This is a genomic window from Solilutibacter tolerans, assembly GCF_900155935.1.
GTDB classification, from domain to species: Bacteria; Pseudomonadota; Gammaproteobacteria; order Xanthomonadales; family Xanthomonadaceae; genus Solilutibacter; species Solilutibacter tolerans.
Genome location: NZ_FTLW01000005.1, coordinates 55,153 through 240,715, shown reverse-complemented (window position 1 = coordinate 240,715; position 185,563 = coordinate 55,153). Strand labels below are relative to the sequence as shown.

Below are 185,563 nucleotides of genomic sequence, written 5' to 3'. Positions count from 1 at the left end.
GATCTTTTGGCCTGCGGCGTGACCGTGCTGGAATATCCGCTGGGCCTCTTGCATACGAAATCCATGGCCGTTGATGGTGAGATCGCATTGGTCGGCTCGGCCAATATGGATCGCCGCAGCCTTGAGCTGAATTATGAAAACAATCTACTCATCACCGATCGCGCCGTCACTCAAACGATCCGCGAGCGCCAACTGGGCTACGCATCAGTATCTCACCCCGTCGATGCACGTGAGGTCCAGGCCTGGCCATATCACCGGCGTCTGCTGCAAAACGCCATCGGCATGATGTCGCCCGTACTCTGATCAACGCTTCTTTCAGCTAGCCACCGGTACCATGCACAGATTATTCAACACGCCCCGCCTGGGGCGTGCGTGTCATCTGGAGCCCCCATGCCGTTGAATTTCCTAACCACCGCCGAAGCCAACTCATCCGAACTAGTGAAAGAGGTCAAAGGCGTCGATTGGCTGCAATTACTGGAAACCTGGGGGCTCAAGCTTTTAGCTGCTGTCATCATCTTTGTCGTGGGCCGCTGGCTGGCCAAGCGCCTTAGCAACGGTCTGGACCGGGTGATGGGCCGCGCAGGCGTGGATGTCACGCTAGGCGGCTTTCTACGCAACATCGCTTATGCAGTGATGCTGGTGCTGGTCATCATGACCGCGCTGAGCGCACTGGGTGTGCCAACGACATCCATGTTCGCGATCCTCGGCGCAGCCGGCCTTGCCGTCGGTTTGGCGCTCAAGGACTCGTTGTCCAACATCGCATCGGGCGTGATGTTGATTGTGCTGCGCCCCTTCCGCACAGGTGACCATGTGATCGCCGCAGGCCAGGAAGGCACGGTACTTGAAGTGCGCGTCTTCCAGACACGCCTGCGTGCGTTCGATCATCGCGTGATCATCCTGCCCAATAGCGAGATCACGACCGCGCCGATCATCAATTTCAGCACCCTGCCACAGCGGCGCATGGATATCACCGTGGGGGTTGGCTATGACGATGATCTGCATCTCGCGCGAAAAGTGCTGATGGAAATCGCCGAAAACGAGCCACTGCTCTCCAAGAACCCCGAGCCCGTGGTGCGCGTGGTGAATCTGGGCGAAAGCAGCGTGGATCTGGTGCTGCAGGCCTTCGCCCGCAACGATGACTACATCGAAGCACGCAGCAAGGTCACCGAGGCCGTGCGCAACCAGCTCATCGAACACGGGCTCAACATCCCCTATCCGCAGCGTGACCTGCACGTCTATCACCGCGACGCCGATGGCCGCCCGATCGCCGACATCTTGCTGCGCGGAGTCGCGGATGATGGGGATGTGGTCAAGCCCACGCCCCAAACCTGAACTACTTACCCCACCGCCAACGCACCGATGTGCTGGCGGTAGTACGCAAGTTCTGCGATGGAATCGCGCACGTCACTCAGTGCCGTGTGCGCACTTTCTTTCTGGAATCCAACCAACAATTGCGGGGCCCAACGTCGGGCCAACTCTTTCAACGTGCTGACATCCAGATTACGGTAGTGAAAGTAACGTTCCAGCATCGGCATTTGGCGGTGCATGAAACGGCGGTCCTGGCAAATGGAGTTGCCACACATCGGCGACGCACGCTCGGGCACCCACTTTCGTAGGAATTCGAGCGTGAGTGCTTCGGCCTCCTGCATCGAGACGCCCTGCTCGATCGATCGCTTCCACAAACCGGACTTGGTGTGTTGATTGCGGTTCCAATCGTCCATCGCCTCCAATGTGGCCAGCGAGTGTGCGATGGCCAACTCAGGCCCTTCGGCGAGAATGGTCAACTCGGCATCCGTCACCACGGTGGCGATTTCGAGGATGGAATCACGCTGTGTATCGAGCCCGGTCATTTCGAGATCGATCCAGATCAGCCGCAAAGAAGAAGCATTGGTTTCGGACATGGTTCGCATGCATGTGGAATCGTTGGCATCATAGCCCGTCACCCAATGGATCCGACCCATGTTCCAGTTCCTGGACACTGCCCATCACGCGATCCTGACCGCGATGCTGGCCCCCGCGTTGCTGATGACCGCCACCGCATCCTTACTGGTGTCTGCCAATACACGATTGGCCCGCGTGGTTGATCGGCTTCGCTCGCTGATTGTTGAGTGGGCGCATGACGCACCTGACCGCGAGCACCGCGACATCCAGATCAATCGCCATCGCCAGCGCGCACAGTGGGTGCTGCGCGCCTGTCAGATGCTCTACCTCGGCATGGGCAGCTTCGTCGGCACCAGTCTCGCCTTGGCGGGTGATGCTTTCCTGGGGTTCAAGTTGGGGATGATCCCCACCGTGCTCGCACTGATAGGTGTGGCCTTCCTGCTCGGCGCATGCTTCGCCATGTGGCGCGAGGTGAGCCTTGCCGTGGGCAGTTTCGACGTGGAACTGGACCAGGAACTGGCCCGCCGGCGCGCCTGATCAGATCGCAGGCTTGCCGCGCTTGGCACGGAAATAATTGGTCAACCGCGTACTGGCTTCTTCGGCCAACACGCCCGCCACTACCTCGACACGATGGTTGTGACGGGGGTCCGCCAACAAATTGAAGACACTGCCTGCGGCACCGGTCTTGGGGTCCGCTGCGCCATAGACGACCCGTGCGACGCGCGCATGCACCATCGCCATCGCGCACATCGCACAGGGCTCCAGGGTCACGTAGAGGGTGCAGCCGACCAAGCGATGATTGCCCAACGCCTGCCCTGCCCTGCGCAACGCCACGATCTCCGCATGCGCGCTGGGATCATGTTCGGCGATGTTGCGGTTCCAGCCTTCTCCGATCAGTTGGCCATCGGCATCCACCACCAATGCGCCAACCGGGATCTCGTCATCCTCTTGCTGTGCGCGCTCAGCCAAGGCCAGTGCTTGGCGCATCCAGTCCTCGTCGGACGGCGGCATCACTCCCATTCAATGGTCGCCGGCGGCTTGCCGCTGATGTCATACACCACGCGCGACACGCCACGCAGTTCGTTGATGATGCGGTTGCTCACCGTACCGAGGAAGTCATACGGCAGGTGCGCCCAATGCGCGGTCATAAAGTCGATGGTCTCGACCGCACGCAGCGCGATCACCCATTCGTAGGCACGCGCATCGCCCACAACGCCCACCGACTTCACCGGCAGGAATACGGCGAACGCCTGTGACGTCTTGTCGTACAGATCTGCCTTGCGCAGTTCCTCGATGTAAATCGCATCAGCCTTGGCCAACAGCTCGGCGTATTCGCGTTTCACTTCGCCCAAGATGCGAACGCCGAGGCCCGGGCCCGGGAACGGATGGCGATAAACCATCTCGCGCGGCAGGCCGAGTTCCACGCCCAGGCGGCGCACTTCATCCTTGAACAATTCGCGCAGCGGCTCGACCAAGCCCAGCTTCATATTTTCGGGCAGGCCGCCGACGTTGTGATGACTCTTGATCACGTGCGCCTTGCCGGTCTTGCTGCCGGCCGATTCGATCACGTCCGGATAAATCGTGCCCTGCGCCAGCCACTTGGCATTCTTCAACTTGTTCGATTCTTCATCGAAGATCTCGATGAAGAGGTTGCCGATGATCTTGCGCTTGGCTTCCGGGTCGCTGACGCCTTCAAGCGCCTTGAAATAGCGATCGGCCGCGTTGACCCGAATCACCTTGACGCCCATGCCGCCCTTGTCGGCTTCGGCAGCGAACATCGCCATGACCTGGTCGCCTTCGTTCCAACGCAAGAGGCCGGTATCGACGAAGACGCAAGTGAGCTGGTCGCCGATGGCCTTGTGCAACAGCGCAGCGACCACTGAAGAATCCACGCCGCCCGACAGGCCCAAAATCACTTCATCGGAACCCACTTGCTCGCGCACGCGCGCGATCTGGTCCTCGATGATGTTGGCCGCCGTCCACAGCGTCTGGCAGCCACAGACATCCACCACGAAACGGCGCAGCAGCTCCTGCCCTTGCTTGGTGTGGGTGACTTCGGGATGGAACTGCACGCCGTACCAGCGCTTGGCCTCACACGACATCGCAGCGACCGGGATGCGATCGGTGGTGGCGGTGATGTTGAATCCCGGCGGCGCCTGGGCGACATGATCGCCGTGGCTCATCCACACATCGATGCGCGGCGCGCCGTCGTGATCGCTCAAGCCCTTGAACAAGGCATCCGGCGTGGTGATTTCGACTTCCGCATGGCCGAACTCGCGTTGATCCGCAGCTTCGGTCGCGCCGCCCAGTTGCGCGGCGAGCGTCTGCATCCCGTAGCAGATACCGAGCAGCGGCAGTCCGCTGTCGAAGACTTGTTGGGGCGCGGCAGGCGCACCCGGCAGCGTGGTCGACTCCGGGCCACCCGAGAGGATGATGCCCTTCGCGCCGAACGCAGCGATTTCAGAAGGATCATGATCCCAGGCCCAGATCTCGCAGTACACGCCGATCTCGCGGATGCGGCGAGCAATCAGCTGCGTGTATTGCGCGCCGAAATCGAGGATCAGGATCTTGTCGCTGTGGATGTCGGTCATTTGGGTGGTGGTGCCGGTTGATAATCAGTAACGCATCTATCGATGGTGTAATCCCACGCACCGCCCCGATCCAGACATTGATCGGTCGGGCCAAGCGTCACAGGAATGAACCACCAACAAACTAGGATTAGAAAAAAAGCAAACGTAAAGAGAAGAAAAATCGTGCGCATCAATTGCGTCACGACCTTCATTCCTCACCCAGCCCGATAATTCGGCGGTTCCTTGGTGATCTGCACGTCGTGGACGTGGCTCTCACGCTGGCCCGCGCCGGTCACCTTGACGAACTGCGGCTTGGCGCGCATCTCTTCGATGCTGGCGCAGCCCACATAGCCCATCGTCGCGCGCAGGCCACCTGCGAGTTGGTGTACCACCGCCGACAGCGGCCCGCGATACGGTACGCGACCTTCGATGCCTTCCGGCACCAACTTGTCGGCGTCGCTGGAATCCTGGAAGTAGCGGTCTTTCGAGCCCTTCTCCATCGCGCCCAGCGACCCCATACCGCGATAGCTCTTGTAGCTGCGGCCCTGGAAGAGTTCGGTTTCGCCCGGCGATTCTTCGGTACCGGCAAACAGGCCACCGATCATGATGGTCGATGCGCCCGCGACCAGTGCCTTGCCGATGTCACCCGAATAGCGAATGCCACCATCGGCGATCAGCGGGATGCGGTCCTGCAGGGCTTCAGCCACCATCGAGATGGCGGTCACCTGCGGTACGCCGACGCCAGCCACGATGCGCGTGGTGCAGATCGAACCCGGACCCACACCGACCTTTACCGCATCCGCGCCCGCATCCATCAACGCCAACGCGGCATCGCCTGTGACGATGTTGCCGCCAATGACTTGCAGCTTCGGATAGTGCTTTTTCGCCCACGCCACGCGCTCGATCACGCCCTGCGAATGACCGTGCGCGGTATCGACGATGATCACGTCGACTTCGGCCTCCACCAAGGCTTCGATGCGCTGCTCGGTATCGCCGCCGACGCCAACCGCCGCACCCACGAGCAGCTGCTCGTCCGGATCGTAGGCCGCGTTCGGGTTGTCGCGCTTCTTCTGGATGTCCTTGACGGTGATCAGGCCACGCAGCGCGAAATCATCGTTGATGACCAGCACTTTTTCGATGCGATTCCGGTGTAGTTTCTCCAGCACTTCATCGTCGCTGGCGCCTTCTTTCACCGTGATCAGCTTTTCCTTGCGGGTCATGATGTTGTAGACCGGATCGTCCAGCTTCTTCTCGAAGCGCATGTCACGACCAGTGACGATGCCAACCAGTTGACCATCCGCATCCACCACCGGCACCCCGCTGATGTTGCGGGCGCGAGTGAGTTTCAGCACTTCGCCAATCGACGTATCCGGCGTGACCGTGAACGGCTCGCGGATGATGCCGGATTCGAAATTCTTGACCTGCTCGACGGCGCGGGCCTGTTCCTGCCAGCTCATGTTCTTGTGCAGGATGCCGATGCCGCCCAGTTGCGCCATCGCGATGGCAAGACGCGCATCGGTGACCGTGTCCATCGCCGCCGAGACGATCGGCAGATTCAGGCGCAGGCTATTGGTCAGTTTCGAGGAGAGCGACACGTCCTTGGGCAGGACGACGGAGTGCGCCGGGACGAGGGAGACATCGTCGTAGGTGAGTGCTTCTGCCAGGATGCGGAGCATACGGGTTCCGGGGGCTGGGAAGCGCGACATTGTACCGCGACAGCAAAGCTCGCGTCAGCTTGCCAGTCAGTCCCCCGCGTCGGCCAGCTCGGCGGCTTCCAAGGTGTTGCGCATCAAGGTGGCGACCGTCATCGGCCCTACCCCGCCCGGGACCGGGGTGATCCAGCCGGCCCGCTCGGCCGCGGCATCGAAGCCGATATCGCCGACCAGGCGGCCATCGTCAGTGCGGTTGATGCCGACATCGATCACCACTGCGCCCGGTTTAACCCATTCACCCGGTATCAAGGCCGGTTTACCCACCGCCACCACCAGGATATCGGCGTTGCGCACCGAGGCTTCCAGCACCTCGGGCGGGGTGAAACGGTGGCAGCAGGTGACCGTGCTGCCCGCGATGAGGAGCTCCATCGCCATTGGCCGGCCAACGTGGTTGGATACACCCACGATCGTGGCATTCGCGCCGCGAATCGGCTCACCGGTCTGGTTGAGGAGATGCATGATGCCGCGCGGAGTGCAGGGGCGCAGGCCGAATTGGCGCAGCGCCAGATGGCCAACATTCATCGGGTGGAAGCCGTCGACATCCTTGTGCGGGTCAATCCGCTCGATCAAGCGGCTGGCATCAGGAATTCCCGGCAGAGGCAGTTGGACCAGAATTCCATGCACGCTCGGATCTGCATTGAGCTGGTCGATGAGGGCCAGCAGCTCCTCTTCGGTCGTTTCGGCAAGGTTATGGTCGAAAGTCTGGATGCCGACGATCTCCGCCGCACGGCGCTTGTTGCGCACGTAGGACTGCGAGGCGGGATCGTTACCCACCAGCACCACCGCCAGGCCGGGGCGACGTTTGCCGGCCGCCAACCGCGCATCGACTTCTGCCTTCATCACGTGCAAAGCGTCATCGGCGATGCGCTTGCCATCCAGGATTCGAGCTTGGGTCATGATTCATGTGGCACCGACGGGGACGCGCCATTATCCCGGTCGATGCGGCCCGCGGCCAGCGGCGATATGCCGCATGCTGTTTTCACCTGCATGGGAGAGTCGATTTGAAGCTGATCTTGGGCCTGGGGGTACTCATCGCACTGATTATCGGCGCGGTGTTGGCCGGTTTCTATTTCGGCCAGCGACGGCTGATCTATTACCCCGACATGACCCGTGGCGATGCCACCATTGCCAGCACATTCGATCTGGTCCGCCCCGATGGCGTGCATTTGCGTGGTTGGGTGGACCGCCCTGGGCAATCGCGCGCCCTGCTCTACTTCGGCGGCAATGCGGAAACTCTGCAACAAGCACGAGCGCTATTGGCCGAGTGCTGCCCCGGTTGGACAGCGTACCTAGTGCCATATCGCGGCTATGGCGGCAGCGATGGCGAGCCATCGCGCGATGCGATCCTGACCGATGCGTTGGCGGTGTATGACGAAGTCGCCCGGCGACATTCCGGCCAACCGGTTGCCCTGGTGGGTCGTAGCTTGGGCAGTGGCGTCGCCAGTTGGGTGGCCAGCCAACGAACGGCCACGAAATTGGTGTTGATCACGCCCTTCGACTCACTTAGCCATGTCGCAAAGTCACATTACCCATGGTTGCCGGTGAACTTGCTGATGCGTGAGCGCTACGACAGCGCGGATTGGCTGTGCGCACGCACGCAACCCACGCTTGTGATCCGCGCGACTGATGACGAGGTGATCCCCTCGAAAAATACCGATGCACTGTTGCTTGCGCTCCCTACGAGCACGCGCGTAGTGACCATCGAAGGTGATCACAACAATCTGTCCGCGAATCCTGCCTACATAGAGGCATTGCGGGCATTTCTGCGTTAGTCGCGCTTGCCGCAGGCCGGGCAATCCGGATCGGCGCGCAATCGGGTTTCACGAAAGCGCATTGCCAATGCATCGAACTGCAGCAATCGACCTATCAAAGGATCGCCGACGTTCAGGATCAACTTGATCACTTCGTTCGCTTGCACCAAACCAATGATGCCGGGCACGACGCCGAGCACCCCGGCTTCTGCGCAATTGGGGGCGTCGTCCGGTGCCTCGGGAAACAGGCAGCGGTAACACGGCGCAACGCCTCGCTGGCGCCCGGCATCGAACACGCTTGCCTGACCATCGAAACGCTGCACGGCGCCATAGACCAAGGGCTTGCCCAACCGTATGCAAGCATCGTTGAGTGCATGACGTGCAGGAAAATTATCCGCGCCATCCATCACCACGTCGGCGTCGCTGACGTAGGCATCGACATTGTCGGCATCGATGCGTACACGCACCGCTTCAACCTCGATCTTAGGGTTCAACGCAAGCAAACGCTCACGTGCGGAATCGACCTTCGCAGCGAAATCCACCCCTGCATCCACATGCAATATCTGCCGCTGCAGGTTGCTGCGCTCGACGATGTCATCATCGACCAGGCGCAAATGCCCGACGCCTGCCGCCGCAAGATAGAACGCAGCCGGTGCGCCCAAACCACCGGCGCCGATAAGGGTGACGCGTGCCTGCTGCAGCTTGCGCTGCCCTACTATGCCGACTTGCGGCAATCGCAGTTGGCGCGAGTAACGCCCAAGGAAGTCCGCATCCAGGCTCGCTGCAGTTGTGGGCAAATCATCGCGTTGCCAGGCTTCGATGCCACCCTCGATGCTTGCGATGTCGACGAAGCCTTGCTTCAGCATAGCCTCGGCAACGCCTAGCGAGCGCATCCCACGCTGACAGATCAACAAGATCTCGGCGTCTGGTGGCAATCGTGATGCAGCATCTTCCAACAATAGATCTTGGGAAATTGCCTCCGCGCCCTCCGCCATGCCGGACGCTTGTTCCGCCTCGCTGCGCACGTCGATCAATCGGGCGCCAGCCTTGTATCGCACCAGCGCCTCAACAGGTGTCAGGCGACGTACGCCAGCCATTTCAACCCTTTCGTTTGACGTGACGAATCAACCGGCGCTTCTTGGCCACTTGGCGATCGGACAGAACGTTCTTCTTGTCCTTGTATGGGTTCTCGCCTTCCTTGAAGACAAAGCGCACGGGCGTGCCGACCAGCTTGAAGCGCTTGCGGAAGAAATTCTCCAGATAGCGCTTGTAGGTATCCGACAGCGTGCGAAGGCGAGTGCCGTGCACGATGAAGGTCGGGGGATTAGTGCCGCCCGGATGGGCGAAGCGCATCTTGGCCACGTGGCCACGTACCACCGGTGGCGGATTGGTTTCGTAGGCAATCTCGACCGCGCGGGTAACTTCGCTGGTGCCGAACTCGCGGGTCGCGGAGGCATGCGCGCGGTGCACTGCACGGAAAAGCTCACGCAGACCGGAGCCATGCAGTGCAGAGATGCGCACGGCCTCGGCCCAATCGACGAAGGCGAGCTTGCGCGGGAGCATGTCCTCGGCCTGCTGACGCTGGTAGTCGCTAAGACCATCCCATTTATTGATAGCGATGACCAGCGCTCGGCCAGCATCCAGGATCGCGCTCAGCACAGTAGCGTCCTGATCCGTCACGCCTTCGGTTGCATCCAACATCAACACGGCGACCTGGCATTCCTCAATCGCCTGCAGGGTCTTGATTGCGGAAAATTTTTCGACCACTTCATCGACGCGCGATTTGCGGCGCAGGCCGGCGGTGTCAATCAATCGATATTTGCGACCATCGCGCTCCAGATCGACGGCGATCGAATCGCGCGTGGTGCCCGGCACGTCAGACGCGATCATTCGCTCCTCGCCTAGGATGCGGTTCACCAAGGTCGATTTGCCGACATTCGGGCGTCCAATGAAAGCGATGCGCACGCGCTCTGGATCCGTATCCAGCGATTCGCCGCGGCCTTCATTCGGCAAGCGCGCATAGACGTCATCGAGCAATTCATCGATACCGGCACGGTGCGAAGCCGCAGTTTGCACCACGTCCTCGAAGCCGTACCGAGCAAATTCGTTTTCGGCCTGGCGTGCGTCGATGCCATCAACTTTGTTGACGACCAAAAGCACGGGACGACCGGATTTGCGCAGCCAGCTCAGGATTTCGTCATCCAGCGCTGACGGCCCTTCCCGGCCATCAACGACGAACAAGACGAGATCGGACTCTTCCGCGGCCGCACGCGCCTGGCGCGCAGTGGCACCAGCCAGACCTTCCTCATCACCCGCGATACCGCCCGTATCGACCAACACAAAGGGCCGGTCTTCCTGTAGGCGACAGACACCGTAATGGCGATCACGGGTCACGCCTGGCTGATCATGGACCAGCGCGTCGCGAGTGCGGGTCAGCGCATTGAAGAGCGTGGACTTGCCGACATTGGGCCGCCCTACCAGCGCAACGGTCGGCAACATGGACTATTGGCCTGCGCGGTAGGCAGTCAGGCCGCCATCGGTGTCCTGAACCAACAGGATGCCGTCAGCCACCACCGGCTGTGCACGCAGTGGCTTACGCGAAGTACGCACGCGAGCACTCATGTGACCATCGTCCAACGAGAACCAATGCAAGTAGCCATCGAAATCACCCACCACCACGTGGTTGCCCACGATAGCCGGCGCAGTGAGTGCACGACGCGGATACGAGGGCTGCTTCCACAGCGCTGCGCCGGTGGTTGCATCCAATGCCCAGACCACATCCTGTGCATCGGTCACGGCCAAACGACCGCTACCTGACGATGCCACGCCACCCACGCCGCCATGATCTTGCGCCACCCAAATCGGTTGGCCGGAGGGAGCGTCGATGGCCATGGTCTGCGGCTTGTAGCTGCTTACATAGAGCGTGGTGCCCTCAAGCAAAGGCGAACCATCGACATCGTTCATTCGATCCAGCTCGCTGCGGCCTTCCGGCTGCGCAATGGTCTGGCCCCACAGTTCGTTGCCATCGGCCGCCGAAAGCGCGACCAAGCGACCATTGTCGGTGCCGACGAATACAAAGCCCGGGCCAAGAGTGAGACCAGCATTGCCACGCACGGTCAGTGCAGGCATGTCCGAACGCCAATCCCAGCGCTTCTCGCCAGTGACGGCATCGAAAGCGGTGACGCGGCCATCATTGGAGCGCACGAACACCATGCCGCCGCCCACAGCCGGGGCCGCGATCACTTCGTTGAGTACCTGGCCTTTCCACTTCTCGGTACCGGTCGCGGCATCAAGCGCAATGACTTCACCATTCAAACCGCCCACGGCGACGATGCCATCGGCCACACCCGGACCACCGGCGAAGCGCGCATCTTTATCCCCCGTCCAAGTCCAGACGGTCTGACCACTTTGCAGGTCCAGCGCACGCACGGTCGAGCCACTACCGGCCGCATAGACTCGTCCATCCACCACCACCGGACGCTGACGCGCGCCAACGCGCACTTCGCTGCCACCCAGTTTGGCGGACCACAGCTGGCTGACCTTGGTGTCGGGAGTGATCTCGACCAGCGCTGCAGGCTTGGCCTCTTTCCCGCTCTTGCCGCCGAACCAGCCCTTGACGGTAGCGCAGCCGCCCAAGGCGACGACGCAGGCAGCGATGCCCAGGATGCGAAGGACGGGACGATTCGAAGACATGCAGTTTTCCTTGTAGGGGGAAGGAAGAAGATTCGGTGCAGGATGCAAATCAGGAGGCGTTGGTACTGCCACCCACATCCGCCAGCTTGAGCTCGACTACTTGACGCTCCGGTGAACCTTCTTCGAGTGTGCGCAAGGCTTGACGATAGGAAGCCTGGGCCTCGGCCGGCTTGCCGAGCTTGGCCTGGGCATCACCCAGCACCTCCAGCGCCGCCGGCGTCGTCGGCTTGCCGAGCAAGCGCACCGCGTCTTCCGCCTTGCCGGCAGAGATCAGGAGCTCGGCGGTGCGCTGGCGAATCACTTCGGCCAGCATCGGGTCGCTGGTCTTGGCTGCCTGCAGGGTGGCGAGGGCAGCCGCTTCCTTGCCTTCGTCCACTTGGGCTTTGGCCAGCTCCAAAGCACCGATGGCGGCATACGAGGTGCCGGCCAGCTTGCCGGTGAGCAGCTTGCCTGCCTGATCAGGATTGGTGGCCAGGGTTTGCGTAAATTGCTCGTACTCAGTGGCAACGGCGTCGCGCTGGTTGACCTGCTGCTGCTTCCACCAGGCCCAGCCCCAAATCAGGCCAAGACCCAAGGCGATGCCGCCAATCAGGCCCAGTGCGTTGCTTTGCAACCACGAACGGACGCGCTCGCCTTGTTCGTGTTCGTTAAGAAGTTCATCCATGGAAACGGCTACCCAGACCGCGCCGGGCGCGGTTTCTCAAATTGGTTCAGGGCGCCACCTACAAGGTGGCGGGACGCTTACTCGGCCGCGGTGACCGGCGAGCCGTCAGAGGATACCGCAAAGCGGGCAACGTTCGACTTGAGCCAGGGTGTCATGTCGACTGGCTGTCCGGCTCGCTCCACCCTGACATCGGAGACATTGCCCACCACGGCGCGACCCAATTGCCCCGCGGCGAATTGACGGCGATCGCCCGGTTTCATCAGGCCTTTCTCAAGCGTGCTGCCATCGGGTGCGTAGAACTGAACCCAACTTTCACCATCGAATTCAAAGCTGAGCGCAGCCGGCGCTGGCTTGGGCAAAGAAGTCATTGAGGCTGCGACGGGCTCGCGCTTCTTCGGCATCAATTCCGTGCCTGGCGCGGGCTTCTGGGAGGCCTGCTGCGATTGCTCCGGCACCGGCGAGCGCGTGGCCACCATGTAAACCGGAATCGCCAAACCGAGCGTCATCACCACATAGACGATCTTGCTGCCCAATTGGCTGAAGAAACGCTCCCAACCCGGCGTGTGCTCTCGGGTGATCAACTCAACCGGACGAACCGGGGCAACATCGGCCTCGGCTAGCAATGCATCGGCATCCACGCCCAACAGCTTGGCGTAACTACGCAGCTGCCCACGCACGAAAACCGGAGCGCCCAACTTCGACCACTCTCCGCTTTCCAGCGCAGAAAGTGCACGAATGGGCATGCGCGATTGGACGCTCGCTTCTTCCAGGCTCCATCCTGCTTGCTCTCGTGCCGCTTGCAGGCGTTGCCCGCAGGCTAAGGTGTTGTCGTTGCTCATGGAAATGGTCATGGCAGTCAGTTCCCGGGAGGCGGGGTGTTGGTGTTAGGAAATTCGGAGCGGAGACGTTGCTGATACATCGCGGCAGCGCGCGTGTCTCCCAAGCGACTTTCGACGTCGGCTGCGGTCGAGAGGGCGGATGCGCTCACCGGCGGCAAATCCAAACGGCGCTCGATATAGGCGCGTGCATCCATCGCCCGGCCTCGCTTGAGCGACAGGTTAGCGAGGGACTCAAGCGCAAGCGCGCTTTGCGGGTCGTACTGGATCGCTTGCTGGAGGTAGGTGTCGGCGCGCTGTTCCATGCCAACGCCCAACGCGCAGGTGCCGGCATTGGCCAAACTAGCGGCACGATCTTCGCCTGCTTGGTTTTGCGCCGCGTAATCGAAATATTGAAGCGAGCCTGCGGCATCGCCATTGGCACACAACCAAGTGCCGTAATTGGATGCTTCGGCCGGACGGCCTTGTGAAAGTTGCGCCGCTTTCTTCAGCCAGTCACCTGATTCGGCCGTGCGTCGGCGCTGCCCGGCGATCACGCCCATCAAGGTGTGCGCATCGATGGATTTCGGGTCCGCCTTCAAGGCGGCACGTGCATTTTTCTCCGCCCCGACGATGTCGCCTTGCTGATAGGCGGTCGATGCCGCCGCGACCAGCTGATAAGCAGATTCCCGCGCCTTGACCGCGGCGTTGTCACGCGCGCGCACCGGTTGGCGCACCTGCTCGACTTCCATCTTGCTCAAATCTGGCTTTACGAAGGTCAGACGGCTGCACCCAGACGCAAACAAAAGTCCGCCCGCGATCGCGACACTCAACAGGAGACGATCAAGCCGCAGCATCGACGCCTCCTTCCTGCGCTTTCAGGCGCTTGGCATGTTCGGCCTGGCGACGGGTGCGATCGAGCACCTGGCCTTTCAGCTGACCGCACGCGGCATCGATATCATCGCCGCGCGTGCGGCGCACCGGCGCAACGAGGCCGGCGTTGTTGAGCACCTTCTGGAACGCACGGATGTCGTCGGATGACGAACGCTCGTAGCGTGTACCCGGGAAGGGATTGAACGGGATCAGGTTGACCTTGGCCGCATCGCTCATTTGCACGCGACGGTCGAAATCGCGCATCAACTTGGAGAGCGCACGCGCATGCTCGGGTTGATCATTGACGCCGCGCATCAGCGTGTATTCAAACGTCACCGATTCGCCTTTCTTGCGCTGCGCGTAACGCACGCAGGCATCCATCAAGGTGGCGATGTCGTATTTCTTGTTGAGCGGGACGAGCTCGTTGCGCAGGTCATCGAATGGCGCATGGAGCGAGACGGCCAGGGACACGTCGCTCTCGTTGGCGAGGCGATCGATCATCGGCACCAGACCCGCGGTCGATAGCGTGACGCGCTTGTTGGCCAGGCCGTAGCCCAGATCGTCGCGCATCACGCTCATCGCGCGCACGACGTTGTCGAAATTCATCAGCGGCTCGCCCATCCCCATCATCACCACATTGGTGAGACGACGTTCGCGATGCGGCACGTTGCCGAGGTGGCGACCCGCCGCCCACACCTGGCCGATGATCTCGGCGGTGGACAGGTTGCGGTTGAAGCCTTGGGTGGCGGTGGAGCAGAACGTGCAGTTGAGCGCGCAGCCCACCTGCGAGGAGACGCATAGCGTGCCGCGGCCCTTGTCGGGGATGTAGACGGTTTCGATGGCGTTGCCGCCATCCATGCCCAGCAGCCATTTATGCGTGCCGTCTTCCGACCCTTTGTCGAACAAGACATTCGGCACGATGATCTCGGCGTGTTGTTCAAGCTTGGCGCGAAGCGCTTTGCCGAGATCGGTCATTTCATCGAACGTGGTGACGTGTCGATGATGGATCCACTTCATCACCTGGTGCGCGCGAAAGCGCTTCTCGTCGAGGGTTTCGACGAAGAAGCGCTCCAGACCATCACGGTCCAGCTCCAGCAAATTCTGCTTGGGCTGCGCGTCGTTCATGGCATTAGCGGGACAAAACGTCCGTGGCCGGGAAGAAGTACGCGATCTCGATCGCAGCGTTCTCCAGCGAGTCCGAACCATGCACGGCATTCGCATCGATGGAGTCCGCGAAGTCTGCACGAATCGTGCCGGCGGCCGCTTCCTTCGGATTGGTCGCGCCCATCAGGTCACGGTTCTTCAGCACCGCGCCCTCGCCTTCCAGCACCTGGATCATCACCGGGCCGGAGATCATGAAGTTCACCAGCGCGCCGAAGAACGGACGCTCACGATGCACGGCATAGAAACCTTCGGCTTCCTGCTTCGACAACTGCTTCATCTTCGAAGCGATGACCTTCAGGCCATTCTTCTCGAAACGCGAATAGATTTCGCCGATCACGTTCTTGGCAACGGCATCGGGTTTGATGATGGAAAGGGTGCGCTCCTGCGCCATGGGGGTCTCCGGCTTCTCTGGGCCACGGGCAAACGCCCGCGGTTCGGGTGGTGGATGCCAAATCTGCGAAAAATCGCGGGCTTAGCGGAATATTCACCAAACAGTCTAACGAATGCTTGACGCTACGTACACATCCTTACTAAACCGGTTCTGCGCGCTCCCGGCCCTTGACGCCGCTCACCGGATGGCGCAAAGTCAATCAACTGTTTGAATCGAGCGTTGCAGGCATGTCCACGACCCAGTTCAGCACCAAGGACCGCATCCTCAATGCCGCCGAGGGGCTGTTCGCCCAGCAAGGCTTCGCCGGCACTTCCCTGCGCGAGGTCACCAGCCGCGCGGATGTGAACATAGCGGCGGTCAATTATCACTTCGGCAGCAAGGAAAACCTCATCAATGAGGTATTCCGGCGGCGTATGGACGAGATGAGTGACGCCCGAATTTCCCTGTTGGAACAAGCGGTTGCAGCCCAACCCGGTGCCATCGAGCCAATCCTGCGTGCCTTCGTGATCCCTGCCCTCGCCGTGTCGCAGGATCGCGGCGGCGGTGTGGCCTTCATCCGCGTCATCGCCCGTGCCTACGCCGAGAAGAACGACGGCCTGCGGGCATTCCTCTCCGCCCGTTATGGCCACGTCCAGCGCGATTTCGCCAAGGCGCTGGCGACCTGCCTGCCCGAACTGAGTAAAGAGCAGCTGTATTGGCGGCTGGACTTCCTGGCCGGCGCCCTGACCTATGCCATGGCGGATTTCGGGGCGATCAAGCGCCCTCATGGCGTATCCGAAGAAACCCATCGGCAGCGCGCGGCGGATGAATTGATCGCCTTTGCCGCCGCCGGCCTCAAGGCCACCCCCTGACCCGTTCCCGTGCTGGGGTGACCCGGCCGGTCCTTTCTCTCCCTGGAGCCTGACATGTCCGAAAAACTCCTGATCCGTCGCGTTGCCGTCCTGGGCGCGGGCGTGATGGGTGCGCAGATTGCTGCGCAACTCGTCAACGCCGGCATCGACACCGTCCTGTTCGACCTGCCTGCCAAAGAAGGCGACAAGAACGGTATCGTGCAAAAGGCCATCGCCAACCTGACCAAGCTCTCGCCGGCACCGCTCGGTGTGAAGTCGCTGGCCGAAGCCATCGTCCCGGCCAACTACGAGACCGACCTGGGCCTCCTCGAAAGCTGTGACCTGGTAATCGAAGCTATCGCCGAGCGCATGGATTGGAAGCAGGATCTGTACAAGAAGATAGCGCCGCACGTCCCCGCACACGCGGTGCTGGCTTCGAACACCTCGGGCCTTGGCATCAACAAGTTGGCCGACGTGCTGCCGGAAGAGTTGCGCTACCGCTTCTGCGGCGTGCACTTCTTCAACCCGCCGCGTTATATGTATCTGGTGGAACTTATCCCAACCAAATACACCGATCAAACGGTGATGGACGGTCTGGAAAGCTTCCTGACTACTTACGTCGGCAAGGGCGTGGTGATCGGCCGCGATACGCCGAACTTCATCGGCAACCGCATCGGCGTGTTCTCTATCCTCGCGACGATGCATCACACCGCGCAGTCGAACCTCGGCTTCGACACCGTCGATGCGCTGACCGGCCCGCTGCTGGGCCGCCCGAAATCCGCGACGTATCGCACCGCCGATGTCGTCGGCCTCGACACCATGGGGCACGTCATCAAGACGATGGCTGACACCCTGCCGGAAGACCCGTGGCACCAATACTTTGCTGCACCGGCGTGGTTGAAGGCGCTGGTCGACAAGGGCGCGTTGGGCCAGAAGACCGGTGCCGGTATCTATCGCAAGGTCGGCAAGGACATCCTGGTGCTGGATGTTGCCAAGCAGGACTACGTTGCCCAGGGCGATGGCGCCGCGCCGGAAGTGGTCGAAATCCTCAAGGAAAAGGACCCGGCGAAGAAGTTCGCCGCGCTGCGTGCTAGCGAGCATCCGCAGGCGAAGTTCCTGTGGGCGATTTTCCGCGACCTGTTCCACTACGCCGCCTACCACCTGGGTGACATCGCCGAGACCGCGCGCGACGTGGACCTCGCCATCCGCTGGGGTTACGGCTGGAAGCTCGGTCCGTTCGAGACCTGGCAGGCCGCCGGCTGGAAGCAGGTCGCCGAATGGATCAACGAAGACATCGCCGCCGGCAAGGCGATGAGCAGTGCGCCGCTGCCTGCTTGGGTGTTGTCGCGCGATGGCGTGTACAGCGCCGAAGGCAGCTATAGCCCGACGCAGGACAAGGTCGTCGCGCGCTCTGCCCTGCCCGTCTACCAGCGCCAGCGTTTCGCTGATCCGGTGCTGGGCGAGAAGCCCGTACAAGGCAAGACCGTGTGGGAAAACGAAGGCGTCCGCCTGTGGGCCGATGACGGCGACGACATCGCCGTGCTCAGCTTCAAAACCAAGCTGCACACCGTCAATGATCACGTCCTCAACGGCGTGCAGGAAGCGATCCGCATCGCCGAGAAGCAATTCAAGGGCATGGTGATCTGGCAGGCCGCCGAGCCGTTCTCGGCCGGCGCCGACCTCGCCGGTGCGCTGGGCCTGGTGAAGGACGGCAAGATCGATCAGTTCGAGGCGATGGTCGCCAACTTCCAGAAGACCAGCCAGGCGATCAAGTACTCGCTGGTGCCGGTCGTCACCGCCGTGCGCGGTTTGGCACTGGGCGGCGGCTGCGAATTCCAGATGCACTCGGCCAAGACCGTCGCGCACCTGGAGAGCTACATCGGCTTGGTTGAAGCCGGCGTTGGCTTGTTGCCGGCCGGTGGTGGATTGAAGGAATTTGCCGTACGCGCGTCACAGGCCGCGGGCCCGAATGGCGATGTCTTCGCCGAACTCAAGAAGGGCTTCGAATGTGCTGCCATGGCCAAGGTTTCTACGTCCGCGTTGGATGCCAAGGAGCTGGGCCTGATGCGTCCGGGCGATCGTGTGGTCATGAACGCCTTCGAGCTGCTCGAGATCGCCAAGGCCGAAGCCCTCGCGATGGCCGAAGCCGGTTATCGCCCGCCGCTGCCGGCGCGCAATATTCGTGTCGCCGGTGACGTCGGCATCGCTACCTTCAAGATGATGCTGGTCAACATGCTGGAAGGTCGCTTCATCAGCGAATACGACTACGAGCTCGCTTCCCGCATCGCCACCGTGATTTGCGGCGGCGAAGTGGACCGCAATTCGACCGTCGACGAGGAATGGTTGATCCGCCTCGAACGCAAGCATTTCGTCGAACTGGCGCAGCAACCCAAGACCCAAGCCCGGATCGAGCACATGCTCAAGACCGGCAAGCCGCTGCGCAACTGACCCGCGACGACGACAAGGACACAAGATCATGAGCAAACAAATCCAAGAGGCCTACATCGTCGCCGCCACCCGCACCCCTGTGGGCAAGGCACCGAAAGGCATGTTCCGCAATACCCGTCCCGATGAACTGCTGGCACACGTGCTGAAGTCGGTCGTCGCCCAGGCACCGGGCATCGACACCTCGCGCATCGACGATGCGATCATCGGCTGCGCGATGCCGGAAGCCGAGCAAGGCATGAACGTCGCGCGCATCGGCGTACTGCTGGCGGGCCTGCCGGATGTCGTCGCCGCACAGACGGTCAACCGTTTCTGTTCGTCGGGCCTGCAGGCGGTCGCGATGGCGGCGGACCAGATTCGCCTCGGCAACGCCGACCTGATGCTGGCCGGCGGTGTTGAGTCGATGTCGATGGTGCCGATGATGGGCAACAAGGTCGCACTGTCACCGCAGGTTTTCGCCAACAGCAACGAGAACGTGGCGATTGCCTACGGCATGGGCATCACCGCGGAAAAAGTCGCGGAAGAATGGAAGGTCAGCCGCGAAGACCAAGACGCCTTCGCCGTCGCATCCAACGACAAGGCGCTTGCTGCGATCGCGCGTGGCGAATTCAAGCAGGAAATCACGCCCTACGACATCGTCAGCCATGTGCCGAATATTTCGGATGATCGCATCCTGACCCGTGATCGCATGGCAGACACAGATGAAGGCCCGCGTCCGGGCACCACGATGGAAGTCCTGGCCAAGCTGAAGCCGGTATTCCGCAACGCGCAGTTCGGCGGCACGGTGACCGCGGGCAACAGCTCGCAGATGAGCGATGGTGCGGCGGCCGTGTTGCTGGCATCCGAGCAAGCGATCAAGGATTACGGCCTCACCCCGCTCGCGCGCTTCGTCAGCTTCTCGGTCGCCGGCGTGCGTCCGGAAGTGATGGGCATTGGTCCGATTGCCGCGATCCCGAAGGCGCTGAAACAAGCGGGCCTTACCAAGGATCAGATCGATTGGATCGAGTTGAACGAAGCCTTCGCTGCACAGGCCTTGGCCGTCATTCGTGATTCGGAGCTCGATCCGTCCAAGGTGAATCCGCTCGGCGGCGCAATCGCACTGGGTCACCCGCTCGGCGCGACCGGTGCAGTGCGTACCGCGACCATCGTGCATGGCTTGCGTCGTCACCAGCAGAAGTACGGCATGGTGACAATGTGCATCGGTACGGGCATGGGCGCAGCGGGAGTTTTCGAGGCGCTGTGATCGCAGAATTTGCGATGATTAAAGGGGCCGGATACTCCGGCCCTCTTCAGTTCCTACCTGGCGCACAAAAAATTATTCGCTCGACGGCGATGCATATCCGCGTGCAGATGTCGCCCTGAAGGCAGGCTTTGCTTCAGGTTTCCACGACGCCTAGTTCGTCCAACGCCGATTGCATCATCTGGCGAGCCGGTTCACTCAACAATTCGTGATCAAGGGCGTAACGTACCGTCGCCTCGATCAAACCAAGATGCGTACCGCAATCGAACCTCGTGCCGTGGAAGCGAAATGCATCCACCTGGCTGTGCGCTAACAGCGTGGCGATGGCATCGGTGAGCTGGATTTCACCGCCGGCACCCCGAGGGGTTTGTTCGAGCAAACCGAAAATCGCTGGCGGCAGGATGTAGCGCCCCACCACTGCAAGATTGCTGGGTGCCTGCTCAGGAGCGGGCTTCTCGACGATGGCATCGATGCGTCCTGCCTGCCCTTCGAAGCCTGGAGCATCCACAATGCCGTAGTTACGGGTTTGCTCACGCGGCACATCCTGCACGGCGATGACACCATGCGCACTGGCTTCAGCATGGTCGGCCATCTGCTTGAGCGCGCCGTCACCGCGGCTCCAGATCAGGTCATCGGGCAACAGTACCGCGAAAGGTTCATCGCCGATCACTTCTTTCGCGCACAGCACAGCGTGGCCCAGTCCAAGAGCTTCGGGCTGGGTGACGAAAATCGCGCGCACGCCCGGCGGCAGTACATTGCGAATCAACTCGAGCTGCTTTTCTTTGCCCGCCTTCTCGAGCTTCTGCTCAAGTTCGTACGCCTTGTCAAAGTAGTCGGCAACTGCATGCTTGTAGCGATTGGTGATGAATACCAAAGTGTCGCATCCCGCCTCAATCGCCTCGTCGACCGCGTACTGGATCAGCGGCTTGTCAACGATGGGCAGCATTTCTTTGGGCACTGTTTTTGTTGCCGGGAGGAAACGCGTGCCTAGCCCTGCGACAGGAAAGACCGCCTTCCGTATGCGCGGGATGTTCATGTCAACTCCTGCGACTGCGGCGACCAGGGAACGGGACGATTATCGTGCCCCCCTGCCTTTCAGTATGTTCTATCGGTGAAAACTCAGGCACCGCGTCATGTAGCAGAGTGGCCAAGGACGCCTCGTCAAATTCCACCACAGCCGTGCGGACATTTTCGATCGCCTGCTCCAGTGCGGTGACATCAATTCCCCGAGTTTCACCTTTGAGGATTTTGGGATGGGTCGTGGGGCGGTAACCTTCATCCGCATGGAACAAGGTTTCATGCAACTTTTCGCCGGGTCTCAGCCCGGTGTAGACGATGGCGATGTCCTTGCCCGGCTGCTTGTCGGCAAGACGGATCATTTGCTCGGCTAGCTTTCGGATGGCAACCGGCTCGCCCATGTCGAGCGTGTAGATCGCATCGTGCGCACCCATCGCGGAGGCTTGTAGGATCAACTGACAGGCCTCGGGGATCGTCATGAAGTAACGCGTGACTTCGGGGTCCGTCACTGTCACAGGCCCGCCCAGACGAATTTGCTCGCGGAACAAGGGAACCACACTCCCCGCGGAATCAAGCACGTTGCCGAATCTAACCGTCACGAAGTGGGTTTGGCTTTGACTGGCATGGACTTGGCAGGCCAATTCGGCCAACCGCTTGCTCGCACCGAGTACATTGACCGGGTCCACGGCCTTGTCGGTGGAAATCAGGACGAAGGTGCCGACATCCGCCTCGACGGCTGCCTTGGCAACAACATGAGTCGCGATGGCATTGTTGCGCAGTGCTTCGCGAAGCTGATCTTCAAGGATGGGAACCTGCTTGTAGGCCGCCGCGTGGAATACTGCCTGAACCTTGTGCTTACGCAAAGCATGTGCAACCACGGCAGAATCACCGCAATCACCCAGGATTGGCATGCAGCTGATCGCAGGAAAATCCCGCGACAACTCTTGCTGCATCCGCATCAAGGAGAGCTCATCTTGTTCAATCAAGGTGAGATGGGCAGCGCCATTGCGAGCGCACTGCCGGCAGAGCTCGGAACCAATCGAGCCACCGGCTCCGGTCACCAGCACGCTTCGCCCACCCAACCAGCCACGAATGGCTTGCCAGTCAGGTGGCACCGGGTCACGCCCAAGCAAGTCCTCGATGGCCACTTCCTTCAACTGACCGGGTAACGAACGGCCCGTCAGCACGTCTTGCAGTCTTGGCACCATGCGGAATGGCAAGCCGGTCGATTCGCAAATGCTGATGACGCGCTGCATTTCGTCAGCGCTGATCGAAGGCATTGCGATGACGATCAACTTCGCCGCGGTCTCGCGGGCGATATCGGCGGCATCCTCGACCTTGCCAAGCACGGGCACGCCATGGACGCGTGTACCACGCAAGCGAGCCGCGTCATCGAGAAGTCCAACCGGTGTATAACTTCCTGAGCGCAGCAAATCACGAATCAGGGTTTCACCTGCCCTACCCGCGCCGAGTATGAGGATGCGTATGGCGGCGTCTTGACGGCGTTCGAATGTGGTGTCCTTCCATGCGCGATACAGCAGCCTCGGAAGCCCCAGCAAGGCAAGCAGCGCCAAGGGGTACAAAACCAGTACCGCGCGCGGCACGCCTTCAAGGCGGTTGTAGAGAAATAGCCCGATGACGATGCACAGCAACCCCAGCATCCCCGATTTCACCAGGTTGGCGAGATCAGGGACGCTGGCGAAACGCCAAAGCCCACGGTACAGGCCAACCCACCAGAAAATAGCGCCTTGCAATACGAGCACGATCACCAGCTGGGCAACTTCAAATGCTGGCATGGCACCATCGGCGACCACACTGTATCTCAGCCAGTGGAGCCCCCCCCAGGCCAAGCCGACCATAATCAAGTCATGCGCAACGACGAGCAGACGTGGCAATGTCGCACTCCAACGCTCTCGCAGATCCAGCTTCATTCCTTGCTCCGATTGGCCGCGTCCATGGCGGGGGTGCGCATCAACCGCCATATGATAACCAAGGCCGTATACCACGCCAAAAGCGCAAGCAGCATGAAGACGGATTTCACATCACGGTCTGCAACTAACCAAGCCACCCCAACGCCGATGATGGCCAGGACGAGATAGCCGACCGTCACCACGTAATGGACACCAAGTCGCCGCGCCATCAATTGGTAACTATGCGATGAGTGCGCCTGCCACCAACGCTCGCCGCGCAGGACACGCATCCCCAGTGTCAGGCCCGCATCCACCAAAAACGGCCCCAAGGGGAACAGCATGCCAAGTCCCAGCTTCCAGTCTTGCGCGGTCAGATCCGCCCAGGCCCACGCCATCGCCACCCCAAGCACACCGCTGCCCACATCGCCCATAAAGATGCGCGCCTTGGGAAAGTTCCAGTAGAGAAACCCGAGCGCAGTGCCTGCCAATGTGAAAGCAAAAGGTGCCCAGGCACCGCTCACGCATGCCGCTATAGCCAAGGCGACAACCACCGCCTGCGACGCGGCGATGCCATCGATGCCATCCATGAAGTTCCAGATATTGATCAGCGCCAGCGCAGCCAACGCGCCTATCACCGATACCCAAAGCGGCCAGCCTTGCAGTAGTCCGGCCAGCAGCAAGCAAAGCGCGGCGAGAGCGTGTGCGCTCAAGCGCAAACGGACCGACAAGGGGCGATGGTCATCCCACCAACCGACACCACCGACCAGAAGGAGGGACAATCCCATCAGACCCAAAGTGGCTGCATCCTGCGGATGCATCAATGCCAATGCTGCGATCGCAACCAACAGCACCAACAACATCGCGATTCCACCGCCGCGCGGTGTCGCTACAGTGTGATTGCGACGCTCACCCGGCTGGTCCAGCAGCTGATTCTGCAATGCATAGCGACGGGCCAAGCCTGTGCCGATCATCGTGGCTAGCATGGCCGCGACGCCCCATGCCCAATCCGGCATGGTCATACCACCGCGTAGTTGAGCAAGGGCTTGACCGTGCCCCAGGATCGACAGCTAGGGCACTGCCAGTGATGTGAGCGTGCGCCGAAACCGCATTGGCTACAACGATAGCTAGGGTTGCGCACCAAAAGCTGATCCGTGATGTGGCCCAGATCTTGCAGCGTAGCCATCGGATCAGTGCCTTCGTTCAAGGTCAGCTCGATCAGCGCCGCCTCGCCACGTACGGAAGGTCGATCCTTGAGCTGCTTGCCCAGGTATTGGCGCGCAGCATGCACGCCCTCCTCTCGTTCGGTCAGGCGCGTCAATGCGAGCACCGGCGCGACGCCGCGATAGTGCTCCGTCATCTCTGTCAGGAAGCGCTTGGCGCCTGCCAGGTCGCCGACTTTTTCGTAACTCTCCAGCAAGACCGGGAGAATTTCGGGCAAGTAATCTGGATCGTGTCGTGCGGCGCGCTCGAAGGCCTTAATCGCCGCTGCATGGTTGCCGGCGACCGCTTCGATGCGACCCTCCAGCATGCCCGGGCGCACCGCGTTTGAATCAGCAGCGTACGCACGGGTGATCGCGGCGCGCGCAGCCTCGATGTCACCCGCGGCGCGATGGCGTTCGGCCAGCTCGCACTCGAACATCGCGATCAGCTCACCCATCGGTGTACCGGTGACCTCTTCGAAGCGCTGCGCGTTGTCGATAGCGCTATTCCAGTCGCGTTCGGACTGGAAGATATCGATGAGGTGACGCAGCGCTTGTGGCGCGCGTTGATCGATCGCGGCCAGTTCGGTGAACACGGTTTCCGCGCGATCCAGCAATCCGGACTTCATATAGTCCTCGCCCAACGCCAGCAAGGCCTGTACGCGCTGCGCATCACTCAGATCCTTGCGCTCAACCAATGCCTGGTGCAGTCGGATGGCGCGATCCACCTCACCTCGCCGACGAAACAGATGGCCAAGCGCCACCTGCGTTTCGAAAGTTTCCTTGTCCAGTTCCGCGATGTGCAGAAACAGCTCGATCGCCTTGTCCGGCTGCTCGTTGAGGAGGTAATTCAGACCACGGAAATACGTGGTGGAGAGCTTGCTGACTTGGCTATCGCTGTGGCGTTCGCCACCGCGGCGGCCGACCACCCATCCCATCACTGCCGCTGCGGGCAGCAACAGGACGAACCAGAACCATTGCTCTACGAATGCCATTCGTCATGTTAACCATTAAGCCAATGCGCGGATACCCGCGACAGGCTTCAGTTTTCTTCGGGAAGCGGCATCACGTCGTTGACGCGTTCACGCAGTTCCTTGCCTGGCTTGAAGTGCGGGACATGCTTGCCGGCCAATGCGACAGCATCACCGGTCTTGGGATTGCGGCCGGTGCGGGGCGGCCGATAATGCAGCGAAAAACTGCCAAAGCCGCGGACCTCTATTCGCCCGCCGCTGGCGAGGCTCGCACTCATCATTTCAAGCAGCGTCTTGACCGCCAAGTCGACGTCTTCCGTCTTCAAGTGGCGTTGGCGCTGGCCGAGGATTTCGATGAGTTCCGACTTGGTCATTCCGTTGGCTCTTGAGTCGCCTGCGCCGACATCGACGCAGGCAGACCGTGACGACGGCTCGTTTGACCGAGCCGCCGTCGGGGCTTGCTAGATGGATTACTCAGACTTGCCGAGCTGCTCGCGCAGCAGCGCACCCAACTGGGTGGTGCCGCTCGAAGCGTCCGTAGTGCTGCGGTTGTACTCGGCCAGGGTCTCGTTCATCTCGTCCTGATCCTTGGCACGGATCGAGAGCTGCATGACACGGCTCTTGCGGTCGGTGCCGATGATCTTGGCTTCGATTTCCTCACCCACCTTCAGCACGTGCGACGCATCTTCGACGCGATCCTGGGCGATGTCGCGGGCGGCCAGATAGCCTTCCACGCCGTCAGCCAGTTCGATCGTGGCGCCCTTCGCGTCCACTTCCTTCACGGTGCCCTTGACGATCGAGCCGCGCGAGTTGGAAGCGACATAGCCGCCCATCGGGTCCTGCTCCAGCTGCTTGACGCCCAGCGAGATGCGCTCACGTTCCGGATCGACCGCCAGCACCACGGCTTCCACCGTGTCGCCCTTCTTGAAGTTGCGGGCCAGGTCTTCGACGTTGCTGTTCCAGCTGAGGTCGGACAGGTGGACCAGGCCATCGATGCCACCATCCAGGCCGATGAAGATGCCGAAGTCGGTGATCGACTTGATCTGACCGGACACCTTGTCGCCCTTCTTGTGGATGACCGCAAAGGTTTCCCACGGGTTGGACGAAACCTGCTTCATGCCCAGCGAGATGCGGCGACGCTCTTCATCCACGTCCAGCACCATCACTTCGACTTCGTCACCGACCTGCACGACCTTGGACGGGTTGACGTTCTTGTTGGTCCAATCCATCTCGGAGACGTGCACCAGGCCTTCGACGCCCGGCTCGATCTCGACGAACGCGCCGTAATCGGTGACGTTCGAGACCTTGCCGAAGGCACGGGTGTTGGCCGGGTAACGACGCGAGATGTTGTCCCACGGATCCTCGCCCATCTGCTTGAGGCCGAGCGACACGCGGTTGCGCTCACGGTCGTACTTGAGCACGCGCACATCGAGTTCCTGGCCGACTTCGACCACTTCGCTCGGGTGACGCACGCGCTTCCAGGCCATGTCGGTGATGTGCAGCAGGCCGTCGATACCACCAAGGTCCACGAACGCGCCGTAATCGGTCAGGTTCTTGACCACGCCCTTCAGCTTGGCGCCTTCGACCAGCTTCTCGAGCAGCTGCTCGCGCTCTTCCGAATGCTCGCTCTCGACCACGGCGCGACGCGACACGACCACGTTGTTGCGCTTGCGATCCAGCTTGATCAGCTTGAACTCGAGTTCCTTGCCCTCGAGGTACACGGGGTCACGGACCGGACGCACGTCCACCAACGAACCCGGCAGGAATGCGCGGACGTCCTTGATGTCGACGGTGAAGCCGCCCTTGACCTTGCCGCTGATGCGACCGGTGATGATGTCGCCCTTCTCGAGCGCCTCTTCTAGCTCGTCCCACACCATGGCGCGCTTGGCTTTCTCGCGCGAGAGGATGGTTTCACCGAAGCCGTTCTCGATGGCGTCCAGCGCCACCTTCACCTGGTCGCCGATGCCGACGTCGATTTCGCCCGCATCGTTCCGGAACTGTTCGATCGGCACGATGCCTTCGGACTTGAGGCCGGCGTTGATCACCACGACATCGTTGCGGACATCCACAACGGTGCCGACGACGATGGCGCCCGGCTTCAGCTTCGCCAGCTGCTGCTGGCTTTGTTCAAACAGTTCGGCAAATGATTCAGTCATTTCTGGTTACTCTGGTTGATATCCGGATGCGCCATGCTGGTGCGATGTCGCATCCACCCGTTGTCGGCGCGGGCGGAATTGCCCATTGGCCGTGAGTGTTGGATGGTGAAATACCGCCGACTCTTGCGAGGTGACGGGGCTGTTCTGCGGGGCTTGAGGACGCGGGTCAGCGCGAGACGGTTAGCCGCCTTCGTGCACGTGGGCCAGCACGCGGGCCACGACCGCTTCAATACCGATTCCGGTGGTGTCGATGATGACGGCCTCCGGCGCGGGCTTGAGCGGCGCGACCGCCCGGTTGGCGTCACGCTCGTCACGGGCGATGATCTCGCCCAGCAGACTATCCAGATTAACCGAAACCCCCTTGTCCATCAACTGCTTATGGCGCCTTTCGGCGCGCTCGGCGGCGCTGGCGGTCAGGAAGACCTTGAAGGCGGCATCGGGGAAGATCACCGTGCCCATGTCGCGGCCATCGGCGACCAGGCCCGGCGGCTGGCGGAAATCGTGCTGCATGTCGACCAAGGCGGCTCGTACGCCCGGCTTGGCGGCGATGCTGGAGGCTGCAGCCCCTGTAGTTTCCAGGCGCAGCTCGTCCGTCGCGTCCTGCCCGTTGACAAAGACCCGGGGCTCGCCCGCCGCATCATCGGCAAAGCGGATACGGGTACGACGGGCGCAGGCCTCGACCGCCTCGTCATCGTCCAGGTCCACCCCCTCCCAGGCGGCGGCCAGGCCCACGGCGCGATAGAGTGCGCCCGAATCGAGGTAATGCCAGCCAAGGGTTTCGGCGACGCGGCGGCTGATGGTGCCTTTGCCGGAGCCGGAGGGACCATCAATGGTGAGAACCGGGGAGCTTGAGGTTGATTGCATGGCCGCCAGTATCGCCGAGCCCGGCCCAGGCGGCCACGGCTTCACCCCGAAATGTCGATGCCGCATCCAACTAGTTGAACATACGGAATTTTTGCCGCTATAATGACGGGCTGAGCGTTATCCATTCCGTTTTATTTGCCGAGGTTCCATCATGAAGGTCCTGTCCTCCCTGAAGTCGGCGAAGGCCCGTCACCGCGACTGCAAGGTCGTTCGCCGCCGTGGCAAGGTCTTCGTGATCTGCAAGTCCAACCCGCGTTTCAAAGCGCGCCAGCGCTGAAACCACAAGCACGCACAAGGCTCGTCAGCGTTAATCGAGCTTCGCATTCACGTGATGAGAAAGCCGCTTCCGGGCGGCTTTTTCGTGTCTGGCGCCCCTGTTTCGGTGTGAGACGGCAACATCACCCCTGCTGAACGGGGAACGCTTAGAATCCTCCTGAATCCACCGCCGGGAGCCGCCATGCGTCGTCCTTTGCTCGCTACCCTCGCCGCTTGCGGCTTGATCTTCGCTGCTACGCCCATCGCCCACGCCGACACCTTGCTGGTCGATCGGGTGAAGCAGGAGGCTGGCATCCCCAAGCCTGCACGTGGCATGAGTATGCAGCAGGTGGAGCGGACCTTTGGGGCACCGCAATCTCGCATGGATCCGCGTGGCGGACAGAAGCGCCAATGGCCGACGATCAATCGCTGGGTGTACCCGGCCTACATCGTGTACTTCGAGCGCAGCAAGGTGATCGATGTGGTGTTGACCCAGGCGACGGCGATGGAAGTCGCACCTGCACCCCCCATTCGCTAACTCCTGAACCCTATTAATCCCTGACGCTGCCCGATGGGCGGTGCACGCACGTATGTTGAACCGATGACCCAGCCTTATCGTTTTCCCGCCGAGTGGGAACCCCAATCGGCCATCCTGATCGCCTGGCCCACTGCAGATACCGACTGGGCGCCCCGTCTGGGCGAAGTCGAAAATGCCTATATCCAGCTCGTTGCTGGCATCACCCGCTTCCAGCCGGCGGTCATTGTGGTGGCTGATGACGATGTAGAGGCCTACGCGCAGGCGCGCCTGCAGAGCAACCGTATCGAGATGGATCGCGTGCGTTTCGTCACTGCACCTTACGACGACACCTGGCTGCGCGATTCGGGACCGATTACGTTGCGTGATGGCGCGATGTTCAATCTGCTCGATTTCCGCTTCACCGGCTGGGGCGGCAAGTACGGCGCGAGCGATGACGACCAGTTGATCCAGCGCTTGCAGGCACAGTCGCTGTTTGGTGATGCCAAGCGCGAGTCCATCGATTTCGCGCTGGAAGGCGGTGCGATCGAAACCGATGGCGCAGGCACCTTGCTGACCACTTGGCAATGCCTGCACGAGCGTCATCCCGATGCCTCGCGCGAAGAACTGACCAGCAAACTATCCGATTGGCTCAAGCAAGACCGGGTGCTGTGGCTGGACCACGGTTATCTGGAGGGCGACGACACCGACGCTCATATCGATACCCTCGCCCGCCTCGCGCCGGATGACGCCATTGTGTTCCAGGCCTGTGATGACGAATCGGACAGCCATTACGCGGAGCTTAAAGCGATGGCAGACGAGATCGCCGCCCTGCGCACGCGCGACGGCCGGCCGTATCGCTTGTTCCCGCTGCCGTGGGCCCAACCCATTCTGGATGGCGAGCGGCGCCTTGCGGCTAGTTATGCCAATTTCCTCATCGTTAACGGTGCGGTGCTGATGCCGTCTTATGGCGATCCGGCCGATGCGAAGGCTGCGGCTGTGTTGGTGGAGGCCTTCCCCGACCGCGAGATCGTGCAGATCGATTGCCGGCCGATCATCTGGCAGAACGGCAGCCTGCATTGCTTGACGATGCAGCTTCCTGCCGGATTGGTCTGAAAAGCACTTAGCGCGGAGTGAGGCAGGCGCTGGTCTGCGCCTTGTCAGCCGCCACGCGTGCCGATTCGTTCTGGCCGGGGCCGGGCGGTAACTTCGCCACCAAGCAACTGTCAGACGCGGCCAACTTCACTACCAACAAGTACGAGGTGGGGCGTTCTGGTTGTTCGGGTTGCTCGAAAGCGTCGTAACGAACAATCAATGCGTTCGGCTGTTTCGCCTCGGCGGGATAGCGCCACTCGACCCGTGGACCCAGATTGCTGAAAGCGCCGCTGGCCACGCTCCAGAATTCGAGTGATTGCGGCTGAGCGCCATCGGCGATGACATCCAATGACATGCGCGCATCCGAATCGTGCATATCCAAAACGTAATTGGCCACGCCCGGACAGCGGTGAGTGGTGTCACCGGTTTCCTCCAGCCGCTCAGTCAGTTTGCAATCCGCCACGGCCAAACTGCTGTATTCGCTCCGAGCAGTGGCCGGCGTGCCGGGCTCGTGCACAGGCGGCGGCGCATCCACGGTTGGCTCGATGTCGACAGAATCAGACGATGAGGCATCGGGCGCATTGGCAGCGGCGACAGGGGTTGGCGCATCGCTGGCGGGACTGCAAGCGCACAACAACACAGCGGCAAGGGACATGCCGATCAATCGCATCGGGCTTTTCCTTGTGTACAGGGCTTATCGCTACCATAGCGTCTCCACGCGAACCGAAGCTGACCATGACCCGCAAGACCCTGCCCGTCGCCCTGATCCAGGAAACCAACCATGGCGATGCCGATGCCAACCTGTCGGTGATCGAAGCCCGCGTCGCGGATGCGGCGAAATCCGGCGCCAAGCTGGTATTGCTGCAGGAGCTGCACAACGGAAAATATTTCTGCCAACACGAGTCAGTCGACGAATTCGACCTGGCCGAGAAGATTCCGGGCCCCTCGACCGAGCGCCTTGGCCAACTGGCCAAGCAGCATGGCGTGGTGCTGGTCAGCTCGCTGTTCGAGAAGCGCGCAACCGGGCTGTATCACAATACTGCGGTGGTCTTTGATGCCGATGGCTCCACCGCGGGCAAGTACCGCAAGATGCACATTCCCGATGATCCGGGCTTTTACGAGAAGTTCTACTTCACGCCGGGTGACCTCGGCTTCACCCCAATCGACACATCCATTGGCCGTCTCGGCGTACTGGTCTGTTGGGACCAGTGGTATCCCGAAGGTGCTCGCCTGATGGCGCTGGCCGGCGCCGAGCTGCTGCTCTACCCCACCGCGATCGGCTGGGACCCTGATGATGCGCATGACGAGAAAAATCGCCAACGTGATGCATGGGTGTTGTCGCATCGCGGCCACGCCGTTGCCAACGGCTTGCCTGTGCTCAGCTGCAATCGCGTCGGCCATGAGCCCTCGCCCATCGGCGCATCCGGCATCGATTTTTGGGGCAACTCGCATGTGCTTGGCCCGCAAGGCGAATTCATCGCCGAAGCAGGCAGTGACCCAACCATTCTTTTAGCCGATGTCGACATGGCGCGTAGCGAACATGTACGCCGGATCTGGCCGTTTCTGCGCGACCGCCGCATCGACGAATACGGCGATCTCACCAAGCGTTATCGGGATTGAATTCAATGAGTGAAACGAACACGCCAGCCTTTGACTGGCGCAGCCAACCGCATGCGGAAATCGAGCGCGATGGGGTGCATTACACGCTGCTCGGCACCGCGCATGTCTCGCAGGCGAGTGTGGATGCGGTCAAGTCGGCGATTGATACCGGCGACTTTGATGCGGTGGCAGTCGAGCTTGATCCGCAGCGCCATGCCGCGATGAATGACCCGGATCAACTGGCGAAGCTCGATCTGGTCAAGGTGATCCGCGAAGGCAAGGTGCCGATGTTCGCCGCCAACCTGGGGCTGGCAGCCTACCAACGCCGCTTGGCCGAACAGCTCGGCATCGAGCCCGGAGCCGAATTGAAAGCCGCCGCAAGCGAGGCGCAGGCTCGCGGGCTGCCGATGCATCTCATCGATCGCGATGTCGGCCTCACCTTCAAGCGCGCCAGCGAGAAGCTGGGCTTCTGGCGCAGAATGATGCTGGGCGGTGGCATCCTTGCTTCGCTGTTCTTCGACGAAAAGGTCGAGGACGATGCGATCGAGAAATTGAAAGAAGGCGACATGCTCGAGGCGAGCTTCAGCGAGTTCGCTGCCGACAATCCTGCCCTGTACGACACGGTGATCGCCGAGCGCGATGCCTATATGGCTGCGAAATTGCGCGACACGGCAGGCGTTTCGAAACGCGTATTGGCCGTGATCGGTGCCGGGCACATGGCCGGCATCGAACGCCACCTACGCGATGACAACGATGCGCTTGCCGAAACGATTGCGCGGCTAGAAACTTTGCAGCCGAAATCCGGCATCCCCTGGTTCACCATCATCTTGGCCACCTTTGTGTTGGGCGGTTTTGCCTACGGTTTCTGGAAGGGCGGACTTGATGTTGGCACCGACCTCATCGTCTACTGGGTGTTGATCACGGGTGGCCTCGGCGCAATTGGATGCGCGATTGCCGGCGGGCATCCGTTGTCCATTCTGGGTGCATTCGTGTCTTCACCGGTCACGCCTCTGCACCCTGCACTGGCCTCAGGCACTGTGAGTGCATTGATCGAAGCTTGGGTGCGTAAACCGACCTATGCGGATTTCATGTCGCTGCGTGATGACGTGCAGAGCGTGCCCGGTTGGTGGCGCAACCGAGTTGCGCGAGTGATGCTCAACTTCTTCCTGACCAGCCTCGGCACCGCCATCGGTGTGTGGCTCGGCGGGGCGCGCATGCTGGGCAAATTGATCGGCTAATCGGCTTGCCCCTCACCTCAATGGGTTGCCGCTTCAGTGCGAAACGGCAACCTTGTCAGTGGTCGATGTCGCCGGGTCCTTGCCTCGCGCAAGACGCCATGTGCGCGCGGTGTTGGCGCTCCAATCGTCGAGGATGGCGTAGATCGTCGGCAGGAACAGCAGGCTGACGATGGTCGAGAACGCCAAACCACCGGCAATCGCCCGGGCCATCGGGTAGTAGGCCGGGCCATCGCCCGCCATCTGCGTGCCGCCCATCGCGATGGGGATCATGGCAAGGATCGCAGTACCCATCGTCATCAGGATCGGGCGCAGTCGTTCGCGGCTGCCTTCCACCAGTGCATCGGTACGGGTCATTCCCGCGCGTCGATGGTTGTTGATGTGCTCCACCATCACGATGCCGTTGTTCACCACCACCCCCATCAGCACCAATATCCCGATGAAAGCCATGATGTTGAATTCGGTACCGGTGATGAAGAACAACCAGTACACGCCGAAGATCGAGAACACCACGCCGCTCAGGATCGCGACGGGGAACAGCATCGACTCGAACACCGCCGCCATCACCACGTAGATCATGACCAGCGCGATGATCAGGTTGAACAGCATCTGTTTCATCGCCTCGCTTTCGTCCATGAAGCTGACGCGATCAAAAGTGTAGCTGTAACCAGCAGGCCAACCCACCTTGGACAAGGTGCCTTCCATCGCCTTTCGCGCATCCGGCATCACGACCTTGGGTGCCAGGTTGGCGGTGATAGTCAGCGTGGTCTGCCGGTTGGTGCGCTGGATGACACTCGCAGCCGCCTGCGGCATGACATCCACCATCGCCATCAACGGCACATCTCGTCCATCACGCGACTTGACCGTGAACGTGGCTAGATCTTCGGTGGAATAGTCTTCGGCACCGGCGAAACGCACGGTCACCGGCACCTCTGTGTCTCCACGGCGGAATTCACGCAGCGGCGAGCCACGCAGCGCCATCGCCACCCAGGTCGACACTTCCTGTGCGCTGAAACCAAAGGATGCCGCGCGCTCACGATCCACCCGCACAACGAGCTCGGTATTGCGGTCTCCGGTGTCGACGCGCACATCGCGCAGCTGCGGCAAGCGCGACAGGATCGGCACCACATCGGCAGCCAAGTCGTTCAAGACTTGCGTGGAGTCGCCAACCAGCCGCACCTCGATCTTGTTGTTCTCCATGCCACCGCCGGGACCACCCTGCTGGCCGATGCCGATCTTGGCGCGGGCCGACTTTGGCATGTCCTTGCGGATGTCTTCGGTGACCTTCTCGACCAGGGCCGCATCTTTCTCGGTCAGCTCAATACTGGTGCCAGCCCAGCCGCCTTCGGAGAAGCGCGATGCCACCTGCTTGATGTGGAAACGCTCGCGATTGGCATCCAGATACTTCTCGACGCGGGCGATTTCGTCCGACATCTGGTCACGCGTGTACGCACCCTGCCACTGATAGAAGATGTCGATCTCGCCCGCATCATCCCCACCGAACATGTTGGACTTGGTCAACATCGCCGGGACAAAGCTGACCGCAATGACCAGCAAGATGCCCATTACCGACTTGGCACGATGCTCCAAGGTCCAGCGCAAGAATTTGGCGTAAAGCTCCTGCAGGCGATGGATGAAGCCAGTGCGATTATGCAAGGCAGGCGGCGTCTTGAGGCGCGCCGACAGCATTGGGATCAGGCTTACTGCCACCAGCCACGACGCGAGCAGCGACACGCTGATGGTGATCGCGATCTGCGACATATAGATGCTGATCATGTTGCGATCGCCAAACAGATTTGGCACGAACACGATGCAGTGACAGAGCGTGCCCGCGGACAAGGCAATCGCCACGTGGCGCGTACCGATAATCGAAGCCAGGCGCGGCTGGTCCGGCATCTTCTCGCGCTCTTGATAGATCGACTCCACCACCACGACGGCGTTATCCACCAACATGCCAATCGCGAGCAAGAGCCCCATCATCGACAATACGTTGAGGGTTACGCCGGCGAAGTACATGAAGCCGAGCGTCATGATGAAACAGATCGGAATGGCCAGCGTCACCATCAAGGTGGCGCGCCAATCTCGAAGGAAGAAATACAGCACGATGACCGACAACACCAAACCAATGAGGCCGGCTTCCGCGAGGCTCAGCAAGGAGCCGATGACTGCCTCGCCCTGATCCTCAGTGACCTGGATATCGATGCCGCGCGCGCCCGGGTCCTGCCTGATGCTTTCCAGCTCAACCTGCACGTCACGCGACATCTGCACCAGATTGGCATCGCGCTCCTTGAAGATGTCGATACCGACGGCGGGGCGGCCATCCAACCGCCTGCCGTAACGCATTTCGACCGGTTTCAATTCGACGTTGGCGACATCCGACAACCGCGTACCGCGCGAATCGAGCACGGTGTCACGCAGCTGATCAAGAGTGACCAATTCGCCTTGTGGCTGCACGCGCAGCTTGCGCAGACCGTCATCGATCTCACCGGCTGACACCGAGAAATTCAGCGTGCGCAGCTTGTTGGCCAAGGCATCCAAGCCGATGCCGCTTGCGCTCAACCGATCCGGCATCACCGCCACTTCGACTTCGTTCTGAGGTGCGCCTTGAATTTCCACCTTCGCCACGCCCGGGATGCGTTCTAGCCTGCGCTTGAAGGTGCGATCCAGACGATCATATTCACGCGTCATGTCCAGCGTCTTGCTGGACAGGCGCAAGCTGACGGCCTCTTCGTCGGAACTCGACCACTTGAACACCATGTAACGTCGCAGGTCATCTGGCAGCTCGCTGCGAATGGCGTCAATGCGCTCGCGGGCATCGGCCGTAGCAATGGCGATGTCGCGGCTCCAATCCGAAAACTGCAGGAATATGCCCGCACTCTCCGACGTGGCATTGCCTTGCATGCTCTTGACGCCGGTCATCGTCGAAAGCGTTTCCTCGACGGGACGCAAGATGCTGCGTTCGGTTTCCTCCGGCGTGGAGCCCGGGTACGGCAGCATCACGTAGATGAAAGGCGCGGAGACATCCGGCATCGCTTCCAGCGGCAAACGCACGGCCGCGATCAACCCCACCACCACCATCGAAATGAACAGCATGATGGTAGTAACCGGGCGCTTGATGCTGAGTTCGGCGACGCTCATGAGTGGGCGATCCCCTGCTCGGCGGCATCGTCGGCCAAGGCCGATTCAAGCGCCGCACGGTCCGCGCGCTCACGACGCCCACGCTCGGTGTAGACCTCATCCGGCTTGCGGTCCAACAAGTCGTACACGACCGGGATGACGATCAAGGTCAGCAAGGTGGACACCAACAAACCGCCGATCACCGTGATCGCCATCGGCGAGCGCACTTCTGCACCCTCACCCACGGCGAGTGCCAGCGGCAGGAAGCCGAACAAGGTACAGGCGGTCGTCATGATGATCGGGCGCAGGCGCGAACGTGCGCCTTCGATCAAAGCCTCGCGCTTGGGCATGCCTTCCAATCGCAGCTGATTGACTTTGTCGATCAGGATGATCGCGTTCTTCACCACCAGGCCCACCAGCAATATCAATCCGATGAACACCACCACCGATACCGGCGAGCGGGTCAGGAACAGCGCGAGCACTGCACCAACCAAAGCAAGCGGAATAGTGAACAGGATGACGAAGGGATGAAGCAGTGATTCAAACTGCGACGCCATCACCAGGTAAACCAGGAACACGGCCAATCCAAACGCGAACAGCAACGAACGCACGGAACTGGCCAGCTCCTCACCTTGGCCACCGATATGCAGGCCGATGTCAGTGCCGAGCGGGCTGTCAGCGACCATCGCTTCCACCTCTTCAACGGCACCACCAAGGTCGATGTCGTTCAAGTTGGATGACACAACGGCCACGCGCGTTTGGTCGGCGCGATGGATTTCGCTCGGGCCAATGCCTGCGACGACATCCGCTACCGCCGACAACCGCACCGGCGAGGACGAGCCCGGATTCACAACGAGGTTACGAATGTCATCGAGCGTGGCGCGCTGGTCGGGTTCGGCGCGCACCAGCACATCGATCTTGCGATCACGGAAGCTGTAACGCGTCGCCACGTTGCCGCGCACCTTGTTCACCACCACATCAGCGATCTGACGCGTGGTGAGACCAATGGCAGCTGCACGCTCCTGGTCAAAGCGGATCTGAATCTCGGGGTAGCCTTGCTCCACGGTTGACTTGACATCGGTGTAATGCGGATTGGCGCGCAACATCGTGGCCAGCTTGCGGCCTGCGGCCTCGACTTGTTCGATGTCGCTACCCGAGACTTCGATTTCCAGCGGCGTGGACAGTGCGAAAAGCTCCGGCCGGCTGAAATCGACCTGCGCATCGCTCTGTCCAGCCATGGATTTACGCAGACCCTCAGTCAAGCGCGCCTCGACTTTGGCGTTACCGCCATTGGTCATCACCACGTCCAGTTTTGCGATGTTCTCGCCGCTTTCAGTAGGGCTGGCGTCAAGACGCGTACCGCTGCCACTGACACCATAGAGCGCCTGCAGACCTTCGTCTTTGTCATGCTGGGCTTGCAGCTTGCGCACCACTGCATCGGTTTCGCGCAAGGGGGTGCCGGGCGGCAACTTGACCGTCATTTCGAAACGATCCTGGGCCAGCTGCGGGATCAAGTCCGCGCCGAGCAGTGGCAGCAGCAACATCGATACGGCAAACGCACCGGATGCCGCAATCAACACGAACGCCGGACGTCCCAATGCCGCAGGCAACAACTTGAGATAGCCGCGCTCAGCCCGGCCATACGGTGCCATCGCGATGTCGCTGGCCTTGCGCATCACAGGGCCGACGACACGATTGAGCCCGCGCCAGATGCGAATCACCACCCAAGCAAAGCCGTAGGCGATGCTCGATACGATCAAGGCGATGATCTGGCCGGCCGCGACGAAGGGCTTCTGCCATCCACGCTTGGCCTGGTATTCGGGACGCGGTGCTTCTTCAGGGAAGGCCAAAGGCGCGCGGCCTTTCAACGATGACAACATCGGAATCAAGGTCAACGAGACGATGAGCGAGACGCCAATCGCGATGGCGACGGTCAAGGCCTGGTCGCGGAACAACTGACCGGCGATGCCCTCGACGAACACCAGCGGGAGGAACACGGCAATCGTGGTGAGTGTGGAAGCAACTACTGCCATACTGACTTCGCGCGTGCCGGTGATCGCGGCATCCAGAATCCCGAGACCGCGCTCACGTGCCTTGGCGATGGATTCGAGCACGACGATCGAATCGTCGACCACCAAGCCTGTGGCAAGCGCCAGGCCACCCAGCGACATCACGTTGAGGCTGAGATCCAGCTGCCCCATGAAGAAGAAGGTGGTGATGATCGATACCGGCAACGACAGCGACACGACGAACGTGCTCCAGCCATCGCGCAGGAACAAGAAAATGACCAGGATCGCCAGCAGGCCGCCGATCACGGCGTCCAGCTTGACGTCGCTGATCGCATGACGGATGAATTGCGATTGATCATCGATCGCGGTCAGGGTGACGTCCGGCGGCATCTGCTTGCGGATCTGCGCGAGCGCTGCCTCGATGTTGTCGGCAGTGGCAACCGTATTCGCATCGCCTTCCTTGTAGAGGGCAAGCTCGACGGCTTCTTTCCCACCCAGACGGATGATTGCTTCGCGCTCCTTGAAACTTTGACGCACGGTGGCGACGTCCTTCAGACGCACGGGCAAACCGCCTGCAGCGCTTGAACCCCCTCCGCCGTTCTGCTGGTTCATAGCTGCTACCAGCGCCGGGTCACCACTGCGCATCACGCCGAACATCAATTGTGCATTGACATCACTGCTCGACCCAGCAGCCCTGGTGGTCAGCAAGAGGTTGCCAATTTCCTCGACGTTTGCGAACTGGTTGACGGTACGGACGAGGTAACGCTGCGTACCTTCTTCCAGGCGCCCGCCCGACATGTTGATGTTTTCCTGCTGCAGGCGGTTGATCACCGTCTCGATCGGCAGGTTGAGCGCAGCGAGCTTTTGCTGGTCGATGTCGACTTGGACTTCGTCTTCCAAACCACCCGCTACCTTGACCGCAGCCACGCCTTCCACGGGCTCAAGCTTGCGCTTGAGGTCATCGTCGGCGTAGCGGCGCAGGCGCGTCAGCGCACCATTGTCACCATCGTTGGCCGTGGTCGCCAAGACCAGACGCATGATGGGCGCGGTGGATGGATTGAAGCGCAACAGGACTGGCGGTTTGACTTCAAGCGGCAGCTGCAAGGCCTCCATCTTGTCGCGGACTTCCAGACCCGCCTTGTCCATGTCGGTGCCCCAGGCGAACTCCAGCACCACATCGCTTTGCCCGGTGCGTGACACCGATTTCAATTTGCGTAAGCCCTTGACCACGCCCACGGCTTCTTCGACCGGCTTGGTCACCAAGGTCTCGATTTCCGCGGGTGCAGCGCCGGTGTACTCGGTACGCACGGTGAGCGTCGGATAGCTGAGGTCTGGCAAGAGATTGACTTTGAGCCCGGACAGCGCGATCAAGCCAAACAGCACCAGCGTCACCATCATCATCAGGACGGTGACCCGGCGACGGGTGGAAAACTCCACCAAGTCGAAGCCGCGTGCAGGTGTCATGTCGTGCTCCGTCAGCGCTTGGCAGGCGCGGCGGCAGCCGTCGCAGGTGTCGCGGCAGGCTTGGCCGGTGCATCAGCGTTGATCACTTGCACCTCGCCGCCTTCGCGCAAGGCCGTCTTGCCCGCGGTCACAACCTGCTCGCCCTTCTTGAGGCCTTCGCGGACCTCGACGAATTCGCCGTCGGCGTAACCCAGCTTTACCGGCACGCGCACGGCCTTGTTGGCGCGCACGACATACACGGCGGGATCACTCGCATCATCGAGCAAGGCCAAGCGCGGGATGCTGGGCACGGCTTGGCGCTGGTCGTAATCGATCGACATGCGACCGAACATGCCCGGCTGCAAGCTGCCTTCGCTGGCGAAGCTACAGATCACACGGAAAGTGCCGCTACCAGCATCCACCACGGGGGCGATGCGATCCACCACACCGGTGAAAGTCCGGCCCGGCAATGCATCCACCTTCAACTGCACCGGCTGACCGACTTTCATCGTCTCGATCTCGCGCTCCGGCACGTTGAGCGTGGCTTCAAGCCGCGCGGTATCGACGATGGTCGCCACATCCTGACCAAACTGGACCAGATTGCCCGGTTTGATCAGTGCCGGGCGGTTGGACACGACACCCGAAATCGGCGCGGTCACCACTGCGTATGACAGCTCAAGCTTTGCCGCTTCGTATTGCGCACGCGCATTGGCTAGGTTGAAACGGATCTCGTCGACATCGTTCGCGCTGACCATCTGGTCCTTGACCAACTGCTGCGCGCGACGGTAATTCGCTTCCAGCTTGTTCATTTGCGCCTGCGTCTGGCTCAGCGTCAGACGCAGGCGCTCGCTATCGAGCTGCGCCAGGGGCTGGCCTGCGCGCACCACGCTGCCGACATCGAAATACACGCGCTTGATGATGCCCGATGCACGCGCCGTCACCGTCGCTTGACTGCGCGCCTCAAGCGACCCGGTGCCGGTGTAGCTGGCGACCATTGTGCGATCCGAGACCCGCGCAACCTCGACCGGCACGGCTTCGGCTTGTTCGGTTTTTTCCTTGCCATCCGCAGACTTGCCGTCGGCGCCGCCGCGCTTGCAGGCGGCGAGACTAGTGGCCAGCGCCAATGCGAGGATGGCAACGGAGGCTGCACGCGCGACGGGGGATTCGATGGAACGGGGCGATGCACGCATCGTCGGGACTCTTGTGGGTAAGGTGTTATAGGCAAGTAAATCACCTCCCCACAAACTTGTGAGGTGCCAGAGGTCATACGGACATTGGCCATGTCAAAACGCGCGTCCCACCTGATCGCGCGCTGCGCGATATACTTCCCGCGCTGCGCCGCCTTGGTGGCGTCCACCCGAACTTCGAGATGAGATTGATGCGACCGACGATGATCGCTGCGTGCTTCGCGCTCGCCCTGCCCTTCGCCGCCACTGCCCAGACCGCCAAGCCGGCCGAAGGCACGTCCAAGGACAAGGGCGCCGAACTCACCTACACCTGCCAGGGTTGCCACGGGCTGACCGGCTATAAGAACGCGTACCCGAACTACCACGTACCCCGCATTGGTGGTCAGTCGCAGCAATACCTGGTCAACGCGCTGACCGAATACAAGAAAGGCAAGCGCAAGCACCCGACCATGCAGGCGCAGGCGATGAGCTTCTCCGATGAAGACATCGCTGCCATCGCTACCTATCTGTCCAGCCTGAAGAACAACAAGAAGTGAGCCCCGCCATGACGTCCCTGCGATTCCCGGCCGTCCTGGCCCTGTCCCTTGCACTGGCTGCCTGCGGCGGTAGCGACACCCCGGCCGAGCACTCTGCACCTGATCGTGCCGACGGTCATACCGAATCCTCTGCCGGCCTGCCGGGTGGTCATATCGAAGCCGGTGCCAAGCAGGCGATGGTCAAGAGCGCGAGCGGCCAGGCCTGCGTCGATTGCCACGGCAAGGACGGCAACACGCCCAATGGCGAGGACCGCCCGAAGATCGGTGGCCAGTACGCCGATTACATCGAGCACTCCCTGCAGGCCTATCGCGACGGCAACCGCGACCATCCCTTGATGACGCCGGAAGCGAAAAACCTCACCGATCAGCAGATTGCCGATCTGGCTGCCTACTTCGCCAGCCAGCCAAACCAGCTGACCGACCTGTCGCACATGTAATCGAAGCGACATCGTCCAATAAACAACAGGCCCGCCAAAGCGGGCCTGTTTCGTTTCCAGCTGCCATGAAAGATCAAGGCGTGGGCTTGTCGCCCGTGGACTCGGTCTGTGCGTTGGGTTTCGGCGTAGTCAGGTCACTTTGATTTTCGAACAGCTCGCGCTTGAACGGCACATTGGGCGCCGGACGCGCGCGTGCTGGCTGGTCATGGACACCGTCCTTACCTGCCACGGGTCCACAACCGCCGCCCGCCTGCAAAATGGAGATCACGCAGCGAATCTTGACCTTGCCGCCAGGCAGAGGGATGTCGAATGATTTGATTCCCTTACGCACCCATTCCTGGAGCAGTGTTTCAGGCGGGCGCCAGATGCCGTCGAAAATAGTGCCTCGATATCCCAGCGAAGGACGCTTCAGCCAACTGCCTTCCTTGTAAGGATCAGGGAAGCGCGGCTTGAAACTGTCATCCGCCAACCGCGGACGGCCTTCCGAGTCGAACAATCCCGACCCGACTGCCCCACTCGGATTGCCACGGTCTCCACCAATCGCGGCGCCTGCACGATTGCGGTCACCCACGCCCCAGTCGTCACCGCGCTTGGGCGAAGACCAGCCGCCATCCGCAGCGCGTGGCGCTTGCCCGATGCCGCTTCCCGCGGCCTGCTGGCCGGGTTTGGAGGACTGACCCGTTGCGCCGGGGAGGCCGGGCTTCGGTGTCGCAGCCGCTCGGCCCGACTCAGCCGTTGCAGTCGACGCCTGCGTACCCATCGCTTGCACAGCCGGTGCGGGCGCCGACGGCAAGGGCCGTGAGGATGTCTCGGCGATACGCACTTGCGCTCCCGGCGGGCGCACGGCGATCTCACGGATCCGCACCTGCGGGGCCGGCTCAGGGGCAGTCGGTAGCTCCCGCGTCGGAACATTCAAGTCAGGGACATGCACGACGTGCGGCCGAGTCGGCAGCTGCACGCTGCGCACTTGCGGAAGCGCTTCGGGGATATCGCTTTCATTCGGGATCGCTCGTGACTGCAAGTCAGGCAGGTTGCGCGCCTCGATGGCGACGTCGCGGGTAGGCGGCAGCTCGAACCCATCCGGCTCGGCGGTGCTTTCGGTGACTTGCAGGGGCTGCTGGGCAGCCACTTCGACCACAGTGGCTTGTTGGACCTCGTCCTGCGCTTGGGTGCTCGCACTGGCCGATGGCGATACAGCCGCAGCTGAAGTCACAGCCCCCTGGGTTGGAGCGGCCTGACCGCTTTCGGGCTGCAAATCGCCCTCGGATGCCGCATCCCCACCTCCGGCTTCGGATGGGGTGCCAAAGCCTGTAATCCGGATGCGCACGGTCTCCTCGGCCGGCGCCTGCACCGCCAGGAAACGCAGGTACATCAACCAAACCAGCATCGCCGCGAAGAAAAAATTGAACAGCACGCTGGCGGCAAAGGCACCGTAGCGCAGCCTGGGGAGTTCCTCGCGCTCCCTGCCCCAACCTTGGCGGAAAAGGCTACGAAAACGCGCCCAACGGCCTTGTGGCACATGCGCGCGGGGAAGCGGTCGCAAAGGCTTGAGGGCCATCGCCGCGATCAGCTCGGTTCGCGTCGGACCGCGCGCAGGACTCAGGCGGGCGTCGTCATCCAGCCATTGGAGCCAAGTTGGCGCGGGGCCAACCGCAATCGGACGGATCGACAGACCACGACGACGCGAGGACAAGAGCGCCAGCAGCTCCTCGCGCGTGGCCATCGTGTCGGAGACTCAGGCCTGACCGCGCGGCGCGTAAGGCGCTTCACCGGTGTCGTGGTCGGTCGCATCGCGCACCGCCACCACACCGGGCACTTTTTCCAGCAAGGTTTTTTCGATGCCCTGTTTGAGCGTGACATCGGCCATTCCGCACCCGTGGCAGCCACCACCAAAACGCAGCACCACAATTCCGTCCGCAGTGACTTCCTCCACTCGGACATTACCGCGATGCATGGCCAGCTGCGGATTGATCTCCTGCTCGACCACCCACATGACGCGCTCGACCAAGGAGGCATCGGTCTCTGGCGCAACGCCCTTGATCCGCGGGGCGCGAATCTGCAGCTGGCCGCCAGTGGCTTTTTGCTCGTAATCGATATGTGCGCCATCGAGCGCAGTCGCGCTGTCCGCGTCCACCCACAAGGTGAAGCCTTCACAGTCCACTGCCCACTCGTTGCCCTTGAGGTCGTCAGGGCCGGCGAACTCCAGGCGAACGTCCGCACGCGGCGTACCGGCGTGAATCGCGGACAGGCGCACACCGATACCGGGCAGCGATTCGCGCTCGATCAATTTGCGGAAGTGGGATTGGGCGGATTCGGTGATGTCGATCATGCGGGTATTCTAAAGGGCCATCCGTGACTGCTGGCCGACGGGCCAGCCAGTTCGACACATTGGAGTCCCCATGAGCGACTTGGTTCCCCTCGCCGACGCCCACTGCAGCCCCAAGCGCGGGCAAGAACACCGTCTGACTGAAGCCAGCTTGCGCGAGCTATTGCCGCAAGTCGCAGGCTGGGAGCTGGTCGAAGACGGCTTGGCCCTGTCCAAGACCTTCCGTTTCAGCGACTACTACCGGACGATGTCCTTCGTGAACGCGCTGGCCCACATGGCCAACGGGGAAGACCACCACCCGGACCTGTCCGTGCATTACGACCGCTGCGTGGTGCGCTGGTCCACGCACGATGTGGGTGGTCTGTCGGAAAACGACTTCATTTGTGCGGCGAAAACGGAGCGACTGGCCGGATAAGGTCGCTCGATGGAACTTCTGCACAGAATTTCTGTCCCTGGTCTAAGAGACATCCGGTGCGAGATGGATGCAGCCATCTTGAGAGTGGGCTCAACAGCCTCATGAATCACAGGGCAGGAACCGACGATGAAGATTGCCTCGAGCGTCATCTGCTTTATAGGGTTGCTTGCCGGTTCTACGGCTTTCATCGTTCCGAACACACAAGCCGCGCCCGAAGATAATGACTCGCAACCCCAAATCGGGCGTGACGCATTGCTTGAAAGTCGCGTAGACACCCTGATCGGAATGCCCTCGTCCGATTCTCCTGCGTACTCCGCTGATGGTTCGGCGCTGTTTTACGTATCAAGTAGAGACGGGCGCTCTCGCCTGTACCGGCACCGGCTGTCAGACGGGACTGAACGCCCCGTATTGTCTTCCTGGCAGCCACCTGCACCAGCTGTCACTGCCAGCCGCAACGGAAACCCTTTGATATTCCTTGCAGATTCGGGGGGCGATGAACTGGCACAGGTCTATACAGCCGACATCAATGGCACCTCCGCCAAGCAGGTGACTAGCACCGCGATCACTCGCGACCCACCCAAGGAGGCTATTGGCCTGCCCGACGCCCTCTTCTAGAGTGCCCGCAAACCGGATGCAGCCCATGCAGTGATCATGCGTTTGTCGCTCGGCGAGACGTCTGAAGAAGCTCGGGTTTACGAAGATTCGGGGCTGGGTTTCCTTGCCGACGTGAGCGCGGACGGGAGCGCGGACGGGAGCCATGCCCTATTCCTACGCTTTCTTTCATATCAAAGCGCACGGCTTGTGCTGGTCGACCTCAAAGATGGCACGGCGCAACTGCGTTATCCGATGCACGGTGAAGCCACCATTCGTGCCGCGGCATTCTCCCGTGAGGGCGACCGCATACTGTTGACCACCGATGGTGGCTCGGAGCAAGCATCGGTCATCGCACTCGATACTGCCAGCGGACAGCCACTAGGGCGTTTCGATGAAACAACCCCACGTACAGCCACCGGGGAACAGCTGGTGGTCTCTCCAGATGGCAAGCAACTCGCGATTGTCTTCAATGCAGGCGATCAGCAATTTATCCGGCTGCTTTATGCCATCAGCCTGAAGCAGGCAGCGGAGGTCGAGCTGCCCTTGGGGGCTGGACGTATCGGCGAGTACTCGCCAGACGGCAAGCAATTGGCAGTGACGTGGCGCACTCCGGCGCATCAATCGTCGGTTTACCTGGTTGATACACGTTCCGGCAGTGCCACTCGCCTCACTTCACCTGAGATCCCTGACGCGCCGGCACCTGCACTACTGACCAGTATCGAGACACTGACCAGCCAGGATGGTTTGCGTTTCCCCGTAATCGTTACCCGCCCAGACACCAACGGACGACATCCGGTCATCGTCGATTTCCATGGCGGGCCTGCCGGCTCGGCCAGCATTGGCTGGTCACTGTCCGCGAGTCTTGCCAATGCGTATGACATTGCCTATGTGCAACCAAACATTCGCGGCTCAGGCGGCTTCGGTCGAGCATTCGAAGCCAGTGATGATGGTGCGCGTCGACGCGATTCGTTCAAGGATATCGATGCATTGGTCGATTGGCTTCGACGCCAACCTTGGGTCGATCCGGATCGACTTATCGTGAAAGGATCGAGCTACGGTGGCTACCTCGTCGTACAACAGCTTGCCGAACATCCGCAGCGCTGGCGTGCCGGCATCGACCAATTCGGGATCGTGGATTTGATCAGCTTCATGGGCACCACGACCGGCCTGGTGCGTAAAAACTACCTGCGCGAGATCGGCGATCCCCAGACTGACCACGCACGTTTGGTCGATCTTTCTCCAATCAACAAGATCGAGGCGATGAGGACGCCTTTATTCATCTATGCCGGTGCCAATGATCCCCGCGTACCACGTGCCCAGTCGGATATGCTCGCATCACACCTTCAGGCCAAAGGCGTACCGGTCGAATACATGCTGGCACCCAATGAGGGGCACGGTGCCGAGCTGCCTTCCACCCAGCGGGAATTAGCGGTCCGCTCAATGCGATTCATTCTTAATGTACTGGACCAACCCTCGCCCGGCCAGCCACTCCCCCAACACTGAAGGCGCTTACCCCAACCGATCCAGCACCTCGCGCAGATCGGCAGGCAAAGGCGCATCCAGTACGTATTCCACGCGGCCTTCATCCAGCGCGAACCGCAGGCTGGCTGCGTGCAGGAACAGACGCTTGAGCCCTGCCTGCTCGCGCAATTTTTTGTTGATCGCGACATCGCCGTATTTGTCGTCACCCGCGACCGGGTGGCCAAAGTGCTTGGCATGTACGCGAATCTGATGCGTGCGCCCGGTCTCGATGCGTACCTCGCAATAACTCATTCCGCCCCGCCGCTCCAGCACGCGGAAATGACTGGTTGACGGCTTGCCCGCCGGGCTCACCGTCACGTGACGCTCGCCGCCCTGCCGCAGACCAACCAATAGCGGCGCATCCACCGCCATCACCCCATCCGGCATGCGGCCGGCAAGCAGGGTCAGGTATTTCTTCTCGATGCCGGCACCGTGGTCCTCGCGCAACAGGGCCTGCAGCTCGCGCAGCGCGGATCGCTTTTTGGCCACGATCAGCAGGCCAGACGTATCGCGGTCGAGGCGATGTACCAGCTCCAACGACTGCCCCGGTCGCAGGGCACGCAGCGATTCGATCGCCCCATGATTGATGCCGCTACCGCCGTGACTGGCGAGCCCGGTTGGCTTGTTAAGTGCCAATAGGCGCGAGTCCTCAAACACGATCGCAGCTTCCAGCGCGGCCAGCAGGCCCTTGGGGGGAGGCGCGCTTTCTCCCGGCTCATTGAGACGGACCGGCGGGATACGCACTTCATCGCCCCCCGCCAGCTTGCGCTCGGGCTTGGCGCGCCCCCCGTTCACCCGAACCTGGCCGCTGCGCACGATCTTGTAGATCAGCGAGCGCGGCGCGCCCTTGAGCTGGCCCAACAGGAAGTTGTCCAGCCGTTGGCCTTCGCGATCATCAGGCACCCGGACGGTGCGAGCGACCGGGCGATCTGGATCGGGTTGGAACGGGAAATCAGGCTCAGACATGAACAAATGAATGATTGAAGCGGCAACGGCCGCCAGCATGACGGCTTTTTGCCCGGGCGTCTGCCCTAGCCGGGAGACGCTGTTTATCTGATACACTCGGCATGCGAAGCAAGCTACTGATTCTTGCAGGATTTTCAGGCCGAAAGCCGGAGTCCGCAGGGTTCAGGCGGAGCGCAGCCACTGCTCTCGGGGCAGCCACGCCAGCGAACGCCCGACGGTAGAACAGATCGCACGTCGTCCCAGGGCGGCGTGAAAGAACGCAGTCCCGCCGCTTGCGATGTATCTGCAGGCGTCGGCCCAAGACAAAGTGCTACCTACAACAAGCGCTCCCGCGGCCCGCCGTGGTGTTGCAGCGCTGGAAAACTTCAGGCGACGGCCAGCGCGATGCGCGGCCAGCGCCCAGCGGTGACCAGAGGCGAAACGCCCGGCGTTCCGCGCGCAGAAGCGCGCAAGGAACGGATAATGAAACGCATGCTAATCAATGCGACGCAAGCGGAAGAACTCCGCGTCGCGATTGTCGATGGCCAGAACCTGTACGACATCGACATCGAGCAACCTGCAAAGGAAAACAAGAAATCCAACATCTACAAGGGCAAGATCACCCGTCTTGAACCCTCGCTTGAAGCCGCCTTCGTCGAATACGGTGCCGAGCGTCACGGCTTCTTGCCGCTGAAGGAAATCTCCCGCGACTACTACCAGGCGGGCGTCGATCACAACAAGGCCAACATCAAGGAACTCCTGCGTGAAGGCCAGGAAGTCGTGGTGCAGGTCGACAAGGAAGAACGCGGCAACAAGGGCGCAGCCCTGACTACGTTCATCTCCCTGGCCGGTCGCTACATGGTGTTGATGCCAAACTCCCCGACCGCCGGTGGCGTCTCGCGTCGCATCGAAGGTGAAGATCGCGCGGAATTGAAGCGCGCGATGGACGCGTTGCAGATCCCCGACGACATGGGCGTGATCATCCGCACTGCCGGCGTCGGTCGTGACGCCGAAGAGCTGCAGTGGGACTTGGACTACCTGTTGTCGGTGTGGAAGGCGATTGCCGAAGCCGCCTTGGCCAAACCCGCCCCGTTCCTGATTTACCAAGAGTCGCGCCTGATCATCCGCGCGCTGCGCGACTACATGCGCGCCGACATCGGCGAGATTCTGGTCGATACCCCGGAGATGTACGAAGAGGCGAAGGAATTCGTCGCCCAGGTGATGCCGCACAACCAGCGCAAGCTCAAGCACTACACCGACGACACCCCGCTGTTCAATCGCTTCCAGATCGAATCGCAGATCGAATCCGCCTACGAGCGCGAGGTGCGCCTGCCCTCCGGCGGAGCGCTGGTCATCGACCAGACCGAGGCCCTGACCGCGATCGATGTCAACTCCGCCCGCGCGACCCGCGGCGGCGACATCGAGGAAACCGCGTTCAACACCAACCTGGAAGCGGCCGATGAAGTAGCCCGCCAGCTGCGCCTGCGCGACCTGGGCGGCCTGGTGGTGATCGATTTCATCGACATGTCCAGCAACAAGCACCAACGCGAAGTCGAAAACCGTCTGCAAAACGCGCTCAAGTACGACCGCGCCCGCGTGCAGATCGGTCGCATCTCACGCTTTGGGTTGATGGAGATGTCGCGTCAGCGCCTGCGTCCGTCACTGGGCGAGAACAGCCAGATCGTCTGCCCGCGCTGCGAAGGCCACGGCCGCATGCGCAGCGTGGAATCGCTCAGCCTGTCAATCATCCGCGTCGCCGAAGAGCACGCGATGAAGGACAACACCGGACAAGTGCTGGTGCAAGCGCCGGTGGAGATAGCCAACTATCTGCTCAACGAGAAGCGCGCCGCACTGGCCGAGATCGAAACGCGTCACGGCGCACCGATCGTGATCGTCGCGGACGAGCAGCTGCATACGCCGCATTACGAAGTCACCCGCATCCGTGAAAACGAGATGGGTGAAGAGACCTCACGCCCCAGCTATCACCGCGGTACGCCGCGCAAGCTGCCGACGCATGCGCTCAACAAGTCGCACCTCAACATCCCCGATGCACCGGCGGTGAAAAATGTGAAGCCCGCGCAACCGGCACCAATCCGTGCCCCGCGCGAAGAAGCTCCTGCCGCGGCTCCCGTGCCGCAAGCCATTCAGGCGCAACAAGTAACTGCGCGGCCCAAGGCCGGCTTCCTGTCCCGTGTGATGCAGTTCTTTGCAGGTGCCCCGGCAGCCGAGCCAACGACCGACCACCGCGACGGCAAGGATGAACGCAAGGGCCAGCGCAACAGCAAACAGGACCGCCGCGGCGGTCAGCGCGATGCGCAGAGTCGCAATACCGGCAATCGCAACGAAGCCCGTGGTGAGCGTGGTGAGCGCGGCGGCAAACAACAGAATCGCCAGCAGAAAGACAGCCAAGGCAACGAGCAAAAGAGTCAAGGCAAGCAGCAACGCCGTGAGCGCCCCGCCCCGCAGGACACGGTCACCGACGCCAGCAAACAAGCACAACTGGCGCAGGCGAATCAAAACGAGACAGCCATCGAAAATGGAGATGGGCAGGAGCAGCAGTCCCGTCGCCGCAGCCGTAACCGCCGTGGCCGCCGCAACGAAAGCGCAGATGCGACCACGGCTGTGACGGCTACAGCGGAAGCCACGCCGGCGACCGAAGCTGCTGATGCCACCCTGCAAGCGGCTGAGACCGCTTCCGATGCACCTGCATCTGTCGATACGACTCAAGCCCAAGCCTCGGGTGAGTCGCTCGACACGTCTGCGACTGAGAATGATGGTGATGCGAACAGCGACGGCAGTCGTCGCCGTCGCGGCCGCCGCGGTGGTCGTCGTCGTCGTCGTGGCGCTGGCGCCGATGTGGCTGCAGAAAGCCAGGCCGAAATCGATGCGCTGGCCGAAGGCGACGACACCATGGCAATGGTCGCGAGTGGCAACCAGCCTGAGTTCGACTTCGCAGAGCCGAATATGTCTGCAGAAGGTAATGCAGCATCTGCAACCGTAGCCACGACCGATGCTACGCCGGCACCTGCACCTGCAAAGGTTGAATCCGCACCTTCGCCAGCCGAAGCTGCAGGGGCTCAGATCGAACGCATCGCCAACGAGGCAAGCAGCGAAGCAGCAGTCGAATCCCAGGCACCGATTTCAACGAGTGTCGGCAACCCATCGGCCGGCTTGACCTCATCCGGCGTGATGGGCGCGCGCCCAGCTGGCCCAGCACAGTCACGTCAGGCACTCCCGTTGTCGGCAGCAATCGCGGTGTCATTGGCGGAAACCACGTTCCGTCCGGTCAGCAAGCCTCAGACCGAGAACAACGAGGCTCCCTCGTCTTCGTCCGTGGTGCCTGCATCGCAAGACACGCCAGTTGTCGTGCAAGCCGCTCCCGCAGTCGCCAGTGCCCAGGATGGCGCGGCACCGAGCATTGTGACCCCAGAAGCCAGCGATGCACCTCCGGGCTTGCAAGCTGCAGCCGTGCAAGGCCCCGACGGGGACATCAAGGCTGACGCCGAACCCCTCGCAGCCGATGCCTTGGCACAAGCCAACCAGGCCGCCATCGTCGCGTCAGTTGAAGGGGCTGAAATCGCCAGTGACGGCGAACCCGAAAGCGAAGACGACGCCCGTAACAAGCAGGCTTGATCAGGAAAACCGCGCAATTCAGACGGATCGCGCGGTATCGGTCAAGCCGTACTGGCCTGCCAGACGCGCCAGCGCGATGTTGTCCTTGATGTCGAGCTTCTCGAACAAGCGTGACTTGTGCGTATTGATCGTCTTGGCGCTGAGACTGAGCCGTTTGGCGATGTCTTCCTGCCGCAGTCCACGCACCAGCAACATCGCCACTTCAAGTTCTCGCGGAGAGAGCTGGTCAAAGGGCGAGCCTTCCCCATCGACCGCAGCCAGCGCCATGTATTGCGCGATATTGGTGCCGAGATAACGTCGCCCACGGGCCACGTCTCGCACTGCACGCACCAGCTCTGCTGCATCGCCGCCCTTGCCCAGATAGCCGCAGGCCCCGGCATCGATCAAGCGTTTCGGCAGCGGCCCGTCCTCAAGGACTGACACCACGACGACCTTGCTGGTTTCAGCGCGACTGATCCGTTCGGTGACTTCCAGCCCGCTAATGCCGGGCAAATGCAAATCGCACAGCACGACATCGGGCTTGAGCCTGCGGATATCCGCCAAGGCATCTTCCCCATTGTCGGCTTCGCCAATGACCTGAATATCTACTTCGTGCTCCAGGATCAACTTCATCCCGGTGCGGACCAGCGCATGATCGTCGACCAGATAAACCCGAATCGTCATCGTCACCCCTCCCTAGGTCTTTGCAGACTAGGCGAGAGGACCTGTGAGGAGCAAGTCAGGCCGCGCCGCATCGCGATGTAGGGGTTTCCCTAGCTATGGACGTGGATGCGATCAGGGAGTTGGCGGAGAGAGTGGGATTCGAACCCACGGAAGGTTTGACCCTTCGCCGGTTTTCAAGACCGGTGCCTTAAACCGCTCGGCCATCTCTCCAGCGGTAGGTGACTATTCTGACACGGCTGGCCGTGCACTCGGAACGATTTGCAGCGAATTCATGGCGGCGGGCACCGTTTCGGCGAGATGGTCGATGAAGACGCGCACGGCAGGCAGCAATCCCCGGCGCGAGGCGAACACGGCATGCACGATGCCCTGTGGCAAATGCCAATCGGGCAGCACGACTTCCAGATCGCCGTCGCGCACGGCATCGGCGCAGACCATTTCCGGCAGCATGGAGATGCCGATGTGGCTCATCGCCAGACGTTTGAGCATCGGGAAATCGAAACCGACCAGGCGCGGCTTGATGTCGACCGTCTCGACGGCATCGTCCGGGCCATGCAACTCCCAACGCTGTTGCGATTCGTCTTCGTTCACCATCAATACCGAATGCCCTTTGAGGTCACTTGGCAGCTTGGGGCGGCCGTGCTTGTCGAGATAAGCCGGACTGGCGAGCAACAACTCGCGTGATTCGCCAAACCCGCGCAACACCAGGCTGCCGTCCTCATCCAGACGCGCACGCACGCGCAATGCGATGTCGAAACCTTCGTTGATCAGGTCGATGCGCCGGTTGCTGACATGCACTTGCACGCGCACATCGGGATAACGCTCCAGGAAACTCGGCAGGACACGCGGCATCACTTCCTGCGCAATCGTTACCGGCACGCTGACGCGAACCAGCCCACGAGGCGCGGACGAAACCCGATCCACAGTGTCGCGCGCGGCCTGGGCGGAAGCGAGCATCGCCTGCGCATGTCTAAACACGCTATGGCCGATGTCGGTGACGGCGAAACTACGTGTCGAGCGTTGCAGCAAGCGAACGCCCAGATCGCTTTCAAGTTGCGCGATACGACGCGACAGGCGCGACTTGGGGATGCCAAGCGCACGCTCGGCTGCCGCATAACCGCCGTGTTCGACCACAGCCGAAAAATAATAAAGATCGTTGAGATCCTGCATCCGCCCTCCCCCGAGGCTTCAGTCGATACGTTCGGCTCCACGCATGTAGGGCCTCAGCACTTCCGGCACGTCAATGCTGCCGTCTGCGTTCTGGCCATTCTCCATCACTGCGATCAGCGCGCGGCCAACCGCCACCCCCGAACCATTCAAAGTATGCGCCAGTTCCGGTTTTCCGGTACTGGGATTGCGCCAGCGCGCCTGCATCCGCCGTGCCTGGAAGTCCCCGCAGTTGGAGCAAGAGGAAATTTCCCGGTAGGTTCCTTGCGAAGGAAGCCAAACTTCAAGGTCATACGTCTTGCGTGCCGAGAAGCCCATGTCGCCGGTGCACAACAGCATTTTGCGATACGGCAGACCCAGTTTTTCCAGCACCACCTCCGCGGAGCGCGTCATTCGTTCGTGCTCGGCATCGGATTCGTCCGGCTTGGCGATGCTGACCAACTCGACCTTCTCGAATTGATGCTGGCGGATCATCCCGCGCGTATCGCGGCCGTGGCTGCCGGCTTCTGCACGGAAGCACATCGAATGCGCGGTCATGCGAAGCGGCAATGCCTCGGCATCAACAATTTCGTCTCGCACGATGTTGGTGAGTGGCACTTCGCTTGTGGGAATCAGATACCGCTTCGAAGCCGCATCCCCCTCATCCACCACGGTCGAGAACAAATCGTCCTCAAACTTAGGCAGCTGGCCGGTGCCACGCATCGAATCAGCATTCACCAACAGCGGAACATTGGTTTCCTGGTAGCCATGTTCTTCGGTATGCAGGTCGAGCATGAATTGCGCCAAGGCGCGATGCAGGCGCGCCAGCTCCCCGCGCAACACGGTAAAGCGAGCGCCGGACAATTTCGCTGCGGTCTCACCGTCCAGCCAGCCCTTGTGTTCGCCCAGTGCAACGTGATCCTTGACCTCGAAATCGAACGTGCGCGGCGTACCCCAGCGCGATACCTCGACGTTATCGGTTTCGTCCTTGCCCGCAGGCACCGAGTCATCTGGAATATTCGGCAAACCGAGCGTAATCGCATCGAGCTCGGCCTTGATCGATTCCAGGCGCGCCTCGCTGGCTTTCAGCTCATCGCCAAAACCCGCTACCTCGGCCAGCAACGGGGCGACATCCTCACCCTTGGCCTTGGCCATGCCGATCGCCTTGCTGCGCGTGTTGCGCAGGTTCTGCAACTCCTGCGTGCGCACCTGCAGTGATTTGCGTTCGGCTTCCAGCTTGCCGAGGGCATCGATATCGAGTGCAAAGCCACGACGCGCCAAACCATCGCGGGCGATTTCAGGGGTATTTCGAAGAAGCTGCGGATCCAGCATGAGGGCATCAAATCACGTAGGCCAGCGCACATTATCGCGCGTTTAGCAGAATGCTCACGGTCCGGATGCCAGAATTCATCTCAACTCCCCCATTCCTGACGCCATGAATAGCACCGTGACGCCGCCTACCGGCCCCGCTCGCCCCCCATTTCCGAAGCGACGGATGATCTGGATCGTCGCCGCCGCGATGGCGCTGGGGCTGCTCATTTTCCTCACTTTTATGATGACCCAGGACGGCCAGAAGCCTTTCTTCAATGCCGGCCCCAACACGGGCCATGTTGATGAGAACGGGCAAGTGCAAGTGTTCGAGCCGCTGCCCGCGCCGCTACCCGCTGGCGAAACGGGCGATGCAAGCCGCCTGCCCGAAATGGCGGATGTCGATTCGGGGCGTGCGTCGCCGCAGATCATCGAGCAACCGCGCCGTGCAACGGCACCTGCTGCGCCGAGCACGACCACGCCCACGCGACCTGCCCCGACAGTTTCCGCACCGACGCGCAGCACCGCCAGCAGCATGCCAGTCCCGACCAGCCAACCCGCTCCGCGCTATCCGCGCAACGCATTGCGTGCCGGCATTGAAGGCACCGTGCAAGTGCAAGTCGATGTCGGCCCTGATGGTGTGCCGACATCGGTCGCGCTCGCCTCCGGCAGTGGCAACCGCGAGCTGGATCGCGCCGCGATAGAAGCCGTGCGTCGTTGGCGCTTCCGCCCCGCGATGGCCAATGGCCAGCCCACGGTCGGCCGCGTCACCGTGCCGATCCAATTTTCGATGCGTGATTGATCATGACGCGCCCGCAGCGCCCTTACGTTGATCCGCCACGCAAGAGTGCCATGCCGGTGGTATGGCTGATGCTGATCATCGTCGTCTTGGCCATCCTGGCTGCGCTATGGAATTTGCTGCAGTAAACGTTCAGTTCGCTGCTTCAAGCCCCAAGCCCAGCCCACGCATCTGCGTATCGAAGCTGGGATAAGACGTGGCCACATTGTCGATGTCGCGGATTTGCACATCACCACCTGCCCGTTGAGCAAGCACGGCAAAGGCCATTGCAATGCGATGATCACCGAGGCTATCCACATCACCCCCACCAGCATTGCCGCCAACGATATCCGCGCCATCGTCGGTCTCGTGCACATCGATGCCGAGCGCACGCAACCCGTTAGCCATCGCGCTGATACGGTCGGACTCCTTCACACGCAGCTCGCTTGCACCACGCACGCGCGTGACGCCATCGGCGCAAGCGGCAGCGGCGAACAGCACGGGGAATTCATCGATCATGTCGGGCACAAGTGTCACCGGCACGTCGATGCCATGCAGCGGCGCATGCTGGATCAAGAGCGTGGCGATCTCACCCGTCGGGCCCGAACGCACGTTGTGGATGTCGATGTGCGCCCCCATCAAACGCAGTGCTTCAAGCAAACCCGTACGCCGCGGATCGATACCCACGTTCTCGATAATCAACTGCGATCCAGGCACTAGGGTCGCTGCGGTGATCGCGAACGCCGCGGAGGAAAAATCTCCAGGCACTTGCACCTCCGTCGCTCGCAGACGCTGTCCTCCCTTCAAACTCGCGAAACCTGGCCGGTAATCGATGTTGATGCCAAATGCGCGCAACATGCGTTCGGTGTAATCACGCGTGGGATGCGGCTCCGTCACCGAAGTCATGCCTTGTGCACGCAAGCCCGCCAACAACACGGCGGATTTGACCTGCGCACTTGCCACCGGACTGTCATAGTCGATACCGACCAAAGCCACTGCCGGGCTGATATGCAGTGGAGGCGTGCCACCTGCTTCGGTATCGATGCGAGCCCCCATCGAACACAGGGGGTCGGTAACCCGACGCATGGGCCTCTTGGACAAGGACTCATCACCCACGAGAGTCGATGCAAATGTTTGCGATGCGAACAAACCGGACAACAATCGCATTGCCGTCCCTGAGTTGCCGCAATCCAATTCGCAGCTGGGGGCAAGCAACCCATCGATACCCACGCCGTGAACGATGCGCACCCCATCCGAAGGCGCTTCGATACGCACACCCAGCTGGCTGAAGATGCGGGCTGTAGCACGCGTATCTTCGCCCTCCAGAAAACCGTCGATGCGAGACGTGCCGTCGGCGATCGAGGCCAGCATGATCGCGCGATGAGATACCGATTTGTCCCCCGGCACCTGAATGCGCCCCTGCACCGAGCCTGACGTGCGTGCGATCCAGTCAGCCATGGGATTTTTCCTTCAACGCATCCAATGCGGCGACAAGGCGCACATTCTCGTCTGCCCTGCCGACCGTGATTCGCAGGCAATGCGGCAAACCATAACCTGCCATCGGACGCAGTACGACGTCATGGGACAAGAGCTGTTGTTCGATGTTGGCCGTCTCTGGTCCGAACTCAACCAACAGGAAATTGGTTTGAGATGGCCAAACTTTCCAGCCTCGCGCGGAGAGCGCCGCACTCAGGACATCACGCTCACGACGCGTGGCATCCACATTGGATTTCAGATGCTTTTCATCCAGCAACGACGCCTCTGCAGCCGCCAATGCGGGGCCATTGACGTTGAAACTCTCGCGCACGCGCTCCATCACGGCCATCGCATTGGCATGCCCGAGTGCATAACCTGCGCGCAAACCCGCCAGTGCATGCGCTTTGCTGAATGTGCGAGTGACGATGAGGTTCGAATGCGTAGGCAACCAATCGATGGCACTTCGCCACTCGGGTGCATCGACATATTCCGCATAGGCCTCATCGACGATGACGATCACGTTCGCCGGTACTCGCTTGATGAATACATCAAAGGCATCAGCATCAAACCATGTGCCCGTCGGGTTGTTGGGGTTGGCGAGGTACACCAACTTGGTGCGGGCCGTGATCGCATTCGCCATCGCGTCGAGGTCGTGCCCTAGCGGCATCGCGGCATCGGGCGGAAGACTCTCGCTCAATACAAGCTTGGCACCCGCTGCCTGCACCGCCAATGCGTATACAGCGAAACCATGGCGAGATACCACGACTTCATCACCAGACCCGGCGAATACTTGCGCGAATTGCATCAACAATTCATGCGACCCATTGCCGAGCAATATTTGCGATGTCGTCACGCCGTGCTTCTTGGCCAACGCACGCTTCAAATCACCACCCAGCGGGTCTGGATAGCGGAACACTTCGTCCAATGCCGAACGAGCAGCTGCTATCGCCTTGGGCGACGGGCCATGGCTGTTTTCGTTCGAGCCAAGCTCGGTAAGCCCATCCACGGCTTCGCGACGCAGGGCAACCAAATCGTGCCCCGGGTCATACGCGCGCAAGCGTTGAATGCCTGATTTCGCCAGCGCATTGAAATCGACGACTTGGCTCACGGAATCGCTACCGGATATGCACCCAACAGACGTACTTTCTGGCCACTCGCCTGCATTTCCGCCAAGGCCGCGGACAGTGGCGCTTCTTCGGCATGTCCTTCGACATCGATGAAGAACGCGTACTCCCACAATCGGCCATGAGCGGGGCGCGACTCAATGCGGTTCATGCTGACGCCGTGACGTGCGAGCGGCTCAAGCACCTTGTAGAGAGCGCCGGGTTGGTCCTGCACGGTCACCAGGAGCGAGGTGCGATCGTGACCAGAGGGCGGGAACAATTCACGGCCAATCACAAGGAATCGCGTGGTGTTGTCGGGACGGTCCTCGATCGGCCCGGCAATCACCTTCAAGCCATATACATGACCGGCGTTCTTGCCGGCGATCGCCGCCGCATCATCGGCATTGCGCGCGCGGCGTGCGGCTTCGGCATTGCTGACCACGGCCTGTTTCTCGGCACCAGCAAGATGCTGACGCAACCAGCTGCGACACTGCGCCAACGACAAGGCATGCGAATACACACGCTCGACGTCTTCGATGTTGCCGGTGCGCGACATCAGGTACTGATGCACGCGCAACTCCACTTCACCGCAGATCATCAGCGGTGACGACAGGAACATGTCCAAGGTGGACTGGATGGTTCCCTGCCCCGAATTTTCCACCGGCACTACGCCAAAATCTGCATGGCCTGCAGCGACTTCATCGAACACTTCCTCGACACTCGCCAACGGCAATGCCTTGGCCGAATGGCCGAAGTGCTTGTACACCGCCTGTTGCGAGAACGTGCCCTCGGGTCCAAGGAAGCCGATACGCAGCGGCTCTTGTTGGGCGAGACAGGCTGACATGATTTCGCGGAACAGGCGTACCAGCACCTCATTGGCCAGCGGTCCATCGTTGCGGTCCACCACCTGGCGCAGTACTTGCGCCTCGCGTTCGGGGCGATAGTAATCGACTGCTGCGGCCAACTTGCCCTTGGCGCGTCCCACTTGCTGCGCCCAACGTGCACGCTCTGAAATCAATGCCTCTATCTGCCGATCGATGCCGTCGATCTCGGTGCGCACGGCGGCAAGATCGACACTCGACTTTGTCTTGGCCGGTGCAGCGGCTTTCTTCGCCGCGCCGTTTGCTGCGCCGGGCTTTTTGACCGCCGCTTTCTTCGCCACTTTGCGGGCGGGTTTCTTCTCAGCCATGACGCTGTGCAAACTCCTGCATGAAATCGATAAGCGCCCTGACCGCTGCATCCGGCAAAGCGTTGTAGAGCGAGGCACGCATGCCGCCGACGACTTTATGCCCTTTCAGGCCCATCAAGCCGCGCTCGCCTGCCTGACGCAGAAACTCGGCATCCAGCGTGGCATCGCGCAGGAAGAACGGCACATTCATTCGGGAGCGAACGGCAGGTGCCACTTCGTTGCGGTAGAAGCCCTCGCTACCGTCGATGGCGGCGTACAAGCGGGCTGCGCGCGAGGCGTTGCGATGACCGAACGCTTCGACACCACCTTCGTCCAACATCCAACGCAGGCACAGACCCAACAGATACCAGTTGAAGGTTGGCGGCGTGTTGAGCATCGAATCCCGCGCCATGTGCGAGGCATAGGTGAGGATGTCGGCGCGCGGCTGGCCTGCACGATTCAATAAATCGCGCCGGACGATCACCACGGTGATACCGGATGGCCCAAGGTTTTTCTGCGCACCCGCGTAAATCAGACCGTAATCACTGACATCGATGGGTTCGGACGCGATGCTAGAACTGAAATCGGCAAATACCGGCACATCCGCTTCGATCCGATCACGCAGCTCGACGCCATGGATGGTTTCGTTGGCCGTGACATGCAGATAAGCCGCATCCCCCGACAAACACCAATCAGCACGCGGTGGCACGCCTCGGTAGCCGTTGGCCTCGCCACTCGCCACGACGCGCGCATCCACGTAAGGGCGTGCCTGCTTGAGCGCGGTTTGACCCCAGTGGCCAGTGATCAGATAGTCCGCGACCTGTCCCGGGGCAGCCAGGTTGAGGGGGATGAGGGCTTGCTGCAACGTCGCCCCGCCCTGCAGGAACAGCACGGCGTAATCGTCAGGCACCGACAACAACCGGCGCAGGTCAGCCTCGGCTTGTGCGGCCATCTCGATAAAGGGTGCGCTGCGATGACTGATTTCCGCGATAGAGGCACCCATGCCCTGCCAATCCATCAGCTCGGCTTGCGCCTGGCGCAGGACAGGTTCCGGCAACGTGGCTGGGCCGGCACTGAAATTGAAGATGCGATGTGACATCGGGGCGATTCGAACAGGGGATGCCGCATCGCAACACAGCCAGCCACGCGAGGCAAGCTTCACCGATTATCTCAACCTGATTCGAGGTTGTTTGAGGTTATTTCACGCCGAACCAAAGCAGCGCGGCGAGGATCAAGGCACTGGCAATCGCAGCGATCAGCAGCCATGGCATACGCAAGCCGCGTCCCTCGCCATTGGTGGGCAGGCCCAAGGCTTCGCCCAGCGGACGCTCAATCGGTGCCTGCACCGGCTCATAGCCCGGGGATTCCACCAGGTATCGGCAGCCCGGTGCCAGCAATAGCTGGTCGCCAGACTCAAGCCAGGTATCGACCGCCGGCCAGCCATTGAGCCGGCAATCTCCGGCGTCCTTGTGCAGGCGCAGGTGCACGGCGTTTTCGCCCATCGGGACCAATTCGCCGATGCTGTGCGTGACGCCTTCGATGCGCAACCCGCCATCGCCGCCCATGCGCAGCGGCTTCTCCAACGCGACCGAGAGGCCGTGCACGCTGCCACCATGCCCGCGTAGCAACAAGCGCGCAGGCCGCGGCTCGCCCTCATTCGCCGGCTGCGCCACGCGTGGCTGCGGGTCGGCCAGCTGCATCTCCACCCCTTCAAAATGGATGGTGTCGCCAACATGCAGATGCGACAGACTTTGCACCGGGCGACCGTTCACGTGGACGCCGCGCACGCCTTCGGCGACATGCAGCCAAAGACCGCGTGCATCGCTGCAGAATTCAATGAGCGAACTGCCGCCACCCGGTGTGAGCATCAGCCCGCGCTCAAGGTCGGGATCGCGACACAGGCCATTCATGCCCGGCTGCAAAGGCAGATCCGGGTGCTCATGCCCTGGAAAACGCAGGATCGGTTGTTGGCTGGGCACGGTATTCACGGATGGCGATTCTTGCACATGCGACGGTGTTCACGGAATCACTGGCACAATCGCGCCTCCCGATTTTCGAATGAACCCCATGTCCGACATTGATATCCGCCATCCCAATCGCCTTGGCTTGCAACAGACCCGCGACGCCGTCGATCAAATCGCGCGCAAGTTGTCGGAGAAATTCGGCGTGGATTACCGGTGGGTGGATGATGCGCTCGATTTCGAACGCAGCGGCGTGCAAGGACGCATCGCACTGGATGACAAGGACGTCCATGTCACCGCCAAGCTCGGGTTCCTGTTGGCGGCGATGAAGGGCCCGATCGAGGCCGAGATCCGCCGCGTCCTGGCCGAAAAGCTGGGGCCCGCCGATTGAATCGGCAGGCTTGGCAAAAACCGGACAGCTGCCTATAATTTGCGCCTCTTCCGGGCGGTTAGCTCAGCGGTAGAGCGCCACCTTCACACGGTGGATGTCGCAGGTTCGATCCCTGCACCGCCCACCAGATTCGCAAAAAGCCGGCCGCGCGCCGGCTTTTTCGTGCGCGACAGATGCCCACCGCCACTCATGCAGGAGAGTCCGATGCGCTACTACCACAACCCCCGATGCTCAAAATCGCGGCAGGCGCTGGAATTGCTGCGCGAACGCGGCCACGCGCCAGAGCTCATCGCCTACATCGATACCCCCCCTGATGCGGCCACCTTGCGCAGATTGATCGACAAGCTGGGACTAGCTCCGCGCGCACTGCTGCGCACCGGCGAGCCCGCTTACGCAGAGCTGGGGCTGGATGATGCTTCACTCAGTGACGATGCACTCATCAACGCGATGGTCACACACCCGATCTTGATCGAGCGTCCCATTTTCGAGCACGGTGACCGTGCGGTAATTGGCCGCCCGCCCGAGCGCGTGCTGGCGCTGCTTTGAGCCAGATCTTTCTGAATTAGTAGGCTTTACTGAGTCGCATGGCCGCCACCATCGGCGGCGGTGCGAAGCTATCACTGCGCGCAGCTGGCCAATATTCGGTGAAGACAGCGTGCGGGTACGGTCCACCCTCCAGCAGTTGGCCCGGGCGTAGTCGCGCAAACAGGGCGTTATACGAGCGAATCTCGGTCGGCGATACCCGTCGAATGATGTGCTCAGGGCCCAGCTCTTGCGGATGCTGAAGCCCTGCCGCACAGAGGAGATCGTGCAGCGCCTTTAGCGTGTTGGCATGGAAGGCCTGCACGCGTCCCGCCTTGTCTTCGATATCCAGCTTGCGCCAACGATCCGGGTTCTGCGTCGCAATGCCGGTCGGGCAATGATCGTTATGACAGCTCTGCGCCTGGATGCAGCCCAGCGAGAACATGAAGCCACGCGCAGCATTGCACCAGTCAGCACCAAGCGCCATGGTTCGGGCGATGTCGAACGCACTGACGATTTTGCCCGCGGCCCCCAAGCGGATTTTTTCGCGCAGACCAAGCCCAACCAAGGTGTTGTGCACCAGCTGCAGACCCTCATGCATCGGCACGCCGACATGATTGATGAACTCCGAAGGCGCCGCACCCGTGCCACCCTCCGCCCCATCAACCACGATGAAATCCGGCAGCAGGCCGGTTTCCTGCATGGCCTTAGCGATACCAAACCACTCCCATGGATGACCGATGGCCAGCTTGAAGCCGGCAGGCTTGCCGCCGGAGAGTTCACGCATTTTCGAGATGAACTGCAAAAGCTCCACCGGCGTGTTAAACACCGAATGGCGTGCCGGAGAAATACAGTCCTGACCCATGGGCACGCCACGCGCTTCACTGATTTCCTGCGTGACCTTGGCTGCAGGCAACATCCCGCCATGGCCGGGCTTGGCACCCTGCGACAACTTCAACTCGACCATCTTCACTTGCGGGTCGGATGCGTTCTGGGCGAAGCGTTCTTCGTTGAAGCTGCCATCGTCATTACGACAGCCGAAGTATCCGGAGCCGATTTCCCACACCAAATCGCCGCCATATTCACGGTGATACTGCGATATCGAACCTTCGCCGGTGTCATGCGAGAAGCCGCCGCGTTTCGCACCCCAATTGAGTGCACGTATCGCGTTCGCCGATAGGGAGCCGAAGCTCATCGCCGAAATGTTAAAGACACTGGCATCAAAAGGCTGCGCACAATCTGGCCCGATGACGATGCGATAGCTTTCGTCGCGATGCGGTGCCGGCGTGATCGAGTGGTTGATCCATTCGTAGCGGTCGCCATAGATATTCAGCTCGCTGCCGAAAGGCACGACGTCACTGACCGATTTCGCACGTTGATAGACCAAGGTGCGTTGCTCGCGCGAATACGGCACTTCCTCGGTGTCGCGCTCGATGAAGTACTGGCGAATCTCCGGCCCCACCGATTCCAGTCCGTAGCGGAAGTGGGCCAGGATGGGGTAATTGCGCCGCAGCGTGGTTTTTTTCTGCAACACGTCCCATGTGCCCAGTGCGGACAGCGCGCCAGCCACGGCCAACAACCACAGCCAATCACGATGGCCAGTGGCCACCATCATCAGGGCAAGGAGGAAGCCTGCAAGGCTGGCGAAATACAGCAGGTATCGCGACATCCGGTTCGATCCACGGCCTTGGGAAATGACGTGCCCGGAGTCGGGATCGAACCGACATATCCTTGCGGATGAGGGATTTTAAGTCCCTTGCGTCTACCAATTTCGCCATCCGGGCATGGCTGGCATCATCGCATGCGAGCGCGTGGGCAGGAAGCGAAGCCTCATGGTGCGCCCACAAAAAACCCCGGAGTTCCCGGGGTTAATTGATCGATGGAGGCCGAAGTCGGAATCGAACCGGCGTACACGGATTTGCAATCCGCTGCATAACCACTCTGCCATCCGGCCATCTAGTACATTGTTCCACAAACCTTGCTGCTCGTAAAACAAAAAACCCCGGAAAACCGGGGTTTTTCAACATTTGGAGCGGGAAAAGGGGCTCGAACCCTCGACCTCAACCTTGGCAAGGTTGCGCTCTACCAACTGAGCTATTCCCGCGTTGAGCCGTGAATTGTACTGGTGGTTTTCAGGCTGTCAACACTCGCCGTCGGTGTCGGTACAGACTTGCCTTCCGCTGCCCGCAAAACCGGCCATGCCGCGCGCAGATATTCGAATCCGGACCACAGGGTCAGAAGGGCTGCAGCGGCCAGCATCCAGTCACCGATGATGAACACCTCGCGGCCCATCCACAGCCAGGGTTCCGGCTCTTTGGATGGCGAATACAGAAGGCAGCCAATCGCCACCATCTGCACGATGGTCTTGATCTTGCCGAGGCTTTGCACCTTGACCTTGGCGCGCTGGCCGAGCTCGGCCATCCACTCTCGCAGCGCCGACACGGCGATCTCGCGGCCGACGATCACACCGGCCCAGCAGGCCATCCACGGGGTGGGATGCGCCTGCACGATCAGGAACAGCGCTGTCGATACCATCAACTTGTCGGCGACCGGGTCCAGGAAGGCGCCGAACGCAGAGTACTGGTGATAACGGCGCGCGATCCAGCCATCCAGCCAGTCGGTGAGCGATGCCAGCGCGAATACCAGCATCGCTGCCACGCTGGTCCATTTCCATGGGAGATAGAAAACCACCAGCAGCACCGGAATCATCAGGATCCGGGCCAAGGTGAGCATGGTGGGGATGGTCAATGTCATTTTCACGATGAGGCATTCTCGCCCAAACCATGCAATGCCGTGTAGATGCGTTCGGCCAATGACTGGTTGATGCCCTCGACACGGGCGATTTCGTCGATGCCTGCCGCCTTCAATCCCGACAAACCGCCGAAATGCTTCAGCAAACTGGCGCGCCTGCGTGGACCGATGCCTGGAATGTCTTCGACGCGGCTGGTACTGCGCGCCTTTTGCCTGCGACCACGATGGCCGGTGATGGCGAACCGATGCGCTTCATCGCGCACTTGCTGGATCAATTGCAGGCCCGGGGATTGCACACCGGGGGTCAACTCACGGCCGTCGGGCATCACCAACGTTTCGTGGCCAGCCTTGCGCTCGACGCCTTTGGCCACGCCCACCAGGCGCACACCATCGATACCCAGATCATCCAGAACTTGCTTTGCACGCCCCAACTGCCCTGCACCGCCATCGATCAACAGCAGGTCAGGCATCACGCCATCCTCTTCCACAGCACGACGGAAGCGACGTTCCAGGGCCTGCTGCATGGCGGCGTAGTCATCCCCCGGCTCGATACCGGCGATGTTGTAACGGCGGTACTGGCTACGCACGGCGCCCTCGCCGTCGAACACCACACAGGAGGCCACGGTCGCCTCGCCCATGGTGTGGCTGATGTCGAAACACTCGATGCGCGCAGGCGGCGCATCCAATTTCAGCATGTTCTGCAGGTCCGCAAGCCGCGCGGCCTGAGCAGCACGACTGGAGAGCTCCGTGGCCAGCGCGATCTCGGCATTGCGCTTGACCAGCTCGACATAGCCCGCTCGCTCGCCGCGCACGTTGTACTTGATTTGCACGCGCCGACCTGCGGACAGAGTGAAGGCTTCTTCCAGCATTTCGATATCGGGGATGACGCGATCCAGCACGATTTCGCGCGGCGCAGGTTGCTCGGCGTAGTATTGCGATACGAACGCACCCAGCACTTCCTCGGCGTTGTCTGCGCCATTCAATTTCGGGAAGTAACTGCGCGTGCCCAGGTTACGGCCATCGCGGAAGGACAGCAGCATCACGCAGGCCCGCCCACCTTCGATGGCACACGCAAGCACATCAAGATCAGCCGCATTGCCATCGACAAACTGGCGTGCTTGCACCGTGCGAATCGATGTCAGCAAGTCGCGAATGCGTGCTGCACGCTCAAAATTCAAGGCATGACTCGCCGCTTCCATGTCGCGTCCCAGCTCGGCGGTGAGTTCTTCGCTGCGGCCTTCCAGGAACATGGTCGCGCGACGCACGGCATCGGTGTATTCGGCTTCCTCCACCAGACCTACGCAGGGCGCACTGCATCGCCCGATCTGGTGCTGCAGGCAAGGCCGCGAACGATTACGAAACACGCTGTCCTCGCAATTGCGCAGCTGGAACAGCTTATGCATCAGGTTGAGCGTTTCGCGCACGGCGCCGACGCTCGGGTATGGTCCGAAATAACGGCCGGGCTGCGAACGAGCGCCGCGCTGGGCAGCGATACGCGGCCACTGCTCTCGCGTGATCAGCACATAGGGGTAACTCTTGTCGTCACGCAGCATCACATTGAAGCGCGGTTTCAGCGTCTTGATCAGCTGGTTTTCCAGCAGCAAGGCTTCGGCTGGCGTGCGTGTGACGGTGATTTCCATGCGCGCGATCTGCGCGACCATGGTGGCGATGCGGTGGCTCAGCGCCTTGCTGAAATAACTGGCGACGCGCTTTTTGAGCGATGCCGCCTTGCCCACATACAGGAGGCTTTCGTCGGCGGCGTACATGCGGTACACACCGGGCGCCGCGGTCAGCGCGCGGGCATAGGCCTTGCCATCGAACTCGGGTTGGTCGGGGGGGGCGGACACTTGGTGATTATGCCGCGCCCTCGCGCAGGAGTCGCTGCAGGATGCGCTCCCCACCCTCGCCTATATCGCGCCATACATCCTCGAAGCCCTGCATATCGCCGTAGTACGGATCAGCGATATCGCCACTGCGCACCGCATCACTATCAAATCCAGCCCAATCCAAGTAACGCGATGCTTCGACATCCACGTGCCAGTGCGCCAAGGCTCGCCCTTCGCGCAAGGTTTCCGCATCGGCAAACAGAATCAGGTCGAACTCATCGAAGTCGGTAGGTCGAAGCTGGCGGGCACGCTGCATCGAGATATCCACTCCATGACGCGCAGCCGTCGCGATGGCGCGTTTGTCCGGTGGCTGGCCTGCGTGCCATGCACCAATGCCCGCAGAGTCGATCTGGATGTGGGCGAGACGCGATTCACGCGCGATGACATCGGCCAGCCAGCCTTCCATCATCGGCGAGCGACAGATGTTGCCCATGCAGACCATCAGGACCTTCATGCCTGCGATTGCAAGTGCGCCTCAGCGCGCACCAGGTCTTCCGGCGTGTCCACACCGGGCGGAAAATCTTGTGGCGTCGTGGCCACCGCGATGCGAAATCCTGCCTCCATCACCCGGAGTTGCTCCAACTTCTCGATTTGTTCCAAATGTCCGGGCGGCAATGCGGCAATCTGGCGAAGGAAACGGACGCGATACGCGTAGATGCCGATGTGCCGCAGCCATGGGCCGGGCGTCAGTGCATCGTCGTCGTCTAATGGTCGATCACGGTCCCACGGAATCGGCGCACGGCTGAAATACAGCGCACGCTCACGCGCATCGGCGACCACCTTCACCGTATTCGGGTCGAACAAAATAGGGCGTTCAAGAATGGGCGCGGCCAGGGTCGCCATCTCGCAATCACTGCGATCCAGCAGTTCGGCGACCGCGCGAATGCCGGCGGGCGGTGCGAAGGGCTCATCGCCCTGCAGGTTCACGACAATCAAATCATCGGGCCAGCCCGCCTTCGCGGCACATTCGGCCAGACGATCCGTACCGGAGGGATGATCAGGCGATGTCAGCACGCCTTGTGCCCCACTGTCGTCAATGACGTCCAAGATGCGTTGATCGTCAGCAGCCACCCAGACTTCACGCGCACCTGCATCCAGTGCCCGCTGTGCGACATGCCAAACCAGCGGTTTGTCGCCAAGCAGCCGCAATGGCTTGCCTGGGAGACGTGTCGCAGCGTAGCGCGCGGGTATGGCAACCACGAAATCAGACATCTGCAGTCCTCCGTAGCGGAGACAGTTTCTCTTCCAGCGCCAGCCAGAATGTTTCTGGCAAGCGCGCCTCGATCGCCACGCACCAGCTGTCGTCCGGCGAGATGCGCGCGCACTTCACCGCGTCTTTTTCGGTCATAAAGACAGGTAGATCGCTGCTGAACTGCAGATCTTCGGCCACGTAATCATGATGATCAGGAAATGGATGTGGAATCACGCCCAGGCCCTGCGCACGCAGCAGATCGAAGAAGCGATCGGGATGCCCGATGCCGGCCACGGCATGCACCCGCCGCCCAGCAAAATCACTGAACGGCCGCGCGCGATGACCATGCAGCGGAAACGGATGCCCGAATACCTGCCGCAGAGGCCATTCACCCAAGGCCGGCTCTGGTGTTTCGGCAACGGTGCCGTGATTCACTATTTTGAAATCAGGTGGCTTTGCCAACACGGGTGATTCGCGAAGGGGGCCTGCGGGCAGCAGTTGGCCATTTCCGTAACGACGCTTCGCATCGATCACTTCGATCGCCACGTCACTGTGCAGTCGCAGATGTTGAAGCCCATCGTCGCAAATGACGATGTCGCATCCCTCCGTGGCCAATGCTTCTGCGGCAGCTACACGGTCGGTATCGACCCGCACCTTGGCGCGCGTACGGCGCGCGATCAACACCGCTTCATCGCCATGATTTCGCGGATCACTCTCCACGTCCACCCAGCGCGGCGTACTTGCATCTTCCCGACCGTAACCACGGCTGGCCACGCCCGGTGTCCAGCCATCGGCGCGCAGGCGGTTGACCAAGGCGATCACTAGCGGTGTCTTGCCGCTGCCGCCCGCGGTGAAGTTGCCCACTACGATGACAGGCACATCTACTTTGCGCGTGCGCAACCAGCCGCGGCGATACAGCGTGCTGCGCCAACGCGTAACCGCCCCGTACAACTTGGACAGCAGCCATGCGTGGACTGGCACAGGCCTGTCGCCATACCACCACGCCGGGGTGGCGCGCTCGGATCCGCTCACGAGGCCTCGCGGAATTGCATGCGGTGAAGGTGGGCGTACAGGCCATCACGTGCAATCAACTCCACGTGCGTGCCCTGCTCCACCAATCGACCTTCATCCAGCACCAGTACCTGATCGGCGTGCTCGATGGTGGACAGTCGATGAGCAATGACCAGCGTGGTGCGGTCCGGCATCAGCTGATCCAGCGCTTCCTGCACCAAACGTTCGGATTCGTTGTCGAGCGCGGCGGTCGCCTCGTCCAGGATCAGGATGGGAGCGTCTTTCAGCATCGCGCGGGCAATGGCGAGGCGCTGGCGCTGGCCACCCGATAATTTGCCGCCGCGCTCACCCACTGCACTATCAACCCCATTCGGCAGGCGTTCGACAAATTCCATTGCGTTGGCGCTACGGATGGCTTTCTCGATATCGCTTGATGATGCTTCCTGCATTTCGCCATAAGCGACGTTGGCAGCGATACTGCCATCGAACAACATCACTTGCTGGCCCACCAACGCGATCTGCCGACGCAAATCGGCCAGCCTGTAATCGTCCAAGGGTTTGCCATCCAACAATATCTCGCCGGACTCGGGCTCGTAGAAACGCGGGATCAACTTGATCAGCGTGGACTTTCCACTACCGGAACGGCCGACAATCGCGGTGACCGTGCCTGGACGTGCGATGAAGCTGAGGTCATGCAGGGCGGGCGCGGCTTGGCCATCGTAGCGTGCAGCTACGTGGCGGAATTCCAGCTCTCCGCGTGCGCGGGTTAGCGGCAAATCGCCGGCATCGGTTTCGTCCGGCCCATCGATGACTGCGAACACGCGATCAGCGGAGTTGATGCCGCGGTTGAGCATGCTTTGGACATTGGTCAATTGGCGCAGCGCCGGCACCAGCGCGACCATCGAAGTGAGCAGCACGGTGAAGTCACCCGCCGAAAGACGGCCCGCAGATGCTTCATAGCCAGACACTACCAACATGCCGGCAAGACCGATCGCACCGAGGGCCTGGACGAACATCGACAACGAACCCCGCGTAACTTCGACCTTCAACGCCAGGCGTACATTGTGGGCGGTTTGCAGCCCATATCGCGCCATCTCGGAAGCCCGTGCGCCATAGGCTTTCACTTCCTGTTGCGCATGCAAGGCCTGGTCGGCGGTTTGCAGCATCTCGGCCGATGACTGCTGAATTTCATGGTTGAGGCGACGATATCGACGCCCTACCTTGCCCATTGTCCAAGCCAGCACGGGCCCGAGCACCAGCAGCACCAGCGAGACCCGCCAGCTTGTCCAGAACATTACTGAAAGCATCGCGACGATTTGCAAGGCATTGCTGATCATGACCTTGAGCGAGTCCACCGATGCTTGCGCCACCTGCTCGGTATCCGCGCCCAATCGCGTCAACATGGAAGGGACGGGTTCGTGATCAAAACGGCTGCCCGGCATCCGCAAATACTTGTCCATCAATTGCAAACGCAGGTCGCGCGCAACATTACGGCCGCTGCGCGCCACCGTGTAATCACCGATCAAACCGAAAACGCCGCGCGCCAGCAGGAATAGCACCATGGCAACCGGCAGCCACCAATTGAATTGCTTGGCGACCAAAAGATCATCGATGATCGGCTGCTGCAGCTTGACGACGGCAGCGCTAACCGCCGCCTCCAAGACCAATGCCAACGCAGCGATGGCAAGCAAACCGCGATACGGCCAGGCATAGCCCTGCAAACGCCGCCACGTGCTGCGAGTCGCTGCACCTTCGCTCATTTCGACCCGACCTTGGCGTTGCGCTGTTCGGGTGCCGTGGCGATCATGATCTGGCGAAAGCCCAACTGACCCAGCGCCTCATAAGCGGTAACTACCGACTGGTGTGGTGTACGCGCATCAGCGCGAAGCAATACAGGCCGGCCTCGTTCATCACCCGCCACCTCGGCGATGCTGCGTTTGAGCGCTTCAACGTCGGTGCGCAACACTTCGCGATCAGCGACGAAGTAGCGGCCATCGGCATTCACCAGCACCGTCAGTGGCTGGGACTGCGTGGGTGCAGGCTCGCCATTGGCGCGCGGCAATTGCAGGCGCAGCACGGCGCGGTTGTCGAAGGTAGTGGTGACGACAAAGAAAATGATCAGGCACAGGATGACGTCGATCATCGGCACCAGATTGATTTCGGGCTCGTCGTCGGCCCGGTGGTCGCGGATGCGCATGTCAGCCGTTCTCGCGTGTTTCCAGCACATCCAGCAACTGCATCGCCTCATGCTCCATGTCGACGATGTAAGTAGCGATGCGACCGCGGAAGTAGCGATGGAACATCAACGCCGGCACGGCAACGATCATGCCGGTCGCGGTGCAGATCAGCGCCTTGCCGATGCCGCCGGCCAACTGATCCACATCACCTATGCCATGGTCGAGGATGCCGAGGAACATCTCGATCATCCCGACCACCGTGCCGAACAAGCCCAACAGTGGGCCTGCTGCGGCGATGGTGCCCAGCGTGTTGAGGTATTTCTCCATCTTGTGGACCAAATGACGTCCGGTGTCTTCGACGCGCTCACGGATGGCTTCGCGACTTTTATGGCGCACGTCGAGTGCGGCGGCCAGCAACGCACCCAGTGGTGATGTCTCACGCAGTGCATCGATGTGCTGTTGCTCCAGATTGCCCCGCCTGGCCCATTGGCGAACTTCTTCGCCCAAGCCTGGCGGCATGATCACGCTGCGCCGCAAACTCCAGAACCGCTCCACGATGATCGCCAGTGCCACGAAAGACATCAGCAACAGCGGAATCATCGGCCAGCCACCGGCCTTCACAAGCTCGATCATCGGGGTCCTTGCACGGATTACGGGATAGTTGGCCGATAGGATAGCCCAGCCTCGCGCGGGTGCCGGGCCACCGCATCCCAAAATCTCGCCGATTCAAGACGTTCGGCCTTCCATTCCACGCCATCCTCACCGATCCGTACCTGGACCGCCCCCAGTTCCGAGCTGATGAGCGGCTTGGCACCTGCCTTCTGCCAGCGCGCGAGGATGTTGTCCCGCGGATGACGAAAACGGTTGGCATAGCCCGACGAGATCAATGCCAGCCTGGCACCGGTCGCTTCGACGAAGGCCTCCGACGAGGATCCGCCACTGCCGTGGTGTGGCACGGTAACGACCTCCGCATGCAGATCCGCTTTGGCCAATTGCAGCAAGCGGCTCTCGATCAAATCGTCGATATCTCCCGTCAGCAACGCCGCGCCGTGCGCAGTCTCGATGCGCAGCACGCAAGACGATTGGTTCTTGAGATAGGGAAAATGGGTGGTGGGATGCAGGAAGCGGAACCGTACGCCATCCCAAGTCCATTCCTGCCCTGCCTCACAGGCCACGACTTCAGGCAGCGGCGCATCGGGAGGTGCCAAGGTGTGCTCGATGGGTATTGCTTGCGCGATCGCATCGCGCCCGCCCGCATGATCGGCATCGGCATGGCTAAGAATCAGCGTATCAAGGCGACCGACGCCATACGCATGCAGCAAAGGCAAGACGGATCGCTCACCGGCATCGAACCCTTGTGGCGTCGCCGGACCCGCGTCGTATAGAAGGCTGTGATGACGCGTGCGCACCAGCATCGCAGTGCCTTGCCCGACATCCATCTGCACGATGTCGATCTCGCCCGTTTCAGGCTGATCGACATTCGGCCATAGCAAGGGCAGTGCGAGCGTGGCGGCCAATGCGCGCCCCGGCATGCCGCGCGGCATGAGCAAGGCAAACATGCCCACTAGCGCCAGGGGCAATGCCCATACCGCAGATTGCGGTATCCAGATCAGCGCGAGCCGGGAACTGGCGAGCCATTCGAATAGCGGCCAACTGATATCAAACGCGATGCCCGCAAGCGTCCATAGAGGCGTGCCCCAGCCAACATGCAGCACCTCCATCGTCGTCCCCAGCAACGCGAGCGGAACGACCACCCCGCTCCACCACGGCACGGCCACCAGATTGGCAAGCGGCCCGACCAATGATGCCTGCGCGAAGAAAATCACGGCCAAGGGCAGCAAGCCCAAGCTCGCGACCGCCTGGGCCGCCAGAAATTGACGTACATGGCCGGCTTGAATCCCTTGCAAGCACCACGCCAGCCAAGCCACCCCGCCGAAGCTGAGCCAGAAGCCCGGGCGCAGCACACAGAGCGGATCCATCATCAAGACCAGTATGAGCGCGACCGCAAGCGATTGAGCGACGCCGGTTTGTCGCCGCAAGATCAATGCGCAGGCTACAAACGCGATCATCAACACCGTGCGCAAGGTCGGCAACGAAGCGCCGGTAGCGAGCAAGTAGACAAAAGCACCCAATGTGGCTGCGCCTGCCATCGTCACGCGTCGCGGGCAGTATCGTCCCAAGGTCGGCCATAGCTGATACAGCCCCCATGCCAAGGCGGCCAATCCGAGCCCGACTAAGCCGACGTGAAAACCGGAAATGGCGATCAGATGGGTAAGCCCGGCTGCGCGTAAGGCTTCCCAGTCCTCAACGGACAAGCCCCGCGTATCACCCAAGGCCAATGCGGCGATGAAGCGCCCTGACTTTGCGCGGGTATCTTCTGCGATGCGGATCGCCATGTATTCACGCCAGGCGACGATGCCGGCGGGTGATCCGATTCTCTGCGCCGATGCCGTGTCGCTGACATGCCCCGCAGCAGCAATGCCATCCAATAGCATTTGCCGCTCACCATCGAAGGCAGCGGGGTTACGCAGCCCCCTTGGCGCTCGTAGCTTGACCCGGAAGCGCCATCGCTCACCCGCCTTGAGCTGCCACCGCGGGCCTTGCCTATCCGGATCGCCACGGCTGCGCCACGCGTCGTACCAGGACAGACGAAGACGATAGCCACGCAGTGCTTCGGGCTGATCATCCGCATCATCAACGATAAGGTCGAAGCGGGTGCGCCGTTTTTCGTGCAAGGGCAATTCGACGATGCGGCCGCTGACTGTTGCTTCGCGCAGCTCCATTTCCGTCGGCAGGACCGAGGCCATGCGCCAAGCGCCCTGCCCCATCAGCAAGCCTAGGCCCAGCAAGAAGACAGCGGCCATCTGCCACCCATGCCGTCCCCGCAACCAACCGACCACACCCAGCAGCAAGACAGTAGCAATCACCCAAACGGGTGGCAGCTGCGACAAGCGCGTAGCGAGCAACATGCCGAGCAGTAGCGCGGCAGCGTTGGCGGGTGAAAACAGCGGCGTCCTTGCCGCATCCGTCATGTCAAACCTCGTTTAGTGGAACTTCCCTGAGTTTTCCTTCGTGCAGCTCCAGCACGCGGTCCAGCTGGCGTGCCAAACGGCGATCATGTGTTACCAACACCAGACTCGTTTTCTGGTCACGATTGAGTTCGAGCATCAACTCGAATACGCCGCCCGCAGTACGATCATCCAGATTGCCGGTCGGCTCGTCGCCCAACACGCAGGCCGGCCGATTGACCAGCGCGCGAGCCACCGCTGCGCGCTGACGTTCTCCGCCGGACAACTCACCGGGCTTGTGACCCAGGCGATGACCGAGGCCAACTTTCTCGAGCAAGGCCGTGCCACGTTGGCTCGCCTCATCGACACTTGCACCGCCGACCAGCACCGGCAACATCACGTTTTCCAGTGCGGTGAATTCCGGCAACAGGTGATGGAATTGATAGACGAAGCCGAGCGCGCGGTTGCGCAGCTGACCACGCGCGGCATCGGATAGATCGCTCATCTTTTGACCAGCGACGTACACCTCGCCAGCGGTTGGTGTATCCAGACCGCCCAAAAGGTGCAGCAATGTGCTCTTACCTGCCCCGGATGCGCCGATGATCGCGACGGTTTCGCCAATGCGAACGCTGAGATCGAGCCCATCGAAGACGGGGGTGCGCAATTTGCCCTCGGCATAGGTCTTGCCGAGTTGCTCCGCGCGAATCGCTTCGCCCTGCAATGCACTCATATCGATGACCTTACTCATAGCGCAAGGCCTCCGCCGGAGGCGTGCGTGAGGCGCGCCAGGCCGGATACAACGTGGCCAGGAAGGCCATCACCAGTGCTACGCAGGCGATGATGATCACGTTGTCTGCGCGCAACTCCGTTGGCAGGCCCGTGATGTAGTACACGTCTTCGGGGAGCAGCTGGACGCCCAGTGCCCACTCGATCTTGCCGAGAATCCACTCCAGATTCAGTGTCAGCAAGATGCCGCCAACCACGCCGGCGACGGTGCCAATCACCCCGATCAAGGTGCCCTGCACCATGAAAGTCTGCATCACCTGCATCGGCGTCACGCCCAACGTACGCTGGATAGCGATATCCGCTTGCTTGTCGGTCACCAGCATGACTTGCGATGACACCAGGTTGAACGCACCCATCGCGATGATCAGCGATAACAAGATACCCATCACCGTCTTTTCCATCTTCAGTGCACGGAACATGTTGGCGTTTTCGTACATCCAGTCGCTGACGCGGTATGGACCTTGCAGCTTGATCGCCAGATCGGTGGCGACTTGCGCTGCCTCGTCCATGTCATGCATCTTCAAGCGAACGCCAGTCACGGCATCGCCCATCCGCAGCACCCGCTGCAGGTCATTGATATTGGCCAGCGCCAAGCCCTTGTCGTATTCGTTATAGCCGGCCTCAAAGATGCCGGACACAGTGAAGCGTTTGGTTTGCGGCACCGCACCTACCGGTGTTGCGCTGATCTTGGATGTCATCACCACCACGCTGTCGCCGATGCCGACATCCAACCATGCTGCCAACTCACGCCCCAAGATGATGTTGAAGCTGCCCTCGGACAGGGAATCCAGCTTGCCCTGGGTCAACTTGTCCGCGATCACCGATACCTTCGCTTCTTGCGCCGGGTCGATACCGCGCACCATGGCAGGTTGCTCGCGTGGGCCCTGCAGCAGACCTTGTGTATCCACGTACGGTGCGGCGCCAGCAACGCGCGGGTCAGCTTTGGCGATCTGCAATGCATCGCGCCAATTCTGCATCGCCGCGCCATCGGCACTTACCGTAGCGTGGGCGACCATTTGCAACATGCGGTCACGGATCTCGCGCTGGAAACCGCCCATCACCGCCAAAGTGGTAATCAGAACGGCTACACCCAAGGCAATGCCGAGGATCGAGGCCATAGAGATGAATGAAATGAATCCGTTTCGGCGTTTTGCGCGCAGATAACGCAGGCCGATGGCGACAGGCAAAGGTTTAAACATGAGGGGCATCGTCGGAGCCAACCCCTATGTTGCCATCACGGCCGTTGGCGAAACACTCACATCACTCGGCGTAGCCAGCCGCAGTTCACGCCGCCCAATACCAGTAAGCGTATCCGGCCAGAAAGACAGGCCATGCCGGCGACCCGCTTCGTCCTCCCAGCTCACGAATGCCAGAGCCCCGCGCCAACGCAGGTCCCAATGCCCGAAAGGCTGCCCATCGATCAGCAGTGGCCCTTCCACAGATATCACCAGCATTCGATGTGGCGTCACGCGATATCGGCGCGCCTGCCGCAAAGCAGACAACATCGCCATGACTGCCATTGGCCAAGCCAGCCAACGCGGCAGCGCCGACGCCAGCAAAGAGATGGGAGACAGGACGGCCAGCAAGACCAGCCACGCGATGATCAGTCGGGACGGACGCCACTCAAGGTGGCAGATCGCGGATGCGCTGGATAAGCGATGCAATATCGACATCGGGGATGGCCTCGTAGCCCATGAACCATCGCCACAGCTTGTCGTCTTCGGTGTCCAGAAGCTGTAGGAAAACTGCCCTGCCCGCTTCGGAATCCGTCACCCATTCACGGTCGAGGTATCGCAACATCAACTGGTCAAGTTCACGCATACCGCGTCGGCAACGCCAACGCAATCGTTTGAATTCCGCGGCCTCGATGTCGTTCAAACCCCGAGCACCTGCCAAGCGAGCATGGCCCACATCGCCCACAAAACCGCTCCGCCCAGGAAGTAAATCTTGAAGCGGTGCATGACCTTGTTGTAGGTGCAGTGGATCCAGCTATGGGCCACGCGTGCAGAGACGAACAGCCACGCCAGGACCAGAAACGCCATCGATTGCACCTGGAGCAATGCGGCCGCCATCAACGCGACGTAGAACAACACCGGCAACTCGAACAGGTTGCGGAAGTTGTCTGCAGCCCGCGTATCGGTGAGCCTGGCTGCCATCTGGGCTGATAAAGCAACGGACTGCGGATGGATACGCTCGCGTTTCATCTCGCCAATCCGCGTCTGGTACAGGCGCAACCAGACCACGAAGGTCAAGAGCGCCATCGCCAAGACTGGCAGGACGAAGACGCGGGCATCCATCACATCGTCCGCGCGAGCATCAGCTGCTTGATCTCGCTGATCGCCTTGGCCGGGTTGAGGCCCTTCGGACAGGTCCGCGTGCAGTTCATGATGGTGTGGCAGCGATACAGCTTGAACGGATCTTCCAGCTCATCCAGACGGCTGCCGCTGTCTTCATCGCGCGAATCGATGATCCAGCGATAGGCCTGCAACAGGATGGCCGGGCCGAGGTAACGATCGCCATTCCACCAATAGCTGGGGCAGCTCGTCGAGCAGCACGCGCACAGGATGCACTCGTACAGGCCGTCCAGCTTCTCGCGGTCTTCTTTCGATTGCAGGCGCTCGCGGCTGGGGGCCGGGCTCTGGGTGCGCATCCACGGGCGGATGCTGGCGTACTGCGCGTAGAAATGGGTCAGGTCCGGGACCAGGTCTTTGACCACCGGCATGTGCGGCAGCGGGTAGATCGGAATCTCGCCCTTGCCGCAGTCCTCGATGGCCTTGGTGCAGGCCAACGTGTTGGTGCCGTCGATGTTCATCGCGCACGAACCGCAGATACCTTCGCGGCACGAGCGGCGCAGGGTCAGGGTCGGATCGACTTCGTTTTTGATCTTAAGCAGCGCGTCGAGCACCATCGGCCCGGTCGCGGCAAGATCAATGTCATAGGTGTCGGTGCGTGGGTTTTGCCCGTCGTCGGGGCTCCAGCGATAGATCTTGAAGGTGCGCACGTTCTTGGCACCTGCGGGTGCCGGGAAGTGCTTGCCCTGCTGGACACGGGAGTTCTTGGGTAAGGTGAATTCGGCCATGTGTGTTCTCCCGGATCAGTAGACGCGCGGCTTCGGCGGCACGACGTCGACATCGTCGGTCAGCGTGTACATATGCACCGGGCGATAGTCGATGTGAGTCTTGCCGGCGTCGTCGATCGAGCAAATGGTGTGCTTCTGCCACACCTCGTCGTTGCGCTCCGGATAGTCTTCGCGGGCGTGCGCGCCGCGCGACTCGGTGCGGTTCTCGGCCGAGGTGATCGTCACCAATGCCTGGCCCAACAGGTTCTGCAATTCCAGCGTCTCGATGAGGTCGGAGTTCCAGATCAACGAACGGTCGGAGACGCCGACATCGTTGAACGATTGATAGATCTCGTTGACCTTCTTGACGCCCGCCGAGAGCGTTTCGCCGGTACGGAACACCGCGGCATCGGCCTGCATGGTGCGCTGCATGTTGTCGCGGATCTTGGCCGTAGCCAGGTCACCCTTGGCATTGCGCAGGCGGTCCAGGTTGGCTACCGACTTGTCCAGCGAATCGCCGCCCAATTTGCCGTGCAGGCTGTTGGGCTTGATGGTTTCGGCGGCGCGATTGGCGACGGCGCGACCAAACACCACCAGATCCAGCAGGGAGTTGGAGCCCAAACGATTCGCGCCATGCACCGACACGCAGGCCGCCTCGCCGATGGCGTACAGGCCCGGCACCACATGGTCAGGATTGCCATCCTTCAACTGCACGACTTCGCCGTGATAGTTGGTGGGGATGCCGCCCATGTTGTAGTGCACGGTCGGGATCACCGGGATCGGCGACTTCTCGACATCGACGCCCGCAAAGATCTTCGCGCTCTCGGCAATGCCGGGCAGCTTGGCGTGGATGTCCTTGGGGTCGAGGTGGGTCAGGTCAAGGAAGATGTGGTCGTGGTGTTCACCCACGCCGCGGCCTTCGCGGATTTCGATGGTCATCGAGCGCGAGACCACGTCGCGCGAGGCCAGATCCTTCGCATTCGGCGCGTAACGCTCCATGAAGCGTTCGCCATTGCGGTTGCGCAGGATGCCGCCTTCGCCGCGGACGCCTTCGGTGATCAGGCAGCCCGCGCCGTAGATACCGGTCGGGTGGAACTGCACGAACTCCATGTCCTGCATCGCGAGGCCCGCACGCAGCGCCATGCCGCCGCCGTCGCCAGTACAGGTGTGGGCCGATGTCGCGGAGAAATAGGCGCGGCCGTAACCACCAGTCGCGAGCACGGTGCCGTGCGCGCGGAACAGGTGCAGCTTGCCTTCGGCCATGTCGAGGGCCAACACGCCGCGGCAGACGCCTTCATCGTCCATCATCAAATCAAGCGCGAAGTACTCGACGAAGAACTCCGCCTCGTGCGCCAGCGACTGCTGGTACAGCGTGTGCAGGATCGCGTGGCCGGTGCGGTCTGCCGCGGCGCAGGTGCGCTGGGCTGCCGGGCCGCGACCGTAATCGGTGGTCATGCCGCCAAACGGACGCTGGTAGATCTTGCCCTCATCGGTGCGCGAGAACGGCACACCCTGATGCTCCAGCTCGATGACCGCCGGGATGGCCTCGCGGCACATGTACTCGATGGCGTCCTGATCGCCCAGCCAGTCACTGCCCTTGATGGTGTCGTAGAAATGCCAGCGCCAATCATCCTCACCCATATTGGCGAGCGCGGCTGAAATGCCGCCCTGCGCCGCCACGGTATGCGAACGGGTCGGGAACACCTTGGTGATGCATGCGGTCTTCAGACCCTTTTGGGCCAGGCCGAAGGTGGCACGCAGGCCCGCGCCGCCGGCACCGACGACGACCATGTCGTACTTGTGCTCGATGATCGGATAGCCGTCGTAATGTTTGATTTCAGTCATGGTGTCTCTCAGGCCGTCATGGCGATGCGGGCGATGGCGTAGATCGCGCTGAGCACGCCCACCAGACTGCCCAGAATGAGAAGGATGCGCAGCGCCAAGTGCAGCGTGCGGTCGTGGATGTAGTCCTCGATCACCACTTGCAGGCCCAATTTCGCGTGCCAGAACAGGGCGATGGCGAACACACTGAAGATGATCGCGTTCCACGGCTGGGCGATGGTCGCGCGCAGGGTGTCAGCATCCGCGGTGCCGATGCTGGCCAGCAAAAAGACGATGTAGGGCACCAACAGGGCCAGAATCACTGCGGTTACGCGCTGCCACCAGAAGTGACCGGTACCCGACTTGGCCGAACCCCAGCCCTTGGCCTGATGCAGGGGCGAGCGGAATTTCGCGCTCATGCGGCACCTCCCGACATCGCCACAAACCAGAGGACCAAGGTCGAGATGACCGTCAGCGCCAGCACCGTGTAACCCGAGGCGTAGACCTGCGGGATCTTGAAGCCGAAGCCGGCATCCCAGGCCAGATGGCGGATGCCGTTGAACAAGTGATACATCAGCGCCAGCGAGATCACGAACAAAGTGATCTTGCCCAGCAACGAGCTAGTCACCGCCGTTGCGCACTCGGCGTAGCTGCCGCCCAGCGCGATCGACATGATCCACCAGGAGAAGCCGAACGCCGCAAAGGCCAGCAGCACGCCGGAGAGTCGGTGCATCAGGGACATCACCGAAGTGATCTGTAATCGATACGTCTGTCCCAGCATGAACGGGGAAATCGGACGTTTATCTTGGCTTGCCATGGGATTGGCAGTCTCCGGGGGCTGGGCGGCGCATGCCGCGTGGCGGGATGGCGCGCTTAGAAATCGATGCAGCGGCCGTTCTTTTCCCAATCGCCGTAGCGCGTGGGCTCCGGACCGTCGCGGCCGCCATGTTCCACCGGCATGGGCGCGGCAGACTGGGCGGGGGGCGTCGGGATACTCGCTTCCTCGTCGGATGCGGGCTCGGGAACGGATTGACCTATCATCGTTTTCTTCACAACCCATTTAGTTTACGGCGCTGCAGCAATGCCCGACAACCCGACTTCCGTCGAAACCTCCCTCCAGCCCCTGCCCGGCCACCGCATCCTGACCCTGACCGGCAAGGACGCCCTCGCCTTCGCGCAGGCGCAATTCATGAATGACGTCACCGCTGTGGCCGATGGCCAATGGCAGTGGAATGGCTGGCTGACCGCGAAAGGCCGCTTGATTGCGTTGTTTGCACTGCTGCGGTTGGACGCTGAGACGCTGTGGCTCGTGCTTCCGGATTACCCGCCCGCTGATCTGGCTGAGGGTCTGAAGAAATATGTGTTCCGCAGCAAGGTACTGCTGACGGCTCGTGACGATTTGCAGGTGTCAGGTCGGTGGGATGCGGCTTCGGTGAACGATTTGCGTGAATTCCAGCGCCATGGCGATGATGAAATTTCACTGTCGTGGCCGGGTGGCCGCCAAATCGACATCGGCCCTACCCCTCCGGCTACCGATGGGCCAGACAATGCCGCCACAATGCGTTGGCGCGAGGCCGATCTGCGCGCAGGCATTCCGCGTCTGGACGCCTCGCAATCCTCGCAGTGGACGCCGCAGCAGCTTTCCTTGGGCCATCTGCAGGCCTACAGCGTCAAGAAAGGCTGCTATCCCGGCCAGGAAATCGTCGCCCGCACGCATTTCTTGGGCCAGGCCAAGCGTGGCTTGGTGCTGTTGGAGGTCGGCGATGACGCGAAGCCAGGCGATGAAGTCACCCGTGATGGCCGGGCAATAGGTCAGGTCATCGCGAGTGCCGGGAATATCGCGCAAGCCGTACTGCCGCTGGAGCCGACTGAGGGCGAACTGATAGTCGGTAGTAGCGTCGCCACGCGCCGCGATTTCGCGCCAAGCTGAGCGGGCGCTTCGGTTTAGTGCAAGGCCGCCGCCGCCGCAACGATGTCCTCATCCTTCGGAATCACCAGAAAAGCCGCGCCCGCGAGCGGCGTGTAGGTATCCGCACCCACCACGCGCTTGAGCGGTTTGCCGCCGAAGCCTGCCTCGGTGATCGCGGTGATCACGCCTTCGCCGATGCCGGCGCTGAAGCGACCTTCGTCCACCACCAGAATGCGTTTGCACTCGCCCGCATGCTTGGCGATGGCGATATGGTTCAGCGGCACCAGCCAGCGCAGATCGACCACGCGCACCTTCCAGCCGTGCTTCTTTTCGATCTCACGCGCCGCGCGCAGACTCATCGGCATCCCATTGCCGTAGCTGAAGATCACGCAATCGGTGGCGTCGGCGTTGTAGGCGCGCTCCTCGCCCAAGACCAAGGCCTGATCCGGCGGCGGGTAATGGGTCAGCCACTGGCCATCGCCGGGTTCGTACAAATCTTTGGTCATGTACAGCGCGATGGGTTCGAGGAACACGGTCACACGGCCATCGACTTTCGCCAATGCAGTGAGCGTGCGCAGCATCATCGCCGCATCATCGCCTCGACTGGGACAACCCACCACGATGCCGGGGATGTCGCGTAATGGCGTGATCGAATTGTCGTTGTGGAAGTGGCCACCGAAGCCGCGCTGATAACCGAGCCCTGCGATGCGCACCACCATCGGATTGCGGAAATGATCGTTGCTGAAAAACTGCAAACTCGCCGCCTCACCGCGGATCTGGTCAATCGCGTTGTGCAGGTAGGCCAGGTATTGGATCTCCGGGATCGGCAACATCCCCATGTTGGCGAAGCCCTGCGCCATGCCGAGGATCATCGTCTCGTCGAGCAAAGTGTTGAACACGCGTCGATTGCCGAAGGCTTTGTGCAGGCCCTTAGTGACCGTGTACACGCCGCCCTTCTGCGCGACGTCCTCGCCAAACAACAAGGTGCTCGGATACTTCGCCATGACATCGTGCAGGGCGTTGTTGATCTGGATCGCCATGTGGCGTGGCGGCAGGGTTTCGGGGAGTTTTTCTTCACCGCCGAAGACTTGCTCGCGCGTCGCGCCGTAATCATTTCGTGTGGCTTCGGCATGCACCTTGTCCGGCGTGTACGGTGCGAGCGGACGCATGACCTCGTCCAAGGTCTCGATGCGCGGACGCTTGTCTGCATCTTCTGCCGCGGCGAAACATTTTTGCCGGGTTTCCTCGTACAGCGCCAGGATCTCCAGCTTGGTCATCAACCCGGATTCGAGCGCGATCGATGCACTGCGCAAGAGTGGATCCGTCGCCTCGACCGCGCACAGCTCTTCAAAGCTGCGCCATTCAATCTCGAAGTCGGTGCCGGCGTGACCCATGATGCGCGTGGTGCGCAGGTGCAAGAAGGTCGGGCGACGGGTGCGACGGCAATGCTCGACCGCGCGCACCACGTCCGCATACCCGTTCGCCAGGTCCAGGCCGTCGGCGTAGAAATAATCCAGGTCGGGGCGGTTGCGGAACGACTCGCCAATCCAGCCGCCCGGCGTCTTCACCGAGATGCCGATGCCGTTGTCTTCGCACACATACAACACGGGCGCCGGCAACTTTTGATACGCCGTCCAACTGGCCGCGTTGAATGCGGTCTGCGCGGTGGCGTGGTTGGCCGACGCATCACCGAACGAACAGATGGCGATGCTGTCATCAGGGATCGGCAGTTGATGGCCGATGCGACGGCCGGCCTCGATCGCGATCGCCGTGCCCAGCGCCTTCGGCAAATGCGAGGCGATGGTGGAGGTCTGCGGCAACACCCACAGCGGCTTGGAGCCCCAGACCTTGTGGCGGCCACCGCTGGCCGGATCTTCCGCGCTGGCCGCGAAGCTCAGCGCCGAATCCATGATCGGATCCATGGCCGGCAACTTGCGGAAACGCTCTGCCATGAAGCCGCCGCTGCGGTAATGCAGGAAGGCGGGATCGGTATGCCGCGTCGCCCGCGCGACCATCGCATTACCTTCGTGGCCGCTGGAGCCAATCGTGTAGAAGACCTTGTTCTGCACCCGCAGCACGCGCGCCATCAGGTCCAGATGGCGGGAGATCAGTTGCGATTCGAACAGTTCACGAAAGCCCTGTGCATCCAGCCCGCTGCCTTCGAGGATGGGCTCGTGCGGGGCAGGACGCATGTCCTTCGGGCCGTCCCATTGCTTCACGAACTCGACGAAATTGACATCGCAGATTTCGGCGCGGTTGACGCCCTTCATGCGGGCGGGGATCGGATTGGGGACAGCAGCGAAAGTCATGATGGAAGAATGATGTCTGTAATGTCAGGAAGATTGGGCGATGAGTGCCGCAGCATGTTCATCGGGTAGCGCCATGGGCACGAAGCCGGGCGTCGCTTCGACGCGCGCGATCCATTCACGTATCGCCGGATAAGCATCCAACGGGATGCCGCCATGCGGCGCGACGTGCGTGTACGCGTAAAGACTGATGTCGGCGATCCCGTACGCGGATCCGCTGAACCACACGTCGGACGCCAGATGCCGCTCCATCACCTTGAGTGCCGCGTGGCCGCGCTGACGCAGCATCGGCAAGTCGGCACGACGCGGCGAATCCATCGGCGTCCAGCCGGCGATGAAGCGCGCCACGGCGATGTACGGCTCATGGCTGTATTGCTCGAAGAACATCCAGGACAGCGCCTGGGATTGCTGCCAAGGGTCCTCGGGCCAACAAGCACTCCCTCGCGCCAGCCAGTAAAGGATCGCGTTGGACTCGACCAGCACGCGGCCATCGCCGGTTTCTAGCATCGGCACCTTGCCGTTCGGATTCTTGGCAAGGTAATCGGATGTGCGCGTCTCGCCGACGGCGCTGTTGATTTCCACCCAGTGGTAGGGCTGCCCGAGTTGTTCGAGCAGCAGCTTCACCTTGTGGCAGTTGCCGGAAGGCGAAAACCCGTAGACGGTATTCATGAGGTTGGATTCCTGCGTGCCATCCATTCCTCACGCGACTGGCCCCAGATATTGATCTTCAAGGTGTCATGCGGCGGCTGGAAGATGCCCAAGCCGCGATTCGTCGCCCCCAGCCGTTCGGCCACTTTTTGCGACGAAATGTTGGCAGCATCAATCGACTGGATCACCTCCTCCCAACCCAGCACGTCGAAGGCGAAGTCAATGGCCGCGGTGCAGGCTTCCACGGTGTAGCCCTTGCCGCGACCTTGCGGATGCAAGGCATAGCCGACTTCGGTGCCGGGCCAGCCATCCGGTTTCCAAGGGCCTGCCTGCCCCACGAACAAACCAGACGATGTCTCGATGATGGAGAACATGCCGAAGCCTTGGGTAAACCACGCGCCCGGCATCTGCAGGAAGCGCCGCCATGCGTCGCCGCGGGTCAGCGGCCCGCCGATGTGATGCGTCGCAGGGTCGGCAAACATCTCGGCAAAACGCTCGAAGTCCTCGATGGCCGGGACACGCAAGGTCAGCCTTGCGGTCTCCAGCACCGGCGCGCCTTCGCGCAACCGGTTGAACCATGCGGCGTGGGCGCTGGCGCAGTCCATCGCCGACGCGATCAGAATGCGTTGATGCCGGTCAGCTCGCGGCCCACGACCAGCTGGTGCACCGTCTCGGTACCCTCGTAGGTGATGACCGATTCCAGATTCAGCGCGTGGCGGATCGGCGAATGCTCGGTGGTGATGCCGGCGCCGCCGAGGAGATCACGCGCTTCGCGGGCGATATCAATCGCCATGCGGCAGTTGTTCCACTTGGCCAAGCTGACCTGCGTGGGCTGCATATTGCCCGCATCCTTCAAGCGCCCCAGCTGCAGCGAGAGCAGCTGCGCCGACGTGATGCGACGCGCCCAATCGGCCATCTTCAACTGCGCGCTCTGCGTCGCCGCCACCGGGCGATCGAACAGGATGCGTTCCTTGCTGTAGCTGAGCGCCTCATCCAGGCAGGCGATGGCCGCGCCAATCGGGCCCCAGGTGATGCCGTAGCGGGCCTGGGTCAGGCAGCCCAGCGGGCCCTTCAGCCCCTTCACGTTCGGCAGGCGGCTGCTGTCGGGCAAGCGTACGTTGTCGAAGAACAGCGCGCTGGTGACCGAGGCGCGCAGGCTCATCTTGTGCTTGATCACCTGGGCGGTGAAGCCCGGCATGTCCTTCTCGACGATGAATCCTTGGATGCCGTCATCGGTCTGTGCCCAGACGATGGCGATGTCCGCCAGGTTGCCGTTGGTGATCCACATCTTGCTGCCGTTGATCACCCAGTCATCGCCATCGCGCTTGGCGTGGGTCTTCATATTGGCCGGGTCGGAGCCACCGTGCGGCTCGGTCAGGCCGAAGCAACCGATCACCTTGCCGGCGGCCATATCGGGCAGCCAGCGCTGGCGCTGTTCTTCGCTGCCGTAGGCGTAGATCGGGTACATGCACAGCGATGACTGCACGCTGGCGAAACTACGGATGCCGCTATCGCCGCGCTCCAGCTCCTGGCAGATCAGGCCATAGCTAACGGCATTGAGGCCGGCACAGCCGTATTCCTCCGGCAAGGTGCTGCCCAAGAGGCCCAGCTCGGCCATCTCGGGGATCAGTTCCTTGGGAAACTCGCCACGGTCGAAACAGCCGCCGATGATCGGCAGCACGCGTTCGTCGGTGAACCGGGCCACGGTGTCCTGGACGGCGCGCTCCTCTTCGCTGAGCAGGGAGCGGACGTCGTACAAATCGTAGGGATGCAGGGCCATGGCGGGGTCGGTTCCAGAGGAATGAAGTCAAACAAGTCCATCATTTTACCCACCCCCCACACGGAAACGGGAGCCATTTCTGGCTCCCGTTCCATTCGCTTACGTGTGTTGGGCCCGATCAACCCTTGGTGATGACCTGGCCATCCACCACGCGGAAGCGGTCCACACTGGGACGCTCATCCATCCGCACCACGCGCTCCTCGCCGTCCAGCTTGTAGGTCACGTCGTAGCCGGTGGTCGTGCTGGCACTGCCCAGACTGATCCGCGAGCCCGGCTTGCTGGACATCCGCTTCATGCCCGTCGTCCCATCCGGATTACGGAAGGTCACGTCATAGCCGATGACCTTGCTGGTGTTGATCGTATCGGTGACCGTATTGCACTGACGCTCGGTGGTCTGCACCACACGACCGCCCACGTGGCGCTGGTCGATGTAGCGGCCGGCGAAGGCACCGCCCACCGCGCCTGCGGCCGTCTCGATCTTGCGACGGTCACTGCTGCGATCCTTGCCCAACTGGTTGCCGATCAGGCCGCCGATCACGGCCCCGGCGACCGTACCGCCCACGTTGCCATCACGCTCCGGCATGCGCTGGGTCACCGGCACATCGCGGCACTCCTGACGCGGCTTTTGCTGCGCCACGCTGCGGCTCACCGGATCCACGTCCAGCACGGTCGCATAACGGGCTTGCTTACTGGTCACGGGTTTGACAGAAACGATCGGCGCAAACGCCACGTCCGAGCCCGCCGTCAGGTTCAGCGGCGCGACTTCAGCATCGCTCTTCGGCATGCCCGGCTGTGCACCAACCATGGTGTTGGCGGATGTCGGCGCAGGGGCGGACTGCAGGCTCTGGTATGCCGCCACGGCGCCGCCACCCACCAGCAACGAACCCAACGCAACAGCGAGAATTTTGTTGTCGATATACATAATCTTGTTCTCCTTCGGCGGATCTCCGCCTGCGTTCGACATAGGCATTCAAGCGCGGTGCGGCTGAACAAAGGCAGGCTGCAGGCCGTTTTAGATGACGCCTGCCTGAACTGGACTTTCGTGAACACGAACTCACCAAAAGTGACGCATGCGAGCACCCGTCTCCCAACGTGCTAGCGTTTCAACACAGGCAGCGAGTCGCTGCCGGGGACATCACGATGAATCGCCTTTTCCTCGCTCCTTTCCTTAACTGGGCCCGCAAGCTCAAGCACCCTACCCTGTTCAAACTGGTGGGTGCGCTGTTCGTGATCAACGTGATTGTTCCGGACGTAATTCCCTTCATCGACGAGATCCTGCTCGGCCTCGGCACGTTGGTATTGGCCAACTGGAAAGATCGCAACAAATCAGTCGTCGATGACGGCAAGTCGCCTATCGATGGCTCCGCCACGCGTCGCTGAGGCTTGCCGATGCGGCTTGTCGATAGCCATAGCCATTTCGATGTCGATGCATTCGATGTAGATCGCATCGAAGCCCTCGCGCGTGCGCGTGATGCAGGCGTGGTCGCCCAGATAGTGCCGGCCATTGATGCCAAAGGCTGGCCACGCTTGCACGAAGTTTGCGCATCCGACCCATGTTTGCATGCCGCCTATGGCCTGCACCCGGTCTACCTGCCTGATCATGAACCCCATCATCTGGTCACGTTGCGCGAAAGACTGACGTCGGGTGATGGCGTGGCCGTGGGCGAGATCGGCCTGGACTATTTCCTTGACCAGCTGAACCGCGATCAGCAGCAACATTATTTCGAAGCGCAACTCGCACTCGCCCGTGAATTTGAGCTGCCGGTGATCGTGCATGCCCGTCGCGCCGTCGATGCCGTGATCGCCACCCTGCGCCGTTTCGCGCCCGTCCGCGGCGTGATCCATAGCTTCGCAGGCAGCCCTGAACAGGCCGAACAGCTCTACAAACTGGGTTACATGCTCGGGATTGGTGGTCCGGTCACCTATGACCGTGCGCAGCGATTAAGGCGATTGGTAGCAACGATGCCGCTCGATTACTTGTTGTTGGAAACCGACTCGCCCGACCAACCGGATGCGGCTTGGCGCGGACAACGCAACGAACCCGCTCGCTTGCCAGTCGTGCTGGATGTAATTGCCGAGCTGCGCTCTGAAAGCCGCGAAGCAATTGCCGCCGCAACGACCGCGAATGCCGAACGAATGTTCGGCATCAATGTCTCCTAGGCAACGAAATCAACTCATGCCTTCTTCGGCTTGAGCAACATCTCCAATGCCTTGCCCACGGCCGCGAATGCAAATGTCCCGGTGATATGTGTGGCCGCACCCAGCCCTGCCCCGCAATCGAGCTTGAGCGCCTCGTCAGGCCCCATCTTCGGGCGAATGCCGCACACGCTGCCATCGGCCTGCGGATAACGCACGTTCTCCAGCGAATATATAGCCGGCACGCCAAAGTAACGGTCATGATTCTTTGGGAAGTTGAACTCGCCACGCAATTTTTTGCGGATCAGTGACAACATCGCGTCATGTTCGGTGCGCGAAAGATCACGCACGCGAACCTGGGTGACATCGGTGCGACCACCGGCTGCGCCCACAGTGATGATCGGCTGCTTGCGGCGACGGCAGTAGGCAATCATTTCCACTTTGGTTCGGAAACTGTCACACGCATCCAGCACCAGATCGAAGCCACCTCCCAATAACGCCTCCATGTTGGAGGGCGTCAGGAATGAGCTAACCGCATCGATGTCGATCTCAGGATTGATCGCGCGGCAACGCTCAGCCATGACATCGACCTTGTTGCGGCCATAAGCGCCATCCAGCGCGGGTAGCTGGCGATTGGTATTGGAGACGCAGATATCGTCGGCATCGATCAGGGTCAGTTTGCCGATACCGCTGCGTGCGAGCGCTTCAACTACCCACGAACCGACCCCTCCGATACCAACCACGCACACGTGCACGGACGCCAGTCGATCCAGCGCACCCTGACCATACAAACGTTCGACGCCGGAAAACCGCGCCTTTGATTCCGTATTCATGAGGTGATTTTAACGGTTTGTGTTGCGTGCTAAGGTGCGGCCATTCCTGTCTAATCAACCGATGAGCGCCGCCATGTCGACTCCGACCGAAGCCACCCCACGCAAACCTTCTGCTGCCGGCCGTTATTTCTTCATGCTGTTGCTTGGCCTGGTGCTGGGTATCGTCGGCACGGTGATGGCGATTCGCAGCTGGCAGGCCAAGCAGGACCATTTTCCGGACAGCGTGATGACCGTGCAGTCCTGGCATATGGGCCAGCTCAAGAAGAACATCGAGCAGAACCGCTGCACGGCCAACGAGACCATTCCGCACTTGCAGACCCTGCGCCGGATGGCCGACGACATCGAGCCGGCCTTTGGTGATGAGGCCAAGGACGAACGCTTCGTGACGCACACCGCCAATTTCCGTGCCGCATTGGACAAGGCGCAGTCCAACCCACCGCTGAGCTGCGAAAGCCTGAAGGCGACCATGGGCGAGGTCGGCGCGCAGTGCAAAGCTTGCCACGAGGATTTCAAGAAGTCCTGATCCAGCACCATGGTTCAAGCACACGACGCCCGGATTCCCCGGGCGTTTTGCGTTTTGGCCTTTCACGCATCGTACGCGGCGATGAACAGGCGCTGACATGTCTTGTCTGAATCTTGCGGGTTCGCGGTTGATTCACCCGCTGGCGCTTAGCGTGATGGCAGCTTCATCCCCCACGCAGGAGACAGGCAATGAATATTCGCACCCTCGCAATGACCACGCTGGCCGCTTCCACCATCGCACTCTCGGGTTGCGCCACGACCTCACCGGGCTACGGCGGTTACGGAAACGCGCCGCCACCGTCCAGCGCGAGTTGTTATGACTGCGGTACCGTGACCCGCATCGAGATGGTCAATGGCAGCAGCACCATGCCACGCGCAACAGGCGCTGTCGTGGGGGCGGTGGTCGGCGCTGTTGCTGCCCGCGAAATCGCCAAGGACCAGACTGATAGCGAAGGCCGTCAAAACAGCGCGACCGTTGCGGGCGCCGCCGCAGGGGCGCTCGCCGGCAACGCCATCCAGAACCGCACCGGCGCAGGTGGCAGCTACAACGTCTATGTGCGCATGCAGGATGGCCGCGAGACCGTGGTGACGCAGAGTGACATCGGCGGCATCCGTCAGGGCTCGCATGTCCGTGTCTACAACGGTCGCGCTTGGGCGCGCTGATACTTGCTTGAAGGCCACGAAAAGACCCGCAGCAATGCGGGTCTTTTTCTTGTAGCAAGAAAAAGCCCCGGCTAGCGGGGCTTCAACTGGATCCAAGTTTGGCTTGATCGATTCAGAGTGGCTCGACGGCATCGGCCTGAAGGCCTTTTTGACCTTCGACGACGACGAAGCTGACCTTTTGATTCTCTTTCAAGGTCTTGAAGCCATCCGTCTGGATTGCACGGAAGTGGACGAAGACGTCCTCGCCGCTTTCACGGCTGATAAAGCCAAATCCCTTGGCATCGTTGAACCACTTCACGGTTCCGGTTTCACGGTTCGACATCGAACTGACTCCTTGGACATTGCAGGACAACCGATCATGCAGCGAGCTGCGACGACGGGCGATGCTGGTCACAAAGGGTATGAATCGCAAAACGACGGTGCAGCATCAAGTGAAGCCACCACGCAGGCCACGGTCCACGGTGACCCTTGGAACTCAGCGGCCTCAACTTATCGCTGCCATTGTGAAATTGCAATCCGCAAACTGGGCGAGAATCACCTTTTGAACAACCGGATGCCTCGATGGAAAACACCACCCTCTTCTACTTGCTGGCTGCCTTGATGGTGGTGGTCGGTGTCATCGGCACGGTGCTGCCCGCACTGCCCGGCGTGCCACTGGTATTCGCCGGCTTGCTGCTGGCGGCATGGGCGGATGGCTTCGACAAGGTCGGTTGGGCACCGCTGGTGATTCTGGGTTTACTCACAGCGTTATCGCTGGTGGTGGATTTTTGGGCCACAGCCAAGGGGGCGAAGCGGGTCGGCGCAAGCCGCATGGCAGTGATTGGATCGGTGCTGGGCATGCTTGGCGGTTTGCTGCTGGGGCCATTCGGCATCTTCATCGGCGCATTCGCTGGCGCGGTGGCGGGCGAGCTGTTGCATCGCCGCAGCATGGGGCAAGCCGACATCAGTGCTGCCGCGAAGATTGGCGTAGGCACTTGGCTCGGCATCGTGCTTGGCATCGCATTGAAATTGGCCGTGGTCTTCACCATGGTCGGCATCTTCGCGCTGGCATGGTTCATCTGAAAACTGTGAAATCACCCGGCTTCGGCGGCTTGTCCTTCACCCTGCACTGGCGACCTGGTGGGCATGATTGTGGGATTGACTAGGACTGAGCCTCATCCCCATGCCCTTCAATTGGAGTCGTCGTCGCATGATCTGGACCATAGGCATCACCGCATTGGTGACTTTGATCGTCATCGTGCTGGCGATGAACTTCGCCACGCCTGAAAAAACGCTCGAACGCAAGATCGAACACCGCTACACCGTTGACGATCCGCAGTTCGAACGCGAGATGGGCGCGATGTTGGGCCCTTCGGTGTTGCAAGGAAATGAAGTCCAAGATCTGGAAAACGGCGTCGAAATCTTTCCAGCAATGCTCGAGGCCATCCAAGGCGCGCAGCGCAACATCAATTTCGAGACATATATCTATTGGTCAGGCACGGTCGGCAAGCAATTCGCCGATGCCTTGGCCGAGCGTGCCCGCGCCGGGGTAACCGTGAACGTGCTGGTCGATTGGGCCGGTGCGATCAAGATGGACGATGCCTTGCTGGATGAGATGGAAAAGGCTGGCGTCAACATCCTTAAATACAGGCCGCTCAAGTGGTACAACCTGGGCCGCCTGAACAACCGCACCCACCGCAAGCTGCTGATCATCGATGGCGAACTCGCCTTTACCGGCGGCGTCGGCATCGCGGATAGCTGGTCCGGCAATGCCCAGGATCCGGATCATTGGCGTGACCTGCATTTCCGTGTGCGTGGCCCCGTGGTCAGCCAGTTCCAGGCCGCGTTCAACGACAATTGGATCAAGACCACCGGCATCGTCCTCAACGGGCCGGAGTATTTCCCGGCGCTGCCGACTGCCGGCGAAATGGATGCGCACATGTTCATCGCTTCACCTGCAGGCGGCAGCGAGTCGATGCACCTCATGTACCTGATGGCGATCGCCGCGGCTGAACACACCATCGATCTCCAGGCCGCGTATTTCGTGCCGGATGACCTCATCATTCAGGCCTTGATCGCAGCGCGTCACCGTGGTGTACGCATTCGTGTGATCGTGCCGGGCAAGCACATCGATTCGACCACGGTGAAACTGGCTTCCAAGGCGCACTGGGGCGAACTGCTCATGGCCGGTGCGGAAGTCTATGAATACCAGCCTACGATGATGCACAACAAGATGTTGATCGTGGACAAGTTGATGGTGAGCGTAGGTTCCACCAACTTCGACGTGCGGAGTTTCCGACTTAACGACGAAGCCAGCCTCAATATCTACAACCGCGACTTCGCCGCCCGTATGACTGAGGTATTCGAGGACGACATCAAGCCGACGGTGCGCTACACCTATCAGATGTGGAAGGAACGCCCGGCCAAGGAAAAGTTTATGGAGAAGTTTGTGCTGCCGTTCAAGTCGCAGCTATAAGCCCACCCGGCCAGTCTTAGCGAGAAACGTATCCCATGAATACTCGCACGCGCTGTCTGCACGTCGTCTTGGCCACGTGGTTGGCGATGGTGACCATGAGCGCCGCAGCCCAAGAGGCGCCTGCGGCGAGCGACACCGCCGCGGTGACGCCGGCGGACCGACAGGCCGAACGCCGCGTCGAGGCCAAACTTGATGCGCGCCCGGCGTTGCAGGAGGTCGAGGCCGACGTCAGCAGCGGTGTCGCCACACTATCGGGTGAAGTGCCGACGCAGCCCGACCGCAAGCAAGCCAGCGATTTGGCCGCCGATACCCCGGGCATCGCAACGGTGCAAAACCGCACCGAGCTGGACCCGGACCTGCGCGTGCGTTTCAAAGCGGCCTTGGACGAAGTGGAAGCGAAGTTGATGCGCTTGGCCGCGCGCATTCCCCTGCTCGTCATGGCCTTGCTCATCGTCTTGCTGTCCGTGTGGCTGGGTGGCGTGCTCAGCCGCAACCTGCGCTTCGTCAAACGGCTGAGCAACCACAACCCCTACATGGATGGGCTGGTACGCAGCGTGGTGCGCGGGCTGGTGGTACTGGGCGGGTCGCTGCTGGCGCTCGACCTTCTCGGCGCCACCTCGCTGGTGGGTGCGGTGCTGGGGTCGGCGGGTGTGGTTGGGCTGGTGTTGGGCTTTGCGTTCAAGGACATCGCCGAAAACTACATCGCCGGCATCCTGTTGTCGCTTCGGCGGCCTTTCAGCCCCGGTGACCTGGTTCGCATCGACCAACACGAAGGGCGCGTGGTGGCACTGACGTCACGGACGACCCAGCTGATGACGGTGGAAGGCAACCACCTCATGCTGCCCAACGGGGTCGTCTTCAAATCGGTGTTACTCAATTACACGCGCAATCCGAAGCGGCGTTTCGATTTCGCCACCAACGTGGCGACGGGACGCTCTTGGCACGCCGCCATGGACGTTGGCATTCGCACGCTACGCGGCATCGACGGTGTCTTGGACGATCCTGCGCCCACGGCCCTGATCCAGGACCTGGCCAACGACGCCGCGACGCTGCGATTCATGGGCTGGATCGACCAGCATCGCAACGACTTGGCGAAAACACGCAGCGAGGCGATGCGACTGGTGCGACGTGCCCTGCGCGAGGAGGGACTGGTGCCACCCGACGGCGTGCAACGCGTGGCCCTTACCCGCGAAACCGGCGACGAGCAACACGCTACCCAGCATCGCGAGAGCGGCGACAACCGTGATACCTCGGTGGACCGCACGCTGGACGATCAGATCGACCATGTGGAGAGCGCCGATGGGAAGGATTTGCTGACGCAAAAGCCAGCAACCACGGTGCCACCGTCTGACACCCGAACAGCGCATGAGGTTTAAGCCTCCACCACCACCGGAATCCCCGCGATCTTCGCCGCCCATTGCTTCGGGCCGGTTTGGTGCACGGACGTACCACGCGAATCGACGGCAACCGTGACCGGCATGTCCTCGACCTCGAATTCGTAGATCGCCTCCATACCCAGGTCTTCGAAGGCCAGCACCTTCGCCGCCTTGATGGCTTTCGACACCAGGTACGCGCTACCACCGACTGCCATCAAATAAGCGGCACCGTTGTCGCGGATGGCTTCGATGGCCGCCGGCCCGCGCTCGGCCTTGCCCACCATGCCGAGCAAGCCAGTTTCTTCCAGCATCTGGCGGGTGAACTTGTCCATGCGCGTGGCCGTGGTCGGGCCTGCGGGGCCGACGACTTCGTCGCGCACCGGGTCGACCGGACCCACGTAATAGATGAAACGACCTTTCAGATCGACCGGCAACGCTTCGCCCTTGTTGAGCATGTCAGTCATGCGCTTGTGCGCGGCATCGCGGCCAGTGAGCAGCTTGCCATTGAGTAGCAGCACGTCGCCCGGCTGCCAGCTGGCGACTTCTTCCTTGGTGACCGCATCCAGATTGACGCGCTTGCCCTTGGACGCGTCGTAGGTAAGCTCCGGCCAATCGGCGAGCGAAGGTGGATCCAGCATCACCGGGCCGCTGCCATCCAACGTGAAGTGCGCGTGGCGCGTGGCGGCGCAGTTGGGGATCATGGCGACCGGCAGGTTGGCGGCGTGGGTCGGCACGTCCTTGACCTTGATGTCGAGCACGGTGGTCAGGCCGCCGAGGCCCTGCGCGCCAATGCCGAGCGCGTTGACCTTGTCATACAACTCGAGGCGCAGCTCTTCGGCGCGGTTCTGCGGGCCGCGCAGTTTCAGGTCGGTGATGTCGATGGGCTCCATCAGCGACTCCTTCGCCAGTAGCATCGCCTTCTCGGCGGTGCCGCCAATGCCGATACCGAGCATGCCCGGCGGGCACCAGCCGGCGCCCATGGTCGGCACGGTCTTGAGCACCCAATCCACGATGGAGTCGGAAGGGTTCAACATCGCGAACTTGCTCTTCGCCTCCGAGCCGCCGCCCTTGGCCGCGACGATCACGTCCACGGTGTTGCCAGGCACCACCTTCATGTTCACCACGGCGGGCGTGTTGTCGCCGGTGTTGCGGCGCTTGCCGGCCGGGTCGGCCAACACCGAGGCGCGCAGCTTGTTGTCCGGGTGGTTGTAGGCGCGGCGCACGCCTTCGTTGACCATGTCCTCGATGCCCATGGTCGCATCGTCCCAGCGCACACCCATGCCGATCTCGAGGAACACCGTGACGATGCCGGTGTCCTGGCAGATCGGGCGATGACCCTCGGCGCACATGCGCGAGTTGATGAGGATTTGCGCCATCGCATCCTTGGCCGCCGGCGATTCCTCGCGCTCATAGGCGGCGGCAAGGTTCTTGATGTAGTCGACCGGGTGGTAGTAGCTGATGTACTGCAGGCCATCGGCGATGGACTGGATGAAGTCTTCTTGCTTGATCGAGGTCACGGCGGGCTCGGGGCTGGCGAAAGACGCATTTTAATCCGCCCGGGCGGGCCAGGCTTGTGGCCACCTGCGCGGCACATCCCAAGCCGCCCTCGTCGGCCTATGATCGGCATTCCTAGGGGGAGAGCGCCATGCTGAAGAAGATCCTGATCGCGCTCATCGTCGCCGTCGCGGGGCTGATGGCCTATGCCGCGACCCGTCCCGATACCTATGAGGTCAGCCGCAGCATCGAGCTGGCGGCCCCGCCCGCGCGTGTGCACGCACTGGTTAATGACTTCCACCATTTCCCGCAGTGGTCCCCCTGGCAAAAGCTCGATCCAGCGATGCAGACCTCTTTCGACGGCCCAGACGCCGGCGTGGGTGCCAAATACGCATGGCAAGGGAACAAGGACGTCGGCAAGGGCAGCATGGCCATCATCGAGTCGATCCCCGGCCGCAAGGTGGGCATGGATCTGGAGTTCATCGAACCCTTCGCCTCCAAGGCGCGTACCGATATCGACATCGAACCCACCGCAAGTGGCTCCAAGGTCACTTGGTCGATGCGTGGCGACAATAATTTCATTTCCAAATTGATGTCGGTATTCGTGTCGATGGATGCCATGATCGGCAAGGACTTCGAAGAAAGTCTGGCCAATTTGAAGCGCATCTCGGAATCTGCAAATTGAGCTTGGGCGATGACATGCCAGGTCAACGAGGAATGCACATACGGCCTGTGTAATCTGGGCTGATGTCGCCAGCCTCAATCAGCACTGCACATTCATCACACAAGCCGACATCGGCGCGATGGGCGGTGGTTGTCCTGTTGCCTGTGACCGCATTTGCACAATCCACGCCCGAGGTGCTCGACCACGTGCAAGTCAGCGGTCATCGCATCCCCCTGAGCCACTTTCCCGGCGCCGTCAGCGTGATCAATGGCGAGGCCTTGCGTGATGGCCAGCGCCAGCTGAGTTTGTCCGAGACCTTGCAGGCTGTCCCCGGCGTGATCGCGATGGAACGCTACAACTATGCGCAGGATGTGCAGCTGCAGAGTCGCGGCTTTGGTGCACGCAGCACTTTTGGCGTGCGCGGCCTAAGCCTGGTGACGGACGGTATTCCCGCCAGTGCACTGGATGGACAAGGCCAGGCATCTGGGTTTGCATTGTCGATGCTGGATCGCATCGAGGTGCTGCGTGGCCCGTTGGCACTGCAATACGGCAATGCCGCGGGCGGCGCGATCATCGGCGAAAGCGTGTTGGGCGATGACAACCAGTTGCGTTCACAAGGCTGGTTTGGCAGCAATGGCAGCCAGCGCTTTTTGTTGCGTGCGGATGGTGCTGCGCGCAACTGGCGCGGGCGCGTCGGCATCAGTTACTTCACCACCGATGGCCATCGTCCCCATAGCGCGGCGCGACGTGATGAGTCACATGCCATCGCCCAGTGGACGCCGAATGCTGACCACAAAATGCAACTGGTGGTCGATGCGCTGAGGCAGCCAGAGACCGATGACCCCTTGGGCCTGACGCCCGCGCAATGGCGGCTGACACCGCAAGGCACGGACCCCGTCGCGCTTGCGTTCAACACGCGCAAAGAGATCGAACAACGACAGGCAGGACTACGCTGGGATTGGCGTTATGCCAATGGACGTGAGCTGAAGTTGGCCCTGTGGCATACCCGCCGCGACATCAACCAATTTCTGGCCATCCCTATCGCCGTGCAGCGCCCGCCTTCGCATGCAGGCGGCGTGATTGACCTTGGGCGACGCAGTAGCGGCTTGTCCTTGTCGCACCGCAGTGGGGGTGAGCACGGCGCGTGGGCAGGCGGTATCGACATCGGCACCCTGGAAGAGGACCGCCGCGGCTTCGAGAATTTCATCGGCACCGAGTTGGGGGTGCGCGGACGCTTGCGCCGTGATGAAAGCAATCGGGTCCGCAGCAGCGAAGCCTGGCTGAGTGGCGAGACTCGTTGGTCTGATGATTGGTCGGGACTGGCTGCGATCCGTTATGGGCGTCTGCGTTTTGAATCGCAGGACCGCTACATAGCAATCGGCAATGGCGATGACAGCGGTCGGCTGGATTACAGCGAGACCGCGATTTCCGCCGGACTGTCTCGTCGCTTTGATGGTGGCGAAGTGTTCGCAAGCCTGGGGCGAGGCTACGAGACCCCAACCATGACCGAACTCGCCTACCGGCCCGATGGCGCAGGTGGCCTCAACATTGCGCTGGGTACTGCGCATTTCAACAGCACAGAGATCGGTGCGCGTTGGCGCGGTCGTGGGTATGAAGCCAGCATCGCGCTATACAGGGTCGATGGGCGCGATGAGATCACCCAAGTGATGTCAAGCGGTGGACGCAGCAGCTTCGCCAATGCAGCACGCACACGACGAAATGGGCTGGAGGCTAGCCTTGCCGGCACTCCGCACACGAACATCAGCTACACCTTCAGCGCCAACCTCATCGATGCATGCTTCAGCCAAGGATGGCAGACGCAGGTCATTCGCAACGGGGTGATCGAAACGCGTGCCATCCCTTCAGGCAATCGCATTCCGGGCATTCCGCGCGTGCAGGGCTTCGCTCGCATCGACCTGCATCGCGACGACCGAACACTAGCACTGGCGCTGGAAACCACCGGCAATGCAGCGATCACCGTTGACGATGCCAATAGTGCCTCCGCGCCCGGCAATGTACGACATGCCGTGGCACTGCGATGGCAACACCCGGATGCAGCGGGCTGGCATGCGTTTGCCCGTATCGACAATCTTCTGGATCGCCGTTATATCGGCTCGGTGATCGTCAACGAGGCAAATGGTCGAAGTTTTGAGCCTGCACCGGGGCGCAGCTTCACCTTGGGGCTTGGTTGGCGCTGGCAGGCTGCTGATTGACTGACCGTATCGACCCTCGTCCGCAATAAAGCAACATCGCACCCACATCACACTCCCACCACTAACCTGCCGCGATGCCGCCCCCCCTGCCCCCACAACAACTCGGTCTCCGCCAACGCTTCTCCGCGATGCGCAACGTTCCGCCGTTCCTGCGCGAGATCTGGAGCACCAGCAAACCGCTGACCATCGCCGCGATCGGCATCCGCCTGATTCGTGCGTTCATGCCGATCATCACGCTCTACATCGGCAAGCTGATCATCGACGAAGCCGTGCGTCTGATTGGCCTGGGCGTGGCTCATGAATTGTCGACGGCGTGGCAATCCGGCGCGCTTGATCACTTGATGATGTTGCTCGGGCTCGAGTTCGGGCTGGCGATCGGCTCGGACCTCTTGGGCCGGTTGGTGAGCTATGTCGATTCGGTCTTGTCCGAAAAATTCACCAACACCACCAGCATCCGCCTGATGGAGCATGCGGCGACGCTCGATCTGGAAGATTTCGAAGACGCCGACCTGCAGGACAAGCTCGACCGCGCGCGTCGCCAGACCATGGGGCGGATGAGCTTGATGGGTCAGCTCTTCGGCCAGGCGCAGGACGTGATCACCGTGATCAGTTTCGCCGCTGGGCTGCTTGCCTATGCACCTTGGTTGATGGTGCTCTTGGCCGTCGCGTTGATCCCGGCCTTCATTGGCGAATCACATTTCAACGCCCTCAACTACTCGCTCAATTTCCAATGGACGCCGGAGCGCCGCCAACTGGAATACATCCGCCAGATGGGCGCGAGCGTGGAGACAGCGAAAGAGGTGAAGATCTTCAACCTCAACCGCTTCTTCATCGAACGCTTTCGCACCCTGTCGCAAAAGTTCTTCGAGGCCAATCGCAAGTTGGCCGGCCGACGCGCGTTTTGGGGCACCTTGCTCGCGGCGTTGGGCACGCTGGGTTACTACGTCGCTTATGCCTACATCGCTTGGCGCACGGTGCGTGGCGATTTCACCATCGGCGACCTGACCTTCCTCGCCGGAAGCTTCCGCCGCCTGCGCCAATTACTGGAAAGTCTGCTGACGGGTTTCTCGCAAGTCGCCAGCCAAGCCTTGTATCTGGACGACCTGTATTCGTTCTTCGAGATCCAACCGGAAATTGTCTCCAAGCCCGACGCCCTGCCCGTCCCGCGCCCGATCCGCAGCGGATTCGTGTTCGAGGATGTCGGTTTCCGCTACGAGGGCGCTGATCGCTGGGCACTGCGTCATCTCTCGTTCGAGTTGCACGCAGGCGAAGTGATTGCGTTGGTCGGCGAAAACGGCGCCGGCAAGACCACTTTGGTGAAATTGCTTGCGCGCTTGTACGACCCAGATGAGGGCCGCATTTTGCTGGATGGCCGCGACCTGCGTGATTACGACATCGACGAGCTGCGCGCCAATATCGGCGTGATCTTCCAGGACTTCGTGCGCTATCACCTGACCGCCGCAGAGAACATCGGCGTCGGCGACATCGACGACATGGACAACATGGCCCGTATCGAAGTTGCTGCCCGCAAAGGCATGGCGGATGAGGTGATCAAAGGCTTGCCCAAGGGTTACGACCAGGTCATCGGCCGTCGCTTCAAGGAAGGTGTGGATCTGTCCGGTGGCCAATGGCAGAAGATCGCGATCGCGCGCGCGTACATGCGCGATGCGCAGGTGATGATCCTGGATGAGCCGACTGCAGCGCTCGATGCACGCGCCGAATACGAGGTGTTCGAGCGCTTCAAGGAATTGTCGGAAGATCGGACCGCCGTGCTCATCTCGCATCGTTTCTCCAGCGTGCGCATGGCAGATCGCATCCTGGTGCTGGCCGATGGCAAGGTGGAGGCCAGCGGCACGCATGTCGAGCTGATGGCGCAAGGCGGCCGTTACGCGGAATTGTTCGAATTGCAGGCGGCGGGTTACCGTTGAGCCATCCACGCACAGGGAAACCGCCATGAGTATGCCCGGCCAAGTTGCCCGTTTTGCCCTGCTGATCGATGCCGACAACGCCCAGTCCGAACGCCTGCCTCAGCTGTTGCAGGAGGTGGCCAAGTCGGGGCAGGCCATTGTTCGTCGCGCGTATGGCAACTGGACATCGCAACACCTGTCCGGCTGGAAGAAAATGCTGCTGGATCACTCCGTGCAACCTATCCAGCAATTCAACTACACCACCGGCAAGAACGCGACAGATAGCGCACTGATCATCGATGCGATGGACCTGCTTTATGCCGGTCATCTAGATGGTTTCTGCATAGTCTCCAGCGATAGCGACTTCACGCGTTTGGCTGCACGCATACGCGAGCAAGGGCTGACCGTGCACGGCTATGGCGAACGCAAGACGCCGCAGGCCTTCGTCGCGGCCTGCGACAAGTTCATCTACATCGAGAATCTGGGCAACGAGCAAGCACCCGACAAGGCGAGCAAGCAGCCCGGCAAACTCAAGGCGGATCGCAAATTGGACGCCTTGCTGCACGAGGCGGTCGATGTTGCATCGGATGACGAAGGCTGGGCATCGCTCAGCGCGGTCGGCAGCAACCTGTCGCGGCTGGCTTCCGACTTCGACACTCGCACCTATGGCTTCGCCAAGTTGAAGGACCTCATCGCCGCACATAGCGGTTATGCGCTGGAGTTGCGCAAAGGCGCCGATGGACGTGCCAATTCGGTATTCGTGCGTAGCCGAGACTGAGCAGCTTCAAAACAAATCGGGTTGAGGCGCGGGATAGCGCAAGACACCGCCCTGCATCAGGGCTTCGACGTTCAGCACGTGCTGTTCGCTGCGGTTAGGCGCCATCAAGTGAATCACCTGCCAGCCCCGTGCGACGAAGTCATCGCAGATCAATCGACGATGGCAGCGCCACCACACCGCCTCTGCGCACATTACGCAGGTACGACGGCGCTCGGCGACCTGCATCAACGCTTCGCGTGCGCCGATGTATTCGCTGCTGGCAAGGTGATCGGCATAGGCGCGAAAGGCCTCGACACGCCACGCGGTATTCGGGGAGTCCGGCAAAGCCTTGCGCCGGCCGCCCATCGCCGGCATCGGCAGGTATTCGATGCCCGCTTCTGCCAGCGCGGCGGGCATGACGTCGCGCGAAAACTGCGGGTTGCGCCGCGACCCAGCAAAACGCCGCACATCGACCAACACTTCGATGCCAGCTGCCTTCAGCATCTCCACGAATTCCTCCCAAGGCCGGGTGGAATGGCCGATTGTCCAGAGCGTATGTGGCGGCTGCATAGGCCGATGATGCATGACTCGCGTTTGTCCCGGATCAAACCTAAAACCCCAAGCCCGGTAAAATGGACGGATTACCCCTATCGACACCCCCATGTCCGAATCGCCGTACTTCACCGAAACCGTGCTCGAGGTCCATCATTGGACCGATGCGTATTTCAGCTTCACCACCACCCGCGATGCGGGGCTGCGCTTCGAGAACGGCCAGTTCGTGATGATTGGCCTGCAAACGGAAACCGCGGATGGCCGCATCAAGCCTTTAGTGCGGGCGTATTCGGTCGCGAGTGCGAATTGGGAAGAAACCCTGCATTTTTTCAGCATCAAGGTACAGGACGGGCCGCTGACTTCACGTTTGCAGCATTTGAAGCCGGGTGATCCGGTGCTGGTCAGCCGCAAGCCCACCGGCACACTATTGATTTCCGACCTGCATCCAGGCCGCAACTTGTATCTCTTGGGCACGGGCACGGGCCTCGCGCCGTGGCTGTCGATCGTGCAGGATCCAGAGACCTACGAGCGCTTCGACAAGGTCATCGTCTGCCATGGTGTGCGCAGCGCGGAGGACTTGGCCTATCGCGAGTTTTTCGAAACCACTCTGCCCGAGCACGAGCTCCTGGGCGATATCGTGCGCGACAAACTGCTCTATTTCCCCGCTGTCTCGCGTGAGGACTTCGAGTATCGCGGGCATGACCATCGTGGACGCATCACCGAGATGCTGGCTGATGGTCGGATGACAGAGTTCCTCGGCATCGAACCCCTCGACGCCGTACATGACCGTGCGATGGTCTGCGGCAGTCCGTCGATGCTGGCGGATTTCCGCGCGCTGCTGGACGGCCGTGGCTTCAACGCGGCGCCGCGCATCGGTACGCCTGGCGAATATGTGTTCGAGCGCGCGTTCGTCGAGAAGTAGGCCCGCATGGGGAGTCGGCCGCACTTGAATCGTGCGGCCACGCCAGATCTTAGGAAATTATTTCGTAACTGAATCGACCGGCTTGACCGGATCGGCGAACGGTTTGATGCCCAATTCGCTATAGACCTCGCTCGGGTAATAGACGATGTCGCCCTTGATCACCGTCGCCACTTTGCGAATGTCCGAGATATCGTGGGCCGGATCGCCATCGATGAGGATCAGGTCGGCACGCTTGCCCACCGCAATGCTGCCTCGATCATCCAACACACGGGCATATTTGGCGGGGTTCCAAGTCGCGGTCTGCAGCGCCTGCGCCGGGGTCATTCCCGCATCCACGTATAGCTGCAATTCACGCTGCAAGGTGAAGCCCGGCAACCCATCGGTGCCCGCGACGATCGGCACGCCCGCACGATGCATGCGGCCGACAAAATCCACCATCTTCAAATACGACTTGTCGTATCGCGCAGCCGTGGCGTCATCGGGGATGTTGAATTCGGCGACCCGCAATCCGCGCTGCACATCAGGTGGCATGTGATCGGCCACAGCAGCGAACGCCTTCGACATCTGTCCTGAGCGTTGACGCAGAAAATCGAACGTGGCCAGGGTCGGATCGATCACCACCTGCTTTTTGGCCAACAAGGCGATGAAGTTCTGCACAGGCTGTGCGTCGAAGTCCATATCCGCCACTTTCTTCGCCGGCAGGTAGAAACGCTCCAGCGTGCGGGTGTCGGTCTTCTCGTCGACCAGGAAATTCAATAGCACCTGGTTGATGTGCTGGATCTCGTCGTAGCCGGCATCCACCGCATCCTGCGCGCGCAGGAATACCGGGATGTGACCACTGACCCGAAGCCCCTTTTCGTGCGCGTAGGCCACGGTATCTTTCAAGATGTCCTTGGGAAATGAGTTGTAGATCTTGATCTGCGGGTAACCGTGCTGGGCGTACCAATCGATGGCCTTCTTGGCGCCATCCAGATCCTTGATGACGAAACCGTTACGCGCCGACATCTTGCTTTCGCCTTCCAGGAAGCCGGCCGGCACCACGCGTGCACCCAGCAGCTTGCCTTCGCGTTCCTCGGCCATGACTTGTTGCAACGTGGCATTGTCGTTGCCCATGTCGCGAATGCTGGTAACGCCAGCTGCAAGATCCAGACCACCATTCCAGCGTGAGGTGTGCGCATGCGCATCGAACAAACCGGGCATCAGCACGCGACCGTCGCCATCCAATGTGCGCGCGATGCTGGCCGTTTCCAGCGCATTGCCGACATGGTCACTCGTCGCCCAATCGCCCTCACCGACCCGCACGATCCGGCCATCGCGGATCAATACGGATGACAGTGGGCTGACGACACCCTTTTCGCTGTCGAACAGACGCACGTTATGGATCAGCGTCACGCCCGGGATGGCATGCGACAGGCGCTTGTTGAGGTCGACTAGCGCCTTGGCTTCGGCGACCTTCTGTCGCTTCTCGAGCTCATCGGCCTGTTTTTCCCAGCCCGCTTCAACCATCTGCATCCAACCCGGCTGGATGGAAGCGAAGACGCGTGGGCTGCCATCGGTTGTCACCCAGACGAAGGTCGGAGTGAAGCCGACACCCGTCATCGCCAGCAAGTTCACCTTGCGCGTCTGTCCATCGCGATTGAGCGTGACCTCGTCGATCACGCGGGCGCGCAATATGCCTGAGGGAATCAGCGGGACACCGGCATCGCCACGCTTGGCGAGCGCCGCCAGCATTGGCGCATACGATTGTGGCGTCCCAGCCAAGGACCAATACAGTGCACCATCGCGCTGCGGCGCTTCCCCCGCGTCCGAGGTGGATTTCCAGCGACCAAGGCCATCTTTGACCTGCCAGGTTTCATGGACCGGCGCCCCGAAGGTGGACGTACCTTTGACCTCGTAGTCGGCGAAGCTGCCATCGGCAGCAAGGCGGTACCGTTCCTTTAGCTCGGGGCCGCGACCGTTGTCCTTGAAGGTGAACTCGGTACGGACGGTGCCGTCATCGGCCATCTCGGTGGTCTGGTGCCCCGCCTGCTTGCCGCCATCGACCAGGATCACGTAACGCAGGGTTTCTGCTGCCTGTAGCGGCATTGCGGCCAGCAGCATCGCGGCCAGTAGAAATATCGATGCGCGTGCTTCGGTGCGTGTCAGGAATTGCCGCATGGCCGTTCTCCCCGAGCCGGCATTCCGGCGGATGCAACCGAATATAGGCCCGCGAGACGGGCCAAACAACACGCACTCTCAAAGCAAAAAGAGCGCCACCAAACAGGTGGCGCTCCGCAGCGAACCGGCTGCGACGGCCTGGAAATCAGGCCTTGCCCGGCTCCGAGACTTCCTTGACCACCTGCGCCGTGGCCTCACTCTTGCCGGCCAGGGCCAAGTCGGCCAGAGCCGCCACGCCCGCCAGTTGACCGTCACCATCCACCACGATCACGCGGCGAATCTTCTCCGCCTCCATCACGCAGGTCGCGTCATACAAGCTCGTCGTCATGGTCACGGTCTTGACTGGCGAGGTCATCGCGTCGCCAGCACTGCTGAGGCCTGCATCGATGCCGGCGGCCACGATACGGGTGGCGATGTCGCGGTCGGTGACCGCGCCAATTGGCTTGTTGGCTTCGTCCACCACGGGGATCATCCCGCAGTCGCTGTCGACCATCATCTGGGCCACATCAGCCAGCGGGGTGTCGATGCGGCAGCTGGACGGGTTGGAGGTCATCACGCTGGTGATGTCTGACATTTGGAGCTCCTGGAGGGAATGAAATCAGGGATGCAGCATCCCCACCACCAGGTCGCTGATGCGTGAACGCCAGCGGCTGGCGTTCAGGTGGCGGGCTGACTGATGGCAGGGGCTTGGTCAGGCCCGATGCGATACCCTGATCGTTTCCGGATCAAGAGGTTGCACGCCCGATGTCCCAACACCGACTGCTTGCCAGCGCATTGACGCTGGCCATCGCCACCGCCCTGTCAGGCTGCGCCACCGCGCCTGTCAGCGAGACCACCGCTGACGCAACGAGTGAATCGATGCCCGAGACCGCTTCCAACCCGCTGTTTGCGCCCAGCCCGCTGCAGTGGCAGTACCCGCAGTTCGACAAGATCAAGATCGAACACTTCGCCCCCGCCTTCGACCGCGGCATGCAGGAAGAGCGCGCCGAATACGATGCCATCGCCAACAACTCCGAGGCACCTACCTTCGAAAACACCATCGTGGCGATGGAGCGTACCGGCCAGACCTTGGGCCGCACCTTGGCCGTGTTCAGCGGCATCAATGCCACCAACACCAATGACGCAATCCAGAAGCTGCAGGCCGACTATGCGCCGAAGTTCTCCGCGCATCGCGATGCCATCGCCCTCAACCCCGCCCTGTTCGCCCGCATCAAGGCGGTGTACGAGCAACGCAATCAGCTAGGCCTTGATGCCGAAAGCTTGCGCCTGGTCAACGAGTACTACGATGACTTCGTCCGCGCCGGCGCCAACCTGACGCCGGAGCAGAAAGAGCGCATCAAGGCCATGAACAGCGAGATGGCCACGCTGTCCACCAAGTTCAGCCAGAACGTACTGGCAGAAGTAAATGACTCGGCCATCGTGGTCGACAACCGCGACGAACTGGCTGGCTTGTCCGACGAGCAGATCCAGGTGCTGGCCGATGCGGCCAAGGCCAAGGGACAGGAAGGCAAGTACCGTATCGCCCTGCTCAACACCACCGGCCAGCCGCTGATGGGCCAGCTGCAGAACCGCGCGCTGCGCGAGCGCATCATGAAGGCTTCGCTGGCTCGCGGTACTCGTGGCAACCAATGGGACAACCGCGAGATCGTCTCGCGCGTGGCCAAGCTGCGTGCCGAGCGCGCCGCGATCATGGGCTACCCCAACTACGCCGCCTTCTCGCTGGAAAACCAGACCGCGAAGACGCCGGAAGCCGTCAACAAGATGTTGTCGCAACTGGCCCCGGCGGCCGTCGCCAACGCGCGCAAGGAAGGTGCCAAATTGCAGGCGATGATTGACCGCGAGCAGAAGGCCAAGGGCCAACCGACCTTCAAGCTGGAATCGTGGGATTGGGACTTCTACACCGAGAAGGTGCGTAAGGCCGAGTACGACTTCGACGAGAACGAGCTCAAGCCCTACCTGGAACTCAACAACGTCATCGAGAAGGGCGTGTTCAAGTTCGTCGGCGATTTCTACGGCGTGACCTTCAAGCCGCGCCCGGACCTGCCGACCTACCATCCGGACGTCAAGACCTACGAGGCCTTCAACGCCGATGGTTCGGAACTCGCGCTGGTGGTGGTGGATCCCTTCGCGCGTCCCTCCAAGCGCGGTGGCGCGTGGATGAGCAGCTATGTGCAGCAGTCGGGCCTGCTTGGCACCAAGCCGGTGGTCGCGTTCCACCTCAACGTCACCAAGCCAAGCGAAGGCAAGCCCGCACTCCTGACCTGGGATGACGTCAACACTACCTTCCACGAATTCGGCCATGTCCTGCATGGCATGTTCTCCGACGTGAAGTACCCGTACTTCAGTGGCACCAGCGTGCCGCGCGACTTCGTCGAGTTCCCCTCGCAGGTGCACGAGATGGGCGCGACGTGGCCATCGGTGCTGTCCAGCTACGCCGTGCATTGGCAGACCGGCGAGCCGATGCCGAAGGCGTTGCTCGACAAGGTGCTGGCCGCCGATCAGTTCAACCAAGGCTTCGCCACCACGGAGTACCTCGGCGCCGCGCTGCTGGACCAGGCCTACCATCAGGTCGGTGCCAACCAGCTACCCGACGCCGCCGGCATCCTCGATTACGAAGCTGCCGCCCTCAAGCGCGTGGGCCTCGATTATGCCGCCGTGCCGCCGCGTTACCGCACCAACTACTTCAGCCACATCATGGGCGGCTACGCGGCCGGCTACTACGCCTACATCTGGTCGGAAGTGCTGGATGCGACCACGGTTGCGTGGATTCAGCAGAACGGCGGCCTGACTCGCGCCAATGGCGACCGCTTCCGCAAGACCCTGCTCTCGCAGGGTGGCAGCAAGGACGCGCTGCAACTGTTCCACGATTTCTCCGGCCAGGAGCCGCAGATTCGCTACCTGCTTGAACGCCGCGGGCTGACCGCGACCCCCACCAAGCGCTAAGCTGACCCACCTGCCCCGCACCCGCGGGGCAGGTTCTTTGCACACACGAGTAATCCCATGTCCGTCCAACCTTCCGTGCTTTCGCTCATCGGCAATACCCCCATCGTCGAGGCGACGCACATCGATACCGGCCCCTGCCGGTTGTTCCTCAAACTGGAAAACCAGAACCCCGGTGGCTCGATCAAGGATCGCATCGGCGTGTCGATGATCGAAGCGGCCGAGAAGCGCGGCGATCTCAAGCCCGGCGCGACCTTGGTCGAAGGCACTGCGGGCAACACCGGCCTCGGCCTTGCACTCGTCGCCCGCCAAAAGGGCTACAAGTTGATCCTGGTCGTGCCGGACAAGATGAGCCGGGAGAAGATCTTCAACCTCAAGGCGATGGGCGCCGAGGTCGTGCTGACGCGCTCGGATGTCGCCAAGGGCCACCCCGAGTATTACCAGGACCTCGCCAAGCGCATTGCCGATGAAACGCCGGGCGCGTTCTTCGTCAACCAGTTCGGCAACCCGGACAACCCGGCCGCGCACGAGTTCGGCACCGGCCCGGAAATCCTGCGCCAGATGGCGGAGGTCGGCGGCCTCGATGCGATGGTATTTGGCTGCGGCAGCTCCGGCACCATGACCGGCCTGTCGCGTTGTTTCGCCAAGGAATCCCCCGATACGGAACTCGTGCTGGCCGATCCGGTCGGCTCGATCCTCGAGGAATACATCAATCGCGGCACGCTGAGCGACAAATCCGCCAGCTGGATGGTCGAAGGCATCGGCGAGGATTTCCTGCCGTCCATCTCCGACTTCACCCGCGTCAAGAAAGCCTATGCCATCAGCGATGCGGAAAGTTTCCACGCCGCGCGCCACTTGCTGGAGGCCGAAGGCATCTTGGGTGGCTCCTCGACCGGCACCCTGCTGGCCGCGGCGCTGAAATATTGCCGCGAGCAGACCACGCCCAAGAACGTGCTGACGCTCGTCTGCGACACCGGCAACAAATATCTGTCGAAGATGTACAACGACGACTGGATGCGCGATAACGGCTTCACCGAGCGCCCGCAACACGGCGACTTGCGCGACCTCATCCTGCGTCCCTATGCCGAGCGCGACACCGTGGTGATCAAGGCCGACGATCTGCTCCTCACCGCCTACCAGCGCATGAAGCTCTACGATATTTCGCAGCTGCCGGTGATGGACGGCGACCGCATCGTCGGCATGGTCGATGAAAGCGACGTGCTGCTGCATGTGTATGGCGATGAATCGCGCTTCCGCGAGCCGGTGTCTTCGGCGATGGTGAAGAAGCTGGACGCGCTCGACGTCAAGGCACCCATCGAAGCCCTGCTGCCGGTGTTCGATCGCGGGCATGTGGCCATCGTCAACGACGGCGACAAGTTCCTCGGCCTCATTACCCGCATCGACCTGCTCAATTACCTGCGCCGCCGCGTCGCCTGATACGCGCCCGCATCGACATCTCAACCATCAAGACCATGACTACTCAAAATCCCGATTGGAAACTCGCGACCCTCGCCATCCACGGTGGGCAGGAAGTCGATCCGTCCACTGGCGCGGTAATGCCGCCGATCTACGCCACCAGCACCTACGCGCAATCCAGCCCCGGCGTGCACCAGGGCTTCGAATACTCGCGCAGCCACAATCCGACGCGTTACGCGTGGGAGCGTGGTGCGGCGTCGATGGAAGGCGGCACGCGCGGCTTCGCGTTTGCTTCGGGCCTGGCGGCGACGTCCTGCGTGCTGGAGTTACTCGATAGCGGCGATCACGTCATCGCCATGGATGATCTCTACGGCGGCAGCTATCGCCTGTTTGAGCGCGTGCGTCGTCGCAGCGCCAATCTCGACTTCAGCTACGTGGACATGACCGATGCCGAGCGCATCCGCGCGGCGATCACGCCCAAGACCCAGATGATCTGGGTCGAGACGCCGACCAACCCGACGCTGAAGATCGTTGATCTCGCCGCCGTTTCCGCCATCGCCAAGGAACACGGCTTGCTGATGGTAGTGGACAACACCTTCGCCTCGCCCATCGTGCAGCGCCCGATCGCACTCGGCGCCGACATCGTCATGCACTCGGCCACCAAATACCTCAACGGCCATTCCGACATGGTCGGCGGCATGTTGGTGGTGGGAGACAACGCGGAGCTGGCCGAACAGCTCGCCTTCCTGCAGAACTCCACCGGCGGCGTGCAAGGGCCGTTCGACAGCTTCCTGGCCCTGCGCGGCCTCAAGACGCTGCACCTGCGCATGCAGGCGCACAACGCGAATGCGCTGGCGCTGGCCGAGTGGCTGGAGAAGCAGCCGGGCGTGTCGCGCGTGTTGTATCCGGGCCTGCCCTCGCATCCGCAACACGATCTTGCCAAGCGTCAGATGGATGGCTTCGGCGGCATCATCTCGATCTATCTCGATGGCGACTTCGACGCCGCCAAGCGTTTCTGCGAGCGCCTTGAAGTCTTCACCCTGGCCGAGTCGCTGGGCGGCGTGGAGAGCCTTGCCAACCACCCAGCAGTGATGACACATGCGAGCGTCCCGGCCGAGCGCCGCGCCGAGATCGGCATCACCGACAACCTGGTGCGGTTGTCGGTGGGTATCGAGGATCTGGAAGACCTGCGCGCGGATCTCGCCCACGCCTTGGCGGGCTGATCGCGCGCGCGATGAAACTACTCAGCCGCCGGTAAAGCGGCTGCGGTAGGCCGGTTCGAGATGCGGCATCAATACCGATGTCGGCACATCGACGGTCTGTGTACCGTCGGAATACGGGCCCACTTGGTACGGCGGGAAGACGAAACGCAGACCGAACCATTTGCCGTCAGCAGAAGGAATCGGCTCGAATTGGGCGAAGTTGGCTGCGTCTGGCGCAGTACCCTCTTCGATCATTCGGGACGCGTTCTTGATCATGGCCACACGATCCGCTTCAGGCACATCGTCTTCGACCAAGCGCTTGCCGACGGCATCGGCCAATTGTTCGCGCACGTAGTCGGATATGGCCTTCCAACCCGCCTCGCTTGGCACCAAGTCAGACGACTGCAACAAGCGCTGTTCGCTGGGCAGATAGGTGAAACGTGCGATGAGCGGAATGCCGTGGGCACCGCCGGTATACAGGCTGCCATCAGCCGCAATCACGATGACATCCTGCCGTGGACTGATGTCGGTGAAATTGAGGCTGAGATCGTAAGGCGTACTGGTTTGACCACTGCCTTCGGCACCTTGCACCGCTTGCGCAAGATCGGCGCGAGCCGCATCGGAATAATCTTCCAATGCCTTGGCCAGGACAGGATGGGCATTCGCCACGGGCGGGAAAGTGATCCCGACCAGGTATTTGGGCGTGCGTTCGATGACATCCTTCAACGCTGTCTTGCCATCAGCCTGGCCAGCTGCAGTCGGCGCTGTCGTCGCAGAGACATCGGCGGAAGGTTGTTGCGCTTCGTTCCGGCAACCGACGATGAGAATGGCCAGGGCGGCTAGGGTCAGGACTCGACGCATGGGGCTAACAAGGTACGACTTGCAGGGGATTGGGGAAGATTAACGAGAGCCGCGTGATGGCTGGGTCAGCAGTAGGCGGCATTCTGGTCGGCATTGCCAAAAAAAGAAGCCCGGCAGAAACCGGGCTTCTCTTGTAGCTAACCGCTGATTAGAGCGGCTGGACTTCGTCAGCCTGCAGGCCCTTCTGGCCCTGCACAACCTTGAACGAAACCTTCTGGCCTTCCTGCAGCGACTTGAAGCCGTTGCCCATGATGGAACGGAAGTGCACGAACAGGTCGGCGCCGCTTTCCGGGGTGATGAAGCCGAAGCCCTTAGCGTCGTTGAACCACTTGACGGTACCGGTTTGACGGTCGGACATGGTGTTACTCCTTGAAACAGTTGATGGATACACGGCCTAGGCCGGACTGTCGAGCAAGAGGTAACACGCAAGCGATGGAGCGATCACACGATCAACCGCATCAGATCACAATGTACCGTGATCCCGCTGAAACAGTGGGCGAACAATACACCATGTAGATTCCAAATGTATGGCTTCGGGCCCGCCCATTCAGGTTAGAAGGTCGGCATAGTCCCGATGCTTGCCCACCCAAGCCTGGGCGTAGGAACACAACGGAGCCACTTTAAGTCCTTCTAGCCGGGCATGATCGAAAGCCGCCTGGACCAAAGCCCCCGCGATCCCCCGACCGCCAATGGCCGCAGGCACGATGGTGTGGGTAATCGCCATCACCCCGCCCTCAAGCTCATATTCCACATAGGCATCCAAGCCATCGACCTCGGTCGTGAAACGGTGGCGGCTGGCGTCGTGTTTGATCTCTAGCGTCATCTTGGGCTCCTATTGGGACCTGCAGGGGCAGGTTTTGACTGGTTGGGCCCGTTATAGCGGCCCGCACATGGGCAAGGCGTGAGCATTGGCACCTGGAAGCTGGATCTGCCGCACAAAAAAGTTGGCACGTTTCCTGCTGATCTACCCATGAGACCACTGCCAACGCCGGAGCCCATCATGGCCAGCAACCAACAGCTCGTCGATCGCTTGTACGACCTCACCACTCGCGGTGAATTCGACAGCGCGGAATTTTCCCACCTTGATGCGCTGGTCTACAGCCGTCTCGAGCAGACCTATGCCGATGACGAAGCTTTCGAGGCCGCCATCCAGTCTGCTGGCTCCGTGGACCTGGCAGCCATCGCGCAGGCCGCCTGATAGGTACAGTTAAAGTCAGACATGGGCGGCTTTCATCCGCCCCCAAGTTGCCTGACGAAATTAGGTAGCACGCCTGGTTGCGTGGCTGCCATGAACAAGACGCCGTACGCGGCACCAAACAGATGTGCGCTGTGGTTGACGTTATCGCCGCCGCGCTTGTCCATCCAGATCGAGTACGCGACGTACAAGACGGCGTAGATGATCGCCGGCACCGGGATCGGAATCGGGAAGATGACCATCTTGGCCCACGGGGCCAGCAGGATGAAGGCAAACATCACCGCCGACACACCGCCGGATGCCCCCAGGCTGCGGTAATGGCTGTCGTTCTTGTGGCGCAGGTACGTCGGCAGTATCGCCATGACGATCGCCGACAGGTAGAAGAACAGGAAGCCGACCATCCCGGCGATCCCGCCACCGAAGACTTGTTCAACATGCCGGCCGAAGAAGAACAGCGTGATCATGTTGAAGATCAGATGCTGCCAATCGGCGTGGATGAAACCATGCGTCAGCAATCGATCGTACTGGCGATGACGGCTCACCGCCGGCGGCCAGAGGATCAAACGATCCTCCAGCCGGCGATTGTTGAACGCCTGCCACGAGACCAACACGGTGATCGCGATGATCGCGATCGTGATCATGCGGCAACGCCTGCCACGCGGTAGTTGTCCTGCATCGGGTATCGCTTGGCATATAGGGCGAAGGCCGCTGCCGCGATGAACGCGAACCCGGCGAAGAAGAACATCAGGAATGCCGGTTCACTTAAACCTGTGCTGGCGATCATTGCCTTGAAGCCGTCGTTCTGCACGCCGGCATTGGTCAGCAACACCCACAAGCTGCCGAAGGTGCTGGTGAGGTACCAGAACGCCATGATCACGCCCTTCATCGCATGCGGCGCCTGGCTATAGGCGAATTCCAGCGCGGTGGCCGAGACCAGCACTTCGCCGAAGGTCAGCAACAGGTATGGCAGGCTCTGCCAAGCGAGCGAGACCTCAGCGCCGCCATCGATCCACAATTGCAAGACGCCGGCCACCACCCAGGACACGCCGGAGATCGCGATGCCCCAGCCCATGCGGCGCAGCGCGGTCACCACGAAGCCCAGCTTGCGCAACAGTGGATACAACACGATGTTGTTGAACGGGATCAGCAGCATCACCAGGAGCGGATTGAGCGCCTGCATCTGTGCCGGCTCCTTGATCAGCCAGCTGGGCCACCACCATTGGTCGTGCGGCACGATCATCGCGTTGCCCTGGATGATCCAGGTCGAGGCTTTCTGGTCGAACAACGACCAAAATGGGGTGACCAGCGCGAACACGATCAGGATACGCAGCACGGCGCGCACGCCGTCCACAGCGGCATCAGGATGCTTGCCACGCGCGCGTTCCAACTGCAGCGATGCGCCCCAGCCACCGAACGCGATCATGATGCCCAGCGCGGAACAGGCCATGATCACGAAGCCGAGTTTCTCAGGCCACCACGCGGGCGCGATGCCGAATAGATCCAGGATGCCGATCACCAAGAACGCAGCGGCCACGAGCATCGCCACGCGCGCCATGTCGGTGCCCACGTTGCTCTGCCCCGCCCGCTTCTCGCGCAACGCCGTCTTGACCACGTTGAGGAAGGAATCCGGATCCGGACCCGAAGGCGGCACGTTGACGTACTGCTTGCGGCCCATCCAGAAGATGATGGTCGCGATCAGCATCAGAATGCCGGGCACGCCGAAGGCGACCGCAGGCCCGTAGTTGCGCAGCAGCAAAGGCGCGAACAACGAGGCGAAGAACGAGCCGAAATTGATGATCCAGTAGAAGGCATCGAAGACGATCTTCGCCAAGTGTTTGTTGGTCTGGTCGAATTGGTCACCACAGAACGACACCACCAAGGGCTTGATGCCGCCTGAGCCCAATGCGATCAGGAACAGGCCGGTGTAGAAGCCGGTGCGATTGCCCTCGAACAAGGCAAGACAGGCATGGCCCGCGCAGTAGATCAGCGAGAACCACAAGACCGTGTTGTATTTGCCGAAGTAGCGATCCGACAACCAGCCACCCAGTAGCGGGAAGAAGTACACGCCGATCACGAAGGTGTGGAAGACCTCCTTCGCCATCGCCTCGCGCTCGGAACCGGCGGGCAGGTATCCCAGCAAGATCGAGCTGATGAGGAACGGCACCAGGATGTTGCGCATCCCGTAGAAACTGAAGCGCTCGCAGGCCTCGTTACCGATGATGAAGGGGATCTGCCTCGGCATGCGTGCATCGGCATGGGGGACTTGCGGGGTCGCGTTCATTCGGCGGCTCCTTGTTTGATGTGTCGATGGATTCTGATGTGGATGATGATCGAAGCGCGGCTCAACGCCACTCTTCCAACCCTTCGCGTGCATACAACTCGGTGAAAGCCGGACGCGCCTTCATCAAGCGGGCCAGTTCACCCAGGTTCGGCCAACGATCACCGGGCTTAGGCATGTTGCGCGACCAACGCAGCAACATCGTCAAATAGATGTCCGCGGCAGACGGCCTATCGCCCAGCAGATACGGTCCTTGCTTGGCCAACTGATCATCCAGTCGCTGCCAAGCGGCTTCGATGCGTGGCTGAGTGTGCGCGAGCACGGCTTCGCGATGCGCCTCACCTGCAGGTTCTTGCGGGTACCACCAGATGCGAAACAAGGGCTGCACCGCATTGGCCAGATGAAACATCCACTGCACGTATTCGGCGCGTTGCCGGCTATCCGGTGCAGGCGCCAGACGATGCTCGGGATCGGCATCCGCCAAGGTCATCAACAAACCTGAGACCTCGAAACGCGGCTCGCCGTCGATCACCAGCGTCGGCACGACGCCATTGGGGTTCAGCGCCAGGTATTCCGGGGATTTCTGCTGGCCAGAATTGGTGTCCACTAGGGCCAACTGGTGCGGTCGGTCGAGTTCGATCAAGAGCCAATGCACGGCCATGCTGGCTGCGCCGGGCGAGTAATAGAGCGTATCCGGGGTCTTCTGCATGGTTCACATGATGGCATGACCGATGGCCCACCACGCCTGCACACCGGCGCGTTTACCATCATCCGTTGTCCTTGCAGGTGCCCGTCATGTCGCGTTTCGCCCGCTCCGCTCCGCTCGCCCTTGCGTTGGGCATCGCCCTCGCCGCTGTTCAGCAAGCTACGGCGGCCTCTCCCACGAAGCCCCCCCTCACCACGCTGGCCGAGCGCAGCGGCTTCCTCAAGACCGGCCGCTTTGATGAAGTGATCGCCTTGTGCGATGCCTTTGCCAAGGCCTATCCGCAGTCCGTGCGTTGCTTCGATTTCGGCAAAACGCCCGAAGGCCGCCCGATGAAGGCGCTGGCCGTCTCGACTGCCGGGGCGCTGACGGCCGAGGCCGCACGCGCGCAGGACCTACCGGTAATGCTGGTGCAAGGCGGCATCCATTCCGGGGAAATCGACGGCAAGGATGCGGTGTTCTGGCTGCTGCGTGAGCTGTTGTCCGGCAAAGTCGCGCCGGGCGTGCTCGACAAACAGGTGATGGTGTTCGTGCCGGTGTTCAACGTGGACGGTCATGAAAACTTCCGCGCCTGGAACCGCCCCAATCAGCGCGGGCCGGAGGAAATGGGTTTTCGCACCACGGCGCAGCGTTACAACCTCAACCGTGATTATCTGAAGGCCGACAGTACGGAAATGCAGGCGATGCTGCGCCTGGTCAACGAATGGGATCCGCTGGTGACGATGGATCTGCACGTCACCGATGGCGCCAAGTTCCAGCACGACATCTCGATCACCGCCGAGCCGGTCAACGCCGGCGATGCCGAACTGCAAAAAATCGGTCGCGCCCTGCGCGACGGCATCATCGACAAATTGGCGACGCAAGGCTCAAAGCCGGTCGCGTTCTACCCCAGCTTCGTCGAAGACGATGATCCGGCCTCCGGTTTCGCCGAGGGCGTCGCGCCGCCGCGCTTCTCGCACGGCTATTTCATGCTGCGCAATCGCATCGGTATTTTGGTCGAGACCCATAGCTGGCGCACGTATCCGGAGCGCGTGCGGGCGACCCGCAACACGGTGCTCGACCTGCTTGAATTAGCCGCAGTCCATGGCCAGCAGTGGCAAGTTGCGGCTGCCCAAGCCGATGCTCGCGCAAGTCAATTGGCCGGGCAATCCGTGCCATTGGCATGGAAGGTGTTGGACGATGCGCGCACCATCGATTTTCAGGGCTATGCCTACACCCGCACGCCCTCCACGATCTCGGGCGCGTTGATGACGCGCTATGACGAAGCCAAACCCGCAGTCTGGAAAGTGCCGCTGCGCGACAAGGTCGAACCTGCGCTGGAAGCGAACGCACCGCGCGCTGGATACCTGGTGCCGGTGGCGTGGGCCCCGTATGTCGAGCCAAAATTGAAGACGCATGGCATCGAATATCGCGTGCTGGGTGATGCGATGAGCCAGCTCGCTGCGAAGAGCTTCCGCGCCACCCAGGCCAAGTTTGCCGGCGGGTCCGTCGAGGGGCACCAACGCGTGACGCTGGAAGGCAGCTGGCAGCCGGAGACGCGGAATCTGCTGGCCGGCGCTTTGTTCGTCCCCATCGCACAACCCAAGGCGCGTGTGGTGATGAACCTGCTGGAGCCGCAAGCCCCGGATGCGATCGCTGCCTGGGGCGACATGAACAATGCCTTCGAGCAGAAGGAATACATGGAGGGCTATGTGGCGGAGGAACAGGCCGAGCAGATGTTGGCCAAGGACCCGGCCCTCAAGGCCGAGTTCGAAAAGCGCCTGCGTGATGATGCGGACTTCGCCAAATCACCAGAAGCACGACTCGACTTCTTCTACCAGCGCCATGCCGCCTACGACCGCGACTACTTGCGGTATCCGGTGTTGCGCGTGGATGCAGCACCCCAATGATCGCGAGCGACTGACGCCCAGCGGCCTCAGCAGTTCTCGTATTTCCAGTTGCGTCTCTTGCCCTCGCCCAACCATTCGACGGCTTGGGCGATGCGGCGCGAGCGGGTGTCTTCGCGCTTGGCCTCGACGATCCAATCGATGTATTCGCGTCGCTGGCCGGGCGGGAACGCATCGAAATGCTTCTGCGCCTTCGGCTTGCGTGCCAGCGCCGCGGCGAAATCGTCGGGCATCTGCAGTGCAGGCTTGGCCTTCTTCGCCACCTTGGGCTTGGGCACTGCGGCACCCGACCGCATCGTCGATCATCGCCATCGTCTTGCGAATATCGGTCTTGAGCGTCGCGGCCTTGGGCATGTCGGCGGGGCCACGCATCTTCCCGTAGCTGCCCATGCCGTCACGCGACGTCTCCGCGCCAATGACCTCGGCGTGCTGCCAATAGCCAAACGACATGTGCTGCTTGAACGCCGCCATCGCGCAGAGGATCTTGCCGCGATGCAGGAAGGTGGGCATACCCCACTTCACCGCTTCCTCCACATCGGGGCAGTGGCGATGCACCGTCTCGCGCAGGCTCGCCATCATGGGCTGGAACACGGGATTGGCCCGTTCGATATAGGCATCGATACGGGCATCGCGCGTGCCCTGCGGTTGCTTCGCCATGCCACCCCCGGTCTCGTGCGGACGATCGGACGATGATGCCCCAGCCGGGCTTCACGATGAAGCGGTGACTGACCTAGACTGGTCGCATGCGCAAGAATCCCTGGCTCATCCTGCTCCTCGCCGCCGGTCTCATCTGGATGTGGTGGTCATCGCGCGAATCGGCCGCGCCGGTCGTCGACGCACCGCCCACGGTGAGCGGGCAACCCGGCACACGGACGCCAGCGCCATCCATCTCCGGTCCGCGCACCAGCATCGATCTGCCTGCGGAAGCACTCGACACCATCGCCCTCATCCAGCGCGGCGGGCCCTATCCGCATCGGCAGGATGATGGCGTGTTCGGCAACCGCGAACGCCGACTGCCGCAAAAGCCGCGCGGCTGGTATCGCGAATACACGGTCGATACGCCGGGCGTGAACCATCGCGGCGCACGCCGCATCGTCACCGGGGGCCGCCCGCCCAGCGAGTGGTACTACACCGATGATCATTACGACAGCTTCCGCCAGTTCGAGGTCAGTCGATGAGCGCCGATTCGCATCCCCTCGACTTGCGTGATGCCAGCCAGGCTGGCGTGTATCGCGTGATGTGCGCCGATGTTGACCCGTTGCTTGTGCTGGCTGCTGATGAAGATGTCACCGTGCACGACATCGACCTGGTCGGCACTGACGACAAGGCCGGATTGATAGAGCGCATCTACAACTCGCTGGCATTCCCAGACGACTGGGGCCGCAACTGGGATGCGCTGGCCGATGGCCTCAATGACTTGTCTTGGTTGGGCGATGCCGCGCCACGTCTTCTCGTCTGGCGCGGCATGGATGACTTGCACGTCGATGCCCCGGAGCTGGAAGAAACGCTGGTCGGTATTCTGGAAGACACCAGTGCCAGCTGGGCCGACGACGACATCGCCGTCTGGTCGCTCATTTGCCTGACGCGCATTCCCGACGAGGAGCTGGACGACGCGACGCGTCACTAGGGCCGATCCCCTACATGACGAAACCGGCGCAAGGCCGGCTTCGCTCATCCCCTCAGCCATTCCTCCGCCTCAGCGATCGCGCACGCTCGTTTCCACGATGACGCGTTGGGCCAGGAAGTCGGTGTTGCTGATCGCGCGGCCTTCGATGCGGATCACGTCACCGCGCTCGAGCTGGTCCACGCGATAACGCTGGCCGCGATATTCCACCGTCGTGTAATCGTCGTAGCGCACGCGCTGGTTGCTGCCGCTGTAACCGCCCTGGGTGTAGTTGATGATGCGATTGCGGGTGTCGATGTACGTCACCGAACCCGCCATCACGTTGCCGTAGGCGGGCGAGCCGCCGTTCCCGCCGCGCACGTCCTGCAGCACTTCGATGCTTTGCGCCCACCAGCGACCGTTGGATTGCGTGGCCTGCACGCGGATCCGGTCTCCGTTTTCCAGACCCGCCGGCGATTGCTGCTGTCCTTGGTAATACAACACCGTGTTGCGGTCGTAGTTGATCTCCACGCGGCTGCCGGCGCTCCCGTAGCCACTGTCCTGACGCAGCATGAAGCGCGCGTTGCCGTGGTCCACGCCGTCGACATTGCCGGTGATGGCCTGACCGTAGCCGCCCTGTGGATAGCCTTGGCCGGATCCCGGATAGGGATACTGCCCGCCGGGATAACCGCTGCCCCCCGGGTAACCGCCCAGACCACCACCGACAGTCATGCAGCCGGACAAGCCCAACGTGGCCGTCAGTGCGACGGCGCCCATCAGTGAACGATGCAAACGAATCATGGCCAGCCCCTTGCGTTGGAATGGGGTCATCAAGCCACGACATTCGTGAACGCCGGGTCAGTTCCTCATGCGGGCTTGATGATCGATGCCGGTCATTCAGCTGGGCGCGTCAGCCGGCCTCGAGTTCTTGCCAACGCTCATAGGCGGCTTCCAGTGCGGCCTGCGCATCGGCCAGCGCCGCGTTGTCGGCCTGCACCTCGGCTGCATCGCGCTGGAAATAGCCGGGGTCATTCATGCGCGCGGTGCGGTCCGCGATCTCGGTTTCCAAGGCGTCGATTCGGCCCGGCAGCGCTTCCAGCTCACGGGTTTCCTTGTAGCCAAGCTTCTTCTTGGCGGGCGTGGCAGGCAATGTGGGCGATGCCACTTCGGGCGCGGGCGAAGGCTTGGCCGGTGTCGCCTCCCGTGCCGGCACCATCGCGGGACGCTGCCGCAACCAATCGGTATAGCCGCCGACGTACTCGCCGATGCGGCCTCCCCCCTCCATCACCACGGTCGAGGTCACCACATTGTCGAGAAAGTCACGATCGTGGCTGACCAGCAGCAAGGTGCCGGGATAGTCAGCCAGCAGTTCCTCCAGCAATTCCAGCGTCTCGACATCCAGGTCGTTGGTGGGTTCGTCCATCACCAACAGGTTGGACGGTTGCGCGAACAACTTGGCCAACAAGAGGCGGTTGCGTTCCCCGCCCGACAAGCGCGTGATCGGCGCGCGGGCGCGCTCGGGCGTGAACAGAAAGTCCTGCAGATAGCCCAGCACATGCTTCTTGCTGCCGCCGACCTCCACCGTGTCACTGCCTTCGGCGACGTTCTCCATCGCATTCCAGTCTTCGCGCAGCGTCGCCCGATACTGGTCGAAGTAAGCCACCTGGAGCTGGGTGCCCTGCTTCACTTCACCGCCATGCGGCTGCAATTCACCCAGCAATAACTTGAGCAAGGTGGTCTTGCCGCTGCCGTTCGGGCCGATCAAGCCGATGCGATCGCCGCGCAGAATAGTGGTGTCGAAGTCGCGCACCAATCGCTTGTCGCCGTGGCTGAAAGACACGCCTTTCGCATCGATGACCTTCTTACCGGACGACTGCCCTTCGGCGATGTCCATGCGCACCTTGCCGACTTGCTCGCGGCGCGCAGCACGTTCATTGCGCATCGCCTTGAGCCGTCGCACGCGGCCTTCATCACGCGTCCGGCGCGCCTTGATGCCTTGGCGGATCCAGACTTCTTCCTGCGCCAGCAATTTGTCGAAACGCGCATTTTCCTGCGCTTCGGCATTCAAGCGTTCTTCCTTGCGTCGCAGGTAGTTGTCCCAGTCACCCGGCCAACTGGTCACCCGGCCACGGTCGATCTCGACGATGCGCGTGGCCAATGCCCGCAAGAAACGACGGTCGTGGGTGATGAACACCAGCGCCCCGCTCCATTGCTTCAAGAACCCTTCGAGCCAATCGATCGCGGCGATGTCGAGATGGTTGGTGGGCTCGTCCAACAACAGCAGGTCGGGCTCGGCCACCAACGCACGTGCCAGCAGCACGCGGCGCTTCATGCCGCCGGATAACCGGGCGAAATCGGCATCACCATCCAACTCCAGGCGCAGCAGGGTATCTTCCACACGTCGGTCCAACGACCAGCCTTGCACGGCTTCGATCTCCGCCTGCACCTTGGCCAGCGCATCAGTGTCGATGTCGGCTTCGTGGATGAGGTGGTGGTAACGCGCCAACAGCGCGCCCGCATCGCCCAAGCCTTCGGCGACTACGTCAAACACGCTGCCCTGCGCCCCTTGCGGCACTTCCTGTTCCAGGCGTGCAATGCGGCGACCGGATTCGACCCGGATGTCGCCGTCATCCGGCTTCAATTCACCGGCCAGCAGCTTGAGCAAGGTGGACTTGCCCGCGCCGTTGCGACCGATCAGTGCGATGCGTTCGCCCGGCTCGATGGCCAGGTCGACTTTGTCCAGCAGGAGCGGGCCGCCGACGCTGAAATCGACCGCGTTGAGAGTGATCAAGGGCATGCGCGCATTCTACTGGCCGCGTCGCATCCCTGCCGCTGGCCAGCAGAAAAGCATCTCCCTGCTAGTGCTTGGTGAACACCATGCCTTCGAATCTGAGCGCCACGACATCACTCCCTTGCACGTCGAATTCAACCACGTTGCCCGAGTTGGGCACGAATTCAACACGTACGCTGTCAGGGCGTTCGTAGGCGGTGGCGACGGATTTCAATGCCCCCCATGTAATGAGGGGGCGGCTATCGTCATCCTTTTGTACGTTCATTTCGCCCAGCAATGGATGCGTGTAGCGCCCCATGTACGTCTGCAGGGGCAAGGAAAGTTGCCAAGCCCGTTCGCTCATGGCTTGGCGGCGAGCGGCGATCTTCGGCGCGAGCGCACGCATCTCGGCCATCAACTGCTCGCCACCCAGGTCCATCCGGGCACCGACCTCGTCTTCACCGAGCAGCGCGCCATACACGTAATCCGCGACCAAGCCGGTCAGCTTTGGTGACATGTACTCCTCGTTGCTGAGCACCACCAGCCCGATGCCCGCGTCCGGCATGAACGACAAGTGGGCATGGAAGCCCGCGAACCCACCGAAGTGATGCAGCATCTGTTGTCCCTTGTAATCGCCCGTGTACCAGCCCCAGGCATAGCCTTGGCGATCAAACTGCTGATACGGCTTGCCGTCGGTTTTGGCGACCGGCACATGCGATTTGCGAATGACACCCGCCGGCACCAGTTGCTGGCCATCGATCCGGCCATCTTCCAATTGCACGATCAGGAACCTGGCCAAATCCGGTGCCGTCGACATCAATCCGCCGGCTGCATGCATGGTCGCGTCCGACTTCTCCAGGTACAGCGGCTGCACCGTTAACTCGCTCAGCACGGAGTATGGGTTGGCTACCAGATGACGCCCGCGCCTGGCATCACTGACACGCGCCGTCGTGTGCCGAAGGCCGACAGGCCGAAGCACCAGCTGCTCCAATTGTCGTTGCCATGTGGATTGGAAGCGCTGCTCCATCCACACGCTGACCAGGTTGTAACCCACATTGCCGTATCGGAAGCCCGTTCTTTCCTGATCTGGCAATGGCTGGGTCATTTGCACCAACTGGTAGCGCGATGCGGCGTCGTGGATGCCGCTGTAGGCAAGCGCCCACACCAGTGGCGTGTTTTCCAGACCGGAGGTATGCGTCAGCAGGTCGCGCATCGTGACCGTAGACGCATCGAACCCGTTGAAATTCAGGTCCGGAAACATCCCGGCCATGCTCATGTCATCTCGCCACTCGCCGCGCTCGGCGCGGATCAATGTCATCAATGCGGTGAAGGGCTTGGTGGCCGACGCGATGTAAAAACGCGTGTCGGCATCGACCTGCTTGCCTTGACTGATGTCGGCGTAACCCAAATAGGCTTGATGGACGATGCGGCCATCCTTGACCACGGCGATCGCTATGCCCGAACGGTCTCCCATCTCGCGCTTGATCTTGCCCACCCAGGCATCCAGCGCTGCCCAAGTGTCCGTGTCCTGCGCATGAAGCCTTGCCGGACAAAGCAGCAACAAAAGCGCCCAAGCCATCGTCGTTGAATATTTCCACATGCCATCGTCCTGCCCAATGTTGGTCGCAGGCTAGCGGGGCTGGCCCAGGGTTTCTTGAACCAATGCAACCTAGGGAGGGGCCATGCGCAGCCAGTTTCGGCATTGCCGTGGGGAGAGGCCGAAATGCCGACGGCAATCGCGACTCATATGGCTCTGGTCGGCATACCCACATGCCATCGCCACTTCAGCCAGTGACTGGCTGGAGGTGGCCATGCGCTGTAGTACTCGCGTCTGTCGCAATGCGTGGACATAATCGCGCACTGAACACCGGTGATGCCGACGAAACGTTCGTGCCAGATACACCGGATGTACCCCCACCTCGCGTGCAAGCAGTGACAGCCGCGCTGCATCGAAAGGCGCATCCTGCAAACGCTCATGGACCCGCCGCAACCAGGCGGGGCGGTGTGTCGGCTCAGGGCCCTGCCCTAGTGCATCCAACTGGGCCACGAACTCGATGCCTGCGTCGGATTCCGCCAGGCACGTCTGCGCATTTGATCGCGAAGCCAGCCAAAGCCTGATCGCCATGGCAGTCAGCGGACCGCCATGGCACCAACGCCAACGCGCCAGGCTGCCGTGCTCACTCAGCGCCAGAAGATCCGGGGGCAGATCGAGGGAAATCATCGTGGCCCCCGCCGGACCAAACTGATTGCGATGCACCACATCCCCGGGTTTGATCGCCACACTACCTTGCGTGGCCGTCTCTTCCTGTCTGCCCACCGCCTCGCGTACATGGCCAGCCAACACCACGCTGATCTTCGAGGCCCCATCGGCATGGTCGCCCATCACCCGCCCCGCTGCGTAATGCGACATCAGGGTGCAGGTGGGCGATCTCAAGGGCTTGGCGAGGCTTGGCATCACGTCACTCAGGGGGCGAGGCTCGAATCCTACGCAGGCCATGCCCATGGTGCATGGCCAATCGGTCATGCCAAGGCGAAGCTCAGGAACTGCAGGACAACATCGAGCAGCCGGCCTTGTTGCGCGCCCAGTCGGGCCGCTTGCCGGCGAAATGCTCACGACCGGGTTGGTGGTCGTAAGGGCGCCGCATCACGTCGAGCAATTCGCTGATCCCACTGGCATCGCCCGCATGCGCGCGGTCGATGACCTCTTGCGTCAGCCAGTTGCGCAGGATGTACTTCGGGTTGGCCAAGCGCATCGTTTCGCGCCGGGTCGCGGCATCCCATGCATCCTTGGCCACATGACCGGCATAACGCGCCAGCCAGGCCACGAGTTCATCGCGATGTGCATCGCGTTTGGCTTCGTCGTAAAAGGCATCGGCAAAGACATCCGGCGTCAACGCCGCCGCGTCGTGATCGCCCAAGGTGCGGAAGAAGATGGTCATGTCCACCTCGGCTCGATGCATCCATGCCTGCAGGTCACGCATCAAGGCCACCGCATCGTCATCGCACTCGGACAGCCCCAATTTTCGGGCGATATTGCATCGGTCCGTGCGTGAGAACGCCTCGGCATAGGCATCCAACCCCGCCTGCAAGGGCGCGATGTCACTGAACAAGGGTGATAGCGCGGCGGCGAGTTGTTGCAGGTTCCAGCCAGCCACCCGCGGCTGCCAGCCGAAGCGATAGCGGCGGCCCTGCGCATCGGTGGTGTTGGGGGTGAAATCGGGATCATAGTTGTCGATCGAGCCATACGGCCCGTAATCGATGGTCAGGCCCAGCGCGCTCATGTTGTCGGTGTTCATCACCCCGTGCACAAAGCCAACGCGCATCCACTCGGCCACCAGGCGCGCGGTGCGCTCGCAAATCTCGCGAAACCAGGCGGCATACAGGGCTTCGCCACTGCCTTCAAGGTGCGGGTAATCACGCCGGATCGCGAAATCGACCAGCGTTCGTAGCAATTCCACATCCCCACGCGAGGCCGGCAACTCGAAGTGCCCGAAGCGCAGGAAGGACGGTGCCACGCGGCATACGATCGCGCCCGGCTCGGCCTCGGGGTGGCCGTCATAAAACATGTCGCGGACCACCCCATCGCCCGTCGCGACCAGCGACAACGCGCGCGTCGTGGGGATGCCGAGGTGATGCATGGCCTCGCTGCACAAGAATTCACGGATCGACGAGCGCAGCACGGCGCGGCCATCGGCACGCCGCGAATACGGGGTCGGGCCGGCGCCTTTCAGCTGCAACTCCCATTGGCGACCATCGGGCGCAACCACCTCGCCCAAGGTGATCGCGCGGCCATCGCCCAGTTGCCCGGCCCAATGGCCGAATTGATGTCCGCCATAATTGCTCGCATGCGGCAGCATCCCCTCCAACAAAGCGTTGCCACCGAATATCTGCGCAAATTCGGACGTGGCCGCATCAGCCTCGCTTAAACCGAGCGTTTGCAGCATCTCGGTGGACACGGCCAGCACACGCGGATCGGCCACGGGTGTCGGCTGAACCGCAGACCAGACGGCCCCCTCCACTAGGCGCAGTTGGTTGGTTTGCTCGGGGTCACCGGGCAAGCCTGCGGGGAAACGGTTATCGAACTGAAGTTTCATCGACATGAAATGCGGCCAAACCGCGCCGAACACAAGCAGAGGCGTAGAATGAGCGACCAAAACGATGCGCCATGCGCAGGAGACCCGCCATGAGCGCCGATACCCCGAACGATACCCCCACGATCACTTTCGCTGACTTGGGCCTGCCCGAGTCGCTGCTGAAAGCCTTGACCGAAGTCGGTTACGAGACGCCCTCGCCCATCCAGGCCGCGACCATCCCGCCGCTGCTGGAAGGCCGTGATGTGCTGGGCCAGGCGCAGACCGGCACCGGTAAGACCGCGGCCTTCGCGCTGCCGATCCTGGCCGACATCGATCCGAAGCTCGCCGCACCGCAGGCCCTCGTGCTGGCACCAACGCGCGAGCTCGCCATCCAGGTGAGCGAAGCCTTCCAGAAATACGCGCACCACATCCCCGGCTTCCACGTGCTGCCGATCTACGGCGGCCAGAGCTACACCCCGCAGCTGCAGGCGCTGCGCCGCGGCGTGCAGGTCGTGGTGGGTACGCCCGGCCGCGTCATCGATCATTTGAATCGTGGCTCGCTGGATCTGTCCAGGCTGAAGACGCTGGTGCTGGACGAGGCCGACGAAATGCTGCGCATGGGGTTTGTCGATGATGTCGAGGCCGTGGTCAAAAAATGTCCGGATGATCGCCGCATCGCCCTGTTCTCAGCCACGATGCCGGCGCCGATCAAACGCATCGCCCAGACCTATCTGCGCAATCCGGTCGAAGTGGCGATCAAATCGACCACGACGACCGGCGACAACATCCGTCAGCGCTTCTGGCTGGTCAGCGGCCTGCACAAGCTGGATGCCATCACCCGCATCCTGGAAGCCGAAACGTATGACGCGATGATCGTGTTCGCGCGTACCAAGCTCGGCACCGAGGAATTGGCTGAAAAACTCGCCGCGCGTGGCATTGCCGCTGCCGCGATCAACGGCGACATGGATCAGAAATCGCGCGAGCGCACCATCCAGCGTCTCAAGGACGGCCAGCTCGACGTACTGGTCGCCACCGATGTCGCTGCACGCGGCCTGGACGTGGAGCGCATCACCCACGTCTTGAATTACGACATCCCCTACGACACCGAAAGCTATGTGCACCGCATCGGCCGCACCGGGCGCGCGGGCCGCAAGGGCGAGGCGATCCTGTTCGTGACGCCGCGCGAGCGCGGCATGCTGCGCGCGATCGAACGCGCCACGCGTCAGCAGATCACGCCCATGCAGCTGCCGTCGGCGCAAGACGTAAATCAGCAACGCGTCAGTCGTTTCCGGGATCGCATCAATTCGGCGCTCAATGGCAGCGATGCGGAACTCTTCCGCGGCCTGCTGGAAGACTTCGAGAACGAGCGCAACGTGCCGATGGTCGAAATCGCGGCGGCGCTGGCGCAGCTGGTGCAAGGCGATACGCCGATGTTCCTGCCCAACGATCCGCCGCCCCCGCCGCCGCGTGAGCGTCATGAAAAACCCGCGCGTAACGATGACTATGCCCCGCGTCCCCGCGATGGCGAGCGCGCGCCCCGCCCGCCGCGGCCCGCGCATGACGGCCCGGATGTCGGCATGCAGACCTATCGCATCGAAGTGGGTCACGAGCATCGCGTGAAGCCTGGCAATATCGTCGGCGCCATCGCCAACGAAGCCGAGCTGGAAGCACGCTACATCGGCCGCGTTGATATTCGTGACGACTACACCTTGGTCGATTTGCCGGAAGGCATGCCGCCGGAGTTGCTGCAATTCCTCGGCAATGTGCGCGTGGCCGGCCGTCCGATCCGCATGAGGTTGGCGACCGACGACGACCTGAACCAGCCCACGCGTCGCCGCGAGTTTGGACACAAGCCGCGTTTCGATGACGATGGAGGCGCGCGCCCACGCAAGCCCGGCGGCTTCAAACCGGGCGGCTTCAACAAGCGTCCGGGTGGTTTCAACAAGAGCGGTCCCAAGAAGCCGCGCGATCCGCGCTAATCGCCCATGTCGCGATTGTTGGTTTTCCAGCATGTCGCTGCCGAGCCCTTGGGCACGCTGGATGCGCTGATTCGCCAGCGTGGCCATCGGATGCGTTTCGTCAATTTCGAACGCGATCCCGATGCACAGCCCAGCACTGATCGTTATCGCGGCTTGATCGTGCTGGGCGGACCGATGAATGTCGAAGACCGCACCCATCGCCAACACCTGTTGACCGAGATGCGCGCGATCGAATCGATGCTGAAAGAAGACAAACCCGTGCTCGGCATTTGCCTGGGGGCGCAATTGCTGGCCCATGTGTTGGGCGCACCCGTGGTGCAGCACGAGACACCGGAGATCGGCTGGCATGCGTTGAAGCTCACCGATGCCGGACGCAACGATCCGGTGATGTCACACCACACCGATGGCGCACCGGTATTTCAGTGGCATCGCTATCGCTTCGACGTGCCCGAAGGCGCCGTGCATCTTGCCGAAACCGCGAGCTGTGGGCCGCAGGCCTTCCGCCATGGCGACAATGCCTACGGCTTCCAGTTCCATATGGAGGTCGATGAACCGCTGATCTCACGCTGGCTGGCCAATCGCGCCTATCTCGATGAACTGGCCGAACATGGCCACCCGGTGGACGCCGCGCAGGTGATGAGCGAAACCGACCGCCACCTGCCACCCATGCGCTCGCAGGCAGAGGCTGTGTTCAATGCCTTTCTTGACCTCGTCGGCATGCCGGAGCGCCGCTACACCCTGCCCTCGCGGGAGTGGGTGTGAGCGATTTCGATGTCCTGATCATAGGCGGTGGCGCGGCGGGTCTCATGTGCGCACTGACCGCAGGGCAGCGCGGCAAGCGCGTCGTCGTCATCGAGCACGCCGATCGCTGCGGCAAGAAGATCCTGATGTCCGGTGGTGGGCGCTGCAACTTCACCAATACCGGCGTCACCCCCGCGCAGTACCTGTCGGCCAACCCGCATTTCTGCAAATCCGCCTTGGCGCGTTACACGCCGAATGATTTCATCGAGATGGTGGAACGCCACGGCATCGCCTATCACGAGAAGGAACTCGGTCAGCTGTTCTGCGACGAATCCTCCAAACAGATCGTTCGGATGCTTTTGGACGAATGCGAATGGGCCGGCGTGCGCATCGAAACCGGCTGCAGCGTGGAATCGGTTGGGCAGGATGATGCCGGCTTCAACGTGCGCACCGCACGCGGCATGCTCAAAGCACCCTCACTGGTCGTCGCCTGCGGCGGCTTGTCGATTCCGCGCATGGGCGCTACCGGCTTCGGTTACCAACTCGCACGTCAATTCGGTCACGACGTATTACCGACGCGCGCGGGTCTAGTGCCGTTGACACTGTCCGGTACGCATCTCGAGCGGCTGGAAGACCTTAGCGGCCTGTCATTGCCTATCGAAGCGCGATGCGGCAAGCAAAGTTTCAGCAATGCGATGTTGATCACCCACCGCGGCCTGAGCGGGCCGGCGATCCTGCAGATCAGCTCGTATTGGCGTGAAGGGGATGCATTGACCATCAACCTGCTGCCGGGAGACGACATCCCCCCATTGCTTTCGCAATGGCAGACGGATCGCCGCGATGCGCAATTACAGACACTGCTGGGCGAAGTACTGCCGAAGCGTTTCGCGCAACGTCTGACTGAGCACTGGCTACCCAATCGCCCGATGCGTCAGTTCAACTCGCCCGAGTTGGACCACATCGCACGCACTTTGGCGGCGTGGCCGATCATCGCCAGCGGCACCGAAGGCTACCGCACCGCGGAAGTCACCTTGGGCGGCGTGGACACCGATGGCCTGTCGTCCAGCACGATGATGTCCAAGCACGTACCCGGCCTGTATTTCATCGGCGAGGTCGTGGATGTCACCGGCTGGCTGGGCGGCTACAACTTCCAGTGGGCATGGGCATCCGGGCGTGCGGCCGGCATGGCGGCCTGATAAAGAGGTTTAGCCGAACGGCCAAGGCCAACCAAAGACTTGCGAGAAAAAGTAGTACGCGACGCCTGCCAGCACGACCCACAGGGTGAGCTTGAACACAAAACCCACCACCTTGATCGCTGCCCAGCCGATCAGGACCATCACGATCAACCACCACCAATCATTCATGCGCGTTCCACTGCCTCGTCACGTAGCGGCTTGAGTGCCGGGTCCAGCGCGATGCGTTCGTCGAAAACGAAGCACGCACCGTCATAACCTTCGCCGCCGACTTCCTCGAAATAGCGCAGAATGCCGCCTTCCAGCTGCAGCACGTTGTCGAGGCCGACATCGCGCATCCACGGCGCTGCTTTCTCGCAGCGAATCCCGCCCGTGCAGAAACTCACCACGGTCGCATCGCGCAATTCATCGCGGATCGCCTCGACCGCTGCAGGTAAATCATTGAAATTATCGATCGGCAATGTACGTGCATCGTGGAAGGTGCCGTAACCGATTTCTTCACGGTTGCGCGTGTCCAGCAGCACCAGCGGTTTGCCGGCATCGTCATGGCCGGCCGCAATCCAGCGACGCAAAGTCGCCGCATCCACACTAGGTGCGCGCGCCTCGCCCAGGCCAGCGGGACGGCCAGCAAACGGCACGATCTCGCGCTTCGCCTTCACCTTCAATTTGGCGAAAGGCACATGCGCACTCCAGCTTTCCTTGGCCTGTATGTCGGCGAAACGTGCATCCACGCGCAACCATTCCAAAAAGCTGCGCACATCGATATCTTCACCCGCCAGGAACAAGTTGATGCCCTCGCTGGCCACCAGCACACTGCCGAGCAAGCCCAGCGCCTCGGCGCGTACACGCACCGCATCGGCCAACACAGTTACGTCAGCGACATCGGCAAAGCAATAGGCGGCGATATTGAGCTTCATTCCGCCATTTTACCTGTCGATCAAGCCTTGCCCCAGAACGCGAACCCGACTGCCCCGACCAGACAGGCATAAGCAGCCACGGTGTTCCATTTGATTTGTTCACCAAACATCAACCAGGCCACCACGGTGAACACCACCAGAGTGATGCACTCCTGCACGATCTTCATCTGGGTCACGCTCATTACGCCGCTGCCGATGCGGTTGGCCGGCACCATAAAGCAATATTCGAGAAAGGCCAGTCCCCAACTGGCGACGATCGCCAGCCACAACGGGCTGCCCTTGAACTTGAGATGCCCGTACCAGGCCAGGTTCATGAAGACATTGGAAATGGTGAGCAGCGCAAGGAACTGCAAGGTCGAGATATTGGGCATGGCGGCAAGCATCTAAGGCGGTGCCGAATGCTAGCGCGCTACCCGGCCCGATGTGCGCCTTGAGATGTCACCCCGACAAGACTCGTCTGACCTGAACTCCCCGCGCTCCAGCGAGTGCGCTCGAGCAGGAGATAAATCAACACCACGAACACCAGCATGCAAATCACAGCGATGGCGCAGTAAATCATCTTCCGTTGCCGTGCTCGACAGCGTAGCTCCGACTCGCTCAGCCAGCTGGATGGACGACGGGGTTTTACCTGCCAATCCGTCGCATTGTGCGGAAGCTGCTCTTTTCGACGCTCGGTTCGATCCTGGGCGTCATTCATGTTCGTGAACAAATTGGGCTGTCATCGGCATATCTCGATGTTGATGCCATTCAAACACTCGCGCAGCGACGGCACGTTGTAAAGTCCTCTTCGGCGACACATCGCCTTCGCGCATCATGAACAGGGGCAAGATGAATCTTTGGCGTTATCAGTGGCTGCTCTATGGCGTAGTGGCCTGCATCGTGATCGTTCCCTACTTCATGTTGGAACGAGTCAACCGGGTAATCCACCAGGCTGACCAAATGGTCGCGCACACGGCGCAAGTCGAGTCGGTTACCAGCAAGCTGCTGTACGAAGTCCGTGATCTGGAGGCCGCCGCCGCCACGATCACCGAAGGCATCGACGTTCCCAACGTGCGTCGTCGTGTTGCTGAAACCTCAGGCGCCATTCCCAAGTTGATGTCGCAGCTGATCGAACTCACCTCCGACAACCCGCAACAACAGGTTCGTGTCGGTGAATTGAAGGCAAAGATCGAGCAACGTCGCAGCTTCAGCCTGCGCATCATTGACGAATCGAATCAGGCAGAACGCAGAAGGCTCTTGGCTTCAGTGGTCAACGACTTTCCCATGCGCGGCGCGGCCAACGACGTATTGAACGAGGAAACACGCTTGTTTGCCGAGCGCAGCGCCGAAGCCGTTCGCCTGCGCAAGCAAGGACACTGGATCAACCTGCTGACTACAACCGCACAGCTAGCACTGTTGTGCCTTTTGCTTTGGACCACCTTGCGCTATCAACGTGAACGGCAAATAGCCGAAGAAACAGCCACCCGCGCCAATGCACGCGCCTTGGCGGTGATGCAATCCATTCGCGAACCCATCGCCCTGCTCGACCGCGACAAGCACGTGGTGATGCACAACGCCGCTTTCGAAGAGCTTTACGGCACAGATGACGACGATATCGATGGCAAACATCTGCGCGAGATTGGTTCGGGCGCATGGACCAATCGAGAAACCCTGCAGCGATTACGCGATGTAGTGAGCCGCGGCCGTGAACTATGGGATTTCGAAATCGAGCAAACGACGGCAGACGGTATCCAGCGCACGATGTTGCTCAATGCGCGCCGGATGAACTTGCCGGACCGCGAAGATGAAGTCGCTCTCGTGATACTTAGCGACATCAGCAACCAGAAGGCATCGGAAGAGGAAATCTCCGAGTTGAATCGACAGCTGGAAGGCAAGATCGAACAGGTCTCCGACGTGAACCGCGAACTGGAGGCCTTCAGCTATTCGGTTTCGCACGACTTGCGTGCCCCGCTTCGCCACATCTCCGGTTTCGCCGAAAAACTCGGGCGTCAACTTGGCGATGACGCCGATGATAAATCGCGCCACTACATCGCCACCATCGACAACTCCGCGCGCCGCATGGCCACGTTGATCGATGATTTGCTGGTCTATTCACGACTAGGCCGCAGTGCATTACGCTTGCAGCCCGTCGACATGCAATCGCTCGTGGCGGAGACACGCGCCTTGCTCGATTCCAACGTATCGATCGATACACCCGATCGCAAGATCGAATGGCATATCGATGTCATGCCGATGGTCGTTGCCGATGAAAACATGATGCGCCAGGTCTGGCTGAACCTGCTCGGCAACGCGGTGAAATACAGCACGCCGCGAGAACGCACGCATATTGATGTCGGTTATCAGCGCCTCGACGATGGACGACACGAATTCACCGTGAAGGACAATGGCGTAGGTTTCGACATGCAATATGCCGGCAAGCTGTTCGGCGTGTTCCAGCGCATGCACAAAGCCAGTGATTTCCCCGGCACCGGCATCGGTCTTGCCAGTGTTCAGCGCGTGCTGACCCGACATGGCGGCATGATCGCTGCTGAATCCGCGGTAGACCAAGGCACCACGTTCCGCTTCACTCTGCCTGCGATGCTGGATAATCCAGTGAAATCGCTTTCTACCGACACCTGACCATTATTCCGAGGCCCTGATGAAGGACATCAAACCGATCCTGCTTGCTGAAGACAGCCTGGCCGATGCCGAAATGGCCATCGATGCGCTGCGCGAAGCCAACCTCGCCAACCCCGTCGTTCATGTGGAAGACGGCGTCGAGGCCATGGAATATTTGCTTCGCGAAGGCAAGTACGCAGACCGTGAAGCCGGTGACCCTTCTGTACTGTTGCTCGACATAAAAATGCCGCGCATGGATGGTTTGGAAGTGCTGCAACGCATCCGCGACAACGATGAACTCAAGCAAATCCCTGTGGTCATCCTTTCTTCGTCACGCGAGGAAAGCGACCTCGCCCATAGCTGGAACCTGGGCGTCAACGCCTATGTTGTAAAGCCTGTCGACATCAACCAGTTCTTTGAAGCCGTGAAAACGCTCGGCCGCTTCTGGGCCGTGTTCAACCAGCGCCCCCAACACGACTAAAGGCTGTTGCATGACCGAGCTGCGTATCCTGCTAATCGAAGACAATGCCGATGACGCGGAGTTGATCGCGCTCGAACTGGAAGATGCTGGGTTCAGCCACCAACTTCATCGCGTGGAGTTGCGCAATGAACTGGATGAGGCGCTTGAACGCGACGATTGGTCGCTGGTGCTCTGTGATTCGCGCCTGCCCGGCTATAGCGGGGCTGAAGCCTTCGCCTGGGTACGCGAGCGGATGCCGTTCGTGCCGTTTCTGTTCTGCACGGGCGGGATGCAGGTCGATGATCCGTTGCTGGCCGATGCCATCGAGCAAGCTCATGGGTGGGTATCGAAGGACCGCCTGACCCAGCTGCCATCTGCCCTCAAGGCGGCGCTGGGAAACAGCACCACTTAAGCGTGAATCACCAGTCGGTTCGGCGCGGCAACAAGCCCCGCAGTTCGGCATCGGTCAGGTTGCGCCACTGGCCAGGCTTGAGATGCCCCAGCTTCACGTTGCCGATACGCACTCGAACAAGCTGTTTGACCCGATAGCCGAAATACGCCGCCATCAAACGAATCTGCCGATTCAGCCCCTGCACCAGCACGATGCGAAACCCATACGGCCCTAGCTTTCCGGTCTTGCAGGGCAGTGTCTTTTGCCCATGCACCGGCACGCCGCGGCTCATCCCACGCAAAAACTCATCGTCGATGCGGTTGTTCACCGCCACCAGGTATTCCTTTTCCAGCTTGTTTTCGGCGCGCAGCACTTCATTGACGATGTCGCCGTTGCTGGTCAGCAGGATCAGACCTTCCGAATCCTTGTCCAGGCGTCCAATGGGGAAGATGCGCTCTTCATGGCCAACAAAGTCGACGATGTTGCCGCGCACCGCACCTTCGGTAGTGCAGGTGACGCCTACCGGTTTGTTGAGCGCGATGTAGACATGGCGGCGTTTGCCAGTCACAGCACTACGCTGCACCAGTTTCTCGCCATCGACCGTCACGGAGTCGCCCTCGGCCAGTTCGGTGCCGATGCGCGCACGTTCGCCATTCACACTGACCTTGCCCGACGCGATCAGACGATCAGCCTCGCGGCGTGAGCAGAACCCACTCTCGGCGATGTATTTGTTAAGGCGCATGGCGAATGACAACAAAAAGGCCGTGCATTGTCCCACGTCCGGCACCTGTCCCGGGCTTGGTTGGCGTTCATGGGCGGGACACACGGCCAATCACCTGTCCCGTTATCCTGCCGCGCATGGCCAGACACATGCCGGCATCCCTTTGAAAAGATCCATTATCTGGCCGCGGCCAGCCCGAACCCTGCTGCTGGTGGGCACCATCGCATTGCTCGCTGCAGCCTGCGGCCCGACCGAGCAGCATCCACGCAAGGCCACGCCCGAGGAAATCCGCGCCCAATTGCGCAGCCTGATGCCGGTGACCTTACAGGATCGGGCCGGTTGGGCCACGGATATACAATCTGTCTTCCAAGCCCTGCAGCTGCCGCCAACGACCGCCAACCTGTGCGCTGCCTTGGCGGTGATCGAGCAGGAATCTGGTTACAAGGCAGACCCACCCGTGCCGGGACTTGGGCGCATCGCTCGTACCGAAATCGAGCGACGGGCCGGCCAGATGGGCGTACCGAAGTTCGCCGTCTCAGGTGCGTTGCTGATCAAGGCCCCCGATGGCGAAAAGTACGGCGACAAACTGGCGCGCGTAAAAACCGAACGCGAGTTGAGCGATCTTTACGAACAAATCATCGCGCGGGTGCCTCGATTGGGACGTGGCCTGCTCGCTCGCGCCAATCCGGTGCGCACCGGCGGTCCGATGCAAGTCAGCATCGACTATGCCGAGCAACAAGTGAGTCAACGCCCCTACCCGTACACGGATGGTGGCTCGATCCGACATGAAGTGTTCACACGGCGGGGAGGCTTGTACTTCGGCATCGCCCACTTGCTCAAATATCCGAATGGCTATCCGCGGCATTTGTATCGGTTCGCTGACTTCAACGCAGGCCACTACGCCAGTCGAAATGCGGCATTTCAATCGGCGGTCAGCCTTGCCACCGGGATCAAGCTGGTTCGTGATGGCGACCTTGTATTACATGGTCGCGATCAAGCTGGAGCGACCGAGCGCGCACTGCAAACGATTGCCGCTGATCTTGGCCTGACACCCGAGCAAATCCGCGCCGATCTGGAACGCAGCACTAGGGATGAGTTTCAGTACAGCCGACTCTACCGCGAACTGTATGCAGTGGCCGAGCGCCGCGCTGGTCGCAACCTGCCACGCGCGGCAATGCCGCAGATCGCGCTGGAAAGCCCCAAGATCACCCGCAAGCTGACGACGGAGTGGTTCGCGACACGGGTGGAAAAACGCTATCGCGCTTGCGAGGTGCGCGCGCGGCGCTGAAACTCTCTGTTATCTGGTGTCTTGCAGGAATGATGCCTTCTGCTGGCAACTTAAGGCCGTATGCCATGATTCATGCTTATCCCTGAATATCTGGACTGTGCATGCGACCTGACCGTCTGGCCTTGGCCACCGCATTGATCTTGACGCCGGTAATGGGCCTCGCCCAAGCACCGATCGTTCCGACCGATACAGTCTCCGCGCGGCTGGACGCCATCGGCCGCGCCCCCTCCGCGCAAAACATCGAAGTCGACATCCGCAAACTGGTGTCGTTCGGCACGCGACACACCTTGTCCGACACCACATCGAATACGCGTGGAATTGGCGCGGCAACGCGCTGGATATTCGATGAGTTCAGCCGCATTTCCAATGCGTGTGGTGGATGTCTCGACGTGCAATACGTTCGCGGCACGATAAAGGCTGGCGAGCCCCGCATTCCACGCGATACCGAAGTCACCAACGTCATCGCCATCCAGCGTGGCACGGTCGACCCGAACCGCTACGTGATCATGAGCGGCGACATCGACTCGCGCGTCACCGACGTCATGGATTCCACCAGCGATTCGCCCGGCGCCAACGACAACGCCAGTGGCGTGGCAGGTGCGCTTGAAGCCGCGCGCGTACTCAGCAAGCAAAAATTTGCGGGTTCCATCGTCTATGCAGCGTTGGCTGGCGAGGAGCAAGGCCTGTATGGCGGACGCATCCTTGCAGAACATGCCAAGGCCAATCAATGGCGAATTGTTGGCGTGCTCAACAACGACATGATCGGCAACAGCACCGGCATCGACGGCATCACCGACAAGCGCACGGCGCGTGTGTTCTCCGAAGGCACGCGTGCCAATGAAACACCCGAAGAGGCCAGACAACGCCGTTTCACCGGCGGCGAAGTCGACTCCGCCAGCCGCAATCTGGCGCGCTACATCAAAAAGCAGGCACGCCATGTTCCTGATCTTGAGGTAATGCTGGTGTATCGCCTGGACCGTTTCGGTCGCGGCGGTCACCACCGGCCCTTCAACGACGCGGGCTACCCCGGCGTGCGCGTGATGGAGGCGCACGAGCACTACGACCGCCAGCATCAGGACCTGCGCACCGAAACGCAAATCGACGGCAGCCGGCGGGTGTATGGCGACACCATCGACGGTGTCGATTTCGCCTACGCCGCCAAACTCACTGCACTCGATGCGGTCTCGATGGCGGCGATCGCAGCTGCGCCGCCCCCGCCTGCTGGCGTGAAGATCGAAGGTGCGGTGAGTGCCGACACCATGCTGACTTGGCAGCGCCCCGCTGGCACGCAGGCCGAAGGCCTTGCGGGTTATCGCATCTACTGGCGCGCCACCGACGAGGCGCAGTGGAGCAACAGCGTATACGTGGGTGATGTCACATCCCATGTACTCAAGAACATGGTGATCGACAACTGGTTCTTCGGTGTCGCGTCAGTGGGCACGGATGGCAGCGAAAGCCCAGTGGTATTCCCGGGCGCTGCGGGCAATTTCGGCGGCTATTGAGCTGCGTGGAAATGGAAACGGGCCGCTATGCGCGGCCCGTTTCCTGACATCAAGCAATATCTATCACCAGATACGGACACGATCTTCCGGTTTGATGTAGAGCTTGTCGCCGGGCTTCACGTCGAATGCGTCATACCACGCATCGATATTGCGTAGCGGCGCGAACGCACGGATCTGACCGGGCGAATGCGGCCCGTTGACCAGCTGCTGGCGCAATGCGTCGTCACGCCACAAGGTGCGCCAGACCTGCGCCCACGCCATGAACAAGCGCTGATCTGCACTAAAACCATCGATCACCGGTGCCGGCTTGCCGTCCAGCGAGCGCCGGTAAGCCTCCAGCGAAATGGTCAGGCCACCCAAGTCGCCGATGTTCTCGCCCATCGCCACGCGGCCATTGATGTGCATGCCCGGCAATTGGGGGAAGACATAGCTTTCGTACTGCGCGCCTAGCTTTGCTGCTTGCACTTCGAACTTGGCAGCATCTTCCTTGGTCCACCAATCACGCAGCATGCCTGCACCATCCGACTTGCGGCCCTGGTCGTCGAAACCATGGATGATTTCGTGGCCGATCACGCCACCGATGGCGCCGTAGTTGACCGCATCATCCGCATTGGGGTCGAAGAACGGCGGCTGCAAGATGGCTGCCGGGAACACGATCTCGTTCTTGACCGAGTTGTAATAGGCGTTGACCGTCTGCGGAGTCATGCCCCACTCCAGCTTGTCTACCTGGCCACCCAAACGTTTGCGTCGGTAGTCCCACTCGAATGCACGCGAACGCAGCGCGTTGCCAACCACGTCGCCATTGCGGATGTCCAGGTCCGAGTAATCGCGCCACTTGTCCGGGTAACCGATTTTCAGTCCGAAGTTCTGCAGCTTGGCGAAGGCTTCACGCTTGGTTTCCGGGCTCATCCAGTCGAGCTTTTCCAGCCGCGCACCCATCGCCGCCTTCACGTTGGCGACCAGCTCGTCCATCTTCACCTTGGCTTCGGCCGGGAAATACAGACCGACGTAATCGCGACCAATCGCTTCGCCCATCGAACCTTCTGCGATGGCGACGCCACGCTTCCAGCGTTCACGCTGCTCGGGCTGGCCGGACATGAACTTGTCGCGGAAATCGAAGCGCGCGTCTACGAATGATTTCGACAACAGCGGCGCTGCCTCATCAACGATCTGGAAAGCCTGCCAAGCCTTCAAGGTGTCGAGCGAGGTGTCATTGAAGATGGCGGCGATCTTGGGCACAGCGGTGTTCTGTCGCATCACCACGCGCGGCGACTGCCCCACGCCGCCGGCATTGAAGTACTCGCTCCAATCGAAACCCGGCGCGAACGCGGCCAACTTCGATATCTCGATCGGGTTGTAGGTCTTGTCGCGGTCACGGCTTTCGGCGCGCGTCCAGTGCGCTTCGGCGATGCGCTTCTCCATCGCCACGATAGCGGCCGCGTGCTCCACCGGCTTGTCCCAGCCAGCCAACTGCAGCATCTGTGCGACGTACTGCTGGTAGCGCTCGCGCTGCGGGGCGAACTTCTCTTCCAGATACATCTGACGATCGCCCAGGCCCAAGCCGGATTGGCCGATGTAGAGCGTGTAACGATCCGGATCGCGCTGGTCATCGCCCACGTTCATGCCAAAGAAACCACCGCCGAAGCGGCCATTCGTGCTGCCCATGAAGGCAGCCATGGCCTGCTTGTCCTTGATGTTGCGGACGGCGTCCAGCTCCGGTTTGATCGGTGTGATGCCCAGTTTCTCGATGGCCGTTTCGTCCATGAAACCGCGGTAGATCGCCGCGATCTTCGCAGCGTCTCCATCGGTGGCGGGATTGCCCGGCGTGTAGGCTTCGACCAATTTCCGCACGCGTGCTTCAGACAAGTCGCGCAGGCCGTTGAACACGCCGTAGCTGGAACGATCCGATGGAATCGGCGTGTTCTTGGCCCAGGTGCCATTGGCGTACTGGAAGAAGTCATCACCCGGCTTGGCGGTGCGATCCATGCCATCGGTGTCCACGCCCCACTTGCCGAAGCGCGGCGCAGGAATGACATCGCCCGTACCGCTGCCTTCTTGCGCATCGGTGATGGCATCAAACAACAAGCGCTGTTGGCAAGCATCGTCCATGCAACGATCATCCGCTTGCGCCGGGGCATGAATGCCTAAAACAAGGAACGCCGCGGTGGCAGTACTGAGCAATGTCTTGTTCAAATCGTTTCTCCGTCTTTCATTGGTTGCATCTGTGAGGGCGGCCGCGCATGGATGGCAACGATCGGTAGCAGGCGCGGATTTTTGACCACTAACCCTTAGACCCTACGCGCTGCGGAGCCCGAGAGCATGGGCCGGAAGGCATAGATACCGTCGCGTATGGATGCCGCATCCAATGATGCCTTCGCATCACTTGAATCCTGACAGCGTAAGCTGCTGACCATCGACAATGGAGAACCCCCATGCGCCGCATCGCACTACTCCCCCTCGGCATCACTTGTTTCGCCCTTGCTGCATGCAATTTCACCGCGCAGGCGCCCGCGAGCACTGCAGCCGAACCGGCATCTGCCACGCCTGCTACGCCCGCTCCGGTGCCTGCCGATGTGACATCTCCCAGCACCGCACTCGCAGTTGGCACCATGGCCCCTGATTTCAACGCCCAGGCGTGGCTGGCCGGCAAGGAGTTCGATTACAAGCTGGCCGATGCGCGCGCCAAGGGGCCGGTGGTGTTGTATTTCTTTCCCGCTGCCTACACGCCCGGCTGCAACATCGAGGCGCACCAGTTTTCGCAAGCCATCGACAAGTTCGCGGCTGCCGGTGCCAGCGTGATCGGCGTGACCGCGGGCAATGCAGACCAGCTTGAGAAATTCTCCGCCGACAACGAAAGCTGCGCCGGCAAGTTCCCGGTGGCGGCAGATCCGGGTGCCAAGATCGCCGCAGAATACGGCGTGGTCCTGGACAAGAAACCCGAATGGTCCAACCGCACGTCATTCGTGATCAACACCGACGGCCGCATCGCCGCCGTGCATTCCGATCTGTCACCGGATGGCCATGTGGATGCGATGTTGGCGGGGTTGAAGGCGCCCTGACGCCCCAAAAATCAAGCCACAGCGCTGCCGACGTTCTACCAGCAGCGCTTCCCCTGGCATGACGCCGGTCAGTGCGCCAACGCGTACTCCAGCCCCGCCCTGACCGCCGCCACTTGTGCATCGTTGCACTGCTGCGGCGTGGCCCGTGGGCTGTCGGGATAGACCTCGGTCGTGGTGACGAAGCGCGCATCGGTTACGCCAGCACACAAACCCAAACCCTTGCAGTCGTATTCAATGACGCCGGGTGCCACGACGGGTGATCCGATGATGGTGCCGTCAGGGTCGGCCGGTGCGATATGGGTGACCTTGGCGACTGCATCGATCATCGCGCGCTGGAAGTCAGGCTGCGGCCTGCCGCTGTCATCGACCAGATAAAAACCATCGGGGATGGTGCCGGGCACGAAAGGCTTGCCATCGCGTGCCGCGAGCGCCGGGCGGAACTCGGTCTCGTCGCTATCCGTGGTTTCGTGCAGGTCGATGTGCATCAACATCTTGTCATTGAGTGGCGCAACCAAAGCCATCAAGGCGGCCGACTCGGGCGCTGGGCTAGCGGGGATGAAGTTTCGATTCGGGTCCAGTGCCAACGCATTCCAGCGCTGGATACGTTCGTAACCCCACGGACTGACGCAGGGCGCGACCAATAGATTGATGCGGCCTTTGTAATCGGCAGCATGCTGGTCTACAAACTGCAAGGCACCCTGCACGCCACTGGTCTCGTAACCGTGCACGCCACCGGTCACCAATGCCGTGGGTAATGCGTCATCCCAATCGCGGGTGCGGATCGCGTACAGCGGAAACCGACCTTCAGGCGGATAGTCCAGCTCCCCATATTGTTCGATGTCGAAACGGTCACGCAGGGCGTCGATCTTGGCGACGACATCGTCGGCATAACTGCGTTGCTGGTGTTGGCGGCTACGCCATTCAGCCTTTTCGGCATCGCCCCATGCTTGGCCAGCTTTACCTATGGATTCAGTGGGTTCGGTCATTTTCAGCTACCTGTCGAGATGCCCGAACTTTATCATCCAGCACAAAACCACTGGGTTCGCTGATGTATTCATCTCGCCTTGTCATGCCATGGCTACGATGGGCTTGCGTGAACCACCCCATGGCCAAAGGATTTGACCGATGACGCTTCCCCCGTTTCGCTCCGCGCTGATTGCAACTGCACTCATCACACTGCCCGCCTCGGTGATGGCCACCGATCCGCTCTATATCGCGCCCAAGCTCGAGGTCGCAAAAGACTCCGGCATCAGCGCCGAGATGTTGGCCGATTGCCCCTTGCAGCAGGATTTCGCCGAAGTCTTGCAGCGTGCGCTGAGCAAACAAGGGGGTACTTTCGCCAATGGCAACGTCCCGACCGCCAAAGGCCGCTCATTGAAAGTTGAGCTGGTGGATTTCGCAATGGACGGCAACGGATTCATCGGCCGTCGGCAGTACTACAAACTGAAAGGCACGCTGTACCAGGATGGCAAGAAGGTCGCGTCGTTCACCGACCGCGCGCAGTTCCAAGGTGGCGGTTTCGCCACGGCCTGCCATGAAGTGCGGATGTCGTTGCGAGCCGAGGCTTATTACATCGGCAAATGGGTCAAGAACCCCGTGGATGGGGAAGAAATCAAGCACTTCGGCGAATAGCGCCCAATGAGGCGGCATTATGAAAAATGCGCGTACTCATCCAGCGTCTTGCGGGTAATGGCAGGCACGCGGCAATCGGCCGCCGGATGGCCTGCCACTAGCAGCAGATAGGGCATCTCGTTGCGTGGGCGGCCCAATATGTCGTTCAAGAACGCCATCGGGCTGGGGGTATGGGTCAGCGTGGACAGACCTGCGCGATGTAATGCAGCAATCAAAAGTCCGCAGGCGATGCCGGTGGACTCATGCGGGTAATAGCGCTTGAGCCGCTCTCCATCGGGACCGAGGCCGGTGCGCTCATAGAACACGGCGATGAGCCACGGGGCGATATCGAGGAAAGGCTTGTCTTCGTCGGTGCCCAGGGGCGCCAAGGCCTGTAACCATTCATCGGGGGCGCGATGTTGGTAGAACTCGCGCTCTTCGGCTTCGGCAGCCTCTCGGATTCTTCGCTTGATCGTCGGGTCTTGCACGGCGACGAAATGCCAGGGCTGCTGGTTCGCACCACTCGGCGCACTTCCGGCCGCACGAATGCACGCCTCGATGACTTCCTTCGGCACCGGCGTGGATGCGAATTCACGCACCGTGCGGCGCTGGTGCATTTCGTCAGCAAAGGCACGGGCACGCTCGATGGGTTCCGCATCATTCAACTCAGTGCGCGCAGGCAGCGGCATCGTGTCATGGGGTTTCATCAGCGCAGCTTACGACACCCTGCTTGCCACAGGCCCTTCCAGCCAAATGGCGATATCTCATCAGCGATTCACGCCCCAAACGCTGGGGCTGCAGCACTGGCCGAACATGATCGAGGGCGCCACCCTGTTGCACTTCATTGGACCAAACCACGCGGTTACGGCCGGCATCCTTGGCCGCGTACAACGCGACATCGGCCGCCTCCATGGCTTGGTCATATGCCAAGCCGCGCGCAAGTACAGCGCCAATACTGACGGTCATGGGAATGAGGCCGTCTTCGCTATCCACGGGCGTCTGCTCGACGATATGCCTCAGCCGCTCCGCCAACACCGTTGCTTGCCCCTTGTCGCAACCCGGAAGCAGGACTGCGAACTCCTCGCCGCCATAACGCGAGAAAAGTGCTGTTCGCGGCAGTCCGGCAACCCGAATGATCCAGGAAAAATGCTTGAGCGCCATATCGCCCGCGCTGTGCCCCCACTGATCATTCACAGCTTTGAAGTTGTCCAGGTCACACAGCATCACCACATAAGGCAAGCCTTCTTCTTCGCACCGTGCGATCGCGCGCTTGGCCAGACGCGTGAACATCGCGCGATTCGGCAAGCCACTTAGCGCATCGTGATCTGCCGCATGACGAAGCTCGCCCATCATTTTCTGGGCTTGCATGGTCATCAAGCCGATCGTCAACAACATCGCCGCCAACGTACCGAACAAATAATTGGTCGACACCAAGGCACTGGCCAGATCAGGCAAGTCGCCCAGCCAGTCGCCCGACAAGGCATACGCGCGTACGGCATAGAACAGCATGTCCGCGACAAATACGCTGGCAGTCAGTGCGGAGGAAGCCCGCAACCCACGCGGCGCTCGCATTGTCAGCACCCAAACGATCCACACATCCCAGGCAATGCTGTGATATGCCAGCAGCACTTCGCGCCCCGCCCATAGTGAAGGCACGCACAGACACGCCACCAGCAGCAGTAAATAGCCGCCCATAAATCCCAAAGGCCATCGCCAGCGCAGCGGATAATCCAAATGCGTGGCGATGCCCATCAGCAACAAGACGTTAGCCAACGATATGAGTCCATTGGCTGGCAAGAACACCCACTCTGCCGCAATGCCAAATCGTTCAGGGTTTTCGATATTGGAACCCAGCGTCACCGCCCAGAAAGCCAATGCCCACAAAACCAAGGTCTTGGGCCGGCGCATCAACAGGCAAAGCAAGGTCAAGTTGAGGGTGAGCACCAAACCGATCGTGTAGGCGACCGTTGCTAGAGTATGGGTGTCCAGGCTCATCAATTCCTTCCCGCTCTACTATTTGGGCCAAGGAAACAACGTACGTGCAATCCGTTAAAAGACGGACATACTTGAGAATATTGTCGATCCAACGAATTGAGCTGACAGAGGTTCAACGCGGCTTGTTTGATGCGGCAGCGGTGCGTATCAAATCCTTGAATGCCGTCGCATCCAATTTTTCATCCTGATAAAGATCGATGGCGCGGCGCGCATTACCTTCCATGCTGGCATTGAACAGCCCCTGCGGATCGGCCAACTGGGCGCCCTTGGGAAATGTCAGCTTGATCTTGTCCTTGTAGGTTTCACCTGTGCAGATGATGCCATCGCGTGCCCAGACAGGGACGCCTGCCGGATTGGACGGCTTTCTCCACTTCACCTCTTCCACGACATCCGGCAATGCCTGCCGGATCAATTCGCGCACACCTGCAAGCATCTCGCCACGCCAGCCGCCGACCTGAGCAATGTGGGCATCAATCAGCGCACTGGCCGTGTCCGCACCCCTTTGCTCTGTTTTGCCATCGATGGATTTTGTCTTCATGGTCAGAAAGGGTACTGCCCCAATGTTAGTTTTGCGTCCGGCTGCTATAGCTTATCGCCCGGAAGACAGCTGGCCTGCCTCACCCAATCACTGAACGCTGCCTCGTCCAACACCTCATTTTCAAAGATGTGGAAATAGCGCACGCCTTTCACCTTCGATGACTCAGGAGGCACCGGGCGCAAATCGGTGCCGCGAAAGAACGTGACCTTGATGTAACGCGTAAAGCAGTGATAGCTAAGGAACCAACCCTCACCTTTAATGCCATAGAACGGCGAGTTCCACTTCACCGCTTTGTGCACTTCTGGCACTGCGCGCTCTATCAACGCATCCAACTCTTTGCCCACCGCATGTTTCCACCCCGGCATCGCGTTGAGATACGCCCGCACCGCCACATCGCCCTCACCTTTCGGGATTTGCGGATTGCCGCCTGAGAGCAACCTCACCGGTTTGTCTTTGCTGCTCATGGTCATGTCTGCAGCAACCGCTTTCGACGCCAGCGCTCGAAGCTGTACAACAACGTACCCAGCACGAGAAATGCGATCGTCAAAACCGCTGATTTCCAGTTGCTTTGCAGCATCAGCCATCCACAGGCCACGATTCCAAGCACGGGTATGGCCGGCCCCAGTGGCAGTACAAACGCATCCGCCGTCGCATGCTGGGGCCTAAGCTTGGGAACCGCTGAACACGTAATGATGTAAAGGAAAAGCCGCGTCATCACGCTCGATGCTGCCAGCCACAAGAACGAACCGAAGACCGCCATCACGAACGACAACAGGCCGTAGAAGATGATGGAGTTCGCTGGTGTCATGTAACGCAAATGCACGCGCCCAAACCACGGTGGCAGGCTGCCATCAAGCGACAACGAATACGACAAGCGTGGCGTAGTGAACGTGGTACTGACCAAATTGCCGCCGACCGAAGCCAAGACACCCAGCATCAGCAATGCCGCGCCAAGTGGCCCCAACAAGGTGGCGGCCACATCCAGCAAAGGCGTGGTCGATGTCGCGATCTCCGGCACAACGGCCATGCTCACCATCTGGATCAGCACGTAGAGCATGACGACACCAGCCAAGCCCAGCAGCAGTCCACGCGGCATGTCACGCGCAGGATTTCGCGCCTCCCCCGCAGGCACCACCGCTTGCTCGAAGCCAACATAGGCGTAAATCAGCAATACGATCACCGCACCGATGTCAGTGCCAGTCGGGGGCTGGATGCTGACCTGCTGGATCACATCGCCACCCGCCAAAGCCAAACCCGCAACCACCAAGCCCAGCAACACTGAAAATTTGAGCACCGTCAATGCCGCCAGCGAGCGCACCGCACGCATCGCGCCAATCACGTTGATCAGCGTCAGCCCGCCACAGATAAGCGCCAGCAATACGATGCGCATACTGCCCTGTGCCGCCACAGGCCAGAAGTAGCCGATGCTATCCACGATCAACACGCTATTGGCAGAAAACGCGATGGCCCGCGCCACGTAGAAGATCCAGCCGGCCTGAAAACCCATGAACGGCCCGAAAGCCTCGGTTGCGTAACGCGCTGGCCCGCCTGTACTACGGAAATAACTGGCCAACTCCGCAAAACACAGCAGCACCGGCAAGATCAGCAACGCGCACAGCACAAACACGATCGGGCTGAAATCACCGGCCAGCTTGGCCGCACCACTTGGCAAACCGAAGATGCCCGCGCCCACCATCCCGTTCACGACCAGCAACCAGATCGCCCATATACCCAGGCTGCGCGGCAGTTTTTCCTGCAGATCGCGTGTGCTCACGGATTCCCCAAAAAGCCGGCATCAATGCACTGGGGATGAAGACTACCTAATCACGTCGCATCGATGTCAGCGCATTCAGCCGCGCCAATTGGCATGCGTGCGCCAGAAGGCAACACTTTGGCGATAGGCGTCTCGGTCGATCGGTACGCCTGAGCCGCCCTCCTCCACACCCAATGCATTGCGCAGCAGCGTGATGGGGGCCATAGGGGTTTCCTTGGGTTCCATCGTGTAGATACAGCCCACCACCCCCCAATCGGCATCGATGGGCGAGCCTTCCTTCGCCAATTGCTCGCGGCTGTACAGGATGGGGATAAGGTAGTTGGCCACCGGCGGTTTCAGGCCTTCGAACCAGCGCACCAGCACCGGCAACTCATTTGTATTGCGTGCCTCGTAATCGCTGCGCAGAAGACGGCGGTTCTGGTCGGTGATCGGTACCGAGAGGCACTTGGTCGATGTCCAGTTGCGGTGCACGTGCAGCTTGCAGAACGGCGCATAGCCATCGAGCACCTTCATCGGCGCATGTTCATTGAGATAGCGCTCGAACTCTGCAGCACTGATGTCCTGGATGGTGTTGCCACGCGGCTCTCGCGGGAACAGACGTGGGCGGGCGAAGTCGGTGAGGAGGATGGATGTCGGCCTTGAGCTCATTTGCATGCCTCTCGGACCATGTCGTCCAGGCCCGAGATGGCGTCGTACGTGATGGACATACCCAAGCGGTCGCGGGTCGCCTCTCGATTAGCCTTGGCCATCTCGCACTGGCTTCTAGCCGCAGGTTGCGGATTGCCGTTTGGTATCACAGCAACCTGCGCTCCATTGTGTATTGCAGCACTTTGAGTTGAAGTTGAAGCTGAGGCTGTGGGCGCGTGCTGCGGTTGGGCGTCAGCCACCAACACAGGGGTCTGCCCGATCAGCTCCTCGTCGCCCGCACAGCCTTCGGATCGGAACATCTTTGCACCGGAGGCGGTTTTGCATTGGTAGATCCAACGCTGATGGGAGGTGTCAGGCGCATTGAACTCATTTTCCACGTAGACCACGGGCGTCTCGTCTTCAACTGGAATCGCGACGGATGCCGGTACCGGCTGAGGTGAAGCGAGATCTGCCATCGCCTCGTCTTGCGTCGTTCTTACCCAGAAAACTACCACCAAGAAAACCGCGACGATCGTGGCGATGACCGCCCATGTCTCCGGCTTGATACCCCCCTCGCCGCGACTCACTCGCGGGCCCCTCCGAAATGACAGTTCATTAGGCTCAATTGGTTTCATCATTGATATCAGCCACGTTGATCTTTCAGGTTTACATCATCCATCGTCAGGCTAGGCAATCTCATCAACCCTGAAACACGCCTTCCAACATCCGGAATGTCCCAGCATCCGCATCCATCTCCACGTCTCCGCCCACGGGCAGGATGAACTGTTCGCGCAAGTGGCCGATCATGGCACCTCGATAGGCGGGGATCTTCAAGGGTTGGATGTAGTCATCGAGAATTTGTTCGATGGTCAGTGAGCCATAACCGCCGCCCGGATCACAATCCGTGCATTCGCCAAAGATGAAACCGCTGATCTTGTCCAACGCACCCATCAATTTCAGCGTGCTCATCATGCGGTCGATGCGATACGGAGCTTCCGAGACATCCTCCAAAAACAAAATTTTTCCGCTGAAATCCGGCAAGTAGCTGGATCCCGCCAAAGCCGCCAGTACCGACAAGTTTCCACCCACCAACTCGCCCCGCGCTTTGCCGCCTGTGATCGTCGCGGTGCGGTTGCGACGGGGCACCAGTTCGTCACCGGCATCTTGCTTGTTCTGGTAGTGCATCAACTCACGGTTGAAGAACACGCGCTCGAACTGATCGACGACAAATTTGTTCCAGCTGCCGGCGCCGATGGGCCCATGAAACGTCACCAGACCCGTCTTCGCCTGGATCGCGCTATGCAGGGCCGTGATGTCGGAATAGCCCATCAGCACCTTGGGGTTGCGGCGTATCAGGTCATAGTCCAACAAGGGCAGCAGGCGCGCCGCGCCCCAACCGCCCCGCACGCAGATCACTGCATTCACCGACTTGTCGGCGAACATGCGATTGATGTCGCTGGCGCGCTCGGCATCCGTGCCCGCCAGATACCCCCGACGGCCGGCGTAATGCGCGCCCGTCTTCACCTTGAACCCCAACGCTTCCATCGCCTCTTGGGTCAGCTGCAGGCCCAGGGAGTCATCGGTCGCTGATGACGGGCTGACCAGCCCCACGGTGTCACCGCGATTAAGCGGCACGGGCAACAGTCGCTTGGCGCGGGGCGCGGCCACGGCGTTGCCCGTGCCAAACAGCGGGATGACGCTGGCAGCCAGCGCAGTGCTTCCAAGGAATTGGCGTCGGTTCATGGCATCGCCTTCTGGGTGGGATGTCGCGAGGGTAGCAACCCGGGCCGGATGGAGCGTGTGCACATCGTCACCACGTAACCGCTTCCACATGAAGCCTTAACACTCGCCCATGTATGCAGAACGATTGATGCCGCTTCGTGAAGCGACATCGCCCAACCCATTTCCCGGGAGAACCCCATGATCGCCAAGAACACGATCTGCCTCTGGTACGACAGCGATGCGCTCGATGCTGCGAACTTCTACGCCGAAACCTTCCCGGACAGTCATGTCGACGGCGTATTCCGTGCGCCCAGCGACTATCCCTCCGGCAAAGCCGGTGACGTACTCACCGTGAACTTCACTGTGCTGGGGATCCCCTGCATCGGCTTGAATGGGGGCCCGGTGTTCAAACAGTCCGAGGCCTTCTCTTTCCAGGTAGCCACGGATGATCAAGCTGAGACCGACCACTACTGGAACGCCATCGTCCGCAATGGCGGTCAGGAAAGCGACTGCGGCTGGTGCAAGGATCGCTGGGGCCTGTCGTGGCAGATCACCCCGCGTGTCTTGTCGGAAGCGATGAAGAATCCGGACACGGAAGTCGCCAGGCGCGCGTTCGAGGCGATGATGACCATGCGCAAGATTGATGTCGCGGCGATCGAAGCCGCCGTACGCGGCTAAGGCCGCGGATTGCCTTCAGCCACGAAGCAACAGCGCCGGCACTGCCATCAAACCGATCAAGAGGACGATGGCGATCACCGTCAGCACGACGCGGACGGGTTCAGCGCGAAATTGCGACTGGAAGGTTTCGGCTGTGCCATTTCGCACTGCAGCCTCACGTTCCAGGCGCGCCCTTGCTTGTCGCTGTGACTGGTACTTCGCCATCAGCCCCTTGGCGCGGTCGAAGGCGGCATCCTCTTTCACGTAAAGGCCGCCCGCAAACAGGCCCATGAACGTGGGCGGCGTTTCGTAATGAGCGATGTGGTATTCGTCCAGCATCGCGCGCACCTCGTCAGCCTCGTCATCGGGCACGTGGCGCAGATTGAGCAGCAGTTTCGACATGCCCATGATGATAGCGTCCGGCTGGTGGACAATGGGCGCGATGACATCTACCGGGACACCGATGCGAACCTTCGTACTTCGAGCGCGCGCCGCGCCCACCGACAGCCAGAAGCTATTGGCCGGCGTCGGCAAAGAAGCCCATACCGAAATCCTGGCTCACACACTGATGAACGCCATTTTCGTGGCGCAGTCGCACCGCGCTGATGTGGTCGTCTATCTGGTGCTGGAAAGCACCCAGGATTTCTCGCGCACCATTCGCTTCGAGCCCAATGCCATGCACGACATCGGTGGTTTCAACGAGGCGGCGCTGCTAGGCAAGATCGCCAATGCACTCGACACTTCCAAGGGCATGGGCAAGGATGCAACACGCCCAGTGGAATCGGGCGTCACGGTGCGCACGGTCAGCTTCGAACGACTGGTCCAGGAGCTGGCCGAAGACCACCAGCTCTTCGTCATGGACCGCAAGGGCACGCCGATTCGAGAGCAGGCATTCGAAGACAATCCCTGCTTCCTTCTGACCGACCACATCCCCATGCCCAAGAAGACCTTCCATAGCCTTGAACGCCTGGGCGCGAAGAAAATCTCGCTCGGCTCGAAAATGCTGTTCGCCTCGCAATGCGTGGTGCTGATCCACCATGAACTGGACCAGCACGGCGGGATCTAGAGCGCGATTCCAGGAAACCGGAGTCTTCATCAACTTGTATGATCATTCCGTCACGGTGGGCAAGGTGCCCGGCCACGCAAATCACGGAGAGAAGTCATGGGTCTTGTTCAAGCAGTAGTGGGATCTGTCAGCGGCACGTTGGCCGACCAGTGGAAAGACTTCTACACCGTGCCGGACGGCCTGCCCGCGACCGCCGCGCTGTTTGCCGCGTTGCCGCGCGGCACCAATGCGGGACGCGGCTCGAACACCCACGGCTCCAGCTACATCATCACCAACGGCTCCAAGATCGTCGTGCCGGAAGGCTATGGCTTGCTCCTGATGCAGGACGGCAAGATCACCGGTTTCGCCGCCGAGCCAGGTGGCTACGAATGGCGATCGGACGATGTCAATTCGCAATCGATCTTCGCCGGTGATGGCATCGTCAGCCCACTGATCAAGCAAAGCTGGGAGCGTTTCAAATTCGGCGGCCAACCCGGCTCGCAACAAGCCGCGTTCTTTGTCTCGCTGAAAGAACTGCCGGACAACCGCTTCGGCACCCAATCGGAAATCTATTGGGATGATGCTTTCCTCAACACCCAAGTCGGTGCGGTGACGCGCGGCTCGTACACGCTCAAGATCATCGACCCGATCCTGTTTGTGAAGAATTTCGTGCCAGCCTCGTACCTGCAACCCGGCGTTGTGTTCGACTTCACCGACATCGACAACGCCGCCGCCGCGCAATTGTTCAACGAGGTCCTCGGATCGCTCGCGCCGGCTTTCAGCCTGTATTCCAACGATCCCGCCAAGGGCAATCGCATCACCAAGCTGCAGCAGGATTCCGTGGGCTTCGCGCAAAGCCTGTCCGCTGCGGTGGAAAACGCGTATCAGTGGAAGTCCGACCGTGGCCTGGCCATCGTCAAGACCGCCATCGTCTCGATCGAATACGACGAAAACACGCGCGAGTTGCTCAAGACCGTGCAGCGCGCCGATGCGCTGGCCGGGGCACGCGGCAATTCCAATCTGCAGGCAAGCGTCGCCCAAGGCATTCAATCGGCCGGTGAAAACGGCGGCGCGGCGGGGCTGGTCGGTGTCGGTATGGCCTCGGGCATGTTGGGCGGCATTGGCAATATCCAGCAGCCCGTTGCACCTGCCGCACCAGCCGCCGATGACCCAGTCGCCAAGCTGAAGAAGGCCAAGGAGATGCTGGATCTCGGCCTGATCACGCAAGCGGATTACGACGCGCTCAAAGCCAAGACCTTGGGACTCTAATCCGCCTATCGCGCTCAGGTCATGTCCAACACAAACACCCCGCCGCCGGTGCCACCTGTCACCGGCCCGGGATCACCACAAGACGTGCCACCCGCACCGGGTGAGCTGGGTGTTGACCCGACCACCCTGCCCCAGCCGATTCGCGATGAATTGCTGGCGCCGGACCCGGTCGCCATCGATACGTCCGCCGAGGAGCTCAAGGACGGCCTCAACCGTTGCCCTAAATGCGGTGCCACCGATATCCGCCAGAAACCCGGCACGGATCTGCTGATTTGTCTCTACTGCCGCAATGAGTGGCACGGGCAACGGGTGGAAGAAGAGTTCGGTTTTGGCGAAGGGCTGGATGAACTCAGCGGCACGGTGATCGCCTCCGGTGCGCGCGATATCGCCGCCGATGCCAAGAGCCTGATGACTTTCAAGTGCACCGGCTGCGGCGCGGAAGTCACCATCAACACCGACAACGCGATGACCGCACGCTGCCATTGGTGCCGTCACGTCTTCGGCATCAACGAGCAAATCGCCAATGGCGCCGTGCCGGATGCCGTGTTGCCCTTCCACATCAAGAAGGCCGATGCCATCGCGCGCATACGCCAGTTTGTGGACAAACGTCGCCTGTTTGCGTTGAAGGCGTTCAAGGAAGAATTTACCCCCGAAAACGTCGTCGGTGTATACCTGCCGTACATGATCGTAGATGGCAAGGCCAGCGTGGATATTGCCGGCAAAGGCGAGATTCAAACCGCCCAGTACACCCGCGGCAACGATAAAAACAAAAGAACCTATTACGATGCCGATGTTTACGCGGTAACGCGCCATCTGGACTTCACCATCGACGATCTGCCACTGGAGTCTTCGCTTACGCGTGGCAACCTGGACACCCGCGTCAACACCAACAACATCATCAACACCATCCTGCCGTTCGACACCAAGAACGCGGTGAAGTGGAACGCGTCGTATTTGTCGGGTTACACCTCCGAAAAGCGCGACCAAGATGTAGCGCAGCTTCATCCACGCCTTGAGGATCAATTGCTCTCGGTCGCCCGCGCACAGATCGAAGCATCGACGCGTCGCTATGACCGCGGCGTGCGCTGGGAAGAGGAGCGCCTCGACATACACGGCTCACGCTGGGTGTCGATGTATCTGCCAGTGTGGCTCTACTCGTACCAGCAGCCGGGCAGCAAAGGCGGCCTGCTGCATTACTTCGCGGTGAACGGTCGCACAGGTGAAACCATGGGCAGCGTGCCGGTCCAGAAGTGGAAACTGCTCACCGCGGCGATCACCGTAGGCACCTTCCTTGAAGGCATTGCCCTCTGGATATTGGCGAATATGTGATGGATAACGACGGCGGACTCCTCTTGCTTTTGCTTGGCCCCACTGGTGCCGCGGGCCTGTATTGGGTGCTGTATCGGCATTACCGCAATACGGATAAATCCCACGCGTTCGAGCATGAAACCGTGGTCGATGCCAAACCGGTGACCGGCTCCGACCAGAAAATCGGCGAAGTGAAAGGCACGCAAGAGTCTCGTATTCGCGGCGACAACCTGAGGCAATACCGACAACGCGTACAGCGGATTCGAGATGATGACCACTGACACGCAAGAGCGGGAACCGCGTGGATTGGGATAACGCCCTACCGACCAGGCGCATGCACGACGGCATGACCGGGGTGCCACATCCACCCGCCAAGCGCATGGGCTTTCTTCTGGACCGTTGGCAATCGTGGGGCGCTGCGCTGCTCAGCGTGGTGCTGCACGTCTTGATCCTTCTACTGGTGCTGCAAGCGGCCAAAATGAAACTGGCCCCACCTGAGGGCGGCGGCATGGGCGGCGCGCGAATCAAAGTGGAATTCATCGGCCAACCCAGCAAGGGAGAAAAGCGCCCAGTCGCGCCCCTAGCTGGCACCCAGGCTGCAGACAAACCGAAACCTCCCCAGCCGCGAAAAAAAATCCCGCCCATCCAAGCTACTCCCGTGACAAAGGCAGCAACCATTCGCCCCGACAAAACCCAACCCAAAGCATCCGAGACGAATGACAGCGCCGGCACGCAACAGCGCGCACAAACGCCCGCAGGCAATCCCGATGCACGCCACACGCCCGCGCCTACCGGGCAAGCCCCCGGTTTAATGACGCGCGAGACCGCGCTCACCAACAACGGGCCTTACCGTGGTCCATCACGAAGCGAAGCCCGTGGGCCCGCCGCACCCGGGCGTGAACCGCGCATGGACGTGGACGGCCACCAGATTTATTACGACGTGCGCAACGAAGAGTGGCTACTCGATTGGCAGGCGCAAGGCATGCAAGAACTCTACTTCCCGTTACCTGGTCGGCGTGACTTGATGGTCTGCCCGCTGGAGATCGTGGTGCGTCGTGGTTCGGGTGGCTGCCGCTTGGTGCAGGCGGATGATCCGGAGCTGCCCAACATCGGCGACGCACGCAAAGTCGTTCATGTGATGCGTGTATATCGTCGTGGCGAATTGATCTGGAAAGGCCCGGGCGTCTATCGCTGACAGCCCCGCTTCGGTCTGATTATGATCAGAAACGAGGTCAGGTTCACTTCTTACGAAGACCCACTCCAAAACCCGACGCCTTCAACGTCATCCGGCGATGCCCGCGGCCATGCCCGCCAGCGACCTTGTACTGATGGCGCGCCTACCCCGACTCGATTTGCCCGGCATACCGCAACACATCGTGCAGCGCGGCAACAACCGCCTGCCCTGTTTCTTGGATGATGCCGACCGCGCCCGCTATCGGCACCTGCTGGGCGAAGCGTTGCTCGCCACCAGCTGCCAACTGCATGCCTATGTACTGATGGACAACCACGTCCACCTGTTGGCCACGCCGCCCGAAAAAGGCGCGATTGGACGGATGATGCAGGTGCTTGGTCGCCAATATGTTGGCCAGTTCAACGCCCGCCACGGTCGAACTGGCACGCTTTGGGAAGGCCGCTACAAGTCCTGTCTGGTGGAAGGTGCCGACTACTTACTGCGCTGCGTGCGCTATATCGATCTCAATCCCGTCCGCGCCCGCATGACCGATGACCCCAGTGCGTTCGCGTGGTCAAGTTGCGCCCACTTGTGCGGCATCCGTGACGATCATTTACTAACCTTGCACCCCACACAACGCGCGCTGGGCACTACCGGCGCGGAACGCAGCCAGGCCTACCGAGGACTTCTTGCAGAAGCTTTAAGCCAACAGGACCTGGCCGCCATCCGCGCCTACCTGCAGCAACAACGCGCCTATGGTCGGGATGATTTCCAAGCCATGGTCCAAGCCAAGACACAGCGATTTGCGGGCGTTCGGCCAGCGCATCGGCCGGCCAAACCCGGCCTCGAGATTGGGAAGTGAACCTGACCCCGTTTTTTGCCGTTTTTTGAACCTGACCCCGTTTTTCGGGCTAATTGAGCATCGCTTCCGCAACGATGTCACTCAACTCGCGATCGTAGTCATCTGATAAAGCCCAACGTTCCAGCGCTGCTTCATCCAACAAAACGAACGTCCTGTCCGTTGCCGCCAACTTTAGGACCTGAGTATGCGCATCACTCGTGAATCCCGATAAAGAGACCACAAATCCAACCTTGCAGGTTCCTCGCTTGACCGAAATGATCGTATACAACTTGCTGACGACTTCTTGACCAGACTTATTTTTTCGATTTTTTGCTTCCACGATGAGAAATGGAGCACCCAAGTGGGACCAGCAACGAGCTGGATCAAGATTGGTGAGCTGAACGACCACATCAAGCTCTTCGCTGGCAGTACGGTAATTGCAAGAACGCACGCGAAAATCTCGAACTTGCGAGAACATGAAGTGAAGAAGCCATTCCAAAGTCTTGCCCTTCAGATCATTCGTCGCAGCAGCTTTACATGCTCTGAGGCCATTACTTATCAGATGCTGCCTAATGCCTGGCTCAACCGCGAATTCTTCAGATCCCAAAAACTTCAAAAGCGCCATCGGCGGAGATAGCGACAAATCCTCGAGCACGAGGGACACCCCAGCGTCGATGTCCGATAAGAAGGCCAAGGTTTTTGGAGAACTGAGCGCGGCGAGATCCACTACGCAGAGCAATTTGATGCCCGCCGCATGCGCCGCCTCAAGCCGCCTCTGCAAAAAGTTGGGTATGTCGGCACCAAGGATCAGCGTCAAAGCACCGCCCTCCCGCACAAACGATGGCGACCATCGAACAGCACCAAGATCTAATGCTGCAGTCGACGCAGCCCATCCCTCCTCTGCGAAAAAGGACGCAGCCTTTACTCTCTCGAGCAAAACATCTCGGTCTATGCCGTTATCGGCCTGATCTAGGCTTTCCATGCCGCCCTCAGAGCAATGCGGTTAGCTTTGCAATAAGACCATTAGCGACACCCTTGATCTGACTGGTGGCATCAACATCAGTCTTTGCCTTGTCCAACAGCCGCACAAATGCGGCTACCAAGTTGTCTGCACGCTGCTCCAGCTTATCGGCCTCGATCGAAACCATAACTGTTTCTTCGTAAGCGTCTTTAACAGAGAGCTCCGGGTCATCAATTAATCGGGAAATAGTGTCGTCGAGCGGCCCGGGCTTTGTATTGTCCGGATCATCTTCCGCTGCCTTTCGAATTATGTATTTCGCATCGCGCACACTGACAACGTCAGAGATCGCACCACTCGAACGCTTATCGAGAAAATTTTTCAGCAATTGATCGCGCCCATACTTCGCGAAAATTGCCGGTCTGTCTGATTCCAACGGCTGAATAAAAGCCTTATAGACCTCGTAGAAGTAGTTGAGCGGCACCTGTCCAGACTCTACCGCAGCCCACACATCCCCACTCAGGCTAAGCGCAAAAAGATAACGATTGACCTGCTGCGTAGAAATACCTGTCATCGCCGACAATTGTGATGGCGACGTGACTTTTGTTTCGTCAATCAGTTTCTTAAGAGCATGAGCAGTAGGAATATCTTGCCACTGCTCGCGCACAAGGTGAATGTTGAACATTTGCTGCAAACGACTCGCCTCATCTGGAGGCGAAACAACCACAGCGGGAATTGTGGGATGTCCCAGAATTTGCGCACATCTCCATCGACGCTCACCATCTAAGAGTCGATAGCCGCCATCCTCCGGATAAACTACAACCGGGACTAGGATTCCGACTTGATCAATTGATTCCGCCAGCCTATCCAACTCTTCCTGCGGAAACCGCTCGCGAGGATTGTTTGGATCAGCGTGTATCTCACTGACGTTTAGCTCAAGCAGGCTTGGCATCTTTCTTCCTCACCTTAAGACGATTTTCATCATTCGTGACAATTACCTCTACCGCTTTACGCCTGTGCTGCGAGAACCCCGCAACATTGCGTTGCGCAAGAGTTCGAAAGCTAAACCAGCCATCACTGAGCACTTTTGTCTCTTTGCTCAACGCATACGACACTACAAAGGTCGCACCTACATCATCGATGTGATCCATTACTGACCTGAGACGACGAAGGTCATCGATACCGAACTCATTAGCCGAATACTGCGTAAACACTCGTCTGTTACTGACTGCGTATGGAGGATCGAGATAAACGAAGTCACCCTCACGCACATTCTCACGAACTACGCTCTCGAAATCGCCGGAGTGAAGCTGCGCGCCCCGAAGAGCCTTCGAGGACTCCCTCCACTGCTCGATACTCGGAAAACCACCGGTCCTACGCCCGAATGGCACGTTAAATGCACCGAGTTTATTAGTTCGATATATGCCGTTGAAGCAGTAGCGATTCAAGTAGAAAAAACGAACAGCGGATTCAAACTTAGTTGATGGCTTGGAAGCCCTAATCTCTCCATAAGTAGCCGCATCCACAGGAATTGAGAGCAGCCGCGCATGAAGCTTTACAGGATTCTTGGCGAGCACCGCGTACGCCGAAATCAAATCGGCGTTTGCGTCGTTTAGAAGTGCCTCTTCTGGGCGAATATTGAAGTAAAGACACGCAGAGCCAGCAAAGGCTTCGATATAGCGGCGATCCGACGATCGCCACATGGACCTAAGAATTGGCAGCAACTTTCGCTTACTCCCCGCCCAGCGAATGGGAGAAGCAAGAGGCGCGTGACTGATTGACTCCCCCATATGCGCTTCCTTGTCGCCCTACATATTCCGCCTGTACTCCCCACCCACGTCATACAACGCGTGCGAGATCTGCCCAAGGCTATGCGTTTTCACCGCCTCTACCAGTGATTCAAACACATTCCGCCGCTCCCGCGCTGTCGCCTGCAGGCTCTTCAACCCATCTGACACAAACCCATTCCGATTTCCTTGATACCCCAGTACGTTATCAATCTGCTGGCCTTTCTCGCCTTCCGTCGAGCGGATCAGTTCGATCTCGGTCGCCACTTCGCCGGCATGCTCCTTGGGCAGGAAGGTATTCACGCCCACCAGCGGCAGCGAGCCATCGTGTTTCTTGTGCTCGTAGTAGAGCGACTCTTCCTGGATCTTGCCGCGCTGGTACATGGTGTCCATCGCGCCCAGCACGCCGCCGCGTTCGCTGATGGCTTCGAATTCCTTGTACACGGCCTCTTCCACCAGATCGGTCAGCTTGTCGACGATGAAGCTGCCCTGCCACGGGTTTTCGCAGAAGTTGAGGCCCAGCTCCTTGTTGATGATCATCTGGATCGCCACCGCGCGGCGCACGGATTCCTCGGTCGGGGTGGTGATCGCCTCGTCATAGGCGTTGGTGTGCAGGCTGTTGCAGTTGTCGAACAAGGCGTAGAGCGCCTGCAGCGTGGTGCGGATGTCGTTGAACTGGATTTCCTGCGCGTGCAGGGAGCGGCCGCTGGTCTGGATGTGGTACTTCATCATCTGGCTGCGGGCGGAGGCGCCGTAGCGCTCGCGCATGGCGCGGGCCCAGATGCGGCGGGCGACGCGGCCGATGACGGTGTATTCCGGGTCCATGCCGTTGCTGAAGAAGAACGACAGGTTGGGCGCGAAGTCGTCGATCTTCATGCCGCGTGCCAGGTAATACTCGACGATGGTGAAGCCGTTGCTGAGCGTGAAGGCCAGCTGCGAGATCGGGTTCGCCCCCGCTTCGGCGATGTGATAGCCGGAGATCGACACCGAATAAAAATTGCGCACGCCGTTTTCGACGAAGTACTGCTGGATGTCGCCCATCATCCGCAGCGCGAATTCGGCACTGAAGATGCAGGTGTTCTGCGCCTGGTCTTCTTTCAGGATGTCGGCCTGCACCGTGCCGCGCACGGTCTTGAGCGTCTCGGCCTTGATGCGCGCGTAGGTTTCGGCATCGACCACCTGATCACCACTGACACCGAGCAGCCCCAGGCCCAGACCGTCATTGCCCTGCGGCAATTCACCGGAATACACGGGGCGCGTGCGGCCTTCGAACAGCTGGTCGATCTTCTGCTGCGCCGCTTGCCAGCGTGCGTCATCGGCCTTCAGGTATTTCTCCACCTGCTGGTCGATGGCGGTGTTCATGAACATCGCCAGGATGATCGGCGCGGGCCCATTGATGGTCATCGAGACAGACGTCGTCGGCGCGCACAGGTCGAAGCCGGAGTACAGCTTCTTCATGTCGTCGAGCGTCGGGATGTTGACGCCGGAGTTGCCGATCTTGCCGTAGATGTCCGGGCGCGGCGCGGGGTCCTCGCCATACAGCGTCACGCTGTCGAACGCGGTGGACAGGCGTGCAGCGGGCTGGCCGACGGAGAGGTAATGGAAGCGGCGATTGGTGCGCTCCGGCGTGCCCTCGCCGGCGAACATGCGGATGGGGTCTTCCCCCGTGCGACGATACGGATACACGCCGCCGGTGTACGGGTAGTAACCCGGCAGGTTTTCCTTCTGCAGGAAAGTGAGCAGCTCGCCCCAGCTCTTGTAGGTGGGCGCAGCGATCTTGGGGATCTTCTGGTGGCTGAGCGATTCGCGGTAGTTCTCGACGCGAATGGTCTTGTCGCGCACTTGGTATTCGTTGACGTCGTCGGTGATCGACTTGAGGCGGGCCGGCCATTCGCGCAGCAGCTTGAGGGCTTCGGAATCGAGCGATTGCACGGCATCGTTGTAGCGCTGGCGCAGCGTCTTCAGGCTGCGGTCGTCGCCTTCCATCAATGCATCATCGGCATACAGCGCGAGTTGCGCCGGCAACTTCGCATCCTCCAATTCGTGCAGGGCCTGCCACAGTGACTGCGCGCGGTCGGCGATCTCGGCTTGTGATTCGATGCGCGAGTTGATGCTGCGGCCCTGCTCGGCGATTTCGGCGAGGTAACGCACGCGCGCGCCGGGGATCAGCACCGTCGCACGCGGCTCTTTGAGCGAGGTGTCGATGCTGGGCGTCCACTTTTCCGCCGGCAGCGAGAGTTTTTCGCGCAAGAGGCGGGTCAGGTTGGCGAACATCCACGACACGCCCGGGTCGTTGAACTGCGAGGCGATGGTCGGATAAACCGGCACATCCTCGTCCGGGGTCTGGAAGGCAACACGGTTGCGCTTCCACTGCTTGCGCACGTCGCGCAGGGCGTCTTCCGCGCCGCGCTTGTCGAACTTGTTGAGGACGACGAGCTCGGCGAAATCGAGCATGTCGATTTTTTCCAGCTGCGAAGCCGCGCCGTAATCGCTGGTCATCACGTACATCGGGAAATCGACAAGGTCGACAATCTCCGAATCGCTCTGGCCGATGCCGGCAGTCTCGACGATGACGAGGTCATAGCCCAGCGACTTCAGGAAACCAATGGAATCCTTCAGCACCACGTTGGTGGCGGCGTGCTGGCGACGCGTGGCCATCGAGCGCATGAAGATGCGGTCGGAACGCAGGGAGTTCATGCGGATGCGGTCGCCCAGCAATGCGCCACCGGTGCGGCGACGGGTCGGGTCGACCGAAATCACCGCGATGTGCATCTCGGGGAAACTGGCGAGGAAGCGGTTGAGCAATTCATCGGTGACCGAGGACTTGCCCGCGCCGCCGGTACCAGTGATGCCGATGACGGGCGTGCTGCCGCCGGCGAGCTGCCATTCCTTGCGCAGGCGCGGGAGCTGGGCGTCATCGACCAGACCATCCTCGATGGCCGAGAGCATGCGGCCGATCTCGATCTCTGAAACGGGGTCAGGTTCACTTATGAACCCAGCCGCATGTTTCCTCCCGAACAACGGAGAAAAGTGAACCTGACCCCCTTTCGCATGCCGGCCCGCTTCGGCGCGCTTGACTACATCTTCGATCATCTCCACCAGGCCCATCTTCATGCCGTCATTGGGGTGGTAGATGCGCTCGACGCCGTAGTCCTGCAGCTCGCGGATTTCTTCCGGGGTGATGGTGCCGCCTCCGCCGCCGAACACGCGGATATGGCTGGCGCCGCGTTCTTTCAGCATGTCGACCATGTACTTGAAGTACTCGACGTGCCCGCCCTGATAGCTGGAGAGCGCGATGCCATCGGCATCTTCCTGCAGGGCTGCGCGCACCACGTCTTCCACCGAGCGGTTGTGGCCGAGGTGGATGACTTCCGCGCCCTGCCCCTGGATCAACCGGCGCATGATGTTGATGGCAGCGTCATGGCCATCGAACAGGCTGGCGGCGGTCACGAAACGCAGCGGGCTGCGCTCGGTGGTGGATTCGGGGAGCTGTGCGGCGGGCGTACTCATGCGCGTCTCTTTAGCTAGTGCGATCAATCCCTGATTGTAACGGGTGCGCCGGTGCACCCGTTCCGTACGGGGCCACGTGGGAAGTGGGGCGAAGCGGCATCCCCATGCCCGCGCGCGCCCATTAAGATTGATGCGATGAACAAGCTCGCCCGCCGCTCGCTGCAAGGCCTGGTCCTGATCGTTGTCTTGGTCGTGCTGGGCTGGATATTCGCCGACCAGCTGATGCCGCGTGCCGTGGGGGCGCCGGGACATGCCCTGCCCGTGGTGCCCGGCCAGACCGCGATCGACCGGGCGGTGGAGCCACAACTGGCCGCGCATCCGGATGAAAGTGGCGCTGTGATGGTCAGCGATGGGCTGGATGCTTTTGCCCTGCGTGCAGCCACCGCCCGGGCCTCGGGCCGCAGTCTGGATGCGATGTACTACATCTGGCATGACGACATCACCGGACGCTTGCTGGGCCGCGAGTTATGGATGGCCGCCGAACGCGGCGTGCGCGTGCGCCTGCTGCTGGACGACATGGACACGGCCGGCAAGGACGCGGCGCTGGTGGCGCTGGACGCGCATCCGCGTATCGAGATCCGCCTGTACAACCCTGCGCGCAACCGCAGCGGGCCCGACCGCGTGCTGGAGATGCTGGTGCGCGGGCTCAACCTCAACCATCGCATGCACAACAAGGCATGGATCGTCGACAACCGGTTGGCGATCGTCGGTGGGCGCAATATCGGCGAGGAGTATTTCGATGCCTCGACCGAGGCGAATTTCCATGACATGGATGTGGCGTTGGCCGGCCCGGTGGTGGACCAGGCCAGTGCGATCTTCGACCGTTTCTGGAATAGCGAAGCGGTGATCCCGGTGGATGCGATGACGAGCGTGTCCAAGAAGGAAATCGATGCGTTTCTTGCGATGATCGAGGCCGAAAGCAATACCGAGGCCGCGCAGAAATATCTGTTGCGCGTCGCCCGTGAGGTGCCCATCGCCGATTATTTCGAAGGCGCGGTGCCGATCCATTGGAGTGCGCGCATGCAAGTGCTCTCCGACCCACCACTGAAGTGGAAGGAAGACAGCCGCCCAGAATGGCTGGTGGAACATCTGGCCAGGCAACTGGGCAGCACACGGCAACAAGCCATGTTGATATCGCCCTACTTCGTGCCCGGCGAGAGTTTCACCGGCAAACTGGTCGCAAGCGTGGCCGCGGGCAAGGAGATTGGCATCATCACCAACTCATTGGCCGCGAATGATGTGCTGGCGGTGCATGGTGGCTATTCGCGCTATCGCAAGGACTTGCTCAAGGGCGGCGTGAAGCTGCACGAATTGCGCGCGCAACCGGGAGAGGTAACCGGGCATTCGCTATTGGGCAGCAGCGGCGCCAGCCTGCACACCAAGGCCTATGTGATTGATGATGAGCAAGGGTTCATCGGCTCGTTCAACCTGGACCCGCGCTCGATGAAGCTCAATACCGAGATGGGCCTGCTGTTTGAGCAACCCGGCTTGGCCAAGGCCTTGGCCGACGAATATCGGTACCTGTCCAGCCCCACGCTGAGCTACCAGGTGACGCTGGACGAGACGGGCCAGCTGGTCTGGCTGGATGCGCGCAGCACCCCGCCTGCCCGCTTGCACAAAGAGCCCGAAAGCAGCACCTGGCAGCGCGCCGTGGCCACGGTGATGCGCTGGTTGCCGATCGAATCGCAGCTGTAAACGCGGGAAAAACATACGACTGCGGATGGAGCTTCCCTGCCCGCCGCGGGCATCCCGGTTGACCGGTCGGCCCGGACAGATGGGCTAGAATGTCGGCTTGTTTTTCCTCGACGCGATGCCCCGGCAACGCCCGGACGCCCCATCGCCAATCAACTACGACGCCCACGCGGGCACGGAGCCACCATGGTGTTTGAAACCCTCGACCACACCGGTCACGAACAGATCGTCTTTTGCCACAACAAGGATGCCGGCCTGAAGGCCATCATCGCCATCCACAGCACCGTGCTGGGGCCGGCGCTGGGCGGCACCCGCATGTGGAATTACGCGACCGAGGAAGAGGCGCTCAACGACGTGCTGCGCCTGTCGCGCGGCATGACCTACAAGAACGCCGTGGCCGGCCTGAACCTGGGCGGCGGCAAGGCCGTGATCATCGGTGATGCCTCGCAGGACAAGTCCGAAGCGCTGTTCCGCGCGTTTGGTCAATTTGTCGAGTCGCTCAACGGCCGTTACATCACCGCAGAAGATGTCGGCATCGACGTCAACGACATGGAATACGTCTACCGCGAGACCGAATACGTCACCGGCGTGCACCAGGTCCACGGTGGCTCGGGCGACCCCTCGCCCTTCACCGCCTACGGCACGCTGCAGGGCCTGATGGCCACGCTCAACAAGAAGCATGGCGATGAAGAAGTGGGCAAGTACTCCTATGCCGTGCAGGGCCTGGGCCACGTGGGCATGGAGTTCGTCAAGCTGCTGAAGGAGCGCGGCGCGAAGATCTTCGTCACCGACATCAACCAGAAGTTGGTCGATCGTGCGGTGAACGAATTCGGCGCCGAGGCCGTGGGTTTGGACGAGATCTACGACGTCCCGGCCGATGTCTATTCGCCCTGTGCGCTGGGCGGCACTGTCAACGAGAACACGCTGGACCGCCTGAAGGCGAAGATCATCTGCGGCGCGGCCAACAATCAGCTGGCCAACAACGCAATCGGCGACGAAGTCACCAAGCGCGGCATCCTGTACGCACCGGATTACGCGGTGAACGCGGGCGGCGTGATGAACGTGGCGCTGGAGCTGGACGGCTACAACCGCGAACGCGCGATGCGCATGATGCGCACGATCTATCACAACCTGGGCCGCATCTACGAGATCGCCGAGCGTGATGGCATCCCGACCTACCAGGCCGCCGACCGCATGGCCGAAGAGCGCATCGAAAAGATCGGCAAGCTCAAGCTGTCGATGGGCCGCGGCACGCCGCGCTTCCAGGGCCGCATTCGCGGCAACTGATTCTGGCCGTGCCAGAATCAATCCCAAAGTTTGTTTCACAAACTTCGGGCCCCTCTGATATCTCCCTATCCCCCGCCGCTGTCGCGGCGCCCCCCTTAACCAAAGGGGGGCTCTGCCACCTCAAACAATACGCAGAGCCAATATCCAATGCACATGCCCAAACTTGGTGAAGAAATCGATGCCCTGCGCGATGCGGTCAGCCGCTTTGCCGATGTCGAAATCGCGCCACGCGCTGGGCAAGTGGATGACGACAACTGGTTCCCGCAAGACCTGTGGCCCAAGCTGGGTGAGATGGGGCTGCTGGGCCTGACCATTCCCGGCGAATACGGCGGCAGTGAGATGGGCTATCTGGCGCATCTGGTGGCGATGGAGGAAATCTCCCGCGCATCTGGCTCGATTGGCTTGTCGTACGGTGCGCATTCCAACCTCTGCGTCAACAACCTGTACGCCAACGGCAACGAGGCGCAGCGGCAGAAGTATTTGCCGAAGCTGTGCAGCGGCGAATGGAAAGGCGCATTGGCGATGAGCGAGCCGGGTGCGGGCTCGGACGTGGTCGGCTCGATGGCCTGCCGCGCGGAATTGAAGGGCGATGTGTGGGTGGCCAACGGCAACAAGATGTGGATCACCAACGGCCCCGAGGCTGACGTACTGGTGGTCTACATGCGCACCGCGCCCAAGAGCGAAGACTCGCGCGCGATGACGGCCTTCATCGTCCAGAAGGGCATGAAGGGCTTTTCCACCGCGCAAAAGCTCGACAAGCTGGGCATGCGCGGTTCCAACACCTGCGAGCTGGTGTTCGAGGATTGCGAAATCCCCGCGGAAAACGTGCTGGGTGAAGTGAACCAGGGCGTGAAAGTGCTGATGGCGGGCCTCAACACCGAGCGTCTGGTGTTGTCGGGTGGCCCGATTGGTTTGATGCAGGCCGCGCTCGATCTCACCCTGCCCTACGTGCGCGAGCGTAAGCAGTTTGATGTCGCCATCGGCACGTTCCAGTTGATGCAGGCGAAGATCGCCGACATGTACACCGCGCTCGCTTCCAGCCGCGCGTTCGCGTATCAAGTCGCCCGCGACTACGACGCCGGCCACAAGAGCCGCGTCGATGCCGCTTCGTGCCTGATGCACGCCAGCGAGGCGTCGGTGAACGTCACCATGGAGGCCATCCAGGCACTCGGCGGCAACGGCTACATCAACGAGTTCCCGGCCGGCCGCCTGATGCGCGACGCCAAGCTTTATGCCATCGGTGCAGGCACCAACGAAATCCGTCGCATGTTGATTGGCCGCGAGTTGTTCAACGGCCACGGTTGATTTGATCTTGGATAGGCGATGTTGCTTCTGATGCGACATCACCCCATAAAAAAACGCGGCCCACGGGCCGCGTTTTTCGTTTCCACCACAACGATCAGAAGCGGTAACGGTAGCTGGCGTTGGCCATGCTGTTGTCACCCAGCTCGCTCTGGCGATGGCTGAGGTCCAGACGCAACAAGCTGCCATTTTTCCAGCTTGCGTTGAAGCCCAGGCCAAACAGATTGCTCTGGCGCGCCATCGACAAACCGCTGACCGGCGACCACTGTTCGATGCCGGTGAAGCTGGCCAGCAGCGGATTGCTATCAGACAAGGTGCGCTGCCATTCGGCGCGCGCATCCCAACCCAATTGCAGGCCATTGCCCACCTGCCAATCGCGATTCAAACGCAGGCCGCCATACGCCTGCCAACGGTCGAAACTCCAACCATCGGCACGCAAGCCGAAACCGGACGCGCCAGCCTCGCTGAAGCCATCGTTGCGGATATGCGCGTACTGACTGCCGGCATACGGCGACAAACCAAGCGCCCCCAGCGAGAAGCGATAACCGGTCTCGATGTTGGCGAAAGCGTAGTCACCACCACTGAGCGAGTTGACGTTCTCATTGCGGAGGCCCAGCTGCACATTGCGCTCCACCTCGCGGTCAAACTGGCCGGCACCGATGCCACCATGCAAGTAGGCCTGCTTGCCCAGCCAACCGACATAGGCCTGAGCCTGCGTTTGACGGTTGCGGGTGCGGTCCCCGAGGTCCGACATCCAGCCACTGCCCTCGGCGTGGCTAGCTGCCAGACCAAACACAGCATTGCGACCGACACGTACATCCTGACCCATCATCCAGCCATCTAGCTGGTAGTCCATGCCGCTGAATCCGGCCTGCGCCAGACCGCCGTTGTCACGCAGGTTCTGGCTCCAGCTGCCGGTGAGCGTCGGACGGTCGACCAAGGTGTCGAAACGGTCGGTCATCGCACGACGACCGGCATCCATCGATTCCAGCGTCAATGCCAGATTGGCCGTATGCATCTGGCCGGCCAGGCTGCGCAGCGAACGCTCGGCGATGGCTGCATTGAGGCTGGTGTTCTGGAAGTCCGCCGCACCACCAACAAAGCTGGCATTTGGCGGGACGATTCCGCCATCAATCGCACCGAAAGCGAGCTCGACACGCTGAGCCGCATCCAGCGAGGCACCGGTGAAGCCGAAGCCCGCTGCCGCTGCATTGATCTGGATGCGGTTGATGTTGAGGAAGACGTTGTTGGCGTCGTAACCCAACGTGGCGTCGAGGAACACATTGGGCGCGGCGCGTACGGCGCTGAATGTGCCGGTCACGCCACCGATGGCGTTAAGCAGCGTCTCGCGTGCACTGGTCGTGTAACCCGTGCGACTGCCAAGAATGCTGACCTGGCCACCCTGCAGCGTGGCCGTGCCACTGACCTGCAAGGGCGTGCCCAACCACACGCCTAGGTTGGCGCTGGATGTATGCAGATAGTTGCCAGTAATGGTCGCACCAGCATCTCGACCACTGAAGAAACGCCCGCTGTTGTCCACACCACGCGCGAAGTTGCCACTGCCATACACAAGACCATTAGCGCCGACGAACAACTTGGAGGCACCCAAGCCGCTCCGTACGTCAAGCGCACCGCCGTCTACACGCGTGTCACCGGTATAACTCTGGCCATTGGTGAGGGTGAGCGTACCCGCACCAGCTTTGGTCAGGCCGCCCGTGCCGGTGATGTTGTTACGCCAGACCGAATTGCTGGTCACGTTGGCGCTGAAATCACCCCAAGCAAAATTGCCCGGTCCTTGCGATGCCTTGGTGACATCCAGCAAACCCCAACCAAACACGTTGTCGACACCGGCGGCGCCGAGATCCTTTGCCGTGCCCAACAGGACCTGGCGGACCTGGTCGTTGGTCATGTAAGGGAATGCCGCCCAGACGACCGCTGCCGCGCCCGACACCAACGGAGCGGCATAGGAGGTGCCACCGCCCTGATAGAAGCGCATGACACCACTGGCGTCCTTGAGCGGGAACACCACATCACCGGGTGCCACCAGGCAATAGTTCATCGCATGGCCGCACTTTTGCGAGTACGAGGTCAGCTGCGTCGGGTTATCCGGATCCAGCGCGCCCACCGTCAACCAGCCTTTCTCCAGCGCGGGATCGCCGTTGTGCATGCTGGGCAGCGCGGCGTTGTCGGAGGGGTTGTTGGCTAGGTCGGGGTTGGTCGAATCACCGCTGTTGCCGTTGGCGAAAACAACCAAGCCGCCACGACCGACGATGAAGTCCTTGTACGCAGTGGCCAACTCGACCGTGAGCGCCGGGTCGTTCCAGTACAGGCCGCCCCATGAATTGTTGATGATGCGCGAGCCGGCATTGGCCAAATCGGCGTTGAGCGCCTTGAAATAGTCGCCATAACCCTGGCCGGCCATGATTTCGTTGCCGCCCTGATTGGTGCCATCGTCGACCGGGCGCTCATCACGGATGAAACGCCAGGACACAATGTTGGCCGACTGTGCCACGCCGCCGGGCCATTGCCCGGTTTGTCCGCCCGAATACTGTCCGCTGACAGCGCCGCCGGCTGCCAACAGCGACACCACGGTGCCATGCCCGACTTTGTCGTCCACCGAACGATCGTAGCCAGTCCAGCTGGCGGGCGGCATGATGTTGCGAATCACCCGCGGCGACAGGCCCGGATGATTGCGGTCCACGCCCGAATCCAGCACGCCAATGGTCACCCCCTGGCCGGTTTGTCCCGCTGCCAGCGCCCCACCTGCATTGATGAGCAATAAATGCTCGGCCAGCTGTTGGCCTGAAAAATCACGCGGCGCAGGCGTGGATGCAGCTGTCGGCGGAGTCAATTGCGTCAACGAAGAATCGTTCGTCACCGTCGGCGTGAACCCTAGGCCACTTCCACCCGGGGTGGTCGGCGGAGGGGGTGATGACTTTGTTCCACCGCCGCCTCCACACGCGGTCAGGCCAACGGACAGCACACCGGCTACAGCCAGCGACAAGACATTACGGTGAGACAGACAGCGCATCTCAAGACTCCATGTAAGTGATACGGGGGACGCGGCCCAAGGCTCCCTCCATGGGCCGGTACCCTGTTGTAGTCGGTCAAACACATGAAAACAATAGACAGCCCCTGTTCATGCCCACACGTAATCACAACCAGACAGTTTTGTTACGAGCGACACACTTTGACCCGGGCGGTATCCGCGCGATAATTGACGTTTCGCGTATCGGAGTCCCCCATGTCTGACGTCGTCATTGTCGGTGCCAAGCGCACTGCCATCGGTTCCATGCTCGGTCAGTTCACCGGCGTGCCCACCCCCACCCTGGGCGCCACGGCCATCACCGCAGCACTGGATCAGGCCGGCTTGGATAAGGCAGTCGTCGACGAAGTCATCATGGGCTGCGTCTTGCCGGCCGGTTTGGGCCAAGCGCCGACGCGCCAAGCTGCACGCGCCGCGGGCGTGCCCGATGCCGCCGGGGCCACCACCATCAACAAGGTCTGCGGATCGGGCATGAAAGCAGTGATGCTGGCCCATGATCTGATCAAGGCAGGCTCTGCCTCCACGGTGATCGCAGGCGGCATGGAATCGATGACCAACGCGCCGCACCTATTGAATGGCTCGCGTACGGGCATCCGCTATGGCAATGCACCCTTCATCGACCATATGGCCTATGACGGTTTGACCAACCCGGATGACGGCCTGGCGATGGGCGTATTCGGTGATCGCACTTGCGCGAAGTACGACTATGACCGCGAAGGTGTGGATGCCTATTCCGCCGAGTCCGTGCGCCGCGCGCAGCAGGCCATCGCCGATGGCGCATTCAAGGCCGAAATCGCCCCGGTCACCGTCAAGGGCCGCAAAGGCGATGTCGTGGTCGACACCGACGAAGAGCCTGGCAAGATCGACACCAGCAAGATCCCGGGCCTGCGTGCCGCGTTCGGCAAGGATGGCGTGCTGACCGCTGCATCTTCTTCCAAGATTTCCGACGGTGCCGCCGCACTGGTGGTGATGTCGGCCGAGGCTGCAGAACGCGCCGGCGCCAAGCCGATCGCCCGCATCGTCGCCCACGCCACCCACTCTCAAGCGCCCGAGTGGTTCACCACCGCCCCGCTCGATGCCGTGCGCAAAGTGCTGGAAAAGGCAGACTGGAAGATTGAGGATGTCGACCTGTTCGAGATCAACGAAGCCTTCGCCTGCGTGGCCATGGCACCGATGACCGATCTGGGCATCCCGCATGACAAGTTGAACGTGAATGGCGGCGCCCTGGCGCTGGGCCACCCGATCGGCTGCTCAGGCGCGCGCCTGCTGGTGACCTTGATCCATGCACTCCAGGCCCGTGGCGGCAAGCGCGGCGTGGCGGCTCTATGCATCGGTGGTGGCGAAGCCACGGCCCTGGCCGTTGAATTGGTGTGAAGGCGGGGCTTAAGTCCGGCTAAACCTGCCTAAACGCAAAAGAAAAAAAAAACGGCCAAACATCTTGACAGCGTTCACCGCTTTGTCATGATGTCGGCAACGCGCGCATCCGTGTGCGTTGAATTCCACTTATTCGAGGACACCATCATGACGATGAACAAGGCACTGCTGGCTCTGGCCATGGGTCTGGCCCTGGCTGCTTGCTCCAACTCGCAGCAGGCTTCTGATTCGGCCGCTGAAGCTGCTGAAGCAGCTGGCGAAGCTCAGGAAGCCGCTAACAACGCCGCCGCCACCGGCGACGCAACCGCTGCCAACGCTGCTCAGGCCGGCGCTGACGCCGCTGCCGCTGCTGCTGACGCTGCTGCTACCCAGGCTGACGCCGCTGCCGCTTCGGGCACCGCTGCTGCTGCTGACGACGCTGCCGACGCTGCTGAGAACGCAGCTGACGCCGCTGAGCAGGCTCAGGACTCGGCCGAGCAGGCTGCTGCCGGCGCTGGCGCCGCGACCAACAACGACGGCAAGTAATCGCCTGCGTTGAGGTTTGCAACACTGGCCGCCGGGGCAACCCGGCGGCCATCCTGCAGAAAGACTTCTGCAAACACGTTTCACCCGGCTGGACCTGAAGGTCCTGCAAGCCGAAGAACATCCGCTCAACCGCTGCATATTGCAGCCACCGAGCTGGAGTGCCGGTCGCAATCCTGCGCCCGGGGCTGCTCAACCCACTGGAGATCACCATGAACATTAAGCTCGCTACCCTGATCGCTGCCAGCGCCCTGGCCCTCGCCGCCTGCAACTCCCCGACCGCTGAGCAGAAGGCTGACGAAGCCGCTGCCGCTGCCGACACCGCCGGTGCCGAAGCCGCCAACGCTGCCAACGCTGCTGGCGACGCTGCTGTTGCCTCGGCTGAAGCCGCTGGCGCCGCCACCGCCGCTGCTGCTGGCGCCACCGCTGCGGCCGTCGACGCTGCTGCCGACCCGGTCCAGGCTGCCTATGAAGAAGGCAAGGCCAACGCTGCATCGGGCATCGCCAACGCTGCTGACGCCGTTTCCGCTGAAATGAAGCAGGAAGCCGGTGAAGCCAAGGCCGAAGCCAGCGCCGAAAAGAAGGACTAATCCTTCCTTCGCTGTAGCTCTGGAAGCCCCGCTTAGGCGGGGCTTCTTTTTTGGGCGCGATGTTGCGGGGCAGCCACCGATGTCTCGCCAACCGAGCGAGAGCTGAGTCCGCAAATCGCGGTAACCGTTATCCTTGTCGCTTCGCCCAACCGTCATCGCCCATGCCCGCGCTCGCCTCGCAGCTAGACCCACGCTCCGCCGATTTCATCGCCAACACCGATTACCACCGCGCCCTGAGGGCCGAATTGCACGCCCGCCTGCGCCGCGCGGCAGAAGGTGGCGGTGAGGCCGCCCGCAGCAAGCACACCGCGCGCGGCAAGTTGCTGGCACGCGATCGCATCGACGCGTTGCTGGACCCGGGTTCGCCCTTCCTCGAATTGAACGCTCTCGCCGCTGAAGGCATGTATGACGATGCTGCCCCGGCGGCTGGCGTCGTCACCGGCATCGGCCGTGTGATGGGACAGGAAGTTGTGATCGTCGCGAACGACGCCACGGTCAAGGGTGGCACCTATTTTCCGATGACGGTGAAGAAGCACCTGCGCGCGCAGGAAGTGGCACGCGAAAACCGCCTGCCCTGCATTTACCTGGTCGATTCCGGCGGCGCCTTTCTGCCGCTGCAGGACGAGGTCTTTCCCGACAAGGAGCACTTCGGTCGCATCTTCTACAACCAGGCGCGGATGTCGGGCGAGAATATTCCGCAGATCGCGGTGGTCATGGGCAGTTGCACCGCCGGTGGTGCGTACGTGCCGGCGATGTGCGACGAGTCGATCATCGTCAAGGAACAAGGCACGATCTTCCTCGGCGGTCCGCCGCTGGTGAAAGCGGCCACCGGCGAAGTGGTCGATGCCGAAGAACTGGGCGGCGCAGACGTGCACACCAGCGTGTCGGGTGTGGCCGATCATTTCGCCGAAGATGACCATCATGCGCTCAGCATCGCGCGTGACATCGTCGGCACCTTGAACCGCAAGCGCGAGGTGCCGGTGGCGCTGAAGGACAGCGCAGAGCCGTTGTACGCTGCCGACGAGCTGTACGGCATCGTGCCGCAGGACACGCGCAAGCCCTTCGACATCCGCGAGGTGATCGCGCGCATCGTTGATGGCAGCGAGTTCCAGGAATTCAAGGCGCGCTACGGCAAGACGCTGGTCTGCGGCTTCGCCCACATCCACGGCATGCCGATCGGCATCGTCGCCAACAACGGCATCCTGTTCTCGGAGTCGGCGCTCAAGGGCGCGCACTTCATCGAGCTGTGCAACCAGCGCGGCATCCCGCTGGTGTTCCTGCAGAACATCACCGGCTTCATGGTCGGCAAGAAGTACGAGAACGCCGGCATCGCCAAAGACGGCGCCAAGATGGTGACGGCGGTCGCGTGTTCCAGCGTTCCCAAGTTCACGGTGGTGATCGGCGGTTCGTTTGGCGCCGGCAATTACGCGATGTGCGGGCGTGCCTATGGCGGTCGTTTCTTGTGGATGTGGCCGAACGCACGCATCAGCGTGATGGGTGGCGAGCAGGCGGCCAGCGTGTTGGCCACGGTGCGCCGCGATGGCATCGAGGCCAAGGGCGGCGAGTGGTCCGAAGCCGACGAAGAAACCTTCAAGGCCCCGATTCGCCAGCAGTACGAAGACCAAGGCAACCCGTATTACGCCACCGCACGGTTGTGGGATGACGGCATCATCGACCCGGCGGATACGCGTCGCGTATTGGGCCTGGCCTTGGCCGCATCGCTGAATGCGCCTATCGATAAAGCTAAATACGGCGTGTTCCGGATGTAACGCACGTCTGCCGCGTGCGGCGTTTCACACATGAACGCCAGCCAACCTGGGACTTACATGCACGCAGTTTTCACGTGCTAAGTTCATGGACCCGCAGCCCCCGCTGCCTGTTCGAGAAGCCCCATGGTGAGTTGGAGAGAATCTGGCAACAACGCCAAGAAGGAAGTCGCAGACTTCCCGAATGAAGCCGTGACCACGCCGCCGGTGCAAGCCAACACGGCTGCCCCCGTGCGCGCACCAGATCCGGTGCCTGCGCCGAAGGCCGTGGCTAAGGAGTCCGTGATCGCCGCCGATCTCAGTATCGAAGGCAAGATCGAAGGCGCCGGCCACGTGCGCATCGCCGGCAAGTTCAAGGGCGACGTCAACGTCAAGGGCGACCTCACGGTCGAACAGGGCGCCAAGCTCACCGGCAGCGTGCGCGCCGAGAAGGTCACGCTCTCAGGCGAACTGGATGGCAATGTCGAAGCGGCCAAGCGCGTCGACTTGCTTGCATCCAGCGCGATGAACGGCGATATCAAGGCCGATGACCTGACCATTGCCTCCGGCGCGCGCCTGCGTGGTCATGTCGAATGCGGTTGGGTGGACGGCAAGAGCACCTCCAAGAGCGACGACAGCGCCGCCGCATGAGCGTGCTCTCCGCACGCGGCAAGACGGACGAGGTGGGCGCAACTCGCACCTGTCCGCATTGCCGGGCAACCATCCTGGCCAGCGCTGCGGTCTGCCCGCAGTGCAAAGGCCATCTTCGCTTCGATGCGACGCCCGACCGCAAGGTATTGTCATCACCGCTCAAGATCGAAGGCACCCTGCCCGGTCCTGCGCCGGGCGAGGCCTGGGAATACTCGGTGGTTGCCGTGGTCAAGAACGAACGTGGCGAGGAAGTCGCGCGGCATGTCGTCGGCGTGGGTGCGATGAACCCCGGCGACATGCGTACTTTCAGTTTGAGCGTGGATCTGGTCGCCAGCACGCGGATGCGCGCGCGCTGAAACTTAGCCGCAACCGCTACATCCGCCACATTCGCCCGATGCCAGTGCTGATGAAGGCGCAATACGGCGACCAAGGCTTTGCATCCATCCAGGACGACCTTCGCGCAACATCGGAATGGCGATAGCAATGCGCGTCGCGCGCCATGAACGCGGGAGCCGCGTCCGCCAGACAAACAACGCCGCCATCAGCACCGCCACTGCAATCACTGCGTATTGCAATAGAAGCGACATCGACATCATCCTGCCCCGAGCGCCACGGCCACCTGGTAGGTGATGAACGATGCGCCGTAGGCCAATGCGAACAAATACACGGTGGCGAACGCAGTTTGTCGCCATGAACCGGTTTCGCGCTTGATGGTCGCAAGCGTCGACAAGCACTGCGGCGCATAGATGAACCACACTAGCAATGACAACGCCGTCGCCACAGACCAATCCTGCTGCACTAACGGCAACAGCGCTTGCGATGCGGCATCGTCATTGGCGGCGGAGAGCGCGTACACCGTGGCGAGCGACGAGACCACGACCTCACGCGCAGCCATCGCGGGAATGAGCGCGATGCAGATCTGCCAGTTGAAGCCGAGCGGCGCGAAGATCGCGGTCATCGCATGGCCGATGCGCCCGGCGAAGCTGTAATCGATGGCCGGCATGGTCGCATCGGCCGGAGCCGCCGGGAACGACAGCAGGAACCACAACAGCACGGTCATCGCAAGGATGATGCCGCCCACGCGCTTCAGGAAGATCATCGCGCGCTCATATAGGCCTATCACCAGATCGCGCCAATGCGGCAAGCGATAGGAGGGCAGCTCCAGCATCAAGGCATGCTCGCCACGATCGCGACGCCAACGCTTCATCACCCAACTCACCAGCAAGGCGCTGCCAATGCCGGCCATGTAGAGCGCGAACAGCACGAGGCCCTGCAACTCCAGCCCGCCCCATACTTTTCGTGAGGGAATGAAAGCGCCGATCAGCAATGCATAGACCGGCAAGCGTGCCGAACAGGTCATTAGTGGCGCGACAAGAATGGTGGCGAGGCGATCACGCGGATCCTGGATGGAGCGCGTCGCCATGATGCCGGGCACGGCGCAGGCGAACGACGAGAGCAGTGGGATGAAGCTGCGTCCTGACAGCCCCGCTGCGGACATGGTGTGGTCAAGCAGGAAGGCCGCGCGCGGCAAATAGCCGGACTCTTCCAGAATCAGAATGAAGATGAACAGGATCAGGATCTGCGGCAGGAACACGACGACACCGCCCAGGCCGGCGATGATGCCGTCGATCAGCAGACTGCGCAGCGGCCCATCGGCCATCGCCCCTTCAACCACGCCACCAAGCCATGCCGTGCCGGCCTCGATTGCGTCCATCAACGGCGTGGCCCAGGCGTACACGGCCTGGAACATCAAGAACATCACCACAGCAAGTGTCAGCAAGCCGAATACCGGGTGCAGCAACCAGCGATCCAATGCATCGTCGACACGCGCCGTGCGTCGCGGCATCGTCACGCTCGCATCAATCACGCGGCGTGCCTCGGTGTGCAGGTCCTGCGGTGCAGGAGAAGCACGGATGTGCTCAAGCTCACCATTGGCGAACAAGGCATCGACTTTCGTGACCAATTCCTTGGCACCATCACCTTGCACCGCGATGGTTTCCACCACAGGCAGACCCAGTTCGCGCGACAACGCGGCGACATCGATTTCAATCCCGCGGCGCGATGCCGCATCCATCTGATTGAGCGCAACCAACATCGGCCGGCCCAGCGATTTGAGCTCAAGCACTAAGCGCAAGTGCAGGCGCAGGTTGGTTGCATCGACCACACAGACCAATAAATCCGGCGCCGCCTCACCTGGATAAAAGCCGCGGCAGACATCGCGCGCGATTGCTTCTTCAAGACTAGCCGGGGTCAGGCTGTACGCACCTGGCAAGTCCAGCACAGCGTAGTTACGGCCCGCTGCACCGTGCATCCGGCCTTCCTTGCGTTCCACAGTCACGCCGGTGTAATTCGCCACTTTCTGGCGACTACCTGTCAACAGATTGAAGAGCGCGGTCTTGCCACTGTTCGGGTTACCGATCAGAGCAATGCGCGGCAGGGTCGCTTCACTCATTCTGGGGCCGCCTCCACCTCGATCATCACTTCCACCCGCGCGGCTTCGCTGCGACGCAAGGCGAAGCGCGTGTAACCGACTTGCACCATCAAAGGCTCACGGCCCAGCGGGCCTGCAGCACGTACTTCCACCGGTTCTCCAGGCACGAAACCAATCTCGCCCAACCGGCGTGCGATGGCATCGGATTCACCGTGGGCATGCACGGCAACCACCAGTGCAGACGCATTCTTCGGCAGGTCAACGAGGCGCACGGCGCACTCCAGATGGGAATAGTTCTCATTTTACACTGAACCAAGCCCGCGGCGCTTTATCATGGTTTCTTTCAAGAGGGCCATTCATGGACGGGAAGCTGCAGCTGCTACGCGAGGGACCGGTCGCACGGCTGCGGATGCAGCGCCCGGAGGTCCACAATGCCTTCGATGCCGAGCTGATCGCCGGGTTGACCCAGGCGCTGACCGAGCTGGCGGATGACACTTCGGTGCGCGTGGTGGTGCTGGAGGGCGATGGCGCTTCGTTCTCCGCCGGCGCCGACCTCAACTGGATGCGGGGCATGGCACAGATGAGCGAGGCCGAGAACCGCGAAGACTCGCTCGCCCTCGCCCGCCTGATGCGTACGCTGGACGAGTTGCCGAAGCCGACGATTGCCCGTGTGCAGGGTGCGGCCTTTGGCGGCGGCGTCGGTCTGGTGGCCTGTTGCGATATCGCCATCGGCGTGCCGGAGGCGAAGTTCGGTCTAACCGAGGCCAAGCTGGGCCTGTTGCCCGCCGTCATCTCTCCTTATGTGATCCGCGCGATCGGCCCGCGCGCGGCGCGGCGCTACTTCGCCACCGCCGAAATTTTCAGCGCCGAAGAAGCCCATCGCATCGGTTTGCTGCACGACGTGGTGAACAGCACCACCCTGGACACCGCAGTGCAGCGGCAGATCGACCTGCTCCTAAAGGCCGGCCCCATCGCCACCGCCAGCGCAAAAACCCTGGTGCGCGATGTCGCGGCACATGGCGACGCCGACCGCCACGATGCCGACAACGCCGCCTTGATCGCGCACCTGCGAGTCTCACCCGAAGGACAGGAAGGCCTGACCGCTTTCCTCGACAAGCGCAAGCCGAGCTGGATCAACGAGTAGTGGCCCCATCACTTTTTCGCAGCGGAATCACTCATTTTCCATGAGCAGAACGATCAATCGTCGTGGTTTCCTGAAAGGCACCCTGGCCAGCGCCGCCTTGCTGGTGGCCGGCGCCAACCTCGCCCGTGCCAACAAGTCGGGGCAGAAAAGGGCCGCCAACAGCGAATGGTTCATGCCCGACGAAGGCGAGCGGCACAGCCGTACGTGGATGGCGTTTGGTGCCAGTGCGCGGATCTGGGGCGATGACTTGCTGCCACTGGTGCAACGTAACTTGGCGACCTTGGCGCGCACCATCGCGCAATACGAGCCGGTGTCGATGCTGGTGCGTCCGCGCGAACGCAGCATCGCAAAAGGCTTGCTGGGCGATGCGCGCAACGTCACGCTGCTCGACTGCCCCATTGACGACTTGTGGATTCGCGACACCGGCCCGACCTTCCTCATCAACGAATTGAATGGCTTGGCCGCCGTCGATTTCAACTTCAACGGCTGGGGTCGCAAGCAGGCGCATGCACAGGATGCGAAGGTTGCCGCCTTCATCGCCCGCCAAGCCAAGGTGGAGCGTCTGCGCGCGAACCTGGTGATGGAAGGCGGCTGCATCGAAGTAGATGGCGAAGGCACCGCGATCATCACCGAGAGCTGCACACTCAACCGCAATCGCAACCCGAGCATGAGCAAGGCCGAGTTCGAGGATGAGTTGATGCCGCTGCTGGGCCTGGACAAAATCATCTGGCTGCCTGGCATCAAGGGCCGCGACATCACCGATGGTCATACCGATTTTTATGCACGCTTTGCGCGCCCTGGCGTGGTGGTGGCCGGATTGGAAATGGATCCCGACATCCATGATTACGATGTCACTCGCAAGCATCTGGAAATCTTGCAGAGTGCAACCGACGCCCAAGGCCGCAAACTGCAAGTATTGACGCTGGAATCACCGGCCAAGGTGCGCCCGCAGTGGGAAGACAACGAAGAGTTCGCTGCCGGTTACATCGGTTACTACGTCTGCAACGACGCGGTGATCATGCAGCAGTTTGGTGACCGTAACGCCGACGAGCAAGCACGCACCACCCTTGCCCGCGCCTTTCCCGATCGCAAAGTCATCCAGTTGGACATGGACGGCATTGCAGCCGGTGGAGGCAGCATCCATTGCGCTACCCAGCAGCAGCCCGCATAAAGAGAGCATCAATGAACGAGCCGCCCCCCCTTCGAAATCAAAGACTATCGCCAGCCGCTGGTGACCTCGCTCGGCGTGATCCTGGGTTTTTTGATCGGCTTCCTGGCCCAATGGGTGGCGGACGAGTCCTTCGCACTGACCAGCGCATCGGACTGGCTGATCTTCGCAGGCTGCATTGCCGGTGCCGCCATCCTGTTGCGGGTGCTCTTCCGAATGCTGATGCCACCCGACGGCAGCGAGCCGGTGGTCTTCTATCGGCAGACCCTGCGCCTGTACGTGATCGGCATCGCCACTGCCTTCCTTAGCCTGATTATTGCCGCCTTCCTGTGAATCATTCCCGCATGTTCGACAAAATCCTGATCGCCAACCGCGGCGAAATCGCTTGCCGCGTCATCCGCACCGCCCGTCGCATGGGTATCCGCACCGTCGCCGTGTACTCGGAGGCCGATGCCGATGCGCAGCATGTGCGATTGGCCGACGAAGCATGGCCGATCGGCGGCTCGCGTCCGCAAGACAGTTATCTGCGCAGTGATGTGATCTTGGATGTTGCTTTGAAGAGTGGCGCGCAGGCGATCCACCCCGGTTACGGTTTTTTGTCCGAGAACGCGGATTTCGCCGACGCGGTGGAAGCTGCGGGCATCACGTTCATCGGCCCGAAAGCGGCCTCGATGCGCAAGATGGGCAGCAAGGCGGGGGCGAAGGAGCTGATGCAGGCAGCCGGCGTACCGGTGGTGCCCGGCTACACCGGCGAAGACCAAACGCTTGCCACCCTGCAACGCGAAGGCGACCGCATCGGCTATCCCTTGATGATCAAAGCTGCACATGGCGGCGGTGGCAAGGGCATGCGCATCGTGCGCTCGTCGGAGGAGTTCGCGCCGAATCTCGAAAGCTGCCAGCGCGAAGCCGCGAATGCCTTCGGTCGTGATCGCGTGCTGCTGGAGCGCTACATCGAAAAGCCCCGCCACATCGAGATCCAGATCTTTGGTGATGCGTTCGGCCACGTCATCCATTTGAACGAGCGCGAATGCTCGGCGCAGCGCCGCTATCAGAAGGTGCTGGAAGAATCGCCCTCGCCCTTCCTCACGCCCGAACTGCGCGCAGCGATGGGCGAAGCTGCCGTCGCTGCGGGCCGCGCCATCGATTACCAGAACGCCGGCACGGTCGAATTCATCGTCGGACAGGACGGCCAGTTCTATTTCATGGAGATCAACACCCGCCTGCAGGTGGAGCACCCAGTGACCGAGCTCGTGACGGGGCTGGACTTGGTCGAATGGCAGCTGCGCGTGGCCGCTGGCGAGCCATTGCCACGCACTCAGGACAGCATTTACAGCAGCGGTCACGCGATTGAAGTGCGCCTCTACGCAGAAGACCCGGATGCCGGTTTCCTGCCGGGCTCGGGTACGTTGACGCGCCTGCGCCTGCCGGAATTCATGCCGGATGTGCGCATCGACTCGGGTGTGGTCGAAGGCGACACGGTGACGATCTTCTACGATCCGATGATCGCGAAGCTCATCGTGTTTGGCGTGGACCGTCCGCGGGCGCTGGCACGACTGCGTGAGGCGTTGGCCGCCTGCGAGATCGAAGGACCGAAGTCCAACATCGCGTTCCTCGAGCGTTTGGCGCGGCATCCGGCGATCGTTGGCGGCAGCATCGACACCGGCTATCTGGATCGCCACCTCGACGAATTCATTGGCGATGCTAAGGACGAAGCGGAATCACACGTGCTGCGAGCACTCGCTGCCGCTGTCTTGCGCATGCGCGAGGCACGTGCGAGCAATGCAACATCGCCATGGGACCTGCGTGATGGCTGGCGTTTGGATGGCGATGGCGACACGCCACTGCGCCTCATGGACGGCGACATCGATACCCATCTATCGATCAACGGGCATGATGGTGATTTCATCGTCCGCGAGGGCGATGCACTGACGTATCTCGAAGGCCTTCGCCTGCAAGGTGATGTACTGAGTGGCCGAATCAATGGCCGCGCGCGTCGTTGGCAAGTACGCAGCGATGGCGATGCCGTCAGCTTGCATGATGGTGAACGCCGGCATCGCTTGCTGCGCACACCGCTGCATCGACTGGATGATGTTGTTGGCGGCGGCAGTGGTGACCGCATCAAGGCCCCGATGCCCGGCCGCGTGGTGTTGGTGAAAACCCAACCTGGCGATGCGGTCAAGGCCGACGATGTGCTGATGGTGATGGAGGCGATGAAGATGGAACTCGCATTGAAGGCACCGCGTGACGGCATCGTCTCCGAAGTGCAGGCAGTCGAAGGCGAGTTTGTCGAAGCCGATGCCACCCTGATCACCCTGGAGCATTGAGATGGCGCTTCCCTCTTCCGTACGCATCGTCGAGGTCAGCCCCCGCGATGGCCTGCAGAACGAAAAGACGATGGTATCGACCGTCGACAAGATCGAGCTGATCAACCGACTGTCCGATTGCGGACTGAAAACCATCGAAGCCACCAGCTTCGTCAGCCCGAAATGGGTGCCGCAGATGGCCGACGCGGCCGAGGTCTATGCCGGCATCGACAAGCGTCCGGGCATCGCCTACCCCGTGTTGGTGCCCAATCTGCAGGGCTATGAACGCGCACGCGCCGTGGGCGTGCAAGAAATAGCTGTGTTCACCGCGGCCTCCGAGGCGTTCAACCAGAAGAACATCAATGCTTCCATCGCCGAATCACTGGAACGCTTCGCGCCGGTGATCACCGCTGCGCAAGACGATGGCGTGAGGGTGCGCGGTTACGTTTCCACCGTGCTGGGCTGCCCCTACCAAGGCGAGGTGCCGCTGTCGGATGTCGTGCGCGTGGCTAAAGACCTGTACGCGATGGGCTGCTATGAGATCTCGTTGGGTGACACCATCGGCGTCGGCACGCCGGCCAAGGCGCGGGCGATGTTGCAGGCGGTGGCCGCCGAAGTGCCGATGGATGCACTGGCGATCCACTTCCACGACACCTACGGGCAGGCATTGGCCAACATCCTGGCCTGCCTGGAGGAAGGCGTGTCGGTGGTCGATGCTGCGGTCGCCGGCACTGGCGGTTGCCCCTACGCCCAAGGCGCCAGCGGCAACGTCGCCAGCGAGGACGTGGCTTACATGCTGCAAGGCATGGGCATAAAAACTGGAATAGACTTCACAAAATTGGTCGGAACCGGCGTATGGTTGGCAGGGCGACTAGGCCGCGAAACAGGTAGCAAAGCAGGACGCGCATACGACCCATGAAGGATCGCCCAGCCCACGCCACAACGCATGTTCCCAACGGGGAACTCCAGAGCGAGCTGGGCAAGTTGGCTGCAGACCCTGATTCCCCCCCCGAAACCCGGCAACTAATTGCCAAGGCTTTGGCCGCCTGGCAAGAAACCGCCGCCGCCTACGATGCCGCCGAGCGTCGCTATCGCGGCCTGTTCGATGCGGTGCCCGACCCTGTCAGCATCATCGACTGGGACGGCACCGTGCTCGACATGAATTCCGCCGGTCTGCGCTTGTTTGGCCGCGACCGCGACATGCTGGTCGGCAAGCCGATCGAGACCATCAATCCAGACCTTCCGCGCGGCCATTTGATCCCGGTGCTGGATGCCCTGGGGCGCGGCGAAAGCTATGTAATTGAAGTCACCAACATGCGCGCCGATGGCACGCGTTTCCCGGTCGAAGTGCATTCGGCTTCGATTGATTATGAGGGCGCGCAACGCATCGTCGCCGTCGCTCGCGATCTGTCCAGCCGCGCCGATGTGGAACGACGTTATGCCGAGCTGATCGAATCGGTCGATAACGGCATCGTTGTGCAGGATGGCGAAGGCCGTGTCGTCCACATCAATAGCGCCGCGATGCGCATCCTTGGGTTGATGCCCGGTGATTCATCAGAAGCCGCGCTGACTTCCGGTCGATGGTTGGTAGTGGATGAACACGGACGACCTTTGTCGCCATCGCAACTCCCCCCCCAGGTCGCACGCAGCACCGGAAAGATGGTGGAAAGCCAGATTTTGGGTGTATTCCGCACCGACACCGACCAGTTCGCCTGGCTGTCAGTCACGGTGATTCCCAAATTCCACCCGCAGTCCGGCAAGCCCGATCAAACGCTCTCGCTGTTTAACGATGTCACCGCGCTCAAGCGCGACAGCGCGATGTTCCAGCGCGTGCAATCCCTTGCCACCATCGGTGCATGGGAATTCAATCAGGGCAATGCGCACGTGTATCTGACCGATGGCGCCCGTGGTGTGCTTGGACGCAGCGGCAATCTGGATTCGCTCGACATGTTCTGCGATTGCTTCGTCGGCACCGATGCGCTGCGTTTGGCCGCCGCCATCGATAAGGCATATGACGATGGCCGCGCGTTTTCGCTCGACCTGCGTACCATCCAATCCGCCGGTGCCGAGTGCTGGGTTCGCGTGCAGGGCGAACTAGATCGAAAAGATCCGTCCGGGCAGTGCTTGACTGGCACCGTTTCCGACATCAGCGAACGCAAGCTTGTCGAGGACACATTGCGCAAGCAGGCACGCACCGATCCGCTGACCGGGCTGCTCAACCGCGACGCCATTCTGGATGAGCTGCAGGCATACCTCGCGGGTGCATCGCCGAAGCTTGCCGTGCTGTACATCGACCTGGATCGCTTCAAAATAATCAACGATGTGTTGGGTCATAACGTCGGTGATCGTCTTCTGTGCGCGGTCGCCGAACGGCTATGGGCGGCGGTCGGCAATCGCGGGCTTTGTGCCCGTCTGGGTGGCGATGAATTCCTGGTCTTGTGCAGACTGACCAAGCCCGACATCCATATCGAAATCGCCGAGGCCATCCTCAGCGAAATTGCGCGGCCTTTCCGCATCGAACAAGAAGAATTTTCGGTCAGCGCCAGCATCGGCATCACTGAGTCGCCGCGCGACGGATGCGACGCGCTCGCCCTGATCCAGAACGCCGACGCGGCGATGTACGACAGCAAGCGACGCGCCTACAACGGCTGGCAAAGCTATACGGATGATCTCGCGCGACGCCAGCGAGATCGCCTACAAGTCGATTTCCAGATGCGCGGCGCACTCGACAACAACGAGCTCAGCCTGCTCTACCAGCCGCAAGTCGATCTGCGCACGGGCCTTGTCGTTGGCGCCGAGGCGCTGATGCGCTGGCACAACTCGCAACTCGGTGTGATGCGGCCCGACATCTTCATCAGTCACGCCGAAAGCACCGGCGAAATCATCCGCTTGGGTGCCTGGGCCCTGCGCGAAGCCTGCATGCAAGTGCGCCGCTGGCGTGACGAAGGCCACAACACGGTGCGCGTCGCGGTGAACGTCTCTTATCGACAATTTTTGGCCGATGATCTTGCCGGCACCGTCGAGGCGGCCTTGTCAGCAGCCGGAATTCCCGGCACCGCACTGGAGCTCGAATTTACCGAGCGCGTGTTGATTGAAGACGAGCCGGACACTTTGCGAATCTTCGCCCAGTTACGTGACTTGGGTGTGATGCTGTCCATCGATGATTTTGGCGAAGGCTATAGCGGCCTTAACTACCTGCGCCGCCTGCCCATCCACGGACTCAAACTTTCGCAACTTTTCCTCCAAGGCGTGCCCACCAACACCTCGGATGTCGCGGTATGCCAAGCGGTATCAGGCATCGCGCGCAGCCTGGGGCTAGGCTTGGTCGCGGAAGGCGTGGAGAACGAGGCACAGCGGCGTTTCCTGGTTGATTTGGGCGTGCCCGTAGGCCAAGGTTATCTTTTCGCTCCGGCGCTAAGCCCGGATGATTTCATCCAGCTCCTCAACACCCCGCCTTATGCCAAGCACGGCACCTGACGCATACCACCTCCGCCCGATTCGCCACGAGGACGATGCCGCGATGGCAGCAATCATCCGCAGTGTCATGCCCGAATTCGGTGCCAGCGGATGTGGCTTTGCCATCAACGACCCGGAAGTGGATTGGATGTCGAAGGCTTATGCCAAACCGCTCCACGCTTACTTCGTGATCGAGCGCGATGGCCAGGTGCTGGGCGGGGGCGGTATCGCGCCACTGGAAGGCGGGGAAGCGAGCGTCTGCGAGCTTCGCAAGATGTATTTCCTGCCGCAGGCTCGTGGCCTGGGTGCTGGCACGGCAATGATGGCGCGATGCCTCGATGCCGCACGTGACGCCGGTTTCCAGCAGTGCTATCTGGAAACACTGACCGGCATGGACGCGGCCATGCGCCTTTATGAGCGAAGCGGGTTCCACCGCATCGACCAGCCCATCGGCGCGACCGGCCATGGCGGCTGCAATACCTTCTACCTTCGCGACCTTTAGCAACTTGGACAGCCAGCGCCCCGCGCTACGCTAAAATCGGCGTTTTCCGCAGCAGGATTTCCCCATGCAGCTTTCCAACGCCCGCGCTATCGTCACCGGCGGCGTCTCCGGTCTCGGCTATGCCGTCGCCCAGCACCTGGTTGCCCACGGCGGCAAGGTTGCCTTGTTCGATGTCAACGAAGAGAAAGGCGCGGCTGCCGTAGCCGAATTGGGCGTAGACAAGGCCATCTTCATCAAGACCGATGTCACCGATGAGGCCGGTGTTGTCACCAATGTGGCGGCGGCGAAAGATTTCCTCGGCGGCCTGAATGCCTGCATCAATTGCGCCGGCATCCTGGGCGCGGGTCGCGTGCTGGGCCGTGAGGGCTCGATGAGGCTCTCGCAATTCCAGACCACGGTGATGGTGAACCTGGTGGGCAGCTTCAACGTGTCGAAAGCCTGCGCCGAACTGATGCAAAACAACGAGGCCGGCGTAGACGGCGAGCGCGGCATCATCATCAACACCGCATCTGTCGCTGCCTATGAAGGCCAGATTGGCCAAGCAGCATATTCGGCGTCCAAGGGCGGCGTGGTCGGAATGACACTGCCGATGGCGCGTGAGCTGGCCCGCTTCGGCATCCGCGTCATGACCATCGCGCCCGGCATCTTCTGGACGCCGATGGTCGATGGCATGCCCGACGACGTGCAGAAGTCGTTGTCGGCTTCCATCCCCTTCCCTTCGCGCCTCGGCAAACCGGAAGAGTTCGCGGATCTTGCCGCTTACATCATCGGCAACACCTACCTCAATGGCGAAACCATCCGTCTGGATGGCGCAACCCGTTTGGCACCCAAATGAACAACACAGGGCCCAATGATCGCGCGCAGCGCTGGGTGCTCGAACGCTGGCCAGCAATCCGGGCACGCGGTTTCGCCCGGTTCCTGTTGATCAAGGGATTGTTGGTCTGGGGCGGCATCATGTTCCTCGTGATGGGCGCCCTGACAACCTATCGTCTCGGCACCGACAACCCGCGCCTGCCGCTGGTGATTGGCTTGGCTGCCCTGCTCTGCGCCATCGGTGGGCTGGTCTGGGCCAGTCTCACCTGGTGGATCAACGAACGCATCTTCCGCTCACTAACCAGCGACCAAACTCCATGAAGGCTTACGACATCAAGAAAGGCAACGTCGTCGAACACAACGGCACCGTCTATCAAATCCGCGACATCGAACGCAGCAGCCCGCAAGGCCGCGGCGGTAACGTCAAATTCCGTTTCACCATGT

178 protein-coding genes, 5 tRNA genes and 2 pseudogenes (1 of these 185 cut by a window edge) are annotated in these 185,563 nt (G+C 61.3%); 79 read left to right on the top strand and 106 right to left on the bottom strand.

Features of this window, described 5'->3' with window-relative positions; all coding sequences use genetic code 11:
* Both BW989_RS11460 and BW989_RS11455 read left to right on the top strand, forming a co-directional pair.
* Positions 1-303: phospholipase D-like domain-containing protein (locus BW989_RS11460; protein ID WP_242651436.1), on the top strand; the 303-nt coding region annotated here is incomplete at its 5' end.
* A gap of 87 nt (positions 304-390) precedes the next feature.
* A complete protein-coding gene (locus BW989_RS11455) occupies positions 391-1,332 on the top strand; it encodes a mechanosensitive ion channel family protein (RefSeq protein ID WP_076588373.1) in 942 nt (313 codons plus the stop codon).
* 5 nt (positions 1,333-1,337) lie between these two features.
* Here BW989_RS11455 and orn read toward each other — a convergent pair whose 3' ends face one another.
* The gene (gene orn / locus BW989_RS11450) at positions 1,338-1,901 is read right to left on the bottom strand and encodes an oligoribonuclease (protein ID WP_076588436.1); all 564 of its coding nucleotides are present in this window, start codon (positions 1,899-1,901) and stop codon (positions 1,338-1,340) included.
* Positions 1,902-1,959: 58 nt separating this feature from the next.
* On the opposite strand from orn, the gene BW989_RS11445 reads away from it, so the two are divergent.
* On the top strand, positions 1,960-2,418 hold the full coding sequence (locus tag BW989_RS11445; protein ID WP_076588371.1) for a DUF2721 domain-containing protein: 459 nt from the start codon (positions 1,960-1,962) through the stop codon (positions 2,416-2,418).
* Here BW989_RS11445 and tadA read toward each other — a convergent pair whose 3' ends face one another.
* The 4 genes from tadA to folD all read right to left on the bottom strand — a co-directional run bounded on the left by tadA (position 2,419) and on the right by folD (position 7,060).
* A complete protein-coding gene (gene tadA / locus BW989_RS11440) occupies positions 2,419-2,892 on the bottom strand; it encodes a tRNA adenosine(34) deaminase TadA (protein WP_425476661.1) in 474 nt (157 codons plus the stop codon).
* On the bottom strand, positions 2,892-4,472 hold the full coding sequence (gene guaA, locus BW989_RS11435; protein WP_076588368.1) for a glutamine-hydrolyzing GMP synthase: 1,581 nt from the start codon (positions 4,470-4,472) through the stop codon (positions 2,892-2,894). Before guaA ends, tadA begins: the two co-directional genes overlap by 1 nt.
* A gap of 194 nt (positions 4,473-4,666) precedes the next feature.
* Entirely contained in the window at positions 4,667-6,127 is a 1,461-nt protein-coding gene (gene guaB / locus BW989_RS11430) for an IMP dehydrogenase (protein ID WP_076588367.1), read from the bottom strand.
* 66 nt (positions 6,128-6,193) lie between these two features.
* Positions 6,194-7,060 carry a bifunctional methylenetetrahydrofolate dehydrogenase/methenyltetrahydrofolate cyclohydrolase FolD gene (gene folD / locus BW989_RS11425; RefSeq protein WP_076588365.1) on the bottom strand — a complete coding sequence of 289 codons (867 nt, stop codon included), beginning with the start codon at positions 7,058-7,060 and terminating at the stop codon, positions 6,194-6,196.
* 104 nt (positions 7,061-7,164) lie between these two features.
* Between folD and BW989_RS11420 the strand changes: the two genes are divergently transcribed.
* Positions 7,165-7,935 (top strand): alpha/beta hydrolase, encoded by a 771-nt coding sequence (locus tag BW989_RS11420; protein ID WP_165688600.1) that lies wholly within the window; start codon positions 7,165-7,167, stop codon positions 7,933-7,935.
* Here the strand turns inward: BW989_RS11420 and moeB are convergent.
* From moeB to ndk, 8 genes are all read right to left on the bottom strand, one after another.
* The gene (gene moeB, locus BW989_RS11415) at positions 7,932-9,011 is read right to left on the bottom strand and encodes a molybdopterin-synthase adenylyltransferase MoeB (RefSeq protein ID WP_076588364.1); all 1,080 of its coding nucleotides are present in this window, start codon (positions 9,009-9,011) and stop codon (positions 7,932-7,934) included. The two genes, BW989_RS11420 and moeB, sit on opposite strands and share 4 nt — an antisense overlap.
* Before the next feature lies 1 nt (position 9,012).
* The gene (der, locus tag BW989_RS11410) at positions 9,013-10,413 is read right to left on the bottom strand and encodes a ribosome biogenesis GTPase Der (RefSeq protein WP_076588362.1); all 1,401 of its coding nucleotides are present in this window, start codon (positions 10,411-10,413) and stop codon (positions 9,013-9,015) included.
* A 3-nt stretch (positions 10,414-10,416) separates the two neighbouring features.
* Positions 10,417-11,607 carry an outer membrane protein assembly factor BamB gene (gene bamB / locus BW989_RS11405; RefSeq protein ID WP_076588360.1) on the bottom strand — a complete coding sequence of 397 codons (1,191 nt, stop codon included), beginning with the start codon at positions 11,605-11,607 and terminating at the stop codon, positions 10,417-10,419.
* Between the two features lie 49 nt (positions 11,608-11,656).
* Complete coding sequence (locus BW989_RS11400; RefSeq protein WP_076588358.1) at positions 11,657-12,271, bottom strand: YfgM family protein; 615 nt, start codon at positions 12,269-12,271, stop codon at positions 11,657-11,659.
* A gap of 77 nt (positions 12,272-12,348) precedes the next feature.
* Positions 12,349-13,110 (bottom strand): helix-turn-helix domain-containing protein, encoded by a 762-nt coding sequence (locus BW989_RS11395; protein WP_076588356.1) that lies wholly within the window; start codon positions 13,108-13,110, stop codon positions 12,349-12,351.
* A 17-nt stretch (positions 13,111-13,127) separates the two neighbouring features.
* Positions 13,128-13,943 carry a tetratricopeptide repeat protein gene (locus BW989_RS11390; protein WP_076588354.1) on the bottom strand — a complete coding sequence of 272 codons (816 nt, stop codon included), beginning with the start codon at positions 13,941-13,943 and terminating at the stop codon, positions 13,128-13,130.
* On the bottom strand, positions 13,930-15,084 hold the full coding sequence (rlmN, locus tag BW989_RS11385) for a dual-specificity RNA methyltransferase RlmN (protein WP_076588352.1): 1,155 nt from the start codon (positions 15,082-15,084) through the stop codon (positions 13,930-13,932). The genes BW989_RS11390 and rlmN overlap by 14 nt, the downstream gene beginning before the upstream one ends.
* A gap of 4 nt (positions 15,085-15,088) precedes the next feature.
* Positions 15,089-15,514, bottom strand: coding sequence for a nucleoside-diphosphate kinase (gene ndk, locus BW989_RS11380; protein ID WP_076588350.1), 426 nt, complete (start codon positions 15,512-15,514; stop codon positions 15,089-15,091).
* Between the two features lie 227 nt (positions 15,515-15,741).
* Here ndk and BW989_RS11375 point away from each other — a divergent pair, with 227 nt between their 5' ends.
* Genes BW989_RS11375 through BW989_RS11365 form a run of 3 tightly spaced genes read left to right on the top strand, consistent with a single transcriptional unit; the run spans position 15,742 to position 20,032 of the window.
* Positions 15,742-16,365, top strand: a complete 624-nt coding sequence (locus BW989_RS11375) for a TetR/AcrR family transcriptional regulator (RefSeq protein WP_076588432.1) — start codon at positions 15,742-15,744, stop codon at positions 16,363-16,365.
* A 54-nt stretch (positions 16,366-16,419) separates the two neighbouring features.
* Positions 16,420-18,792, top strand: a complete 2,373-nt coding sequence (locus BW989_RS11370) for a 3-hydroxyacyl-CoA dehydrogenase/enoyl-CoA hydratase family protein (protein WP_076588348.1) — start codon at positions 16,420-16,422, stop codon at positions 18,790-18,792.
* Positions 18,793-18,820: 28 nt separating this feature from the next.
* Complete coding sequence (locus tag BW989_RS11365) at positions 18,821-20,032, top strand: acetyl-CoA C-acyltransferase (protein WP_076588346.1); 1,212 nt, start codon at positions 18,821-18,823, stop codon at positions 20,030-20,032.
* Positions 20,033-20,165: 133 nt separating this feature from the next.
* Here BW989_RS11365 and galU read toward each other — a convergent pair whose 3' ends face one another.
* The 7 genes from galU to cmk all read right to left on the bottom strand — a co-directional run bounded on the left by galU (position 20,166) and on the right by cmk (position 28,146).
* The gene (gene galU / locus BW989_RS11360; RefSeq protein ID WP_076588344.1) at positions 20,166-21,065 is read right to left on the bottom strand and encodes a UTP--glucose-1-phosphate uridylyltransferase GalU; all 900 of its coding nucleotides are present in this window, start codon (positions 21,063-21,065) and stop codon (positions 20,166-20,168) included.
* A gap of 1 nt (position 21,066) precedes the next feature.
* Positions 21,067-22,977: a polysaccharide biosynthesis protein gene (locus BW989_RS11355; RefSeq protein WP_076588342.1), complete on the bottom strand. Its 1,911-nt coding sequence runs from the start codon at positions 22,975-22,977 to the stop codon at positions 21,067-21,069.
* Complete coding sequence (locus BW989_RS11350; RefSeq protein ID WP_076588430.1) at positions 22,974-23,969, bottom strand: MraY family glycosyltransferase; 996 nt, start codon at positions 23,967-23,969, stop codon at positions 22,974-22,976. The genes BW989_RS11355 and BW989_RS11350 overlap by 4 nt, the downstream gene beginning before the upstream one ends.
* Before the next feature lie 2 nt (positions 23,970-23,971).
* Positions 23,972-25,150: a lipopolysaccharide assembly protein LapB gene (gene lapB / locus BW989_RS11345; protein WP_076588340.1), complete on the bottom strand. Its 1,179-nt coding sequence runs from the start codon at positions 25,148-25,150 to the stop codon at positions 23,972-23,974.
* 47 nt (positions 25,151-25,197) lie between these two features.
* Complete coding sequence (locus tag BW989_RS11340; protein ID WP_076588339.1) at positions 25,198-25,500, bottom strand: integration host factor subunit beta; 303 nt, start codon at positions 25,498-25,500, stop codon at positions 25,198-25,200.
* Between the two features lie 96 nt (positions 25,501-25,596).
* Entirely contained in the window at positions 25,597-27,282 is a 1,686-nt protein-coding gene (gene rpsA, locus BW989_RS11335) for a 30S ribosomal protein S1 (RefSeq protein WP_076588337.1), read from the bottom strand.
* Positions 27,283-27,462: 180 nt separating this feature from the next.
* Entirely contained in the window at positions 27,463-28,146 is a 684-nt protein-coding gene (gene cmk / locus BW989_RS11330; RefSeq protein WP_076588428.1) for a (d)CMP kinase, read from the bottom strand.
* A 151-nt stretch (positions 28,147-28,297) separates the two neighbouring features.
* On the opposite strand from cmk, the gene ykgO reads away from it, so the two are divergent.
* The 3 genes from ykgO (at position 28,298) to BW989_RS11315 (ending at position 30,031) form a co-directional block, all read left to right on the top strand.
* A complete protein-coding gene (gene ykgO, locus BW989_RS11325; RefSeq protein ID WP_010342887.1) occupies positions 28,298-28,423 on the top strand; it encodes a type B 50S ribosomal protein L36 in 126 nt (41 codons plus the stop codon).
* A 180-nt stretch (positions 28,424-28,603) separates the two neighbouring features.
* The gene (locus tag BW989_RS11320) at positions 28,604-28,939 is read left to right on the top strand and encodes a hypothetical protein (protein ID WP_076588335.1); all 336 of its coding nucleotides are present in this window, start codon (positions 28,604-28,606) and stop codon (positions 28,937-28,939) included.
* Positions 28,940-29,002: 63 nt separating this feature from the next.
* Positions 29,003-30,031: an agmatine deiminase family protein gene (locus BW989_RS11315; protein WP_076588426.1), complete on the top strand. Its 1,029-nt coding sequence runs from the start codon at positions 29,003-29,005 to the stop codon at positions 30,029-30,031.
* A gap of 7 nt (positions 30,032-30,038) precedes the next feature.
* On the opposite strand, the gene BW989_RS11310 is transcribed toward BW989_RS11315, so the two are convergent.
* On the bottom strand, positions 30,039-30,665 hold the full coding sequence (locus BW989_RS11310) for a hypothetical protein (protein WP_129582914.1): 627 nt from the start codon (positions 30,663-30,665) through the stop codon (positions 30,039-30,041).
* 80 nt (positions 30,666-30,745) lie between these two features.
* Here BW989_RS11310 and BW989_RS11305 point away from each other — a divergent pair, with 80 nt between their 5' ends.
* A complete protein-coding gene (locus BW989_RS11305) occupies positions 30,746-31,630 on the top strand; it encodes a carbon-nitrogen hydrolase (RefSeq protein ID WP_076588331.1) in 885 nt (294 codons plus the stop codon).
* 5 nt (positions 31,631-31,635) lie between these two features.
* Entirely contained in the window at positions 31,636-32,847 is a 1,212-nt protein-coding gene (locus BW989_RS11300; RefSeq protein ID WP_076588329.1) for a TraB/GumN family protein, read from the top strand.
* Positions 32,848-32,880: 33 nt separating this feature from the next.
* On the opposite strand, the gene BW989_RS11295 is transcribed toward BW989_RS11300, so the two are convergent.
* Genes BW989_RS11295 through BW989_RS11285 form a run of 3 tightly spaced genes read right to left on the bottom strand, consistent with a single transcriptional unit; the run spans position 32,881 to position 40,603 of the window.
* Positions 32,881-35,982, bottom strand: a complete 3,102-nt coding sequence (locus BW989_RS11295) for an efflux RND transporter permease subunit (protein WP_076588327.1) — start codon at positions 35,980-35,982, stop codon at positions 32,881-32,883.
* Positions 35,979-39,434, bottom strand: coding sequence for an efflux RND transporter permease subunit (locus BW989_RS11290; protein ID WP_076588325.1), 3,456 nt, complete (start codon positions 39,432-39,434; stop codon positions 35,979-35,981). Before BW989_RS11290 ends, BW989_RS11295 begins: the two co-directional genes overlap by 4 nt.
* A gap of 11 nt (positions 39,435-39,445) precedes the next feature.
* Positions 39,446-40,603 (bottom strand): efflux RND transporter periplasmic adaptor subunit, encoded by a 1,158-nt coding sequence (locus BW989_RS11285; protein ID WP_083688533.1) that lies wholly within the window; start codon positions 40,601-40,603, stop codon positions 39,446-39,448.
* A gap of 188 nt (positions 40,604-40,791) precedes the next feature.
* On the opposite strand from BW989_RS11285, the gene BW989_RS11280 reads away from it, so the two are divergent.
* On the top strand, positions 40,792-41,136 hold the full coding sequence (locus BW989_RS11280; RefSeq protein ID WP_076588323.1) for a c-type cytochrome: 345 nt from the start codon (positions 40,792-40,794) through the stop codon (positions 41,134-41,136).
* Between the two features lie 8 nt (positions 41,137-41,144).
* Entirely contained in the window at positions 41,145-41,573 is a 429-nt protein-coding gene (locus BW989_RS11275; RefSeq protein WP_076588321.1) for a c-type cytochrome, read from the top strand.
* Positions 41,574-41,646: 73 nt separating this feature from the next.
* Here the strand turns inward: BW989_RS11275 and BW989_RS11270 are convergent, their stop codons facing one another.
* Positions 41,647-43,296: a hypothetical protein gene (locus BW989_RS11270; protein ID WP_076588319.1), complete on the bottom strand. Its 1,650-nt coding sequence runs from the start codon at positions 43,294-43,296 to the stop codon at positions 41,647-41,649.
* 12 nt (positions 43,297-43,308) lie between these two features.
* The gene (locus BW989_RS11265) at positions 43,309-43,902 is read right to left on the bottom strand and encodes an NfuA family Fe-S biogenesis protein (protein WP_076588317.1); all 594 of its coding nucleotides are present in this window, start codon (positions 43,900-43,902) and stop codon (positions 43,309-43,311) included.
* Positions 43,903-43,972: 70 nt separating this feature from the next.
* On the opposite strand from BW989_RS11265, the gene BW989_RS11260 reads away from it, so the two are divergent.
* The 3 genes from BW989_RS11260 to BW989_RS11250 all read left to right on the top strand — a co-directional run bounded on the left by BW989_RS11260 (position 43,973) and on the right by BW989_RS11250 (position 46,411).
* Positions 43,973-44,314 carry a 4a-hydroxytetrahydrobiopterin dehydratase gene (locus BW989_RS11260; protein WP_076588315.1) on the top strand — a complete coding sequence of 114 codons (342 nt, stop codon included), beginning with the start codon at positions 43,973-43,975 and terminating at the stop codon, positions 44,312-44,314.
* A gap of 126 nt (positions 44,315-44,440) precedes the next feature.
* Positions 44,441-44,929: a TolB family protein gene (locus BW989_RS11255; RefSeq protein WP_076588313.1), complete on the top strand. Its 489-nt coding sequence runs from the start codon at positions 44,441-44,443 to the stop codon at positions 44,927-44,929.
* A gap of 36 nt (positions 44,930-44,965) precedes the next feature.
* A complete protein-coding gene (locus tag BW989_RS11250; RefSeq protein WP_076588307.1) occupies positions 44,966-46,411 on the top strand; it encodes an alpha/beta hydrolase family protein in 1,446 nt (481 codons plus the stop codon).
* Between the two features lie 6 nt (positions 46,412-46,417).
* On the opposite strand, the gene BW989_RS11245 is transcribed toward BW989_RS11250, so the two are convergent.
* Positions 46,418-47,395, bottom strand: a complete 978-nt coding sequence (locus tag BW989_RS11245; protein ID WP_076588422.1) for an RluA family pseudouridine synthase — start codon at positions 47,393-47,395, stop codon at positions 46,418-46,420.
* A gap of 471 nt (positions 47,396-47,866) precedes the next feature.
* Between BW989_RS11245 and rne the strand changes: the two are divergent.
* Positions 47,867-50,770: pseudogene (rne, locus tag BW989_RS11240) on the top strand (ribonuclease E); the annotation flags it as partial.
* Positions 50,771-51,025: 255 nt separating this feature from the next.
* Here the strand turns inward: rne and BW989_RS11235 are convergent.
* From BW989_RS11235 to serS, 4 genes are all read right to left on the bottom strand, one after another.
* Complete coding sequence (locus tag BW989_RS11235) at positions 51,026-51,670, bottom strand: response regulator (protein WP_076588303.1); 645 nt, start codon at positions 51,668-51,670, stop codon at positions 51,026-51,028.
* A 120-nt stretch (positions 51,671-51,790) separates the two neighbouring features.
* A tRNA-Ser gene (locus tag BW989_RS11230) sits at positions 51,791-51,880 on the bottom strand.
* A gap of 12 nt (positions 51,881-51,892) precedes the next feature.
* Positions 51,893-52,837 (bottom strand): LysR substrate-binding domain-containing protein, encoded by a 945-nt coding sequence (locus BW989_RS11225; RefSeq protein WP_076588301.1) that lies wholly within the window; start codon positions 52,835-52,837, stop codon positions 51,893-51,895.
* Between the two features lie 18 nt (positions 52,838-52,855).
* Complete coding sequence (gene serS / locus BW989_RS11220; RefSeq protein ID WP_076588299.1) at positions 52,856-54,145, bottom strand: serine--tRNA ligase; 1,290 nt, start codon at positions 54,143-54,145, stop codon at positions 52,856-52,858.
* 163 nt (positions 54,146-54,308) lie between these two features.
* On the opposite strand from serS, the gene BW989_RS11215 reads away from it, so the two are divergent.
* Positions 54,309-54,923 (top strand): energy transducer TonB, encoded by a 615-nt coding sequence (locus tag BW989_RS11215; protein ID WP_076588297.1) that lies wholly within the window; start codon positions 54,309-54,311, stop codon positions 54,921-54,923.
* 2 nt (positions 54,924-54,925) lie between these two features.
* On the top strand, positions 54,926-55,048 hold the full coding sequence (locus BW989_RS12895; protein ID WP_278245873.1) for a hypothetical protein: 123 nt from the start codon (positions 54,926-54,928) through the stop codon (positions 55,046-55,048).
* Positions 55,049-55,052: 4 nt separating this feature from the next.
* Here the strand turns inward: BW989_RS12895 and aroA are convergent, their stop codons facing one another.
* From aroA to BW989_RS11190, 5 genes are all read right to left on the bottom strand, one after another.
* Positions 55,053-56,357, bottom strand: a complete 1,305-nt coding sequence (gene aroA / locus BW989_RS11210; protein WP_076588295.1) for a 3-phosphoshikimate 1-carboxyvinyltransferase — start codon at positions 56,355-56,357, stop codon at positions 55,053-55,055.
* Positions 56,350-57,483, bottom strand: a complete 1,134-nt coding sequence (gene hisC, locus BW989_RS11205; protein ID WP_165688599.1) for a histidinol-phosphate transaminase — start codon at positions 57,481-57,483, stop codon at positions 56,350-56,352. The genes aroA and hisC overlap by 8 nt, the downstream gene beginning before the upstream one ends.
* Positions 57,480-58,667, bottom strand: a complete 1,188-nt coding sequence (gene pheA, locus BW989_RS11200; protein ID WP_076588293.1) for a prephenate dehydratase — start codon at positions 58,665-58,667, stop codon at positions 57,480-57,482. The genes hisC and pheA overlap by 4 nt, the downstream gene beginning before the upstream one ends.
* Positions 58,660-59,745 (bottom strand): 3-phosphoserine/phosphohydroxythreonine transaminase, encoded by a 1,086-nt coding sequence (gene serC, locus BW989_RS11195; RefSeq protein WP_076588291.1) that lies wholly within the window; start codon positions 59,743-59,745, stop codon positions 58,660-58,662. Before serC ends, pheA begins: the two co-directional genes overlap by 8 nt.
* Before the next feature lie 97 nt (positions 59,746-59,842).
* Positions 59,843-60,634, bottom strand: coding sequence for a hypothetical protein (locus tag BW989_RS11190; protein WP_129582913.1), 792 nt, complete (start codon positions 60,632-60,634; stop codon positions 59,843-59,845).
* A gap of 79 nt (positions 60,635-60,713) precedes the next feature.
* On the opposite strand from BW989_RS11190, the gene BW989_RS11185 reads away from it, so the two are divergent.
* The 3 genes from BW989_RS11185 (at position 60,714) to arsC (ending at position 61,544) form a co-directional block, all read left to right on the top strand.
* The gene (locus BW989_RS11185) at positions 60,714-60,998 is read left to right on the top strand and encodes a polyhydroxyalkanoic acid system family protein (RefSeq protein WP_076588418.1); all 285 of its coding nucleotides are present in this window, start codon (positions 60,714-60,716) and stop codon (positions 60,996-60,998) included.
* A gap of 52 nt (positions 60,999-61,050) precedes the next feature.
* Positions 61,051-61,125, top strand: a tRNA-Val gene (locus BW989_RS11180).
* Positions 61,126-61,202: 77 nt separating this feature from the next.
* Positions 61,203-61,544, top strand: a complete 342-nt coding sequence (gene arsC / locus BW989_RS11175) for an arsenate reductase (glutaredoxin) (protein WP_076588287.1) — start codon at positions 61,203-61,205, stop codon at positions 61,542-61,544.
* 16 nt (positions 61,545-61,560) lie between these two features.
* Here the strand turns inward: arsC and BW989_RS11170 are convergent, their stop codons facing one another.
* The 23 genes from BW989_RS11170 to BW989_RS12635 form a co-directional block, all read right to left on the bottom strand.
* Positions 61,561-63,189 carry an FMN-binding glutamate synthase family protein gene (locus tag BW989_RS11170; protein WP_076588285.1) on the bottom strand — a complete coding sequence of 543 codons (1,629 nt, stop codon included), beginning with the start codon at positions 63,187-63,189 and terminating at the stop codon, positions 61,561-61,563.
* 31 nt (positions 63,190-63,220) lie between these two features.
* A tRNA-Leu gene (locus tag BW989_RS11165) sits at positions 63,221-63,304 on the bottom strand.
* A 96-nt stretch (positions 63,305-63,400) separates the two neighbouring features.
* Positions 63,401-63,474, bottom strand: a tRNA-Cys gene (locus tag BW989_RS11160).
* Between the two features lie 74 nt (positions 63,475-63,548).
* A tRNA-Gly gene (locus BW989_RS11155) sits at positions 63,549-63,624 on the bottom strand.
* Positions 63,615-64,274: a CDP-diacylglycerol--glycerol-3-phosphate 3-phosphatidyltransferase gene (gene pgsA / locus BW989_RS11150; protein ID WP_076588283.1), complete on the bottom strand. Its 660-nt coding sequence runs from the start codon at positions 64,272-64,274 to the stop codon at positions 63,615-63,617. The genes BW989_RS11155 and pgsA overlap by 10 nt, the downstream gene beginning before the upstream one ends.
* Before the next feature lie 2 nt (positions 64,275-64,276).
* A complete protein-coding gene (gene uvrC / locus BW989_RS11145) occupies positions 64,277-66,118 on the bottom strand; it encodes an excinuclease ABC subunit UvrC (RefSeq protein ID WP_076588281.1) in 1,842 nt (613 codons plus the stop codon).
* Positions 66,119-66,125: 7 nt separating this feature from the next.
* Positions 66,126-66,611 carry a low molecular weight protein-tyrosine-phosphatase gene (locus BW989_RS11140; protein ID WP_076588279.1) on the bottom strand — a complete coding sequence of 162 codons (486 nt, stop codon included), beginning with the start codon at positions 66,609-66,611 and terminating at the stop codon, positions 66,126-66,128.
* Entirely contained in the window at positions 66,608-67,369 is a 762-nt protein-coding gene (gene kdsB, locus BW989_RS11135) for a 3-deoxy-manno-octulosonate cytidylyltransferase (protein ID WP_076588277.1), read from the bottom strand. Before kdsB ends, BW989_RS11140 begins: the two co-directional genes overlap by 4 nt.
* Entirely contained in the window at positions 67,362-68,381 is a 1,020-nt protein-coding gene (gene lpxK / locus BW989_RS11130; protein WP_076588275.1) for a tetraacyldisaccharide 4'-kinase, read from the bottom strand. Before lpxK ends, kdsB begins: the two co-directional genes overlap by 8 nt.
* Complete coding sequence (msbA, locus tag BW989_RS11125) at positions 68,378-70,120, bottom strand: lipid A export permease/ATP-binding protein MsbA (RefSeq protein ID WP_076588273.1); 1,743 nt, start codon at positions 70,118-70,120, stop codon at positions 68,378-68,380. The genes lpxK and msbA overlap by 4 nt, the downstream gene beginning before the upstream one ends.
* Positions 70,117-70,557, bottom strand: coding sequence for an ExbD/TolR family protein (locus BW989_RS11120; protein WP_076588271.1), 441 nt, complete (start codon positions 70,555-70,557; stop codon positions 70,117-70,119). The genes msbA and BW989_RS11120 overlap by 4 nt, the downstream gene beginning before the upstream one ends.
* A gap of 1 nt (position 70,558) precedes the next feature.
* Positions 70,559-71,170 carry a MotA/TolQ/ExbB proton channel family protein gene (locus tag BW989_RS11115; RefSeq protein ID WP_076588269.1) on the bottom strand — a complete coding sequence of 204 codons (612 nt, stop codon included), beginning with the start codon at positions 71,168-71,170 and terminating at the stop codon, positions 70,559-70,561.
* A gap of 17 nt (positions 71,171-71,187) precedes the next feature.
* Positions 71,188-73,569, bottom strand: a complete 2,382-nt coding sequence (locus BW989_RS11110) for a DNA internalization-related competence protein ComEC/Rec2 (protein ID WP_076588267.1) — start codon at positions 73,567-73,569, stop codon at positions 71,188-71,190.
* Position 73,570: 1 nt separating this feature from the next.
* Complete coding sequence (gene lolD, locus BW989_RS11105) at positions 73,571-74,293, bottom strand: lipoprotein-releasing ABC transporter ATP-binding protein LolD (protein WP_076588265.1); 723 nt, start codon at positions 74,291-74,293, stop codon at positions 73,571-73,573.
* Positions 74,286-75,530, bottom strand: a complete 1,245-nt coding sequence (locus BW989_RS11100) for a lipoprotein-releasing ABC transporter permease subunit (RefSeq protein WP_076588263.1) — start codon at positions 75,528-75,530, stop codon at positions 74,286-74,288. Before BW989_RS11100 ends, lolD begins: the two co-directional genes overlap by 8 nt.
* Before the next feature lie 24 nt (positions 75,531-75,554).
* Positions 75,555-76,004, bottom strand: coding sequence for a hypothetical protein (locus BW989_RS11095; protein ID WP_076588261.1), 450 nt, complete (start codon positions 76,002-76,004; stop codon positions 75,555-75,557).
* Positions 75,955-76,152 carry an FAD assembly factor SdhE gene (locus BW989_RS11090; RefSeq protein WP_242651438.1) on the bottom strand — a complete coding sequence of 66 codons (198 nt, stop codon included), beginning with the start codon at positions 76,150-76,152 and terminating at the stop codon, positions 75,955-75,957. Before BW989_RS11090 ends, BW989_RS11095 begins: the two co-directional genes overlap by 50 nt.
* 53 nt (positions 76,153-76,205) lie before the next feature.
* The gene (locus BW989_RS11085; RefSeq protein ID WP_076588259.1) at positions 76,206-76,628 is read right to left on the bottom strand and encodes an MAPEG family protein; all 423 of its coding nucleotides are present in this window, start codon (positions 76,626-76,628) and stop codon (positions 76,206-76,208) included.
* Complete coding sequence (locus BW989_RS11080; protein ID WP_076588257.1) at positions 76,628-77,410, bottom strand: succinate dehydrogenase iron-sulfur subunit; 783 nt, start codon at positions 77,408-77,410, stop codon at positions 76,628-76,630. The genes BW989_RS11085 and BW989_RS11080 overlap by 1 nt, the downstream gene beginning before the upstream one ends.
* A 15-nt stretch (positions 77,411-77,425) precedes the next feature.
* The gene (gene sdhA / locus BW989_RS11075; RefSeq protein ID WP_076588254.1) at positions 77,426-79,234 is read right to left on the bottom strand and encodes a succinate dehydrogenase flavoprotein subunit; all 1,809 of its coding nucleotides are present in this window, start codon (positions 79,232-79,234) and stop codon (positions 77,426-77,428) included.
* Positions 79,235-79,242: 8 nt separating this feature from the next.
* Positions 79,243-79,629 (bottom strand): succinate dehydrogenase, hydrophobic membrane anchor protein, encoded by a 387-nt coding sequence (gene sdhD / locus BW989_RS11070; RefSeq protein WP_076588252.1) that lies wholly within the window; start codon positions 79,627-79,629, stop codon positions 79,243-79,245.
* Positions 79,626-80,027, bottom strand: coding sequence for a succinate dehydrogenase, cytochrome b556 subunit (gene sdhC / locus BW989_RS11065; protein ID WP_076588250.1), 402 nt, complete (start codon positions 80,025-80,027; stop codon positions 79,626-79,628). Before sdhC ends, sdhD begins: the two co-directional genes overlap by 4 nt.
* Before the next feature lie 56 nt (positions 80,028-80,083).
* Positions 80,084-80,251: a DUF1674 domain-containing protein gene (locus tag BW989_RS12635; protein ID WP_076588414.1), complete on the bottom strand. Its 168-nt coding sequence runs from the start codon at positions 80,249-80,251 to the stop codon at positions 80,084-80,086.
* 40 nt (positions 80,252-80,291) lie between these two features.
* On the opposite strand from BW989_RS12635, the gene ygfZ reads away from it, so the two are divergent.
* The gene (gene ygfZ, locus BW989_RS11055; RefSeq protein WP_076588248.1) at positions 80,292-81,140 is read left to right on the top strand and encodes a CAF17-like 4Fe-4S cluster assembly/insertion protein YgfZ; all 849 of its coding nucleotides are present in this window, start codon (positions 80,292-80,294) and stop codon (positions 81,138-81,140) included.
* 14 nt (positions 81,141-81,154) lie between these two features.
* Here the strand turns inward: ygfZ and BW989_RS11050 are convergent, their stop codons facing one another.
* The 5 genes from BW989_RS11050 to BW989_RS11030 form a co-directional block, all read right to left on the bottom strand.
* Positions 81,155-83,428, bottom strand: coding sequence for a thiamine pyrophosphate-dependent enzyme (locus tag BW989_RS11050; protein WP_076588246.1), 2,274 nt, complete (start codon positions 83,426-83,428; stop codon positions 81,155-81,157).
* A 24-nt stretch (positions 83,429-83,452) separates the two neighbouring features.
* Positions 83,453-84,094 carry a glutathione S-transferase family protein gene (locus BW989_RS11045; RefSeq protein ID WP_076588412.1) on the bottom strand — a complete coding sequence of 214 codons (642 nt, stop codon included), beginning with the start codon at positions 84,092-84,094 and terminating at the stop codon, positions 83,453-83,455.
* Entirely contained in the window at positions 84,091-84,678 is a 588-nt protein-coding gene (locus BW989_RS11040) for a GNAT family N-acetyltransferase (RefSeq protein ID WP_076588244.1), read from the bottom strand. The genes BW989_RS11045 and BW989_RS11040 overlap by 4 nt, the downstream gene beginning before the upstream one ends.
* Before the next feature lie 11 nt (positions 84,679-84,689).
* Complete coding sequence (locus BW989_RS11035) at positions 84,690-85,853, bottom strand: acyl-CoA dehydrogenase family protein (protein WP_076588242.1); 1,164 nt, start codon at positions 85,851-85,853, stop codon at positions 84,690-84,692.
* Between the two features lie 118 nt (positions 85,854-85,971).
* Positions 85,972-86,775 (bottom strand): glycine zipper 2TM domain-containing protein, encoded by an 804-nt coding sequence (locus BW989_RS11030; RefSeq protein WP_083688549.1) that lies wholly within the window; start codon positions 86,773-86,775, stop codon positions 85,972-85,974.
* A gap of 218 nt (positions 86,776-86,993) precedes the next feature.
* Between BW989_RS11030 and BW989_RS11025 the strand changes: the two genes are divergently transcribed.
* Positions 86,994-87,233, top strand: coding sequence for a DUF6116 family protein (locus BW989_RS11025; RefSeq protein WP_076588240.1), 240 nt, complete (start codon positions 86,994-86,996; stop codon positions 87,231-87,233).
* Positions 87,234-87,242: 9 nt separating this feature from the next.
* The gene (locus BW989_RS11020; RefSeq protein WP_076588238.1) at positions 87,243-88,013 is read left to right on the top strand and encodes a TatD family hydrolase; all 771 of its coding nucleotides are present in this window, start codon (positions 87,243-87,245) and stop codon (positions 88,011-88,013) included.
* Between the two features lie 14 nt (positions 88,014-88,027).
* On the opposite strand, the gene BW989_RS11015 is transcribed toward BW989_RS11020, so the two are convergent.
* Positions 88,028-88,822 carry a tRNA threonylcarbamoyladenosine dehydratase gene (locus tag BW989_RS11015; RefSeq protein ID WP_076588236.1) on the bottom strand — a complete coding sequence of 265 codons (795 nt, stop codon included), beginning with the start codon at positions 88,820-88,822 and terminating at the stop codon, positions 88,028-88,030.
* A 73-nt stretch (positions 88,823-88,895) separates the two neighbouring features.
* Here BW989_RS11015 and BW989_RS11010 point away from each other — a divergent pair, with 73 nt between their 5' ends.
* Together BW989_RS11010 and BW989_RS11005 are read left to right on the top strand one after the other, a co-directional pair.
* The gene (locus BW989_RS11010) at positions 88,896-89,345 is read left to right on the top strand and encodes a cytochrome c (RefSeq protein ID WP_076588408.1); all 450 of its coding nucleotides are present in this window, start codon (positions 88,896-88,898) and stop codon (positions 89,343-89,345) included.
* A 194-nt stretch (positions 89,346-89,539) separates the two neighbouring features.
* Positions 89,540-90,007, top strand: coding sequence for a glycine zipper 2TM domain-containing protein (locus BW989_RS11005; RefSeq protein WP_076588406.1), 468 nt, complete (start codon positions 89,540-89,542; stop codon positions 90,005-90,007).
* Positions 90,008-90,119: 112 nt separating this feature from the next.
* Here the strand turns inward: BW989_RS11005 and BW989_RS11000 are convergent, their stop codons facing one another.
* A complete protein-coding gene (locus BW989_RS11000) occupies positions 90,120-90,329 on the bottom strand; it encodes a cold-shock protein (RefSeq protein ID WP_076588404.1) in 210 nt (69 codons plus the stop codon).
* A 239-nt stretch (positions 90,330-90,568) separates the two neighbouring features.
* On the opposite strand from BW989_RS11000, the gene BW989_RS10995 reads away from it, so the two are divergent.
* The 3 genes from BW989_RS10995 to BW989_RS10985 all read left to right on the top strand — a co-directional run bounded on the left by BW989_RS10995 (position 90,569) and on the right by BW989_RS10985 (position 93,838).
* Positions 90,569-91,069 (top strand): DUF456 domain-containing protein, encoded by a 501-nt coding sequence (locus BW989_RS10995; protein WP_076588234.1) that lies wholly within the window; start codon positions 90,569-90,571, stop codon positions 91,067-91,069.
* 127 nt (positions 91,070-91,196) lie between these two features.
* The gene (locus BW989_RS10990) at positions 91,197-92,462 is read left to right on the top strand and encodes a phospholipase D-like domain-containing protein (protein WP_076588403.1); all 1,266 of its coding nucleotides are present in this window, start codon (positions 91,197-91,199) and stop codon (positions 92,460-92,462) included.
* Positions 92,463-92,497: 35 nt separating this feature from the next.
* Positions 92,498-93,838, top strand: a complete 1,341-nt coding sequence (locus BW989_RS10985) for a mechanosensitive ion channel family protein (RefSeq protein ID WP_076588232.1) — start codon at positions 92,498-92,500, stop codon at positions 93,836-93,838.
* On the opposite strand, the gene BW989_RS10980 is transcribed toward BW989_RS10985, so the two are convergent.
* Positions 93,835-95,355 (bottom strand): fumarate hydratase, encoded by a 1,521-nt coding sequence (locus BW989_RS10980; protein ID WP_076588230.1) that lies wholly within the window; start codon positions 95,353-95,355, stop codon positions 93,835-93,837. The two genes, BW989_RS10985 and BW989_RS10980, sit on opposite strands and share 4 nt — an antisense overlap.
* A 128-nt stretch (positions 95,356-95,483) precedes the next feature.
* Between BW989_RS10980 and BW989_RS10975 the strand changes: the two genes are divergently transcribed.
* From BW989_RS10975 to BW989_RS10960, 4 genes are all read left to right on the top strand, one after another.
* Positions 95,484-96,017: an SRPBCC family protein gene (locus BW989_RS10975; protein WP_076588228.1), complete on the top strand. Its 534-nt coding sequence runs from the start codon at positions 95,484-95,486 to the stop codon at positions 96,015-96,017.
* Between the two features lie 62 nt (positions 96,018-96,079).
* Positions 96,080-98,209 carry a TonB-dependent receptor family protein gene (locus BW989_RS10970; protein ID WP_083688519.1) on the top strand — a complete coding sequence of 710 codons (2,130 nt, stop codon included), beginning with the start codon at positions 96,080-96,082 and terminating at the stop codon, positions 98,207-98,209.
* A gap of 74 nt (positions 98,210-98,283) precedes the next feature.
* Positions 98,284-100,137, top strand: a complete 1,854-nt coding sequence (locus BW989_RS10965) for an ABC transporter ATP-binding protein (protein ID WP_076588225.1) — start codon at positions 98,284-98,286, stop codon at positions 100,135-100,137.
* Positions 100,138-100,162: 25 nt separating this feature from the next.
* Positions 100,163-100,894 carry an NYN domain-containing protein gene (locus tag BW989_RS10960; RefSeq protein ID WP_242651435.1) on the top strand — a complete coding sequence of 244 codons (732 nt, stop codon included), beginning with the start codon at positions 100,163-100,165 and terminating at the stop codon, positions 100,892-100,894.
* A 6-nt stretch (positions 100,895-100,900) separates the two neighbouring features.
* On the opposite strand, the gene BW989_RS10955 is transcribed toward BW989_RS10960, so the two are convergent.
* On the bottom strand, positions 100,901-101,443 hold the full coding sequence (locus BW989_RS10955; protein WP_076588222.1) for a DUF488 domain-containing protein: 543 nt from the start codon (positions 101,441-101,443) through the stop codon (positions 100,901-100,903).
* A gap of 91 nt (positions 101,444-101,534) precedes the next feature.
* Here BW989_RS10955 and BW989_RS10950 point away from each other — a divergent pair, with 91 nt between their 5' ends.
* A complete protein-coding gene (locus BW989_RS10950) occupies positions 101,535-102,347 on the top strand; it encodes a ferredoxin--NADP reductase (RefSeq protein ID WP_076588220.1) in 813 nt (270 codons plus the stop codon).
* A 57-nt stretch (positions 102,348-102,404) separates the two neighbouring features.
* On the opposite strand, the gene BW989_RS10945 is transcribed toward BW989_RS10950, so the two are convergent.
* On the bottom strand, positions 102,405-104,504 hold the full coding sequence (locus tag BW989_RS10945) for an amidohydrolase family protein (RefSeq protein WP_076588219.1): 2,100 nt from the start codon (positions 104,502-104,504) through the stop codon (positions 102,405-102,407).
* Positions 104,505-104,649: 145 nt separating this feature from the next.
* A complete protein-coding gene (locus BW989_RS10940; RefSeq protein ID WP_076588217.1) occupies positions 104,650-105,078 on the bottom strand; it encodes a CBS domain-containing protein in 429 nt (142 codons plus the stop codon).
* Between the two features lie 170 nt (positions 105,079-105,248).
* Between BW989_RS10940 and BW989_RS10935 the strand changes: the two genes are divergently transcribed.
* From BW989_RS10935 to BW989_RS10925, 3 genes are read left to right on the top strand one after another with little or no spacing between them, the layout of a single operon-like run.
* Positions 105,249-107,447: a M3 family metallopeptidase gene (locus BW989_RS10935; protein ID WP_083688515.1), complete on the top strand. Its 2,199-nt coding sequence runs from the start codon at positions 105,249-105,251 to the stop codon at positions 107,445-107,447.
* Between the two features lie 57 nt (positions 107,448-107,504).
* A complete protein-coding gene (locus BW989_RS10930) occupies positions 107,505-108,881 on the top strand; it encodes a pyridoxal-phosphate dependent enzyme (protein ID WP_076588216.1) in 1,377 nt (458 codons plus the stop codon).
* 35 nt (positions 108,882-108,916) lie between these two features.
* Positions 108,917-110,083, top strand: a complete 1,167-nt coding sequence (locus BW989_RS10925; protein ID WP_076588214.1) for a cystathionine gamma-synthase — start codon at positions 108,917-108,919, stop codon at positions 110,081-110,083.
* A 21-nt stretch (positions 110,084-110,104) separates the two neighbouring features.
* On the opposite strand, the gene BW989_RS10920 is transcribed toward BW989_RS10925, so the two are convergent.
* From BW989_RS10920 to BW989_RS10910, 3 genes are all read right to left on the bottom strand, one after another.
* Complete coding sequence (locus tag BW989_RS10920; protein WP_076588212.1) at positions 110,105-110,923, bottom strand: DUF3298 and DUF4163 domain-containing protein; 819 nt, start codon at positions 110,921-110,923, stop codon at positions 110,105-110,107.
* Positions 110,924-111,071: 148 nt separating this feature from the next.
* The gene (locus BW989_RS10915; RefSeq protein ID WP_076588210.1) at positions 111,072-111,281 is read right to left on the bottom strand and encodes a cold-shock protein; all 210 of its coding nucleotides are present in this window, start codon (positions 111,279-111,281) and stop codon (positions 111,072-111,074) included.
* A gap of 189 nt (positions 111,282-111,470) precedes the next feature.
* Positions 111,471-111,746, bottom strand: coding sequence for a GNAT family N-acetyltransferase (locus tag BW989_RS10910; RefSeq protein ID WP_076588208.1), 276 nt, complete (start codon positions 111,744-111,746; stop codon positions 111,471-111,473).
* A 177-nt stretch (positions 111,747-111,923) separates the two neighbouring features.
* Here BW989_RS10910 and BW989_RS10905 point away from each other — a divergent pair, with 177 nt between their 5' ends.
* Positions 111,924-112,121 (top strand): hypothetical protein, encoded by a 198-nt coding sequence (locus BW989_RS10905; RefSeq protein WP_129582911.1) that lies wholly within the window; start codon positions 111,924-111,926, stop codon positions 112,119-112,121.
* 32 nt (positions 112,122-112,153) lie between these two features.
* Here the strand turns inward: BW989_RS10905 and BW989_RS10900 are convergent, their stop codons facing one another.
* From BW989_RS10900 to BW989_RS10890, 3 genes are all read right to left on the bottom strand, one after another.
* Complete coding sequence (locus tag BW989_RS10900; RefSeq protein ID WP_076588205.1) at positions 112,154-112,759, bottom strand: rhomboid family intramembrane serine protease; 606 nt, start codon at positions 112,757-112,759, stop codon at positions 112,154-112,156.
* Positions 112,756-114,399, bottom strand: a complete 1,644-nt coding sequence (locus tag BW989_RS10895; protein WP_076588203.1) for a POT-type proton-dependent oligopeptide transporter — start codon at positions 114,397-114,399, stop codon at positions 112,756-112,758. The genes BW989_RS10900 and BW989_RS10895 overlap by 4 nt, the downstream gene beginning before the upstream one ends.
* 61 nt (positions 114,400-114,460) lie before the next feature.
* On the bottom strand, positions 114,461-115,105 hold the full coding sequence (locus tag BW989_RS10890) for a glutathione S-transferase family protein (protein WP_076588201.1): 645 nt from the start codon (positions 115,103-115,105) through the stop codon (positions 114,461-114,463).
* Between the two features lie 86 nt (positions 115,106-115,191).
* Between BW989_RS10890 and BW989_RS10885 the strand changes: the two genes are divergently transcribed.
* Positions 115,192-116,988, top strand: a complete 1,797-nt coding sequence (locus BW989_RS10885; RefSeq protein WP_076588199.1) for a M14 family metallopeptidase — start codon at positions 115,192-115,194, stop codon at positions 116,986-116,988.
* Positions 116,989-117,014: 26 nt separating this feature from the next.
* Here the strand turns inward: BW989_RS10885 and BW989_RS12855 are convergent, their stop codons facing one another.
* Entirely contained in the window at positions 117,015-117,263 is a 249-nt protein-coding gene (locus BW989_RS12855; RefSeq protein ID WP_242651434.1) for a YdeI/OmpD-associated family protein, read from the bottom strand.
* 148 nt (positions 117,264-117,411) lie between these two features.
* Positions 117,412-117,561 (bottom strand): annotated as a pseudogene (locus tag BW989_RS12980) (DUF1801 domain-containing protein); the annotation flags it as partial.
* Positions 117,562-117,728: 167 nt separating this feature from the next.
* Here BW989_RS12980 and BW989_RS10875 point away from each other — a divergent pair.
* Together BW989_RS10875 and BW989_RS10870 are read left to right on the top strand one after the other, a co-directional pair.
* Positions 117,729-118,163, top strand: a complete 435-nt coding sequence (locus BW989_RS10875; RefSeq protein ID WP_076588197.1) for a guanyl-specific ribonuclease — start codon at positions 117,729-117,731, stop codon at positions 118,161-118,163.
* Complete coding sequence (locus BW989_RS10870; protein WP_076588195.1) at positions 118,160-118,612, top strand: barstar family protein; 453 nt, start codon at positions 118,160-118,162, stop codon at positions 118,610-118,612. The genes BW989_RS10875 and BW989_RS10870 overlap by 4 nt, the downstream gene beginning before the upstream one ends.
* Positions 118,613-118,681: 69 nt before the next feature.
* Here BW989_RS10870 and BW989_RS10865 read toward each other — a convergent pair whose 3' ends face one another.
* The 5 genes from BW989_RS10865 to BW989_RS10845 all read right to left on the bottom strand — a co-directional run bounded on the left by BW989_RS10865 (position 118,682) and on the right by BW989_RS10845 (position 125,452).
* The gene (locus BW989_RS10865; RefSeq protein ID WP_076588193.1) at positions 118,682-119,389 is read right to left on the bottom strand and encodes a DUF5666 domain-containing protein; all 708 of its coding nucleotides are present in this window, start codon (positions 119,387-119,389) and stop codon (positions 118,682-118,684) included.
* A 109-nt stretch (positions 119,390-119,498) separates the two neighbouring features.
* Positions 119,499-121,385, bottom strand: a complete 1,887-nt coding sequence (locus BW989_RS10860; RefSeq protein ID WP_076588191.1) for an ATP-binding cassette domain-containing protein — start codon at positions 121,383-121,385, stop codon at positions 119,499-119,501.
* A gap of 61 nt (positions 121,386-121,446) precedes the next feature.
* Positions 121,447-122,958 carry a serine hydrolase domain-containing protein gene (locus tag BW989_RS10855; RefSeq protein ID WP_083688509.1) on the bottom strand — a complete coding sequence of 504 codons (1,512 nt, stop codon included), beginning with the start codon at positions 122,956-122,958 and terminating at the stop codon, positions 121,447-121,449.
* 69 nt (positions 122,959-123,027) lie between these two features.
* Positions 123,028-123,768, bottom strand: a complete 741-nt coding sequence (locus tag BW989_RS10850; protein WP_165688598.1) for an AraC family transcriptional regulator — start codon at positions 123,766-123,768, stop codon at positions 123,028-123,030.
* Between the two features lie 127 nt (positions 123,769-123,895).
* The gene (locus BW989_RS10845; protein ID WP_076588400.1) at positions 123,896-125,452 is read right to left on the bottom strand and encodes a protein adenylyltransferase SelO; all 1,557 of its coding nucleotides are present in this window, start codon (positions 125,450-125,452) and stop codon (positions 123,896-123,898) included.
* A gap of 89 nt (positions 125,453-125,541) precedes the next feature.
* On the opposite strand from BW989_RS10845, the gene BW989_RS10840 reads away from it, so the two are divergent.
* The 3 genes from BW989_RS10840 to BW989_RS10830 are packed head-to-tail and all read left to right on the top strand — an operon-like array spanning position 125,542 to position 129,347.
* The gene (locus tag BW989_RS10840) at positions 125,542-127,410 is read left to right on the top strand and encodes a DEAD/DEAH box helicase (RefSeq protein WP_076588185.1); all 1,869 of its coding nucleotides are present in this window, start codon (positions 125,542-125,544) and stop codon (positions 127,408-127,410) included.
* A gap of 6 nt (positions 127,411-127,416) precedes the next feature.
* Positions 127,417-128,172, top strand: a complete 756-nt coding sequence (locus BW989_RS10835) for a type 1 glutamine amidotransferase (RefSeq protein WP_076588183.1) — start codon at positions 127,417-127,419, stop codon at positions 128,170-128,172.
* Complete coding sequence (locus BW989_RS10830) at positions 128,169-129,347, top strand: BaiN/RdsA family NAD(P)/FAD-dependent oxidoreductase (protein ID WP_278245872.1); 1,179 nt, start codon at positions 128,169-128,171, stop codon at positions 129,345-129,347. The genes BW989_RS10835 and BW989_RS10830 overlap by 4 nt, the downstream gene beginning before the upstream one ends.
* Before the next feature lie 9 nt (positions 129,348-129,356).
* On the opposite strand, the gene BW989_RS12630 is transcribed toward BW989_RS10830, so the two are convergent.
* The 3 genes from BW989_RS12630 to BW989_RS10820 are packed head-to-tail and all read right to left on the bottom strand — an operon-like array spanning position 129,357 to position 130,632.
* Entirely contained in the window at positions 129,357-129,515 is a 159-nt protein-coding gene (locus tag BW989_RS12630; RefSeq protein WP_165688597.1) for a hypothetical protein, read from the bottom strand.
* Positions 129,512-130,261 carry a sulfurtransferase gene (locus tag BW989_RS10825; RefSeq protein ID WP_076588178.1) on the bottom strand — a complete coding sequence of 250 codons (750 nt, stop codon included), beginning with the start codon at positions 130,259-130,261 and terminating at the stop codon, positions 129,512-129,514. The genes BW989_RS12630 and BW989_RS10825 overlap by 4 nt, the downstream gene beginning before the upstream one ends.
* A 20-nt stretch (positions 130,262-130,281) precedes the next feature.
* Positions 130,282-130,632 (bottom strand): DMT family protein, encoded by a 351-nt coding sequence (locus tag BW989_RS10820; RefSeq protein ID WP_076588398.1) that lies wholly within the window; start codon positions 130,630-130,632, stop codon positions 130,282-130,284.
* A 457-nt stretch (positions 130,633-131,089) separates the two neighbouring features.
* Here BW989_RS10820 and BW989_RS10815 point away from each other — a divergent pair, with 457 nt between their 5' ends.
* Genes BW989_RS10815 through BW989_RS10805 form a run of 3 tightly spaced genes read left to right on the top strand, consistent with a single transcriptional unit; the run spans position 131,090 to position 133,731 of the window.
* Positions 131,090-132,880 (top strand): sensor histidine kinase, encoded by a 1,791-nt coding sequence (locus BW989_RS10815; RefSeq protein WP_165688596.1) that lies wholly within the window; start codon positions 131,090-131,092, stop codon positions 132,878-132,880.
* 19 nt (positions 132,881-132,899) lie between these two features.
* Positions 132,900-133,340: a response regulator gene (locus BW989_RS10810; protein ID WP_076588174.1), complete on the top strand. Its 441-nt coding sequence runs from the start codon at positions 132,900-132,902 to the stop codon at positions 133,338-133,340.
* Between the two features lie 10 nt (positions 133,341-133,350).
* Positions 133,351-133,731: a response regulator gene (locus tag BW989_RS10805; RefSeq protein ID WP_076588172.1), complete on the top strand. Its 381-nt coding sequence runs from the start codon at positions 133,351-133,353 to the stop codon at positions 133,729-133,731.
* Positions 133,732-133,738: 7 nt separating this feature from the next.
* Here BW989_RS10805 and BW989_RS10800 read toward each other — a convergent pair whose 3' ends face one another.
* On the bottom strand, positions 133,739-134,452 hold the full coding sequence (locus BW989_RS10800) for a pseudouridine synthase (protein ID WP_076588170.1): 714 nt from the start codon (positions 134,450-134,452) through the stop codon (positions 133,739-133,741).
* A gap of 181 nt (positions 134,453-134,633) precedes the next feature.
* On the opposite strand from BW989_RS10800, the gene BW989_RS10795 reads away from it, so the two are divergent.
* A complete protein-coding gene (locus tag BW989_RS10795; protein WP_076588396.1) occupies positions 134,634-135,719 on the top strand; it encodes a DUF1615 family protein in 1,086 nt (361 codons plus the stop codon).
* Positions 135,720-135,820: 101 nt separating this feature from the next.
* Positions 135,821-137,221 carry a M28 family metallopeptidase gene (locus tag BW989_RS10790; RefSeq protein ID WP_076588168.1) on the top strand — a complete coding sequence of 467 codons (1,401 nt, stop codon included), beginning with the start codon at positions 135,821-135,823 and terminating at the stop codon, positions 137,219-137,221.
* 63 nt (positions 137,222-137,284) lie between these two features.
* On the opposite strand, the gene BW989_RS10785 is transcribed toward BW989_RS10790, so the two are convergent.
* Positions 137,285-139,330, bottom strand: a complete 2,046-nt coding sequence (locus BW989_RS10785; RefSeq protein WP_083688503.1) for a M13 family metallopeptidase — start codon at positions 139,328-139,330, stop codon at positions 137,285-137,287.
* Between the two features lie 323 nt (positions 139,331-139,653).
* On the opposite strand from BW989_RS10785, the gene BW989_RS10780 reads away from it, so the two are divergent.
* Positions 139,654-140,280, top strand: a complete 627-nt coding sequence (locus tag BW989_RS10780; protein WP_083688501.1) for a peroxiredoxin — start codon at positions 139,654-139,656, stop codon at positions 140,278-140,280.
* 68 nt (positions 140,281-140,348) lie between these two features.
* Here the strand turns inward: BW989_RS10780 and BW989_RS10775 are convergent, their stop codons facing one another.
* Entirely contained in the window at positions 140,349-141,266 is a 918-nt protein-coding gene (locus BW989_RS10775; RefSeq protein ID WP_076588166.1) for a M14 family metallopeptidase, read from the bottom strand.
* 139 nt (positions 141,267-141,405) lie between these two features.
* On the opposite strand from BW989_RS10775, the gene BW989_RS10770 reads away from it, so the two are divergent.
* Positions 141,406-141,912, top strand: coding sequence for a hypothetical protein (locus BW989_RS10770; RefSeq protein ID WP_076588164.1), 507 nt, complete (start codon positions 141,406-141,408; stop codon positions 141,910-141,912).
* Positions 141,913-141,929: 17 nt separating this feature from the next.
* On the opposite strand, the gene BW989_RS10765 is transcribed toward BW989_RS10770, so the two are convergent.
* The 8 genes from BW989_RS10765 to BW989_RS10730 all read right to left on the bottom strand — a co-directional run bounded on the left by BW989_RS10765 (position 141,930) and on the right by BW989_RS10730 (position 148,568).
* A complete protein-coding gene (locus tag BW989_RS10765; RefSeq protein ID WP_076588162.1) occupies positions 141,930-142,598 on the bottom strand; it encodes a nitroreductase family protein in 669 nt (222 codons plus the stop codon).
* On the bottom strand, positions 142,585-143,886 hold the full coding sequence (locus tag BW989_RS10760; RefSeq protein WP_076588160.1) for a GGDEF domain-containing protein: 1,302 nt from the start codon (positions 143,884-143,886) through the stop codon (positions 142,585-142,587). The genes BW989_RS10765 and BW989_RS10760 overlap by 14 nt, the downstream gene beginning before the upstream one ends.
* Before the next feature lie 112 nt (positions 143,887-143,998).
* Positions 143,999-144,424 carry a DUF1801 domain-containing protein gene (locus BW989_RS10755; RefSeq protein ID WP_129582910.1) on the bottom strand — a complete coding sequence of 142 codons (426 nt, stop codon included), beginning with the start codon at positions 144,422-144,424 and terminating at the stop codon, positions 143,999-144,001.
* A 44-nt stretch (positions 144,425-144,468) separates the two neighbouring features.
* Positions 144,469-144,888, bottom strand: coding sequence for a DUF1801 domain-containing protein (locus BW989_RS10750; protein WP_242651431.1), 420 nt, complete (start codon positions 144,886-144,888; stop codon positions 144,469-144,471).
* Positions 144,889-144,890: 2 nt separating this feature from the next.
* Positions 144,891-146,198, bottom strand: coding sequence for an APC family permease (locus tag BW989_RS10745; protein ID WP_076588156.1), 1,308 nt, complete (start codon positions 146,196-146,198; stop codon positions 144,891-144,893).
* A 75-nt stretch (positions 146,199-146,273) separates the two neighbouring features.
* Entirely contained in the window at positions 146,274-146,846 is a 573-nt protein-coding gene (locus BW989_RS10740) for a DUF3228 family protein (protein WP_129582909.1), read from the bottom strand.
* Entirely contained in the window at positions 146,843-147,412 is a 570-nt protein-coding gene (locus tag BW989_RS10735) for a hypothetical protein (RefSeq protein WP_076588152.1), read from the bottom strand. The genes BW989_RS10740 and BW989_RS10735 overlap by 4 nt, the downstream gene beginning before the upstream one ends.
* A gap of 112 nt (positions 147,413-147,524) precedes the next feature.
* A complete protein-coding gene (locus BW989_RS10730) occupies positions 147,525-148,568 on the bottom strand; it encodes a S66 peptidase family protein (protein WP_076588150.1) in 1,044 nt (347 codons plus the stop codon).
* 177 nt (positions 148,569-148,745) lie between these two features.
* On the opposite strand from BW989_RS10730, the gene BW989_RS10725 reads away from it, so the two are divergent.
* A complete protein-coding gene (locus BW989_RS10725) occupies positions 148,746-149,225 on the top strand; it encodes a VOC family protein (RefSeq protein WP_076588148.1) in 480 nt (159 codons plus the stop codon).
* 15 nt (positions 149,226-149,240) lie between these two features.
* Here BW989_RS10725 and BW989_RS10720 read toward each other — a convergent pair whose 3' ends face one another.
* Positions 149,241-149,606: a DUF6164 family protein gene (locus BW989_RS10720; protein ID WP_076588389.1), complete on the bottom strand. Its 366-nt coding sequence runs from the start codon at positions 149,604-149,606 to the stop codon at positions 149,241-149,243.
* On the opposite strand from BW989_RS10720, the gene trmY reads away from it, so the two are divergent.
* From trmY to BW989_RS10690, 6 genes are all read left to right on the top strand, one after another.
* Positions 149,605-150,270 carry a tRNA (pseudouridine(54)-N(1))-methyltransferase TrmY gene (gene trmY / locus BW989_RS10715; protein WP_242651430.1) on the top strand — a complete coding sequence of 222 codons (666 nt, stop codon included), beginning with the start codon at positions 149,605-149,607 and terminating at the stop codon, positions 150,268-150,270. The genes BW989_RS10720 and trmY overlap by 2 nt on opposite strands.
* A 96-nt stretch (positions 150,271-150,366) precedes the next feature.
* Complete coding sequence (locus BW989_RS10710; RefSeq protein WP_076588143.1) at positions 150,367-151,518, top strand: SPFH domain-containing protein; 1,152 nt, start codon at positions 150,367-150,369, stop codon at positions 151,516-151,518.
* 21 nt (positions 151,519-151,539) lie between these two features.
* Entirely contained in the window at positions 151,540-152,847 is a 1,308-nt protein-coding gene (locus BW989_RS10705; RefSeq protein WP_076588141.1) for a hypothetical protein, read from the top strand.
* Entirely contained in the window at positions 152,847-153,107 is a 261-nt protein-coding gene (locus BW989_RS10700; protein ID WP_076588139.1) for a hypothetical protein, read from the top strand. Before BW989_RS10705 ends, BW989_RS10700 begins: the two co-directional genes overlap by 1 nt.
* A 53-nt stretch (positions 153,108-153,160) precedes the next feature.
* Positions 153,161-154,021, top strand: a complete 861-nt coding sequence (locus BW989_RS10695) for a type II toxin-antitoxin system RelE/ParE family toxin (protein WP_129582907.1) — start codon at positions 153,161-153,163, stop codon at positions 154,019-154,021.
* A gap of 109 nt (positions 154,022-154,130) precedes the next feature.
* On the top strand, positions 154,131-154,859 hold the full coding sequence (locus BW989_RS10690; protein ID WP_341349905.1) for a transposase: 729 nt from the start codon (positions 154,131-154,133) through the stop codon (positions 154,857-154,859).
* A gap of 49 nt (positions 154,860-154,908) precedes the next feature.
* Here the strand turns inward: BW989_RS10690 and BW989_RS10685 are convergent, their stop codons facing one another.
* The 4 genes from BW989_RS10685 to BW989_RS10670 are packed head-to-tail and all read right to left on the bottom strand — an operon-like array spanning position 154,909 to position 161,093.
* On the bottom strand, positions 154,909-155,820 hold the full coding sequence (locus BW989_RS10685) for a restriction endonuclease (protein ID WP_076588137.1): 912 nt from the start codon (positions 155,818-155,820) through the stop codon (positions 154,909-154,911).
* 7 nt (positions 155,821-155,827) lie between these two features.
* Positions 155,828-156,748: a ParB/RepB/Spo0J family partition protein gene (locus tag BW989_RS10680; RefSeq protein WP_076588135.1), complete on the bottom strand. Its 921-nt coding sequence runs from the start codon at positions 156,746-156,748 to the stop codon at positions 155,828-155,830.
* On the bottom strand, positions 156,732-157,586 hold the full coding sequence (locus BW989_RS10675; protein WP_076588133.1) for a DNA adenine methylase: 855 nt from the start codon (positions 157,584-157,586) through the stop codon (positions 156,732-156,734). The genes BW989_RS10680 and BW989_RS10675 overlap by 17 nt, the downstream gene beginning before the upstream one ends.
* 18 nt (positions 157,587-157,604) lie before the next feature.
* Complete coding sequence (locus tag BW989_RS10670) at positions 157,605-161,093, bottom strand: methylmalonyl-CoA mutase family protein (protein ID WP_076588131.1); 3,489 nt, start codon at positions 161,091-161,093, stop codon at positions 157,605-157,607.
* A 135-nt stretch (positions 161,094-161,228) separates the two neighbouring features.
* Between BW989_RS10670 and BW989_RS10665 the strand changes: the two genes are divergently transcribed.
* The 3 genes from BW989_RS10665 (at position 161,229) to BW989_RS10655 (ending at position 165,377) form a co-directional block, all read left to right on the top strand.
* The gene (locus tag BW989_RS10665; RefSeq protein WP_076588129.1) at positions 161,229-162,788 is read left to right on the top strand and encodes a phospholipase D family protein; all 1,560 of its coding nucleotides are present in this window, start codon (positions 161,229-161,231) and stop codon (positions 162,786-162,788) included.
* A gap of 183 nt (positions 162,789-162,971) precedes the next feature.
* Entirely contained in the window at positions 162,972-164,072 is a 1,101-nt protein-coding gene (locus tag BW989_RS10660) for a Glu/Leu/Phe/Val dehydrogenase dimerization domain-containing protein (protein ID WP_076588127.1), read from the top strand.
* A 147-nt stretch (positions 164,073-164,219) separates the two neighbouring features.
* Positions 164,220-165,377, top strand: coding sequence for an isovaleryl-CoA dehydrogenase (locus BW989_RS10655; protein ID WP_076588125.1), 1,158 nt, complete (start codon positions 164,220-164,222; stop codon positions 165,375-165,377).
* A 94-nt stretch (positions 165,378-165,471) separates the two neighbouring features.
* Here the strand turns inward: BW989_RS10655 and BW989_RS10650 are convergent, their stop codons facing one another.
* Positions 165,472-168,234, bottom strand: a complete 2,763-nt coding sequence (locus tag BW989_RS10650) for an autotransporter serine protease (RefSeq protein ID WP_165688595.1) — start codon at positions 168,232-168,234, stop codon at positions 165,472-165,474.
* Between the two features lie 384 nt (positions 168,235-168,618).
* On the opposite strand from BW989_RS10650, the gene BW989_RS10645 reads away from it, so the two are divergent.
* The 6 genes from BW989_RS10645 to BW989_RS10620 all read left to right on the top strand — a co-directional run bounded on the left by BW989_RS10645 (position 168,619) and on the right by BW989_RS10620 (position 173,658).
* Positions 168,619-169,794, top strand: a complete 1,176-nt coding sequence (locus tag BW989_RS10645) for a thiolase family protein (RefSeq protein WP_076588121.1) — start codon at positions 168,619-168,621, stop codon at positions 169,792-169,794.
* Positions 169,795-169,941: 147 nt separating this feature from the next.
* Complete coding sequence (locus BW989_RS10640) at positions 169,942-170,319, top strand: hypothetical protein (RefSeq protein WP_076588386.1); 378 nt, start codon at positions 169,942-169,944, stop codon at positions 170,317-170,319.
* A gap of 209 nt (positions 170,320-170,528) precedes the next feature.
* Positions 170,529-170,906 (top strand): hypothetical protein, encoded by a 378-nt coding sequence (locus tag BW989_RS10635; RefSeq protein ID WP_076588385.1) that lies wholly within the window; start codon positions 170,529-170,531, stop codon positions 170,904-170,906.
* A 161-nt stretch (positions 170,907-171,067) separates the two neighbouring features.
* Entirely contained in the window at positions 171,068-172,675 is a 1,608-nt protein-coding gene (locus tag BW989_RS10630; RefSeq protein ID WP_076588119.1) for a carboxyl transferase domain-containing protein, read from the top strand.
* Between the two features lie 123 nt (positions 172,676-172,798).
* Positions 172,799-173,302, top strand: a complete 504-nt coding sequence (locus BW989_RS10625; RefSeq protein ID WP_076588117.1) for a bactofilin family protein — start codon at positions 172,799-172,801, stop codon at positions 173,300-173,302.
* On the top strand, positions 173,299-173,658 hold the full coding sequence (locus BW989_RS10620) for a hypothetical protein (RefSeq protein WP_076588115.1): 360 nt from the start codon (positions 173,299-173,301) through the stop codon (positions 173,656-173,658). Before BW989_RS10625 ends, BW989_RS10620 begins: the two co-directional genes overlap by 4 nt.
* A gap of 3 nt (positions 173,659-173,661) precedes the next feature.
* Here the strand turns inward: BW989_RS10620 and BW989_RS12915 are convergent, their stop codons facing one another.
* The 3 genes from BW989_RS12915 to BW989_RS10605 are packed head-to-tail and all read right to left on the bottom strand — an operon-like array spanning position 173,662 to position 176,005.
* A complete protein-coding gene (locus tag BW989_RS12915) occupies positions 173,662-173,889 on the bottom strand; it encodes a DUF6587 family protein (RefSeq protein WP_341349907.1) in 228 nt (75 codons plus the stop codon).
* A gap of 5 nt (positions 173,890-173,894) precedes the next feature.
* A complete protein-coding gene (feoB, locus tag BW989_RS10610; protein WP_076588113.1) occupies positions 173,895-175,754 on the bottom strand; it encodes a ferrous iron transport protein B in 1,860 nt (619 codons plus the stop codon).
* A complete protein-coding gene (locus tag BW989_RS10605; RefSeq protein WP_207551650.1) occupies positions 175,751-176,005 on the bottom strand; it encodes a FeoA family protein in 255 nt (84 codons plus the stop codon). Before BW989_RS10605 ends, feoB begins: the two co-directional genes overlap by 4 nt.
* Positions 176,006-176,091: 86 nt before the next feature.
* Between BW989_RS10605 and BW989_RS10600 the strand changes: the two genes are divergently transcribed.
* The 10 genes from BW989_RS10600 to yeiP form a co-directional block, all read left to right on the top strand.
* Positions 176,092-176,877 carry an enoyl-CoA hydratase/isomerase family protein gene (locus BW989_RS10600; RefSeq protein ID WP_076588111.1) on the top strand — a complete coding sequence of 262 codons (786 nt, stop codon included), beginning with the start codon at positions 176,092-176,094 and terminating at the stop codon, positions 176,875-176,877.
* 40 nt (positions 176,878-176,917) lie between these two features.
* A complete protein-coding gene (locus BW989_RS10595; RefSeq protein ID WP_076588109.1) occupies positions 176,918-178,048 on the top strand; it encodes an agmatine deiminase family protein in 1,131 nt (376 codons plus the stop codon).
* A gap of 60 nt (positions 178,049-178,108) precedes the next feature.
* On the top strand, positions 178,109-178,378 hold the full coding sequence (locus tag BW989_RS10590) for a hypothetical protein (protein WP_083688497.1): 270 nt from the start codon (positions 178,109-178,111) through the stop codon (positions 178,376-178,378).
* An 11-nt stretch (positions 178,379-178,389) separates the two neighbouring features.
* Positions 178,390-180,369: an acetyl/propionyl/methylcrotonyl-CoA carboxylase subunit alpha gene (locus BW989_RS10585; protein ID WP_076588105.1), complete on the top strand. Its 1,980-nt coding sequence runs from the start codon at positions 178,390-178,392 to the stop codon at positions 180,367-180,369.
* Between the two features lies 1 nt (position 180,370).
* Positions 180,371-181,267: a hydroxymethylglutaryl-CoA lyase gene (locus tag BW989_RS10580; RefSeq protein ID WP_076588103.1), complete on the top strand. Its 897-nt coding sequence runs from the start codon at positions 180,371-180,373 to the stop codon at positions 181,265-181,267.
* Positions 181,264-183,825, top strand: a complete 2,562-nt coding sequence (locus tag BW989_RS10575) for a sensor domain-containing protein (protein WP_076588101.1) — start codon at positions 181,264-181,266, stop codon at positions 183,823-183,825. Before BW989_RS10580 ends, BW989_RS10575 begins: the two co-directional genes overlap by 4 nt.
* Positions 183,806-184,306, top strand: coding sequence for a GNAT family N-acetyltransferase (locus BW989_RS10570; RefSeq protein WP_076588099.1), 501 nt, complete (start codon positions 183,806-183,808; stop codon positions 184,304-184,306). The genes BW989_RS10575 and BW989_RS10570 overlap by 20 nt, the downstream gene beginning before the upstream one ends.
* A gap of 64 nt (positions 184,307-184,370) precedes the next feature.
* Positions 184,371-185,141: an SDR family NAD(P)-dependent oxidoreductase gene (locus BW989_RS10565; protein ID WP_076588097.1), complete on the top strand. Its 771-nt coding sequence runs from the start codon at positions 184,371-184,373 to the stop codon at positions 185,139-185,141.
* Positions 185,138-185,440 carry a hypothetical protein gene (locus tag BW989_RS10560; RefSeq protein WP_076588095.1) on the top strand — a complete coding sequence of 101 codons (303 nt, stop codon included), beginning with the start codon at positions 185,138-185,140 and terminating at the stop codon, positions 185,438-185,440. The genes BW989_RS10565 and BW989_RS10560 overlap by 4 nt, the downstream gene beginning before the upstream one ends.
* Positions 185,437-185,563 carry the 5' end (the start) of an elongation factor P-like protein YeiP gene (gene yeiP / locus BW989_RS10555; RefSeq protein ID WP_076588094.1) on the top strand. The gene runs 440 nt beyond the window's last position, so 127 of the gene's 567 nt are visible here — the first part of the coding sequence; the start codon lies at positions 185,437-185,439; its stop codon lies beyond the right edge, outside the window. Before BW989_RS10560 ends, yeiP begins: the two co-directional genes overlap by 4 nt.

Excerpts from the sequence above, each read along its gene's own strand:
- BW989_RS11455 (WP_076588373.1), top strand. The coding sequence starts at position 391 with ATGCCGTTGAATTTCCTAACCACCGCCGAAGCCAACTCATCCGAACTA.
- orn (WP_076588436.1), bottom strand. The coding sequence starts at position 1,901 with ATGTCCGAAACCAATGCTTCTTCTTTGCGGCTGATCTGGATCGATCTC.
- BW989_RS11445 (WP_076588371.1), top strand. The coding sequence starts at position 1,960 with ATGTTCCAGTTCCTGGACACTGCCCATCACGCGATCCTGACCGCGATG.
- tadA (WP_425476661.1), bottom strand. The coding sequence starts at position 2,892 with ATGCCGCCGTCCGACGAGGACTGGATGCGCCAAGCACTGGCCTTGGCT.
- guaA (WP_076588368.1), bottom strand. The coding sequence starts at position 4,472 with ATGACCGACATCCACAGCGACAAGATCCTGATCCTCGATTTCGGCGCG.
- guaB (WP_076588367.1), bottom strand. The coding sequence starts at position 6,127 with ATGCTCCGCATCCTGGCAGAAGCACTCACCTACGACGATGTCTCCCTC.
- folD (WP_076588365.1), bottom strand. The coding sequence starts at position 7,060 with ATGACCCAAGCTCGAATCCTGGATGGCAAGCGCATCGCCGATGACGCT.
- moeB (WP_076588364.1), bottom strand. The coding sequence starts at position 9,011 with ATGGCTGGCGTACGTCGCCTGACACCTGTTGAGGCGCTGGTGCGATAC.
- der (WP_076588362.1), bottom strand. The coding sequence starts at position 10,413 with ATGTTGCCGACCGTTGCGCTGGTAGGGCGGCCCAATGTCGGCAAGTCC.
- bamB (WP_076588360.1), bottom strand. The coding sequence starts at position 11,607 with ATGTCTTCGAATCGTCCCGTCCTTCGCATCCTGGGCATCGCTGCCTGC.
- BW989_RS11400 (WP_076588358.1), bottom strand. The coding sequence starts at position 12,271 with ATGGATGAACTTCTTAACGAACACGAACAAGGCGAGCGCGTCCGTTCG.
- BW989_RS11395 (WP_076588356.1), bottom strand. The coding sequence starts at position 13,110 with ATGAGCAACGACAACACCTTAGCCTGCGGGCAACGCCTGCAAGCGGCA.
- BW989_RS11390 (WP_076588354.1), bottom strand. The coding sequence starts at position 13,943 with ATGCTGCGGCTTGATCGTCTCCTGTTGAGTGTCGCGATCGCGGGCGGA.
- rlmN (WP_076588352.1), bottom strand. The coding sequence starts at position 15,084 with ATGAACGACGCGCAGCCCAAGCAGAATTTGCTGGAGCTGGACCGTGAT.
- ndk (WP_076588350.1), bottom strand. The coding sequence starts at position 15,514 with ATGGCGCAGGAGCGCACCCTTTCCATCATCAAACCCGATGCCGTTGCC.
- BW989_RS11375 (WP_076588432.1), top strand. The coding sequence starts at position 15,742 with ATGTCCACGACCCAGTTCAGCACCAAGGACCGCATCCTCAATGCCGCC.
- BW989_RS11370 (WP_076588348.1), top strand. The coding sequence starts at position 16,420 with ATGTCCGAAAAACTCCTGATCCGTCGCGTTGCCGTCCTGGGCGCGGGC.
- BW989_RS11365 (WP_076588346.1), top strand. The coding sequence starts at position 18,821 with ATGAGCAAACAAATCCAAGAGGCCTACATCGTCGCCGCCACCCGCACC.
- galU (WP_076588344.1), bottom strand. The coding sequence starts at position 21,065 with ATGAACATCCCGCGCATACGGAAGGCGGTCTTTCCTGTCGCAGGGCTA.
- BW989_RS11355 (WP_076588342.1), bottom strand. The coding sequence starts at position 22,977 with ATGAAGCTGGATCTGCGAGAGCGTTGGAGTGCGACATTGCCACGTCTG.
- BW989_RS11350 (WP_076588430.1), bottom strand. The coding sequence starts at position 23,969 with ATGCCGGATTGGGCATGGGGCGTCGCGGCCATGCTAGCCACGATGATC.
- lapB (WP_076588340.1), bottom strand. The coding sequence starts at position 25,150 with ATGGCATTCGTAGAGCAATGGTTCTGGTTCGTCCTGTTGCTGCCCGCA.
- BW989_RS11340 (WP_076588339.1), bottom strand. The coding sequence starts at position 25,500 with ATGACCAAGTCGGAACTCATCGAAATCCTCGGCCAGCGCCAACGCCAC.
- rpsA (WP_076588337.1), bottom strand. The coding sequence starts at position 27,282 with ATGACTGAATCATTTGCCGAACTGTTTGAACAAAGCCAGCAGCAGCTG.
- cmk (WP_076588428.1), bottom strand. The coding sequence starts at position 28,146 with ATGCAATCAACCTCAAGCTCCCCGGTTCTCACCATTGATGGTCCCTCC.
- ykgO (WP_010342887.1), top strand. The coding sequence starts at position 28,298 with ATGAAGGTCCTGTCCTCCCTGAAGTCGGCGAAGGCCCGTCACCGCGAC.
- BW989_RS11320 (WP_076588335.1), top strand. The coding sequence starts at position 28,604 with ATGCGTCGTCCTTTGCTCGCTACCCTCGCCGCTTGCGGCTTGATCTTC.
- BW989_RS11315 (WP_076588426.1), top strand. The coding sequence starts at position 29,003 with ATGACCCAGCCTTATCGTTTTCCCGCCGAGTGGGAACCCCAATCGGCC.
- BW989_RS11310 (WP_129582914.1), bottom strand. The coding sequence starts at position 30,665 with ATGTCCCTTGCCGCTGTGTTGTTGTGCGCTTGCAGTCCCGCCAGCGAT.
- BW989_RS11305 (WP_076588331.1), top strand. The coding sequence starts at position 30,746 with ATGACCCGCAAGACCCTGCCCGTCGCCCTGATCCAGGAAACCAACCAT.
- BW989_RS11300 (WP_076588329.1), top strand. The coding sequence starts at position 31,636 with ATGAGTGAAACGAACACGCCAGCCTTTGACTGGCGCAGCCAACCGCAT.
- BW989_RS11295 (WP_076588327.1), bottom strand. The coding sequence starts at position 35,982 with ATGAGCGTCGCCGAACTCAGCATCAAGCGCCCGGTTACTACCATCATG.
- BW989_RS11290 (WP_076588325.1), bottom strand. The coding sequence starts at position 39,434 with ATGACACCTGCACGCGGCTTCGACTTGGTGGAGTTTTCCACCCGTCGC.
- BW989_RS11285 (WP_083688533.1), bottom strand. The coding sequence starts at position 40,603 with ATGCGTGCATCGCCCCGTTCCATCGAATCCCCCGTCGCGCGTGCAGCC.
- BW989_RS11280 (WP_076588323.1), top strand. The coding sequence starts at position 40,792 with ATGCGACCGACGATGATCGCTGCGTGCTTCGCGCTCGCCCTGCCCTTC.
- BW989_RS11275 (WP_076588321.1), top strand. The coding sequence starts at position 41,145 with ATGACGTCCCTGCGATTCCCGGCCGTCCTGGCCCTGTCCCTTGCACTG.
- BW989_RS11270 (WP_076588319.1), bottom strand. The coding sequence starts at position 43,296 with ATGGCCACGCGCGAGGAGCTGCTGGCGCTCTTGTCCTCGCGTCGTCGT.
- BW989_RS11265 (WP_076588317.1), bottom strand. The coding sequence starts at position 43,902 with ATGATCGACATCACCGAATCCGCCCAATCCCACTTCCGCAAATTGATC.
- BW989_RS11260 (WP_076588315.1), top strand. The coding sequence starts at position 43,973 with ATGAGCGACTTGGTTCCCCTCGCCGACGCCCACTGCAGCCCCAAGCGC.
- BW989_RS11255 (WP_076588313.1), top strand. The coding sequence starts at position 44,441 with ATGAAGATTGCCTCGAGCGTCATCTGCTTTATAGGGTTGCTTGCCGGT.
- BW989_RS11250 (WP_076588307.1), top strand. The coding sequence starts at position 44,966 with ATGCGTTTGTCGCTCGGCGAGACGTCTGAAGAAGCTCGGGTTTACGAA.
- BW989_RS11245 (WP_076588422.1), bottom strand. The coding sequence starts at position 47,395 with ATGTCTGAGCCTGATTTCCCGTTCCAACCCGATCCAGATCGCCCGGTC.
- BW989_RS11235 (WP_076588303.1), bottom strand. The coding sequence starts at position 51,670 with ATGACGATTCGGGTTTATCTGGTCGACGATCATGCGCTGGTCCGCACC.
- BW989_RS11225 (WP_076588301.1), bottom strand. The coding sequence starts at position 52,837 with ATGCAGGATCTCAACGATCTTTATTATTTTTCGGCTGTGGTCGAACAC.
- serS (WP_076588299.1), bottom strand. The coding sequence starts at position 54,145 with ATGCTGGATCCGCAGCTTCTTCGAAATACCCCTGAAATCGCCCGCGAT.
- BW989_RS11215 (WP_076588297.1), top strand. The coding sequence starts at position 54,309 with ATGATCTGGATCGTCGCCGCCGCGATGGCGCTGGGGCTGCTCATTTTC.
- BW989_RS12895 (WP_278245873.1), top strand. The coding sequence starts at position 54,926 with ATGACGCGCCCGCAGCGCCCTTACGTTGATCCGCCACGCAAGAGTGCC.
- aroA (WP_076588295.1), bottom strand. The coding sequence starts at position 56,357 with ATGGCTGACTGGATCGCACGCACGTCAGGCTCGGTGCAGGGGCGCATT.
- pheA (WP_076588293.1), bottom strand. The coding sequence starts at position 58,667 with ATGGCTGAGAAGAAACCCGCCCGCAAAGTGGCGAAGAAAGCGGCGGTC.
- serC (WP_076588291.1), bottom strand. The coding sequence starts at position 59,745 with ATGTCACATCGCATCTTCAATTTCAGTGCCGGCCCAGCCACGTTGCCG.
- BW989_RS11185 (WP_076588418.1), top strand. The coding sequence starts at position 60,714 with ATGTCCGACATTGATATCCGCCATCCCAATCGCCTTGGCTTGCAACAG.
- arsC (WP_076588287.1), top strand. The coding sequence starts at position 61,203 with ATGCGCTACTACCACAACCCCCGATGCTCAAAATCGCGGCAGGCGCTG.
- BW989_RS11170 (WP_076588285.1), bottom strand. The coding sequence starts at position 63,189 with ATGTCGCGATACCTGCTGTATTTCGCCAGCCTTGCAGGCTTCCTCCTT.
- pgsA (WP_076588283.1), bottom strand. The coding sequence starts at position 64,274 with ATGACATTGACCATCCCCACCATGCTCACCTTGGCCCGGATCCTGATG.
- BW989_RS11140 (WP_076588279.1), bottom strand. The coding sequence starts at position 66,611 with ATGAAGGTCCTGATGGTCTGCATGGGCAACATCTGTCGCTCGCCGATG.
- kdsB (WP_076588277.1), bottom strand. The coding sequence starts at position 67,369 with ATGTCTGATTTCGTGGTTGCCATACCCGCGCGCTACGCTGCGACACGT.
- msbA (WP_076588273.1), bottom strand. The coding sequence starts at position 70,120 with ATGAGCGAAGGTGCAGCGACTCGCAGCACGTGGCGGCGTTTGCAGGGC.
- BW989_RS11120 (WP_076588271.1), bottom strand. The coding sequence starts at position 70,557 with ATGCGCATCCGCGACCACCGGGCCGACGACGAGCCCGAAATCAATCTG.
- BW989_RS11115 (WP_076588269.1), bottom strand. The coding sequence starts at position 71,170 with ATGATCGAGCTTGTGAAGGCCGGTGGCTGGCCGATGATTCCGCTGTTG.
- BW989_RS11110 (WP_076588267.1), bottom strand. The coding sequence starts at position 73,569 with ATGACGGATGCGGCAAGGACGCCGCTGTTTTCACCCGCCAACGCTGCC.
- lolD (WP_076588265.1), bottom strand. The coding sequence starts at position 74,293 with ATGAGTAAGGTCATCGATATGAGTGCATTGCAGGGCGAAGCGATTCGC.
- BW989_RS11100 (WP_076588263.1), bottom strand. The coding sequence starts at position 75,530 with ATGTTTAAACCTTTGCCTGTCGCCATCGGCCTGCGTTATCTGCGCGCA.
- BW989_RS11095 (WP_076588261.1), bottom strand. The coding sequence starts at position 76,004 with ATGTCGATATTGCATCGCTTATCCAGCGCATCCGCGATCTGCCACCTT.
- BW989_RS11090 (WP_242651438.1), bottom strand. The coding sequence starts at position 76,152 with ATGCGTGAACTTGACCAGTTGATGTTGCGATACCTCGACCGTGAATGG.
- BW989_RS11085 (WP_076588259.1), bottom strand. The coding sequence starts at position 76,628 with ATGGATGCCCGCGTCTTCGTCCTGCCAGTCTTGGCGATGGCGCTCTTG.
- BW989_RS11080 (WP_076588257.1), bottom strand. The coding sequence starts at position 77,410 with ATGGCCGAATTCACCTTACCCAAGAACTCCCGTGTCCAGCAGGGCAAG.
- sdhA (WP_076588254.1), bottom strand. The coding sequence starts at position 79,234 with ATGACTGAAATCAAACATTACGACGGCTATCCGATCATCGAGCACAAG.
- sdhD (WP_076588252.1), bottom strand. The coding sequence starts at position 79,629 with ATGAGCGCGAAATTCCGCTCGCCCCTGCATCAGGCCAAGGGCTGGGGT.
- sdhC (WP_076588250.1), bottom strand. The coding sequence starts at position 80,027 with ATGGCAAGCCAAGATAAACGTCCGATTTCCCCGTTCATGCTGGGACAG.
- BW989_RS12635 (WP_076588414.1), bottom strand. The coding sequence starts at position 80,251 with ATGATAGGTCAATCCGTTCCCGAGCCCGCATCCGACGAGGAAGCGAGT.
- ygfZ (WP_076588248.1), top strand. The coding sequence starts at position 80,292 with ATGCCCGACAACCCGACTTCCGTCGAAACCTCCCTCCAGCCCCTGCCC.
- BW989_RS11050 (WP_076588246.1), bottom strand. The coding sequence starts at position 83,428 with ATGACTTTCGCTGCTGTCCCCAATCCGATCCCCGCCCGCATGAAGGGC.
- BW989_RS11045 (WP_076588412.1), bottom strand. The coding sequence starts at position 84,094 with ATGAATACCGTCTACGGGTTTTCGCCTTCCGGCAACTGCCACAAGGTG.
- BW989_RS11040 (WP_076588244.1), bottom strand. The coding sequence starts at position 84,678 with ATGGACTGCGCCAGCGCCCACGCCGCATGGTTCAACCGGTTGCGCGAA.
- BW989_RS11035 (WP_076588242.1), bottom strand. The coding sequence starts at position 85,853 with ATGGCCCTGCATCCCTACGATTTGTACGACGTCCGCTCCCTGCTCAGC.
- BW989_RS11030 (WP_083688549.1), bottom strand. The coding sequence starts at position 86,775 with ATGTATATCGACAACAAAATTCTCGCTGTTGCGTTGGGTTCGTTGCTG.
- BW989_RS11025 (WP_076588240.1), top strand. The coding sequence starts at position 86,994 with ATGAATCGCCTTTTCCTCGCTCCTTTCCTTAACTGGGCCCGCAAGCTC.
- BW989_RS11020 (WP_076588238.1), top strand. The coding sequence starts at position 87,243 with ATGCGGCTTGTCGATAGCCATAGCCATTTCGATGTCGATGCATTCGAT.
- BW989_RS11015 (WP_076588236.1), bottom strand. The coding sequence starts at position 88,822 with ATGAATACGGAATCAAAGGCGCGGTTTTCCGGCGTCGAACGTTTGTAT.
- BW989_RS11010 (WP_076588408.1), top strand. The coding sequence starts at position 88,896 with ATGTCGACTCCGACCGAAGCCACCCCACGCAAACCTTCTGCTGCCGGC.
- BW989_RS11000 (WP_076588404.1), bottom strand. The coding sequence starts at position 90,329 with ATGTCGAACCGTGAAACCGGAACCGTGAAGTGGTTCAACGATGCCAAG.
- BW989_RS10995 (WP_076588234.1), top strand. The coding sequence starts at position 90,569 with ATGGAAAACACCACCCTCTTCTACTTGCTGGCTGCCTTGATGGTGGTG.
- BW989_RS10990 (WP_076588403.1), top strand. The coding sequence starts at position 91,197 with ATGATCTGGACCATAGGCATCACCGCATTGGTGACTTTGATCGTCATC.
- BW989_RS10985 (WP_076588232.1), top strand. The coding sequence starts at position 92,498 with ATGAATACTCGCACGCGCTGTCTGCACGTCGTCTTGGCCACGTGGTTG.
- BW989_RS10975 (WP_076588228.1), top strand. The coding sequence starts at position 95,484 with ATGCTGAAGAAGATCCTGATCGCGCTCATCGTCGCCGTCGCGGGGCTG.
- BW989_RS10970 (WP_083688519.1), top strand. The coding sequence starts at position 96,080 with ATGTCGCCAGCCTCAATCAGCACTGCACATTCATCACACAAGCCGACA.
- BW989_RS10965 (WP_076588225.1), top strand. The coding sequence starts at position 98,284 with ATGCCGCCCCCCCTGCCCCCACAACAACTCGGTCTCCGCCAACGCTTC.
- BW989_RS10960 (WP_242651435.1), top strand. The coding sequence starts at position 100,163 with ATGAGTATGCCCGGCCAAGTTGCCCGTTTTGCCCTGCTGATCGATGCC.
- BW989_RS10955 (WP_076588222.1), bottom strand. The coding sequence starts at position 101,443 with ATGCAGCCGCCACATACGCTCTGGACAATCGGCCATTCCACCCGGCCT.
- BW989_RS10950 (WP_076588220.1), top strand. The coding sequence starts at position 101,535 with ATGTCCGAATCGCCGTACTTCACCGAAACCGTGCTCGAGGTCCATCAT.
- BW989_RS10945 (WP_076588219.1), bottom strand. The coding sequence starts at position 104,504 with ATGCGGCAATTCCTGACACGCACCGAAGCACGCGCATCGATATTTCTA.
- BW989_RS10940 (WP_076588217.1), bottom strand. The coding sequence starts at position 105,078 with ATGTCAGACATCACCAGCGTGATGACCTCCAACCCGTCCAGCTGCCGC.
- BW989_RS10935 (WP_083688515.1), top strand. The coding sequence starts at position 105,249 with ATGTCCCAACACCGACTGCTTGCCAGCGCATTGACGCTGGCCATCGCC.
- BW989_RS10930 (WP_076588216.1), top strand. The coding sequence starts at position 107,505 with ATGTCCGTCCAACCTTCCGTGCTTTCGCTCATCGGCAATACCCCCATC.
- BW989_RS10925 (WP_076588214.1), top strand. The coding sequence starts at position 108,917 with ATGACTACTCAAAATCCCGATTGGAAACTCGCGACCCTCGCCATCCAC.
- BW989_RS10920 (WP_076588212.1), bottom strand. The coding sequence starts at position 110,923 with ATGCGTCGAGTCCTGACCCTAGCCGCCCTGGCCATTCTCATCGTCGGT.
- BW989_RS10915 (WP_076588210.1), bottom strand. The coding sequence starts at position 111,281 with ATGTCCGACCGTCAAACCGGTACCGTCAAGTGGTTCAACGACGCTAAG.
- BW989_RS10910 (WP_076588208.1), bottom strand. The coding sequence starts at position 111,746 with ATGACGCTAGAGATCAAACACGACGCCAGCCGCCACCGTTTCACGACC.
- BW989_RS10905 (WP_129582911.1), top strand. The coding sequence starts at position 111,924 with ATGGCCAGCAACCAACAGCTCGTCGATCGCTTGTACGACCTCACCACT.
- BW989_RS10900 (WP_076588205.1), bottom strand. The coding sequence starts at position 112,759 with ATGATCACGATCGCGATCATCGCGATCACCGTGTTGGTCTCGTGGCAG.
- BW989_RS10895 (WP_076588203.1), bottom strand. The coding sequence starts at position 114,399 with ATGAACGCGACCCCGCAAGTCCCCCATGCCGATGCACGCATGCCGAGG.
- BW989_RS10890 (WP_076588201.1), bottom strand. The coding sequence starts at position 115,105 with ATGCAGAAGACCCCGGATACGCTCTATTACTCGCCCGGCGCAGCCAGC.
- BW989_RS10885 (WP_076588199.1), top strand. The coding sequence starts at position 115,192 with ATGTCGCGTTTCGCCCGCTCCGCTCCGCTCGCCCTTGCGTTGGGCATC.
- BW989_RS10875 (WP_076588197.1), top strand. The coding sequence starts at position 117,729 with ATGCGCAAGAATCCCTGGCTCATCCTGCTCCTCGCCGCCGGTCTCATC.
- BW989_RS10870 (WP_076588195.1), top strand. The coding sequence starts at position 118,160 with ATGAGCGCCGATTCGCATCCCCTCGACTTGCGTGATGCCAGCCAGGCT.
- BW989_RS10865 (WP_076588193.1), bottom strand. The coding sequence starts at position 119,389 with ATGATTCGTTTGCATCGTTCACTGATGGGCGCCGTCGCACTGACGGCC.
- BW989_RS10860 (WP_076588191.1), bottom strand. The coding sequence starts at position 121,385 with ATGCCCTTGATCACTCTCAACGCGGTCGATTTCAGCGTCGGCGGCCCG.
- BW989_RS10855 (WP_083688509.1), bottom strand. The coding sequence starts at position 122,958 with ATGTGGAAATATTCAACGACGATGGCTTGGGCGCTTTTGTTGCTGCTT.
- BW989_RS10850 (WP_165688598.1), bottom strand. The coding sequence starts at position 123,768 with ATGTCGCATTACGCAGCGGGGCGGGTGATGGGCGACCATGCCGATGGG.
- BW989_RS10845 (WP_076588400.1), bottom strand. The coding sequence starts at position 125,452 with ATGAAACTTCAGTTCGATAACCGTTTCCCCGCAGGCTTGCCCGGTGAC.
- BW989_RS10840 (WP_076588185.1), top strand. The coding sequence starts at position 125,542 with ATGAGCGCCGATACCCCGAACGATACCCCCACGATCACTTTCGCTGAC.
- BW989_RS10835 (WP_076588183.1), top strand. The coding sequence starts at position 127,417 with ATGTCGCGATTGTTGGTTTTCCAGCATGTCGCTGCCGAGCCCTTGGGC.
- BW989_RS12630 (WP_165688597.1), bottom strand. The coding sequence starts at position 129,515 with ATGAATGATTGGTGGTGGTTGATCGTGATGGTCCTGATCGGCTGGGCA.
- BW989_RS10825 (WP_076588178.1), bottom strand. The coding sequence starts at position 130,261 with ATGAAGCTCAATATCGCCGCCTATTGCTTTGCCGATGTCGCTGACGTA.
- BW989_RS10820 (WP_076588398.1), bottom strand. The coding sequence starts at position 130,632 with ATGCCCAATATCTCGACCTTGCAGTTCCTTGCGCTGCTCACCATTTCC.
- BW989_RS10815 (WP_165688596.1), top strand. The coding sequence starts at position 131,090 with ATGAATCTTTGGCGTTATCAGTGGCTGCTCTATGGCGTAGTGGCCTGC.
- BW989_RS10810 (WP_076588174.1), top strand. The coding sequence starts at position 132,900 with ATGAAGGACATCAAACCGATCCTGCTTGCTGAAGACAGCCTGGCCGAT.
- BW989_RS10805 (WP_076588172.1), top strand. The coding sequence starts at position 133,351 with ATGACCGAGCTGCGTATCCTGCTAATCGAAGACAATGCCGATGACGCG.
- BW989_RS10800 (WP_076588170.1), bottom strand. The coding sequence starts at position 134,452 with ATGCGCCTTAACAAATACATCGCCGAGAGTGGGTTCTGCTCACGCCGC.
- BW989_RS10790 (WP_076588168.1), top strand. The coding sequence starts at position 135,821 with ATGCGACCTGACCGTCTGGCCTTGGCCACCGCATTGATCTTGACGCCG.
- BW989_RS10785 (WP_083688503.1), bottom strand. The coding sequence starts at position 139,330 with ATGGACGATGCTTGCCAACAGCGCTTGTTGTTTGATGCCATCACCGAT.
- BW989_RS10780 (WP_083688501.1), top strand. The coding sequence starts at position 139,654 with ATGCGCCGCATCGCACTACTCCCCCTCGGCATCACTTGTTTCGCCCTT.
- BW989_RS10775 (WP_076588166.1), bottom strand. The coding sequence starts at position 141,266 with ATGACCGAACCCACTGAATCCATAGGTAAAGCTGGCCAAGCATGGGGC.
- BW989_RS10770 (WP_076588164.1), top strand. The coding sequence starts at position 141,406 with ATGACGCTTCCCCCGTTTCGCTCCGCGCTGATTGCAACTGCACTCATC.
- BW989_RS10765 (WP_076588162.1), bottom strand. The coding sequence starts at position 142,598 with ATGAAACCCCATGACACGATGCCGCTGCCTGCGCGCACTGAGTTGAAT.
- BW989_RS10760 (WP_076588160.1), bottom strand. The coding sequence starts at position 143,886 with ATGAGCCTGGACACCCATACTCTAGCAACGGTCGCCTACACGATCGGT.
- BW989_RS10755 (WP_129582910.1), bottom strand. The coding sequence starts at position 144,424 with ATGAAGACAAAATCCATCGATGGCAAAACAGAGCAAAGGGGTGCGGAC.
- BW989_RS10750 (WP_242651431.1), bottom strand. The coding sequence starts at position 144,888 with ATGAGCAGCAAAGACAAACCGGTGAGGTTGCTCTCAGGCGGCAATCCG.
- BW989_RS10740 (WP_129582909.1), bottom strand. The coding sequence starts at position 146,846 with ATGAGCTCAAGGCCGACATCCATCCTCCTCACCGACTTCGCCCGCCCA.
- BW989_RS10730 (WP_076588150.1), bottom strand. The coding sequence starts at position 148,568 with ATGAACCGACGCCAATTCCTTGGAAGCACTGCGCTGGCTGCCAGCGTC.
- BW989_RS10725 (WP_076588148.1), top strand. The coding sequence starts at position 148,746 with ATGATCGCCAAGAACACGATCTGCCTCTGGTACGACAGCGATGCGCTC.
- trmY (WP_242651430.1), top strand. The coding sequence starts at position 149,605 with ATGCCCATGATGATAGCGTCCGGCTGGTGGACAATGGGCGCGATGACA.
- BW989_RS10720 (WP_076588389.1), bottom strand. The coding sequence starts at position 149,606 with ATGTCGAAACTGCTGCTCAATCTGCGCCACGTGCCCGATGACGAGGCT.
- BW989_RS10710 (WP_076588143.1), top strand. The coding sequence starts at position 150,367 with ATGGGTCTTGTTCAAGCAGTAGTGGGATCTGTCAGCGGCACGTTGGCC.
- BW989_RS10705 (WP_076588141.1), top strand. The coding sequence starts at position 151,540 with ATGTCCAACACAAACACCCCGCCGCCGGTGCCACCTGTCACCGGCCCG.
- BW989_RS10700 (WP_076588139.1), top strand. The coding sequence starts at position 152,847 with ATGGATAACGACGGCGGACTCCTCTTGCTTTTGCTTGGCCCCACTGGT.
- BW989_RS10695 (WP_129582907.1), top strand. The coding sequence starts at position 153,161 with ATGCACGACGGCATGACCGGGGTGCCACATCCACCCGCCAAGCGCATG.
- BW989_RS10690 (WP_341349905.1), top strand. The coding sequence starts at position 154,131 with ATGCCCGCCAGCGACCTTGTACTGATGGCGCGCCTACCCCGACTCGAT.
- BW989_RS10685 (WP_076588137.1), bottom strand. The coding sequence starts at position 155,820 with ATGGAAAGCCTAGATCAGGCCGATAACGGCATAGACCGAGATGTTTTG.
- BW989_RS10680 (WP_076588135.1), bottom strand. The coding sequence starts at position 156,748 with ATGCCAAGCCTGCTTGAGCTAAACGTCAGTGAGATACACGCTGATCCA.
- BW989_RS10675 (WP_076588133.1), bottom strand. The coding sequence starts at position 157,586 with ATGGGGGAGTCAATCAGTCACGCGCCTCTTGCTTCTCCCATTCGCTGG.
- BW989_RS10670 (WP_076588131.1), bottom strand. The coding sequence starts at position 161,093 with ATGAGTACGCCCGCCGCACAGCTCCCCGAATCCACCACCGAGCGCAGC.
- BW989_RS10665 (WP_076588129.1), top strand. The coding sequence starts at position 161,229 with ATGAACAAGCTCGCCCGCCGCTCGCTGCAAGGCCTGGTCCTGATCGTT.
- BW989_RS10660 (WP_076588127.1), top strand. The coding sequence starts at position 162,972 with ATGGTGTTTGAAACCCTCGACCACACCGGTCACGAACAGATCGTCTTT.
- BW989_RS10655 (WP_076588125.1), top strand. The coding sequence starts at position 164,220 with ATGCACATGCCCAAACTTGGTGAAGAAATCGATGCCCTGCGCGATGCG.
- BW989_RS10645 (WP_076588121.1), top strand. The coding sequence starts at position 168,619 with ATGTCTGACGTCGTCATTGTCGGTGCCAAGCGCACTGCCATCGGTTCC.
- BW989_RS10640 (WP_076588386.1), top strand. The coding sequence starts at position 169,942 with ATGACGATGAACAAGGCACTGCTGGCTCTGGCCATGGGTCTGGCCCTG.
- BW989_RS10635 (WP_076588385.1), top strand. The coding sequence starts at position 170,529 with ATGAACATTAAGCTCGCTACCCTGATCGCTGCCAGCGCCCTGGCCCTC.
- BW989_RS10630 (WP_076588119.1), top strand. The coding sequence starts at position 171,068 with ATGCCCGCGCTCGCCTCGCAGCTAGACCCACGCTCCGCCGATTTCATC.
- BW989_RS10625 (WP_076588117.1), top strand. The coding sequence starts at position 172,799 with ATGGTGAGTTGGAGAGAATCTGGCAACAACGCCAAGAAGGAAGTCGCA.
- BW989_RS10620 (WP_076588115.1), top strand. The coding sequence starts at position 173,299 with ATGAGCGTGCTCTCCGCACGCGGCAAGACGGACGAGGTGGGCGCAACT.
- BW989_RS12915 (WP_341349907.1), bottom strand. The coding sequence starts at position 173,889 with ATGTCGCTTCTATTGCAATACGCAGTGATTGCAGTGGCGGTGCTGATG.
- feoB (WP_076588113.1), bottom strand. The coding sequence starts at position 175,754 with ATGAGTGAAGCGACCCTGCCGCGCATTGCTCTGATCGGTAACCCGAAC.
- BW989_RS10600 (WP_076588111.1), top strand. The coding sequence starts at position 176,092 with ATGGACGGGAAGCTGCAGCTGCTACGCGAGGGACCGGTCGCACGGCTG.
- BW989_RS10595 (WP_076588109.1), top strand. The coding sequence starts at position 176,918 with ATGAGCAGAACGATCAATCGTCGTGGTTTCCTGAAAGGCACCCTGGCC.
- BW989_RS10585 (WP_076588105.1), top strand. The coding sequence starts at position 178,390 with ATGTTCGACAAAATCCTGATCGCCAACCGCGGCGAAATCGCTTGCCGC.
- BW989_RS10580 (WP_076588103.1), top strand. The coding sequence starts at position 180,371 with ATGGCGCTTCCCTCTTCCGTACGCATCGTCGAGGTCAGCCCCCGCGAT.
- BW989_RS10575 (WP_076588101.1), top strand. The coding sequence starts at position 181,264 with ATGAAGGATCGCCCAGCCCACGCCACAACGCATGTTCCCAACGGGGAA.
- BW989_RS10570 (WP_076588099.1), top strand. The coding sequence starts at position 183,806 with ATGCCAAGCACGGCACCTGACGCATACCACCTCCGCCCGATTCGCCAC.
- BW989_RS10565 (WP_076588097.1), top strand. The coding sequence starts at position 184,371 with ATGCAGCTTTCCAACGCCCGCGCTATCGTCACCGGCGGCGTCTCCGGT.
- BW989_RS10560 (WP_076588095.1), top strand. The coding sequence starts at position 185,138 with ATGAACAACACAGGGCCCAATGATCGCGCGCAGCGCTGGGTGCTCGAA.